218 protein-coding genes, 1 tRNA gene and 7 pseudogenes (1 of these 226 running past the window's edge) are annotated in these 228671 nt (G+C 65.1%); 124 read left to right on the forward strand and 102 right to left on the reverse strand.

Annotated features, from left to right (window positions below):
- The coding region (locus tag IPN92_16535; protein ID MBK8639794.1) for a PLP-dependent transferase at positions 1–696 on the forward strand (696 nt) is incomplete at its 5' end.
- 48 nt (positions 697–744) lie between these two features.
- Here the strand turns inward: IPN92_16535 and IPN92_16540 are convergent.
- Genes IPN92_16540 through dksA form a run of 3 tightly spaced genes read right to left on the reverse strand, consistent with a single transcriptional unit; the run spans position 745 to position 2767 of the window.
- Positions 745–1299 carry a hypothetical protein gene (locus IPN92_16540; protein MBK8639795.1) on the reverse strand — a complete coding sequence of 185 codons (555 nt, stop codon included), beginning with the start codon at positions 1297–1299 and terminating at the stop codon, positions 745–747.
- A gap of 42 nt (positions 1300–1341) precedes the next feature.
- Positions 1342–2277, reverse strand: a complete 936-nt coding sequence (gluQRS, locus tag IPN92_16545) for a tRNA glutamyl-Q(34) synthetase GluQRS (GenBank protein MBK8639796.1) — start codon at positions 2275–2277, stop codon at positions 1342–1344.
- A 55-nt stretch (positions 2278–2332) separates the two neighbouring features.
- Positions 2333–2767 carry an RNA polymerase-binding protein DksA gene (dksA, locus tag IPN92_16550; GenBank protein ID MBK8639797.1) on the reverse strand — a complete coding sequence of 145 codons (435 nt, stop codon included), beginning with the start codon at positions 2765–2767 and terminating at the stop codon, positions 2333–2335.
- Positions 2768–3016: 249 nt separating this feature from the next.
- Here dksA and IPN92_16555 point away from each other — a divergent pair, with 249 nt between their 5' ends.
- On the forward strand, positions 3017–3802 hold the full coding sequence (locus tag IPN92_16555; GenBank protein MBK8639798.1) for an HAD-IA family hydrolase: 786 nt from the start codon (positions 3017–3019) through the stop codon (positions 3800–3802).
- A 51-nt stretch (positions 3803–3853) separates the two neighbouring features.
- Here IPN92_16555 and rfaE1 read toward each other — a convergent pair whose 3' ends face one another.
- The 3 genes from rfaE1 to IPN92_16570 are packed head-to-tail and all read right to left on the reverse strand — an operon-like array spanning position 3854 to position 7204.
- A complete protein-coding gene (gene rfaE1, locus IPN92_16560; GenBank protein MBK8639799.1) occupies positions 3854–5359 on the reverse strand; it encodes a D-glycero-beta-D-manno-heptose-7-phosphate kinase in 1506 nt (501 codons plus the stop codon).
- A gap of 11 nt (positions 5360–5370) precedes the next feature.
- Positions 5371–5943 carry a D-sedoheptulose 7-phosphate isomerase gene (locus IPN92_16565; protein MBK8639800.1) on the reverse strand — a complete coding sequence of 191 codons (573 nt, stop codon included), beginning with the start codon at positions 5941–5943 and terminating at the stop codon, positions 5371–5373.
- Position 5944: 1 nt separating this feature from the next.
- Positions 5945–7204, reverse strand: coding sequence for a glucose-1-phosphate adenylyltransferase (locus tag IPN92_16570; protein MBK8639801.1), 1260 nt, complete (start codon positions 7202–7204; stop codon positions 5945–5947).
- A 403-nt stretch (positions 7205–7607) separates the two neighbouring features.
- On the opposite strand from IPN92_16570, the gene IPN92_16575 reads away from it, so the two are divergent.
- From IPN92_16575 to sohB, 3 genes are read left to right on the forward strand one after another with little or no spacing between them, the layout of a single operon-like run.
- Entirely contained in the window at positions 7608–9152 is a 1545-nt protein-coding gene (locus tag IPN92_16575) for a 2,3-bisphosphoglycerate-independent phosphoglycerate mutase (GenBank protein ID MBK8639802.1), read from the forward strand.
- Between the two features lie 10 nt (positions 9153–9162).
- Positions 9163–10002 carry a thymidylate synthase gene (locus IPN92_16580; GenBank protein ID MBK8639803.1) on the forward strand — a complete coding sequence of 280 codons (840 nt, stop codon included), beginning with the start codon at positions 9163–9165 and terminating at the stop codon, positions 10000–10002.
- Complete coding sequence (sohB, locus tag IPN92_16585; protein ID MBK8639804.1) at positions 9932–11023, forward strand: protease SohB; 1092 nt, start codon at positions 9932–9934, stop codon at positions 11021–11023. The genes IPN92_16580 and sohB overlap by 71 nt, the downstream gene beginning before the upstream one ends.
- Before the next feature lie 2 nt (positions 11024–11025).
- Here the strand turns inward: sohB and IPN92_16590 are convergent, their stop codons facing one another.
- The 3 genes and pseudogenes from IPN92_16590 to IPN92_16600 all read right to left on the reverse strand — a co-directional run bounded on the left by IPN92_16590 (position 11026) and on the right by IPN92_16600 (position 12420).
- On the reverse strand, positions 11026–11760 hold the full coding sequence (locus IPN92_16590) for a zinc ribbon domain-containing protein (GenBank protein ID MBK8639805.1): 735 nt from the start codon (positions 11758–11760) through the stop codon (positions 11026–11028).
- A 123-nt stretch (positions 11761–11883) separates the two neighbouring features.
- Positions 11884–12168, reverse strand: coding sequence for a BrnA antitoxin family protein (locus tag IPN92_16595; GenBank protein ID MBK8639806.1), 285 nt, complete (start codon positions 12166–12168; stop codon positions 11884–11886).
- Positions 12155–12420, reverse strand: a pseudogene (locus tag IPN92_16600) (BrnT family toxin). Before IPN92_16600 ends, IPN92_16595 begins: the two are co-directional and overlap by 14 nt.
- 675 nt (positions 12421–13095) lie before the next feature.
- Here IPN92_16600 and IPN92_16605 point away from each other — a divergent pair.
- Positions 13096–13797, forward strand: a complete 702-nt coding sequence (locus IPN92_16605; GenBank protein ID MBK8639807.1) for a hypothetical protein — start codon at positions 13096–13098, stop codon at positions 13795–13797.
- A 44-nt stretch (positions 13798–13841) separates the two neighbouring features.
- Here the strand turns inward: IPN92_16605 and IPN92_16610 are convergent, their stop codons facing one another.
- Both IPN92_16610 and IPN92_16615 read right to left on the reverse strand, forming a co-directional pair.
- Positions 13842–14555 carry a L,D-transpeptidase gene (locus tag IPN92_16610; GenBank protein ID MBK8639808.1) on the reverse strand — a complete coding sequence of 238 codons (714 nt, stop codon included), beginning with the start codon at positions 14553–14555 and terminating at the stop codon, positions 13842–13844.
- 185 nt (positions 14556–14740) lie between these two features.
- Entirely contained in the window at positions 14741–15313 is a 573-nt protein-coding gene (locus tag IPN92_16615) for an isochorismatase family protein (GenBank protein MBK8639809.1), read from the reverse strand.
- Between the two features lie 288 nt (positions 15314–15601).
- Between IPN92_16615 and dnaE the strand changes: the two genes are divergently transcribed.
- The 6 genes from dnaE (at position 15602) to IPN92_16645 (ending at position 28881) form a co-directional block, all read left to right on the forward strand.
- Positions 15602–19183, forward strand: coding sequence for a DNA polymerase III subunit alpha (gene dnaE, locus IPN92_16620; GenBank protein ID MBK8639810.1), 3582 nt, complete (start codon positions 15602–15604; stop codon positions 19181–19183).
- 12 nt (positions 19184–19195) lie between these two features.
- Positions 19196–22117 (forward strand): hypothetical protein, encoded by a 2922-nt coding sequence (locus IPN92_16625; protein MBK8639811.1) that lies wholly within the window; start codon positions 19196–19198, stop codon positions 22115–22117.
- A 70-nt stretch (positions 22118–22187) separates the two neighbouring features.
- On the forward strand, positions 22188–23792 hold the full coding sequence (locus IPN92_16630) for an SAM-dependent DNA methyltransferase (GenBank protein MBK8639812.1): 1605 nt from the start codon (positions 22188–22190) through the stop codon (positions 23790–23792).
- Positions 23793–24297: 505 nt separating this feature from the next.
- Positions 24298–25080: a restriction endonuclease subunit S gene (locus IPN92_16635; GenBank protein ID MBK8639813.1), complete on the forward strand. Its 783-nt coding sequence runs from the start codon at positions 24298–24300 to the stop codon at positions 25078–25080.
- A gap of 115 nt (positions 25081–25195) precedes the next feature.
- Positions 25196–25426, forward strand: coding sequence for an ATP-binding protein (locus tag IPN92_16640; protein ID MBK8639814.1), 231 nt, complete (start codon positions 25196–25198; stop codon positions 25424–25426).
- Positions 25427–25680: 254 nt separating this feature from the next.
- Positions 25681–28881, forward strand: a complete 3201-nt coding sequence (locus IPN92_16645) for a type I restriction endonuclease subunit R (protein ID MBK8639815.1) — start codon at positions 25681–25683, stop codon at positions 28879–28881.
- On the opposite strand, the gene IPN92_16650 is transcribed toward IPN92_16645, so the two are convergent.
- Complete coding sequence (locus tag IPN92_16650) at positions 28878–29366, reverse strand: hypothetical protein (protein MBK8639816.1); 489 nt, start codon at positions 29364–29366, stop codon at positions 28878–28880. The genes IPN92_16645 and IPN92_16650 overlap by 4 nt on opposite strands.
- A gap of 330 nt (positions 29367–29696) precedes the next feature.
- Between IPN92_16650 and IPN92_16655 the strand changes: the two genes are divergently transcribed.
- The 6 genes from IPN92_16655 (at position 29697) to IPN92_16680 (ending at position 37542) form a co-directional block, all read left to right on the forward strand.
- A complete protein-coding gene (locus IPN92_16655; GenBank protein ID MBK8639817.1) occupies positions 29697–30266 on the forward strand; it encodes an STAS domain-containing protein in 570 nt (189 codons plus the stop codon).
- 6 nt (positions 30267–30272) lie between these two features.
- The gene (locus IPN92_16660) at positions 30273–30545 is read left to right on the forward strand and encodes a hypothetical protein (protein ID MBK8639818.1); all 273 of its coding nucleotides are present in this window, start codon (positions 30273–30275) and stop codon (positions 30543–30545) included.
- Positions 30546–30865: 320 nt separating this feature from the next.
- Entirely contained in the window at positions 30866–31816 is a 951-nt protein-coding gene (locus IPN92_16665) for a diguanylate cyclase (protein ID MBK8639819.1), read from the forward strand.
- Positions 31817–32312: 496 nt separating this feature from the next.
- Positions 32313–32672: a hypothetical protein gene (locus tag IPN92_16670; protein MBK8639820.1), complete on the forward strand. Its 360-nt coding sequence runs from the start codon at positions 32313–32315 to the stop codon at positions 32670–32672.
- Positions 32659–36933, forward strand: a complete 4275-nt coding sequence (locus IPN92_16675) for a PAS domain S-box protein (protein ID MBK8639821.1) — start codon at positions 32659–32661, stop codon at positions 36931–36933. Before IPN92_16670 ends, IPN92_16675 begins: the two co-directional genes overlap by 14 nt.
- A gap of 3 nt (positions 36934–36936) precedes the next feature.
- On the forward strand, positions 36937–37542 hold the full coding sequence (locus tag IPN92_16680) for a response regulator transcription factor (protein ID MBK8639822.1): 606 nt from the start codon (positions 36937–36939) through the stop codon (positions 37540–37542).
- Positions 37543–37740: 198 nt separating this feature from the next.
- On the opposite strand, the gene IPN92_16685 is transcribed toward IPN92_16680, so the two are convergent.
- Together IPN92_16685 and IPN92_16690 are read right to left on the reverse strand one after the other, a co-directional pair.
- Entirely contained in the window at positions 37741–38124 is a 384-nt protein-coding gene (locus IPN92_16685; protein MBK8639823.1) for a retropepsin-like domain-containing protein, read from the reverse strand.
- On the reverse strand, positions 38121–38381 hold the full coding sequence (locus IPN92_16690) for a hypothetical protein (protein ID MBK8639824.1): 261 nt from the start codon (positions 38379–38381) through the stop codon (positions 38121–38123). Before IPN92_16690 ends, IPN92_16685 begins: the two co-directional genes overlap by 4 nt.
- A gap of 622 nt (positions 38382–39003) precedes the next feature.
- Between IPN92_16690 and IPN92_16695 the strand changes: the two genes are divergently transcribed.
- The 12 genes and pseudogenes from IPN92_16695 (at position 39004) to IPN92_16750 (ending at position 52911) form a co-directional block, all read left to right on the forward strand.
- Entirely contained in the window at positions 39004–40242 is a 1239-nt protein-coding gene (locus tag IPN92_16695) for an integrase arm-type DNA-binding domain-containing protein (GenBank protein ID MBK8639825.1), read from the forward strand.
- Positions 40239–40976, forward strand: a complete 738-nt coding sequence (locus IPN92_16700) for a hypothetical protein (GenBank protein ID MBK8639826.1) — start codon at positions 40239–40241, stop codon at positions 40974–40976. The genes IPN92_16695 and IPN92_16700 overlap by 4 nt, the downstream gene beginning before the upstream one ends.
- Positions 40977–41155: 179 nt before the next feature.
- Entirely contained in the window at positions 41156–41377 is a 222-nt protein-coding gene (locus tag IPN92_16705) for an AlpA family transcriptional regulator (GenBank protein ID MBK8639827.1), read from the forward strand.
- Positions 41378–41385: 8 nt separating this feature from the next.
- Complete coding sequence (locus tag IPN92_16710) at positions 41386–42243, forward strand: P4 alpha zinc-binding domain protein (protein MBK8639828.1); 858 nt, start codon at positions 41386–41388, stop codon at positions 42241–42243.
- Positions 42236–43423 (forward strand): AAA family ATPase, encoded by a 1188-nt coding sequence (locus tag IPN92_16715; GenBank protein ID MBK8639829.1) that lies wholly within the window; start codon positions 42236–42238, stop codon positions 43421–43423. Before IPN92_16710 ends, IPN92_16715 begins: the two co-directional genes overlap by 8 nt.
- A 584-nt stretch (positions 43424–44007) precedes the next feature.
- Positions 44008–44673 carry a hypothetical protein gene (locus IPN92_16720; GenBank protein ID MBK8639830.1) on the forward strand — a complete coding sequence of 222 codons (666 nt, stop codon included), beginning with the start codon at positions 44008–44010 and terminating at the stop codon, positions 44671–44673.
- Positions 44674–45331: 658 nt separating this feature from the next.
- Positions 45332–46240 carry an ImmA/IrrE family metallo-endopeptidase gene (locus IPN92_16725; protein MBK8639831.1) on the forward strand — a complete coding sequence of 303 codons (909 nt, stop codon included), beginning with the start codon at positions 45332–45334 and terminating at the stop codon, positions 46238–46240.
- Between the two features lie 24 nt (positions 46241–46264).
- Positions 46265–48094: a site-specific DNA-methyltransferase gene (locus tag IPN92_16730; GenBank protein MBK8639832.1), complete on the forward strand. Its 1830-nt coding sequence runs from the start codon at positions 46265–46267 to the stop codon at positions 48092–48094.
- A 12-nt stretch (positions 48095–48106) separates the two neighbouring features.
- Positions 48107–48325: a hypothetical protein gene (locus IPN92_16735; GenBank protein ID MBK8639833.1), complete on the forward strand. Its 219-nt coding sequence runs from the start codon at positions 48107–48109 to the stop codon at positions 48323–48325.
- Complete coding sequence (locus IPN92_16740) at positions 48322–48666, forward strand: type II toxin-antitoxin system PemK/MazF family toxin (protein ID MBK8639834.1); 345 nt, start codon at positions 48322–48324, stop codon at positions 48664–48666. Before IPN92_16735 ends, IPN92_16740 begins: the two co-directional genes overlap by 4 nt.
- A 2-nt stretch (positions 48667–48668) precedes the next feature.
- Positions 48669–51319: pseudogene (locus IPN92_16745) on the forward strand (DEAD/DEAH box helicase family protein).
- 1070 nt (positions 51320–52389) lie between these two features.
- The gene (locus IPN92_16750; protein ID MBK8639835.1) at positions 52390–52911 is read left to right on the forward strand and encodes a hypothetical protein; all 522 of its coding nucleotides are present in this window, start codon (positions 52390–52392) and stop codon (positions 52909–52911) included.
- A gap of 149 nt (positions 52912–53060) precedes the next feature.
- On the opposite strand, the gene IPN92_16755 is transcribed toward IPN92_16750, so the two are convergent.
- Positions 53061–53309, reverse strand: coding sequence for a type II toxin-antitoxin system HicB family antitoxin (locus tag IPN92_16755; protein MBK8639836.1), 249 nt, complete (start codon positions 53307–53309; stop codon positions 53061–53063).
- Between the two features lie 149 nt (positions 53310–53458).
- A tRNA-Ser gene (locus IPN92_16760) sits at positions 53459–53548 on the reverse strand.
- A gap of 159 nt (positions 53549–53707) precedes the next feature.
- Between IPN92_16760 and IPN92_16765 the strand changes: the two genes are divergently transcribed.
- The gene (locus IPN92_16765) at positions 53708–54592 is read left to right on the forward strand and encodes a DMT family transporter (protein MBK8639837.1); all 885 of its coding nucleotides are present in this window, start codon (positions 53708–53710) and stop codon (positions 54590–54592) included.
- A 40-nt stretch (positions 54593–54632) separates the two neighbouring features.
- Here IPN92_16765 and IPN92_16770 read toward each other — a convergent pair whose 3' ends face one another.
- The 8 genes from IPN92_16770 to IPN92_16805 form a co-directional block, all read right to left on the reverse strand.
- On the reverse strand, positions 54633–55142 hold the full coding sequence (locus IPN92_16770; protein MBK8639838.1) for a nitrous oxide reductase accessory protein NosL: 510 nt from the start codon (positions 55140–55142) through the stop codon (positions 54633–54635).
- A gap of 100 nt (positions 55143–55242) precedes the next feature.
- On the reverse strand, positions 55243–55917 hold the full coding sequence (locus tag IPN92_16775) for a nitrous oxide reductase accessory protein NosL (GenBank protein ID MBK8639839.1): 675 nt from the start codon (positions 55915–55917) through the stop codon (positions 55243–55245).
- Positions 55918–55956: 39 nt separating this feature from the next.
- A complete protein-coding gene (locus IPN92_16780; GenBank protein MBK8639840.1) occupies positions 55957–56703 on the reverse strand; it encodes a sulfite exporter TauE/SafE family protein in 747 nt (248 codons plus the stop codon).
- Positions 56700–57305 (reverse strand): TlpA family protein disulfide reductase, encoded by a 606-nt coding sequence (locus IPN92_16785; GenBank protein ID MBK8639841.1) that lies wholly within the window; start codon positions 57303–57305, stop codon positions 56700–56702. The genes IPN92_16780 and IPN92_16785 overlap by 4 nt, the downstream gene beginning before the upstream one ends.
- Before the next feature lie 25 nt (positions 57306–57330).
- On the reverse strand, positions 57331–58335 hold the full coding sequence (locus IPN92_16790) for a hypothetical protein (GenBank protein ID MBK8639842.1): 1005 nt from the start codon (positions 58333–58335) through the stop codon (positions 57331–57333).
- A gap of 6 nt (positions 58336–58341) precedes the next feature.
- Complete coding sequence (locus IPN92_16795) at positions 58342–59010, reverse strand: ABC transporter ATP-binding protein (protein ID MBK8639843.1); 669 nt, start codon at positions 59008–59010, stop codon at positions 58342–58344.
- Positions 59007–60140, reverse strand: coding sequence for an FtsX-like permease family protein (locus IPN92_16800; protein MBK8639844.1), 1134 nt, complete (start codon positions 60138–60140; stop codon positions 59007–59009). Before IPN92_16800 ends, IPN92_16795 begins: the two co-directional genes overlap by 4 nt.
- Positions 60137–60409, reverse strand: coding sequence for a hypothetical protein (locus IPN92_16805; protein ID MBK8639845.1), 273 nt, complete (start codon positions 60407–60409; stop codon positions 60137–60139). The genes IPN92_16800 and IPN92_16805 overlap by 4 nt, the downstream gene beginning before the upstream one ends.
- 561 nt (positions 60410–60970) lie before the next feature.
- Here IPN92_16805 and hypA point away from each other — a divergent pair.
- The 5 genes and pseudogenes from hypA (at position 60971) to IPN92_16830 (ending at position 66229) form a co-directional block, all read left to right on the forward strand.
- Complete coding sequence (gene hypA / locus IPN92_16810; GenBank protein MBK8639846.1) at positions 60971–61312, forward strand: hydrogenase maturation nickel metallochaperone HypA; 342 nt, start codon at positions 60971–60973, stop codon at positions 61310–61312.
- Positions 61313–62308, forward strand: a complete 996-nt coding sequence (hypB, locus tag IPN92_16815) for a hydrogenase nickel incorporation protein HypB (GenBank protein ID MBK8639847.1) — start codon at positions 61313–61315, stop codon at positions 62306–62308.
- A 106-nt stretch (positions 62309–62414) separates the two neighbouring features.
- Positions 62415–63227: a heme-binding protein gene (locus IPN92_16820; protein ID MBK8639848.1), complete on the forward strand. Its 813-nt coding sequence runs from the start codon at positions 62415–62417 to the stop codon at positions 63225–63227.
- Positions 63224–64879, forward strand: coding sequence for an alpha/beta fold hydrolase (locus tag IPN92_16825; protein ID MBK8639849.1), 1656 nt, complete (start codon positions 63224–63226; stop codon positions 64877–64879). The genes IPN92_16820 and IPN92_16825 overlap by 4 nt, the downstream gene beginning before the upstream one ends.
- A gap of 495 nt (positions 64880–65374) precedes the next feature.
- Positions 65375–66229, forward strand: a pseudogene (locus IPN92_16830) (Coenzyme F420 hydrogenase/dehydrogenase, beta subunit C-terminal domain).
- A gap of 89 nt (positions 66230–66318) precedes the next feature.
- On the opposite strand, the gene IPN92_16835 reads toward IPN92_16830, so the two are convergent.
- Together IPN92_16835 and IPN92_16840 are read right to left on the reverse strand one after the other, a co-directional pair.
- Positions 66319–67437 carry a DUF3616 domain-containing protein gene (locus IPN92_16835; GenBank protein MBK8639850.1) on the reverse strand — a complete coding sequence of 373 codons (1119 nt, stop codon included), beginning with the start codon at positions 67435–67437 and terminating at the stop codon, positions 66319–66321.
- An 86-nt stretch (positions 67438–67523) separates the two neighbouring features.
- Positions 67524–68300, reverse strand: coding sequence for an enoyl-ACP reductase (locus tag IPN92_16840; GenBank protein ID MBK8639851.1), 777 nt, complete (start codon positions 68298–68300; stop codon positions 67524–67526).
- 148 nt (positions 68301–68448) lie between these two features.
- Between IPN92_16840 and IPN92_16845 the strand changes: the two genes are divergently transcribed.
- Genes IPN92_16845 through IPN92_16855 form a run of 3 tightly spaced genes read left to right on the forward strand, consistent with a single transcriptional unit; the run spans position 68449 to position 73050 of the window.
- Positions 68449–70617 carry an ABC transporter substrate-binding protein gene (locus IPN92_16845; GenBank protein MBK8639852.1) on the forward strand — a complete coding sequence of 723 codons (2169 nt, stop codon included), beginning with the start codon at positions 68449–68451 and terminating at the stop codon, positions 70615–70617.
- The gene (locus IPN92_16850; protein ID MBK8639853.1) at positions 70614–71591 is read left to right on the forward strand and encodes an ABC transporter permease; all 978 of its coding nucleotides are present in this window, start codon (positions 70614–70616) and stop codon (positions 71589–71591) included. The genes IPN92_16845 and IPN92_16850 overlap by 4 nt, the downstream gene beginning before the upstream one ends.
- Positions 71592–71610: 19 nt before the next feature.
- Entirely contained in the window at positions 71611–73050 is a 1440-nt protein-coding gene (locus IPN92_16855) for an ABC transporter permease (GenBank protein MBK8639854.1), read from the forward strand.
- Positions 73051–73071: 21 nt separating this feature from the next.
- Here the strand turns inward: IPN92_16855 and IPN92_16860 are convergent, their stop codons facing one another.
- Positions 73072–73725 carry a GPP34 family phosphoprotein gene (locus IPN92_16860; GenBank protein MBK8639855.1) on the reverse strand — a complete coding sequence of 218 codons (654 nt, stop codon included), beginning with the start codon at positions 73723–73725 and terminating at the stop codon, positions 73072–73074.
- Between the two features lie 63 nt (positions 73726–73788).
- Entirely contained in the window at positions 73789–74436 is a 648-nt protein-coding gene (locus IPN92_16865) for a GPP34 family phosphoprotein (GenBank protein MBK8639856.1), read from the reverse strand.
- A gap of 292 nt (positions 74437–74728) precedes the next feature.
- Here IPN92_16865 and IPN92_16870 point away from each other — a divergent pair, with 292 nt between their 5' ends.
- The 6 genes from IPN92_16870 (at position 74729) to IPN92_16895 (ending at position 81237) form a co-directional block, all read left to right on the forward strand.
- Complete coding sequence (locus IPN92_16870) at positions 74729–75154, forward strand: ATP-binding protein (GenBank protein ID MBK8639857.1); 426 nt, start codon at positions 74729–74731, stop codon at positions 75152–75154.
- Positions 75154–78357: an ABC transporter permease subunit gene (locus tag IPN92_16875; GenBank protein ID MBK8639858.1), complete on the forward strand. Its 3204-nt coding sequence runs from the start codon at positions 75154–75156 to the stop codon at positions 78355–78357. Before IPN92_16870 ends, IPN92_16875 begins: the two co-directional genes overlap by 1 nt.
- 76 nt (positions 78358–78433) lie before the next feature.
- Positions 78434–79153 carry a transporter substrate-binding domain-containing protein gene (locus tag IPN92_16880; GenBank protein ID MBK8639859.1) on the forward strand — a complete coding sequence of 240 codons (720 nt, stop codon included), beginning with the start codon at positions 78434–78436 and terminating at the stop codon, positions 79151–79153.
- Between the two features lie 19 nt (positions 79154–79172).
- A complete protein-coding gene (locus IPN92_16885) occupies positions 79173–79826 on the forward strand; it encodes an amino acid ABC transporter permease (protein ID MBK8639860.1) in 654 nt (217 codons plus the stop codon).
- Between the two features lie 8 nt (positions 79827–79834).
- On the forward strand, positions 79835–80572 hold the full coding sequence (locus IPN92_16890) for an amino acid ABC transporter ATP-binding protein (protein ID MBK8639861.1): 738 nt from the start codon (positions 79835–79837) through the stop codon (positions 80570–80572).
- Positions 80569–81237, forward strand: a complete 669-nt coding sequence (locus IPN92_16895) for an amino acid ABC transporter permease (protein MBK8639862.1) — start codon at positions 80569–80571, stop codon at positions 81235–81237. Before IPN92_16890 ends, IPN92_16895 begins: the two co-directional genes overlap by 4 nt.
- Positions 81238–81311: 74 nt before the next feature.
- Here the strand turns inward: IPN92_16895 and IPN92_16900 are convergent, their stop codons facing one another.
- Entirely contained in the window at positions 81312–82691 is a 1380-nt protein-coding gene (locus IPN92_16900) for an ion transporter (protein ID MBK8639863.1), read from the reverse strand.
- Positions 82692–83149: 458 nt separating this feature from the next.
- Here IPN92_16900 and gyrA point away from each other — a divergent pair, with 458 nt between their 5' ends.
- From gyrA to IPN92_16930, 6 genes and pseudogenes are all read left to right on the forward strand, one after another.
- Positions 83150–85750 (forward strand): DNA gyrase subunit A, encoded by a 2601-nt coding sequence (gene gyrA / locus IPN92_16905; GenBank protein MBK8639864.1) that lies wholly within the window; start codon positions 83150–83152, stop codon positions 85748–85750.
- 69 nt (positions 85751–85819) lie between these two features.
- Positions 85820–86902: a 3-phosphoserine/phosphohydroxythreonine transaminase gene (gene serC / locus IPN92_16910; protein ID MBK8639865.1), complete on the forward strand. Its 1083-nt coding sequence runs from the start codon at positions 85820–85822 to the stop codon at positions 86900–86902.
- Positions 86903–86919: 17 nt separating this feature from the next.
- Positions 86920–88104, forward strand: a complete 1185-nt coding sequence (locus IPN92_16915; protein MBK8639866.1) for a phosphoglycerate dehydrogenase — start codon at positions 86920–86922, stop codon at positions 88102–88104.
- A gap of 37 nt (positions 88105–88141) precedes the next feature.
- Positions 88142–89223, forward strand: a pseudogene (gene pheA / locus IPN92_16920) (prephenate dehydratase).
- A 22-nt stretch (positions 89224–89245) separates the two neighbouring features.
- Complete coding sequence (locus IPN92_16925) at positions 89246–90358, forward strand: histidinol-phosphate transaminase (GenBank protein ID MBK8639867.1); 1113 nt, start codon at positions 89246–89248, stop codon at positions 90356–90358.
- Complete coding sequence (locus IPN92_16930) at positions 90355–91221, forward strand: prephenate dehydrogenase/arogenate dehydrogenase family protein (GenBank protein ID MBK8639868.1); 867 nt, start codon at positions 90355–90357, stop codon at positions 91219–91221. Before IPN92_16925 ends, IPN92_16930 begins: the two co-directional genes overlap by 4 nt.
- Before the next feature lie 221 nt (positions 91222–91442).
- Here the strand turns inward: IPN92_16930 and IPN92_16935 are convergent, their stop codons facing one another.
- The 5 genes from IPN92_16935 to IPN92_16955 all read right to left on the reverse strand — a co-directional run bounded on the left by IPN92_16935 (position 91443) and on the right by IPN92_16955 (position 95515).
- A complete protein-coding gene (locus IPN92_16935; protein MBK8639869.1) occupies positions 91443–91757 on the reverse strand; it encodes a BolA family transcriptional regulator in 315 nt (104 codons plus the stop codon).
- 105 nt (positions 91758–91862) lie between these two features.
- Positions 91863–92456: an ankyrin repeat domain-containing protein gene (locus tag IPN92_16940; protein ID MBK8639870.1), complete on the reverse strand. Its 594-nt coding sequence runs from the start codon at positions 92454–92456 to the stop codon at positions 91863–91865.
- 99 nt (positions 92457–92555) lie between these two features.
- A complete protein-coding gene (locus IPN92_16945; GenBank protein ID MBK8639871.1) occupies positions 92556–93749 on the reverse strand; it encodes a hypothetical protein in 1194 nt (397 codons plus the stop codon).
- A gap of 337 nt (positions 93750–94086) precedes the next feature.
- Positions 94087–94893, reverse strand: coding sequence for a TatD family hydrolase (locus tag IPN92_16950; GenBank protein MBK8639872.1), 807 nt, complete (start codon positions 94891–94893; stop codon positions 94087–94089).
- A gap of 73 nt (positions 94894–94966) precedes the next feature.
- On the reverse strand, positions 94967–95515 hold the full coding sequence (locus IPN92_16955) for a DUF2058 domain-containing protein (protein MBK8639873.1): 549 nt from the start codon (positions 95513–95515) through the stop codon (positions 94967–94969).
- A 241-nt stretch (positions 95516–95756) separates the two neighbouring features.
- On the opposite strand from IPN92_16955, the gene IPN92_16960 reads away from it, so the two are divergent.
- From IPN92_16960 to pssA, 4 genes are all read left to right on the forward strand, one after another.
- Positions 95757–96368 (forward strand): OmpH family outer membrane protein, encoded by a 612-nt coding sequence (locus tag IPN92_16960; GenBank protein ID MBK8639874.1) that lies wholly within the window; start codon positions 95757–95759, stop codon positions 96366–96368.
- A 130-nt stretch (positions 96369–96498) separates the two neighbouring features.
- The gene (locus tag IPN92_16965; protein MBK8639875.1) at positions 96499–97161 is read left to right on the forward strand and encodes an MBL fold metallo-hydrolase; all 663 of its coding nucleotides are present in this window, start codon (positions 96499–96501) and stop codon (positions 97159–97161) included.
- Between the two features lie 57 nt (positions 97162–97218).
- Complete coding sequence (locus IPN92_16970; GenBank protein MBK8639876.1) at positions 97219–100062, forward strand: DUF349 domain-containing protein; 2844 nt, start codon at positions 97219–97221, stop codon at positions 100060–100062.
- A 178-nt stretch (positions 100063–100240) separates the two neighbouring features.
- Entirely contained in the window at positions 100241–101008 is a 768-nt protein-coding gene (gene pssA / locus IPN92_16975) for a CDP-diacylglycerol--serine O-phosphatidyltransferase (GenBank protein MBK8639877.1), read from the forward strand.
- Positions 101009–101128: 120 nt separating this feature from the next.
- Here the strand turns inward: pssA and IPN92_16980 are convergent, their stop codons facing one another.
- From IPN92_16980 to IPN92_17050, 15 genes are all read right to left on the reverse strand, one after another.
- Positions 101129–102037 (reverse strand): site-specific integrase, encoded by a 909-nt coding sequence (locus tag IPN92_16980; protein ID MBK8639878.1) that lies wholly within the window; start codon positions 102035–102037, stop codon positions 101129–101131.
- A gap of 86 nt (positions 102038–102123) precedes the next feature.
- Complete coding sequence (locus IPN92_16985) at positions 102124–102483, reverse strand: helix-turn-helix domain-containing protein (protein MBK8639879.1); 360 nt, start codon at positions 102481–102483, stop codon at positions 102124–102126.
- 3 nt (positions 102484–102486) lie between these two features.
- Positions 102487–103002 carry a single-stranded DNA-binding protein gene (gene ssb, locus IPN92_16990; protein MBK8639880.1) on the reverse strand — a complete coding sequence of 172 codons (516 nt, stop codon included), beginning with the start codon at positions 103000–103002 and terminating at the stop codon, positions 102487–102489.
- 5 nt (positions 103003–103007) lie between these two features.
- Positions 103008–103247, reverse strand: coding sequence for a hypothetical protein (locus tag IPN92_16995; protein ID MBK8639881.1), 240 nt, complete (start codon positions 103245–103247; stop codon positions 103008–103010).
- Between the two features lie 103 nt (positions 103248–103350).
- Complete coding sequence (locus IPN92_17000) at positions 103351–103578, reverse strand: hypothetical protein (GenBank protein MBK8639882.1); 228 nt, start codon at positions 103576–103578, stop codon at positions 103351–103353.
- A gap of 11 nt (positions 103579–103589) precedes the next feature.
- Positions 103590–104537, reverse strand: coding sequence for a hypothetical protein (locus IPN92_17005; GenBank protein MBK8639883.1), 948 nt, complete (start codon positions 104535–104537; stop codon positions 103590–103592).
- 38 nt (positions 104538–104575) lie between these two features.
- Positions 104576–104779: a hypothetical protein gene (locus IPN92_17010; protein ID MBK8639884.1), complete on the reverse strand. Its 204-nt coding sequence runs from the start codon at positions 104777–104779 to the stop codon at positions 104576–104578.
- 11 nt (positions 104780–104790) lie between these two features.
- Positions 104791–105645 (reverse strand): hypothetical protein, encoded by an 855-nt coding sequence (locus IPN92_17015; protein ID MBK8639885.1) that lies wholly within the window; start codon positions 105643–105645, stop codon positions 104791–104793.
- Positions 105642–105941, reverse strand: a complete 300-nt coding sequence (locus IPN92_17020) for a hypothetical protein (GenBank protein ID MBK8639886.1) — start codon at positions 105939–105941, stop codon at positions 105642–105644. The genes IPN92_17015 and IPN92_17020 overlap by 4 nt, the downstream gene beginning before the upstream one ends.
- 110 nt (positions 105942–106051) lie before the next feature.
- On the reverse strand, positions 106052–106579 hold the full coding sequence (locus tag IPN92_17025; GenBank protein ID MBK8639887.1) for a hypothetical protein: 528 nt from the start codon (positions 106577–106579) through the stop codon (positions 106052–106054).
- A gap of 121 nt (positions 106580–106700) precedes the next feature.
- Positions 106701–106889, reverse strand: coding sequence for a hypothetical protein (locus tag IPN92_17030; protein ID MBK8639888.1), 189 nt, complete (start codon positions 106887–106889; stop codon positions 106701–106703).
- A gap of 14 nt (positions 106890–106903) precedes the next feature.
- On the reverse strand, positions 106904–107200 hold the full coding sequence (locus IPN92_17035; GenBank protein MBK8639889.1) for a hypothetical protein: 297 nt from the start codon (positions 107198–107200) through the stop codon (positions 106904–106906).
- A 40-nt stretch (positions 107201–107240) separates the two neighbouring features.
- Positions 107241–107483, reverse strand: coding sequence for a hypothetical protein (locus tag IPN92_17040; GenBank protein ID MBK8639890.1), 243 nt, complete (start codon positions 107481–107483; stop codon positions 107241–107243).
- A gap of 53 nt (positions 107484–107536) precedes the next feature.
- Positions 107537–108118 (reverse strand): hypothetical protein, encoded by a 582-nt coding sequence (locus IPN92_17045; GenBank protein ID MBK8639891.1) that lies wholly within the window; start codon positions 108116–108118, stop codon positions 107537–107539.
- Between the two features lie 337 nt (positions 108119–108455).
- Complete coding sequence (locus tag IPN92_17050) at positions 108456–108593, reverse strand: hypothetical protein (protein MBK8639892.1); 138 nt, start codon at positions 108591–108593, stop codon at positions 108456–108458.
- Between the two features lie 1859 nt (positions 108594–110452).
- Between IPN92_17050 and IPN92_17055 the strand changes: the two genes are divergently transcribed.
- Positions 110453–110881, forward strand: coding sequence for a hypothetical protein (locus IPN92_17055; GenBank protein MBK8639893.1), 429 nt, complete (start codon positions 110453–110455; stop codon positions 110879–110881).
- A gap of 322 nt (positions 110882–111203) precedes the next feature.
- Here IPN92_17055 and IPN92_17060 read toward each other — a convergent pair whose 3' ends face one another.
- The 15 genes from IPN92_17060 to IPN92_17130 all read right to left on the reverse strand — a co-directional run bounded on the left by IPN92_17060 (position 111204) and on the right by IPN92_17130 (position 122690).
- The gene (locus tag IPN92_17060) at positions 111204–111830 is read right to left on the reverse strand and encodes a thermonuclease family protein (protein MBK8639894.1); all 627 of its coding nucleotides are present in this window, start codon (positions 111828–111830) and stop codon (positions 111204–111206) included.
- Complete coding sequence (locus tag IPN92_17065) at positions 111827–112063, reverse strand: hypothetical protein (protein MBK8639895.1); 237 nt, start codon at positions 112061–112063, stop codon at positions 111827–111829. Before IPN92_17065 ends, IPN92_17060 begins: the two co-directional genes overlap by 4 nt.
- Positions 112064–114540: 2477 nt before the next feature.
- Positions 114541–114984: a hypothetical protein gene (locus IPN92_17070; GenBank protein MBK8639896.1), complete on the reverse strand. Its 444-nt coding sequence runs from the start codon at positions 114982–114984 to the stop codon at positions 114541–114543.
- A gap of 322 nt (positions 114985–115306) precedes the next feature.
- Positions 115307–115513 (reverse strand): hypothetical protein, encoded by a 207-nt coding sequence (locus tag IPN92_17075; GenBank protein MBK8639897.1) that lies wholly within the window; start codon positions 115511–115513, stop codon positions 115307–115309.
- Positions 115482–116219, reverse strand: a complete 738-nt coding sequence (locus IPN92_17080; protein ID MBK8639898.1) for a hypothetical protein — start codon at positions 116217–116219, stop codon at positions 115482–115484. The genes IPN92_17075 and IPN92_17080 overlap by 32 nt, the downstream gene beginning before the upstream one ends.
- Positions 116216–116416 carry a hypothetical protein gene (locus IPN92_17085; protein MBK8639899.1) on the reverse strand — a complete coding sequence of 67 codons (201 nt, stop codon included), beginning with the start codon at positions 116414–116416 and terminating at the stop codon, positions 116216–116218. The genes IPN92_17080 and IPN92_17085 overlap by 4 nt, the downstream gene beginning before the upstream one ends.
- A 262-nt stretch (positions 116417–116678) precedes the next feature.
- The gene (locus IPN92_17090; GenBank protein MBK8639900.1) at positions 116679–116996 is read right to left on the reverse strand and encodes a hypothetical protein; all 318 of its coding nucleotides are present in this window, start codon (positions 116994–116996) and stop codon (positions 116679–116681) included.
- Positions 116993–117415: a thermonuclease family protein gene (locus IPN92_17095; protein MBK8639901.1), complete on the reverse strand. Its 423-nt coding sequence runs from the start codon at positions 117413–117415 to the stop codon at positions 116993–116995. The genes IPN92_17090 and IPN92_17095 overlap by 4 nt, the downstream gene beginning before the upstream one ends.
- Positions 117412–118020 (reverse strand): hypothetical protein, encoded by a 609-nt coding sequence (locus tag IPN92_17100; protein MBK8639902.1) that lies wholly within the window; start codon positions 118018–118020, stop codon positions 117412–117414. Before IPN92_17100 ends, IPN92_17095 begins: the two co-directional genes overlap by 4 nt.
- Entirely contained in the window at positions 117954–118742 is a 789-nt protein-coding gene (locus IPN92_17105; GenBank protein ID MBK8639903.1) for a hypothetical protein, read from the reverse strand. Before IPN92_17105 ends, IPN92_17100 begins: the two co-directional genes overlap by 67 nt.
- Positions 118739–119227: a hypothetical protein gene (locus IPN92_17110; GenBank protein MBK8639904.1), complete on the reverse strand. Its 489-nt coding sequence runs from the start codon at positions 119225–119227 to the stop codon at positions 118739–118741. The genes IPN92_17105 and IPN92_17110 overlap by 4 nt, the downstream gene beginning before the upstream one ends.
- Positions 119228–119934: 707 nt before the next feature.
- Positions 119935–120342, reverse strand: a complete 408-nt coding sequence (locus IPN92_17115; GenBank protein ID MBK8639905.1) for a hypothetical protein — start codon at positions 120340–120342, stop codon at positions 119935–119937.
- Between the two features lie 69 nt (positions 120343–120411).
- The gene (locus IPN92_17120) at positions 120412–121887 is read right to left on the reverse strand and encodes an HU family DNA-binding protein (protein MBK8639906.1); all 1476 of its coding nucleotides are present in this window, start codon (positions 121885–121887) and stop codon (positions 120412–120414) included.
- Between the two features lie 34 nt (positions 121888–121921).
- On the reverse strand, positions 121922–122095 hold the full coding sequence (locus IPN92_17125) for a hypothetical protein (protein MBK8639907.1): 174 nt from the start codon (positions 122093–122095) through the stop codon (positions 121922–121924).
- An 88-nt stretch (positions 122096–122183) separates the two neighbouring features.
- Positions 122184–122690 carry a glycoside hydrolase family 108 protein gene (locus IPN92_17130; protein MBK8639908.1) on the reverse strand — a complete coding sequence of 169 codons (507 nt, stop codon included), beginning with the start codon at positions 122688–122690 and terminating at the stop codon, positions 122184–122186.
- 154 nt (positions 122691–122844) lie between these two features.
- Here IPN92_17130 and lexA point away from each other — a divergent pair, with 154 nt between their 5' ends.
- Positions 122845–123309 (forward strand): repressor LexA, encoded by a 465-nt coding sequence (lexA, locus tag IPN92_17135; protein ID MBK8639909.1) that lies wholly within the window; start codon positions 122845–122847, stop codon positions 123307–123309.
- 337 nt (positions 123310–123646) lie between these two features.
- On the opposite strand, the gene IPN92_17140 is transcribed toward lexA, so the two are convergent.
- A complete protein-coding gene (locus tag IPN92_17140) occupies positions 123647–124351 on the reverse strand; it encodes an IPTL-CTERM sorting domain-containing protein (protein ID MBK8639910.1) in 705 nt (234 codons plus the stop codon).
- Positions 124352–124401: 50 nt separating this feature from the next.
- On the reverse strand, positions 124402–126636 hold the full coding sequence (locus tag IPN92_17145; protein ID MBK8639911.1) for a fibronectin type III domain-containing protein: 2235 nt from the start codon (positions 126634–126636) through the stop codon (positions 124402–124404).
- A gap of 337 nt (positions 126637–126973) precedes the next feature.
- Between IPN92_17145 and IPN92_17150 the strand changes: the two genes are divergently transcribed.
- Positions 126974–128638 (forward strand): endonuclease/exonuclease/phosphatase family protein, encoded by a 1665-nt coding sequence (locus IPN92_17150; GenBank protein MBK8639912.1) that lies wholly within the window; start codon positions 126974–126976, stop codon positions 128636–128638.
- An 83-nt stretch (positions 128639–128721) separates the two neighbouring features.
- Here IPN92_17150 and IPN92_17155 read toward each other — a convergent pair whose 3' ends face one another.
- Complete coding sequence (locus IPN92_17155) at positions 128722–131619, reverse strand: class I SAM-dependent DNA methyltransferase (GenBank protein ID MBK8639913.1); 2898 nt, start codon at positions 131617–131619, stop codon at positions 128722–128724.
- 124 nt (positions 131620–131743) lie between these two features.
- Here IPN92_17155 and IPN92_17160 point away from each other — a divergent pair, with 124 nt between their 5' ends.
- The 3 genes from IPN92_17160 (at position 131744) to IPN92_17170 (ending at position 133644) form a co-directional block, all read left to right on the forward strand.
- A complete protein-coding gene (locus tag IPN92_17160; protein ID MBK8639914.1) occupies positions 131744–131965 on the forward strand; it encodes a hypothetical protein in 222 nt (73 codons plus the stop codon).
- Positions 131931–132194, forward strand: a complete 264-nt coding sequence (locus IPN92_17165; protein MBK8639915.1) for a hypothetical protein — start codon at positions 131931–131933, stop codon at positions 132192–132194. Before IPN92_17160 ends, IPN92_17165 begins: the two co-directional genes overlap by 35 nt.
- Positions 132195–132327: 133 nt before the next feature.
- Positions 132328–133644, forward strand: a complete 1317-nt coding sequence (locus IPN92_17170) for a Y-family DNA polymerase (protein MBK8639916.1) — start codon at positions 132328–132330, stop codon at positions 133642–133644.
- Between the two features lie 25 nt (positions 133645–133669).
- On the opposite strand, the pseudogene IPN92_17175 reads toward IPN92_17170, so the two are convergent.
- Positions 133670–134321: pseudogene (locus tag IPN92_17175) on the reverse strand (transposase).
- Positions 134322–134548: 227 nt separating this feature from the next.
- Between IPN92_17175 and IPN92_17180 the strand changes: the two are divergent.
- Positions 134549–134902, forward strand: coding sequence for a hypothetical protein (locus tag IPN92_17180; GenBank protein MBK8639917.1), 354 nt, complete (start codon positions 134549–134551; stop codon positions 134900–134902).
- A gap of 81 nt (positions 134903–134983) precedes the next feature.
- Positions 134984–135910, forward strand: a complete 927-nt coding sequence (locus tag IPN92_17185) for a sulfurtransferase (protein ID MBK8639918.1) — start codon at positions 134984–134986, stop codon at positions 135908–135910.
- A gap of 56 nt (positions 135911–135966) precedes the next feature.
- Here IPN92_17185 and IPN92_17190 read toward each other — a convergent pair whose 3' ends face one another.
- A complete protein-coding gene (locus IPN92_17190) occupies positions 135967–136140 on the reverse strand; it encodes a hypothetical protein (GenBank protein MBK8639919.1) in 174 nt (57 codons plus the stop codon).
- 282 nt (positions 136141–136422) lie between these two features.
- Between IPN92_17190 and IPN92_17195 the strand changes: the two genes are divergently transcribed.
- The 17 genes and pseudogenes from IPN92_17195 (at position 136423) to IPN92_17275 (ending at position 154599) form a co-directional block, all read left to right on the forward strand.
- On the forward strand, positions 136423–137433 hold the full coding sequence (locus IPN92_17195; GenBank protein MBK8639920.1) for an ArsJ-associated glyceraldehyde-3-phosphate dehydrogenase: 1011 nt from the start codon (positions 136423–136425) through the stop codon (positions 137431–137433).
- A 2-nt stretch (positions 137434–137435) separates the two neighbouring features.
- The gene (gene arsJ, locus IPN92_17200; protein ID MBK8639921.1) at positions 137436–138668 is read left to right on the forward strand and encodes an organoarsenical effux MFS transporter ArsJ; all 1233 of its coding nucleotides are present in this window, start codon (positions 137436–137438) and stop codon (positions 138666–138668) included.
- 810 nt (positions 138669–139478) lie between these two features.
- Positions 139479–140576 (forward strand): efflux RND transporter periplasmic adaptor subunit, encoded by a 1098-nt coding sequence (locus tag IPN92_17205; GenBank protein ID MBK8639922.1) that lies wholly within the window; start codon positions 139479–139481, stop codon positions 140574–140576.
- Between the two features lie 10 nt (positions 140577–140586).
- On the forward strand, positions 140587–143751 hold the full coding sequence (locus IPN92_17210; GenBank protein MBK8639923.1) for an efflux RND transporter permease subunit: 3165 nt from the start codon (positions 140587–140589) through the stop codon (positions 143749–143751).
- Positions 143748–144458: a hypothetical protein gene (locus IPN92_17215; GenBank protein MBK8639924.1), complete on the forward strand. Its 711-nt coding sequence runs from the start codon at positions 143748–143750 to the stop codon at positions 144456–144458. The genes IPN92_17210 and IPN92_17215 overlap by 4 nt, the downstream gene beginning before the upstream one ends.
- A complete protein-coding gene (locus IPN92_17220; protein MBK8639925.1) occupies positions 144455–145477 on the forward strand; it encodes a cation transporter in 1023 nt (340 codons plus the stop codon). The genes IPN92_17215 and IPN92_17220 overlap by 4 nt, the downstream gene beginning before the upstream one ends.
- Positions 145474–145917, forward strand: coding sequence for an arsenate reductase ArsC (locus IPN92_17225; protein MBK8639926.1), 444 nt, complete (start codon positions 145474–145476; stop codon positions 145915–145917). Before IPN92_17220 ends, IPN92_17225 begins: the two co-directional genes overlap by 4 nt.
- Positions 145914–146999, forward strand: a complete 1086-nt coding sequence (gene arsB, locus IPN92_17230) for an ACR3 family arsenite efflux transporter (GenBank protein MBK8639927.1) — start codon at positions 145914–145916, stop codon at positions 146997–146999. Before IPN92_17225 ends, arsB begins: the two co-directional genes overlap by 4 nt.
- 5 nt (positions 147000–147004) lie before the next feature.
- On the forward strand, positions 147005–147388 hold the full coding sequence (gene arsD, locus IPN92_17235) for an arsenite efflux transporter metallochaperone ArsD (protein ID MBK8639928.1): 384 nt from the start codon (positions 147005–147007) through the stop codon (positions 147386–147388).
- A complete protein-coding gene (gene arsA / locus IPN92_17240) occupies positions 147388–149148 on the forward strand; it encodes an arsenical pump-driving ATPase (GenBank protein MBK8639929.1) in 1761 nt (586 codons plus the stop codon). Before arsD ends, arsA begins: the two co-directional genes overlap by 1 nt.
- Positions 149149–149176: 28 nt before the next feature.
- Positions 149177–149667 (forward strand): annotated as a pseudogene (locus IPN92_17245) (tyrosine-protein phosphatase).
- A 58-nt stretch (positions 149668–149725) separates the two neighbouring features.
- Entirely contained in the window at positions 149726–150175 is a 450-nt protein-coding gene (locus IPN92_17250) for a thioredoxin family protein (GenBank protein MBK8639930.1), read from the forward strand.
- The gene (locus IPN92_17255) at positions 150172–150912 is read left to right on the forward strand and encodes a cytochrome C biogenesis protein (protein ID MBK8639931.1); all 741 of its coding nucleotides are present in this window, start codon (positions 150172–150174) and stop codon (positions 150910–150912) included. The genes IPN92_17250 and IPN92_17255 overlap by 4 nt, the downstream gene beginning before the upstream one ends.
- A 14-nt stretch (positions 150913–150926) precedes the next feature.
- Entirely contained in the window at positions 150927–151574 is a 648-nt protein-coding gene (locus IPN92_17260) for a thiol:disulfide interchange protein DsbA/DsbL (protein ID MBK8639932.1), read from the forward strand.
- 86 nt (positions 151575–151660) lie between these two features.
- Positions 151661–152701, forward strand: a complete 1041-nt coding sequence (locus tag IPN92_17265; GenBank protein ID MBK8639933.1) for a permease — start codon at positions 151661–151663, stop codon at positions 152699–152701.
- A gap of 183 nt (positions 152702–152884) precedes the next feature.
- Complete coding sequence (locus tag IPN92_17270) at positions 152885–153550, forward strand: SOS response-associated peptidase (protein ID MBK8639934.1); 666 nt, start codon at positions 152885–152887, stop codon at positions 153548–153550.
- Between the two features lie 167 nt (positions 153551–153717).
- Positions 153718–154599, forward strand: a complete 882-nt coding sequence (locus IPN92_17275) for a sulfite exporter TauE/SafE family protein (protein ID MBK8639935.1) — start codon at positions 153718–153720, stop codon at positions 154597–154599.
- Between the two features lie 76 nt (positions 154600–154675).
- Here the strand turns inward: IPN92_17275 and modA are convergent, their stop codons facing one another.
- Positions 154676–155446 carry a molybdate ABC transporter substrate-binding protein gene (gene modA / locus IPN92_17280; protein MBK8639936.1) on the reverse strand — a complete coding sequence of 257 codons (771 nt, stop codon included), beginning with the start codon at positions 155444–155446 and terminating at the stop codon, positions 154676–154678.
- 126 nt (positions 155447–155572) lie between these two features.
- Between modA and IPN92_17285 the strand changes: the two genes are divergently transcribed.
- Positions 155573–156751, forward strand: a complete 1179-nt coding sequence (locus tag IPN92_17285) for an MFS transporter (GenBank protein MBK8639937.1) — start codon at positions 155573–155575, stop codon at positions 156749–156751.
- 281 nt (positions 156752–157032) lie between these two features.
- On the opposite strand, the gene IPN92_17290 is transcribed toward IPN92_17285, so the two are convergent.
- From IPN92_17290 to IPN92_17315, 6 genes are all read right to left on the reverse strand, one after another.
- Positions 157033–157872, reverse strand: coding sequence for a Crp/Fnr family transcriptional regulator (locus tag IPN92_17290; GenBank protein ID MBK8639938.1), 840 nt, complete (start codon positions 157870–157872; stop codon positions 157033–157035).
- A 191-nt stretch (positions 157873–158063) separates the two neighbouring features.
- Positions 158064–158402 carry a helix-turn-helix domain-containing protein gene (locus IPN92_17295; GenBank protein MBK8639939.1) on the reverse strand — a complete coding sequence of 113 codons (339 nt, stop codon included), beginning with the start codon at positions 158400–158402 and terminating at the stop codon, positions 158064–158066.
- A 39-nt stretch (positions 158403–158441) separates the two neighbouring features.
- Positions 158442–158897, reverse strand: a complete 456-nt coding sequence (locus IPN92_17300; GenBank protein ID MBK8639940.1) for a hypothetical protein — start codon at positions 158895–158897, stop codon at positions 158442–158444.
- Entirely contained in the window at positions 158894–159247 is a 354-nt protein-coding gene (locus IPN92_17305) for a hypothetical protein (protein MBK8639941.1), read from the reverse strand. The genes IPN92_17300 and IPN92_17305 overlap by 4 nt, the downstream gene beginning before the upstream one ends.
- Positions 159211–160173, reverse strand: a complete 963-nt coding sequence (locus tag IPN92_17310; GenBank protein MBK8639942.1) for a hypothetical protein — start codon at positions 160171–160173, stop codon at positions 159211–159213. The genes IPN92_17305 and IPN92_17310 overlap by 37 nt, the downstream gene beginning before the upstream one ends.
- An 11-nt stretch (positions 160174–160184) precedes the next feature.
- Positions 160185–160469, reverse strand: a complete 285-nt coding sequence (locus IPN92_17315) for a helix-turn-helix transcriptional regulator (GenBank protein MBK8639943.1) — start codon at positions 160467–160469, stop codon at positions 160185–160187.
- 96 nt (positions 160470–160565) lie between these two features.
- On the opposite strand from IPN92_17315, the gene IPN92_17320 reads away from it, so the two are divergent.
- Positions 160566–161105: a helix-turn-helix transcriptional regulator gene (locus IPN92_17320; protein ID MBK8639944.1), complete on the forward strand. Its 540-nt coding sequence runs from the start codon at positions 160566–160568 to the stop codon at positions 161103–161105.
- Between the two features lie 89 nt (positions 161106–161194).
- On the forward strand, positions 161195–161638 hold the full coding sequence (locus tag IPN92_17325; protein MBK8639945.1) for an NUDIX domain-containing protein: 444 nt from the start codon (positions 161195–161197) through the stop codon (positions 161636–161638).
- Between the two features lie 13 nt (positions 161639–161651).
- Here IPN92_17325 and pdxJ read toward each other — a convergent pair whose 3' ends face one another.
- From pdxJ to rpoE, 12 genes are all read right to left on the reverse strand, one after another.
- Complete coding sequence (pdxJ, locus tag IPN92_17330) at positions 161652–162383, reverse strand: pyridoxine 5'-phosphate synthase (GenBank protein ID MBK8639946.1); 732 nt, start codon at positions 162381–162383, stop codon at positions 161652–161654.
- Positions 162384–162448: 65 nt separating this feature from the next.
- A complete protein-coding gene (recO, locus tag IPN92_17335; GenBank protein MBK8639947.1) occupies positions 162449–163189 on the reverse strand; it encodes a DNA repair protein RecO in 741 nt (246 codons plus the stop codon).
- A gap of 13 nt (positions 163190–163202) precedes the next feature.
- Entirely contained in the window at positions 163203–164135 is a 933-nt protein-coding gene (gene era / locus IPN92_17340; GenBank protein ID MBK8639948.1) for a GTPase Era, read from the reverse strand.
- Entirely contained in the window at positions 164125–164805 is a 681-nt protein-coding gene (gene rnc / locus IPN92_17345; GenBank protein MBK8639949.1) for a ribonuclease III, read from the reverse strand. The genes era and rnc overlap by 11 nt, the downstream gene beginning before the upstream one ends.
- Positions 164806–164807: 2 nt before the next feature.
- On the reverse strand, positions 164808–165182 hold the full coding sequence (locus IPN92_17350) for a DUF4845 domain-containing protein (GenBank protein MBK8639950.1): 375 nt from the start codon (positions 165180–165182) through the stop codon (positions 164808–164810).
- Between the two features lie 34 nt (positions 165183–165216).
- Positions 165217–166053: a signal peptidase I gene (gene lepB / locus IPN92_17355; protein ID MBK8639951.1), complete on the reverse strand. Its 837-nt coding sequence runs from the start codon at positions 166051–166053 to the stop codon at positions 165217–165219.
- Positions 166054–166083: 30 nt separating this feature from the next.
- Positions 166084–167889, reverse strand: coding sequence for an elongation factor 4 (lepA, locus tag IPN92_17360; GenBank protein MBK8639952.1), 1806 nt, complete (start codon positions 167887–167889; stop codon positions 166084–166086).
- Positions 167890–168151: 262 nt separating this feature from the next.
- Complete coding sequence (locus tag IPN92_17365; GenBank protein MBK8639953.1) at positions 168152–169591, reverse strand: DegQ family serine endoprotease; 1440 nt, start codon at positions 169589–169591, stop codon at positions 168152–168154.
- Between the two features lie 76 nt (positions 169592–169667).
- A complete protein-coding gene (locus tag IPN92_17370; protein ID MBK8639954.1) occupies positions 169668–170186 on the reverse strand; it encodes a SoxR reducing system RseC family protein in 519 nt (172 codons plus the stop codon).
- Positions 170183–171166 carry a MucB/RseB C-terminal domain-containing protein gene (locus IPN92_17375; GenBank protein MBK8639955.1) on the reverse strand — a complete coding sequence of 328 codons (984 nt, stop codon included), beginning with the start codon at positions 171164–171166 and terminating at the stop codon, positions 170183–170185. The genes IPN92_17370 and IPN92_17375 overlap by 4 nt, the downstream gene beginning before the upstream one ends.
- Positions 171150–171791, reverse strand: a complete 642-nt coding sequence (locus IPN92_17380; GenBank protein MBK8639956.1) for a sigma-E factor negative regulatory protein — start codon at positions 171789–171791, stop codon at positions 171150–171152. Before IPN92_17380 ends, IPN92_17375 begins: the two co-directional genes overlap by 17 nt.
- 19 nt (positions 171792–171810) lie before the next feature.
- On the reverse strand, positions 171811–172389 hold the full coding sequence (gene rpoE, locus IPN92_17385) for an RNA polymerase sigma factor RpoE (protein MBK8639957.1): 579 nt from the start codon (positions 172387–172389) through the stop codon (positions 171811–171813).
- Positions 172390–172615: 226 nt separating this feature from the next.
- On the opposite strand from rpoE, the gene nadB reads away from it, so the two are divergent.
- From nadB to IPN92_17515, 26 genes and pseudogenes are all read left to right on the forward strand, one after another.
- Positions 172616–174235 (forward strand): L-aspartate oxidase, encoded by a 1620-nt coding sequence (gene nadB / locus IPN92_17390; protein MBK8639958.1) that lies wholly within the window; start codon positions 172616–172618, stop codon positions 174233–174235.
- Positions 174236–174352: 117 nt separating this feature from the next.
- Complete coding sequence (gene ppsA, locus IPN92_17395; protein ID MBK8639959.1) at positions 174353–176728, forward strand: phosphoenolpyruvate synthase; 2376 nt, start codon at positions 174353–174355, stop codon at positions 176726–176728.
- A gap of 125 nt (positions 176729–176853) precedes the next feature.
- Positions 176854–177444, forward strand: coding sequence for a Uma2 family endonuclease (locus IPN92_17400; protein MBK8639960.1), 591 nt, complete (start codon positions 176854–176856; stop codon positions 177442–177444).
- 366 nt (positions 177445–177810) lie between these two features.
- On the forward strand, positions 177811–179397 hold the full coding sequence (locus IPN92_17405) for a transposase (protein MBK8639961.1): 1587 nt from the start codon (positions 177811–177813) through the stop codon (positions 179395–179397).
- 222 nt (positions 179398–179619) lie between these two features.
- The gene (locus IPN92_17410) at positions 179620–179766 is read left to right on the forward strand and encodes a DUF4351 domain-containing protein (protein MBK8639962.1); all 147 of its coding nucleotides are present in this window, start codon (positions 179620–179622) and stop codon (positions 179764–179766) included.
- A gap of 276 nt (positions 179767–180042) precedes the next feature.
- On the forward strand, positions 180043–180282 hold the full coding sequence (locus IPN92_17415) for a type II toxin-antitoxin system Phd/YefM family antitoxin (GenBank protein ID MBK8639963.1): 240 nt from the start codon (positions 180043–180045) through the stop codon (positions 180280–180282).
- A gap of 5 nt (positions 180283–180287) precedes the next feature.
- Positions 180288–180691: pseudogene (locus IPN92_17420) on the forward strand (type II toxin-antitoxin system VapC family toxin).
- A gap of 93 nt (positions 180692–180784) precedes the next feature.
- Positions 180785–181192, forward strand: a complete 408-nt coding sequence (locus IPN92_17425; GenBank protein ID MBK8639964.1) for a hypothetical protein — start codon at positions 180785–180787, stop codon at positions 181190–181192.
- Positions 181193–181211: 19 nt separating this feature from the next.
- Positions 181212–183275, forward strand: coding sequence for a protein kinase (locus IPN92_17430; GenBank protein MBK8639965.1), 2064 nt, complete (start codon positions 181212–181214; stop codon positions 183273–183275).
- Positions 183276–183488: 213 nt separating this feature from the next.
- Complete coding sequence (locus IPN92_17435; protein MBK8639966.1) at positions 183489–187190, forward strand: SEL1-like repeat protein; 3702 nt, start codon at positions 183489–183491, stop codon at positions 187188–187190.
- Between the two features lie 154 nt (positions 187191–187344).
- Complete coding sequence (locus tag IPN92_17440) at positions 187345–188085, forward strand: serine/threonine-protein phosphatase (GenBank protein MBK8639967.1); 741 nt, start codon at positions 187345–187347, stop codon at positions 188083–188085.
- Positions 188086–188123: 38 nt separating this feature from the next.
- Positions 188124–188882, forward strand: a complete 759-nt coding sequence (locus IPN92_17445) for a hypothetical protein (GenBank protein MBK8639968.1) — start codon at positions 188124–188126, stop codon at positions 188880–188882.
- Between the two features lie 50 nt (positions 188883–188932).
- Complete coding sequence (locus IPN92_17450; GenBank protein ID MBK8639969.1) at positions 188933–189520, forward strand: FHA domain-containing protein; 588 nt, start codon at positions 188933–188935, stop codon at positions 189518–189520.
- Positions 189520–191259 carry an FHA domain-containing protein gene (locus tag IPN92_17455; GenBank protein MBK8639970.1) on the forward strand — a complete coding sequence of 580 codons (1740 nt, stop codon included), beginning with the start codon at positions 189520–189522 and terminating at the stop codon, positions 191257–191259. The genes IPN92_17450 and IPN92_17455 overlap by 1 nt, the downstream gene beginning before the upstream one ends.
- Positions 191256–192377: a serine/threonine-protein phosphatase gene (locus IPN92_17460; GenBank protein ID MBK8639971.1), complete on the forward strand. Its 1122-nt coding sequence runs from the start codon at positions 191256–191258 to the stop codon at positions 192375–192377. The genes IPN92_17455 and IPN92_17460 overlap by 4 nt, the downstream gene beginning before the upstream one ends.
- A gap of 2 nt (positions 192378–192379) precedes the next feature.
- Positions 192380–192778 carry an FHA domain-containing protein gene (locus IPN92_17465; GenBank protein ID MBK8639972.1) on the forward strand — a complete coding sequence of 133 codons (399 nt, stop codon included), beginning with the start codon at positions 192380–192382 and terminating at the stop codon, positions 192776–192778.
- Positions 192775–193575 (forward strand): MotA/TolQ/ExbB proton channel family protein, encoded by an 801-nt coding sequence (locus tag IPN92_17470; GenBank protein MBK8639973.1) that lies wholly within the window; start codon positions 192775–192777, stop codon positions 193573–193575. The genes IPN92_17465 and IPN92_17470 overlap by 4 nt, the downstream gene beginning before the upstream one ends.
- 126 nt (positions 193576–193701) lie before the next feature.
- Positions 193702–196095, forward strand: a complete 2394-nt coding sequence (locus tag IPN92_17475) for a tetratricopeptide repeat protein (GenBank protein ID MBK8639974.1) — start codon at positions 193702–193704, stop codon at positions 196093–196095.
- A gap of 45 nt (positions 196096–196140) precedes the next feature.
- The gene (locus tag IPN92_17480) at positions 196141–196902 is read left to right on the forward strand and encodes a DUF2092 domain-containing protein (GenBank protein ID MBK8639975.1); all 762 of its coding nucleotides are present in this window, start codon (positions 196141–196143) and stop codon (positions 196900–196902) included.
- A gap of 12 nt (positions 196903–196914) precedes the next feature.
- Positions 196915–197439 carry a hypothetical protein gene (locus tag IPN92_17485; GenBank protein MBK8639976.1) on the forward strand — a complete coding sequence of 175 codons (525 nt, stop codon included), beginning with the start codon at positions 196915–196917 and terminating at the stop codon, positions 197437–197439.
- 87 nt (positions 197440–197526) lie between these two features.
- On the forward strand, positions 197527–197778 hold the full coding sequence (locus IPN92_17490; protein MBK8639977.1) for a type II toxin-antitoxin system prevent-host-death family antitoxin: 252 nt from the start codon (positions 197527–197529) through the stop codon (positions 197776–197778).
- On the forward strand, positions 197775–198029 hold the full coding sequence (locus IPN92_17495) for a Txe/YoeB family addiction module toxin (protein ID MBK8639978.1): 255 nt from the start codon (positions 197775–197777) through the stop codon (positions 198027–198029). The genes IPN92_17490 and IPN92_17495 overlap by 4 nt, the downstream gene beginning before the upstream one ends.
- Before the next feature lie 196 nt (positions 198030–198225).
- Entirely contained in the window at positions 198226–199200 is a 975-nt protein-coding gene (locus IPN92_17500) for a neutral zinc metallopeptidase (GenBank protein ID MBK8639979.1), read from the forward strand.
- A 97-nt stretch (positions 199201–199297) separates the two neighbouring features.
- Positions 199298–199672 carry a hypothetical protein gene (locus IPN92_17505; protein ID MBK8639980.1) on the forward strand — a complete coding sequence of 125 codons (375 nt, stop codon included), beginning with the start codon at positions 199298–199300 and terminating at the stop codon, positions 199670–199672.
- Positions 199673–199894: 222 nt separating this feature from the next.
- Complete coding sequence (gene aqpZ, locus IPN92_17510) at positions 199895–200608, forward strand: aquaporin Z (protein MBK8639981.1); 714 nt, start codon at positions 199895–199897, stop codon at positions 200606–200608.
- Positions 200609–200772: 164 nt separating this feature from the next.
- Positions 200773–200928 carry a hypothetical protein gene (locus IPN92_17515; protein ID MBK8639982.1) on the forward strand — a complete coding sequence of 52 codons (156 nt, stop codon included), beginning with the start codon at positions 200773–200775 and terminating at the stop codon, positions 200926–200928.
- Between the two features lie 47 nt (positions 200929–200975).
- Here IPN92_17515 and IPN92_17520 read toward each other — a convergent pair whose 3' ends face one another.
- Positions 200976–202586 (reverse strand): c-type cytochrome, encoded by a 1611-nt coding sequence (locus IPN92_17520; protein MBK8639983.1) that lies wholly within the window; start codon positions 202584–202586, stop codon positions 200976–200978.
- 141 nt (positions 202587–202727) lie between these two features.
- Positions 202728–204413: a c-type cytochrome gene (locus IPN92_17525; protein MBK8639984.1), complete on the reverse strand. Its 1686-nt coding sequence runs from the start codon at positions 204411–204413 to the stop codon at positions 202728–202730.
- Between the two features lie 305 nt (positions 204414–204718).
- Between IPN92_17525 and IPN92_17530 the strand changes: the two genes are divergently transcribed.
- The 5 genes from IPN92_17530 (at position 204719) to clcA (ending at position 208935) form a co-directional block, all read left to right on the forward strand.
- Positions 204719–205477 carry a DUF2189 domain-containing protein gene (locus IPN92_17530; GenBank protein ID MBK8639985.1) on the forward strand — a complete coding sequence of 253 codons (759 nt, stop codon included), beginning with the start codon at positions 204719–204721 and terminating at the stop codon, positions 205475–205477.
- Positions 205478–205505: 28 nt separating this feature from the next.
- The gene (locus tag IPN92_17535) at positions 205506–206081 is read left to right on the forward strand and encodes a cytochrome c oxidase subunit 3 family protein (GenBank protein ID MBK8639986.1); all 576 of its coding nucleotides are present in this window, start codon (positions 205506–205508) and stop codon (positions 206079–206081) included.
- Positions 206082–206088: 7 nt separating this feature from the next.
- Positions 206089–206385, forward strand: coding sequence for a cytochrome C oxidase subunit IV family protein (locus IPN92_17540; protein MBK8639987.1), 297 nt, complete (start codon positions 206089–206091; stop codon positions 206383–206385).
- A gap of 92 nt (positions 206386–206477) precedes the next feature.
- A complete protein-coding gene (locus IPN92_17545; protein ID MBK8639988.1) occupies positions 206478–207107 on the forward strand; it encodes a YbhB/YbcL family Raf kinase inhibitor-like protein in 630 nt (209 codons plus the stop codon).
- Between the two features lie 43 nt (positions 207108–207150).
- Complete coding sequence (clcA, locus tag IPN92_17550; GenBank protein ID MBK8639989.1) at positions 207151–208935, forward strand: H(+)/Cl(-) exchange transporter ClcA; 1785 nt, start codon at positions 207151–207153, stop codon at positions 208933–208935.
- A 214-nt stretch (positions 208936–209149) separates the two neighbouring features.
- Here the strand turns inward: clcA and IPN92_17555 are convergent, their stop codons facing one another.
- Both IPN92_17555 and IPN92_17560 read right to left on the reverse strand, forming a co-directional pair.
- A complete protein-coding gene (locus tag IPN92_17555; GenBank protein ID MBK8639990.1) occupies positions 209150–209524 on the reverse strand; it encodes a sulfur globule protein CV1 in 375 nt (124 codons plus the stop codon).
- Between the two features lie 319 nt (positions 209525–209843).
- Complete coding sequence (locus IPN92_17560) at positions 209844–212093, reverse strand: patatin-like phospholipase family protein (protein ID MBK8639991.1); 2250 nt, start codon at positions 212091–212093, stop codon at positions 209844–209846.
- 428 nt (positions 212094–212521) lie between these two features.
- Between IPN92_17560 and IPN92_17565 the strand changes: the two genes are divergently transcribed.
- Both IPN92_17565 and IPN92_17570 read left to right on the forward strand, forming a co-directional pair.
- A complete protein-coding gene (locus IPN92_17565) occupies positions 212522–212737 on the forward strand; it encodes a hypothetical protein (GenBank protein ID MBK8639992.1) in 216 nt (71 codons plus the stop codon).
- A 313-nt stretch (positions 212738–213050) separates the two neighbouring features.
- Complete coding sequence (locus tag IPN92_17570) at positions 213051–213212, forward strand: hypothetical protein (protein ID MBK8639993.1); 162 nt, start codon at positions 213051–213053, stop codon at positions 213210–213212.
- Between the two features lie 383 nt (positions 213213–213595).
- Here IPN92_17570 and IPN92_17575 read toward each other — a convergent pair whose 3' ends face one another.
- From IPN92_17575 to IPN92_17605, 7 genes are read right to left on the reverse strand one after another with little or no spacing between them, the layout of a single operon-like run.
- Positions 213596–213874: a hypothetical protein gene (locus IPN92_17575; protein ID MBK8639994.1), complete on the reverse strand. Its 279-nt coding sequence runs from the start codon at positions 213872–213874 to the stop codon at positions 213596–213598.
- A gap of 47 nt (positions 213875–213921) precedes the next feature.
- On the reverse strand, positions 213922–215076 hold the full coding sequence (gene nirJ, locus IPN92_17580; GenBank protein ID MBK8639995.1) for a heme d1 biosynthesis radical SAM protein NirJ: 1155 nt from the start codon (positions 215074–215076) through the stop codon (positions 213922–213924).
- Positions 215076–216107 (reverse strand): Lrp/AsnC family transcriptional regulator, encoded by a 1032-nt coding sequence (locus IPN92_17585; GenBank protein MBK8639996.1) that lies wholly within the window; start codon positions 216105–216107, stop codon positions 215076–215078. The genes nirJ and IPN92_17585 overlap by 1 nt, the downstream gene beginning before the upstream one ends.
- Positions 216104–216796: a hypothetical protein gene (locus IPN92_17590; protein ID MBK8639997.1), complete on the reverse strand. Its 693-nt coding sequence runs from the start codon at positions 216794–216796 to the stop codon at positions 216104–216106. The genes IPN92_17585 and IPN92_17590 overlap by 4 nt, the downstream gene beginning before the upstream one ends.
- Positions 216787–217263 (reverse strand): AsnC family transcriptional regulator, encoded by a 477-nt coding sequence (locus IPN92_17595; protein MBK8639998.1) that lies wholly within the window; start codon positions 217261–217263, stop codon positions 216787–216789. The genes IPN92_17590 and IPN92_17595 overlap by 10 nt, the downstream gene beginning before the upstream one ends.
- The gene (locus tag IPN92_17600) at positions 217260–218540 is read right to left on the reverse strand and encodes a protein nirF (protein ID MBK8639999.1); all 1281 of its coding nucleotides are present in this window, start codon (positions 218538–218540) and stop codon (positions 217260–217262) included. The genes IPN92_17595 and IPN92_17600 overlap by 4 nt, the downstream gene beginning before the upstream one ends.
- The gene (locus IPN92_17605; GenBank protein MBK8640000.1) at positions 218537–218947 is read right to left on the reverse strand and encodes a c-type cytochrome; all 411 of its coding nucleotides are present in this window, start codon (positions 218945–218947) and stop codon (positions 218537–218539) included. The genes IPN92_17600 and IPN92_17605 overlap by 4 nt, the downstream gene beginning before the upstream one ends.
- Positions 218948–219269: 322 nt before the next feature.
- Here IPN92_17605 and IPN92_17610 point away from each other — a divergent pair, with 322 nt between their 5' ends.
- The 8 genes from IPN92_17610 to IPN92_17645 all read left to right on the forward strand — a co-directional run bounded on the left by IPN92_17610 (position 219270) and on the right by IPN92_17645 (position 226695).
- On the forward strand, positions 219270–219854 hold the full coding sequence (locus IPN92_17610) for a cytochrome c oxidase subunit 3 family protein (protein MBK8640001.1): 585 nt from the start codon (positions 219270–219272) through the stop codon (positions 219852–219854).
- An 11-nt stretch (positions 219855–219865) separates the two neighbouring features.
- Positions 219866–220138: a cytochrome C oxidase subunit IV family protein gene (locus IPN92_17615; GenBank protein MBK8640002.1), complete on the forward strand. Its 273-nt coding sequence runs from the start codon at positions 219866–219868 to the stop codon at positions 220136–220138.
- 142 nt (positions 220139–220280) lie between these two features.
- Positions 220281–220676 (forward strand): hypothetical protein, encoded by a 396-nt coding sequence (locus IPN92_17620; protein ID MBK8640003.1) that lies wholly within the window; start codon positions 220281–220283, stop codon positions 220674–220676.
- A gap of 184 nt (positions 220677–220860) precedes the next feature.
- Complete coding sequence (locus tag IPN92_17625) at positions 220861–221697, forward strand: CbbQ/NirQ/NorQ/GpvN family protein (GenBank protein ID MBK8640004.1); 837 nt, start codon at positions 220861–220863, stop codon at positions 221695–221697.
- On the forward strand, positions 221697–223538 hold the full coding sequence (locus tag IPN92_17630; GenBank protein ID MBK8640005.1) for a VWA domain-containing protein: 1842 nt from the start codon (positions 221697–221699) through the stop codon (positions 223536–223538). Before IPN92_17625 ends, IPN92_17630 begins: the two co-directional genes overlap by 1 nt.
- Positions 223539–223578: 40 nt before the next feature.
- Positions 223579–224772 carry an efflux RND transporter periplasmic adaptor subunit gene (locus IPN92_17635; GenBank protein MBK8640006.1) on the forward strand — a complete coding sequence of 398 codons (1194 nt, stop codon included), beginning with the start codon at positions 223579–223581 and terminating at the stop codon, positions 224770–224772.
- Positions 224769–225971 (forward strand): ABC transporter permease, encoded by a 1203-nt coding sequence (locus IPN92_17640; GenBank protein ID MBK8640007.1) that lies wholly within the window; start codon positions 224769–224771, stop codon positions 225969–225971. Before IPN92_17635 ends, IPN92_17640 begins: the two co-directional genes overlap by 4 nt.
- A 10-nt stretch (positions 225972–225981) precedes the next feature.
- A complete protein-coding gene (locus tag IPN92_17645) occupies positions 225982–226695 on the forward strand; it encodes an ABC transporter ATP-binding protein (GenBank protein MBK8640008.1) in 714 nt (237 codons plus the stop codon).
- 48 nt (positions 226696–226743) lie between these two features.
- Here the strand turns inward: IPN92_17645 and galE are convergent, their stop codons facing one another.
- From galE to IPN92_17660, 3 genes are all read right to left on the reverse strand, one after another.
- On the reverse strand, positions 226744–227736 hold the full coding sequence (gene galE, locus IPN92_17650; protein ID MBK8640009.1) for a UDP-glucose 4-epimerase GalE: 993 nt from the start codon (positions 227734–227736) through the stop codon (positions 226744–226746).
- An 81-nt stretch (positions 227737–227817) separates the two neighbouring features.
- On the reverse strand, positions 227818–228612 hold the full coding sequence (locus IPN92_17655) for a YdcF family protein (GenBank protein ID MBK8640010.1): 795 nt from the start codon (positions 228610–228612) through the stop codon (positions 227818–227820).
- 10 nt (positions 228613–228622) lie between these two features.
- Positions 228623–228671 carry the 3' end of a hypothetical protein gene (locus IPN92_17660; protein MBK8640011.1) on the reverse strand. It continues 383 nt past the right edge of the window, so the window shows 49 of its 432 coding nt (coding positions 384–432); its start codon lies off the right edge, out of view — the gene reads right to left on this strand; it ends in the stop codon at positions 228623–228625.

Raw genomic sequence — 228671 nt, forward strand, 5'->3', positions numbered from 1 at the left:
GGGGCCGACATCGTGGTCCATGCCCTGACCAAGTACCTGGGCGGCCACGGCACCACCATCGGCGGCGCCCTGGTGGACTCGGGAAAATTTCCCTGGGCCGAGCACAAGGCGCGCTTCCGCCGTCTCAACGAGCCCGATGTCTCCTATCACGGCGTGGTTTATACCGAGGCCCTAGGGGCGGCGGCCTACATCGGCCGGGCGCGGGTGGTGCCGCTGCGTAACATGGGTGCGGCCATCTCGCCCTTTAACAGCTTCCTGATTCTGCAGGGGATCGAGACCCTGCACGTGCGCATGGATCGCCATTGCGAGAATGCCCTGGCGGTGGCCCAATTTCTCCAGGCGCAGCCCCAGGTGGCCTGGGTCCGCTACGCCGGCCTGCCGGGTCACCCGGACAAGCCCCTGGTGGACAAATACATGGGCGGCCGCGCCTCCAGCATCTTGTCCTTCGGCATCAAGGGTGGTCTGGCGTCCGGCGCCAGGTTTATCGACGCCCTCAAGCTGGCGGTACGGCTGGTCAACATCGGCGACGCCAAGACCCTGGCCTGCCACCCGGCCAGCACCACCCACCGCCAGCTCGCCCCGGCGGAACTGGCCCGCGCCGGTGTCGCGGAGGACATGATCCGTCTCTCCATCGGCATCGAGCACATCGACGACATCATCGAGGACCTGTCTCAGGCGCTGGCCGCGGCCAACTAGGGTCTTTACCGATCCTCCTGGCCTGGATTTGCCAGGCCAGGGTTCCCCCTACTCGAAGAGGTTGCCAAAGGCCCGGGCAAAGGTCTTGTAGGCCTCGTAACCATCCTTATCCATGACCTGATCGATGACCCAGCGGTTCTCGGCCCCGGGTCCCATCAAGGACTGGATCTCGAAACCCAGGTGGCGGAGAAAGGCGTAGCTGGGGCCATCGGCCGCCAGTTGAAATTCCGCGTATTCGTCGGAGCGGACATTGAGACGCTCGATGAAGGGACTGCCGTAATCCCCTGGTCCCAATAGATCCTGGCTGTTGTCCTGGACGTGCTCGATGAGCTTGCGGGCGAGGGCGGTGACTAGGGCGCGACGATCCTCGGCCTCCATACGGTCGGCGGCGAGGCGGTCGGCGATCTGGATCAAGAAGAGGAGATATTCTCCAATCACCGCCAGGCGCTGGGCGTCGTCCCGATAGAGGAAGCGTTCGCAGTGGAGGTTGATGGCCTTGTCCGTCGCGATGCGCCAGGCGATGTAGGCCAGGGCGCTGGCAATCTCTGGCAGGGAGCGCTCCGCCTCATCGTTGTTCCAATGACTCTTGATTCTCAGGGCCACGTCATCTTCCTCAGGGTTAACTAATCGATTATGCGCACTATTTTACCTGGGCTCGCGTGGGGCTGGTGGCCGACGGGCCGCCGGTGGCACCCTGGCCAGGCGCCACGCGGCCAGGGCCTGGCCCCAGAATTCCGCTGGGCTCTGGGGTGGTTCCACAAAGGGCTGCTGGCCGAGAAAGGCCCAGGCCAGCAGTAAGGTGGGGACGGGATGCCGTGATTCGACGGGGGCGGCGGCATCGGACTTACTCAGCTTGCGGCCCGCGCTGTCCAGGACCAGGGGCAGATGGGCATAGGACGGGGTCGGCAGGCCCAGGTAGTGCTGGAGCAGGATCTGGCGTGGGGTGGAGCGGATGAGGTCGGCGCCTCTGACGATGTGGCTGATGCCCTGGTGGGCGTCGTCCACCACTACCGCCAGTTGATAGGCAGGAATGCCGTCGGCGCGGCGCAGGATAAAATCCCCCACCTCCGCCGCAAGGTCCTGGGTCACCAGGCCCTGGACCCCATCCTGGAAGGCGATGGGGGGCGTCTCGACGCGCAGGCGGATGGCGCGCGCGCCCCGGCCCCCGGGGTCGCTGGTCCGGCAGGTCCCGGGATAGCGGGGGCCCTCCGGGCCGGCGAGGCCGGCTGCCGCTATCACCCGGCGACTACAGGCGCAGGCGTAGAGCAGGCCCTCTTCGTCCAGGCGGTCGAGGGCGGCGGCGTAGGCCGCCGTCCTCTGGCTTTGGTAGAGGACTGGGCCATCCCAGGCGAAGCCAAAGGCTTCCAGGGTGGCCAGGATGGCCCGCGCGGCGCCGGGGACCTCCCGCGGGCGGTCCAGGTCTTCCAGGCGCAGCCACCACTCGCCACCCCGGGCGCGGGCCTCGGCGTAGCTGCCCAGGGCAGCAACGAGGGAGCCAAAGTGGAGGGGGCCCGTGGGGGAGGGGGCAAAACGCCCCCGGTAGGGGGCGTTGACGGAGTGAGGCGCGGGACGCGCGACCAAGGGCGAGGGGGTTCCGGCTCTGGGGCCGAGTCGGAACTTGAGCCCGGAAAGGGAATCAGCCGCGCTGCTTCTCGCGGATCTCGTCCAGGGTCTTGCAATCAATGCAGAGGGTCGCGGTGGGTCGCGCCTCCAGCCGGCGGATGCCGATCTCGACGCCACAGGCCTCGCAGTAACCATAATCGTGGCTGTCGAGGCGCTCCAGCCCCTCATCGATCTTCTTGATCAGCTTGCGCTCGCGGTCACGGGTACGCAATTCCAGGCTGAACTCTGACTCCTGGGTGGCGCGGTCGTTGGGGTCGGGGAAATTGGTCGCCTCGTCCTGCATGTGATGGACGGTGCGGTCGACTTCCTCCATGAGGCTGTGTTTCCAGGCGATCAGAATCTCACGAAAATGCTCCTCCTGGCCGGGGCTCATGTAATCCTCATTACTAGAGGCTTGATAGGGTTCGAACCCGAACGCCTTTGCACCCTGCTTTTGTGCCTCGATCATGCCGGTCCTCCTGATAATACATTTGCGATGATCGGGGTTTACGGGATCGAATCGTTACCCCGACGCACGGGACGCCTCCCGTCAAAGGGGTTGCTTTGTATCAAATTGGGTGCGGATGGGCAACCGGAATTTGATCCCAGCCTGATAGATGCCAATATCGTGGATTCCAAGCCACTGCGGAAAGGGCGGGGCTGGGGTAACCTTATCCCGATCTTAAACCGGACAAACGCTTTATTTGGGAGACGAGACATGCAGGCTCTTCAGGCCCTGATCTTCGATGTGGATGGCACCCTGGCGGACACGGAGCGGGATGGCCATCGGCCGGCCTTCAATCGCGCCTTCCAGGAGGCAGGGCTCGACTGGGACTGGACGGTGCCCCTCTATGGTGAACTGCTCGCCGTGACCGGGGGCAAGGAACGCATCCTCCACTACCTGCGCCACTGGCAACCCGACTTTCTGGAGCGGCCCGACCTGGCGGACTTTATCGCCGGGCTCCACCAGCGCAAGACGGCCCACTATCTGGACCTGCTGCGCTCCGGCGCCATACCCCTGCGGCCGGGCGTCCTGCGCCTGCTGGGCGAGGCCCGGGATGCCGGCATCCGACTCGCCGTGGCCACCACCACCACCCCCGAGAATGTCACCACCCTGCTGGAGTGCGCGGGCCATGCCGATCTGCCGGGCTGGTTCGAGGTCATTGCCGCTGGCGACATCGTCCCCGCCAAGAAACCCGCCCCGGACATCTTTGTTTATGCCCTCGAGCACCTCGGGCTGCCGGCAGCGGCCTGCGTCGCCATCGAGGACTCGGCGAACGGCGTGCGCGCCGCCCTGGGCGCCGACCTCAAGGCCCTGCTGGTGACCGTGAGCACCTACACCCAAAACGAAGACTTCAGGGGCGCGGCCCTGGTGGTGGACGGTCTGGGTGAGCCCGGCGCGCCAGCGAGCCGGCTGACCGGGGAGATGGCCATGCCCGATTGCATCGACCTCGAGGCCCTGGGGACCTTGCACCGAGGTACCTATGATGCCCTTGGCGGCTGAGCCTCGCTTGTCGGGCCGGGCGCCGACATCGGCCCAGGGGCTGGGTCGGCCTCAGGCTGGCCGGCCTGGCCGGGCGGGCGCCTTGCCCCCGGTGCCACCCAGGCGCTGGATGATGCCCGTGGTGCTGCGATCATCGACCAGGGGTATCAGGACCACCTGTCCACCCCAGGCTTTCACCTCTGGGGCCCCTACGACCTCCGCTTCTCGGTAATCCGCGCCCTTGGCAAGGACATCCGGGCGCAGGGCGAGAATGAGTTCCAGGGGCGTCGTCTCGTCGAACAGCACCACGGCATCCACCGCGGCCAGGGCGGCGAGAACTCGGGCGCGGTCCTGCTCGCCGATCAGCGGGCGTGCCGGCCCCTTGAGGGCCCGCACCGACTGGTCCGTGTTCAGGCCTACCACCAGGCGCTGGCCCTGCCGGCGGGCCAGCTCCAGGTAGCTGACGTGGCCAACGTGGAGCAGGTCGAAGCAGCCATTGGTGAAGACGACCCGTTCCCCAGCGGCCTGCCAGCCCTGCACCCGGGTCTGGGCGGAGGTTAGATCCAGGATCTTGGCCGCCTGTTCCAGCGCCATCTCGCCACTGATGGCGGCCAAGAGTTCGGGCCCGGTGATGGGCACGGTCCCCACCTTGCCTACCACCACCCCAGCGGCCAGGTTGGCCAGATGGGCGGTATCGCTGGCGCCCAGCCCGGCGGCGAGGCCAGCGGCGAAGGTGGCGATGACAGTATCGCCGGCACCTGAGACATCGAAGACCTCCCGCGCCAGGGCCGGGATGCGCCGGGTGCCCGAGTCGTCCACCAGGGCCAGGCCCAATTCGCTCAGGGTCAGCACCAGGAGTCCTAGGTCCAGTTGCCCTCTCAGGGTTGCCGCCGCCTGGAGCAAGCCGGTCAGGTCCGCGCGAGGAACGCCGGTGGCCAGGGCGAGTTCGGCCCGATTGGGGGTGATGAGGCTGGCCCCGGCGTACTTGGCAAAGTCCCGGCCCTTGGGATCCACCAGGACGGGCAGGCCCTGAGCCCGCGCCGCCGCCTGGAGGCGGTGGCAGAGTCCTCCGGACAGGACGCCCTTGGCGTAGTCCGAGAGCACCAGGGCCCCAGCACCCGCCAGTAGGGGCAGGATCGCCTCGCCCAGGGCACGCTCGTCGGCGGGGTCCAGTGGCCGGTTGCTTTCCTCATCGATGCGCAGCATCTGCTGGTGATTACCGATGACCCGCGTCTTGACCGTGGTGGCCCGGTCCCGGGCCAGACCGACCGCCTGGGTCTGGATGCCGTCGGCGGCCAGGGCGGCCAGCAGGGCGGCGCGGCCTTCATCGTCACCCGTAACCCCCGCAAGCTGTACCTCCAGCCCCAGGGCGGCCAGGTTGCGGGCGACATTGGCGGCCCCGCCGGCGGTTTGGGTGCGGTGGGTCAGATGGACCACGGGGACGGGGGCCTCGGGAGAGATGCGCTGGACCTGGCCCCAGAGATAGCGGTCGAGCATGAGATCGCCCACGACTAGCACCCGGCGGGCGCCGAAGCCGGACCGCACGGCGCGCAGGACGGCCTCGGGGTGGTTGAACATGGCGGCTCGCTTCAGGCGGTGGCAGCGGGGGGCGCGAAGCGCGCCTCGACCAGGTCGCAGAGGATATGGCCGACCAGCAGATGCGCCTCCTGGATGCGCGCCGTGTTGTCGGAGGGGGCGATCAGGCAGGCATCCACCGAGCCCTTGAGGCGCCCGCCCCCCCGGCCGCTAAAGCCGGCGGTCATGGCCCCCAGGGCGCGTGCTTTCTCCATGGCCCGCAGGACATTGGGGCTGTTACCGGAGGTGCTGATGCCGATGACCAGATCCCCCGGCCGGCACAGGGCCTCGACCTGGCGGGCGAAGATCTGGTCGAAGCCATAATCGTTGCCAATGGCCGTCAGGGCGGAGCTGTCCGTGGTCAGGGCGATGGAGGCCAGGCCGGGCCGGTCGCGCTCGAAGCGCCCGACGAGCTCCGATGCCAGGTGCTGGCTATCCGCCGCGCTGCCACCATTGCCGAGCCAGAAGACCCGGCCCCCGCTGGCCAGGCAGGCGATCATGAGGGCGGCGATGCGTTCGATGTCCGCCCTTTGTTCCCGCAGCCGTTCGATGGTGCGCAGATGGTCGTCGAGGTGCCGGTCGATCATGTCACTTGGAATAGCTGCGGCCGAGGGCGCCCTGGTGGTCGCGGGCGAAGTAGCTGACGCGCCCGGCCGGGATCACGGTGATACCTTCCTCGCTGACCGTAAAGCGCTGGCGGTCGGCCTCCGGGTCGAAGCCGATCCGATCGCCGGCGGCGATGATGTTGTGACGATCGACGATGACCCGCCGCAGGCGCGCACCCCGGCAGACCCGCACATAATCCATGATGATGCAATCCTTGATCTCCACATTCTCCTCGATCACGGCCTCGCGCCGGATGATGGAATTGGTAATGCGGGCGCCCTCGTGGACGATGGTCGCCGCCGCCAGCAGGGAGTTGCGCAGCTCACCGCCCAGTACTCGTGCCACCGGACCCTGGTAGCCGCTGGAGTAAACCGGCCACTGGGGGTTGAACATATCGAAGACGGGTTCGGCGCCCAGCACGTCCTTGTGGGCATCGAAGTAGGCATCGATATTGCCGACGTCCCGCCAATAGACCTGCGATTCATAAGCCTTGGTGCCCGGGATCACATTCGTGGCGAAGTCGTAGGCAAAGAGGCGGTGGGTGCGCAACAGGCGCGGCAGGACGTGACCGCCAAAATCCGTCTCGCCATTACGGCGGGCCTCTTCCAAGGCATCAAGCAGGACTTCCGTCTTGAAGATGTAGTTGCCCATGGAGGCAAAGGCCTGGTTCGGATCGCCGGGCATGGCGGCTGGCTGGGCCGGCTTCTCCTGAAAGGCCTGGATACGCCCATCGGGCCCGGTGGCAATGACGCCAAAGCCGCGCGCATCCCGCAGCGGGACGGGCAGGGCGGCGACGGTGACATCGGCCTGGTTGGCCTGGTGGAAATCCACCATCTGCCGGATGTCCATCCGGTAGATGTGGTCGGCGCCAAAGACGGCCACCAGGTCCGGGGCCTGTTCCTCGATCAGGTTGATATTTTGGTGCACGGCGTCCGCCGTGCCCTGGAACCAGTTTTCGCTGACCCGCATCTGAGGCGGCACCACGGTCACGAAATGTTGCTGGAGCAGGGGCGAGATGGTCCAGGCCTTGCGCACATGCTCGATGAGGGACTGGGATTTGTACTGAACCAGGAGGTAAATGGTATTGATGTTGGAGTTGACCAGATTACTCAGCACGAAATCGACGATCCGGTAGCGCGCGCCGAAGGGCACCGAGGGTTTGGAGCGGGCTGTGGTCAGGGGCTGGAGGCGGGAGCCTTGGCCGCCCGCCATGACGAACGCGATGATCCGGTCGGGTTTCATGTCTGCCTCCTATATGCCCGTTGCGACGCGGGGCTACATCATGGGTCGGGGTGGGCCGCGGTAGAGGAGACGCCGGAAGCGGTGCCTTCCTAGGCCAAGAGGGCCAGGCCACCGGGCCGAAACGCACGCTTATCGCCGAATCCTGTAATCGGCTTATTGTCCACTAGATTGATGGCGACGAAAACTCACTAATTTGGTCGGTTTTGGTGGATTAAAATCAAATATGTCTTTATAAAGCAATGATCTGGCATTTTTAAGTCCCGGCCGATGAAAGCATCTGGGTCCGCATGATCGGCAAAGAGGGCCAGCAATCCCAGGGGCTAGGGGTATAAACTAGCCCCTTCGCGGCCTTGGGCAGCTCATCCCTGTCCTGGCCCCCCAATCCCAACCTGGAGTCACGGAGATGGCCGATTGGCCCAATGTACCGCGCCGACCCGTCCTGCTCGTCATTCTCGACGGCTTTGGGGTCAACCCCGCCAAGGCCAACAACGCCGTCGCCCTGGCACGCACGCCCCAATTGGATCGCTACTTCGCCTTCAACCCCCACACCACCCTGCAGGCCTCGGGCCGGGCCGTGGGTCTGCCGGATGGCCAGATGGGTAACTCCGAGGTGGGGCACATCACCCTGGGCTCCGGCTGTGTCATTCGCCAGGATCTGGTCCTGATAGACGATGCCATCGCGGACGGCTCCTTTTTCCACAACCCCGCCCTGACCGCCACCGCCCGGCGCGCCGCCGCGTTGGGCCGGCCCCTGCACCTGCTGGGCCTGGTATCCGACGGTGGCGTCCATAGCCATGTCAACCATCTGGTCGCCCTCATCGAGTTGTGCCGCCAGCAGGGCGCCATCCCGGCCGTCCACATGATCACCGATGGCAGGGATACTCCCCCGCGCTCCGCCCTCGGCTATCTGGCGGAGGTCGAGGAGGCCCTGGCCGCCGCTGGTGGCACGATCGCCAGTGTCTCCGGCCGTTACTACGCCATGGACCGCGATAACCGCTGGGACCGTACCGAAAAGGCCTGGCGCTGCCTGGTGGAGGGTCTGGGCGAGCAGGCGGATTCGGCCCGGGCGGCCATCGAGCAGTCCTATGCCGCGGGGCAGGACGATGAATTCATCCTGCCGACCAGCATCGCTCGTGGGCCACGCATCAAGGCGGGGGACTGTCTCCTCTCCTTCAACTTCCGCAAGGACCGGCCCCGCCAGATTCTGAGCGCCTTCCTCCGGCAAGATTTCAAGCACTTCGATCGGGGTGCCCTCCAGCCGGTCGAAGTGACCTGCATGATGCGCTACGACAAGACCTACAGGATGCCCATTGCCTTCGATCACGAGTCACCGGGCGTCACCCTGGGCAAGATCCTCAGCGACGCGGGCCTCCGTCAGTTCCATTGCGCCGAGACTGAGAAATACCCCCATGTCACCTTCTACTTCAATGGCGGCCACAGCGAGCCCCTGCCGGGCGAGGATCAATACCTGATCCCCTCGCCCCGGGTGGACACCTACGATCTCAAGCCGGAGATGAGCGCCCCCGAGGTGGCCACCGCCGTGGTCGAGGCCCTGGGACGCCAGGAATATGCCTTCATCGTCGTCAACTTCGCCAATGGCGACATGGTCGGGCATACCGCGGTGCGGGAGGCCGTCATCGCAGCGGTAGAGGCCCTGGACCGGGAGGTCGGGCGGGTCCTGGATGCGGCGGTGGCTGCGGGCTATGCGATCATCCTCACCGCCGATCACGGCAACTGCGACGAGATGGTGGACCCGGTGACGCAAACGCCCCACACCCAGCACACCCTCTACCCGGTGCCCTGTCTGGTGATCGACCAGGTGCCCTGGAACCTGAGCATCGGCGCCGGCCTGGATGCGATCGCCCCGACCGTGCTGGCCCTCATGGGTCTGCCCAAACCGGTGGCCATGCAGGGCCACTCGCTGCTGCTGTCTCCGGCCCGCGCTTGATGGCCCCTTCATGAGGGAGTACCTCGACCTCCTCCGGGACGTCCTGGACCGGGGCGTTGACCGGGCGGATCGCACCGGCGTCGGCACCCGGGCCGTCTTTGGCCGCCAGATCCGTTTCGACCTGGCCCAAGGTTTTCCCCTGGTCACCACCAAAAAGATCCACCTCAAGAGCGTCATTCACGAGCTGCTCTGGTTCCTGCAAGGCTCCACGGACAACCGCTGGCTCAAGGCGCGCGGGGTGGGCATCTGGGACGAATGGGCGACGGAGGCGGGCGATCTCGGCCCCATTTACGGCCGGCAATGGCGGAGTTGGGCCTGCCCGGATGGCTCGACCCTCGACCAGATCTCCCAGGTCCTGGCGGCCATCCGCGCCAATCCGGATTCGCGCCGCCTGGTGGTCTCGGCCTGGAACCCCGCGGACCTGCCCCGCGACGGCCTCTCGCCCCAGGAGAACGCCCGCCAGGGGCGCATGGCCCTAGCGCCCTGTCATTGCCTCTTCCAGTTTTTTGTCCAGGAGGGGCGCCTTTCCTGCCAGCTCTATCAGCGCAGCGCCGATCTCTTCCTGGGGGTGCCCTTCAACATCGCCAGCTATGCCCTCCTGACCCACATGCTGGCCCAGCAATGCGACCTGGAAGTGGGTGATTTCGTTCATACCTTTGGCGATTTGCACCTGTACCGCAACCATCTCACCCCTGAGATTGTCCTGGCCCAGCTCGCCCGGGAGCCCAGGCCCAGGCCCCAACTGGCATTCAAGCGGCGTCCGGCCAGCCTGTTCGACTATGAATTCGAGGATTTCGAGTTCATCGGCTACGATCCCCATCCCGCCATCCGTGCCCCCATCGCCATCTAGACCCACCCAGGGAGAACCCGTCCGCGTGACCCAAGCCCTCATCGACTACGGCCTCTTTCTGGCCAAGACCCTGACGATCCTGCTGGGCATTGGCCTGGTGCTGGTCGGGATCGTCCGCGCCCGTAAGACGGGCCATCTGGAGGGCGACCATCTGGAGGTCACCAGCCTCAACGACCGCTATCGCGAGCTGGCCCAGACCCTCCGCCAGGCCTCCACGCCCAAAAAGGCCTTCCGGAAATCCCTCAAGCTGGATCGCAAGGCCGACAAGGCGCGGGAGCAGGCGGCGGAGTCTCGCCACCGGCTCTTTGTCATCGACTTTCAGGGCGATATCAAGGCCACGGCCTCCGCCGCCCTGCGCGAGGTCATCACGGCCATCCTCTTGGAGGCCAAGGCGGGCGACGGGATCCTGATCCGGCTGGAAAATGCCGGCGGCCTGGTGACGGAACACGGCCTCGCCGCCTCCCAATTGACCCGGCTGCGGGCGCGTGGCATCCCCCTGACCGTGGCGGTGGACAAGGTCGCCGCCAGCGGCGGCTACCTCATGGCGGCGGTCGCCGACCGCATCATCGCCGCCCCCTTCGCCGTGGTGGGTTCCATTGGCGTGGTCGCCCAGTTGCCCAACTTCCATCGGGTGCTGGAGCGGCACGGGGTGGATTACGAGCTCCACACCGCCGGAGATTACAAGCGCACCCTCACCCTCTTCGGCGAGAACACCGAGGCGGGCCGGGAAAAGCTCCGTGAGCAACTGGAAGAGACGCATGGCCTCTTCAAGGACTTTATCCTCGAATACCGGCCCAGCCTGGACCTGGCCCAGGTCGCCACGGGCGAATACTGGCATGGCCGCCAGGCCCTGGCGCTGGGGCTGATCGACGAGATCCAGACAAGCGACGACTGGCTGCTGGAGGCCGCCGATACCACCGACCTTTACCAAGTCAGCTATACCGCCCACAAGAAACCCCTGGACCGGCTGCTCTCCTCCCTAACCCAGGCGGCCCAGCGGTTGTTCCGAGGGCACCCCTGATTTCAGGCGCGGCGTTGACGAACCAGCAGAATGGCGCCCCAGGCCAGGGCCAGAAGCATGATGGCCGCGCCTAGCCCATGACTCAGCCAGGCGATGTGATGGTCGAGGTGGAGCAGACCCGACTCGGTCAGGAGATATTCCCAGTCGTGGAAGCCATAGGGCGAGGAGTGACCGAAATTACCCCCCAGCAGGGGTAAATCACCGGCCCGGGCGTCATTGATGTAGGGGGCGATATCCAGGAAATTCTGCCCAAACCACCAGCAGGCCACGGCGGCGCCAAAGGGATCGCGGGTCTTCAGCAGCAGGGTGCCGGCGCAGATCAGCGGCATCAGCAACTGGCCCAGGGTACCGCCCAGGGAGGTCATAAAGTCCCCAAAAGGTCGGAAAATCAGGTGTCCGGCCTCATGAAAGGGGAGATTGACCAGGTGCAAAAAGGATTGTCCGGCACCGTTGCTGGCCGGAGACAGGGCGATCAGGCGCAGCCCCCAAATCAGCAGGACCAGCAGGAGGGCGGCGCGGGCCCATAAACCGATCCCATCTAGTTCCGGTTGGCGTGGCAGCAGGAGGGCCATCAGCCCCTCGGGCAGCGTGTCCGCCGACCGCGGCCGGGTTGGGGGCGGCCTGACCACCCGGGTCGGCGGGGTCCAGGTCGCGGGGTCGATGCCCGGCCGGGGGTGATATTTCCAATATTTCTCGAACACAATGCCGCAGGTAGAGCAGATTTTGGCGTCCGCGATTTGGAATGTCCCGCATTTCGGGCAGGCCGTCTCGGTTTTAGGGCCCTTGGCGGGTGCGGAATCAGACAGGTTGGCCTTCATGATCGCTGGATGAAAGATGCGGACATCGGGATCGCTCCAGTCCTAACGCCGTGCCGCGACATACTCCCGCAACACGCCATTGACGCGCGTCTGCCATCCTGGACCCGTGGCCTTGAGGGCCGCCAGGACGTCCGCATCGAAACGGATCGTCGTCGAAACCTTCAGCGGTTTGCTGGAAGGGGGGCGGCCGATGCGCGCCAACGGCATGACCGCCTCCCACTCGTCATCCGTCAGCGGGAGCGCGTCCGGGTCGGACGTGGCCGCCGCCGTAATGATGACATCCTCTTGAGGCGTGGGGATGAGGGTTCCTGATTTAAGCCTTGGCATAGCGGTTCACCTCCCTCGAATTGGCCTTGCGCAAGCAGATGATGCGCCTCTCATCGGCGCGATCCACGAAGGCAATGAAGAACAAGCGCAGTCCGATGTAGCCGATCCCGCACTGGCGCGGTTCGCCATAGTCACGGCGGGTATCCGGCCAAGTCAGGGCCGACTCCCAGTCCAGGTCCGCCCAAGCGCCAGCGAGATGCCGTGTTTGGCGAGGTTGGCGGCGTCTTTGGCGGCATCGAAGCGGATGTTCATGTTCATTATTGTAGTAACGATAATCCCGGTCAACAAGGACATGGCGGCAAGGCCCTGGCCGCGGCCAGGTGTCGTAGGTGTCGATGAGCAGGCGGCGCACCGTTGCCGAATATGTGGTTGTTCGAACACACCTTTGCCACGGGGCACGCATCGAGGTCAAACACCACTATTGACCATATCTCTCGATCAGACAATACTACAAGAGTGATCAGCCGCCCTCTGGTGGCCCACAAACAGAAGTCTCCGGCTCTGTCGGAGGATGCGTTACTGGGAACCAACGGGTCGAAAGGCCTTGCCTTTTCGATACTGGTAATCAAGTATCGACATCCCCGTTATACCTTCAGTGGCGTGAATTTCCAAAACCAACTCTAAATAGGAAATGACAGATGAAGAACATATCTACAATTGCCCTGCTTGGAACCATTACTTTGGTGCTGTTGCTCACCGCCTGTAGCACCGCCTCGAAGCATGAGCCGGCGCCAGCCGCCGCAGCCCCGACGTATCAGCCAAAAGTGGATCGTAATTAATTACCTTCCTGTCCCATAGTATTTACCGTCAACTTTGAAATTGAAAATTTCAAGTTGACGGTAAAAGTCGTGGGTGGTACCCCGAGTGAAGTGGCTAGGGTGCACCGCTGTGATCGGTTTATTCGCTTTACTCGTCAGCTATACCGGTTTGGTTGGTGCCGCCTCGTCACAGCCGATTTTTGATGACGCTCAAGGATCATCGGTTTCGATGCCACTTCCACCAGAGTACGTGATCGACCGGGATGGGTCGGTAACGCTGCGAATCTGCTTTAACTGGTCGTGTGCGAGCAGACAGACCATGACCTTCACCCCCAACGATATGGCCCTTCTAAAAAGGCCTATGGCGCTTTGTCCTGGCGCAAGTTTTCACGATAGATTACAGCATGTGCGTATCGGGATTTGGCAAATGGAATTGATGGCACAAAAGTATCAGCCATTGTTGGCCAACGACCTTGCCATTAACGATTTTGATGGTGAAGTTGAGGGGCGGATGGATTGCGTCGATAAGACCAGTAACACCACTACTTATTTACATATTCTCCGGGATATTGGGGAACTGGCCGGGTGGACCGTCTCTTCTCCCAAAGTGCGCAGTCCTTTAGATATCACCGCGGTTCATTGGACAGCCGTAATTATCGATACGGAAAGTGGACTTCCCTGGAGCATTGACTCATGGTTTCGCCCGAACGGCCATCTGCCACTTGTCATGCCATTGCCGAGCTGGATCGACGAGAAGAAGGCCTGGGAACCGCCTTTCGAAACTATGAATTCTACACCGCACTCAATCTACGAGCTATGTAATACGGGTCCGCTTGGCCTCTTGGGGCCAGCGGCGCTTCCCTTTCAGTAAGGCAGTTGGAGACAGCCCTTAAAGCTTGAATTTGGGTGACTCACTCAATTACGTTTTGTTTCCGGCAATACATAAACAATGCCGGCCGTCCCGGAAAACTTGCTATGTACCACATTCTTGAAGAATACCGCTGGAACATTGATGCAGCCAAACGAAATACGGTTATCAAGCGGCGTTGGCGTGTCCAGGCGTTCAGCCCGGCGCTCTTTGGGGTTAGACGTAACGACCGGATGCATGGAGATGGCATTTTTGTAGTCCACCCAGAGTATTTCCTTGCCATGGGCATTGCGGCCCATTCCCGCCTCGAAACGACCCGCCGGCGTCGTTCGCTGCGCGACGGGGATAAGTCCCATCCGCATGTTACCAACGCCGGGGGCGACGTCATCACCTTTCCCCAGTCCCAGCAGCACGGGCGCTGCTCCGTGTAGCTTTCCGTCCACGCTAAATACATAGACCTTGGCGTTTACTTTATCGACAATCGCGAACGGCTTGTTGAGATTATCTCCTGAACTGACAACCCATTCTGCCATATCCCGTGTCCTGGGCGATGCACTCTCTGACTCAAAGTTGACCTGCCTGGAACCATCGGCCAAGGCCGATTTTGGTTCCATAACGAATGGAACATCTGCGTCTTCGGAATAGTTTGCATTGAGCATCGGGTTGGGCATCCGAGCGACATCATCCGACTTCGTTGCCAGGTGCGGGACGCAACCGGCACCCAACAGACCCAGGCACAGGGATAGAGCCATGCGGGTCATTTTCGAGTGCAAGGATGCTGGGAGTCGTTGCTGGGCCACCAGCAGTTCGGGCGCCAGAGGTATCGATTCTTGGTCATTCATGAGTTATTTCAGAGAGGCTCAAGGCCTGGCAAGGGGAAAGTCTTAGCTTTCACTCATTTTTCTGACAAGCTGCCTAATTGTCAAGCCCCGTGAGATGGCATTCCTTAGGCCACGGCGCCTGCGGCCAGCATGGTGGCGATGGCCCGCGCGCCATCGCCGGGCTGGACCTCGACGGCCCGGACCCCAGCGGTCAGGAGTCTGACCTCATAGCCCAGGCGCAGGGCGTCCAGAACGGTATTGAGCACGCAGTAATCCGTCGCCAGCCCGCCGACGAACACCCGCCTCACGCCCAGGTGCTGAAAGTAGCGATGCAATTCCGTGCCCTCGAACTCCGAATAGCCCGCATCATTCTGGCGGGTCCCCCTGGAGAAGATGGTGGCCGTCGCGGGCAGGGCCAGATCGGATGAAAAGGCCGCCCCGAGCGTCTGGACCACGCAATGCGGGGGCCAGGGCCCGCCTTGGGCGAGAAAGGAGCAATGATCGGCGGGATGCCAGTCGCGGGTCGCGGCAATCGGCAGCCCAGCGGCGGCGAAGCGGGCGATCCAGCCATTCAGGACCGGCACTACCGCATCGCCCTCCGGAACGGCCAGGGCCCCGCCCGGCAAGAAATCACGCTGGACATCGACCACTACCAGCGCGTCAGTCGGTTGCAGCCCTATCTCCTCGGTCATTTCCATTTTTCTAGCCCCCCACGCCTCGCGATGGGTCAGCGCCTGCCACGCTGGCGGAAAGAAAAGTTAGATCCAGGCCGGCCTCGTGGCCAACGCTGCGCGACTTTATACCTAAAGTCCGTCGATTAACGGCCCATAGCGGGAGCCTTGGCGGGCAGCGGGTGACGGCTGGTGGGCGGGGGTGTCGACAGCAGGGATGCTGTCGTCAAGCCTACAGGGATGTATTCACGGCGTCCCCCGCCCACCAGCCGTCACCCGCTGCCCGCCCCGATCCCTGCAACCCAAGCCCAATCCATGACCCCGGGCAACAAGGCTTACAATGATCTCAGTCATCCCCAGAGTAGTCATCCTATAACACCGCCCGTGCCTTCCTTCGTTCATCTCCACGTCCACAGTGAATATTCCCTCGTGGACGGCCTCCTGCGTATCAAGCCCATGGTCAATGCCGTGGGGGAGGCGGGGATGCCGGCCATCGCCATCACGGATCAGCTCAACCTCTTCTGTCTGGTCCGTTTTTATAAGGCCGCCCTGGCCGCCGGGGTCAAGCCCATCGTCGGCGCCGAGATGCTGGTGCGCAACCCGGATGACGCCAGCCAACCCCATCGCCTGGTGCTGCTGGTGCAGAACCAGGCCGGCTATCTCAACCTGACCCGCCTCGTCTCCCGTGCCTATCTCGATGGCCAGCAGGGTACGGCGCTGCCCCAGGTGGAGCGCGATTGGGTCGTGGCGGCGGCGGAGGGTCTCATCGCTCTCTCCGGCGGCCCCGCGGGGGATGTGGGTCAGGCCCTCCTGACCGGCAACCAGCGGTTGGCGGAGCAGCGTCTGGATCACTGGCTGGCGGCCTTCGGCGATCGCTATTACCTCGAACTCCTGCGCACCGGCCGCCCCAACGAGGCGGAGTGCCTGGAGCGCGGCGTGGACCTGGCCACCGCCCGGGGCGTACCGGTAGTCGCGACCAACGACGTGCGTTTCCTGACCTCTCGGGATTTCGAGGCCCACGAGGCGCGGGTCTGCATTCACGATGGCCAGACCCTGGGCGACAGCCGCCGTCCCCGGCGCTATAGCGAGGAGCAATATCTGCGCACGCCCGAGGAGATGGCGGCGCTCTTCGCCGATATCCCCGAGGCCCTGGAAAATTCCCTGGAGATCGCCAAGCGCTGCAACCTGGAACTGACGCTGGGCCAGAACTTCCTCCCGGACTTTCCCGTGCCGGTGGGTATGACCCTTGAGGATCACTTTGCCGCCCTCTCTCGCGAGGGGCTGGAATGGCGCCTGGCACGGCTTTTCGACCCGGCCGGCCTGGCGGAGCGTCGCGGGATTTATGACGACCGCCTGGAGCTGGAGCTGGGGGTCATCAATCAGATGGGTTTCGCCGGCTATTTCCTGATCGTGGCGGATTTCATCCAGTGGGCCAAGGACAACGACATCCCAGTGGGACCGGGACGCGGCTCCGGCGCTGGGTCCCTGGTGGCCTACGCCCTCAAGATCACCGACCTGGACCCCATCGAGCACGACCTGCTGTTCGAGCGCTTCCTCAACCCGGAACGCGTCTCCATGCCCGACTTCGACATCGACTTCTGCATGGAGGGGCGCGACCGGGTCATCGACTATGTCGCCGGGCGTTATGGCCGCGAGGCGGTGTCCCAGATCATCACCTTCGGCACCCTGGCCGCCAAGGCGGTGGTGCGCGACGTGGGCCGGGTGCTGGGCCACCCCTACGGCATGGTCGATCGCATCGCCAAGATGGTGCCCTTCGAGCTGGGCATGACCCTGAGCAAGGCCCTGGAGGATGGGGAGGACCTGCGCAAGGCTTACGCCGAGGACGAAGAGGTGCGGACCCTCATCGACATGGCCCTCAAACTGGAGGGCCTGGCCCGCAACGCCGGCAAACACGCCGGCGGCGTGGTCATAGCCCCGACCCGGTTGACGGACTTCGCCGCCCTCTATTGCGAGCCGGGCGGCACCAACCTCATGACCCAGTTCGACAAGGACGATGTCGAACAGGTGGGCCTGGTCAAGTTCGACTTCCTGGGCCTGCGCACCCTGACCATCATCGATTGGGCCCTCAAGACCATCAATGCCGGGCGGGCCAAGGCCGGCGAGCCCCCCATCGACATCTCCCGCATCGACCCCAAGGACCCGGCGGCCTTCGCCCTGCTCAAACGCTGCGAGACCACCGCCGTCTTCCAGCTCGAATCCCGGGGCATGAAGGAGCTGATCAAGAAGCTGCGCCCCGACTCCTTCGAGGACATGACCGCCCTGGTGGCCCTGTTCCGCCCCGGCCCGCTGCAATCCGGCATGGTCGATGACTTCATCGCCCGCAAGCACGGCGAGGCGGCGGTGGCCTATCCCCATCCGGACCTGGAGCCCATCCTCAAGCCCACCTACGGCGTCATCCTCTACCAAGAGCAGGTGATGCAGATCGCCCAGGTCCTGGCCGGCTACTCCCTGGGCGGCGCGGACCTGCTGCGCCGCGCCATGGGCAAGAAAAAGCAATCGGAGATGGACAAGCAGCGCGCCGTCTTCGAGGCAGGGGCGGCCCAGCGGGGCGTGGACGGCCGGACGGCGACCTACATCTTTGACTTGATGGACAAGTTCGCCGGGTACGGCTTCAACAAGTCCCACTCCGCCGCCTATGCCCTGGTCTCCTATCAGACCCTCTGGCTCAAGGCCCACTATCCCGCCGCCTTCATGGCCGCCGTCCTCAGCGCCGACATGGACAACACCGACAAGGTGGTCACCCTCATCGACGAATGCCGGACCATGCGTCTGGAGGTGCGACCACCCACGGTGAATGCCTCCGAGTGGCAATTCACCATCGCCGACGACCGAACCCTCATCTATGGCCTGGGCGCCATCAAGGGGGTAGGGGAGGGCGCCATCCTCGCGCTCCAGGAGGCCCGCCAGGCGGAGGGGCCTTTCCGCGACCTCTGGGACTTCTGCCGTCGCATCGACCTGCAAAAGATGAACCGGCGGGTCCTGGAGGCCCTGGTACGCTCCGGCGCCCTGGACGAACTCGGCGCCAACCGCGCCACCCTGATGCAGCATCTGCCCCTGGCGATCCGGCTGGCGGAACAGCACAAGGCCAGCCACTCCTCCGGTCAGGTGGACCTCTTTGGCCTGGTGGAGGAGACCGCCACGGGTCCCGACCCCCAGCTCGCCGGCCAGGTGTGGGGGGAATGGGAGGAGGAGGAGCGCCTCCAGGGCGAAAAGGAGACCCTGGGCCTCTATCTCACCGGCCACCCCGTCAACCGCTTCGAACCCGAGCTCAATGCCCTCATGGGCAACCGCCTCAATGTCCTTCTGTCCACCCCCAAGGGGCGCGGGGACCGGGAGAAGCGCACCGTGGCCGGCCTGGTGGTGGGGGTGCGCCACGGCAAGACCCCGCGCGGGCGCATGGCCTCCCTGGTCCTCGACGATCGCACCGGGCGCCTGGAGGTCACCGTTTTCAGCGAGCTATACGACCAGTTCCGCGACCTCCTGGCCGTGGATCGCCTGCTGGTCATCGCCGGCACCCTCAACTTCGATGAATTTCGCGACGCCTGGTCCCTGCGCGCCAGCGAGGTCCAGACCCTGGAACAGGCCCGGGAGAAGGCCGCCGATCACCTCTGGCTTACGCTGGACCTGGGCACCGCCAAGAAATATAAGAAGGGCGGGGAGCTCCTCCAGCAGTTGCGCGAGGTCCTGACCCTCTATCGAGGTGGCCGCCTGGCCATCCAGTTGGCATACCATTCACCCCAAGGCCAGGCCCGCTTCCTGCTCGGGGACGACTGGCGCGTCCAACCTACGGACGAACTGATCAAGCGCCTGCGCCAGCTTCTGGGCCAGGAGGCTGTCAAGGTGGCCTATGGCCGCTTCACGGGACAGACGGAATAGAGGCTCCAAAACATGAAGAAGGGGTTATCCCGGCTGGTCTCGGCCACCCTGATCCTGGTGGCCCTTTATCTGGTCGGGGTGAATCTGGCCCTGAACCTGCCCGCGACGCGGGCCTATCTGAACAGCCTGCAACCCGACCGCCTCGCCATTGGCTGGGATCGGGCCTGGAGCTGGTACCCCTTGCGGGTGGAGTTCCGGGGTTTCGCCGCCGACGGCCAGACCCCGACTGAGCAATGGCAGGTCGATGCCGAACGCGCGGCGGCGTCGGTCTCCTTGCGTCCGCTGCTCAAGGGCCTGGTGCGGGTGCATGATCTGGACCTGGTGGATATCGACCTGCGGCTACGGCCGCGATCAGGTCCAGCCCAGGATGACGCCGCCATCCGGCACCACTTCCCGGTCATCCGCAACCGCGATCCCGAGGCCCCCGCGGAGCCGGTGGTAGAGGAGGAGGGCGGCAAGCTGCTGCTCGAAATCGCCGACATCCATCTGCGCGGCGCCCATGCCTTTTGGGTCTCCCAGGTGCGCGGCACCCTGCCCGGAGAGATCCGCGGCAGCTTCAGCCTGGATACCGGAGCCGGGCGTTTGGGGCTGGCGGGGGGTACCCTGGATCTGGTGCTCGAATCGCTGCGGATCGCAGATGCCGAGCCCATGACCCACCCGGCCTCCATCAAGGGCCGGATCGAGGTCCCGCCCTTCGTTATCGCCGAGGCGACGGGCCTGGCGGCCCTGGCCCTGCCCGAGTTCGATGCCGAAATTGACCTCCCGGTGCAAAATCTGAACTTTCTACCCTCCCTGATTGGCGGCATCAGGGGTCTGGACCTCCAGGGCCAGGGCCGCCTGCTTGGGCGGGTGGTCTTTTCCCACGGTGACTTACTCCCGGGCACCGACCTCATCGTCGAGGCCCATGAACTGGCGTTGACCCTCGCCCGCTATGGCTTTGCTGGCGACGGCATCATCGAGCTCAAGGTCGACCCCGAGGATGCGAATCGGGCGGATCTGGTGGTCCGCTTCGACGAGGTGCGTGCTGCCCTGGTGGCGGAGCCGACCGACGCGGCCACCGCTACGGACAGGGAGCCGGCCTTGCCGCTCTTCTCCGGCCGCGGGCTCGAGGCCGTCCTCCACACCGAGATGCGCGGCGGCAAGCCCGACCTTGGGCTCACCTTGACCCTGCCGGCGATGGAGGTGCCCGACCTGGGTGCCTACCAGAGCCTGCTCCCTGCTGAGTGGCCCATGCGGCTCCTGGGTGGCTCGGGTCGGGTGAAGGGCCAGGTGGCGGTGTCCCCCGAGACGATGAGGATCGAACTTGATCTGACTTCCGACCAGGCCAAGTTGAGCTATCGGGATGCCCAGGCGACCACCGATCTGGTGCTGCAACTGCGAGCCGGCATCAGGGGTGCGACGGATACCGAGGAGGCGGTGCTGGATCTAACCGGCACCCGGCTGGGGCTCGACAATGCCGCTACCGCGAAGGCCGGGGCCAGGAAGAAGCATGTCAAGGGACCGGTACCCCCCAAGCCCCTGAAGGCGGTGCTGGAGGTCACCGACGGCCAGTTGAGCCTCTCCCTGCCGCCCCCGGAGGCCGGCAGGGGACCGATGCGCTCCGTGGTTAAGGCTCTGACCGAGCAAGGTTTCGGCGGCCTGATCGGGACGGCCGATGGGCGTCTGCTGGCCACCCTGACCCTTTCCCGACTCGATTGGATCGCGGAGTTATTGAACCGTCCGCTGAACCTGAGCCTGATCGGCGCGGCCGAGATCGATGCGGAGATCCTGCTCGTCGATGGCCTGCCCGTACCCGGAACCTCCCTCCAGATACCGCCGGAGGCCCTGGAACTCGGGTTGCTGGAGCATCGGGTGGAGGGTCTGGGGCAGGCCTGGGTAAACCTGGAGCAGGGTAGCCATCACCCGCCGCTGGTTCTGAATATCGCCTTGAGCGATGCCCGCCTGCGGCGCCGCGACGAGGCGGAGCCCAGTATCGACCAGGTGCGTCTGGATGCCGATGTCGTGGTCGCCGACCCCTTCGCCGCCAAGACCAACCAGGTCGATATGGCGCTGAAGCTCCGTTCGGCGCGGGTGCGGGATATGAGCAGCTACAACCCCTACCTGCCCGCTCATGCCCCGCTCTCCCTGGTGTCGGGCGAGGCGACTCTGGTCGGCGATCTGCAACTGGGTCCCAAAAGTCTGCGGGGCGAGTTGCTGCTGCTCGCCAAGGGCGTCCGCCTGGCCATGAGCCAGACGGAATTGGCCGGCGATCTCCGGCTGGATCTGCTGATCCGGGGCGGCTCGGCCTCGGACATGCGGTTTGATATCACCGGCTCCAGCCTGGCGCTGACGGGCTTTCAGGTGAAGGGCCAGACCGCGACGGCGCTGGCCCCGGACTGGCACGCGAACCTGGAAATGGAGAAATCACAGGTCGCGTGGCGCAAGCCCATGCATCTGGATATGAAGGCCGCGCTCACCATCAAGGACACCCGGCCTTTCGTCGCGCTCCTGGAGGACGTGCGCGGGGAACAGCGCTGGCTCGATGACTTCCTCCTGGTCGAGGATCTGGCGGGCAGCCTGCAGTTAGTCATCGATGGCAACAACGCCCTGCTCAAGGACGCCCGGGTCAGTGGTAAAAACGTGGGGGTCCAGGCCAAGGGGCACGCCGCCGCCGATCGCCGCGAGGCCATGCTCCTCGTGCGCTGGCATGGCTTCGCCGGAGCCCTCGCCATGGAGGATGACTGGCAGCAATTCGAACTCGGCGATGCCCACGCCCGCTTCGACGCCTATCAGCCCGGCAAAACCAAACTGCGTTCAGGTGGCGGTGCCAAGTCGCAATCCCCGAATAGCGCCGGCCAGGCACCACCAGGCCCGGGAAAAGGGCGGTCGGCGGCATCCCAAGCCGACAAGGGCCCCCAGGGTCATCGGAATCTGTTTCTGGAGTACGATCCTTGAGCGGCGGCCCATGCCAATGACCCCCTTCTAAAAAGCTCATGGACACCCTCAACCGACAACAGGCAATCCGATGGCGAAGACGGCAACCCGGAACAATGACTCCTCCGCCACCATCGGCTTCGAGGCCAAGCTCTGGCTCGCCGCCGACAAGCTGCGCAACAACATGGACGCGGCGGAATACAAGCACGTCGTCCTCGGCCTCATCTTCCTCAAATACATCTCCGACACCTTCGAGGAACACCGCGCCAAACTCCTCGCGGGCCAGGGCGACTACGCCGGGGCCAATCCCGAAGACCCCGACGAATACAAGGCCGAGAACGTCTTCTGGGTGCCCGCCGATGCCCGCTGGTCCCACCTCCAGGCCAACGCCAAGCAGCCCACCATCGGCAAGACCGTGGACGACGCCATGGTCGCCATCGAGCGCGACAACCCGCGCCTCAAGGGCGTCCTGCCCAAGGACTACGCCCGCCCCGGCCTCGACAAACAGCGCCTCGGCGAACTCATCGACCTCATCGCCACCATCAGCCTCACCGCCGCCAGCGAGGGCGAGAAGACCCACCGCTCCGTCGATCTGCTCGGCCGCGTGTACGAGTATTTCCTCACCCGCTTCGCCAGCGCCGAGGGCAAGAACGGCGGCCAGTTCTACACCCCCTCCTGCGTCGTGCGCTGCCTGGTCGAGATGCTGGGCCCCTACAAGGGCCGCATCTACGACCCCTGCTGTGGTTCCGGTGGCATGTTCGTCCAGTCGGAAAAGTTCGTCGAGGCCCACGGCGGCAAGATTGGCGACATCAGCATCTACGGCCAGGAGAGCAACGCCACCACCCGCCGCCTCGCCATCATGAACCTCGCCATCCGCGGCATCGAGGCCGACATCGGCCCCGAGCACGCCGACACCTTCCGCCGCGACCAGCATCCCGACCTCCGCGCCGACTACGTCCTCGCCAACCCGCCCTTCAACGACTCCGACTGGTTCCGCAAGGACGACGACGTGCGCTGGCAGTTCGGCGTGCCGCCCAAGGGCAACGCCAACTTCGCCTGGGTGCAGCACTTCATCCACCACCTCGCGCCCCAGGGCATGGCCGGCTTCGTCCTCGCCAATGGCAGCATGTCCTCCAACCAGTCCGGCGAAGGCGACATCCGCCGCGCCCTCATCGAGGCCGACCTCGTGGACTGCATGGTCGCCCTGCCCGGCCAACTCTTCTACAGCACCCAGATCCCCGTCTGCCTCTGGTTCCTCGCGAAAAACAAAGGCGCCGACACCAAGCGCGGCTTCCGCGACCGCCGCCAGCAAACCCTCTTCATCGACGCCCGCAAACTCGGCACCCTCATCGACCGCGTCCACCGCGAGCTGACCGACGCCGACATCCAGAAAATCGTCTCCACCTACCACGCCTGGCGCGGCGACCAGCGTGACGCTGGACCCGATACGCCTGCGGCGAAATACGAGGACATCCCCGGCTTCTGCAAATCCGCCACCACCGCCGAAATCGCCGCGCACGGCCACGTCCTCACGCCCGGCCGCTACGTCGGCGCCGAGGAAGTCGAAGACGACGGCGAACCCTTCGAGGAAAAGATGCCGCGCCTCGTCGCCGAACTGCACGCCCAGTTCGCCGAGTCCGCGAAACTGGAGCAGGCCATCAAAGCAAACCTGAGGGGGCTGGGTTATGGCGGGTGATTGGCCTGAAGTGCGACTCGGCGATTTGTCCGAGGTGATGCGGGCACGACGCCAACGCGCTCGGCCGTTTCTTCCACGGGAATCCCTTCGCCGATGGCGAGTCGGTTCCTTTCGACGGATGGATCGACCTTTCGAAAGTTCGCTGCGAATCGACACGGAAACCCACGCGGCGCCAACGTGTCTCAAGCTCAGGAAGGAGACGTCCTTTTCGATGGCGGCGCTTACATCGGAAAACCGCCGTTCCCAGCAACATTCTTCCCGCCAACACCAATCAAGCGGTCGGAATCGTCCGCCTCGACCCAACGCGTGCTCACCCTCGCTTCATCGACTACTTCGCGCGCAACCGACCTCCAACCTTTCCTCAAGAACTTGCAGTCGGCGCGCCGATCTAATCTCACAGAGAACGACCGCTGCGAGTTCGCGATCGCGCCCACCCCTCGCCGAGCAAAAAGCCATCGCGGCGGTGCTTGGGGCGCTGGACGACAAGATCGAGTTGAACCGGCGGATGAACGCGACGCTGGAGGCGATGGCGCGGGCGCTGTTCCAGAGCTGGTTCGTGGATTTCGACCCCGTCCGCGCCAAACTCGACGGCCGCCAGCCCCCCGCCCTCGACCCCGCCACCGCCGCCCTCTTCCCCGACTCCTTCCAAGGCTCCGAGCTCGGCCAAATTCCGAAGGGTTGGCGTGTGGGGCGAGTCGCCGAACTATCCGACTTTAGCCGCTCATCCATCAATCCGGCGGAGTTCCCAGAGGAGACGTTCGACCACTACAGCTTACCCGCTTTTGACGAAGGGCGAACCCCGAAAGCAGAACTCGGCAGCGCCATCATGAGCAACAAGCTCGTCGTGACGCGCAACAGCGTGCTGCTCTCGAAGCTTAACCCGCACATCCCGCGCATCTGGCTGGCCGACCTCCACGAAACGCGCCGGTCCGCGTGCTCCACCGAGTTCATCGTCGCCTCAACGCGCTCCGGCTTTTCCCGCGAGTTCCTTTTCTCGCTCTTTACCAGCGCCGCATTCGCCACGACCTACGGCACGCTCGTCACCGGCACCACCGGCAGCCATCAGCGCATCCGCCCAGAAAGCGTGCTGGAGATGAGGACCGTCATTCCGCCGCCAAAGCTGGTCGAAGTTTTCACGACCATCGCCAAGCCGATGTTCGACCAAATCAACCGCAACATCCACCAATCCCGCACCCTCGCCACCCTGCGCGACACGCTCCTGCCGAAGCTGCTGAGCGGGGAGTTAAGCGTGGCGGGGCCTGAATCCAATCTGAAAGCCTCCGCGTGAGCGACCAGCCGTTACCCCAAGCCGAAATCCTCTTCTACCAGACAGAGGATGGCCGGACCCGCATCCCGTTCTCGTTTGGCGATGGGATGCAGTCCAGCTTCGTGAGGAATCCCGCATGATCCTGCTCGCTGATATCGAAGCCTGGGTGCGCGGCGGCGAGTCCGAGACCCTGGAATTCAAACGGACAACGAGTGAGCGCCGAGAGGCGGCGCGCACGATTTGCGCGATGCTGAATCATCTGGGCGGTCACGTAATTTTCGGGGTCGAGCCAGATGGGCGGATGACCGGCCAGATGGTTTCAGACCGGACGCTGGAGGAATCCCCTCCGGCGCGGGCGGGCGGATGACCCCGGGACGCGCGATTCGGTGGAGATGTTGCGGGGCTTCGGGCTCATGATTGGTCAGGGAATCACCGAGCGCCAGGCCCGCAACGACTTGGAAGCACTGCGAATCCTTGGTCTGGCTCAAGCAACAGGGCATGGTCGCGGTTCACGATGGAGGTTGTCATGAGGCATTTGGAGTGTCTATCAGGACCTGTCGGGGCCAATTGGGGCTCATTCGGGCCAATTAGGGCTTATTCGACCGCCAATGAGGCCCAGCCATGATCCTCAACGAATCCATCGTCGAAAACGCCGCCCTCGAATGGTTCGGGGAGCTGGGCTATGCGGTCGGGCATGGGCCACACCTCGCGCCCGGTGAACCGGCGGCGGAGCGGGCTTCGTTCGGCGATGTCATCCTGGTGGGCCGCCTGCGCGCCGCGCTCCAGCGCCTGAACCCGACCATTCCCGAGGAGGCGCGGGAGGAGGCCTTGCGCAAGGTCCTCTGGGTGGGGACGCCATCGCTCACCCAAACCAACCGCGCCTTTCACCGCCTGCTGCGGGATGGCGTTCCCGTGGAATATCCGCGCCCCGATGGCAGTATCGCTGGCGATCATGCCCGGCTGGTGGATTTTGGAGAGGTGGCCGCGAACGACTGGCTGGTGGTGAACCAGTTTAGGGTCATCGAGGGCCAGCACCACCGCCGGCCCGACATCCTTATTTTTATCAACGGCCTGCCTCTGGGGCTGATCGAACTGAAGAATCCGGTGGATGAGGACGCGACCCTCTGGAGCGCCTACGCCCAGCTGCAGACCTATAAGGCGGAGATCCCCAGCCTGCTGCACTACAACGGTTTGCTGGTGGTCAGCGACGGCGTGCAGGCGCGCATGGGTTCCGTCACCGCCAGCCAGGAATGGTTCAAGGTCTGGCGCACCATCGCTGGCGCGGGCGTCGCCCCCTCGTCGGCGCTGGAGCTGGAGGTCCTGGTGCGCGGGGTGTTCGAGCGGCAACGCCTGCTTGATCTGCTCCAGCACTTCATCGTCTTCGAAGAAGACCCGGATTCGGGCACATTGCACAAGATCATCGCCGGCTACCATCAATTCCATGCGGTGAACGCGGCGGTGGAGGAGACGGTGCGCGCCAGCGGGATGGGGACGAGCGGCAAACCGCTGAGCGATGAGCTGGGCACTTACTGGGCGGGCACCATGCCCGGCGGCCAGCCGGGGGACCGCCGCGCCGGCGTGGTCTGGCACACCCAGGGCAGTGGCAAGAGCTTGTCCATCCTCTTCTTCGCCGCGCGCCTGGTGCGGCATCCGGCGATGCAAAACCCGACCTTGGTGGTGCTGACGGATCGCAACGATCTGGATGACCAGCTTTTCGGCCAGTTCCAGCGCTGCGCGGACATCCTCGGCCAGACGCCGGTGCAGGCGGACGGACGGGAGCATTTACGGGAGCTGCTGAACCGGGCCAGCGGCGGCGTGGTCTTCACCACCATCCACAAGTTCATGCCGGCCAGGGGCGAGGCGATGCCCGCGCTGAGCGCGCGGCGGAACATCGTAGTCATCGCGGATGAGGCCCATCGCAGCCAGTATGGGTTTGGCGGCAAGGTCAATGACAGGACCGGCGAGATGTCCTACGGCTTCGCCAGCAACCTGCGCGACGCCCTGCCGAATGCCTCCTTCATCGGCTTCACGGGCACGCCCATCGAGAAGACGGACGCCAACACCCGGGCGGTCTTCGGCAATTACATCTCCATCTACGACATCCAGCGCGCCGTCGCCGACCAGGCCACGGTGCCGATCTATTACGAGAGCCGCATCTCCAAGCTGGCCCTGAACGCCGCCGAACTGCCGAGGCTCGACGCGGAGTTCGAGGACATCACCGAAGGCGAGGAGCTGACCAGGAAGGAGCAGCTCAAGACCAAGTGGGCCGCGCTGGAGGCCCTGGTGGGCGACCCGAAGCGCATCGCGCTGATCGCCGCCGATCTGGTGGCGCATTTCGAGAAGCGCCTGGAGGCCATGGACGGCAAGGCGATGATCGTCTGCATGAGCCGCCGCATCTGCGTGGACCTGTACCAGGCGCTCATCGGGCTGCGCCCCGCCTGGACCAGCGCCCCGGACGACGACCCGGACGCCGAGCAGGGCAGGGGCTGTGTGGTCAAAGTAGTGATGACCGGCAGCGCCGACGACGGCCCTGACTGGCAGCCCCACATCCGCGGCAAGGACCGGCGCCGCAAGCTAGCGAACCGCTTCAAGGACCCCAAGGACCCCTTCCGGATCGTCATCGTTCGGGACATGTGGCTCACCGGCTTCGACGCACCGTGCCTCCATACCCTCTACGTCGATAAGCCCATGCAGGGCCACGGCCTCATGCAGGCCATCGCCCGGGTCAATCGGGTCTTCCGGGACAAGCCCGGCGGGCTGGTGGTGGATTACCTGGGTCTCGCCGATCAGCTCAAGCGGGCGCTGGTGACCTATACCGAGAGCGGCGGCCAGGGCGATCCGACCTTCGATACCGCCCAGGCCATCGCGGTCATGATGGAGAAGCACGCCATCGCCCGCGACCTGATGCACGGCTGCGACTGGGACCTCTGGACAACTGGCAAACCCACCGAACGGCTCGCCCTCATCCCCGCCGGCCAGGAGCACATCCTCGCCCAGGAGGATGGCAAACAGCGTTGGGGGAAGGTGGTGACGGAGCTCTCCCGCGCCTTTGCCCTCTGCGCCGCCAGCGATGAGGCCACGGTGATCCGCGACGATGTGAGTTTCTTCCAAGCCATCCAGGCCGCCCTGACCAAGCAGGCTACCCACACCCAGAAGACCCCCGAGCAGATCGACGCCGCCATCCGCCAGCTCGTGAGCAAGGCCATCACTACCGAGGGCCAGGTGATCGATGTCTTCACCGCCGCCGGCCTGCCGCGGCCGGATATTAGCATCCTCTCCGACCAGTTCCTCGCCGAGGTGCGTGGCCTCAAGCACAAGAACGTCGCCGCCGAATTGCTGGAAAAGCTGCTCAAGGACGAACTCAAAGTCCGAGCTCGGCGCAACCTGGTGCAAAGCCAGGTCTTCAGCGAGAAGCTCAAGAAGACCCTCAACGCCTACCACAACCGCGCCATCTCGACGATGCAGGTGATCGAGGAGCTGATCCAGCTCGCCAGGGACCTCGACGCCGCCACCAAGCGCGGCGAGGAACTGGGCCTAACCGATGATGAGGTGGCCTTTTACGATGCCCTCGCCGCCAATGAATCCGCCGTCGTCGCCATGGGCGATGCCAAGCTCAAGGTCATCGCCGCCGAGCTGATCACCCAGGTGCGCAAAAGCGTGACCATCGACTGGGCCCTGCGCGAGGGTGCCCGGGCCAGGATTCGGGTGATGGTCAAACGCATCCTGAACAAGTATGGCTACCCGCCGGATTTGCAGGATGAAGCCGTCAAGACGGTGCTCGCCCAGACGGAATTGCTGTCGGCGGCTTGGGCGGCCGCCTAGACCCGATCCCCAACCATTCGCGGCAGTCGCCCGCTGGCGCCATCCGGCAGCAGCGGGGGATGTTTGATATCCTCGGGATCTCGCCCGCCAAGCGGCATCAGGAGCCGAAATTCTGTGCCCTCTCCGGCCCGTGACGTCACGGCGAGCCCGGCTCCGGGGCGCGTGACAAACCCCTGCACCATGAACCTACCGAACCCATGGCCGCGCTGCTTCGCCTTGGTCGAGAACAGCGGCTCGAACAGCCTGGCGAGCACCTCCTGGTCCATCCCGTAACCGGTGTCGACGACCCGTACCTGAGCATAGATCCCGGGAGCCAGTCGACCGACCGCGAGCGGGCTCCGATGGTCCCACTCGGCCGTCCGCGCCTCCAGGCCAAGATCTCCGCCATCCAGCATGGCCTCGCGGGCGTTGAGCACCAGATTGAGCAAGGCGGCCTGGAGGAAGGCGGCGTTGCTCCGCGCGATAATACCCATGGCGGAGCGCATGGGCCTTAGCCAGCCCCTGGATCGCCGCGCCATCGAATTAGCGGCGAGGCTACTCGCCGACACCTCATCCCCGGCCGTTCCCCTGGCCATCAATCTGGCGCCAACTTCTGTTGTCGACTAAGTAATACTACTGAAATTCAGGTGGACAATCCGGATAGTATCTGGCTGTTATTCCTACCTATCATTCACCCTAACGTGGCCGCCGCTACCGGCCGCTTGACAGCAGTCCCATTTAGCCCGTCGTCCCAAGGGTGACCCTGTGACGACGAATCTGGATAGGCTCTCAATAGCAGAGGGGGATAAGAATTGAAAAAAATGGAATTGCCACCATTGGCCTCGCAGACACCAGAACTCTGGCGACAGGCGATGACCTTCGGGGGTCGCCTGACCGGTACGGAACCCGATGTCTCCTCCTGGCGCGGACCTCGCTGGCAGCCCAGCAACCTGGCGGCGGATATTGACTATGACCTAGTCGACTATTGCCTGCGTATTCATATCAGGGGTCCGCTGGACCTGCGCTGCGCCTTCCGTCTCATGGCCATCGCCCAGGCCGTGGATGACAGCATTACCCAGGCCGTTCTGGATTTGACGGGAGTGACCCAAATCTTCGACTCCGGAGTGGCGGCTCTGATTCTGTTCGCTAAGGAACTGACTAAACGGGGCGTCTTCGGCATCCTTACTCAAGGTCTCGATCTGGATAAATCCACCCTGTCGCCCTATGCGACCGGTTCCGTCCCGTCGACCTTACGCCGGGTGTTCGTTTGGTCACCCCCGGCTATTCTCGACCTGGACCCCCTGGTCATGCCCATCGAAGTGCAGGGCATATCCATCGGCAATCCCGCAACCGGGCCCAGCCCCAAGGTTGGCGGATGGACTCATTCGCAGCCTCATGATGCCTAAGTGTCAATGGCCACCAGAACTGACCCACGAGTGGCCAACAATTTTGACCCGCCCCAGGATCAGGGAATATCGGTCAGAGAGCGCGATGTCCTGAACCTGATTATCGCGGGCAAGGCCAACAAAGTCATTGCCTGGGATCTGGGCACCAGTGTGCGCACCATCGAAACCCACCGCGCCAATCTGATGCGTAAACTCCAGGCCCTTGGTAGCGGACAGACGGCAAAGGCTGGCGGGGCATGGTCACCCATAATCCCCGGGGTGGCGCGGGGGTCGAAATAGAGAACAGCTATTGGCCCAGATTACTCGGCTGGAAGGAGGAACATTCAGGGTGATGAATAGAACGAGTCAATATCCCAGCCCGGATTGCGCGCGGCGCTGCCGGCCATCGCGCCATCCAGGCCTGTTCGGCACCCGCGGTGGCGCCGCCGCGCGAGCCGGACCTGGAGCGCGACCTCTAAACGCCTGATTGAGTCGGTGGGTGGCACCCTTGGCGCCGTCAGTCAACCCGGTCGGGGAACGACCTTTGGGTTCGAACTCATCTTATCCCGGGCCCTGACCCCGCATCGGACCCCCGAGAGTGTTTAGAGGAAAGCAGTAGCATGAGATCACCCGCCAGCATCCTGATAGTGGACGACGATCCCACCGCCATCATGATTCTCAAGAACGCCCTGGAGGGTCTGGGCGAGATGCATACCGCCCATGGCGGCGTCGAGGCCTTGGCGATAGTGGAGAAGGGCGGCGTCGATCTGGTGTTGCTGGACGCCCTTATGCCTAACCTGGACGGCTTTACCACCTGCGGCATGCTGCAGAAGGAGCATCCGGAATTACCCGTCATCTTCGTGACCGTCGTCAGCGACTATGCCAGCGAGGTCCGGGCTCTGGATGCCGGCGCCGTGGATTTCATCAGCAAGCCCATCAGCCCCCCCCTGGTCCGGGCCCGGGTCATGACCCATCTCAAGCTGAAGGCCCAAAACGACCTGCTCCGTTCCCTGAGCAGCCAGGACCCCCTCACCGGCATCGCCAATCGGCGCGCCCTGGACGAGCGGTTAACCATGGAATGGCGGCGGGCTCTGCGCGATGACCAGCCCCTGTCCCTGCTCATGATCGATATCGATCATTTCAAGGCCTACAACGATTACTTTGGCCATGCCCAGGGGGATAAGTGCCTGCGCAAGGTAGCCCAGGGCATCTCCACCACCCTCACCCGTGGCGGTGACTTTGTCGCCCGATATGGCGGCGAGGAATTCGCCGCCCTGCTGGCCAGCACCAAGCAGGAGGAAGCGGCCGTCCTGGCGGAGAAGATCCGTGCCAACCTGCGGAATCTGGCCATCCCCCATGCCCCCGCCAGCGGTCGGCCCTTTGTCTCCCTCAGCATCGGCATCGCCACCAGTCAATCCTTCTCCCGGGCCCAGCTCAAATTGGGCTCCCTGCCGCAACTGGGCAAGGAATTCGGCTTGAATCTGGCCAGGGACCTGTTCGAGCGGGCGGATCATGCCCTCTATGTCGCCAAGGCCGCGGGACGTGATCGCGTCTGTTCAGCGGAGGCATGAACCCCGGGGGGTGGGGTTGGTTGGCACTCCCCTACCGCCCGGATGGCGGTCTCCGATAATGTCGCAACTCCTTGTGTTTATTTATAAACGCGTCGTCAATAGCAAACATCTTGTCAAATTTGACATCCTTGGGTTTTCGGAATAAAAAGGAATTTTGAGCAGGTTCGGTGCCTGCCCGGCCAGACCTCCAAGCCCCGCATCAGGGACAGAACCCATGGAAAAGCCACCCGCCGCCCCGGGCCAGCCACTCGACCCGGCCTCGCCAGCCGCCATGGTCCCGTCCACGCTGGAACTCCACCCTTGGCGCCGTCACCGGCGGAGGCCTCGATGGCCTCGCCAGCCGAGGCGCCCGTGGTACCGGAGTCGCCGCGGCCGCCAGATTCTCCGGAGTCGGCGAAGCCCTTCCCGCGCCAGCCCTTCCCCATTGCATAGCGGCCTCCGTCCGGTTCCCGCCAGGCACCCGACCGAGGAGCCTGACCAGAGCGCCCTGTACAAGGTGCTGATCCTGCTGTGCACCCATACGGGGCATGACTTCTCCCTCTACAAAAAGCCCTCGCTTTATCGGCGCATCGAACGGCGCATGGCCCTTGTCGAAGTTCGAGCAGATGCTGTTACGGCGCTTCTCGCCCGCGGCGGTGCTTGCCCATCCCCAGGGCGACATCCTCTCCATCAGTGGCCGTACCGGCAAGTATCTGGAGCCCCCCAGCGGCCAGCTCAACTGGAACATCTTTGCCATGGCCCGGGAGGAATTGACGCGGCTGCGCGCCGGGGACGCCGCGGTTGTCCCCTCCCCGAAAAGGCCAGGCCACTATCATTCCGCGGACCCTTAGACGCTAACAACCATGAAAAACAGTAAGGATGCGTCGGCGGCGGCTCCGGTGACGCCGACGGGGAGCTCTGTGCTGCGGGGTCTGGCCGAGGCGGAACTGGAGCGGCAGGAGGCATCCGGGTCCCGGGAGACCGAGCCCTGGGTCGCGGGCCAGGCTCAGCGGCTCGTCCATGAGTTGCAAGTCCATCAGATCGAGCTGGAGATGCAGAACCAGGCCCTGTGCGAGACGCGCCAGGAACTGGAAGCGAGTCTGAAAAACGCCGCCGATTTCTTCGAAATGGGACCCATCGGCTATGGTTCCCTCACCGACACGGGCTCCATCCTGGCGATCAACCTGGTCGGCGCGGACCTGCTCGGTTATCCCCGTGACGAACTGATCGACAAACGCCTTGGTATCTTTGTCGCCCCGCGGGACCGGGTAGTCTTCAGCGCCTTTATCGACCGGCTGTTCGGGGCGGGGGCCCGGCAGATGTGCCAGGTGTTTCTGGCCACCGATGATAACCCGCCGCGCCGGTTGCAACTGGAAGGCACGCCCTCCGCCGCCAGCCCTGATCGCCGGTGCCTGATCGCCATGCTGGACATTACCGAACGGGAGCAACGCTACCGGGCGCGCACCACGAGCCTGCGGGAAAAGGCCGAGCTTTTCATCCTCAGCATGGAGAGTCGCGAGCTTGTTAAATTGTTGGTCGAGCCCGCGACGGGGCGACTCCTGGAGGCGTCTCCGGCGGCGGCGAACTTATATGGCTATCCCCGGGAGCAACTGCGCCAGATGCACCTCTGGGAGATTCATACCCTGAGTCGCGAGGAGTGCCTGGAGAAGCTGGCCATAGCGGCGCACAGTCGGATGCTGCCGGCACCGCTGGCCAGCCGGCACCGCCTGCGTAATGGCGAAGAAATCGAGGTCGAGGTCTATTGGGAACTGCTGAGTCGCCCGGGTCACCCCCTCATCCTGGCCACGCTGTTCGACGTGACTCAAGCCAGGCGGGATCAGCAAGCCCTGGCGACGAGCGAGGCCCGCTTGCAACGGGTCCTGGAGGGAACCCGGCAGAGCTATTGGGAACTGAATTGCGCGACGAACCAGCTCTGGACCAGCCCGCATGGGGCGCCCCTTCTGGGCCTCCCGGTGGGCGAGGTGACCCTGGATGTGCAGCACTGGTTGCAGCTCGTGCATCCCGAGGATCGCCCGGGCTTGGTCGCGGCGATGGATGCGCGTTTCGCGGGTCAGGCCACCCCGGACGCCTACGAGTATCGGTTACAAGCCGAAGATGGCGCCTGGCGCTGGATTCTGTCGCGGGGGGGCGTCGCCGAATACGATGCCCAGGGCAAGCCCCTCCTGTTCGTCGGGACCGACGACGACATCACGGCGCGCAAGCAATTCGAGGAGAACCTGCGACATAGCGAGGAAAAATTCCGGGGCCTGGTCGAGACCATCAGCGCTTGCATCTGGGAAACCGATCGCCAGGGGCGCTTCACCTATCTCAGTCCCCAATTCGAGGCGCTGACGGGCCATCCGCCGGCGGACTTTCTGGGCAGGAAACCCGAGGAACTCCTCCCGCAAGCGGCAAGACGGGAGGCCTCACGGCGGAACCTGAATTACCTGGTTAGCCAAAAGCCTTTTTCTGGGTTGCAATGTCCTTTGCCGCATCGCGACGGCCGCCCGCGGGTCGCCGGCGTCAGTGGCACCCCCTTTTTTGGCGCCCAGGGCGAATTCCTGGGCATGCGGGGTATCGCGGGTGACATCACGGACCGCCTGCGTCGGGAGGCGGAGTTGGCGGAGGTCCGGGCCGTCGCCGCCCGGCACACGAGCGAATCGCGCCTCGGCGCCCTCGTCCAGCAAGGCCTGGCCGGAGTGGTCGAAATCGATCAGCAAACCCGGTTGGTGGATGTCAATAGCCGCTTTTGCACCCTCCTGGGTTATAGCCGCGAGGAACTTCTCGGCCAGCATTGGTCGGACATCATCCTCCCCGGGGATGACGCCGAGGACCCACGGTGGCTAGATGACCTGCTCGATCAACGGCAAGCCGGCACGGTCGAGGCACGTTGCCATCGCCAGAACCGGGAATGGGTGTGGATGAACCTGGCCGCGGCGCCCATTGCCGACCCGGAGGCGGGGCAGCCGGCGGGCGCCATCATCCTGGTCATGGATATCACCGAACGCAAACAGGCGGAGACCCTGCTGCGCCAGAGCGAAGCGGCGGCCCGGCGGAGGCTGGCCGAAATCGAGGCCTTTTACGATAGCGCCCCGGTGGGACTCTGCGCCCTGGATAGCGAGCTGCGCTTCTTGCGCATCAACGCCCAGATGGCGGAGTTGTATGGCCCCGCGATCGGGGCCTACCCCGGCCGTACCCTCCGCGAGGTGCTCCCCGACTTTGCCGCCCAGGTCGAACCCCTGCTCCGCTCCGTCCTGACCACGGGCAAAGCCGTCCGCAACTATGAATCGACCGGTCAGACCCCCGATCAACCCGGGGTCACGCGGACCTGGCAAACGCATTTTTTTCCCCTGAAAAGCCTCCATGAGCGGGTCATTGGCATCAGCATCGTCATGGAGGACATTACCGCGCGCCGGCTGGCCGACCGGAATCTGCGCGACAGTGAACGGCGTTGTCGTAAACTCAGCGCCGATCTGGAGCGCAAGGTAGTGGCGCGCACCGCCGAGGCCAACGCGGCCAACGCGGCCAAGAGCGAGTTCCTGGCCCACATGAGCCATGAGATCCGCACGCCGCTGAATGCGGTGCTGGGCCTGGCCCAACTCCTGGGGCGCGAGCCCCTGGGGGACGGCCAGCGCCGCATGGTCGAGCGCATCGAGGAGGCCGGCGAGAACCTGCTTGGCATCATCGATGAAATCCTCGACCTGTCGAGGATCGAGGCCGGCCGGATGCGGATCGAACTTGGCCATCTCGACCTGGCGGACCACCTGGCCAAGATCGAGGGCCTCATGAGCATCACCGCCCGGGACAAGGGGCTGACACTCCGCGTGATTACGCCATCGAAGCCCTTGGGCATCCTGGTGGGGGATGGGCTGCGCCTGAAGCAGGTCCTGGTCAATTTGCTGTGCAATGCCATCAAATTCACCCATCGGGGCGAGGTGTCCCTCCTGGTCCACCCCGTGGCGGTGTCCGATACGGCCATCCGGCTGATCTTCGAGGTCCGGGATACGGGGATCGGCATCGACCCCGAGGCCTTACAAGGGCTCTTTACCCCCTTCACCCAGGCTACTCACGGCACGACTCGCCTCTACGGAGGCACGGGCCTGGGGCTGGCCATCAGTAAGCACCTGGTGGAACTGATGGGCGGCACGATCGGCGTTGCCAGCCTGCCGGGCCGGGGTAGCACCTTCTGGTTTGAACTCCCTTTTGCCAGGGCCGATAACGGGGAGTCGGACCTGGAGCCTGGGCGGGAGATCGAGGCCACCGCCGTTCCGCGCCTGACCGATCGGCATTTCCTGGTCGTGGACGACAGCGAAATCAACCGCGAGGTGGTGAGGCAGGCCCTGGAGCTTGAGGGTGCCCGGGTCCGCCTGGCGGTGGATGGCCAGGAGGCCCTGGAGATTTTGCAGCGCGAGCCCAGTGCCTATGACGCCGTGTTGATGGATGTCCAGATGCCGGTCATGGATGGGCTGAGCGCCACGCGGTTGATCCGGCGGGAACTGGCCCTGACCGAACTCCCCATCATTGCCCTGACCGCCGGGGCCCTACCCTGGCAGCAGGAAGAAGCCCGGCGGGCCGGGTGCAATGACGTCCTGACCAAGCCGTTCAAACTGAAGGGGATGGTGGCGCTGTTGTGGCAATGGGTCCAGACCCGGCCCTCGACCACCGACCCCGCAGCCCCGGCACCCCGCCTGCCGGAACCCGGTATCCTGCCGCCGCTGGCCCCCGGTATGGGGGGTGCCTTTCCGTCCATTGCCGGCATCGATAGCGACCAGGCCGCCGAGACCTTGTGCGGGAATCGGGCCATGTTCCTGAAACTCCTGGGGCAATTCGCCACCAGTTACGGCAGCCTGGTCGCCGAGGTACGGGGAGACCTGGAGCGGGGCGAGCGGGATAGCGCCGCCCGGCGGCTGCACAACCTGCGCGGCAACGCCGGCAGTCTCGGCGCCATGGACCTGATGGGAGCGGCTAGACTGATGGAGGAGGCCATCGACCGGGGCGAAACCGACCTCGATGCTGGGCTGGCGGATTTGGATGACCGGCTCGCGACCTTGATCGCGGCCCTGGCGCCCTGGCGGGAGCAGGCTCCGGCCGAAGGCGGAGCCGCTCTTCAGACCCCTGATAACTCTGGCGGGAGATAGCCGATGGACGCGGAACCCACCGTTTTTGTCATCGACGACGATGATAACCAACGGCAAATGCTGCGCTGGCTCTTCGAGTCGGTCCAGCTCAAGGTCAGGGACTTTAGCTCCGCCAGGGCCTATCTGGAGGAATTGGACATCAAGGCCCCGGGCTGCGCCATCCTGGATTTGCGCATGCCGGAGATGGATGGCCTGGAGTTGTTGCATGCCCTGCGGGCGCACCGCTCGGCCATGCCGGTGATCATGCTCAGCGCCTATGGCGAAATCCCCACGGCGGTCAAAAGCATGCAGTTAGGCGCCGTGGATTTCCTGGAGAAGCCCGTCAATCATCAGTACCTCCTGGAGCGGGTGCGCAAGGCCCTGGCGGTGGATCAGCGCTATCGGGAGGAATATGGCGACCTGGAGGAAATGACCACCCGCCTGGAGACCCTCACCCCGCGCGAGCGGGAGGTTTTGCAGCATATCGTCCAGGGTAAGGCCAACAAGGCCATCGCCTGGGAACTCGGCAACAGCGTCCGCACGATCGAAACCCATCGCGCCAATCTGATGAAAAAGCTGCAGATCAAATCCGTCGCCGAACTGGTGCGGCTCACCACCCTGCCGCGGTGAGGTTAGCCCAATCCAACCCCATCTATATACCCAACAACTTTGAGTTTTCGGTTTCCCGGGCCGGGTGGCGTCCGGCGGGGGACGCCGTGAATACATCCCTGTAGGCTTGGCGACAGCATCCCTGCTGTCGACACCCCCGCCCGCCGCCACCCGACCCTCCCGCTCGCCGCCGAAGCGTGATCAGCGCTGGGTATAACTTCAGACTGAAAATTTGATGGCCAGATTCCCGAGATCGAGAACGGCTCGAGCCCGGAGCAGTACGTCCAGACCTAAGATGCCATTCATTTTGAGCCCAAAGTTCAAGTCGCCAAATTCCGCTTCCAGGGATGCGGTTTCGTATCCGTGCAGGGCGATCGCGTCGACCTGTCTGGAAAACACATACTCCACCCCACCCACTCCCCGTATCCGGCGGATGATGTCGGTGGGCTCCGGATGAATGCCCAGCGGGGCGACGGCATCGATGGAGAGCAGCGTCGTGGACGAACCGGTATCCACCAAAATATCGTCAATCTCCAACCGGGCACCGCGATAGGCTAAGGTGAGTGACGAAAACAGCAGGGATTCGCGCAGTACAAGCTTCATGCGCCTGCCCTGACACCCATCCAGCGCCGCTCTTCAAGCCGCAAATCCTGGCGGCTGGTATGCACGAAAATGAACTCACGCGCGGGATATGTTCGATGAAGACGCCGGTAGGCCGCGAATGCCGCGGCGCCATCGGGACATTTTTCGACCACCGTCACATCATCGCCCACGAATACGTCGCCCTCCTCATGGAACCGGATCGCCTCGACGATCAGCCACTCGTTGGGATACTCGGTCCGAACCTCTCCCCATTTCATGGATACCTCCTGGCGCTTTGGGTAGTGCCCCAATCAGCAGGATGATGACGAAGCTTATAGATATTAATCAGCATTTTAGAAAATTCTATCCTGCTGATCGGGGCACTACCGTATGGGTGGCTGGCACGCCGGGCGGTTGAGGTGACTGGCTCCTCTGCCCGGAGCGGTGTTGGGGATGATGCGCAGGTTCTGGCGGTCAGGAGACGGTCTTGATGATCCGCGCCACGACCCATTCGCTGGCTCTGTCTTGCAAAATGCCGAAAGCCGGCGCTGGCGCTGGCGCTGGCGCTGGCGCTGGCGAGAGGATGGCAATCCAGCCGGCCGAGTCAAATCCGTCGCCGATCCGGTTTGCCTCGCCACCCTGCAGCGGTGAGGACGGGGAAGTCGGACCTGCAAACCAACTTGTGGTTAGAGGGATCGATCAGGAAAATGCCCTTGGTTCACACCAAGAGCTTGTATTGAGTGGCGGAGAGGGTGTCCTCTGAGAACTTGTCTTCATCATTCCGAATGCTCCTTAAATTTCTTCCACATCAGTAGTTTATAGTCCTTGCCCTGCCGCACCAATCCGCTATAATCTTCACCAAGTGGTAGCTTGAATGGTAGCTTGGTTTAGGGGGCAGATATGGCGGCAAAGCAACTCAACTCGCGTAAGGTGGATACCATCGGCCCCGGGCGGCATCCGGATGGCGATGGGCTGTACCTGGTGGTCACGGCTAGTCTATCGCGATCCTGGCAGGCACGTTACACATTCGCCGGGCGCCGGCAGTGGATGGGGCTGGGACTGGCCAAGGGGTCAAATCTGGCCCAGGCCCGCAAGGATAATGAGAAGTGGCAAGACTTGGCCCGCCAAGGCCAGGACCCGAAGGCGGCCCGGGAAGCGGAGCGGCTGGCGGTGCAATCGGTCCCCTCCTTCACATCCTGCGCCGCCGCGTTCATCCGGGCGCATCGGCGGGGCTGGCGTAATCGTAAACACGGGCGCCAATGGGTTGCCTCCCTCAAGACCTATGCCCGCCCGATCATCGGCACCAAGCCCATTGACCAGATCGGCACCGAGGATGTGCTGAAAATCCTCTCTCCGGTCTGGTTGACCCGCAACGAGACCGCCAGTCGGGTACGGGGGCGCCTGGAAAACATCCTCGACTACGCCGCCGCCCGCAAGTGGCGTGATCCGCTGAACCCGGCCCGCTGGCGCGGCCACCTGGACAAGCTGCTACCGAAACCGGCCAAGGTGCAAAGCGGTGACCATCACCCAGCCATGCCCTATACCGATGTGCCCGCCTTCATGCGGCGCCTATGTGGCCATCCCTCCATCTCCTCATCCGCCCTGCAACTCCTGATACTTACCGCCAGCCGGACCAATGAGGTCCTGGGGGCGCAGTGGTCCGAGATCGACTTGGCAAACCGGGTGTGGACCATCCCCGGTGGGCGGCTGGGGCGCATGAAGGGCGGGCGGGAGCATCGGATACCCCTGGTGCCGCAAGCGGTCGCGCTCCTGGAGGCCCTGCCGCGTGTCGTGGGCACTCCCTTCGTGTTTCCGGGCGCCAAAGCGGGCAGGCCCTTGTCGAACATGAGCCTCCTGCAATTGATGCGGGGCTTGGGGCACGGCGTCGGCGGGTCGCTGTCCTCCGCCGTGCCGCATGGGTTCCGTAGCTCTTTCCGCGATTGGAGCGGGGAGGTGTCCAGTTTCCCCCGCGATGTGTGCGAAATGGCCCTGGCCCATGCCATCGAAAACAAGGTCGAGGCCGCGTATCGGCGGGGTGACCTGTTTGAGAAGCGGCGCCTGTTGATGGAGGCATGGGCGAATTACTGCCTGACCGCTGGCGCCGAGGTGGTGTCCCTGGATGCGCGTAGAGCGGCATGAGCGACGACGCCAAGATCATCGGCCTGACGGAGTTCATCCGCCTGTTCACCCTCCCCGGCGAGCCCGAGGAGCCGGTGACGCTGGAGGGGAAGACCGGGGACGCGGCACTCGACAGGGAAGTCCCCTCGGGCGAGATGATGACCTGGAGCCCCCGACATCCGCCCCGGCCCCTGCTCCAGATCGTGCCCGGTATCAACCCGCCACCCATCAAGGAGGTGGAGGTACGGACGGAATGGGAACTGCCGCGCGCCGAGGAGGGGGAGGTACAGACGGCATGGGACCGGGCGCAAGGGCGGTGCGTATTTGTCTCCCACTACAGCGAGGAGAAGCTGGAGCCTGAGTTTATGGTGGACGAGCTCGGGGTGCGATCCCTGTTGCCGGACGTAACGGAGATGGCGGCCCTGCACCTGTCGGCGGAGGAGAAGCTGGGCATTCTGGAGGAGGTCCAAGCGGTCAATCTCACCTGGCCAGTGAGCATGAACGAGGTGCGGGCCTGGGCGGAGCGGATGGATTACGAGATGGCTGGGCAGGACGAAACAAGTGGCGGTAGCGAGAAGAAAAAGCCCGGACCACGGCAGAAACCGGAAATGGCGGCGGCGGTTGATAGAGCCTTGAACGCGATCATCACTGACAGAAAACCCAAGAAAGTAGCAGCATTGGAAGCGGCTGAGGTTTACGGAGTAAATCCAGAGTCGGTGCTGCGCACGGTACGACGACGAAGTAACGACTCATGAAGATCACAACCGCCTCAGGGCGGTTTTTTTATGCCTGGATCATGGGGGGGAGGACAATTATCGCGGTTTAATTGTCCGCTGAATTGTCCTAACGTGCCGGGTGACAAGGATATTTTTTCTGCCTAGCCTATCGCAATGGTTCCGCACAGGGCGGAATCGTCACACTGGGATTTGGCAGCATGGCAACAGTTATATTGAGGCGAGATGAGGTAGAGCGGCGCACCGGGCTGTCTCGGTCGGCCATCTACGGAAAACTTAAACAAAACCCGAATAAGCCCCATGAATTCGACCCGACCTTTCCTCGGCCCGTAAAACTTGGATCGCAGGCTGTCGGATGGGTCGAGTCAGAAATTGAGGATTGGATTACCGCGCAGATAGCCAAAACCCGCAAGGCGGCGTAGGGGCGGACATGCGTTATTCAACAAACACTGCTGATGAACTCCCCTATCTCGCCCGCGACAAGTGGCGCGTAATCCTTCCCGCCCTGGGCATCGCCTCTGAATTTCTCAAAAACCGCCATGGTCCCTGCCCGGGCTGCGGGGGGCGGGACCGCTACCGGTGGGACGATAAGGCGGGTCGCGGCACCTTCGTTTGCGGCGGCGGGGGAGACACCCTGACCGGCGACGGTTTCGACTTGCTTGCCCACGTTTTCGGCTGGAGCAAGCCCGAAACCTTCCGCGCCGTGGCAGAAATCCTGGGAGTGGCGGGCGATGCACAGCCGCCTGCCAGGAAGCCCCTAGCATCCCATCGTCCGCCGCCCGCTCCCGCTCCACAACGGGATACAGGGGCCTACGCCCGCGCCCTGTGGGGCCGGGTGAACAGGGAGGGGGCCATCGTCGCGGCGCATCCCTACGCCATCGCCAAGCGGCTTGGCGGGGCCTTTGGAGCCGGTCGGACCCGCGCCTCGGGCCGGCTGATCGGGCAAGGCGCTGACTGCATCATCGTCCCCGTGCGTAATCCCGATGGGGTTCTGGTGGCGGTGGAGTGCTTGAGCGAGAACCGGGACGCCAACGGCAAGTTTCTCCGGCAGTCGTTCGGGCCGAAGTCCGGTGGCTGGCTGGTGCTGGGCAACGATCTTGATCCGAACCTGCCCCGCTACGTCGTGGAAGGGTGGGCGACGGGGGCCAAGATGTTGGAGCACATGGGCGGGAATTGCGCTGTCTACGTCGCATTTGGGGCCGGACGATTGCGGGCGGTAGCTGAGGAAGTCGAACACCGCTGGCCAGGGAGTGAGGTGATTGTCTGCCGGGAGGCCGCCCATGCCTAAAATCGTCACATTTCCGCACGGCCTCTGGGGCAACGATGCTGCCGACTGGCCAGGCACGGGACAGGAATGGGCTGAGGCCATGCACCGGGCTGAGGAGCAGGCAAACACGGGGCCGGACCCCGCGCCAGCCGAGGAGGAACCACCCAAGACCCGGTATCACCTGATGACCCCGGATGAACTGGGGGCCCTGCCTCGGGCCGGTTATCGTATCAAGGACGTGCTACCCGCCAATGGGGTAGGCGGATTGTATGGAGCGCCGAAGTCGGGGAAAACGTTTCTGACACTGGACTGCGCCGCCGCCATCACCGAGGGCCGGGACTGGTTCGGCTACCGCACGCGCCCGGCGCCCGTGGTCTATGTCGGGCTGGAGGGCGAGGCCGGCCTAGCCCAGCGCTGGGAGGCGTATGACCGCATCAAGGGCCAGACCCGCCAGGCAGAACTGCGCTTTATCACCGCGCCGTGGTCCATCCTGGCATCGGGGGACCTGGTGGCGCTGGCGGACGCCATTCGGGGGGCCGGCTGCGTGGACGGGGTGACAATTATTGACACCCTGAACGCCGCATCTCCGGGGGCCGATGAAAACGCCAGTGCGGATATGAGCCGGATCATTGGCGGCGCCAAACGGTTGCAGCGGGAAGTGGGGGGGCTGGTCCTGCTGATTCATCACTCTGGCAAAGATGCGAGTCGAGGGCTGCGGGGCCATTCCAGCTTGACCGGCGCCGTGGACGTGATTATCGAAGTCTCTCGCGATGAATCGGGGGACCGGCGCCACTGGCGGGTGGAGCGGGGCAAGGACATCCCGGAATCCGACCCGATTCCCTTCGCCCTATCCGTGGTTGAACTGGGAGCGGATGAGGACGGGGATATGTTGACCTCCTGCGTGGTGCAGCCTCGGGAGCGCACCGAGGACGAGGTGAAGCGCACCAAACCGCCATCGGGGGGCAATATGCGCATCGCCCTTGACGCTATCAGCGTGGCCCTCAAGGCGTCCCATGACTACGCGCAGGAAGGCGCCCCGGACTCGCGGCCCTGCGTGACCTGGGAGCAGGCCATGGAGGCCGCCGCCGCCCGCATGACCACCGACGACAAGCACCGTCGCCAACGGGCACAGGAAGCGATTACCAGCCTGGTTGCGAAGGGGCATCTCTCCTACCAGAACGGTTGGATGTGGCTGCCATGACGACACCCCTTCCCCCCCGTTCCCGCTTTTCCCGGTTTCCCGGACCCTATAAAAAGGGTCCGGGAAAACCGGGAAGTGAGGAAGTGTCCCGGAATTCCCGGAAAAACGGAAAAACGGGAAAACCGGGAAAGCTACCCCTTACCCATCTTGCCCTGGCTGGAGGACCTTCCTCTGTGGCAGGAACAAAGACGCCTGCCAGGGAGGCAGACAAGGACCCCCTCAAGGTTTGCCCCCAGTGTGAGTGCGCCCATGCGCCCGCGCCTGCCTGCCCCGAGTGCAGTTTCGAGTACCCCGTCCAACCGCGCGAGATCGCGCAAGTGGACGGGACCTTGGTTGAGGTCCGTCCTGACGACCGACGGTTACAGGCTAAGCGCGAACAGGCCGCCTGCCGGACCCTTGATGACCTGAAAGCCCTCGCCGCCGCTCGTGGCTATCGCGCCGCATGGGCCGAAAAGGTTTGGGCCGCCCGGTCCTCGCGCCCGCGTCTGCATCGAGGGTGGCGAGCCGCGTAACCTTTCAAAACACCCCGCCCGGCACCGCGACAGGTCGCGGCGGGCGCATTTAACCAACGGAGACAGTTGACGATGGACATAAACAACAACGACCAAGCCCATGCCGTGCGGGGCCTGTGGTGCGCGCTGCAACGCACGTCGGAACACGGCTTGGTCCCAAAAGCCGTGCCTGCCGCCCGTCTGGCCGACATCGTCCGACAGGGCGGGGCTGCGGGGTGGCAAATCGAGGATTTACTGATCGACCTGGGAGCGCCGTGGGAGATCAGCGCACGCTGGCCGGAGATGGCGCGGCTGGCCGAAGCTCCGGTTCAGTGTCTTCGTTGGCGCCCGTCGGGACGCAGCAACAGGGCATCGGGCGTTGACGGCTTGACCCTGGCCGACCTGGCGGGGTTCGTGATCCGGCTCGAAAGCTGGGGCCTGCCCGTTGACCCTACCGAGTTGGTAGCCGCGATCTTGCCGACGGTCAAGACGAAGAAGCTGCTGACGGATCGCGAGTTGCGGGCCTACTGGTGGACATCGGAACGCCACCGGCTGCGCGACCTGCTCCGCTTCGCCGCGCCGATCCCGGAGAAGGATCGTGGAGTTCTGACCCTCCCATCCGGCTATCGCGCCGCCGCCCATGCCGACGGGCTGGTAATTGCCGGTCCGAAGTTCGGCAAACGACGCTGGGCGGATGCCCTGCTTTCCCTGGATGTTGACAACGCAACAGCGGCAACGGCCGCCAGCACGGGGATCTAACGAAATGGCATCGAACACCGAGATCGACATTGCAGTCGAGAAGCCCGACATGTCATAAGAAATTCTAATCTTGCCATATAATTTGTTTATTAAAAGCTAACTCCACTTAACAAAACTAAGTAGATTTTCTATGATCTACTCGAGTGCTTGACGCCATCGACCGGGAGCAGGTGTTGCGGGCCTTTCAGGAACTGCCGCCGGGGATGGGGATTACCACGCTGGCCCTGGCCTGGCTCTCCCGACTGCCACCGGGGCGAGGCCGCTAGTACCCCGCCACCAGTGGCCCTAAGAGGCCCGTAGGCGCGTCCATCCGGCTGGCCACACGAACGGCAAAGCCAAAGCCCAGGGCATAGCCTAACGCCCAGTTGCGTCCTAGTTCGTTGCCTTGCGTCGATTGGGGCAGGGGCCGATTGGAATCGGCGGGACCCTTCCGCCTTGGCGGCACTTTCCGCACACGATCCAGGGCCAGCGCTGCGGCGCTCTGGTGCGTCTGCCTGGCCCGATCCCGGTCTGCCGGTGCTTGATGGGGCTCGCCAACTCGCGGTGGCAGGTTTCGCGTTGCCCCTGGCCGTTACGCGCCGTATTCTGGCGTACACTGCGGCGGAGCCAGGTAATCCCCGGCTGTGCCGATCTGCCAACCAGCCCACGGGTTATCGTCATGACGGAACCAGACAACCGACCCGGCCAGGACCAGATGGGCCAGGACCAGCAGGACGCCGAACGCTCCCTGCTGGCCGACCTGCTGGAGCGTTCGCGGCTGTATCGCACCAGCAAGGACTACCTGGACCTGCTGAAGTTCGTCTCCCGGCTGCGCAACTTCGCGCCCTTCAACGCGATGCTGTTGCAGATTCAGCGGCCTGGGCTGACCTACGCGGCATCGGAATACGATTGGCGGACCCGTTTCAACCGCACCGTCAAGGAGGACGCCCGCCCCTTGCTGATCCTCTGGCCCTTTGGTCCGGTGGCCTTCGTCTACGACGTGCTGGACACCGAAGGGGACAAGGTGCCGGAGGACGCGGCCCAGACCTTCCACGCGACCGGCCCCATGGACGAGGCGGCCTTGACGAAGGCGACCGCAGGGCTCGAAAAAATCGGCATCGCTGTCGAGCAGGTTGACCAGGGGGACGGCTGGGCTGGGGAGATCGAGGCGGTCCGCCGCTCGAAGGACAAGAAGGTGCGCCCGGACTACCGGGTGCGGATCAACCAGAACCACGACGCCACCGTGCGGTTCGTCACCCTGGTGCATGAGTTGGGACACCTGTTCCTGGGGCACTTGGGGTCGGACAAGCATCTGAGCATCGACCAGCGCCCCAGGCCCGGCCACGCGGAAGCCGAGCTTGAGGCGGAGTCTCTGGCCTATCTGGTCTGCAAGCGCCGGGGTATCACGTCCAAGTCCGAAAGCTACCTTGCCGATTACGCGAAGGCGAACACCACGGTTGAGGGCCTGGACTTCTACCAACTGACCAAGGCGGCGGGCCAGGTAGAAACGGCGCTCGGGATCGCGGCCCATACCCTATTCGAGCCCAAGGACGAGCGTAACGCTCGCCCGGCGAACTCCCCCCTCTGAAACCAGACCATCGGAACCCACCTCATGCCGGAACTGTTCTTCAAGGGCAAGGAGTTCGTCTTTAATCATCACCTGGCGGTGCCCTTCCGCCCCCTGATCCCGGACCCCAATCGCTCCGTCGGCGAATCGGGCGAGCAGGGGCGCCTGGACGGCAACCTGATCGTCCACGGCGACAATCTGCACGCCCTCAAGGCGCTCCTGCCCCTCTATGCCGGCAAGGTGGACTGCATCTTCATCGACCCGCCCTACAACACCGGCAACGAGGGCTGGTGCTATAACGACAATGTGAACAGTCCGATGATGCGGGACTGGCTGAACAGCAACCCAGTGGGCATTGAGGACGGGCTGAGGCACGACAAGTGGCTGGCGATGATGTGGCCGCGGTTGCGGTTATTGCATGAGCTATTGTCGGAGAAGGGAAGTTTTTGGATGACATTAGACGACAACGAGGTGCATCGGGCTCGTTCGATGCTGGATGAGGTCTTCGGCGCAGAGAATTTCGTTGCGACATGCATTTGGCGCAAGAACTACGCTCCCAAGAGCAGCGCACGGCATTTTTCAGAAGATCACGATTATCTCATCGTCTACGCCAAGGACGCGGCAACGTGGACACCGAACCTTTTGGCCCGTACTGAGGAGCAAAACGCTGCCTATCGGGATACGGGCGACCCGCGTGGGCTGTGGCGACCAAATAACCTTGCCGCCCGAAATTACTACAGCAAAGGCACCTATTCCATCAATTGTCCAGGAGGTCGGACAATTCCTGGACCGCCATCTGGCTCATATTGGCGTGTCAGTGAAGACAAGCTTTGGGCGCTGCATCGGGACAACCGAATATGGTGGGGTGAAGATGGAAATAATGTACCCGCTCCCAAGATTTATCTGTCAGAAGTGAAGCAAGGTCGGGTGCCTCAGACGTTTTGGGATTGGACCGAAGTCGGTCATACGCAAGACGCCAAGAAGGCGTTGATCGCGATGCTGAGTTTCAACGCCTCTGAGGATGTGTTCGTCACCCCAAAGCCAGTTCCACTGATCGATCGGGTGCTGGCTCTGGCAGCAAATATGGACTCGGTTGTACTTGACTCCTTCGCTGGCGCTGGCACAACCGGCCATGCAGTCTTGAACGCGAACGCCAAGGACGGCGGCAACCGCCGCTTCATCCTGGTGGAATGCGAGGACTACGCCGACACCCTGACCGCCGAGCGGGTGCGCCGGGTGATCAAGGGTTATACCTTCCGGGGCACCCAGCGGGAGGAACTGCACCGGGAGCCGCTGACCTTCACCAGCCTCAAGAAGGCGGATAGGTTGCTGAACCATTTGGAGTCGATCAAGAACCTGGAGGGCCATCGCTTCGACCAGATCAAGGCCGTGGTCAAGGACGGCGAACTGATCGTGACCGGCGAACGCCAGGTGACTGAGCGCACTGAGGGCCTGGGGGGCGAGTTCACTTACTGCACCTTGGGTGAGGCGGTCGAGATGGACAAACTCCTGACCGGCGAGAACCTGCCGGACTTCGAGCAATTGGGGGCGCTCCTGTTCCATATGGCGACCACGCAGGCCAGGCCGATCGACTTGCAACCTGAAGAGGTCGCGGGGTGCGGCTATCTGGGGGCGTCGTCGGCACAACACCTGTGGCTGATCTATCGCCCGGACCTGGCCTTTCTCAAGTCGCGCGAGGCCGCCCTGACCCTCTACCGGGCCGAGGCCATCGCCCGCGCCAAGCCGGACAAACCGCACCTGGTTTTCGCCCCGGCCCGGTTTGTTTCCCAACGGATCTTGGACGAGGCCAAACTCCCGGTGAAGGTGGAGTTTGCCCCCCTGCCCTTTGCACTCTATCGCGTCGAGCGCACCTGAGGAGGTCACCCAATGCCCGCTGTCACGCTCAAGGCCCATTACGACGGCCGCGCCATCCAACTGGACGAGCCCTTCACGCTTGCCCCCGACACCCGCCTGCTGGTGACTGTCCTGGAGCCGGGTACCGACACCACGCGGGCACTGTGGGCCACCCTTTCCGCCAGGGGCTTGGCCCGCGCCTACGGGGACGACGAACCGGAGTACGGCCCCGACGATCTGAGGCAACCATGAACGAGGGTGATGTAGTGCTGTCCCCACTGCCCCAAGCTGACGGTTGGGCGAAGAACCGGCCCTGTGTCGCCCTGCGGCGGATGCCCGGCTTCGGGGACTGGCTGGTGTGCGGGATCAGTACCCAACTGCGCCAAGAGGTCCCGGGATTCGATGAGGCGGTCCGCCCCGGGGACGCCGACTTTCCCGCGAGCGGGCTCAAGGCGCCGTCGCTGATCCGCCTGGGATTCCTGGCGGTCCTGCCGGAGGACCGGCTGTTGGGGGCTATTGGTGCCCTGGCACCGGAGCGCCACCGACGCTTGCTGGGGCGACTGAGTGCCTACCTGACGCAAGAGGCGGGCTGACCATGCCCCTGCGCGATCTGGAGTATCAGGCCCGGGTACTGACCCGCTTCGACGAGTATCTGACCGAACTGTCCGCCCAGAAGGCGAAGGCCGACAAGATCGTCGCGGCCAATGCCCAGGAGACGGACCCGGACCTGGTGCGTGAGGTACCCCAGTTTCCGGCGAAGACCTGGCGCAGCTTCAAGGAGGCTGGCCAACTCCCCCAGAGTCGGGCCGGCGTGCCCTTCTCGCCGCGCAAGGACGGCATGGGTCGTCCGGTCCCCAATGCCGTGCTCAAGGTCCCCACCGGCGGTGGCAAGACCTATCTGGCCGTCTCCGCCCTGTCGCGCATCTTCGGGCGCTATCTGGGGCGCAGCACCGGCTTCGTGCTGTGGATAGTCCCCAACGAAGCGATCTACGCCCAAACCAGGCGCCAACTCACCGAGCGCCAACACCCCTATCGGCAGATGCTTGATGTCCTCTCGGGCAACCGGCTCCTGCTGATGGAAAAGGGGGATAAGCTGGACGCACGGGACGTGGAGGCGAGCCTGTGCGTCATGTTGCTGATGCTCCAGTCCGCGAACCGGGAGAGCAAGGAGACCCTGCGAATATTCAAGGACCGGGGCGACGTGCGCGGCTTCTTCCCGGACGAGGGCGATCAGGAGGCCCAGGCCCGGATGCTTGCCGATACCCCGAACCTGGACGCCTATGCCGCGTCCGCTGCCAGTGGCTCCTTCTGGCCCATGGTCAAGGACTCGCTCGGCAACGCCCTGCGGCTGATCCGGCCGGTAGTAGTCATTGACGAGGGCCACAAGGCGACCCCGGAGTTGGCCTTCAAGACCCTGTACGGGTTCAACCCCTGTTTCGTGCTAGAACTGACCGCGACCCCGAAGGATGTTCAGCCCCGCGGCGGGAAGAACCCAAGGCCGGGGCGCCCGGCCAACGTGCTGGTGGAGGTCACGGGCCTGGACCTGGACCGGGAAGACATGATCAAGATGCCGCTCAACCTGGACCCGCGTGGCGGCGCCGATTGGCGGGAGACACTACGCGCGTCTCTGGAGCGGCTCAACCTCTTGGATGCCGAGGCGCGACGGTTCCAGGGGGAGTCGGGGCGCTATATCCGGCCCATCCTGCTGGTACAGGTGGAACGCACCGGCGCCGAGCAGCGCGACGGTGCCTTCATCCATGCCCTGGACGCCAAGGACTGGCTGATGACGGCGGGCCTGGACGAGGCGGAGATCGCCATCAAGACCGCGGATACCAACGACCTGGCTGCGCCTGAGAACCAGGACCTGCTGGCGCCGACCAATCGGGTGCGGGCGATCGTCACCAAGCAGGCCCTGCAAGAGGGCTGGGACTGCCCCTTCGCCTATGTGCTGTGTTCGCTTTCCGCGAGCCACAATGCCGCCGCCCTGACCCAGCTTGTCGGGCGCATCCTGCGCCAACCCCAGGCGCAGAAGACCGGCGTCGCGGCCCTGGACGAGTGCTATGTCTTCACTCACCACGCCGACACGGCGCGCGTGGTGACGGCAATCAAGCAGGGCTTGGAGAAGGACGGGCTGGCCGACCTGGTGCAGGAGATTCGGCTCCCGGACGATGATGAAGGCGGCGGCGGGGGCGGGAAAGGCCCGCGCACCATCCTGCGTCGCCCGGGCTTCGCCAAGACTGAAATCTACCTGCCCCAGGTCTTGCACGTCGAAGCGGGCGCGGTGCGGACACTGGACTACGAGCAGGACATCCTGTTTGCCCTGGACTGGACCGGGATCGACCCGGCGCCCTTGGTGGCGAAGATCCCGGAGAACTTCACGAGTGCCGAGCGGCAGATGCGGCGCATCCATCTGGTGGACTCGGGCAAGGAGCGCATCGTCGCGGACGTGACCGATGCGACCGGGGAGCGGCTGGCCTTCGACCCGGCCTATGCCGTGCGCATGGTGTCGGACATCGTGCCGAACGCCTGGATCGCCCGCGCGCTGGTTGGTGGCCTGGTGGATGGGCTAAACGCCGGGGCTTCGCGGACGAGGTACTTGGCAAGCTCCACGGGCTCCTGATCGAAGAGCTACGCAAATGGCTGACCGCGGAGCGGGACCGGATGGCCGAGACCCTGTTCCGCCAGGAGGTCGCCGCGGGGCGCATCCAGTTCCGGCTGCGCGCGGACCGGCACAACTGGCAGATGCCTTGGGACTCGGTGACCCACGAGCCCGAGGGCGCGGAGCAGTTACCCGGTGCCGGCGGCGAACCGTTGCACCGCAGCCTGTTCGCGCCGATCTACAAGAATGACTTGAACGAACGGGAGCGCGAGGTCGCCGTCTACCTGGACGCGGAGCAGTCCCTGGTCTGGTGGCATCGCAATGTCGCCCGACACCAGTACGTGGTGCAGGGCTGGCGGCGCGAGCGCATCTATCCCGATTTCGTCTTTGCCGTGCGGCCCGGCAACCAGTACCACAAAGGCAATCGGCTGGTGGTCCTGGAGACCAAGGGCGATCATCTTCAGGGCAATCGGGATACCGAGTACAAGCGGGCCGTGCTGCAACTGATGACCGAGGCGTTCCAGATTGACCAGACCCAGCGGGTGGGGGAACTGTCGATGGTCAACCCGGACGGGTCCACGGTGGAGTGCGATCTGGTGTTGATGAGCGAGTGGAAGACCAAGCTGCCGGAGAAGTTTCGGGCCTGAGGGCGGTCCGGGTGCGGGGATGACCCGTGCGGGGCGCTTGGTCCGGCGCCCGAATTAAGCGCCGCCCAGGGCACGCGTACGGAGCCATGGCGAAGCCTGCGCCCCTTCCATTACGCCCAGGAATCAGGCACCCCTGGCCGCCAGAAGGCCCGTAGGCACAGCCACCCGGCTGGCGGGAGTCTGGGCAAGGGTGATGCCCGGCTGGGCTGGTGTGGTTACCGGGAATTCGGGTAACGGAGAGGTCCAGGGCCAGGCTGGGCTAGGGTTGGGCTGGATCAAGTAAGCCTGGCCCGGCTGGGGGGGTGCCAGGCTGGCAGGGTAAGACCATACTCAGTTTGATGCCCGACGATGCTGGCGGCCAGAGTGAAGGCCCCGAGGGCATAGCCGACGATCATGATCCTGGACACCTTGATGACCCGCCTGGGCGCCGACTGGAAGACCGATAGGCTGGAGTTTGGAGCAGACGCGCCCGCCCCGCCACCGGCCTTTGAGAAAGAGGGAAGCGGGGGCAACCCGAGGACAGACACGGTTGCCGAAACCAAGAAGGGTAACTCGCCTTCTCCCGCTTCAGGTTCAAGCCTAGTCCCTGACTTTTCCACCAGCAAGCGGGACCAATTCGTCGGGGCCGATGTGGCTCATCCATTGGACGTGGACTGGGACCGGGTGACCTTGGAGGAGGCGGCGCCGGAGCTTCGACCGGGAGCAGGGACCGGCAGACATCACTAGCCTGGCCCTGGCCTGGCTCACCAGACCGCCACGGGGCGGGGCCGCTTGACCCCCGCCACCAGAGGCCCAAGGAGCCCCGTAGAGGCATCCATCCCGCCAGCCATACCAACCCCTAGCCTTTGGCCTGCCGTGGCGCGGCATGGCGCCCCCGTGCCAGGGGCTATCGCCCATACCTGGAAGCTCTCGCTACCCACTCAGCGGGTAACGACCAAGGGCGAGAAGCTGGCGGTCGGGGCATAGGCCCGCGTACATTACGGTTATGCACAATGAGTATTGACATTGCATAACGATGGCATACAATGGTTATGCGCACTTTATGCAATCATACATAAGAGGGGTTACCGATGGCTACGCGTACCACTATTTCGCTTCCTGACGACCTGAAGGCTCGCATGGACGAGGTTGACCAGCCGGTCAACTGGTCAGCCGAGGCTGCCAAGTGCTTCGAGAAACTCCTTGGCGAGATCGCAGCACGTAAACCGAAAAAGGACATGAGCGACATTATCGCCAGGCTGAAAGCCAGCAAGCTGGAAGGGGAGGACGAGAGTTACAAGCTCGGGGAAAAAGCCGGGCGAGTTTGGGCTGAGCATGTCGCCAGCTATCATGAACTGGAGCGGGCTGATCCTTTCATCAAGGATAAGTTTGTTGAACATGCCTTTGATGATGCTCGCTTGCTTGCCTTAGAACTTCAGGGAGTGGTTATTGAGGACACCAACTACGACGAGATCATGGAAAAGTCAGAGCGGTTCTGGGAAAGGGCGGTGCCTGGAGGTCTTCAGGCAGTGGTCAGCATGGGAGATAAGTTCCCGGAAGGCTTTATTGATGGGGCATCTGCCGTTTGGTATGAGGTTGAAGACAAGCTGTAGGCCAGCCAGACCCAGCACAAAGATCGAAAACCAAGAACCCCGGCAAGGTGGATCCCTGCGGGGGTTTTTCATGCCCTGCCCTGGGTGGAGTGCAGGCCGAGGGCATCATCGGCGGGGGGCTTGGCGGGGAGAGTGGCATCGGATCCCACCTATCGCCGCACCTCTACCCAGGCCCAGGTGCCACCCGCATAGACATCCCGCAAGGGCGCGATGGGACTGGGGTCCATCACCGCGATTCCCTCCTCTATGCAACCTTCGATATGCAGTTCCGCAGCCTCAACCGCCATGGCCAGCGCCTCCTCGATGCTCTCCCCGGCAGTAAAACAGCCCGGCAGATCGGGTAAGGTCACGCTGTAATCCGAGTCTGGGTCCTTGTGGATCACGACCGGGTATCTCATCACGCCGCCCCGGTGGAGAGTGTCTTGTGAATCGCCCGAAATGCAGGCTTTGTGGGAGGGTATCGGCGCCAAGTGGTAGCTTGAATGGTAGCTTGAGAGAGTATCACTAAAGGCAACCAATTGAGATTGCTAGAATTTTAGGAATAAATTGGCGGAGAGGGTGGGATTCGAACCCACGGAAGGCTTACGCCTTCACTTGATTTCGAGTCAAGCCCGTTCGGCCACTCCGGCACCTCTCCGAGAACCCGCCAGTCTCGCCCGAGCCGAGACATCAAGGGGGCGTATTATAGGGCGCACCGAGAAAATTGCCACGCGGGAAACCGTGGCGGCGTCCTCCCGGTGACTCACCCTTTACAGATGAAACCCCTGGACTGGCACCATGACGTTTTTACAAGACCATGCCTAAGCACGAACTCGACCGCCTGGCCATTGGACTCATGGTTCTATTCTGTTCCATCTGGGGTCTCCAGCAGGTGGCGATCAAGGTCGCTAACGCGGGTATTTCGCCGGTGTGGCAGGCGGGGATGCGCTCCCTGGGCGCGACCGCGACCATTCTGCTCTGGGTGCTGTCCCGCCGGATCAAGCTATTCGGGTCCGATGGCACCCTGTGGCCCGGCCTGCTGGTGGGCCTGCTGTTTTCGGGTGAGTTTGCGCTGATATTCCTGGGCTTGGATTACACCCCGGCTTCCCGCGGAGTCATCTTTCTCTATACCGCCCCCTTCTTCGTGGCCCTCGGGGCGCGCTGGTTCTTACCCGGGGAGAAGATACGTAGGGCGCAATGGGGGGGCATGGCCCTCGCCTTTGTCGGGATTATCCTGCTCTTTGGCGAGCACCTCTGGCTACCAGCGGACAATGCCTGGATGGGGGACCTGATGATTCTGGGGGCGGCCATGCTGTGGGCTGCGACTACCTTGGCGGTCAAGGCCAGCGCCCTGGGACGCTCATCGGCGGAAAAGATATTGCTGTACCAACTCGCCATCTCCGCCGTCCTCTTGCCGCCCTTATCCCTGGCGATGGGCGAACCCGGTGTCTTTGCCCCCACGCCCCAATTGTGGGCGAACCTCTTTTTTCAAGCGGTGATCGTGGCCGGGGCCTCTTATCTGGGCTGGTTTTGGTTGATTCGCCATTATCCGGCGACGCGGCTGTCGTCCTTCTCCTTCCTCACCCCGGTGATGGGGGTGCTTGCCAGTATCATCCTGCTGGATGAGCCGCTGACCCTCTCCATTTTCGTCGCCCTCCTCCTGGTCGGGGCCGGCATCTGGATCGCGAATCGGCCCGCCTAGCGGGTGGGGGTCCGCCTTTGGCGGCCCTGGCGGGGATCACTCAATCAAATTTCGCCGCGTCGAGATGACCGGGTAACTCCGGGGTCACGTCGTCGAAACGCAGGATGCGTTGGCCCCCGTGGTCGCGCAGAAATTCCTGGGCATCGGCCTCGGAGGCGAGGGGGACCAACTCGTGGCCCATGGGACCCAGGACGTCCGAGCCGATGACAAACCAGGCGTCGCGAGCCGGGATACGAGAGAGGCCGTAATATTCGGTGACGGCGATGGCGGTTATGTCCTCGGCTTTATGACCCGGTGCCCATTTAGGTATGTCGAACAGGTATTTGAAGAGATCCTTGGCGCCATCGAAGTGATGGGCATGGCCATCGCGATAGAGCAGGGTGGCGGTCCAGTGGGGATATTTGGCGACGAACATGCCACACACGGGGCAGGTGTCCTTGGGGCCGGGATCGGGTAGCGAGGGCAGTCCGGTTTCAGCTATTGGCAGGCCGGGGGCCCAGAGGAGGGCCAGTAAGACCAGGATGAAAGGACGGAATCGGGTGGCAGGCAAGGCCGGGCCCTCGGGGGTCAAGTGGTTTGGAATGCGACCGGGGGCGGGTGACCCGAGGGCGAGGGGTCGAGCCCCGTCGCCCTCGGCGTTAGTCGCGAACTCAGACCTTGGGCATCATTTTCTGGCGTTTTTCCGCGCGGTTTTTGCGGATGCGAACCGTGTCGGCGGCCATATCCACCATGGTCTGATTGAGGGTCTGGTCGAAGGTGCCCAGGGCGCCCCCTTCCTTGGCCATGGCCGCCTCGGCCTGGGCCTTGTCCGCGAAGGCGAGCTTGCTATTGGCGGTCATGGTCCCCTTGAGCTTGCTGCCGATGAGGTAGGTGGCCTTATCCACCAGGACCAAGGGCTTGATCTCCGCCGGGGAGCCGAAGTCCGCCGCATAGATGGCCTTGGGACCGCGATCCATGTTGAGCATGAGGCTGAGGGCCAGGCAGTGGATGGAGCAGGTGCCATCCACCAGGTCATCCTCGTACTGGACCAGGTGACGGCTGAAGTGGTATTCCGTGCGATCCATGCCGCAATAGGGGCACTTGGGATATTTCTTCAGCTCATCCACCAGGGGGACGGCGTCCGGGGCGGTCTTGGGAATGAACTGGAGGGGGGTGCCATCACCCTCGCAGCTCGCGCCCGCGGGCATCCAGCCCTTGCCGGGCATGAAGGCGCCGATAGTGGCGGCATCCGCGGCCAGGACCGGGGTGCCCAGTCCGGCAAGACCCAGGGCGCCGAGGACCTTGAGGGCCTCGCGCCGGCCCTGATTGGGGTGATGATCACACATGGGATGTTCTCCTGTTTGTGGTGGGTGGAGGCGCGCGACCTAGCCATTGGCCAGGCCGCGCATGATATCGAAGAAGCTGTAGCCCTCGTAGAACGTCCAGAGGCCAAGGACGGCCACCAGCCCCCCCGCGATCCGGGCGGCAAAGCCCCGCGGCCAAGCACCGGCGAAGGCCCCCAACCCGGTGACCGTCGCCATCATGGGCAGGGTGCCGATGCCGAAGGCGAGCATGAGCAGCCCGGCGCGACTCGGGTCGCCCGTGGCGGCGGCCTTGAGAGCGATTGAGAAGACCAGGCTGCAGGGGATCAGGCCGTTGAGGGTCCCGAAGAGGAGGGGCGACCAGGGCCTGGGGGGCCGGGGCTCCAGGCTCATCCTAGTGGCCGCCATCGGCGGGCTGGTTGGGGTATAGGGTCGCGCGGGGCTGGGCAGGGGCTCCAGTCGCACTTCCAGGCCCCCGACCGGGGCCGGGGCGGGGCGCCGGGGGCGGGCCAGCAGCATCCTCAGCCCCAGAAGCAGGATCAGGAGACCCGCCCCCATCATGAGGATGCCTTGCGCCTTGCCGGTCAGACCGGTTTGCGCCAGGCTGCGTCCCGCCCAGGCACCGGCCATGCCCAGCAGGACGTAGGTGAGAATGCGGCTGGCATGGTAAATGAGTTGAGGGGCCAGCCGGGGTTGGGCCTGCCGCTGGACGAAGTAACCCCCGGCCAGACCCCCGCACATGCCCAGGCAGTGCAGGCCGCCGAAGAGGCCGGTGGCGAAGGCCATGGCCAGGGTCAGTTCGCTGTTCACAGCAGCTCTCGGACCAGCTTATCGAAGAGTTGCGGGGACGCCTCGCCCAGGATGCGGTTGTGGAGCTGGCCGGAGCGGTCGATGAAATAGGTGGTGGGCAGGCCGGTGACGCCGTATTGGCGAGCCAGGGCGCCGTCCTCGTCCAGGAGCACCGAGTAAGAAATGCCCAGCTTGGCGATGAAGCGGGCGGCGGTCTCCCGATCCTGGCGCACATTGACAGCCAAGACCCGCAGGCCCTGATCCCGCAGTTCCTGTTGGATGGGCTCGATGTCGCGCATCTCGGGCGCGCAGAAAGGACACCAGTCCGCCCAGAAGCGCACCACGACCACCTGGGACTGAAAGTCCTGGGGGAAATTCCAGATCTTGCCGTCCAGGTCCGTCAGGGCAAAGGCAGGCGCCGGCTGGTGGTTTTGGAGCTTGGGCGCCTCCTCGCCGCAGGCGACCAGGAAGAGCGCCGCCAGGAGGAGGCCGATGAACAACCGGCGTGACCCTTTAGCCCCCTTTCCCCAACCCTCCCCCGCCAGGGGGGAGGGAGCCCGCAAAACAGTGGCTTGAACTGCCGAACTCAACCCCTGTGGCAGAGAGGTCTGAACGTTGACCATTAGGCATTTCATAGGGTTAAGTTCCTCAGTTCGTGCCCAGTAGGAGCAGATTTGACCTCAACACCAGCCAGGTCGAGAAGCCATAAAAGAGACCAAACAGCAGCAGGGCGATGCCTGCCAGGCGGGGGCCCTGGTGGGTGATGATAGCCGTCAGGCTCGGGGTCGAGCGCCAGACCTCGATCAGGCCCGCGCCTAGGGCCAGGGCGGTGGCGGCGAAGAGGGGGACGTAAAGCCCATAGCCGACAAAGTCATGGCCGGACTTGAGCAGGCAGAAGGGGCAGTGGTGGTGAGGATGTTCGTACACATAGAGGGCCACCCCAGAGACGATGGCGGCTAGGGCGATGCCAAAGGCCAGTGCCGCCAGCTGGGCGAAGAGCCTGCCGCCTCGCCCCCGGCGCCAATAACGCAGGCCCGTCGCCAGCAGCGCGAGCCCGCTCACGGCGAGGGCGGCGAGGCTGACGGCCGGGTCGAGCCCGGCAACCTCCGCCGCCACGCCGCCCCCTTCGGGGCTGAAGAGGGAGCCGCAGCAGGAGGTGATGAGGTCCGGGTTCAGGGCCGTGAAAAAGAGCGCCTGCATCGTGACCTCCGCCAGGGCCAGGGGGGCGATCAGGAGCAGCAGGGCGTACTTGGGGCGGACCAGGGGGTAATCGGGGGCCTGGTTGTCCACCCCATTGAGGATCAGCCAGGCCGCGCCGGCGAAGAAGAGGGTGATCTTGAGGAAAAGGGTGGGCCAGCCCCAGGGGTTGGCATTGAGCACGCCCGTGGCGCACATGGCGCCGACGAATTGGGTGGAGAGCTGTTCGGCGTTATAGACGAACAGCAAGAGAGACAGCAGATTGCCGCCGAAGACCCACGCGATCAGGGTGGCAATCAGATAGGTGCGGCGCTCCAGTTCCAGTTGGCGTTCGCTGCCGCTGCTCAGGTCCCAATGCCGCAGGATCTGGATCGTAAACCCCGCCGCCACCACCAGCAGGAGGCTCTGGGTCAGGGAGGCCAGATTCAGGGCCAGGATGGCGGGGGTCAAGGGCATGACGTGCTAGGACAGCCGCCCGTCACGCAGTTCCACCACCCGCGAGACCCGGGCGTGGTCGAAGACGAGGGGGTCATGGGAGCTGATGAGGATACCCTTGCCCTGATCCGCCAGGTCGCCGATGAGGGCCAACAGCTCCCGCGAGAGCTGGGTATCCAGGTTGGCGGTCGGCTCGTCGGCGATGATGATGGCCGGGTCATTGATCAGGGCCCGGCAGATGGCGGTGCGCTGGGCCTCGCCGCCCGAGAGCCACTCGGACTTGTTATGGGCCCGTTCCTCCAGGCGAAACCGCCGCAGCAGACCCAGGGCCTGATCCCGGAGTTGGCCCGGGTCCGGGGCCAGGGGGTAGGCGGGCAGCATGACATTTTCCAGGACCGTCAGTCCCCGGATCAGGTTGAAGCGTTGGAAGATGAAGCCGAAGGTCGAACGCCGCACCTGGGTCATGAAGCGTTCCGGCAGGTTCGAGAGGAGGCGTCCCTCCAGATGAATGCGGCCGCTGCTGGGCCGGGAGAGGCAGCCCAGCATGGCCAGCAGGCTGGTCTTGCCCGAACCGCTGGGACCCTTGAGGACGGTGATGCCCTGGGTCTCCAGCTCCAGGCTGAGGTCACGCACCGCCCAGACCTCGTTGTGGCGGCCCTGGTTGTAAACCTTGCTGACGGCGTCGAGGCGGATCATCGCATCACCTGGTCGGGATCGGTGATGGCGGCGCGCCAGATGGGGATGATGGTCGCCACCGTGTAGGGGAAGACGGAGAAGAAGAAGAGGGTGGCCACCTGCAACCCATCCACGAAGGGCAGGGGCCGGAAGTCGGGATAGAGCACGGCCCAGCCCTTGAGCACGGGGGCGAAGAGGGCGGCGGAAAAGTAGAAGACATGGACGTAGGCGAGCAGGTAGCCCAGGAGGAAGGCGGTCAGGGACAGGGCCGCCCCCTCCCAGAACTTCATGCGCAGCACGTCGCCGGTCTCCCAGCCGATGGCCTTGAGGATGCCGATCTCGCGTCGCTCCTCGCCGCTCAGCCCCGATGCCCGGTCCCAGGCAAAGATGACGAAGGCCAGCAGGGCCCCGGTCAGCAGGATGAAGACCAGGCCCTGGCGCCAGCCGAAGACGGCGTCGTAGGTGCGCAGAATCTCCTCGCGCAGGATGGGCCGTGTATCCGGCAGGGCCAGGCTGATCTTTTCCGCCACCTTGCGCACCTCGACCGGGTTGCGGACCCGCAGCACGATATCGGTGAAGCGGTCCGCGGGGAAGTCGAAGAAGCGGCGGAAGTCCTCCGCATTCAGCAGCATCAGGTCGCTGGAGACCAACTCGGTGTCCGCCGACAGGAGGGACGCGATCCGGAAGGAGAAGGGCTCGCCCCGGGCGGATCTCAGGCTCAGGTAGTCGCCCGGGCCCAGGCCCCGCGCTCGGGCCACGCCGGCGCCAAGCTGGACCTCGCCCGCCGCCGGCGGGTCCTCGCGCGGCACCATCAGGCTATAGTTGGCCCGGACCGCCGGGTCGTAGAAGTAGCCCCAGAGCCGGCCATAGCGCTCGCCGATCCCCCGGATGGCGCCGATTGGTTCCAGATAGCTGGCGGGGATGAGGTCATGCCGTCCGGCGAGCAGGCGCTGCACAATCAACTCCGGAGACTCGGCCAGCACCAGGGCCGCCTCCTGGCGCAGGGACTGGGTGAAGAGCAGGGTCGAGGCCAGCAGGAAGACGATCGTAGCGTAAACCAGCATCAGTCCCAGATGTTTGCCCGGCCGCCGGGCCAGGGACGAGAGGCTGTATTCCAGCAGATAGCGCTGCCGGCGCAGGAAGCTGATCATGGTGGCGCCGCCTCCAGGCCCGGCCGCGGGGCGGGTACCAGAGTGCCGGTGGGGAAGTGATCCAGGGCCAGGGGGTGATCCTGAAAGGCGCTGTGTAGATCCGCCTGGCTTGGGTGACGGGTATAGCGGGCCTCGGTGAAGAGGGCCAGGTCCGTCAGGTCGAGGGCGGCCACCAACTCCCGACGCTGGGCGATGTCAGCCGCCGCCGCGCGGCTCGCCAGGCTGGCATGGACGAAGGTCAGGGCAAAGAGGAGCCCGCCCAGACCCAAGGCCCAGAGAAAAAGGCCCGACTTCCGCCCGGGGGCCTGGGTTGCCGGTACCCTTATCAAACTCGTTGCCACTGATAGTCCCTGGAGATAGGCCACCCTGGCCGGCATCGGCGAGGGCGGAGCCGAAAACAGCTTTCAGCTTAGCGCAGGCTGGACCCGGGATGAATGGACCCAGGTCAAGGCCAGGGCGAAATGGGTCATGCGCGGCAGTGCTTGTGGCAAATGCCTCACCCCGTGGGCACCCCCAGGGCGGAGTGGTTTTGTAGCTTGGTACCTGGCACCTAGGCGTTCAGATCCCCCGGCCGCATCGGTTGGATTCGCTAGCTCAAGCCACTGCTTCTCTTGCTCCCTCCCCCCTCGCGGGGGAGGGTTGGGGAGAGGGGTCCGTAGGGTTACCCTGGTACCCCGCAGGCGGGGGAAATCAAGGCCCGCCAGACGCGGACTGACTATAATTCCGCCCTTATTGATCCGCCAGGCCCAGGACCCGGCCGTCGCCGACCGCAGTCTCGGTCCTGATCCGCTCCTTTTTCGGTCAACCAGACCCCAACCGCATCAGCCACCATGCACGAGATGTCGATTTGCGAGGGGATTCTCCAGGTCCTGGAAAAGGAGGCCGGACGCCAGGGCTTCCAGCGCGTCAAGGGGGTCTGGCTGGAGATCGGCCCCCTGGCGGGGGTAGAGCCCGAGGCCCTGCGCTTCTGTTTCGACGCCGTGGTCCGGGGGAGTCTGGCGGAGGGGGCCCGGCTCGAGATCATCGAGATCCCGGGGCAGGGGGTCTGTCTGGAATGCGGCCAGTCGGTGCCCGTGCGCCAGCGGTTCGACCCCTGTCCCGAATGTGGCGGCTACGGTGTCCGCATTACTCACGGCGAAGAACTGCGAATCAAAGAGTTGGAGGTGGAATAGATGTGTACTGTATGCGGTTGCGGCCAGGGCGAGACGCGTATCGAGGGCCAGGAGCAGGACCATGCTCATGAACATGGCCATGAGCATTCGCACCATCACCCTCATAGCCATACCCATAGCCACGGACCTGGTCAGGAACATGCTCATCCTCATAGCCACGAGCATGAGCATGACCATGACCATGGTCACGAGCATGATCTTTATCACGATCACGATCACGACCACGACCACGAGCATCATGCCCATCCGGATCACGACCTTGCTCACGGGCATGAACACAGCCATGGCGACGATCACCACCATTATGGGTTGGGCCCGGCCCACGCCCATGCGCCTGGCCTGAGCCAGGGCCGCATGGTCCAGATCGAGCAGGACATCCTGGGCAAGAACGACCAATATGCCGCCGCCAACCGCTCCTGGTTTCGGGCCAGGGGCATCCTGGCCCTGAACCTGGTCTCCAGTCCGGGTTCGGGTAAGACGAGCCTGCTGACGCGCAGTATTCAGGACCTCAAGGGTCGTTATCCCCTGGCGGTGATCGAGGGCGATCAGCAGACCAGCCATGACGCCGACCGCATCCGCGCCACCGGCATTCCGGCGTTGCAGATCAACACGGGCAAGGGCTGCCACCTGGACGCCCACATGGTCGGTCATGCCATCGAGAGCCTGGGTCTGGCGGAGAAGAGCCTGCTGTTCATCGAGAACGTCGGCAACCTGGTCTGCCCGGCCGCCTTCGATCTCGGCGAGGCCCACAAGGTCGCCATCCTCTCGGTCACGGAGGGCGAGGACAAGCCACTGAAATACCCGGATATGTTCCATGCCGCCGACCTCATGATCCTCAACAAGATCGACCTGCTGCCCTACCTGGATTTCGACATGGCGCGGTGCCTGGACTATGCCCGCCGCGTCAATCCGGGTATCGAGATTCTGCAAGTCTCGGCCCGCAGCGGCGAGGGCCTGGATGCCTGGTACGCCTGGCTCCGGGCCCGTATGGCCTGACGGATGCCGGCTTGGCCAGGGTAAGGTGTTTTCCTTTGCCTCCCGGGCCAGAGCCCCGCCGAGGGCCTGGCTCCCCCCTTTTTGGCATTACCCCGAGGTATTCCCCATGAAGATCGCCCTGATGGTGCTTGGTGGCCTGGTCCTGCTGGGTTTGGTGGCCATGGCGGTGTTCGTCTTCTACGTGCAGAACGTCGAGACCCCCGCTTATCGGGTCGTCACCCAGGAAGGTGACTTCGAGGTCCGGGATTACCCGCCCCTGGTAGTGGCCGAGGTCCGGCGCCAGGGACCCCGCCAGGAGGCCCTGAGGGCCGGCTTTGGCCCCCTGGCCCGTTACATCTTTGCCGAGGAGCGTGGCGGGGAGCGGATCAGCATGACCGCCCCCGTGACCCAACAGCGGCCGGAGCGAATCAGCATGACGGCGCCGGTCACCGCCCAGGCGATTCCCCCGGCGGCAAGGCCCGCTGGGGCACCCGAGGCAACCGCCCAAACGAGCGACCCAGCCGTGACCAGCGGCGCGACCCCACCCGCGGCTGCCCCAGCCACCACCGCCGAGGCTCTCCCTGACGTGGCCCAGGGCGACGACTGGGCGGTGCGCTTCATCATGCCGGCCCGTTACGGGCTGGAGCAGTTGCCCGCCCCCGCCGGGAGTGACATTCGCCTGAGCGAGGTCCCGCCCCGGCGGGTCGCGGCCATCCGTTTCAGCGGCAGGGCCTCGGATGAACTGATCGCAAGCAAGGAGGAAGCGTTACGCGCCTGGCTGGCGGCCCGGGATCTGACAGCCGCCGCCCCGGCCATTTATGCCTTTTATAACGATCCCTTCACGCCCGGTTTCCTGCGCCGTAACGAGGTCCTCATCGACCTCGCCGAGGCGCCGGCTAGAGCGGACTCGTCCTCGCCGGGGGCTGGGGTCAAGCCATGAGGAGCGAGGGTGGAAACGCTGGGGCGCGGGCGACGGGGCGCTCCGGCCGGGCCGTCGGCATTGCCGCGCTCCTCGTCGCCCTCCTTGCGCTGGCCGCCATCGCCACCGGCCTCTGGGATCTGACCCGGGCGACGGCGGGACTCCGTATCGAGACCTTGAGGGTTGGCGAGGTCCCGGTCACCGTCTTTCGCCCGGCGGCGGCGGAGTCGATGACCGCCTCGCCACCGGACACCGGCCTAGCGCCCATCGTCGTCATCGCCCACGGTTTCGCCGGCTCTCAGCAGTTGATGCAGCCCTATGCGGTGACCCTCGCCCGCAACGGTTACATCGCGGTGACCTTTGACTTCCCGGGGCATGGCCGCAACCCCCAACCCTTCGTGGCCCGTCTGGAGGATGATGCGCGGCGGGTCGGTGTCCTGCTGGGGGCCCTGGAGCAGGTGACCGACTTCGCGGCGGGGCTGCCGGGCGGTGATGGGCGCCTGGCGCTGCTCGGCCACTCCATGGCCGGGGACGTGCTGTTGCGTTATGCCAGGGCCCACCGCGATCAAGTAGTGGCCACGGTCCTGATCTCGCCCTACATGTCGGCGACTGCCCCCAAGACCGAGCCGCGCGATCTGCTCTTCGTCTTCGGTGCCCTGGAGCCCGAGATGCTCCACCAGGCGGGCCGCGAGGCTATCGTGGCGGCCAGCGAAGGCCAGTTGGCCGATGCCGCCGCGGTAACGCCCGGCGTGACCTATGGCGATCTGGCCGATGGCAGTGCCCGGCGGTTGGTGCTGGTTCCGGGGGTGGAACATATCGGGGTGCTGTACGGCCAGGGGGGCATCGGCGCCGCCTTGGACTGGCTCAACCAGGCCTTTGGCCGCACGGGCGATGGCTTTATCGACACCCGGGGGCGGGCGCTGGGGCTGCTCTTTCTCGGCATCGTGGCCCTGGCCTGGCCCCTGTCCCGGTGGCTGCCGCGAGCGGCGACCCAACCCCTGGGGGCGGGGCTCGGCTGGCGGCGGCTGCTCCCGGTGGCCCTTCTGCCCGCCGTGCTCACTCCGCCGATCCTGCGCTTCGTCCCCAGCGACTACCTGCCGATCCTGCTGGGGGACTATCTGGCCCTGCACTTCGGGGTTTACGGGCTGCTGACCCTGGCCGGGCTTCGGTTAGGGTCGCTGAATCAAGGGGCGGTTGCCGCGCCCGCTGGCGGGTCCGTCCCGCCGGGGCGCGTCCTCTGGCCCGGCCTGGCGATCGGCACGGTGGCCGCCTCCGCCTATCTGACCCTGGCGGTCGCGCTGCCCCTGGATCATTACGTCACCGCCTTCCTGCCCGGGGCCGGACGCATCTGGCTGGTTTTGGGCATCCTGCCCGGAACCCTGGCCTATTTTGCCGCCGACGCCTGGCTCACCCAGGGTCAGGGGTCGCCCCGCCTCGCCCCCCTGCTGACCAAGGCCCTGTTCCTGCTCTCGCTGCTGGGGGCCGTGGCCCTCAACCTGAGCCAGCTCTTTTTCCTGATCATTATCGTGCCGGCCATCCTGGTCTTCTTCCTGCTCTACGGCCTGGTGGGCGGCTGGATTTATCACCGCACCCGTCATCCTTTGGTGGGTGCCCTGGCCATCGGCCTGGCCTTCGCGTGGTCCATCGCGGTGACCTTTCCGATAGTGGATTGAACGGATGCGGTTCGCACGTAACCGAGATTCACCCCGAGGGGGTGTCCGCTAGGTACTTAAAAAGCGTCTTTTTATGTCGATCCCGATAGTTGCAACCAGGCGCTCGGCCAATTCGAGAGCACCTCTAACCTCCTCGATGCCAGGGTCCGGAATCTGGGTTGGGTAACTCAGGTCAGGCATCCAGGCGCCGTCCTTCGGTCAAGGCCCTGAACAGCAGGGATGAACGCACGGGATTGAGCCCCTGGATCTCTGCCTGAGTTCTAACCAGAATGTCACAAGGAATGGTCAAGCCTCGCAGTGCGCGATGTGCCCGCACGGCGCGCCGGTGGGGCGGTTCGTCCGAAGCCGAGAGAATAATGAGCAGATCGACATCGCTATCCTCGGTCGGAGTTCCCACGCATGGGACCCGAACAGGATGATTCGCTCCGGATGCAGATCCGCGGCGATGCGTCTGGAAATTTCGTCGAGGGTCTCTTGTGTCAGCATGATCGCCCCCGTACCCCGGCGGAGGTGGCCGTCTGCGTGGGCAACAAACCCTGCCTGTCCCCCAACCTGAGCCTGCTGGACCAGGCGCGGGAGTCCGGCATCCGCCGCCTGGCCGTCATTGGCACCGGCTGCCAGGTGCAAATCCTGCGTCAGGCCGAGGCGGAGTTGGGCCTGGAGCGACTGGACATCATCGGCATCCCCTGCAGCGACAATGTCACCTACGAAGACCAGCAGTTCTTCCTCGCGACCATCTCCCGCTCTCCGGGGACGGTGGTCCATTACGAATTCATGCCGGACTTCAGCCTCTGGCTCCGCCACGAGGACGGCCAGCGGGAGCGGGTTAACTTTATCGACTTCCCCATGGACAAGCTGCAGGGCATCTTCCCCTCCGCCTGTCTATCCTGTTTCGACTACCCCAATGCCCTGGCGGACCTCACCATCGGCTACATGGGCGCGCCCCTGGGTTGGCAATGGGTGCTGGCCCGCACCGCCCGGGGGGCCGAACTGCTGGACCTGCTGCGTCCGGACCTGGAATCCCGCCCCCTGAGCGAGAGCGGCGACCGCACCCGGGGTATGCCCCGCTACATCCAGATGCTGGCCAAAACCCCGGGCAAACCGCCCAAGCTCGTCCGCCTGCTCATCGCCTTCCTGCAACGCCGGCGCGGCCCCAAGGGCCTGGAGTTTGCCCGGGCCATCATCGAAATGAAGCTGTTGCGCAACTACAGTTACGTGCGCGACAAGTTCCCCCAGATGGAGGTCAAAATCGTGCCCTATCACCTCTATGAGGCCACCCGGCCCTATGCGGCGGAGTACGCCGCGACCTTTGGGCGGGCGCCTGGGGAGGGTACGGAGCCGGCGGGGTAGGGCGGCAGGGCACGGTAACCAGGGCGAAAGAGCAGGCAACCCTCTGAAGGAGTTGAGGTTGCGCGCGATTCCACCCGGATTGGGTGCTATCAATCCGTGGGCAGTTTGATGCGGTGAAGGCGCGGGCCGCCATCATCAATGTTGTCGTACATCACAAGGAGGGTAACGGCGTCCTGGGTCTGTTCAATGACGGCGATGGCCTCCGCCTTGGGGATCTCGCGGCCGCCCCTGTCCTTTTTCTCGCCCATGGCATCGGTCCACAGCTCCACCAGAGGGCGGGATGTGCCATCCGCGGGCGTCAGGAGATGGAGGAGGTAGTCGCCAGCGGCGGAATCGGCGGGCCCCGACAACACCAGCAGGCGGCCGTCATCCAGGACCGCCAGGTCCCGGACGCCGGTGTTGGGTCCCAGCGCGAGGGTCAGCACTTCTGGCTTGGCCGTGGCGGGCTGGTTACCGGGCTTGAAGAGTTCAGTGACCTCTACGCTCAGGATGTTCGCGGTGCTGGCCGTGGCGGGCGAGCGAAAACCCAGATAGAGGCGGTTGCCGACCAGGGCCATCCCTTCAATCCCCGCCCCTTCGTTACCCGCCTTGCCGAAGGCGCTGGCCAAGGGGCTGTTGCCGATCATGTCGGCGAGGCGCCAGCTCCGTTCCACGTCTTTTGCTTCAAGGGGTTTCGCCGTGGCCGGGGCCCGGGCCAGGATGAAGGCGGAGGGCCGAAATTTCCCTTTCGCCCGGGAGCAAGCATGGGAGCCCGTAACGTAGATCCGGTCGCCCGCGATGGCGATGGCCTCGCCGTCGAACTCCCCGAAGTCATCCTCCCGGTCACAGAGGCCCCGGGGCATGGTCCCGACGATGTCATCCTTCTGCTTCTTGGCCGGCGTCAGCAGTTGCAGGCGCTGGCCGGTGGGCGTAAGCCTCTGGCCGTCGAAGTTGGCCCATTCCGCGAATCGCTCTTCATCGTTCACGGCGAGGCAGGCGCGCACACCTGTGACGGCCGGCAGGCAGGCCAGGCCGCTCATGCCGCGGGGGGTGGTGTCCTTGGTTTCGACCGTGGCGAAGGGTCGCGCCACGGGGATGGGTTCGCCGGTGGAGACCGGCAAGGCTTGCGTCCAGGCGAAGGCCGGCCAGGCCGCGAGCCAGGCCCCGGCCAGCCAGCATGACCGGGCGTGACGCGGATAGGCGGATTTCAGGTCAGGGGGGTTAGGCATGGTGGGCTAGCTTCCTGGTTGGTTGCCTGGATGGGGGCGCGCGGGGCGGGCCTCGCTCAGTTGGCTGATCCCCGTCCCAAAGGGCCTCAGCCAAGCCCCAGAATGTGGTACCCCGTATCCACGTAGATAATCTCGCCGGTGATACCGGAGGCGAGGTTGGAGCAGAGGAAGGCGGCGGCGTTACCGACCTCTTCGATGGTGACATTGCGGCGCAGGGGGGTCTTCTCCTCCACCTGCTTGAGCATGGAGCGGAAGTCGGAGATACCGGAGGCGGCGAGGGTGCGGATGGGGCCGGCGGAGATGGCGTTGACGCGGGTGCCCTTGGGACCCAGGGAGGCGGCCAGATAGCGGACATTGGCCTCTAGACTCGCCTTGGCCAGGCCCATGACGTTATAGTTGGGCACCGCTCGTTCGGCACCCAGGTAGCTCAGGGTGAGGAGGGCGCCATTGCGGCCCGCCATCATGTCGCGGCCGGCCTTGGCCAGGGCGGCGAAGCTGTAGGAGCTGATGTCGTGGGCGATGGCGAAACCCTCGCGGGTAACGGCATCCACATAATCGCCCTCCAGTTGGTCGCGGGGGGCGAAGCCGATGGAGTGGACGATACCGTCGAGGCCGTCCCAACGCCGACCCAGTTCCCCAAAACATTCGTCGATCTGGGCATCGCTGGAGACATCCAGGGGCAGCACCAGCTCCGATCCGCACTTGGCGGCCATTTCCTCCGCCCGGCCCTGGAGCTTGTCGCCCTGGTAACTGAAGGCGAGGGTGGCGCCCTGCTCATGCATGGCCTGGGCAATGCCCCAGGCGATGGAACGGGTGCTGGCGACGCCGGTAATCAAAATCTTTTTGTCTTGCAGGAACCCCATGACGTTCAAACCTCTAGTGGTGGTGAAAAATCCAGGGCCTGGCCCAAGGACGTGGCGGCCGGGCATGGGCGGCGCGGACGCCCCTTAGGCCGGCAACATTACCGAAACTGAGCGACGGGCGGAAGGGCGGGCGATGCAAAAAGGCCTGATGGCGGGGTTGCCGGGCGCGCTGCTGGTCCTGATCCTTCTCGCTGGCTGTGGCGATGGCGCCTGGAACAACCCCTGGCCGGCCCGGGAGGCGGGGGCTAACGTCCTCTATTCCTCCTTCGAGGAGCGGCCCAAGCATCTGGACCCGGCGCGGTCCTATAGCTCCAATGAGTACGCCTTCCTGGCCCAGATTTACGAGCCCCCCCTCCAGTACCATTTTCTGCTGCGGCCTTACCGGCTTATCCCGCTGACGGCGGAGAGCCTGCCGGAGCCGTCCTATTTCGATGCCGCGGGCCAGGCATTGCCCCAGGATGCCCCGGCGGTGGCCATCGCCTGGTCCGAGTATCAGATCCACATTCGCCCCGGCAGCCACTACCAGCCCCATCCAGCCTTTGCCCAGGACGCCGCCGGGGGCTACCGCTATCACCACCTGGCCCCCGCCGACCTTGAGGATGTCAACCGCCTGGGGGACTTCCCGGAGACCGGCACCCGAGAGTTGACGGCGGCAGACTATGTTTATCAGATCAAGCGGCTGGCGGTCCCCTGGCGACATTCGCCCATTGCAGGGGTCCTGGGAGAACATATCCAGGACTTTAGCGAGCTGACGGCCCGCATCGAGGCCCAGGCCCCCGCAACCGGGGAGGATGGCGAGCGACCCTACCTGGATCTGGACGCCATCCCCTTCGCCGGCGCCGAGGTTCTGGATCGCTACGCCTATCGCATTCGCGTCAAGGGCAAGTATCCCCAGTTCGCCTATTGGCTGGCCATGCCTTTCCTGGCCCCCATGCCCTGGGAGGCGGAGCGCTTCTACGACCAGCCGGGCATGAAGGCGCGTAACCTGACCCTGGACTGGTATCCGGTGGGCACCGGACCCTACTATCTCAGCGAGAACAATCCCAACCTGCGCATGGAGTTGACGCGTAATCCTTATTTTCACGGCGAAACCTATCCCAGCGAGGGCCTGCCCGAGGATGCCGCCGCGGGCCTGCTGGCGGATGCCGGTCAGCCGCTGCCCTTTATCGACCGCGCTGTCTATGCCCTGGAGAAGGAGGGTATCCCCTACTGGAACAAGTTCCTGCAAGGCTGGTATGACAGCTCGGGCATCTCCTCCGACGCCTTCGACCAGGCCATTCGTTTCGACGCCCAGGGCGGCGCTGGCCTGACGGAGGCCATGGCGGCCAAGGGGATTGGCCTGCTGACCTCGGTGGAGACCTCCATCTCTTACATGGGCTTCAACATGCGCGACCCGGTGGTCGGTGGGGACGAGGAGCGCGCCCGCCTGCTGCGCCAGGCCATCACCATCGCCGTGGATTACGAGGAGTACATCGCCATTTTCGCCAATGGTCGTGGTGTCCCCGCCCAGGGACCCCTGCCGCCGGGGATCTTCGGCTACCGGGAGGGGGAGGCGGGGCTCAACCCCACGGTCTATCGCTGGCAACAGGGCCAGGCGGTGCGGCGGACCCTGGAAGAGGCGCGGGAACTGCTGGCCCAGGCCGGCTATCCCGAGGGGCGGGACCCGGCCACCGGCCAGGCGCTGAGCCTGAATTTCGAGGCCGTGGCCAGCGGTCCCGACGACAAGGCCCGTCTCAACTGGCTGCGCAAGCAGTTCGCCAAGCTGGGCATCGAGCTGGTGGTGCGCGCCACCGACTACAATCGCTTCCAGGAGAAGATGCGCCAGGGCACGGGCCAGATCTACACCTGGGGCTGGAACGCCGATTATCCGGACCCGGAGAACTTTCTCTTTCTGCTCTACGGCCCCAACAGCAAGATGGCCGGGGAGGGCGAGAACGCCTCCAACTACGCCAATCCGGAGTTCGACGCCCGCTTTGAGCGCATGAAGGACCTGGATGACGGCCCCGAGCGCCAGGCCCTGATCGATGAGATGATCGCCATCGCCCGCCACGACGCCCCCTGGGTCTGGGGCTATTTCCCCAAGGGCTTCAGTCTGCACCACGCCTGGCTGACCAACCTCAAGCCGAATCTCATGGCCAACAACACCCTCAAGTATCGCCGCCTGGACCCCGAGTTGCGCCAGCGGCTGCGGCAGGCGTGGAACCGGCCGGTGCTCTGGCCTCTCTGGCTGGGGTTGGGCCTGCTGGGTTTGGGGGCCGTGCCGGCCGTCCTGAGTTGGCGGCGGCGGGAGAAGGGGCAGGGGACTAGCCAAACATGACGGCCTACATCCTCCGCCGCCTCCTCTACGCCCTGCCGATCCTGATCGGGGTGAACCTCATCACCTTTGTCCTCTTTTTCGTGGTGAATTCACCCGATGACATGGCGCGGATGCAGTTGGGTAGCAAGCGGGTCACCCCGGAGGCCATTGCCTCCTGGAAGGCGGAACGGGGCTACGACCAACCGCTGCTCTTCAACGACCAGGCGCAGGGCCTGGGTCGATTGACCCAGACCATTTTTTTCGACCGCTCCCTACGGCTCTTCGTCTTCGACTTTGGCGCCTCGGACGCGGGGCGGGACATCAGCCACGATATCGGCCAGCGCATGTGGCCGAGCCTGGCGGTGGCGGTTCCGGTGTTGCTGGTGGGCCTGCTGATCAACATCAGTCTGGCGCTCTTCCTGGTCCTGTTCCGGGGCGGCACCCTCGACCTGACCGGGGTGGTGCTCCTGGTGGCCATGCTCTCCATCTCCAGCCTCTTTTACATCATCGGCGGCCAGTACCTGCTGGGCAAGCTGCTGCGCCTGGCGCCCATCTCCGGTTACGATCTGGGGCTGGAGGCCTGGAAGTTTCTGGTATTGCCGGTGATCATCGGGGTCATGGGCGGCATCGGCTCCGGGGCCCGGCTTTACCGCACCCTCTTTCTGGAAGAGGCGGCCAAGGACTATGTCCGCACGGCCCGCGCCAAGGGCCTGGGGGAGCGGTTGGTGCTCTTTCGCCATATCCTCGGTAACGCCCTGATTCCCATCCTCACCGGCGTGGTGGTGGTGCTGCCCTTGCTCTTCATGGGTAGCCTGCTCACCGAGGCCTTCTTCGGCATCCCCGGGCTGGGCAGCTACACCCTGGATGCCATCAACAATCAGGACTTTGCCATTGTCCGGGCCATGGTCTTTCTGGGGTCCGTGCTGTACATCCTGGGGCTGCTGCTGACGGACATTTCCTACACCCTAGTGGACCCCCGGGTGCGCCTGAGCTGATGCCGTCCCGGAGATAAGCATGCCCGTCCTGCTTCTGACCGACATCTTCGTCTTCCTGCTGGTGGGGCTGCTGCTGGCCTTTGGCCTCTACGCCGCGCGCCGGGAGCACCTGCGCGCGCCCTGGCGATGGGTGGTCCAGAGCCGGGTGGGGGTCGTGTCTCTGGTGATATTGGGCAGCTACGCGGCCATCGGTTTGCTGGACACGGTCCACTTCCATCCGCGCCTGGAGGCCCCGGCGGGGGGTGGCGTGGGGGGCAAGTCTTCGGAGGTGCTGAGTCTCCTTGATCTCTGGCTGGCGCCCCTGCGGGAGCGGCAGGAGAAGACCTATTCCGCGCCTTTCGCCACCCATCTTCACGCCATGGAGACCCTCGCCCAGCCCGACGGCACCAGCCGGCGGGACTATCCGCGCCTGGTCCATGGCGGGGCCCATCTGGCGGCGTCGGAGGGAGAGCGGGGCCGCGACATCATGCTGACGAGCCTGTCCGGCCTGACGAAGGGCCTGGCCCTCTGGGCCCTGGTGACAATGGTGGCCGTGGCCCTGCTGGCCTGGCGACGGCGGAGGGGGCGGGAGCGGAATCCGCCGCGGGGCCTGATCCGGGACTGGGGCCATGCGCTGCGCGACCTGGCTAGGGGCGGCACCCAATGGCCGTGGCGGACCGGGCTCCTGGCCCTGGGGCTGATCCTGATCCTGGGGGCCGTCACCGCGGAGTTGGCGGTCAAGTACCACGTCCTCGGCACCGACAAGGTGGGCGAGGACGTGCTTTATCAGGCCCTCAAGAGCATCCGCACCGGTCTGGTCATTGGCACCCTTACTACCCTGGTGATGCTGCCGGCGGCCATCCTGCTCGGCATCATGGCCGGCTATTACCGGGGCCTGGCCGACGATGTCATTCAGTATCTCTATACCACCCTGAATTCCATCCCCGGCGTTCTGCTCATCGCCGCCGCCGTGCTCATGCTCCAGGTCCACATGAGCAATCATGAGGCGGAATTCACCAGCCTGGCGCAACGGGCTGACCTGAGGCTTTTTTTCCTCTGCCTCATCCTGGGGGTGACCAGTTGGACCGGGCTCTGCCGCCTCTTGCGGGGCGAGGCCCTCAAGCTGCGGGAGGTGGATTATGTCCAGGCCGCCCAGGCCCTGGGGGTGGGGAACCTGAGCATTATTGCCCGCCATATCCTGCCGAATGTCCTGCATCTGGTGATCATCGCCCTGGCCCTGGATTTCAGTGGGCTGGTCCTGGCGGAGGCGGTGCTGTCCTACATCAACATCGGCGTGGACCCGACCATGAATTCCTGGGGCAACATGATCAATGGGGCGCGCCTGGAACTGGCGCGGGAGCCCATCGTCTGGTGGTCCCTGGCCAGCGCCTTTCTTTTCATGTTTGTTTTGGTGCTCTTCGCCAACCTGCTGGCCGACGTGGTGCGGGACGCCTTCGATCCCCGTTTGCGGGGGGCCTGATACCGCTCGGCCGGCGCCGCCTTACCCCTCGCCGTGGCCGCCGGACAGCATGGCGAGCTGGATATGGCGGATGGCCCTATTGACGGCCTGGCCAAAGAGGTCGAGGTGGAGAAGCTGCTGGATGCGCTCCCGACGGTCCTCCGCCACCGCCTGACTGAAGACCTCGGCCAGCAGACCGCTACGTTCCGCCAGGGCCAGGAGGAAGGTATCCCGAGGATCAGGGATGTCGTCGGTGAAGAGGATGTTGGCGATGCGGCGCTTGACCTCGACCATTTCGCGTTCGTCCACGAGGGGATAGACGCGGGTGTGAAAGACCCAGAGAAAGCGCTTGTCGGCCCGCTCCAGAATGCCTCGGGCCAGGAGGCGGTCGATGGTCAGGCTCCGCAACCGGGCGCCATGGATCGCCAGGGCAGTGATCCAGTCCTGGATGGATTTTGATGCCGGGGCCTCGGCGATCCGGGCCAGGCAGAAGTCAAGAATGGGTTCGTCAACCGGCTTGGGGTCAACCAGGATGAGGTGGTGGCGTGGGTCGGAGTCAATGCGCCCCAGCAGGGCGAGATCCATGAGGGCCGCCCCGGCGAGCACGGAACTCATGACCGGGAAACCGATTTCGGCAAAGTCGCCACTGTCCTCGTCATGGGCCAGCAGCAGGAATTCCTCGGCGAAGGTCAGCATGGTGATAGCGGCGATGATCAGGCTAGGGCAGGGCGATTTGGGCGCGTGTTCTGGCCGGGCGGGTCAGAGCCCCGGGGGTGGTATCAGGGGGGCGTTGAGGGTATCGCGCACATAATCGCACACCACCTGGCCGAGCATGTCGAGCCGCACGATGCCCTTGATGCGCTCCCGGCGGCGATCCACCTCGTCCGGGTTGAAGACCCGGCTCAGCAGGTCGCTGCCATCGGCCAGGGCGATGAGGAAGGTGTCGCGGGGGTCCGGGATCTCGTCGCTAAAGAGGATGTTGGAGATGCGTCGCTTGACTTCGACCGTCTCCCGATTGTCCTTCATGGGATAAACGCGGGTATTAAATACCCAGAGGAAGCGCTTGTTCTCGCGCTTGAGGATACCGCGCGCCACCAGCCGCTCCAAGGCCATGTCGCGCAGGGCCTCGCCATCCCGGGATAGCTCATCCACCCAGTCCTCGGTCGTGGTTAGGTCGGCACTGCCACCGATGCGGGCCAGACAAAAATCCAGGACGGGTTCACCCGTCTGGCCAGGAGTAACGAGGATCAGCCGTTGCCTGTCCATGTCAATGCGGTTGAGCAGGGCAAGGTCCATCAGGGCGGCCCCGGCGAGGGCGGCGCTCATGACGCTAAAGCCAACATCGGCGAAGTCGCCAGTCTTCTCGTCATGGGCTAGCAGCAGGAATTCTTCGGCGAAGGTGAGCATGTCGGCACCAGTGCAAGGGAGGGAAGGGGCACATCTGAACGCCAAAGACGCTATCACAGCCGCACCTTGCTGGCAATTTGGTATGGTGGTCCCGGGTGGTCTGGTGGTCCTGGCGGGTTGCCAGCCTGTATCCGCAACGCCGACCCACTGGGGATTTTGTTAAACTGCCGGCCCACCCCAGTCCCGATAGCCCAATGGCGACTACCGGGGCCGCCTGGTCCGACGCTACCACCATGCCCATCCTGCGGCGGCAGGGGCCGCACCACTTCTGAAGGGATTAAATATCATGGTCCTGGAACAAAGTTTTACGCTGCGGAACGACCCTAGGGATATCTCCCAACTCGCGGAGCAGATCGAGGCCTTCGGCAAGGAGGGTGCCCTCTCGGTCCAGCACATTTATCAACTTAACCTGGTTCTGGACGAGCTGCTGACCAATATCGTCTCCTATGGATACGACGACGACTTGACCCACGAGATCGGCCTGCGGTTGCGCGCGGAACCCGGACATCTTACCGCCATCCTCACGGATGACGGCAAACCCTTCAATCCACTTGAGGAGGCCCCGGCCGCCATCCTCGATGGTTCCATCGAGGATCGGCCGATTGGCGGCCTGGGTATTCATTTCATGCGCACTCTGATGGATGAAGTCGCTTACCAGCGTCAGGATGGCCACAATCAACTAATCCTGATCAAGCACTTGAGTGCCCAGGAGGGCTGATGATATTCACCGTCGCCGGTATCGCCCGGTGGCTGCTGCTATTGGCATCCCTGATCCTGATGTCCTGCGACCAGGGATCCCAGCAACCGACGAGCGGCGGGGCGGGTGCGGCGCGGCCCGGGTTGGCGGCGGTTGCGGGCCAGTCCGGTGGGACGGCGGACCGGGACGTGGGTTGGGCCTCCCTGGGCGATCTGGCCCAGGCCCAGGGGCGAATCGGTGTCCTCCTGGGCACCGTCTTTGCCCCCTATATCGAGCAGAACTATCCCCGGGCCCGGGTGACCACCTTCAACAGCACTACGGACCAGGTGGTAGCCCTCAAGACCGGGAAGGTAGACACGGCCCTGTTCGACGCCACCAGTGCCCAGACCCTCATCAGGGCCCATCCCGAGCTGGGGATACTCGACAAGGGCTTTTTCACCTATCCCCTGGGCATCGGCTTTCGCCGAGACCGGGCCGAGCTGCGCGAGCGGTTCAATCGCTTCCTGGAGAAGCTCCGCGCCAATGGCGGCTATGAGGAGATCCAACGCCGCTGGCTGGTCGCGGATCCCGCACAGGCGGTCATGCCCGATTTCCCGGTTATTGATCCCCGGGAAGGCTATTTCCTGGGGGTGTCCGTTGCCGACTTGCCCTATGTAGCGATTAAGGATGGCCGCTATGTGGGCCTGGATATCGAAATCCTCCAGCGGTTCGCCGCCGAGGAGGGTATAGGCCTGGAGATTCTGTCCCTGGACTTCGGTGCCCTGATTCCGGCCCTTGCCGCGGGTAAGGTCGATATCATTACTGACGGCATGGCGATCACCGCGGAACGGAGCAGGGCCCTGGACTTCTCCATCCCTTACGCCCATGGCAGCGCGGTGGCCCTGGCCCTCAATTTCCGCCTGGCGAGAGGGATGATTGCCGGGCCCGCCGACCCGCCCACCGCGCCAGCGACAGCAGCGGGGACGGGCGGCTGGCAATCCCTGGCTGATCTGGCCCAAGGCCGGATAGCGGTTTTCACGGGTACCGCCCAGGACCTCTTCACCACCCGCGCCTTTCCCGAGGCGGAGATCCTGCGCCTCAACAGCCAGGCCGATTTTGTGCTGGCGGTCAAGACCGGCAAGGCGGATGCCGCCATCACCGAGGCGGTTTCTATTCGGGCCATCGCTAGGGACGATCCGGAGTTGGCGATTCTGGCGGATGACTTTTACGATATGCCCATCGGGGCAGCCTTCCCCAAGAAGGCTGACGCGCTGCGCGGGCGCTTTGACCGCTTTATCGCGGCGGCGAAAGCGGACGGGACCCTTGAGGAGATTCAGCGCCGATGGCTGATCGCCGACCCCGAGTTGGTGGTCATGCCCATGATTCCCGTCTCCGAGTCCGGCCAACCCCTGCGGGTTGGCACCTCGCTCATGGTGGGTCTGCCCTATGTTGCCCAGGACCAGGGACGGTTCATTGGCTATGACATGGAGCTGATCCAGACTTTCGCGGCTCGGGAAGGTTTGCGGCTGGAGATGGTGCCCCTAGAGTTCGACGCCCTTCTCACCTCTCTCGCCGTCGGCAAAATCGACATCATCATGTCGCGACTTTCCATCACCGAAGAACGCCGGGCCAAGGTCGATTTTTCCACCCCCTATGACCACGAATACTCGGCCGCCCTGGTCCAGAAGAAAAATCTGGCCCCGAGCCGGGGGGAGGCGAGCGGGGAATCCCAGGCGCATGCCCCCCTGTCCAGCTCCACCTCCGCCAATGGCGGCTGGCGGTCCCTTGACGACCTGGCCCGGGGACGCATCGCTGTCTTCGCCGGGGCCATCCAGGATCACTATGTGGTGCATACCTATCCCGAGGCGCAGGTCATCCATCTCAACGGTCATGCCGATCTAATTACGTCCCTGAAAACGGGCAAGGTGGACGCGGGCATCATCATCGCCACCAGCGCACCGGATATCCTGAAGGCCAATCCCGATATCGGCTTGCTGGGTGAGCCCATCCTACCCGTGTCCCAGGCCGCGGCATTCCGCCCGGGTGACCGGGAATTACGGGAGCGATTCGACCGCTTCATGGCGACCATCCTCGCCGATGGGACCCATGCCGACATGCATGCCCGCTGGTTCGAGGCCGATGCCAAACAGGCCCTGATGCCGGACATCCCGCTCCCCGAGACGGGCCCGGTTCTGCGCCTGGGGATATCGGTCTTTGTTGGCCTGCCCTATGTGGGCCTGGTGGATGGCCACTATGTCGGCTTCGACATCGAGTTGGCCCGTCGCTTTGCCGCTCACGAGGGGATGCGCCTGGAGCTGACGCCCCTGGAGTTCAGTACCCTGATCCCGGCCCTGACCGCCGGCAAACTGGACCTGATCGCCTCGGCCCTGGCGGTCACCGAGGAGCGTCAAAAACAGGTCACCTTCTCCACCCCCTACGCCGAGGTCTCCTCCGTCACCCTGGCCCTGAAGAAGAACATGGGCCCAGGGGGGCAGGGGATAGCGGAGGCGCCCAGACCCGTGGAGACGGAGCCGGCACCTGGCTTCCTCGCCGAGTTGGAGGCGAGCTTTTATTCCAACCTCGTCCTCGAACAACGCTGGCGACTCGTGCTGAATGGGCTCTGGGCCACCCTCCTGATCTCGGTGGCCTCCACCCTCCTGGGCACCCTGCTCGGGGCACTGATCTGCTACCTGCGGATGTCCCGCCGGACGCTGCCGCGGCTCCTGGGATCGGGTTACATCTTCCTCATCCGCGGCCTGCCGGTACTGTTGCTGCTGATGCTGATCTTTTACGTCGCCTTCGCCTCGGTGAACATCGATCCCCTGATCGTGGCCGTCATCGCCTTCGGCATGAACTTCGCCGCCTACGTCTCCGAGATGTTCCGTACCGGTATCGAGGGCGTGGATCGGGGCCAGACCGAGGCCGGTATCGCCATGGGCTTCACCCGCCTTCAGACCTTCCTGTATGTTGTCCTGCCCCAGGCGACGCGGCGCATCCTGCCGGTTTATCGCGGCGAATTCATTTCCCTGGTCAAGATGACCTCCATCGTCGGCTATATTGGTGTCCAGGATCTAACCAAGGCCGGGGACATCATCCGCAGCCGCACCTTCGAGGCCTTCTTCCCCTTGATCATGGTGGCGGCCATCTATTTTCTGGTCATCTGGGTCCTGGGGTTGGCCCTCGACCACATCGATCGCCGGACGGATCCAAAAAGGCGCATTAAGGTGGGCGTGGAAACGCCATAATCTATCCGGCCCTCGTGGCCAGGTAAGCGCACTTCACTCAATTTTAGGCTAAAACATGAAGAGATTAATGGTGTTGATGATGGCAGGCCTGTGCCTGACCCTGGGTATGGCGATGCCGGCTAGTGCCAAAGAGATTCGGGTCGCCGTCTCGCCGGCCTCCCCACCCAACCTGTTCGAGGAAAATGGCCAGACCAAGGGCATGGATCTCGAAATTTTCGAGGGCTACTGTCAGGCACGGGACTGTAGCCTGAAGATCACCTCCTATGACTGGCAAGGGATGCTGGGCGCCGTCGTCAGCGGCCAGGCCGATGTGGCCTTCTCGGGTATTTCCATCACCGACAAGCGCAAGGAGGTCATGGACTTCTCCCAGCCCTATCTGGAAAACACCTGGAATCTGATGAGCCTAAAGAGCAATAACATCAAATTCGAGGATCTGGCCGAGTGGAAAAAATATACGACCGGGTACCCCCGTGGTATGGCCTACACGGATTTCATTAAAACGCAGATGGAGCCCAAGGGCCTCTACAGCCTCGATAAAGTTAAACTTTATCCCAGCTACAACGAGGTCCTGGCCGATCTGCAGAACGGGCGGGTTGATCTGGCCTTCCTTGATGGCACCGTGGCCTCGGTGTATCGGCGGCAGTTGCCGATCCAGGACAGCTATGTGTTCACGGGCTTCGATCGCTTTGGCTTCGCCTTTGCCAAGGGTTCACCCTTGCGGGAAGATTTTGACCGCTATCTGACCGAACTCGGGCCCGAGAAGCTGAAGGCCATCGCCGACAAGTGGCTCAATTGACCCGCGAGACCCAGGGCCAATGAATTTTTGGCAAATTCTGGCCCAACTCGCGGCAGGCGCCGGTTATACCATTCTGGTGACCCTCGCCTGTATCGCCACCGGCCTGGTCACCGGCTTGGTTGTCGCCCTGCTGGCGCGGCTGCAGCTGCGCGCCCTGGATCACCTGCTGGCGACTTACACCTACGTCTTTCGCGGCGTACCGGTATTGGTGCTGCTCTTTGTCGTCTATTTTGGCCTGCCCGGCGTGGGTCTCAATGTGCCACCCCTCGTCGCCATGATGCTCAGCCTGGGGCTCATAGCCGGGGCCTATCTGGCGGAGGTCTTTCGGGGGGCCTTTGCGTCCGTCGATCCCGATGAAATCATGGTTGCCGAGGCCATGGGGATGAGTCGGCGCCAGATCCTGCTGGCCATCGAGTTGCCGCAAATGTTGCGCTTCGCCGTACCCGGCATGCTCAATGAATTTACGACGGTGCTGAAGTATTCACCCTTTGCCTATACCGTGGGCCTGCCCGAGATCATGAAGCAGGCCATGGCCTTGGCCGCCACCACCCTGAGGGGGCTGGAGATCTATTTTGCCATCGGTGTGCTTTATTTCGGCATCTATAAACTTATGCTGTTCCTGGTACGGCTTATCGAGCGTCGCTTCTCCGTCCCGGGATTCATCCGACTCTGAGGTCAGATATGGCGTTACTGGAAGTCAGAAACCTGGTCAAGGAGTTCGAGGGCAAGCCGGTCCTGAACGGTGTCGATCTGAATCTTGAGGAGGGGCAAGTCAAGGTCATCATGGGGCCATCCGGCTGTGGCAAATCAACCCTGCTGAGATGTATCAACCGCTTGACCGACCCCACCTCGGGACAGGTGTTCTTTCGCGGCGAGGAGGTCACCCGTCCTGAAACGGATGTGCGCGCCTTGCGTCAGCGCATTGGTTTCGTCTTCCAGAACTTTGCCCTCTACCGTCATCTCAGTGCCCTGGACAACATCAAGCTGGGCCTGCGAAAACTCCGGGGTCTGCCCGACAGCGAGGCCACCGCCCGAGCCAGGCATGAACTGCGCCGCATGAATATGGAGGACCACGAGCGGAAGTTTCCGGCCCAACTCTCTGGCGGACAAAAACAGCGAGTGGCGATCGCCCGGGCCCTGGCCATGGACCCGGCGGTGCTCTTCTTTGACGAACCGACCTCGGCCCTGGATCCACGCATGGCACGGGAGGTCGTGGCCCTGATCAACCAGCTTTATCTGGATAATGTGACCATGCTCTGCGTCACCCATGATGTCTTTTTGGCCCGCCACGTATCCGATCGGGTGATGTTCCTGGACCATGGCCGAGTGCGGGCGGAGGGTGATGCCGATCACTTGCTGGAGGACCATGACGACCCGCATATTCGAGCCTTCTTTGGCCGCGGGACCGAAAAGCCATGACCGCCTGGCTGGCCTTCCTGCGGGAGGTCCTGGAGTACGGACCCCAGATTCTCGTGGGGCTCGGCAACACCCTGTTGCTGGCGTTAATCATCACCTTTAACGGACTGGTTGGGGGTGTCCTGGTTTTCTATATGACCTTGAGCCCTAAATCGATCACGCATCGCCTGACCGATGGTTATATCTCCTTCTTCATCGGGACACCCCTGATTGTGCTCCTGTTCCTGATGTATTACGGCCTGCCGCAATGGGGGTTGCACCTGTCGCCCCTGGCCGTCGCGGTCATCGGCTTCACCCTGAATGTGGCCGCCTACAACGCCCGCTACCTCAGGACCGCCTATAACGGCCTCAATCAGGATGAATTGGAGGCCGCCCGCGCCCAAGGGTTATCGGGCCTGCAGGTTTTCAGGCACATCACCCTGCCCCAGGTCCTCCGCCTGTCGGTGCCGGCCCTGACTAACCAGGCCATCCTGAATCTGAAAGACAGTTCCGTGGCCTTCCTGATCCAATACACCGAATTCTTTGCCGAGGTCCAAGAGTTGGCCACCCGGAACTTTCAATACTTCAAGGCCTATCTCATGGCCGGAATGGTTTACCTGGTATTGGTTTCGATTATCGTCCTTGCGGCTCGCCGTCTGGAGAAGACGCTCCTGCGTCCCATGCTCTGAGTCACGGCTCGGATCTAAGCTTCGCGATCCTTTGAGGCAGCCCACCCGGGCCCTTGGGAAATCGCCCCCTTGGGTTACAAGACGACCCCTTTGAGCAACAGAGCAGCGACCCGTCCCGTATGGGTGGCGGCCACCTCCTTAAGTACCTCTTGAAAGGCGGGATATTCCCGCCGGATTTGGTTGTAGGCCTTCCTCGGCAGGACCAAGACCTCGCAATAGGTCAAGGCCAGGACGGAGGCCGTGCGCTTTTCGCCAAGGAGCAGGGAGAGATTCCCGAAATAATCGCCATCCTCCAGGATGCCGTAATGCTCTCTGCCATCCTCGGACAGGATGGCCGCCTTGCCGTGGCTGAGGAAAAAGATCTCGCGACCCGCCTCGCCCGCCGTCGCGATCTTGACGCCGGGGGCATAGGTATAGGCCCGGAGCGCCAGGAGGAGGGCGTTACGCAGGGGCGGCGCGCAATAGCTGAAGAGGGGCACGGTGGCCAACAGGTCCTGGGTCAGATGCACCAGGAGTTCGAGCCGGAAGGGAGGTGGCAATTCCTCCAGATAGGAGGCCTGCCGCAAACCTCGATGATGGGCCCAGAGATAGTCGTAATAATCGCGGACCTGCTCAATCAGCCGTGCCGAGATCCCCCGTTCATGCAGATAGTTGCCGATGGACTCGACGCGTTGGAAATACCGCGTCCGCTCGGCGTCTAGGTTGCGGACCAGGCTGGCGATGTTGCCGATGATGAAGGCGTACATAAAGGCCCCGAGCAGCATGACGCCGGTGGCAAAGAGGTATTCAAAATCGTTGGCTGGCAGGATATCGCCATAGCCCACGGTGGCGACGGTCGTAACGACCCAGTAGAGGGAGCGGATATACTGGGTGGCCAGCTCCGCCGTGGCGATGCCCTCGGCCGTCACCCAGGAATTTTCCGGAAAGTCAGCCAGGTAGGGTGCGAGGAACCAGACGCAGGCAATCCAGTGGATCAGGATGAGGAAGACGATTATCAAGAGCGTCAAACGCAGGTAACCGGCCTTGCTCCAGGCTCGGCGATCCCAGCGCCTGAAGATGACAAAAAGCTTGATCAGGCGCAGGAGACGCAACTGACGAAGCACCAGGACCAGGGGCAGGCCGGCGATGGCCAAATGCTCCTGGCCGAGAAGGAGGGCGTCCAGCGGCAAGGTGGCGATGAGATCCAGGGCAAAATGGCCCCGCAGATAGTGCCGGGCGGTCTGGCTCACCTCCATGATCTTCTCACCGGGGCGCCGATAGGAGGTGAAGAAGTTAAACAGGATGTCCAACCAGAAGAAAAAATCGATTCCATAAACCAACTGGCTTCCGAACGGCAAGACCTGGTGATGGAAGGCGAGTTGAAAGGGGACGATGACACAGGTGGCCATGATCAGCAGGACCATGCAGGCATCCCAGACCTGGCGGAAGGTCGAATTTTCGTCGATGACAGGCATGGCAGCGGCAAGATGCTGGGGTGAAGGCGGGAGGAGACCTCGAAAATCCAAGGTGGCCGGAGATGCCATCCCCGCCGGGGTCGGGGGACAGGCGATCTTACCCGGCATCCTAACCTGATCGACTGTGGCTTGTGAAACCCTGCACCCATGACCGCGACCTGGCCCTGTTCGACCTCGGCAACGGGGAGATTCCGAGCTGGAAGGCGGCATAGGCAGCGGCCTCTCACGGTTAGCCAGCGCTGCTCGCGCCCTCAACAGCCCACCCGCCCAAGTGCCACCCGGGCGGGTCGCAGGTTCATCAAAAAGCTATCTCGAAGTGCGGCTTAGTGCCCCCGCGTGGTAGAATTAACCAGTTTAATTCGATGGGCTCAAGACGCGTCCCAGGGGGCCTGGACAGGCCTGTCTACCATCGCCTTTAGTTCCTGTTTGCCATTACCTCTAGTAGGTTAGCGATTCTTATGCCGGAGTTTGCCAAAGAAGTTCTCTTCGTCAATCTGGAAGACGAAATGCGTCGGTCCTATCTGGATTACGCCATGAGCGTGATCGTGGGCCGTGCCTTACCGGACGTGCGCGACGGGCTCAAACCCGTTCATCGGCGCGTCCTCTTTGCCATGAGTGAGCTAGGGAACGACTGGAACAAGCCCTACAAGAAGTCGGCGCGCGTGGTGGGCGACGTCATCGGTAAGTACCACCCCCATGGCGACACGGCGGTCTATGACACCATTGTGCGCATGGCGCAGCCTTTTTCTATGCGCTACATGCTGGTGGACGGGCAGGGTAACTTCGGTTCCGTGGACGGCGACGCCCCGGCAGCCATGCGTTACACCGAGGTGCGCATGTCGCGCATCGCCCATAGTTTGCTGGAGGACCTGGACAAGGAAACCGTCGAATTCTCGCCTAATTACGATGAGTCGGAGCACGAGCCCAAGGTCCTGCCGGCGCGCTTTCCCAATCTGTTGGTCAACGGTTCCTCCGGTATTGCGGTGGGCATGGCGACCAACATCCCCCCCCATAACCTGCGCGAGGTGATCGAGGCCTGTCTGGCGGTGATCGAGCGGCCGGAGATCGGGATCGAGGAACTCATGGAACTGGTCCCGGGGCCGGACTTTCCGACCGCCGCCATCATCAATGGCGTGCGGGGTATCCGCGAGGCCTATCGGACCGGGCGGGGGCGGGTCGTGATGCGGGCGCGCACCCATGTGGAGACGGAGAAGCGCAGCGGCCGCGAGGCCATTATCGTCTCCGAGCTGCCCTACCAGGTAAACAAGGCGCGGCTGCTGGAGCGGATGGCGGAGTTGGTCAAGGAGAAGAAGATCGAGGGCATCGCCGAACTCCGGGACGAGTCGGACAAGGACGGCATGCGCATGGTCATCGAGGTCAAGCGCGACCACTACCCGGACGTGGTGCTCAATAACCTCTTCCAGCATACCAATATGCAGTCGGTGTTCGGCATCAACATGGTAGCCCTGGTAGACGGCCAGCCGCGCCTGCTCAACCTCAAGCAATTGCTGGAATATTTCCTGCGTCACCGCCGGGATGTGGTGACGCGGCGGGCCATTTTCGAGCTGCGCAAGGCCCGGGGCCGGGCCCACATTCTGGAAGGCCTGACGGTGGCCCTGGCCAATATCGACGAGGTCATCGACCTCATCAAGCGTTCCGCCAGCCCTGGGGAAGCCAAAGCGGGGCTCATGGAGCGCCTCTGGCGGCCGGGGGCCGTCTCGGGCATGCTGGCGCGGGCCGGTGCCAGCCAGACCCGCCCCGACGACCTGGATGCGGGGCTGGGCCTGGGCGCGGAGGGTTACCGACTGGGCGAGGCCCAGGCCCAGGCCATCCTCGACCTGCGCCTGCATCGCCTGACGGGCCTGGAGCAGGATAAAATCATCAAGGAATACGAGGAGATCCTGGCGGCCATCGCCGATCTACTCGCCATCCTCTCCTGCCCGGACAGTCTCATGGCGGTGATTCGCGACGAACTGGTGCTGATCCGCGACCAGTATGCCGACGCCCGCCGCACCGAGATCCAGACGGATCACAGCGACCTGACCCTGGAGGACATGATCACCCCGGAGGAGATGGTGGTGACCCTGTCTCACGCGGGCTACGCCAAGGCCCAGCCTCTAAGCCAGTATCAGGCCCAGAAGCGCGGCGGCAAGGGGCGTTCGGCGACGGCGACCAAGGACGAGGACTTTATCGACAAGCTGTTCGTCGCCAATGCCCTCGACACCGTCCTCTGCTTCTCCAGCCTGGGTAAGGTCTATTGGATCAAGGTCTATGAGTTGCCGCAGGCGGGGAGGGCCGCCCGGGGCCGGCCCATGGTCAATCTCCTGCCCTTGGGCGAGGGCGAGCGCATCAACGCCTTCCTACCGGTGCGGGAGTATGATGAGGGCCACTTCGTCTTCATGGCCACCACCGCGGGCACGGTTAAGAAGACGCCCCTGCTGGAATTTTCGCGGCCCCTGTCGCGGGGTATCATCGCCCTGGACCTGCACGGGGATGAGCGGCTGGTTGATGTGGCCATTACCGACGGCGAGCGGGAGATCCTGCTCTTCAGCTCCGCGGGTAAGGCGGTGCGCTTCCGGGAGACCGAGGTCCGTTCCATGGGGCGCGGTGCCCATGGCGTCCGCGGCATCCTGCTGGACCCAGGCCAGCGGGTTATCGCCATGCTGGTGGTCGATCCGGCCTGCACCGTGCTCGGGGTGACCGAGAATGGCTATGGCAAGCGTACCCCGGTGGAGGATTTCCCGACCAAGGGGCGCGGCACCAAGGGCGTCATCGCTATCGGCACCTCCGCGCGCAACGGGCCCCAGGTGGGTGCCGTGCTGGTGCTTCCCGAGGATGAGATCATGCTCATTACCGTGGGGGGCACCCTGGTGCGCACCACCGTGGCGCAGATCCCCACCGTTGGCCGCACCGCCCAGGGCGTCAAGCTCATCCGCGTCGGCGAGGGCGAGCGCCTGGCGGGCGTGGAACGTATTCTTGCCCTGGAAAGTGGTGCCGAGGAAGCCGGAGAAGGTGGCGAAGGCGCGGACGGGGGCGCCGAAGGCGAGGAGTTGGCTTGAGGGGGCTGCGCCCGCGGGGCAATTCATTTAACAACTTTATGATATTCCTATTGATACGGAGTTACGACCATGGCAAGACCCTATAACTTCAGCGCTGGTCCGGCCATGCTGCCGGACTCCGTCCTTACCCAGGCCAGGGATGAGATGCTGGACTGGCATGGCAGCGGCATGTGCGTGGCGGAGATGAGTCATCGCGGCAAGGAATATATGTCCATTGCCGCGGCGGCGGAGGCGGACCTGCGCGCCTTGCTGGCGATCCCCGATAACTACAAGGTCCTGTTCCTGCAAGGTGGCGCCTCGAGTCAGTTTGCCATGGTGCCGATGAACCTGCTGCGCCACGGTCAGGACGCCGCTTACATCAAGACCGGCTCCTGGTCCAAGAAGGCCATCCAGGAGGCCAAGCGTTATTGCACCGTGGCGGTTACGGAAGGGGGCATCGAGGGTCGCTTCACCAGCGTGCCGGCCCAGGTTGACCTGCTCCTGGGCGATGACGCCTCCTATGTCCATTACACCCCCAACGAGACCATCGAAGGGGTCGAATTTCCCTACGTCCCGGAAACCGGCGACATCCCCCTGGTGGCGGACATGTCTTCCACCATCCTGTCCCGTCCCATCGAGGTCTCCCGCTTCGGCCTCATCTACGCCGGTGCCCAGAAAAACGTGGGGCCCGCGGGCCTGACCATCGTCATCGTCCGCGAGGACCTGATCGGCCAGCCCATGGAGGGCACGCCGACCATGTTCGACTACAAGATCCACGCCGATAACGAGTCCATGTACAACACCCCGCCGACCTATGCCTGGTACCTGGCGGGCCTGGTGTTCCAATGGCTGCGGGAATTGGGCGGACTGGAGCAGATGGGGGCCATCAACGAGCGCAAGGCCAAGCTCCTCTATGGTGCCATTGATGCGTCGGGCTTCTATGCCAACCCGGTGCGTCCGGATTGCCGTTCCTGGATGAATGTCCCCTTCACCCTCGCCAATCCGGAGTTGGACGCCAGCTTCCTGGCCGAGGCCAAGGGCGCCGGACTCCTGACCCTCAAGGGCCATCGCTCCGTCGGGGGCATGCGGGCCAGCATCTATAACGCCATGCCCGAGGCGGGCGTCAAGGCCCTGGTCGATTTCATGGCCGAGTTCGAGCGTAAATACGGCTAAAGGTTGCTAAAAGAATCATGTACAAGATACTGACTCTCAATAATATCTCCGTTGCCGGCCTGGACCGGCTCCCCCGCGACAAGTACGAGGTGGCCTCGGAGATCGCCCATCCGGACGCCATTCTGGTGCGCTCCGCCAGCATGCACGAGATGGAGATCCCGGCCTCCCTGCGGGCCGTGGGCCGCGCCGGTGCGGGCGTCAACAACATCCCGGTGGCGCGCATGTCAGAGCGGGGGGTGCCCGTCTTCAACGCCCCCGGCGCCAATGCCAATGCCGTCAAGGAATTGGTGGTGGCGGGTATGCTGCTGGCGGCGCGCAATATCGCCCAGGGCTGGACCTTCGCCCGCGGACTGGAGGGCGACGACGCGGCCATCAACAAGGCGGTGGAGAGCGGCAAGAAGCACTTCGTCGGCTTCGAGTTGCCCGGCCGCACCCTGGGGGTGGTCGGTCTCGGCGCCATTGGCGTCCAGGTTGCCAATGTCGCGCGCGCCCTGGGCATGAAGGTCGTCGGCTACGATCCCACCATTACCGTGCAGCGGGCCTGGCAACTGGCCGCCGATGTCCAGCAGGCCTTGAGTGTGGACGACCTGGTCGCCCGGTCCGATTTCATCAGCTTCCATGTGCCGCTCACCGACGAGACCCGCGGCATGATCAATGCCGAGCGCCTGCGCAATATCCGCAAGGGCGGGGTGCTGCTCAATTTCTCGCGCAACGGCATCATCGACGACAAGGCGGCGGTGGCGGCCCTGGATTCCGGCCATCTTTACGCCTATGTGTGCGATTTCCCCAGCAACCTCTTGAAGGATCATCCCCGCGTCGTGACCCTGCCCCACCTCGGGGCCTCGACCTTCGAGGCGGAGGAGAACTGCGCCATCATGGTCGCCGACCAGGTGCGCGGCTGGCTGGAGGCGGGCAACGTCACCAATGCGGTCAATTTCCCCGAGATCCTGCTGCCGCGCAACGGCGGCTTCCGCCTCGCGGTCGTCAACAGCAACGTGCCGAACATGGTCGGGCAAATTTCCACTGACCTGGCGGCGGCGGGCCTCAACATCCTCGACATGCTCAATCGCTCGCGGGGGGACATCGCCGTGACCCTCATCGATGTCAATCAATGGGTGCCCAAGGAGACGGTGGCCCAGTTACGTACCATCCCCGGTGTGCTCTCGGTGCGCTGCCTGGGCTGCGAGAAGGAAGCGGCCTGATGTCTTGGCTTAAGCGCGGGCGGGGGAGGGTGGGGCCATGACCTCCGAAGAACAGTTGGCGGATGTGCGTCAGCGTATTGACGCCATCGATGGGGAAATTCTGCGCCTCCTCAGCGCCCGCGCCGCCTGCGCCCATGAAGTGGCCGTCATCAAGCTTGAGGTCGGCGATAGCCACTTCTATCGTCCGGGCCGCGAGGCGGAGGTGCTGCGGCGGATCAAGACCCGCAACCCGGGGCCCCTGAGCGGGGAGGCCATGGCCCGTCTATTCCGCGAGATCATGTCCGCCTGCCTGGCCCTGGAGCAGCCCCTGGCGGTGGCCTTCCTGGGTCCGGCGGGGACCTTTACCCAGGCGGCGGCGGTCAAGCACTTCGGCCACGCCGCCAACACGGTGCCGGTGGGCAGCATTGGCGATGTCTTCCGGGAGGTCGAGGCCCGATCCTGCCACTATGGGGTGGTCCCGGTGGAGAATTCCACCGAAGGGGTCATCAACCACACCCTTGATACCTTCATACGCTCCCCCCTGAGTATCGCCGGCGAGGTCAGCCTGCGCATTCATCATCACCTCATGAGCCGGGAGCCGGACCTGGCGGCAATTCATACGCTGTTTTCCCACCAGCAATCCCTGGCCCAATGCCGGGGCTGGCTGGATCGCCACCTGCCCCTGGCCGAGCGGATTGCCGTGGACAGCAACGCCGAGGCCGCGCGGCTGGCGGCCAACCATCCCGCCGCGGCGGCGGTGGCCGGGGAGGCCGCGGCGGACATCTACGACCTGGGCATCCTGGAGCACTGCATCGAGGACGAACCGGGCAACACGACCCGCTTCCTGGTGATCGGTACCGAGGATGCCCGCCCCAGTGGCGACGACAAGACCAGCCTGCTGCTCTCCTGCCACAACGAGGCCGGCTCCCTCTACGGCCTGCTCGAACCCCTGGCGGCTCATGGCATCAGCATGACCCGCATCGAACCCGGCCTTCCCGGCGGGGACTCTGGGACTATGTCTTTTTTGTCGATATCGATGGCCACCGGGAAGACGCGACCGTCGCGCCGGCCCTGGAGACCCTGCGCCGGACCACCAGCCTGTTCCGGGTCCTGGGTTCCTATCCCAAGGCCGTGATCTAATCGCTCCCGCCGAGGCCCAAATATGACTACCCTTCTCAACCCCTTTCTCAAACTGACGGCGCCCGGCCTGCCTGGCCTGCAGCCCTATATCCCTGGCAAGCCCCTGTCCGAGCTGGAGCGGGAACTGGGTATCTCCAACTCCATCAAGCTGGCTTCCAACGAAAACCCCCTGGGTCCCGGCATCCTGGCGCGGGAGGCGGCCATGGCCGCACTGACTGAGTTGGGGCGTTATCCCGATGGGGGCGGCTTCGAGTTGCGCCGGGCCCTGGCCGAGCATCACGGCCTGGAGGCGGTCGCCGTCACCCTCGGCAATGGCTCCAACGATGTCCTTGATCTGGTGGCCCGCGTCTTTCTGCACCCGGGCCAGGAGTCGGTCTTCTCCGAGCACGCCTTCGCGGTCTATGCCATCGGCACCCAGGCGGTGGGGGCCAGGGCCCGCATCGCCAAGGCGCGGGATTATGGCCACGATCTGGAGGCCATGGCGGCCCTGGTCAATGAGCGCACCCGGGTGGTCTGGATCGCCAATCCCAACAACCCCACCGGGACCTGGCTCGATGCCGACACCCTGGCCAGTTTTCTGGGGGAACTGCCGGATACCTGCGTCGCCGTGGTGGACGAGGCCTACACCGAGTATGTGGAGGATCCGGATTTCCCGGATGCTACCCGCTGGCTGGACCGGTTCCCGAACCTTATCGTCACCCGCACCTTTTCCAAGGTCCATGGTCTGGCGGCCCTGCGGGTGGGCTATGGCCTCAGCCACCCCCATATCGCCGACCTGCTCAACCGCGTCCGTCAGCCCTTCAACGTCAACAGCATCGCCCAGGCGGCGGCCCTGGCGGCATTGGCCGACGAGGTGCATGTTCGGGCCTCTCTGGCATTGAACCGGAGCGGCATGCGGCAACTGGAGGAGGGGGCCCGCCAGTTGGGGATTGGCTATATCCCCTCGGTAGGCAACTTCATCACCCTTGACCTGGGCCGCCCGGCGGCCCCTATCGATCAGGCCCTGCTGCGCGCCGGCTGTATCACCCGTCCGGTAGCCAACTATGGCATGCCGAATCACCTGCGCGTCACCATCGGTCGTGAGGCGGAAAATGCCCGCCTGCTCGCCGCCCTGGCGGTGGCCTTGTCGGCATGATTCAGCGGCTCACGGTCATCGGCGTTGGCCTCATCGGGGGCTCCCTGGCCCGGGCCCTGCGCCGGGCCGGCTTTGTGGGCGAGGTGGTGGGCTGCGGGCGCTCACGGGACAATCTGCAACGGGCCCGCGAATTGGGGGTGATCGACCGCTACTACCAGGACCCGGCCCAGGCGGTAACCGGCGCCGATCTGGTCTTCATCGCCGTACCCCTGGGGGCCATGGCCACCACCTTCGCCGCTATCCGCGATCACCTGGCCCCTGGCGCCATTCTGACCGATGGTGGCAGCGTCAAGGGCAGCGTGGTGGCGGATGCCCGTCAGGTCTTTGGTCGGTTGCCCCCGCGTTTCGTCCCCGGCCACCCTATCGCGGGCACGGAGCAGAGCGGGGTCGATGCCTCCTTTGCCGAACTCTACCGCAACCGGCGCGTCATCCTGACCCCCTTGCCGGACACGGACCCGGCGGCCACCGCCCAGGTCCAGGCCATGTGGGAGGCCTGTGGCGCCGAGGTAACGCAAATGGCGGTGGATCATCACGACGAGGTGTTGGCCGCCACCAGCCATCTGCCGCACCTCCTGGCCTATGGCCTGGTCGATAGCCTGGCGCGGCTGCGGGAAAACGACGAGATTTTTCGCTACGCCGCCGGTGGTTTCCGCGACTTTACCCGCATTGCCTCCAGCCACCCCATCATGTGGCGGGATATCTGCCTCGCCAATCGCCAGGCCCTGGGCCAGATGCTCGCCCGGTTCCAGCGCGAGCTTGCCGAACTCGCCGCCGACGTCGAAGGCGGGGATGGGGAGGCCCTGCTGGAGGTCTTCGAGCGCGCCAAGGCGGCCCGGGATCGGTATGTGGGTAGCCAGGGTTAGGACGGGGAGGGGCTTTTGGAACTGGACTCAAGCCATGAATAAACGGCGAATTAATTTCATCCCCAGGGCCGTGAATCAGCCAGGGGGCTAATGGATTTCGTCGGACTTTTTCGAGAAGAGAGATGATAGACCTTCGTAACGAGGGGAGACAATCATCACCGGGGTACGGGTCTCTGTATCAGGCTTAAAATTCTCCGATTATTATTTGATAAATTGGGAGTTTAATCTTTACCGCCACCCAGGCAGGGGGGCGATGCGGGCGCCTGGCCACCCTTGAGGAACCATTCATCCGGCGTCCAGGCATGCATTGCCAGGGCATGTAGGCCGGCGGCGAATTCGTCTCCCAGCAGACCATTGATGAGGCGATGTCGGGCGATGGGTTTGAGTCCCGTGAAGTGATTGCTGACGACCAGCAGCTTGAAGTGGGATTCTCCATCCGGGGGCGCATTGTGCTGGGTGGTTTCGTCGATCAACTCCAGATGGAGTGGACTTAGCTCCCGGGTAAGGTGGTTCTGGATGCGTTGTGCACGACTCATGGCGTTTGGATCCTCGGGGGGCTGGCCCCGGACGGTAATAAGGTAGGTATAAGAAGTGTGGCTGGCCACCGGGCATGACAAGCGGCCCCGTTATTCAGATGGCGTTCAGGGGCTTCCCGGCGGTAGGGCAGTCAATAACTCCAGGATGTCCCCATGGCCATTCTCCCGGGCCCAGTCGAGGGCAATGCGGCCATTCGCATCCTGGAGATGGGGGTTGGCGCCCTGGGAGAGCAGGATGGCGACGCTGTTCCGACGACCATCCTTGGCGGCCCAAAGGAGGGCGCTCCAACCCGCGTCGCGCTCCTGGCGGTCCACATCCGCGCCACGCTCGATCAGAAGACGAACCAGGTCCCCATGCCCTCGGGAAGCGGCCAGCATGAGGGCGGTGTAACCACCCTTATCCTCGGCATTGGGATCGGCCCCCGCGTCCAGCAATCGTTGCGCGGTCGCCAGATAGCCCTTGAGGGCGGCCTTCATGAGGGGCGTCCAGTGACAGCCATCCACGGGGTCGGGGGCAGCTCCCGCGGCGAGCAGGGCATCGATGGCCGGAAAATCACCGCGCTCCGCGAGCAGAACCAGCGGGGGATCGGGTGCATCCTGGGTCTGTTCCGGGGATACCCGCGAACAGGCCGTGAAAATCAGCAGGCACCCAAGGATCAGGCCGAGAGGCGGGGTAGGGGAGGTGGCGAGGAGGTTCATGACCAGGCATTTTCCGCCCAGCCCTGGCTAACGCCAATGCGTTCTCGCAGTGGTTCGGAAAAGGACCCGCCTGCCTTGTGGCCTGAAGCGCGAGGCAGGCTACTTGTCCTTGGTTTTGGACGAATTTGGGCTAGTAGCCGTAGCGGTTTTCGTAGGAACCGCGGGCGCCTTGGCTGTGGGCGTGGCCTTGGATTTGGTGGCAGGCGGGACTGCGGGGGCTTTCGTGGCGGACGGAACCGCTTTCGCCGCCGCCTTGGTGGCGGGGCTAGCGGGTTTGGAGGTCGCCGAGGCAGGAGTCTTGCTGGCGGTGACCGTGGCCGTTTTCGCCGGTGCCGGGGTCTTGGTGGCAGGCTTGGGGGTGACCACCGGTGCCGTTTTCGGACTAGCCGCCACGACCTGGGGTTTCGCCGTGCCCGCTGTTGCCGATTTTGGGGCTGTCTTCGCGGCCGGTTTGCCGCTGTGCGCGGTGGTCGTGGGTTTAGCGAAGAGGGAAACTGCCTTAGGGCCAGTCGCCGTGGAACTGGTTGCCTTGGTAGGGGGTTTTGGCATCAGGGACTGGGCTGGGGCGGAGGCCACCTTGGTGGCCGTCTTGGCTGGCGGGGCTGCTTTGGGGGCTTGGGAAACCTTGGTTACAGGCATGACCGGCGCGGGCTTGGGCGGGAGCGTATTAGCCCTCGTTAGGGCTGCGGCGGTCGCCGTGGTGGCTGCCGCCGGTGGCAAGGCCCAGGTTGCCGCCGAGCTTGGCTGATTGTCCTCGGCTACCGATTCGGGGATGTCCACCATGGAATTCGACGGGTGGCTGACCGGCGCGGCATTCGTGATCGACTCGGAGGCGGAAGAATCGGTTGGCGCGGTATCCCTCATGCCACCAATGGGCGGCAGGGCGTTGGCAATACGGGGTCGAGCCTCGTGCCAGGAATTTTGTAGGATCGAGAGTGAGTGGGTCAGTTCGTTGCGATAGGTCTCGGTATAGTCTTGCCGCACCTCCTTGTCGGTACCGCGCGCCGTCACGGCCTCGGCGCCCAATTGCACCTCGACGCCGCCGGAGCGGTCGAAAAAGTCTGTCCGAACCTCGATAACCGGCGGAAAAGGCCCCCGCGAAGCCCCAGGCGCGAGGTTTTCCGCCGCGGCATCGTCAAGGTTGCGTTGCAGAATCAAGCTGTCGCGGCCCGCCTTCTGGACCTCCCAACCCTGAGTGACCGCCGCACCCATGGCCGCGCCCCGGACCTGCTGAATATTGCCGCCAGAGAAGAACATGCTGGGTTTATTCGGGTCGGGGACGAGTTGAGACATCGCATCTTCCGAATCCGCGTACTGTCCCGATCGTGGCGACGAGGCGCATCCGACCAAGACCAGTCCCAGACTGCATAAAGCTAGTAAATTCAATAACCCACGCAAGTTCAACGATAATTCCTCTTTTGTCAGCCTTTCTGATTACGGATGCCCAGAGTCCGTGCCAGATTAAGGAGCGAATCTTATCATGATGTCAGTGCCTTAGTTCCGGCGCGTCCCGTGGCATTCTAGAGCAAGGGCTGATTAGCCAGGCACATGATTGCGTATAATGGGTATTATGTAAAGTCAGATGGGCAGCCGATGGCTACACCCGGTCGGGTGATCCCATTTGAGGTTTTTATCGTGATTCGGATCTCGCCTGATCTGCCCTGGCTCTCTCCCAAGCGGCAAAGTCGAAAACCGCCAGGGCGTTGTTGCTGGTTTGCATGGCAAGGAACTCAGGGTCCTGACCACGCACCTGGGCAAGCGCTAACAACACATCGGGTAAGTAGGCGGGACTATTGCGTTCACCCTGATGGGCGGCAACCGTCAGGTCCGGGGCGTCCGTCTCAAGTACCAGGGCATCGAGGGGCAAGGCCTTGGCCAGGGCGCGCAGGCGGCTGGAGCGCTCGAAGGTCAGCATGCCACCAAATCCCAGCTTAAAGCCCAGATCGAGGTATTGGTGAGCCTGCTGGATACTGCCACTAAAGGCATGGGCGATGCCGCCTCGGGTGCGGATGCGGCGCAAACAGGCAATAACGTAGTCGTGGGACTTGCGGGCATGAATCACCACCGGCAGATTAGCGCAGACAGCTAGTGTGAGCTGCTCCTCGAACAGCGCCTGCTGTCGGGCCCGATCCAAATCGGGAATGAAAAAATCCAGGCCGATCTCCCCTATCGCCACGGGTCGAACGGTGGCAATAAGTCGTGCCAGCTCGATCAGGTCCCCGGCCTGGTGCCGTTCAAGGAATACGGGATGCAGGCCCAGGGCCGGAAAGGGTCCTGCCTCGCGCTGGCAAAGGCTGATAAGTCCTTGCCAGCCAGCAGCCTGGATAGCAGGTACCAGGATGCGGCCGACTCCGGCGGCCCGGGCCTCGGCCAGTACCTGGTCCCGGTCCAGGTCAAAGTCGGCGACGTCCAGATGGCAATGAGTGTCGATCAGCATGGGTCTTGCGAGGGCCCTGGATAGGTTAGCGCCTTGCCCCACCAGCGATCGCCGTTCGGGAGGCCTGGGTGGCTCACCAGATCAGGTCATCCGGAATCTGGTAGGCCGCATAGGGGTCATCCTCGGCGGATTCCTGTTCGCCCCGCGCCTCGGAGTGGTTGAGGACCAGCACCAGGGCCGCATGCCGGGTCATTAGATTCTCGGCGACCTCGCGCGGGACCAGTTCTGTCTCCGCATCCTGGCGGACCAGGGCCAGTCGGCCCGAGACCAAGGCGCGTTGTTGTTCAGCGGTTACATAGATCCGCCTTAGCCGCTCCTGGTCCTGAAAGTTGAAAGCGATGTCGCCACCCGCGCGCGCGAGTCGATGCGAATGAATGAGTTGGCGTATGGAGTTCTCTTCTTCCCGACGCCTGACCTCCTCCTGGCGCTTTAGATTGAGTTCTCGATCGCGCCGGGCCTTTTCGGCTGCCTCTTCTTGAACCCGCTGCCGAATCTCTTCCTGGGCCTTAGGATTTCCTTGGGACTGTCTATTTTCCTTGCGCTTATCAGTCTTGGTCTGCTTGAGCTTCTGAGCGTTGACCAGGCCTGCCTTCATTAACTGGTCTTGGAGCGAATTGGCCACCTATAGTCTCCCGGGTAGAGCAAAGCCAAGCGCTCCCCTGGTCGGGAGCGGATAGATAGGAGGATGTAACAGTCGGGGCCTGTGGCGCAAGCCCAAGCCACTTCCTCTGTTTGCCAGCTTGGCCCAGGGGCCTGATGCCTGGCTATATGGGGTGGCAAAAGATTCACGATGCCGCGAATCGCGCGGGGGGTTAAAATCCCCCCGTTATGACTTTCAATTCGACCCTCGATAGGAGCCCCTTATGAGATCCCTTGCTTGCGCCCTTGCCCTAGCCGCTGTTTGCGCCCCCTTGGCCGCCGCCGAACCCATCACCATCGGCTATGTCGATATGCAGCGGGTCATCGAGGAGAGCAAGCTGGGTAAGCAAGCCTTCGCCGCCCTCCAGGATAAATATGCCGAGCCCCAGGCGGCCCTGGAAAAGGAAGAAAAGGGCATCCTCCAGCTTCAGCAAAGCCTCGCCCGCGATGGCGCCCTCATGAGTCAGGCCGAGCTCGACAAGCGTAAGGCGGAGTTCCAGGAGCGCGTGAGCCAAATCCAGCGCAAGGCGGCCATGGCCCAGCAGGAGCTGTCCCAGGACCAGGCCAAGCTGGGCGGTGGCATCATCAAGCCGGCCCAGGAGATCATCACCGAGTTGGGCAAGGAAAAGAAGCTGACCGCCATCTTCGAGCGTAGCCAGAGCGGTTTGCTCTATGTGGAGGCCGACAAGAATCTGACCGATGAGGTGATCAAGCGGTTGGATGCCAAGTCACCCAAGGCTGCCAAGCCCGCGAAAGAGGCTAAGCCGGCCAAGGAAGCCAAACCGAGCAAGGAAGCCAAACCGAGCAAAGATCCCACGCCCGCCAAGGGCAACTGATCACCATCAGGATTTGTGGCAGCACCCTTAACCCCCTAAGGGTGGCTGCCCTCCCCTCTCCCTACCTGGGGTCCTCCGCCCGCGCCCTTGATGCCCACCATGAATAACGGCATATTAAACAAAGATTTCAATGCTTAAATATCGTATTCTGCCGGTCACGCCTTACCAGCAAAACTGCACCCTCTTCTGGTGCGATCAGACCGCCGAGGCCGCTATTGTCGACCCTGGTGGAGACCTGGACCGTCTCCTGGCACTGATTGACAAGAGCGGCGTAACCCTCGTCAAGATTCTGCTGACCCATGGCCACCTCGATCACGTCGGCGCGGCGGGTCCCCTGGCGGCGCTGTTGGGGTTGCCCATTTTGGGGCCCCATCCCGATGACTCCTTTCTGCTCCATGGCCTGCCCGGCCAGTGCGCTACCTTTGGCTTCCCGCCTATCGAGGCCTTCACCCCGAGTCAGTGGCTGGAGAGCGGGGATAAGATCGCGCTGGGTAACAGTCAGTTCGAAGTCCTCCACTGCCCAGGCCATACCCCTGGACACGTCGTTTTCTACTCCGCCGCGGACCGGCTCGCCCAGGTCGGCGACGTGATCTTTCAGGGTTCCATTGGCCGCACCGATTTTCCGCGGGGCAACCATGGGGATCTGATCGCATCGATTCGCAACCGTCTGTTTCCTCTAGGTGACGATCTGCGGTTCATCCCCGGCCACGGGCCCATGTCCACCGTCGGTGACGAGCGACGCCACAACCCCTTCGTGGGCGATTCCGTTATGCACCGGGCAAACCGGATATAGCCGTGCTTGCCTTGGTACGCCAGGGCTTGGCGCGATTCCTACACTTCAGGAACTACCATGATCTTCACGCGATTCTTCTCCCGTCGCCGGCAAGCAACCGCCACTCCTGATATTGGCAAACCGTCCAGCGCGGATGAAGGGCCCAAGCATCTCCAGGCTTACCGCCGCCTCACCAGCCTGGAGGAGCTGCGCACTCTGGCCCAGGGGGATCCCAACGCCGAGATTCGCGAGGTCGCCGGCGCGCGCTATCGCCAACTCCTGTGTGGACATGAGACGTCCCCCTTGGACCTGATATCGCGCAAGACCGAGGTCGGCCATCTTGAGGATCAGTCCATCCTGGCGCAGGTCGCCGCCGAGGCCAGGGAAGCGGAGATCCGCCTGGCCGCTATCGAACGTCTCACCGACCAAGCCGCGCTGGCCAGCCGCGCACTGGGCGACGCGGCGACGGCGGTTCGTGCCGCGGCCGCCCAGCGACTGGAGGATCGGGAGGCCCTGGAACGGGTGGCGCGGGGCATCGGCAAAAAGGACAAGCACGTCTACCGCTTGGTCCATACCCGCCTGAAGGAACTGGCCGAGCGGGAGGGGCGCCCCGCCCGGGTGCGCGCTCAGTGCCAAGACTTGTGTGCCAAGCTCGAAATGCTGGGGCGCTTCGAAAACTGGAGCCAGGATCGGGCCCTGCTGGATCTGCTCGACCGCCAATGGGGCGAGATCGCCGAACAAACGGACCAGGTCGAGCGGGATCGTTATGCCCGCCAGCGTGAGCGCTTTCTGGCGGCTTACGAGACCCATCGGCAATCCCAATCCAGTCAACTCGCCGAGGCCGAGGCCGAGACCGCCAACCAGTCGGCACGGGAGGCGCTGATAACGGCACTGGCCCCCTGCCTCGACATCTCCGACGAGGCACGGCTACGCGAGCAACTCCAGGGCATCAGGTCCGACTGGGATGCACTGGGCCACCCGCCCAGCGGCCTGGCGCGCCGCTACCAGGCCGCCCTGACTGCCGCCGAGTCCCACCAGGAGGCCCTGGCCCGCGACAGTCAATCTCTCGTAGCCCTCTCCGCCTGGCTCGCCCAGGCCCACGAGGCCCTCGACCAATCCCGACCCATCGAGCATCGCCGGCTGGCCCGCCTGCTGTCACAGGTCCAGGACCTGCCCCCTCTGGCGGGTCCGGATCAGGAATTGCTTGCCGCCGTCGCCGCCGCCCGTTTGCAATTGGCGGAACGGCAGAGCCGGCAACATCGCCACGCCGAACAGCGGCTCGCCCAGGCCAGTGACAAGCTGACCGAACTGGAAGCGGCGTTCGCGGCGGGCGAACTCAAGCGGGCCGAACCCCTGTACCAGAGCCTGCAGGCCGCCATTGATGCCGCCGCGGCCAGCGGCCTGCCCCTGGGCGGGACCAGGCACCTTAAGGAGCGTCTTCAGGCCCTGACCCCGCGTCTGCGCGATCTGCAGAAGTGGCGGCGCTGGGGCGCGGATACCCATCGCGAAGGCCTCTGTCAGGCCATGGAGGAACTTGAATCCGCAGACCTCCCGCTCGCCGCCAAGGCCAGCCGTCTGCAGGAATTGCGGCAGGAGTGGAAGGAACTGGAGCGTGATGGTTCCCCGGCCAATCATCCCCTCTGGGAACGCTTTGCCGCCGCCGCCGATCGGGTCCATGCCCTCTGCAAGCCCTGGCTGGAACAGAGGGCCCGGGAGCGCGAGGCCGCCCGCGCCGCCCGCGAGGCCCTTTGCGCCCAACTCGAGGCATTTCTCGACCAGGTCGATTGGGGACGCGTCGATTGGCGACAGGCCCAACGCGCCGAGCGTGAGATGCGCGAAGGCTGGGAGCATCTCGGCGAGGTGGAAGACCGCCACAAGCGCGGCCTGGAACGGCGCTTTCGCACCGCGCTCAAGCGGCTCGATGACCGTCTCGGCGTTGAACGGGAGGCTAATCAAAGGCTCAAACAGGAACTGATCGTCCGGATCGAGGCCCTGGCGACCGCCCCGGATCTGGAGCGAGCCATCGAAGAGACCAAGCGTCTTCAGTCCCAATGGCACACCACCGTCGCCGCTCGCCAGCGGGACGAAAACCGCCTCTGGCAGCAATTCCGCGCCGCCTGTGATGTCGTCTTCGAAAGACGCCGCCAGCGCCACGAGGCTCAGACCGCCGAGATGGGGGACAATCTGCGCCTTCGCGAGGCGATTCGCGCCGAGGCCGAGGCCTTGGCCCGCGCCGAGTCGGAGGCCGTGGCCGATGGCCCGGATGCCTTGCCAGCCCTCGAGGCCCGTTGGCAGGAAGCGGCACAGCTACCCGTACCCCGCCAGGCCGCCACCGACCTGGATCGCGGCTGGCGCCAGGCCCTGCTCCAGATCCAGACCGGGCGCCAGGAGCGGCTGACCCGGCAACGTCGCCAAACCCTCGACCTCCTGGCCCGCCAGGCCCAGGTCTGCTCCGAGTTGGAACACGCCCTGGAGAAGGGTGAGGATGCCACCCGCGCCATCGCCGCCGCCGAGGCCCAATGGCAGGCCCTGGGCCCCCACCCGAACGACCGGCTACGCCAGGGCATGGAGGCTCGCTGCCAGCGGGCCCGGGAATCGGCAACCCCTGGCGCCACCGATCTCGCCGATCAGCGCGTCGCCAATGCCCGTGAACGCGCCGAGATCTGCCTGCGCCTGGAGATTCTGGCCCAGATCGACTCACCTCCGGAATGCGCCGCGGAGCGACTGGCCTTTCAGGTCAACCGTCTCCAGGAACATCTGGCCATGGGCGAGGGTAATCCCCAGGCGACGAGTACCCATTTGATAGAGCGATGGTTCCTCGCCGGCCCGGCACCGGCCGCCGAGGCGATGGCGCTGGAAGGGCGCTTCGCGCATGCCCATGCCGCCCTAAGACAGGTCGAGGAGGCCCCTTCATGGATCTGAAGGTCCGGGGAGGCTAAGTCCGGGGGCGCCTGGGCACTGGCTTTCCCCCCTTTTTTTCGAGGCGGATAGCGGCCTCTTCATCCTGCCGGACCTGATCCGGAAATGGCGGGCGGCCGCTTTCGCCTCCCTGCCCCCCTCGCTATACTGACCCGCATTCCCCCCTCAGCGAATCCATGCCATGGACGAAATCGTTACCCAGCCCGAAACCCAGCCTCAACCCCCAAAGCGCCGGCGCGGCGTCTATCTGCTGCCGAATCTCTTTACCACCGCCGCCCTTTTTGCTGGCTTTTACGCCATCATCGGGGCCATGCAGGGAAAGTTCGAGGCGGCGGCTGTCGCCATCTTCGCGGCCATGATCCTCGACGGTCTTGATGGGCGGGTCGCCCGAATGACCAACACCCAAAGCGATTTCGGGGCCGAATACGACAGCCTCTCGGATATGGTCGCCTTTGGCGTGGCCCCGGCCCTGGTGGCCTACGAATGGGCGCTCGGCGGTCTGGGTAAGGTCGGTTGGCTGGCGGCCTTCATCTACACCACCACCGCCGCCCTGCGCCTGGCGCGTTTTAATACCATGCTGGGCACCTCGGATAAACGCTTCTTTCAGGGCCTGCCCAGCCCCTCCGCCGCCGCCATCATTGCCGCCGGTGTCTGGATCGGCGCCGATCAGGGCGTGACCGGCGCCAATCTGAACTGGCTCGCCGCCATCCTCACCACCCTGGCTGGCCTCCTCATGGTCAGTGACTTCCGCTATCGCAGCTTCAAGGACCTGGACCTGCGCAATCGGGTGCCCTTCGTCGCCGCCATCGTCATCATGCTCGGCTTCGCCCTGATCTATCTGCATCCGCCCGTGATCCTCTTTCTCGGCTTCCTGACCTATGCCCTCTCGGGTCCCATCCTGGCCTTGGCGCGCCTGCAGCAGAAACGGACCCGGCGGCGGGAACGGTGATGCCCCCCGGGGGCAATGACGCCCCGCGCCCATCCAGAAGATGAAGGTAACCCGGCATTCCTCTGGCCCCGATGACGATTGACCCGCCCGATTGGTTTCTGGAAAACCCGCGTTAAAACACTAGCTTGCCGTGGCCTTCGCGGGCGCTTTTTCTTCCTCGGGCGCGGCGCGTGAAACCGAGCGTGAGAGTCCGTACCCGTCGAGGGTGGCGGCGGCGTCCGCCAGGTCCTCCGGGCGGAGGTGCGCATACACGCTAGCCGTGACCCCCACGTTGCCATGCCTCAACAATTTTGACACCCGGTCGATGGGTATCCCGGCTTGCGCCAACCAACTCCCGAAGGTGCGGCGTAGGTCGTGGGGATGGAGGTCGGCGACCCCCGCCAGCCGGCAAGCGGTGGCGAAGCTAAAGCGGATATCCGTAAAGGGCCTCCCCTGCTGGTTGCAGAACACCCAGGCCGACCCCGGGCAATGGCTGGCGCGGAAGCGGGCGCGGGACACCAGGGCGGCGCGAGCTGCGTCGTTCAGCGGGATCGTCCCGGCCTTGTTGTTTTTCTGGTCCCCCACCTCGAAGCGGATGAGCCTCCGCCCCAGGTCCACACGCTCCCAGGTCAGACCCCGGGCCTCTCCCGGGCGGAGACCCGTTGCCAGCATGAGGCGCAGGTAATCCCCTAGATAGGGCGCGTGGTGCATCCCATCCGCGGCCTGGAGCAGGGCGGCGGCTTCCTCCTGGCTGAGATACCGCGTCCTTGGCGGCGATGGCTTCAGGAATCGCGATGCCCATGGGTTAGCCGGGAGGTCCCACTCCAGTTCGCTCTTGGCCCAGCGCGTGGCGCCACTCATGAGACTTAACTCCCGGTTGATGCCCCCCGGCTGCCGTCCTTGGGCCTGCCGGTGGGCGATGTAGGCGCGGACCTCCTGGGCGCCGATGTCCGCCATTAGCCGGCCCGTGAAGTGCGGGAACAATGCCCGGGCGGCGCTGTGGTAGCGGCCCGCGTCCCGCTTGTGGTCCGCCACCTCTCGCAGGTACATCAAGAGCAGGTCATCGAAGGTGGCCCCCTCCCCTGTCCGTTGCGTGATGCCCTCGGCTCGCCATTGGGCGCGCACGGCTGTTGCCTTCAAGCCCTCGGGGTCCTCGGCGATGGGAACCCCAGTACTGCGGCGAGTGCTGCCCCCGCCAACGCGCGGGAGGCTGGCCCACCAATAGGGCGAGTCCTTCCGCCGGTATATTCCGTCTTGGTCACGTACTTGTTTTCGTGGCATTTGGTCTCTCCGTTTACCGCCACCCCGGGTTGATTATCACTGACAGTGCTATTACTGGCAATGTAAGCGCTTAAATCGCTGGCCAGGATGCGGCGGGCCGCGCGGATGCGGACCGAGGGCAGGTCCCCGGCCGCCAGCAGGCGGCGCAGGGTGCGAACGGAGACCGCCAGCCGGTCGGCGGCGGTCTCCAGGCTCAGAAGGTGCGGCGCGTCCATTGCTCAGAAAGGGATATCGTCGTCGAAATCCAGGCCCGGCGGTGGCGCCTGGAAGTGCTGCGGCGCGGCTGCCGGGTAGTTGGACCGCGGTTGAGCCGGTGGTGGTGCCTGCCGGGGCGGGTTGGCCTGGGGTGCTGGCTGGTAATAGGTCTGCGGTTGGGCACCATAGCCCTCGTTTTGGGGCCGGCCACCCAGCATCAGCATATTGTCGCCGTTGATTTCGGTGGAATAGCGGTCCTGGCCGGATTGGTCCTGCCATTTGCGGGTGCGGATCTTGCCCTCGATGAAAACCTTGTCCCCTTTGTGCAGGTACTGGGACGCAATCTCCGCCAATTTCCCCCAGAGGGTGACCCGGTGCCACTCCGTTTCCTCGCGGGCCTCGCCGGTGGTCTTGTCGTTCCATGCTTCGCTGGTGGCGACGGACAGCCGACAGACGGCCATGCCCGAAGCCAGGGCCTTGAGTTCGGGATCGGTGCCCAGGTTGCCGATGATCTGGGCGCGGTTCAGTGATCTGGACATGACAGTTACTCCATGGTGCTGAATAAGTCGGGTGGTGTCGGTATGAAACCGGGGACCTGGCGCTCGGCCAGGGCCTCGCGGGTGGTGTCCGTGGCGATGGACAGGTCCACCCGGGCGCGGTGGGTGGTGTGGGTGGCTTGGACGTGGGCCAGGTAATAGCTCGCCCATTGCATCAATTCGCGGGCCAGCTCCAGGCGCTCGGCGTCGCTCAACTGCTCGGCGTCGTTCATGGCGATGGGGTTCATGGTTCCCGATCCGGGCGGCGCAGCCACCCTTCCAGGGTGAGGGCCAGGGCGATGCCGCCGGTATAGGCGGCGATCACCCAGGCCAGGGCGGCGAGGGCCTGGCTCATGCCTGGCGCTCGCGCCAGTGGCTGCACCAGGCGCCTTGCCGGGTGGCAAGGCCCAGGTGCTCGCAGAAGGGACCGGTACGCAGGTGCGGCCCGGGTCCGGCGGTGAAGTCGTGGCAGTCGCTGCAGCGCACGCACTTCCCCGCCAGCTTGGCGGCGGTGGCGGGCAGCCAGTGGGCGGCGAAGCGGATGTTCTCGCTGGGGGTGCCCCATTTGTCGGCTTTCATCGGGATGCTCCTTAGTAGGTGATGGCCAGGTGGGGGATCTGGCCCCGGGCGATGGCGGCGATGAGGCGCTTTGCCATGTCGGTGGCTAGGCCGAGATCCTCGAGATCCGCCACCAGGGCGCGATGGACCAGGGCGCGGTCATCCCGCTCCGGTGCCGCGGAGGGCGCGGTTGCTGGCGCTGGCGCGGGTGCTCGCTGGGCGGCCACCTCCGCCAGGGCGGCGGCCCGGGCGGTGGCGGCGGCTGTCTGCCGGATCTGCTCCTCCCGTGCGGCCTGCTGGGCATGGGCGGCCCGCGTGGCTTCCTCGGCTGCCGCTTGACGCGCGGCTAGCAATTCCGCTTCACGCGCAACCGCTCGCAACCGCGCCAACTCCGCGGCCTGCTCCTCGGCGTGGCTGGCGGCCTCCAGGGCGGTTTCCAGGCGGGGGATGTTGCGCTCCATGGCGGCGACGATTTCCCCGCGCTGGGTGCCGGTCAGCCAGTCTGGGAGGTCCAGTTCGCGCGCGGCCTCCAGGCGCTGGCGGATGGCGGCGGCGGGGGTGCCGTGCGCGATGGGGGTGTTCAGCAACCCGATCAGGCGGTTCGTCTCCTCGTCCGCGAGGCGGATCTCCTCCTCCCAGGCGGTCAAGGGTGCCCTTATCCGCTCCTTCAGCAGTTCCGCAGGCTGCCGGAAGGTGGTGCGGAAGAGGTCGTCGATCTGCTTGGGCTTGGCCTTCAGGTCCGCCACATAGGCGCGGCGCCGTTCATCCAGGCGGGCGATGGCTCCGCCCACGGCGCGCGTGATGCGGTTGATCTCCCGTCGGCCCTGCTCCTCGGTGACGTCCGCGACCAGGGGTCCCGCCACGTCGGCGAGGATCTCCAGGGCGCGTTCCAGGTTGTCTTGGGTGAAGAGAACCGCGTCGTTTAGCCCGAGCACGGCGTCTAGGCCCCGGGGGTGGCTGGTCTGTAATGCGGTGTGCATGTTGCGATCTCCGGTGGCCGTCCCTGGCCAGGTGGGGGTTAGGGGCGGGGTGACCGGTAGACCGGCCCGGTGGTCAGGGCGGCGTCTGGTCCCTCCAGGTGCGCGACGACGCGCCCGATGGGCTGGCCGTGCTGGTCATAGAAGGTGAATTCCTGCCAATAAATCGTCCCGCCCGTGGTCATCGCCCGCGTGAAGGCGACACCGATGTTGGCGACCCCGTGAATACTGAATTGCGTGTTCATTTGTGCTCCCCTTATTGCCCGTGAATGGCGGCGGCGTAGTCCGCCAACCATTCTTCCCGCGATTGCTCTTCCCGCCCGCTGGCCTGCTGCTCCTCCGCGTAGTCCCGCGCGGCCCACGACTCCATGCGGACGAGTAACTCGGCATATTTGCCGGCGGGGATCTCGGCCAGATGCTGGACGTTCCAGGCCCGGGCCAGCCAGTTCTTGAGCCGGTCCCGGTCGAGGCCCATGGCGGTGATGCGGGCCTCCAGCAGGCGATGCTGGGCCGCGCTGATAGGTGCCCCAGAGTGCCGCCCGGGCTGAGGCGCCCCGGTGGGGGCCGGTGGGGGGACCGGCGCGGCGGGTTGATCGTTGGGCATTTCCTCGGCTGGCGTGGGCTCATAGCCGGCCAGCCGCATGATCCAGGAGAAAGCCAGCCGGCAAGCCTTGCCCGTGGCGCGTGTCTGCGCCATGGAGCGGCGAGCGTAACGGGGGCGATTGGCCCATACGGGTTTGCCGTACCGGTCCAATTCATCGGGGGCCCCGCATTCCGCGCTGGCGCGGGAGATGATGGCCCCGTCCGCCATGCGTACCAGCTCGACCGTGGAGATGAAAACCCCCGGCTCGTCGGGATGCTCGACCGTCGCCACCTCGCGGGCGACGACGCCCAACATGGTGGCTAGGGTGGTCCAGCCTTCGACCTGAACGAACTCCCGGCCCTGGATGCGGGTAGCGAGTTTTTGGCTCCGGATGATGTCGGCGAGGGCGTGAGCCATAACGGTAGCGCCTTGGACGAGTGCCCCAGGCGTTGCCGCTGACAGGATGCCCATCGATACGGGCGACGGCTGTAGCTCGGAAACCGTGGCGAGTGCGGTTGAGGTGCTCATAGGTCACCTTCCTCCGCCCATTGGCGGCGCGCGGCGGCGGCGAGCTCCAGGAGGTGAGATGTGATCTCCTCCCGTTCTCCCTTGGAGAGCTTGCGCTCCAGCCAGGGCGCAGGGCGCCCGCGGCGGTCCAGGACCTCCCACTCGATCTCGTCATGCCCATAGTAGTCATCACTACAGGCGCAGAGGTACGGCGACCCCCGGAACGGTGGCTGATAGTCGTAGGCGGTGATCCCGGCCAGGGCGGGGATACCCGCGGCCCGGATCTCAACCTGATCGATATAAGACGTGGTGTTCATGTGTACCCCCCGGTACTAATTGAAGCGCTTAAAGCGCTTCCTGCGGACACAGAAATACCCCCGGCGCTAATTATAGCGCCCAGAGCGCTTTTCGCAAGCGGCAACATGGCTCAAGCCGCGATGGCCAGCGCAGCCGGCGTTGAGGCTGGCAACCGCCAGCAGGGCAAGCCGAGAAAGTAACCGGACACCCAGGCTCCAGGCCCCGGCGCGGGGACCAGGGCGGCCAAGGTGACCGCATACGTTGGGCAACCATGGGCGGCCAGTTGAGCGGCCAGCAAGAGCGATCCAGGCCCGAACTCACGATCCGCGACGATAACCCCGCCCGCCGTGGCGGCCCGTGCCACCCGCCCGGTGCGATTGCGCAGCCGGGCTTTTATGTGCAGGTCCGGCCCGCCACCCGCCCATGGGGTGATGCTGGCGCCGAGGTCCACGGCAGCGGCTACCGTGCCCACGGCGGACAGCGAACATACACCGGCGGCGGCCACCGCCCCGCGCCGCACAACGAGAGGGCCAAACGCTGAAAAGATGTGCAGGCGGCGCGCGTGCCCACCGGCGACAGCGCCCCCGATAACCGCCATATCGGCCCCCAGGCAACAGCCAACCGCCAGCCGCTCGCCAGAGGCCAGAAGCTCGCTCACCACATATTGCGCGACAGCCTGCCCAGATCGCGAAAGTGACCTGGAACCACCAACCGCCCAAATACCTGAAACACTCATGACAAAACCCTCGATTGATGCGCCGTCCGTGGCGCGGTGATTGTTAAGCATCAAAACCGGCGAACTCGCCCGAGTCCGCGATGTCGCAAAGCTCGGTAACCAGGCCGTCGAAGTCCTCGCTGGGTCCCAGCATGGACGCCAACATCAGGACCACATCCAGCGGCAATTCATACTCACCGGCCAGGTCGTGCAGGTATTGGCGACGCGTGCGCCCGGCATATAGATCGTTCATGGGATGCGCTCCTATCAGAGATGAGTGTCCAGGCCCGTAACCTCGGTAAAGACCGGCTGCAACTCCTCCCAGCCGAGGTCCTCGCGTTCTTCAACCACCTGAAACGTCTTGCCCCGGATCTGGCCAAATTGCAGGTCATACAGATCCATGCCGTTCAGCCGGATCTTGACGAAATTGATACCCCGCAGCGCAAAGCGCCCGGGGAGCTTGAAGGACAGGGCGTCCCCATAATCCGCGAGGCAACTCGCGCCCGTCATGGCGAGAAAGCGGCGCCCGCCCAACTGCTCCAGGATGGTTGCAGCGATATTCACGGTCTCAACTCCTGCCCCGCGCGAGCGGGGCGATGACTCACTAAAGAGGGTCGCCATTGGCGACGACATCTAAAGCCCAGTGGGCGGCGTTGGCTTGGGTCCCGGTAAAGCGGCCAGACCCACAACAAGCCGACCAGAGCCGCGGCCCGAGGCGGTAAACCACCGCGCGCAGGCCGTCACCCCGCTCTACCACCCAGCCATGATCGGAACCATCCCGCCCCAGGACACGGCGGAACTCAACCCCATACCGCGGGGCTTCCGCGGCGATCTCTGCAAAGCGCATCTCTCTATCTCCCGTGAAACCCGCCCCCCAGGGCGGGCAATAGTGAAGGGCCATCAATGCCCACCAACCCAAAGAGCGGCGGCCAAACCGTCACCCTTGGCCAGCCCCCGCCAGTGGCCACCCGGGGCCAGCGGCGGGAGGCAGTACCAGGGAAACCCGCAGGCCAGGGCGCAGACGGGCAGGCCACGAGCCGCAACCGACCCGGCCAGCAGGAAAGACCCCGGCGAAGTGCGCGACGACACGGCGACGAGGCACCCCGACGAGGCCAGCGCCAGGGCGCGCGAGCGAGCGGCCAGGCGCGCAGGCAGCGGGAGCGATACCGGGCCACCCGCCAGCCAGTAAACCGAGGCCCCGCGCGCATGGGCGGCGGCGATAGAGGCGCGCGCAGTCCCCGACCAGGCCCCATCGCCAGCCGGCGAGCAAATGGCGAACAGGGACAGCCGGCGCGGCACGGCGACGCCACCCGCGACGATGGCATCCGCGCCAATGGAGCAACCCACGCCCAAAGACCCCCCGCCAGCCTGCCAAGCCGTGGCCAGATCCACCAGGGCGAAGGCCCCAGGCCCGCCCAAATTGCGCGAGCCACCCACCGCCAGCCGGCCAGCCCCATTGAAAACCGAACATAAATCAAACATGGCAACCCCTAACCCCATAGCCAATCAATGAAAAACAGCACCACCAGGGCGGCACCCGACACCAGCACCTGACCGCCCACCGCCACCGCCCACCGCGCGAGCGCCAAGCGGCGACGAGGCGCAGGCACCCAACGACACCACAGCGCCCGACGACGAGCCGCGCGCGCAATGCCCGCCACCCGCACCCGCCAACCCCAGGGCCGTACCACGCGACGCAGGGCGAGCAACCCCAAAGCCCAGGGCCACAGCCCCCCCGACCAGGGGGAAGCCCATAGCCAAAGAGGCCCGGGCGGCAGTGGCTGCCCAACGCGCAGCCACCAAGAGGAGCGGAGGGCCATCAGGCGCCTTGCAGCGCCAGGGCGCGATCAGCACGGGCCAGGGCGGCGCGGCCAGCGGCGGCGGAGACCCCGGAGGGGAGAACGACCTTGCACGCCCAGGCCGGCGCGGCGGCGGCCAGCGGGCCAGACCGCCACACGGCGCAACCAACACCAACGCGCACATAAGCGGCCCAGCCGAGGTAACGCGCGCAAGCGGCCCACCGCAGGGCCAGGCCGCGCGAAGGCGCGGGCAAAAACAGGCAAGCGGGCGAAGGGCGATCACCCCGGCGAACGGCACGCCAGGCCCACACCGACCCGGAACGGTGCGCGCGCAGGACCACGCGCCCGGAGAACGACGCAGGGACGGAAAGGAAGCGAGAAGCGGAAGAAGAAGCCGACATGGCACACCCCCAGGCAGGCCAGCCCCGGGAAACCGCCCGGCCGGTGGGCGCCCCCCCGCACGCCGACCGGGGGAGGATAGCGCCCCCGGTACTATTAGTATAGCACCAGGAGCGCTATTTGCAAGTAAGACGATGAAAATACAGGGGAAAACACAAGCGCCAGGCGCCCGGCAGCGCGCGCCCGGCCAGCCGGCGCGCGCCCAGGCGGCGCGGGCCAGGGACGGCGCCACCGCCACCAGGCGGGGACCGGCGCGAGCGCCAACCCCAGGGCCAGCGCAGGGCGCCGCGGGCCAGGACAGGCCCGCCAGGCCCCCCAGGAGGCCGCCAGAGCCCCCCCGCGCCCACCGCAGGCCCCGCCCATGTTGATGCGAGCCCTGCTCCCCCGGAGGGGGCGGGGGGGGCGATCAAATCTTTAGGTTGCGCAGCACCAAACCGGCTTTGCGCGCATACCCAACCCCCTTTATTCCCATGCCGACGCTTCGCCCTGCCCTCTTCGGTACCCCAGGGACTGGCGCGGAGTGGAGCCCGGAGGAAAAAAAACACAAAACCAAATCTAAACAGGGTTTTTTTTACGGAGGGCGGAATGGAGCGTCAGGCCCTGGGGTACTCTTTGGGCAGGGCGAAGTGCCGGCATGGGAATGGGGTGCGCACGAGCTTTCTTCGCAAGCCAGGGAAGGCGCGCCGTCTTGCAGGACGCTACCCCCTACCCGCCGCGACGATGCAGGGCCAGCCGGGAAGGGCCAGGGTGGCGGGCTATTTGGCCGCGACCCTGGCCCTGAAGGCTGGCCCGGGACCCTTGCCACCCCACGCTACAAGTAATAGCGGTGCAGGCCCGCCGATGGCCAGCGCAAGCCCGGGTGGGGAGCGTGCGACCCTCCCGGGCGCCGTGCTGGCCGTTGGCTGGCCGGTCCTGAGTGCGGCGACGCTGAAGCCGCGACTTTGCGGGGGCAGGCCGCCGCCGCAATCTTCGCCATGGATGGCTCTTGCCCGGACGGACCCGGGCACGGCGCAGCCTCCGGCCCCGGCTACTGCCGAGGGCCGGTGGCGGAGCGTCATGGGATGATGGGCCGCTAATTGCGGGCCATGGCCGGGTCTGCCAGCCCCCAGGGGCCAGCCGGCGGGGGGGCGGGCTACTGGCCGCGCCCCTGCCCCGCCCGGACCTGGAAGCCGCGACGGTGGGCCGCTATTCGCGGGCCACGCCATAAGCCAACCGCCCCGAGAGAGCCAGCCTGCCAGGGGTGCGGGCTATTCTGGCCGCTCCCCTGGCCATCCGGGGAGGTGAAGCCGCGACGGTGGGCCGCTATTCGCGGGCCACGCCCCGGGCTATCCGCCCCGATACAGCCAGCAAGCCAGGGGTGCGCGCTATTCCGCGCGCTCCCCTGGCCTGCGCTCGACCTGACGCCGGGACATCAAATCCGCCAGGTGGGCGCAGCCACCAAGCCGGTCTGCTCTGGCCCCGGACGGGCCGGGCTGTTACAGGGACGTAAAGTGCCAGCAACTGGAGCTGACCTTGAATCCGTTATGATTCGCTCCCCGTCCTATAAACCGCTTGTTCCGGAGACGTTGGCCAGCAGTGCGGCGGCAATGGACGCCAGCGCCCGCCCCGAAGAGACGCCATGCACCCCCTCATGATCCGCAACCAGGGCCAGATCCTGGCCGAGACGAACTATTGGGATAGCCCCCACGCCCAGGCGGGCTATTTCTACCTGTCCTGGAATGCCGGCTCCGGGCGCTTACTCATCCCCGACGCCCAGAAAACTATCCTGCGCGAACTGCGCGGGGCGCGCGAGGTCATCGTCTCGCGCGGCCCCTGGGTCAGCGAGGGCGGCCGGGACGCCCTGGAGTTGCTCTGGGAAGATGGCTCCGCTGCCCCCTACGCGGTGCTCCTCGTCGCCGAGCAAACGGATCGACTGATCCCCGACTACCAGCAGGGCGGCGGCTTTGTCATCACCGCCTGGACGCGCACTGGCCAGAAAGGGCAGTGGCCCGGCCGCTACCGGGTGGTGGCGGAGATTCCGTGTTTGGTGCCCTGGAGCATTCACTAGGTGCGGACCCGCTACTGCGGGGGCAGGATGCCGCCGCATCGTCGCCATGGATGGCTCTTGCCCGGACGGACCCGGGCATGGCGTAGCCTCCGGCCCCGGCTACTGCCGATGGCCGGTGGCGGAGCGTCGAGGGATGATGGGCCGCTATTTGCGGGCCGTGGCCCCGGCCTGGATGGCGTGATGAGCTGGCCTGACGGGGGGCGGCCTATTCTGGCCGCGCCCCGGTCACGCGCGAGCGCTGCGCCCGCGGTCTTCGGTGCGCTGACCTGCTGCCGCTCCGGGATGGGGCGGGCTATGACAGGGACGTAAACGCCTCAATGCCTCACGGCGTGGCACGGGCAGCGTAGCGTTTGGTCCCGGAGGGGGTGACGCAGAACTGGCCGCCACGGCTGCCGGTGCAGCGGCGGTCCCCACCGCAGGGGCATTGGCTCAGGTCGTTGGCCGTCGGCGCGGGCTGGTGGCGGTAATCCCAGGGCGCCAGTGGGTGGGCATCCGCCCACAGACCCCGCCGGGCGGTCCGGGCGGACTGCTCGGCGGCGGCGTAGAGCACGCGATCCACTGGGCTTTGCTCGTCGGCAAAGGCGCGATACCACCAGGCGTAGCCTTCGCGCACCAGTTGCAGCCCCACATCCCGGTCCGCGCGGAGCAGGGTGCCGACCACCCGGCCGTTACGGTCGCGTTTCTCCCACTCAACGACCACCGTCTGGCCGCCGGCCAGGTCCGCCAGACGTTGTTTGGCCTGGGTGCCAAAGGCTTGGGTCTTCTCGGGGGCATCGATGCCGCCCAGGCGCACGCGTTCAGTGTGCTGGGAGGCGTCGAGCACCTCGACGGTATCGCCGTCCAGGATGCGCACCACGCGCCCCGTCAGGGTGGCGGCGGTGACCGGGGCCAGGAGGACCAGCCCCAGGAGTAGGCCGGCGAGGCCGCCGCGCGGCCCGCCGGCCTTCATGCCGGTGGCGTGGGGTGGCCGGTACCGTGGGTCAGGAGTTGGTCACGCAGCGCCGCCCGCTCGCCCAGGGCGGCGGCCAGCACCTCGGCCAGGGGCGTTTCATCGTCGCTGGCGGCCCAGGCGGCGCCAAAGCCGCCCAGCCAGTAGCGTTGCGCCTGGGTATCGTTGAGGGGTGGATATTCGGCGCCACCCGGCTTGTTGGCGCTCGCGGCGCCGGCTTTGAACCAGTCCATAAGGTATCCCTGCTAATACAGCACCCCCAATCCGCGGAGGGGGTATCCCGTGACGCCAGCCTAACACGGTGCCCCGGCGGGCACGGTTGTTCACCTTTATATTTTAGAACCTCGGCACGAAAAGGGGTTCCGCGCGCCCAACCAGACCGTAAGCGGTGCTGGGGTCAGCGACCCAGCCCCCCCAGCGGGGGGGAAGGGGGGGAGAATCGAATCTTCGGCCCTGGCCACCCAAGGCAGGACGCCGCGGAGTTCTAGCCACGATGGCGGCATCCGGGGGGAGGGACGGGCGCAGGGCTTGCGGCTGCCCCGGAGGGGGGCGCAGCCGCCACCGGGGAGCCCCCGCAAGCCCGGTGACCGGCCCGACGGCAATGCCTGAAGCCCTAGCCGACAGCAGGGAGCGCCGTGCTGGCCAGCAAGCCCAGGGGCTGAGGGACGAAGCCCGTGGGCGCCGCAGGCCAGCGCAAGCGGGCTCGCCACCCCGACGAACTGTCCAGGGGCGACCTTCTCTTAAATCCTGGGCCCCGGCCCGCAGCCATGGATGGCGAAGGAGGGACACCGGGCAGGACGCCCGCCCGCCATGGATGGCATTCTCTGGAACGGCTGGCAGGGCGGGCTATTCCGCGCGCGCTGCCCACAAGACCTGTTCCCGCCGGGAGCGGGACGGCGAGCCGTGGACGCGGAGAGAGGAGCGAAGGAGGGCGCGGACGGCGGAGGTAGCGTCCCGACGCAGCGACGAACGCAGCGCCCGGGGCGAGCGCCACGGATGGCTTTGATAGCGGGCCGCAGGCCCTCCTTGCCCCCCGGAGGGGGGAAGGGGGGAGAATCAAATCTTCAGGCCGTGGGACGGGCACGGGCCTTGCCCCGCCCTGGCTGGGGCGTCGTTTGCCCCAGCCAGGGGGGGACAAAGCAAGGCCCGTGCCCGGCCCACACAAGACCTCAAGGCGCCAGCAAGGGGAGAGGAGCGCCGTGCTGGACGGGGCGGCGGGGCGGGCGGACAGGCGCCGTCCGGCTGGCGCCCAAGCCACGGACGGCGACGCGCCAGCCGGGGGCGCCACCGCCCGCGCCGCTGTCCCGGCCAGCGCAAGCGGGGCCGCGATCCGCGACGGGCTCTCCAGGGGCGACCTTCTCGGGAATCTTCAGGCCCCGGCTCGGCCCCTGGCTGGGAAGCGTGAGCCTGCGAGCCTCGCCAGCCAGGGGACGGGACGGGCGGCAAAGCCGTCCCCTCGGGGGACAGGGGGGCGCAGCCCCCCTGCCCTAGCCGGCTACCACTCATCCCGGCAGAAGCACCTGCCCACCTGGCCGGATGCGATCCGATCACCGCATATCGGACAGAACCACTCCCGATCCTGCAACTGCCACCGCACGCGGTCCAATGGATCTACCCAGAACTTGTCCAACTCCCCCACCGACTTGATGTAGACCGGATCGCGAAGCAACTGATGGATGTTCATAACGCCGCCCTCTTAATCCGAGCGAGCCAATCCCGCCCGACGTCTTCCCACACCCCGGGGGCCCCCTGACGGGTCAAGGTGGAGGGCGCCTAGTGCCGCTTACCGACGCAGGAGGTTAGCGGCACTTGGCGACACGACCTTGAGGCGGCAGGGTACGGGGTACAGTGGGAAGACACGGGGGGGATGGCTGCATTCGTGGGCGGGGGCACGACGCCCCCGGGGATTCAAGGCACGATGCCGGCGCTGGACGCGCATTCTCCCCCTGGGGGGCCGCGCAGCGGGGGGGATCAAATCTTCAGGCAGGGGCCGGGCTGCCGGCTGGGCATAGTGAGCCCGCGAGCTGCGCCAGCCGGTAGACCGGCCGCGCCACGCCCCTCGGGGGCAGGGGGGCTCAAAATCTTCAGGGTCTGGCTGGGCGCGCTATTCCGCGCGCGCAGCCAACCAAGCCGCAGAGCCAGATCCGGGGAATCGACCAGCCGACCGCCTGGCACCCCGGGCGACACGGCGGAGGCGCGCGAAGCGCAGCTTGCGGAGCTTGCCGCGCCGGGGGAGGGGCGCCCGGGGGGACGGGCGGTGGGCGGCACTACGCGATGGCCTCTCTGATTCTTCAGGGGAAGGCCCCCTTGGGGCCGACCACCACCCCCCCCAGCGGGGGGCAGGGGGGAGAATCAAATCTTGAGGTCGTGGCCACGCAAGCCAGGACGGCGCGCGGATCGAGCCACGATGGCGGCATCTGGGGTTGTGAGGCCCTGGCGCGTGCCCTGCCGGGCAGACCGTGGCCGAACCTGAGAGGCGACGGGCTGGCCGTAAGCAGGGCGCGTGACAGGGCCGAACACCGCAGCTTCAGAGGCGCCGGCAAGGGGCATGGAGCGCCGTGCTGGCCCGCAAGCCCGGTGGGTGAGGCACGAACCGACCGGGCGCCGGGGGCCAGCGCAAGCGGGGTGCGGGTTGCACCAGGCTCTCAGAGGGCGAGGCCGTGCGTGGTGGCGATCACCCACAGCGGCCAGCGCCCGGGTGAAGACCCGTCTAGTTATTGCCCCCTTTGACATTCAGGGATTGGTATTTCAGGCAAGCGGCTGCTTTTTTCTTCTCGTTCTCAGCGCTGGGGTCGTTCATCAATGCCGTGACCGCCAGATTACACTCGGTTTGCGCTTGCTCCTTCGGCGATGGTTCAGGCGTCCATTGCATGTTCGCTATGGTCGGTTGATAGGATTCCGCCGCCAGACAGTACATATTCGTAAGTTTATGGTGCTTCCAGTGTTCTTGAGGATGAGCTTGCAGATAGGCACAGGTATCCTTAAACAGCGATTGGGCGGCCAGGGTGCATTTGGAGAACTTAATAGCGTGCTGACGATAGGCACTGCATACCGATTTCGGGCGAATTTGCCAGACTTGGTAGGAGTAAGGGATTCTGATGCCCTGGTGTTGCACCACAACGGACTGAATTTCCGTGCCCAGGGTATCCGTCATATGGCTGGTGATCCGCGTAGAAACGAGATCAAGATAAGACGCAAAAGCCGCAGAGAGGGGGTCCATAGTTTAGCTACTTGTTGCATATAACGCCGCGAGCCACCGCGGGATTGATGAGGCCAGGAGCCGGGGACGCTGAGGGTCAAGGCGGGCACGGCGGGGTTTATGAAACCTCTGACCCAAAATCTAACGCCTTTCCCGGGACCGGGCAAGCGGATTCGCCGACCGTGAGCGGCGGTTAGCGATTAGGTCCCATGGGTTGCCGCAAGCGGGGCTGCGTACTCAACAGCGCTCCAGGGCGCGCGGTGCTCCAGGGCTCGATCTAGGCTCCTTCTGCGCAATTTCTGGCGCGGGCCTTCACGGCGAAGTAGCAGACGACATGGGCTCTGACCCGCTCGCGCCAATGCTCGGGTACCTCCGCCAGCCGGGCGCTGCGGTCCGCGCGGTCCGTGCCTCGGATGACGTAAGCGTTCCAGGTGCCGAGGCTCTGGCGGGCTTCAGTCAAATAAATCGCCCTGACCGGCGTAATTCAACCAGACGGGAGCGCTGTTCTCCGCTTCAATGCGGTCGGCGATGACCGCCCCCCGTTGGGCCGAGGTGGGCGGGAGGTAGCATCCGAAACGGGAGATGCTGCCGCTGTTGACGGCGGCATTGGTGCTGTCAGCGCTGGCCAGGGGGAGACGGGTGAAGATGCGGGGATCCATTATCCGTAACCCGTGTAGCTTGGTAATGGGTCGCCCCTGCTCGTCGGTGATGGCATCCATGGCTGCCGATATCCGGTTCCACCAGGGTTTTGTTCCTGGCGTTGCCCATTGCCCTGAACTGCCGAGGGCGACCCGGGGCCAATCGCAACAGAGGCGCTCCAGTCTCCCAATGGATTCATGGAGATGCCAGACGGGGACACCGTACCAGGCGCCCCCTTCGGCCTGGAACTCCTCAACCAGTGCATCGTTCTCTTCTTCGCTGCCTTCAATGATGTCGGGGATCAGTGCCCATTCAAACCCGGGATGCTGGCACCAGGCCTTGACCCATTCCAGATAGCCCCGGGTATCCAGTGCCCCGCCCTGCTTCCAGATGGTGAAGGCCCCGTTGTCAAAGGCGAAACTCTGACAAACTGCCGCCACGATGCCCATGTCATCCTGCCGTGGATAGGGGACCAGGGCATGACGACCTGCCAAAAAGCGGGCGGTATCCTGGCGGGTGCTCCCAAATGGGGTGCCGTGGTAGTGGATCATTCGCTGGTCTTCCGGGGCGGGAGGATTTCGATGCAAGCGATGCCTACCATCAGGGACTCGGGTAGGTCCGACCAGGCGGCGGGTTGCTGGTGCAGTCGGGCATCCGGGCGACAGGCGCAGGCCGTCACCATGGCGCCCAGGGTCAGCGTCGCCACCGTCGGCAGGCGTCTAGGTCCAGTGGGACGGCCAGTCATCATCGATGTACCGGGTCTGCGTCAGGATGGCGGCCCGGGCGGGATTCAGCCAGCGGTCCAGGGCCTCCCGGTCGCCAGGTGTGCGGCCGAGGTCAGGAATTCTCTGGGTTTTCGGTCGGTGATTGGGCTTCCCGGCCCTCAATTTCTTGCGATGCCTGCCCATTTTTTTCATTCCCTCCTGTGTGCGTACCTCTACAGGCCCACATACACCCACACCTTACCTGCCCCCCTCCCCCCTATATCCCCCCTCCCCCCCTCCGGGGTCCTATTTCGCGATGGTGACCAGGGATTGGACGGTCAGGACGATTAAACCGCCGGTCGCGGACAGCAAGGTGAGGATGATGACCAGCATCAGGCGGTGCTGGGCGTGGTGCTGTTCCTCTTCGTGGGCCTGGAAGCGGTTGCACAGTTGTTCGCGTTCCCGGTTCATCGTTTCATGCTCGACGAGGGCGCGGTTTAGCCGCTCCTCCAGCAATTCGAGGCGGGTGGTGTGGCGGTGGACCTCGCTGCCGATGCGATAGGCGACCGTCTCGCGGGCGGGTTCCTGGAATTCGGCCAGGTCGTCGTAGGCTGGGGGGCTCATCGGTATAACCAGGGGGTTTGGTGGGTGCCGGGGAGCGACCAGATGCCGGCCTTCTTGTACTGGGCGATGGCCTGGGCGGCCTGGTAGCCCTGCTGGGTGCTGGGGCACAGCCAGATGGCGGCATAGCCACCGAGGGCCAGCCGGAGGCCGAGGTTGCCGTAATCGCGCTTGCGCAGGACCTCGGCGATCTGGCGGCCGTATTTGTCGCTGCCGATGACGTCCACCAGTATGGGTTCGTTGACATAAAGGAGGGTGCGCAGATAAGACCGGGCGCGGAGGCCCCAGGGGCTTTGCGCCATCTCCGGGGCGTCGATATAGGCCAGCCGCAGCTTGACCTGCTCTGGCTGGCCATTGACGGTCCGGGTCGCGCCCAGGGTGTCCCCGTCGTAGGTGTAGGTCAGGCGCATCAGCTCGCTCATGGGATAGCCTTCGCTTGCGCATCGGTAAGGGGCTTGCCGCGGGCGGTGCCGACTTTGAAGCCGAGGCTGGGGGTAAAGCCGACGGATCGGCCGCTCGGGCTCCAGTTCGCCTTGAAGGTGCCGAGGTTGTCGAGCTCGACGGTGCCGCCCTTGCGGAGGATGTCCTTGATCTTCAGGAACAGCTTTTGATGGGTGCGGATGACGATGTCGCTCAGGTTAGCGGGGGCGTTGGCGCCGAGCTCGGCCTGGAGCAGGTCCATAACGGCGACTTGGAAGGGGGAAGTGCCCACATCCTGCCGGGTGGCCGCGTCTGGGTGCGCGGCCTCTGGCGTCAGGAACTCATCAAAGCCCTTGATCTTGACGGGCGATGCTTGCCAGGTGATGGCGCCATAGGTGTTGCGCGCGATGGCAGCCACGCCGAAATAGACGTTCGCCGGGGCGGCGGTGTAGCCCATCAGGGCGGAAACCCCCTCGGCAAGAAAGCGCTCCTCCTGGTGGTCGGCAACGCCGATCTGGGAGATGACGGTCCGGCTCCCCTTCATGAATTTGACGAAGAGGGCCACCGCGCCGGGATGCCGCCACTTGACTTCGACCAGCTCCGGCAATTGGCCCGTGCCGTGGTTGGCCAGACCAGGGCCTGGCGCTGGAGGGTCGCGCCGCACCACTCGGGGACAGCGGTCGGGCGCACATCCGGGGTGGCCAGATATTCGCTCACGCTCGCCCGCGGGCTGGTGGCGGTGCCCACCTGCTGCCAGGCCGATACCGTCACCCGGTGAGTGCGGCCATCGCCGGGGATCTCGGCGCCATCGATGCGCAGAATGGCGGGCTGGGTGGTGCCGGGATTCTCCCAGGTGGCGGCGGGCTGGATCTCGGGTTGATCGTCCACCTGGTAGGCCACCCGGACGGCGCTGGGCAGGCCCCAGTACCAGAGGCGCAGGAACTGGTCGATGACCAGGTCCGGGCGCTTGGGGTCGGTGATGAGGTGCATTTTCATGCCGAGGCCCCGGGGGGGCTGGGCAGCGGTGCGCTTGCCGATCAGGCCGATGCGGGCCAGGGCCTTAATCATCAGGGTGCCCAGGGAACGCATGATGCCCTTAGCGGCCACGGACAGGGCGCAGACGGCCTGCATCGGCTTGAGGGCCATGATGACCAGGTTAGCCTGGCCGATGACCGCCAGGGTCGCTTGAGCGGCCAGGTCGAGCCCGCCCGGGGTGGCCTCGGTCGGCTGGAAACTGAAGGCCAAGGCCCCGCCCGGGGGCGGGGTGTAGGCGTCCTGACCCATGAAGCTGAAGGCGAGGGCATGGCCGGGAGGTGGGGTGTAGCTCATAGCGGGGTCACCCCATCGAGGACCTGGGCATTGAAGGCCACGCCGCCCGCATCATCCCGACAGAGGGCGTAGTGACTGCCCCGGGAGCCGGCGGCCAGGTTGAAACTGCCATCGGCGGCGCTGGTGGTGTCGTCCAGGAGTTTGCCGGTGGTGGCGTCGTGCAGGAAGAGCCGGCGCGCGGCCGGCTGGCCGTTGTCATCGACCACGTTACCCGCCATGCCGTAAACCGCCGTTTGCAACACCCGGCCCATGGCCTGCTGACCCGCGACCAGGACGCGCCCATCGTGGGACAGGGCGAGATTGAGACCCAGGTTCTGCCAGCTCCAGCCCGCCTCGGGGAGGCGGTGGTAGCGCTGCACCCAGGCCCCGCCGGTGTACTCGTAGGCGACGACAACGCCGTTTTTCTGCAGGCCCAAGCTACAGTTCGAGGCGCCGACAAAGAGGACGTTGCCCTCGGGGGCGAGGGCCACGCCTTTACCGAACATGCCGTAATAGTCGTCCCCAGGTAACAGGGTGTCGCGCAGTTGGAAGTGCCCCCGCCCTCCTTGGCCAGGATGAAGACCTTGCCGTTGTAGTAGTCGGCACCGTCGTTGCCCACCGCCATCAGGGTTTCATCGGCAGAGAGCGCGACCGATGAGCCGAACATGTCGGTGCCCGGGAGGGTGATGGTGGCGATGAGGTTACTGTTTATCCAACTGTAATTGCCGTCCACGATGAGGTCATAAACGAGGATGGCGCCCTGGTCGTTGTTGTAGCTGGGGGCGCCGACATAGAGGCGGTTGCCGGCGGCGTTCAGCCAGCAGGCATAGCCGAAGAGGATATCGGCGGTACCCGGCGCCTCGAGGAGCCCGCAATAGCGCATCCCCCAGATGTCCTCGCCGTAATAGAAGGCGACCCGGCCACGCCCGTTGCCGTTGTAGGGATCGCCGACCGCCAGGAAGCGACCCGAGGCGGCCAGGGCCATGCCGCTGATCTCGCCGTCGATGATCCCGGATATATTCAAATCGTTGGACTTTGCATAGGCGTCCTCGGTGAGGTCGTAGAAATCCAGCCAGCGCTGGTTGCCGGTATCCCAGCCGACCACCACGCGGGAGCCGTTGCCATCGACGGCGCAATAACAGGTGTAGCCGTCGCCGTTCTGTGGTTGCAGGATGGCTCTTGTTTTCAATACTCCGGGATGGCTCATGGCGGCTTATCCGATGTGAATTTCGAGTTCGCCGGCCAGGAAGACCGGGACATCGCCGGGGGCGACGGGTTTGGGGGTGGTCAGGGGCACCACGAGGCGGACGGTGCCGTCCTGGTCCTTGAGGACGACGGTGGTGATCGAGGGCCAAGCGGTGGTGGCGGTGGGGAACGGGATGGGGGCCAGGTTGCGGAAGACGGTGGCGCCGCTGGTCTGGGCCGCATCTTTCGCCCAGCGCTCGGAGCCGGGGTCGCAGCGCACGGGGGCATAGCTGGCGCCGGTGATTTCGGTGCCGCCCAGGCCGTCATCGGTGGGGGCGACGCTGTAGAGGTGGACCTGCCATTGGGCGATGGCCATGGGTTGGTTCAGGAAGAGGGCGGCGCCGATGCTGGCTTCGAGGCTGTCGGTGGCGTTCATGGGGCGGACTCCAGGCAAAAAAAGACCGCCACGCGCTCACGCGCGGGCGGTGGGGTGGTTGACGCGGGGTTATGCCGCGGCCTTGGCCTGGGCGTCGGTCATGATGCTGCCGGCCTTGGTGCCGGCCTTGAAGCCGGTGGAAGGGGCAAAGCCCAGCGAACGGTAGGCGGGGGTGATGACCGGCTCGCCGTTGCTGGGGTTGCGGCCCAGGCGCTCACTGGTCCACTTGGCGGCGAAGACGCCGAAGTCGCTGAGGTCCACGCTGCCGCCCTTGGCGATCACGTCCTTGATCTTGAGCAGGATGTTGTCGCAGGCGCTGTTGACGATGGTTTGGCCTTCGGTGGGCAGGGCGCCCAGGGCGGTCAGCACGTCGGCGAAGACCTCGGCCTTGAGCACGGCGTAGAGGACGTCGCGGGCGGTGCCGGCCACCTCGTCGGGGGTCGGCGGGACCACCGCCTTGACCTTGCTGGTGATGTTGATGGGGCTGGCGTAGGTCTCGCTCGACTTGGCGCTGAGGTTGGTGGCCACGATGTGGAAGCGATAGGGGCGCGCCACGGCGGGGCCCACGTCCTGGACGACGAAGCGGCTGATGTTCTCCAGGCGGACGGACAGTTCGCTGCCGTTGCTGGTGTACACCGAGTGCTTCTTGCCGACGAAGTCGGTGACGAAGATTTCGACGCCCGTACCGGGGGACACGGAGTCCTTGACCCAGGTCAGCTCGACCAGGTCGGAGATGACGTCCTGGCGATCACGCAGCAGGGTGGAGGTCAGGGACACGCAGGGCATGGGCGCGGCCATGTCGTACTGGAAGAACTCGTTAGGCAGGTTCACCCAGGCGCCCGGATCGCCGGAGACGTTGTAGCGCATCCGCAGGCCCACCGCGTGGCCCATGCCGTCGCGGGGGACGATCTGGTCGAGGGACTGGACCAGGGACAGGCCGACGCTCGATTCGGCGTAGGTGGTGACGTTCTCCACCTCGACGGTGATGAAGCCTAACGGGTCGGTGATGTCCTCGACGTCGGCCTCGACCTCGAGCAGGCCCGGGCATTTGCCGGTCCAGCGGAACAGAATATCGTTGCCTTCCAGCGTCTCGCCGGTGATGGGGTCCTTGCCGCGGGCACTGACCAGGGAGACGGGATCGACGGGCGTTTTGACGGTCCAGATGCTGCCACCGTTGGCGGCGTTGCTCTTGGTCTCGTAGAGCAGGAACTCCTGGGCGGCGGTGACGCGGGGGGTCGGGCGGCCGGGGTTGAGGCTGTCGAAGATGCTCTCGTTGTTAACCTGGTAGAAAACACCGCCCTCGTCACGGGTCAGGTACAACTGAACCGGTGGGCCGGCGGGGTTGGTAAAGGTGGGCGTGGCGAACAGGGGCTCGCTGCCAACCGCAAAGGTGATGATCTTGGACAGGTAGCCGGCGGGGTTGCCGGTGCCGTCAACCATGCTGGCGGGCGTCAGGCTGGCGCCGGTGGCGTCGAAGAGCGCCAGGGTGGCAATGGCGTTTTCTTCCTGGTGGAAGAGGCGGAAGGAGGTGCTGGATTTGGACATGATGAGGGCCTGTCAGTGGGTGGAGGGGTTAGGTTTAGGGACGGGTGTCAGTGAAAAAGGCGCCGATGGCGCCCGCGATGGCCATGCCGGCGGCGGCGATGGCGGCTTGCTGGTCGGGGCTGACGGCCAGACCGGCGGCGGTGAGGAGCCACACCAGGCCGCGCCAGGTGCTGGGCTCGGTGAGGAGGGATCGCCAGTTGAGATTCATGGGTGGGTCTCCAGGCTAAAAAGGGGCCACGTCGGCGGGGTTGCTGCCCTGCTCCCGTGGCCTAACAACGGAGAGGTACGTCGTGAAATCATGCGGCCAGGGGCTCCCGGGCGCGGGCCAGGGCCAGGGCGGCGCGGCGGGCGCGGTGGACCCGGCGCGACCAGCCGGCGCCGAAGTGCCTCCAGTTCGGCAGGTCGCGGTAGAAGTCCAGCCGCAGTTCGGTGTAGCGCGCGATGAGGTCGTCGCGGTCGGCGATGGCGACGCCAGCCAGGGTGACGGGGCCCATGACGCCATCCTCGGGGACCCCGACCAGGTGCTGCAGGAGTCGGATGGCGCGGGCCGGGCCGGCGTTGACGGCGTGGTCGAGGACCAGGAGGTCGAGGCCCGCGGGGAGGCGCTCGCCCTGGATCGGCGCCCAGTAATCGCGCTGGTAGATGGCTTTCGCTTCGTCCAGGGACAGGGCGCGGATGTCGAGGGCCGGATAACTACGCTGGCTGATGCCAAACTTGGTGACCCCGCCGGGGTCCTTCGGGTCGTTCACGAGACCGCCTTCGGCGGCGAGGACGTGGGCAATGCAGTCGGGGAAGTTTTGCATGAGTGGCTCCGTGGTGATGGGAGCCATCTTTCATGAGATGGGCGGGGTTGGCGGGCGGGTTATGGACGGAATGGACGGTAGGGAGGAGAATTCGTCGGATGGCGGGGCGCCCGCCTGCCTCCAACGCCTGTCACCCCCCCCGCCGGAGCCGCCGATGCCCCAAGTCGTCTACATGATGCCCAAACGGACCCGCCTCTTCTGGGACCCCCGCCTCGAACCCCTGGGGCTGGAGGATGAGCCCGGGATCGAGGTGCCCCTGTTGGGCTATGTGAGTGCGGGGCGCCCGGTGGAAACGCCCGAGGAGCAGGAAACCATCCGGGTCCCGAGCCACATGACCCGCAAGGCCAGCTATGCCCTGCGGGTGCGCGGCCATTCCATGATCGATGACCAGATCCAGGACGGCGACATCATCGTCATCGAGCAACGCCAGACCGCCGAGAATGGCGAAACGGTGGTGGCGCTGATCAATGGCCAGCAGGTGACGCTCAAGAAGTTTTATGTGGAAGCGCAAGGGGTCCGCCTCCAGCCGGCCAATCCCGAGATGGCGCCGCTGTACCTGCGGCATGATGAGATCGAGATCCTGGGGATTGTTTCCGGGGTGGTGCGGATGACGCCCTGAGGGGAGGCCACCGTGGGAAGGGCAGCCGCGGCGGCGGGGAGACTGATGACGCGATTAAGCGCTGCCCGTCTGGACAACACCCGGTAACGCGGCGTGGCCCGGGGGGTGCTGGTGGCGGGGGCATGGCCTCGGGACAGGCTACTCACGCCGGTCGCGAGCCCCCTATGGCGGGTTCGTACTGTTTTTTCAGCCTGCTAGGTATCGCCCAGCCCGCGCTGGCCGCGGTGTACTGCGCCGCTAGGGCCGTGAATACCTCCCGGTAGGCTTGGCAACAGCATCCCTGCTGACGACACCCCCCGCCCGCCGCCACCCGACCCTCCCGCTCGGTGCCGACGGGTTACCCGCGCGGGGTAAAGCCCTGGCGTTGCCGCCAGCCCGCCAGGGTTAGTAGGGCCAGCCCCAGCAGGATCAGCCCCCATTCCGAGAGGGTGGGAATGGACGTGGCTCCACCGCCAAATGCCGGACCGCTCGGGTCGCTGATCTCACCAGCGGCCGGGTTGGTATCACCCGCGCCTCCATCGGTGATGGTCAGGATGACGGTATTGCCGGCGATCTTCACTTGGTTGGTCCAGTCGACCCAGTTTCCGCTGATGTTCTTCCAGTAGCGCGTCTCGGCCGGCAGGGGCTGGGGATAGGTCAGGGTGATGGTGAGGGTACCGCCGGCGCCACACTGCAGAGCGGTAAAGCCAAAGACGCCATAGGGGAAGTTGGCCCCGGCGGGCGGACGGGTGGGGACGGTGAACTGGGTGCTACCGGTCTGGAAGCCCAGACAGCCGCCGGTGATGCGGGCCGTCACCGGCCCGCCGGGAGTGTTCCCGGTAACCTGGGTGGCCAGGACGCTGAAGGACTGTTGTACCGGCGGCGCGGCGTTGTAATTACTGTTCCCGGCCTGCGTCGCATTGATAGTGCAACTGCCGGCGGCCTGGAAGCTGACCTGGCCGTCGGTCAGGGTGCAGACGGCGCTGCTGGCGGGGTCAATGGCGAAACTGACCGGGAGCCCGGAAGTGGCGGTCGCGGTGGGCGTATAGACGGGGCCGCCCACCGTGGCGCTGGGCGCCGTCGAGGTGAAGGTGATGGTCTGCGCGCCCTTAGCTACCGTAACGGTCTGTTGTACCTGCGGGCGGCAAGGAAGGTGTTATTCCCAGCCTGGTTGGCATTGATGGTGCAGTTGCCGATGGCCTGGAAGCTGACCTGGGCGCCGGTCAGGGTGCAGACGGCGCTGCTGGCGGGGTCAAGGGCGAAGCTGACCGGGAGCCCGGAGCTGGCGATGGCGGCGGGCGTATAGACAGGGCCGCCCACCGTGGCGCTGGGCGCCGTCGTGGTGAAGGTGATGGTCTGCGCCGCTTGTGGTGTGACCGCGTTGGAGGCGGCCGAAGGGGTGCCCGTACCCGCCGAGTTAACGGCCGCTACGGTAAACGTATAACTCTGGCCATTCGTCAGACCGAAAACGACTAGGGGTGAGTTGGCACCCTCCACGGGCACTATGTCCGCTGGGCTTGCCGTGACGACATAACCCACAATGCCGACGCCCCCGGTATTCCCCGGCGCCGTGAAGGCGACGCTGGCCGCGGTATCACCGGCCGTGGCGGTCACACCGGTCGGCGGGCCGGGGGGAACCGCATTCACGCTGAAAGAACGGCTCACCTGGGTAGCCGGCCAGTAGTCGCTGTTGCCGGCCTGATCGGCGTTAATGGTACAGGTACCCGCCGTCACAAAGGTCAAGACGCCAGCAGAGTTAACGGTACACACACCCGTAGTGGATGAGCTAAGGGTGACGGGCAATTGGGAATCCGAAGTCGCGGTTAAGGTCGGCGTAGTACCAAAGTTCTGCGCGCCCGGGTTGTTAAAGGTAATGGTCTGCGTCTGTTGGTTGGTCAAGCCAAAACTGACCGTCACCGCGCCTTTGGCGCTGGCGGCAACGGCGTAACTCCCCGCCGTGCCATTGGCCGTGGCGGTGACGCTGGCGGCGCCGCTGGCGATAGTGACCGGGTTGGTGCTCAAGGTGGCGCTGGCGCCGCTGGCGGGGGCGGTGAAGGTCACCTGGCCGCCATTTGCGGGTTCACCGGCCACCATGGCGGTCACGCTGACGGCCAGGGCGCTGGCGAAGGCCGTGGAGATGGCCGTGCTTTGGAGGTCGCCGCCGGTCTTGGCCAAGGTGAAGCCTTGAGATTCAAAGGCGCCGATGTCGCAAGCGGCCCCTTGGGGGCGCGTCACGCCCCGCTGGTCCGTAGCGGGGCAACCGCCAGTGGTCCCGGCCCCGGCGTCGATGGCTGGGGAACCCGGTAGCAGCGGGATCGTCTGCGTCGGGCCGCCGTAATTACCCAAGGCGCCCAGCAGGGGAACGGTGTTGCTCAAGGAGCCGTTGTATGTACCAAAATTACAGGACGTCTCGTCGTCGAGGTTTTTGCTGAAGTCATGTATTTCGCCCGGGCCAGAGCAGTTGCCCCCGGTATTGCCCGCCAACAGTGTGTTGGTGAGGAAAATATGAGAATAAGAATAAATACCTCCACCGGAGGTGGCCGTGTTGCCAGAAAAGGTCACATAGGTGAGCGTCACTATATCAGCCAAGTTTAAGAGCCCGCCGCCGTAAGAAGCCGTGTTACCGGAAAAGGTCACGTTGGTAAGCGTCGCTTGTTCTGTGCTATATAGCCCGCCGCCGTAAGAAGCCGAGTTGCCGGAAAAGGTCACGTGGGTGAGGGTTGCTGTGCTCCCGTAATGGTTATGAAGCCCGCCGCCGTAAGAAGCCGAGTTGCCGGAAAAGGTCACGTTGGCGAGGATTGCTGTGCCAATGTTATGAAGCCCGCCGCCGTAAGAAGCCGAGTTGCCGGAAAAGGTCACGTGGGTGAGGGTTGCTGTGCTCCCGTAATCGTTATGAAGCCCGCCGCCGTTGGATGATGCCGAGTTGTCGGCAAAGGTCACATTAGTGAGCGTTGCTGCAGGGCTGCCAGATGAATACTCGAGAAGCAGCCCGCCTCCGACATCGGCATGGCCCTCGGTGACGGTTAGATTCTGCAACACCACGGTTGCTGCTCTAACATGGAAAACCCGGCTGGCGTTATTCCCGCTGACCGTCACGGCATGGCCCACGCCGTCGATTGTCAGTTTCTTGTCGATCAACAACTCGCCGGACGTGAGCGTTATCAGCATGCCCTCATCGAACTGGATGATGTCGTCAGCCGCGGCTTCCAGGATGGTTTGCCGCAAACTCCCTGCCCCAGCATCCGCGCTAGAGGTAACGGTCAGGGTCGCCGCCTGGACGGCCGGGTTAAACAAGACCGCGCACACGAAGAAAGCCAGCCGACAGATATTCAGACAGGCGGTGAGCATGGCGGCAACCCTGCTGGGGTGAAGAAGAGTCAGGGGATATTATCAGCCGGCTAATAGTCTGCATATCGGTTGATGCTCCCCGAGCGTCATCTGGCCTCCATGTGCCTCGCGGTATGCTCCGCGCCGTGGGGAATCACCCACGGCGTCACGACGCCACCCGCCACCCGCCGCCCGTTTGTCGCCCCTGCCCATGGCCCGGGAACCTCGCAACCTCATGGCCAGGTGTGGTGACCCTAAAGAGGCTAATATCACTCTGTCCTGGAGAGCACCCATCAACACGCGGTGGGTCTTGCAACCGATCCGACGCGTGCCAACCGGAGGCTAGAGGTCCCCTGCCATGCACCGTCCCCGCCATACCCCCTGTTACCTGGCTGCTGGCCTGGCCCTACTGCTGGCCCTCCTCGCCCCCCTGGCCCTGGCCGATGAGGCAATACGGGTGGTCACCTGGAACCTGGAGACGGTGGGGACCCCCGGCAGCGCCCCCTATCAGGCGGTGGCCGCCGTGCTGGGGCGGATCGACGCCGATGTGGTGGCCATCCAGGAGGTGGCCAGTGCGACCGATACCCGCAACCTCCAGACCCTCGCCCTGCAACTGGGCTATCCCTATGTCGAGATCGCCCCCGGCGGCCCCTTCGGCGCCTTGCGCAATGCCCTGCTCTCCGACTTCCCCATCACCCGCAGCACCCTCTGGACCGCTGCCCTGCTGTCCGGGGATGCCAAAGCCAATGACCTGACCCGCTTCCTGCCGGAGATCCGGGTTGATGTCACCGGCCAGGGCCATCTGCTGGGCCTGGTATCGGCCCATCTCAAGTCCGGCACCGATAACCTCGATGAATTTCGCCGCGCGGCGGAGTCCTTCCGGATGAACCAGATTGCCGCCGAGGCGGTTCGGGAGGGGATTCCGCTCATCATGCTGGGCGACCTCAACGCCGACCGCGGCGATGCCCCCCTGACGCCAACTTGGTTTACCAGCGTCCCCGGGACGTTGCCCGCCGGCATGGTGCTGGGGGCCGACCTCCAGGCCCTGCTGTCCGGGGCCGGGCTGCGCAATGACCCCTTCGCCTACCTCACCGCCCGGGCCACGCTCCTCCCGGCCCGCCAATTGGATGGCAGCCTGGCGACCCGCAAGGCCTCGGGGCGGCGCCTCGACTATCTGCTGACCAGCCCCACCCTGACGCGGCGCGGCCCGGCGACCCAGGTCTATGACTGCGCCGACGAGGGCCGGCCCGGCGGCCTGCCCCTGTCCGGGGCGCCCCTGGCGGCGGGGGTCTGTACCCTGGCGGCGGATCATCTGCCGGTGTTCGCGGATCTCGTCGTCCCCACCGCCGCCGTGGCGCAGACCCTGCGCATCAATGACGTGGCGCGGGCCGAGGGCCAGTCGGGCACCAGTCCCTTGACCTTTACCCTCACCCTCAGCCCCAAGAGCGCCGGGCCGGTGACGGTGCGCTACGCCACCGCCAATGGCACTGCCCAGGCCGGCACGGATTACGTCGCCGCCAGTGGCCAGGTGACCTTTACGCCAGGCCAGACCAGTAAGACGCTGGCCATTGGCGTCAAGGGCGACACGGCGCGGGAGGGTAACGAGGTGTTGTTCGTCAATCTCACCCAGGCCACGGGCGCCAACCTGGCGGACGCCCAGGGCCAGGGGACGATCCTCAATGACGATGGGCCGGTGCTGGCCATCGGGGATGTCACCCTGGCGGAGGGCCACAGCGGCACCCGCACCGCCAATTTCCGGGTCACGCTGACGCCCGCCAGTACCAGCGCGGTGACGGTGAGGTATGCGACCGCCAATAGCACGGCCCAGGCGGGGAGTGATTATGTCGCCAAGAGCGGGAGTTTGAGCTTTCCGCCCGGACAGGGGGTGCAGACGGTCAGCGTGGTGGTGCGGGGGGACCGGGTTAAGGAGGGGAATGAGACTTTTTTTGTGGATTTGAGCACCCCGAGTGGGGCGACGCTGTTTGATGGGCGGGGGATGGGGACGATTGGGAATGATGATTAGGGGGGATGGTAGGGAAACAATAGGGGTCTAGCGGGTGGGGTGGTGTTGCGGCAAGGACCCAACTCATCCGCAGGGTCAACCCCTCAGCCCGCGGACCGCGCCAAGTTCAGCGCCAGCAGCCGCCGCAGAATCTCCTCATCGGCCATCTCCGGCCCGTAGTCGGCCCAGCCGTAAGCGGCGGCAACCGCCACATCAAGCGCCTTGTGCGCGTTGTCGAGCCACGCCGGCCGGGCGTTGTAGAGGTTGGTGAGGGTCCGTTTCTTCAACTCGGCCGCATGCTCGGGCTTGGGGATGATCCGGTCCGGGTAGCCGGGGACGACCTCGGGGACCCGATCCACCCAGCCCGGCGGGTTCAGCCAGTTCTCGCGTAGGGCGTTGAGCCGGTGGGCAGCCTCGGCGATAGCGAGGGCGACCGGGCGGCGCTCGGGGGCGACGGGCGGGAGGATGATGCCGGATTCCAGGGCCTCGGTGGGGCCGGCGGTGTCGGCGGGGGTCAGGCCGGCGGGGAAGGGGAAGGTCTCGAAGCAAGAACCAGCGTTGTAAGTTGGATCGTTGCCAACCCCATGACGGGAGGCATTCGCTAGAGCCCACACCAAATGCAGACGCGACGAAAGAATCCCGAAAGTAGCGTCATCCGCGCGACAAATGGCATAGAGACGGGAGTCTGGCAATACGGCGGTGTCCAGCCAGACAAAAATGCGATGCTTAGAGACGCGGGATGTGGCGAGAAAGCGACGGATGCCAGACATCGCCCGTCGAAGCGCAGGTACGGTTTCCCCATGGCGCCACCAATACCGTTTACGCCCTTCTCTGCGGCCTGCTTCACGCATAGGGCGCACATGCTCTGCAACTTCTGCAAAAGGCGCCATGTACAAAGCGGCATCCGACTCGGACAATTCAACGCCAAAATCGATGATCCATGTATCGGATGGGCGTCCGCTGAGGTCTTGGCCGTTGGCCCAAGGCCGGAGTACATCGCTGTTTGGCTTTCCGTGGGGGTTGGGTTGCGGTAACCACTGGCGAGCCGTGGCGCCAGGAATATCAAACCGACCCACCTTAACCGGTCCCTGAAACGCAACGCCGGCGTTGCCCGGCAAGGGGACGGCATCGGTAAGCCGCAGCCCCGACCCGGCGACGGTCAAATCGGGGTTGATCCCCTCAGTCAGCGCGCCGTTGAGCCTGGTCGGTCGCCCGTGGTCCTTGGGGCCAAAGGCCACGAGGGACACGCGCACAGCCGCGCCATCGTTGATCCAGGGTTCATCCGACCAAGCGGCGAATATCTCACTTGAACCCTGGATCTGGTCAAGAACGGCACGGTTACGCCCCTTGCGGATCGCCTGCGTAGCAACCAAACCGGCGTACCGCGTCTTGCCCTCGGCAAGCTGCACCCTGGCCTTCTCGAACCAATAGGTCACCAAGTCCACGCCTCCGGGCAAGCGGCCGTCGTAGAGTCCGCGAAGCCTGTTGACGTACCCCTCACCAAAAGCGCTGATCATGCTCTGAGATCCCAGAAACGGCGGATTCCCCACGATGACATCCGCCGCCGGCCACTCGGGTTCCGTCCCGTCCGGGTTGACGATGGCGTCGCGCTGCTCGATGGTGTGCAGCGGCTTCAAGATGGGGTTCCTCGACAGCGAGAATCCGTGCGACAGCATCCATTGGATCTCCCCGATCCAGACGGTGACGCGGGCGAGTTCGGCGGCGTAGGGGTTGAGTTCGATCCCCAGCACGCATTCCGGCCCAACCATCGGGAAGGCCCTGGACAGCCCCAGGGCCTCGGCCTCCAGGATGACCCGGTGTTCCAGATCCTTGAGCCCCAGCAAGGCCAGCAGCAGGAAGTTGCCGGAGCCGCAGGCGGGGTCCAGGACCCGGAAGTGGGCGAGCCGCGCGAGGAAGCCTTGGAGGAGCCCATGGGCCTCGTTCCGGGCCTTGGTGCGGGCGGACAGGGACTTGGCGGCGGTGGCCTTCGCCATCAGGGCGGCGATCTCGGCCTTCCTGGCCGTCCACGCGTCCCGCAGCGGATCGAGTACCACCGGATCGACCAGGCGCATGATCGAACCGCGGTCGGTGTAGTGGGCGCCCAACTGGCTGCGTTTGTCCGGGTCCAGGCCGCGCTCGAACAGGGTGCCGAAGATGGTCGGCTCGATGGCCGACCAGTCGAGCCCGGCCAGCGCCCGCAGGGTCTTGATGTCGTCCACCTCCAGCGGCAGGGTGTCAGCGGAATCGAACAGCCCGCCGTTGAACCAGTCAACCGGATCGAAGCCGACGCGCCCGCCCTTCGCCATCGCCCCGAACAGGTCTTGCAGCATCCCGGTGAGGCTGGCCGGGTCCTTGAGCCCCGCATCCAGCAGCCGGGTGAACATCTGGCGGGGCAGGAGTTCGATATCCTCCGCGAACAGGCAGAACAGCAGTCGGATGCAGAAGTGACCGACCGCCCAGGGGTCGTGACCACGGGCACGCCAGCGCTGCGCGAGATCGCCGAAACGCCCGGCGGCGGCCTCGGTGAGGGCGGCCGTGGTCTGGCCCGGCCGCAGGCGCTCGGGATCGCTGAAGGCCCACTTGAGCAGCCGGCGCTTGCTGGCGTCGCGCAGATCCTCCAGGAGCAGGATATGGACATCGGGCACGGTGCCGGTGAAGGCGGTATGGATGACGATCCGGTCCAGGTCGGAGACGATCAGGAGCGGCGGATATTCCAGTGCGGGGGTGTAAAGCTGAAGCTGCTTGAAGGCATCCTTGAGGTCTTTGCCCTTGCCCTTGTACTCAAAGCCGAAGCAGGCGCGTTTCCACACGTCCGCCCAGCCGTCCCCGCCCCCGGCCTTGGCCGCACCCTTCTCGAAGCAGTACCAAGCGCCGGTGGGGTCGGCCTCGGCGGGCGTGGGCTCGTCCAGGAGGCGGCACAGATCGAGAAAGTGCTCCTGGGCGGCGGAGCGCTCCTTGAGGTTGGCGTCTCGCCATTTGGTGATGAACTGGTCGGGGGTCACGTCACGTCCGGTCAGATTAGGGGTGCGGTTGGGACCGCGCCCAGGCCCCACGCCGTTGGTCAAGCAGCGGCGGGACGGTCAATATACCGCACTCGAAGAATACCCGGCGCGAGAAGACGGCATCATGGCAAGCTCACCTAAGACTTACTGGCTGAACCTGTTCACGGGGACGACCTGGAAGGAATTCCGCGCGGCGGGGACGACGATCAGCGGCTTTCGGGCGTCACGCCAAAAGCTGGCGGCCAAGATCCAGCCGGGGGATGTCTTTCTCTGCTACCTGACGGGGGTGATGCTATTCGGGCCTGTTGCGCATGAGCGATCTCATGGCGCTACAGCCGAATCTTGACATCAAGCTCTTTATCGTCGCCCCTGAAACCCGGAGAGCCAAGGTGGAACGCGAGATCAAACGGCCAACCTTTATGCTGCGGCCGAAGCCCCTCAATAAAATTTGTGGGTTCTTGTCCTTCTCTAACTTGATGGTGAAGGTGGACGGTATCCGTGAACTCGGCCTGGCGGGGGCCCTCAGCCCCAGTTTCCTGGAGACGACCGCTGAGTATTTCGAGGCCAAGCTGTAACGGCTGGCCTGTAAGTCCACTAGGCAGGGGGGCAATACGCCGATGTGGCGGCTGGCCCCGGGGTGTGCCGAGCCAGGCAAATAGGGAACGTCTGCCCTATAATCTGATTCTCGTTACACCTATCGGAGTCCCCATGCCCCCCGGCCCCGCGCCACCGGCGCCCATCCGCCCCTACGCCCTCATCGACGCCAACAACTTCTACGTCAGTTGCGAGCGGGTCTTCGACTACCAGCTGCGCGACCGCCCGGTCGTGGTGCTCTCCAACAACGACGGCTGTTGCGTGGCGCGTAGTAATGAGGCCAAGGCCCTGGGGATCAGGATGGGGCAGCCTTTCTTCGAGGTGCGGGACCTGCTGGCCCAGCACCAGGGCCGCGCCCTGTCCTCCAACTATGCTCTCTATGGCGACATGAGTAGTCGGCTCATCCAGGTCATCGGCCAGTTCAGCCCGGAGCAGGAGGTCTATTCCATCGACGAGTCCTTTCTGCGCTTCACGCCGGGGGAGGCCGCGGGCCTGACCGCCCTGGGCGGCCAACTGCGGGCGCGGGTCCTGCAATGGACCGGCCTGCCGGTGGGGGTAGGCATCGGGGTCACCAAGACCCTGGCCAAACTGGCCAACCGCCTGGCGAAGAAGCACCCGGACTTTGCGGCAGCGGGCGTCTGCAATCTTCTGGAGCTCGCCCCGGAGCAACAGGCCGACTACTGTACCAAGCTGGCGGTGGGTGAGGTCTGGGGCATCGGTAGCCGGTGGAGCGCCAAGCTCAACACGCTGGGGATCACGACCGTGGCCGATCTCATGCGGGCGGATGTCGCCACCGTCCAGCGCCAATTCAACGTCGTGCTGGCCCGGACGGTTATGGAATTGAATGGGATCGCCTGTCTGCAACTGGAAGCGGCCCCACCCCCTCGGCAACAGATCATTGCCTCGCGCAGCTTCGGTATCCCAGTGACCGCCTTCTCCATGCTCAGCGAGGCAGTGGCCAGCCACACCGCCCGGGCGGCGGCCAAGCTCCGGTTAGCGGGTTTAGAGGCCGGCCTGCTCCAGGTCTTCATCGGCACCAACCCCTTCAAGCCCGAGGCGCCCCAGTATCACCCCGGGGCCACGGTACCCCTCGCCATCCCCACCGCCGATACCCCGCGGCTGCTCCGCGCTGCCCGGGCCGGCCTGCGGCAGATCTACACCCCGGGGTACGAATACAAACGGGCTGGCGTCGTGCTGCTCGAACTGGCACCGGTGGGGGCGGTGACGGGGGATCTCTTCGCCAGAACCACCCCGGCGGCGACAGCGCGTCGCGAACGGCTGATGGCGGTGCTGGACGGGGTGAACGCGCGCTGGGGGCGCGGCACCTTGCGCTATCTGGCGGAGGGGTTCGTGCAGCCCTGGCAGATGCGCCGGGCACGGATGACGCCCCGCTATACGACCTGTTGGGAGGAGTTGCCGGGGGTGGGCTAAACTATGTGGCATGTGTGGCCGCTTCGCCCTGACCCACGCCATGCCACTCGCCGTGCTGCCATTGTCGTTCGATCAGGCGGTTAACCCCGGCGGTCTGCCGCAGCTTGAACAGATAGCGCTGCCCCATGGCTGCCATCTCGCGCATGACCCCCTCCTTGCCAAAGGCGTTGTCGCCGCGCACCCGGGTGGGGCGTTCCTCGGGGGCGAGCCGCTCGAGCAACTGACACCGGCGGGGCAGGCGGTGTTTGGCCGCGCTGGCTTTGCCGCCTTGCACCTCGACATCGAGCACCAGGCGCAGGTTGCCGATCCAGTAGGTATGCAGGGGTATGGCTTGGTTCGGTCACGTGCGCATAGCGCCGCTGCCCATCCAGGATCGACAGCAGCCAGGTGCCGAGGACGTTCCCCACCTCGGGCGCGTTGGGGCTCGTGTAGGCCATCGGACAGCCATCCACCCAGCGCGCGAACAGCCCCGAGACGTCCAGAAACTCGGCAAAGAACACCAACTGCCCCAGGGCGGTGGCGCTGCCGCCTTCGTCCCAGCGAACGTGAAACCGACCGCCGGGGGTCGCCACGCGCAACACCTCCGCCGCTCGCTCCTGCTGCTCCTGCTGCTGCTCCTGCCAGGCGCTATCGACCGCTTTGACCAGAGCCTTTTGCTCAAACACCCCCTCACCCATTGGGTGACCCTCCTGTTCTGATGCAAGCCCGCTCCCGCACTGAGCTTACAGCCGTTCTGTCGAAGTCAACTGAGGAAAATAGGTTTATGCGTCGCTGCGTGAGCCCCAGCCAATCTGAGGACGGCTGGAGTCGCCAAATCTGACTGATTGCCAGCCCCTGGGAGCAACCCCCAGGGGCAACCAACCGAAGCCGCCCCCGCGGCCACTTTCCACGAGGAGTGATCCAGATGACAAGAAGCTTTCGTTCCCTTTCCACGGCCCTGTTGTTCGGGGCCGTCTGCGCCCTGCCCATCTCGGCCAACGCCCTGACGAGCATGAGCGGCGAGTGGGAGAAGGACGTGGATGTCACCGGGGCGACCCAGGATGACTATCGCAAGGTGCTGGGCTCGGACTTGGCCAAGAAGATCGTGATTTATTGCGGCTTTACCAAGTGCGGGCGCTCCCATAACGCGGCTACCTGGGCCAAGAAGCTGGGCTACACTAATGTTTATCGCGCTCCCGACGGCATCACCGCCTGGAAGGATCTGGGATATCCTTACCTGGTGGTGCCCAACAAGGGCAATGTCTATCCCAACAAATAGCCCTTAGGCGCCCCGCACCTAACCCTTGCCCGCCATCGGCGGGGCATTTGCTTGATGTCATCGAAACACAAGGAGCCCCCGATGTTGAGACGTTTGCTGATTCCAGTCCTCCTGTCTCTTCTCACCTTCGCCCCCGCCCACGCCGCCCGCGACTTTCTGGTCGACGCCGACTGGCTGGCCGCCGAGCAGGCCAACAACCCCAAGGTCATCATCCTTGAGGTGCGCTATCACCCCCATCGCTATTTCACCGTCGGCCACATCCCCGGTGCCATCCAAGTGCAGCGATTCAAGGATCTGGGCGACAACGACGGTCGTTCCATCATGCTCTTCCCTTCCCAGGAGGACTTCCAGGCCACTCTGCGCCGCTGGGGCGTGAATGATGACTCCACTCTGGTGATCTACGACGACTCCCGCTCCGCCCTGGCCGCTCGTCTTTACTACCTGCTGGGGCTCTACGGCTTCGACATGGCGCGCGTCAGGGTACTCGATGGCGGCGCCCTGGAGTGGAGTGGTTTTAACGATCTGACCAAGGAGCCCAGCCAGGCACCGGCCCCAGGCGGCGTCACCCTCAAACCCGCCAATCCCGCGCTATTCGTGCGCTGGGAGCAGGTTTATGACGACGTGGTCTCCCGTCGCGATCCCGGCGTGGTGCTTGTGGATGCCCGGCCCGCCGAGATGTACAGCGGTCAAATCATCCGCCATGCGGTACAGGGTGGGCATATCCCCGGCGCCCTCAACGTCGTTTCCCTGGATGGCACCGATCCGCTGACCCAAAAGTGGCGCAACGAGGGCGAACTGGCGGAGTTTTACCAGAAGGTACCCAAGGATAAAACCGTCTACCTCTATTGCCACGACGGCTTCCGCATGAGCCTCGGCTGGTTGCAACTCCACGCCCTGGGTTACCAGGACATTCGGCTGCTGGATGGCGGCTGGGGGGTCTGGGATCGCGCCTTCACCCTGCCAGTGGTCAAGGGCGAAGAACCTTATGACGAGGAGTTCGCCCTTTAGGTAAGCGATCTGGCATGGGCCAGGCGGCAGCCGCCATCCGGTCCGGTGAAACGGGCCTACTTGTTCCCCTCCTCCTTGGTGAAGAGGCCGATTTCATACTCCAGGTTGTAATGACCGAAGACGAGATTGGCCTCATGCGTGAGTTCCTCGAACAAGTCCTGAGGATCCTCGCCCGCCGCGATCCGTTGGTTGACCAGGGTCTCGAGCGCCTCTTTAAAGCTGCCAGCCATGATGACCTCCCATTGATGTGTGACCCGCTATCAAGTCTAGCAGCCCCCCGATGATCGACTGGGTAAAGGGGGTGCCCGGAAGGCAGAAACTAGGCAGGGCTCGCGAAAGATCGGCTTACCCGAGACCGAGGCAAAGCCGGGCCTGGTGGGTGACCTCAAGGGCCTCGTCGCCACCCTGACCCTATGCTGCCCCCCGAGTAAAAAAGTCTTGTCCATGTATGCGCCAGAACGTATATTAAGCCCCGCAGATATTCAATCCACCTCCACGGGAGTAACAAGCAGATGGCTATTCGTGTTGGCATCAACGGCTTTGGTCGCATGGGCAAACTGGGCTTCCGCGCTGGCTGGGGCAGCCCCGAGTATGAGATCGTCCACGTCAATGAAATCAAGGGCGATGCCGTCTGCCAAGCCCACCTGCTGGAATTCGATTCGGTCCACGGCCGCTGGTGCCGTGACCAGATCAGCTCCCGGTCCGATGCCCTCATCGTCGCAGGCCAGGAGGTCGGCTTCAGCATGGGCCCCACCCTCGAGGAGATCGACTGGGGCGCAAAGGGCATCGATATCGTCGTGGACTGCACGGGGCGCTTCAAGACCGCGGAGGCCCTCCAGCCCTATTTCAATCAGGGCGTCAAGAAGGTGGTGGTGTCCGCCCCGGTGCCCGATCCGGCCCTCAACCTCGTCTATGGGGTCAACGACCACCTCTACGACCCGGCCGTCCATGACATCGTCACCGCCGCCTCCTGCACCACCAACTGCCTGGCGCCGGTGGTCAAGGTTATGCACGAGAAGATCGGCATCCTGCGCGGCTGCATGACCACCATTCACGACATCACCAATACCCAGACCATCGTCGATCGCGGCCATAAGGACCTGCGCCGCGCCCGCGCCCTGGGACAATCCCTGATCCCCACCACCACCGGCTCCGCCAAGGCCATCACCAAGATCTTCCCCGAACTGACCGGCAAGCTCAACGGCCACGCCGTGCGCGTGCCCTTGTTGAATGCCTCCCTCACCGACTTCGTGTTCGAGGCGGCCCGGCCCGTGACGGCGGAGGAGGTCAATGCCCTCTTCAAGGAGGCCGCCGCCGGCGAGCTCAAGGATATTCTGGGTTACGAGGAACGGCCCCTGGTCTCCGTCGATTTCAAAGGCGATCCACGCTCCTCCATCATCGATGCCCTCTCCACCCTGGTGGTCGATGGTACCCAGGTCAAGATCTACGCCTGGTACGACAACGAGTGGGGCTATGTAAACCGCATGATGGATATCACCCGCAAGCTGGCGCGGATGATGTAGCCATGGATGCCGCCCTGCGCACCTACCTGGTTGTCACCGGCGCCTATTGGGGCTTTACCCTGACGGACGGGGCCATCCACATGCTGGTGGTCCTGCACTTCCACAATCAGGGTTTCAGTCCCCTGGAGATCGCCTTCCTCTTTCTCCTCTACGAGGTGTTCGGCATCATCACCAATGGCTTGGGGGGCTGGATCGCCTCCCATGTCGGCCTCAACCGCACCATGGTCGCCGGCGGCTTCCTCCAGGTCCTGGCCCTGGGCATGCTGGCGGTGGACCCAGCCTGGTTGACCGTGTCCTATGTGATGACCGCCATGGCCCTGTCCGGCATCGCCAAGGACCTCAACAAGATGAGCGCCAAGTCCAGCGTCAAGATGGTGGTGCCCAAGGGGGCGGACGCCGAGACGCGGCTGTTCAAGTATGTGGCCATCCTCACCGGGTCGAAAAACACCCTCAAGGGCGTCGGCTTCTTCCTGGGCGGCCTGCTGCTCTATACCGTGGGCTTCCGGTGGGCCCTGGCGGGCATGGCGGCCTGCCTCTTTTTCCTCTATCTCTATGTGGCCTGGGCCCTGCCGTCCGGGCTGGGGACCACCAAGGTCAAGGCCAAGATCAGCCAGATCTTCTCCAAGACCCGGGAGATCAATATCCTCTCCGGGGCGCGCTTCTTCCTCTTTGGCGCGCGGGATGTCTGGTTCGTGGTGGGCCTGCCGGTCTTTCTCGCCTCCGTGACCGGCTGGAACCATCTGGAAGTCGGTAGTTTCCTGGCCCTCTGGGTGGTGGCCTATGGTTTCGTCCAGGCGGGGGCCCCGGCCCTGTTGCGCCAGGGTCATGGCGGCCAGGGACCCCAGGGCAAGAGTGCCCGGAACTGGGCCCTGCTGCTGGCGGTCTTCCCCGCCGGCATCGCCCTGGCCTTGATGAAGGGCCTGGACCCGGGCCTGTCGCTGATCATCGGCCTCTTTGCCTTTGGGGCCGTCTTCGCCATCAACTCCGCCGTCCATTCCTACCTCATCCTGGCCTACTCGGACCAGGATAAGGTGGCCATGAACGTGGGCTTCTATTACATGGCCAATGCCGCCGGCCGGCTGACGGGGACGGTGCTGTCGGGCTGGGTCTATCAGACCCAGGGTCTGGTGGGCTGCCTCTGGGTGTCCACAGCCTTTGTGCTGGCGGCGGCGCTGATCTCCTTCCTGCTGCCGCCGGTAAAGGGGGAGGCGGTGGCGGGCCAGCCGGCGGGCTGAGCCGGCCGTCATCCGGGCGTGGGCCCGGCCGGTCACGCCGGTGGCGGGTCGCCCACGCAGGGTTGGGCGGTCAGCACCCCTGAGGCATGGGTCTCTTGCCTCATGGATGTCGCCCGCAAACGCAGGGCTGTACCCCCGGGCGAACGGGCCGGTCGTTGGTTGCCGGTTGCTCGAGAGCTATGCGGTGATGGACGGACGGATGATAGATTTTAAGCTTTAGAAGCGTAGGAGCCGGCCCCGTGCCTCGGCACGTTGCAATTTGGTTGGTTTGCCCCTACTTTCGTCAACTGTAATAACACCCTCCCAGGTTCTAAACACGACGTTCCAGCATGCTCCGGCGCTTCCTCATATCCATCTTGGCCCTTACGCTTCTCGGTTACGGGATCGCCTGGGCTCACGCCGCCCCAGGGCACGATGGGGCCTTGGGGACATCGGCGTCGTCACACTGGACCTCGACTGATACCGAACATACCACCCCCGGCTGTCATCACATCTGCCACGCGAGCCTTCACTTGGTGGGACTCCACCAATGGCAACCGACCATCGGTGCCTTAGCGGCCGATCGCTTTGTCCGTCCCGCCGGTGGTGTGCTCCTGACGCGCCCGCGCTGCCCCCCGCTGAAACCGCCGCGGTCCTGATTCGATCGACAGAATGGCAGTCGCGCCGGGTGCGCGGCTGAGCCGCTTTCCCGGATCGAGGACGCTTTCTATGGACTATTTTCATCCCGCCGCGGCACCACCGCGCGCGCTCGTTAACTTTTCGTTTGCCTGGCTGCTCGCTGTCTCATTGGCCGGAGTGCCAGCGACTCTAATGGCCGCGGCCGATGCGCCCACGCCGCTCCGGGAGGCCGACGCCCCCAGCACCGGACACGAACTCGGGGCCGAGTCGCCCCCGCGGGTCGAACTCACACCCGAGCAGCGTCGTACCCTGGGGTTGGCCACCCAGTCGCTGACGGCGCGCCCCATCGGCGATGGCCTGCGCGCCCCCGGCGAGGTGCGCCTGAACGCCTACGCTACCGCTCAGGTCACGCCGCGCATCGCGGCCCAAGTGGTCGCACGCCATGCGCGCCTGGGCGATCGCGTAGTGCCGGGCCAAACGCTGGTGACCCTGTCCAGCGTAGACCTAGCCGAGGCCCAGGGTGATCTGGTGGTCGCAGAACTCGAGTGGGAGCGTCTGGACAAGATCAAGGATAAGTTCGTGTCCGACAAGGAGTATCTGCAGGCCAGCGTGGCACGCCAGAAGGCCCGTTCGCGGGTCCTCGCCTTCGGCATGACCCAGCCGCAGATCGCGGCCTTGTTGGCGAACGCCGCGGGGCGCGCCGATGGCACCTTCGAACTCTTGGCACCGCAGGCTGGGACCCTGATCCAGGACGATTTCATCCTGGGAGAACAGGTGCAGCCGGGGCGGCTGCTGTTTGAAATTACTGACGAATCCGTGCGCTGGGTCGAGGCGCAAGTGGCGCCCGAGGACGCGGCGCGGGTCGCCGTGGGCGATCGGGCGCGCGTCGCCTTTGGAAACGACACGATCTGGCTCGACGGACAGGTGATCCAAATCCATCACCGGCTGGACGAGACCACGCGCACCCAGGCGGTCCGCATTGAGGTCCCCGACCCGGGGCATCGGCTCCACCCGGGAGTGTTCGTCGACATTGAAGTCCTGGTTGGCGCGTCCGCGCCGGTGCTGGCGATCCCCGAGACCGCGGTGCTGCGCAGTCCGGACGGGGACTGGCAGGTGTTCGTGGCCGAGGGCGAGGATACCTTCAAGCCGGTCGAGGTCGAACTGGTTCGCACGGTGGGCGGATTGGCCGTGATCGAGGGCCTGGCGGCCGGCACCCAGGTCGTGACCCAGGGTGCCTTCTTCCTCCAGTCTGAACTCGCCAAAGGCGGGTTCGACCCCCACGGCCACTGAGGAGGCGGCGATGCTAGATCGAATCGTCGAGGCCGCCGTCCGCAACCGGTTACTGGTCCTGCTGGCGTTGCTCGCGGGGATGGCAGCGACAGTGCTGCTACTGCAGCGCCTGAAGCTCGACGCCTTTCCCGATGTCAGCACTGTCCAGGTCACGGTCAATACCGAGGCCCCGGGGCTGGCCGCGGAAGAGGTCGAACAGCTCATCAGTTTTCCCGTCGAGGTGGTGATGTACGCCCTGCCCGCAGTGGCCGAGGTGCGCTCTATCTCCAAGACCGGTCTGTCGGTCGTCACCGTGGTGTTCGACGAGGGCACCGATATCTATTTTGCCCGCCAGCTCGTGTTCGAGCGGCTGCAAGACGCCAAGGGGCAGATCCCGCCGGGGGTGGGCACCCCGGAGCTGGGCCCCAACACCTCCGGGCTCGGCCAGGTCTTCCAGTACATCCTGCGCACTGACGACCCCGGGCGTTTCGACCCGATGGCCCTGCGCGGACTCAACGATTGGGTTGCGAAGCTCCTGCTGCTGCCGGTGGACGGCGTGACCGAGGTCTTGTCCTACGGTGGTGAGGTGCGCCAGTTCCAGGTCCGCGCCGACCCCCAGCGCCTGTTGTCCTACGGCCTGTCGGTGCAGGATATCGCGACCGCCATCGAGGCCAACAACCGCAATTCCGGCGGCTGGTACCTGGACCGCGGCCTGGAGCAACTGACGATTCGCGGGGTCGGCTGGGTCCGCCCGGGCGAGGGCGGCCTGCGCGACATCGCCAATGTCCCCCTCAAGGACATCGACGGCGTGCCGGTGCGGGTGCGCGATGTGGCCGAGGTCGCCTTCGGCCCCGAAATCCGTCAGGGGGCGGTGACCATGAGTGTGCGCGATGCCGCGGGTCAGCCGCGCGCTCTGGGCGAAGTGGTGGCCGGGATCGTGCTCAAGCGCATGGGGGCCAATACCAAGGCCACCATCGACGGCATCAAGGCGCGCCTGCCGGCGATCCAGCGCGCGCTGCCCGCGGGTGTAGTGATCGAGCCCTTCTACGACCAGTCGGATCTGGTGGAGAAGGCGGTGGCGACCGTCATCCGCGCCCTGGCCGAGGCCTTCGTCCTGATCGTGATCATCCTCACCCTGTTCCTGCTCAACATCCGCGCCACTCTCCTGGTGCTGATCTCTATCCCGCTGTCCATCGGGTTCGCCCTGGCGGTGATGGCCTGGTGGGGCGTTTCCGCCAATCTGATGTCGCTGGGCGGCTTGGCCATCGCCATTGGCATGATCGTCGACGGGTCCGTGGTGATGATGGACCACATCTTCTCCCACCTCTCGCGCGGCAACCCCGAAGATAGCGAGGGCGGGATCGCCTTGCGCATCGAGGAGGCCGCGCGCGAGATTGGCCGCCCGGTGTTCTTTGCCGTCGGCGTGATCCTGATCGTCTTCGCCCCGCTGTTCACCCTCGAAGGCGTGGAAGGCAAGCTGTTCCAACCCATGGCGCTGGCGATCGTCCTGGCGATGCTCGCCTCCGCGGCCGTGGCCTTGACGGTGGTGCCGGCGCTGGCCAGCTACAGCTTTCGGCGCGCCATTGTGCCGCGCACCAGTCCGCTGCTGGTGCCGCTGGCCTGGGCCTATAGCCGGTTGCTCCAAGGCGCACTGCAAGTACGCTGGCTGGTGGTGCTGGTCGCGGCGACGCTGTTTGTTGGCACCCTCTGGCTGATCCCCCGTCTGGGCACTGAGTTCGTGCCGGAGTTGGAAGAGGGGACCATCAACATTCGCGTCACCCTGGCGGCGTCTTCCAGTCTGGATACCGCGCTGGCGGTGGCCGCCAAGCTGGAGCCGATCCTGCTTGGCTTTCCGGAGGTGACCTACGCCTCCAGCCGCATCGGCCGGGCGGAGCTTGGCGGCGATCCGGAGCCGGTCTCCAACATCGAGATCTATGTCGGGCTCAAGCCGCCGGCGCAGTGGTCCACGGCAAGCACCCGCGCAGCGCTCCAGGAGCGAATGGAGCAGGCCCTGGCCGTGCACCCGGGGCTCTTGTTCTCCTTCTCCCAGCCCATCGCCACCCGCGTCGACGAGCTGCTGTCGGGAGTCAAGGCGCAGCTCGCGGTGAAGTTATTCGGACCCGATCTGGACGGGCTCGCCCAGTACGGCAAGGCCATCGAGTCGATCGTGAAGGCGGTGCCCGGCACCCGCGATGTGGCGCTGGAGCCTATCGCCGGCGAGGCCCAATTGGCGATTCGTCCGGACCGCGACCGGTTGGCGCGCTACGGCATCCCGGTGGCGCAGGTGATGGCCCTGGTCGAGGACGCCATCGGCGGTGTCAAGGCCGGCCAGGTGATCCGCGGCAACGAGCGCTACGACATCCTGGTGCGGCTCGCGCCCAACCACCGCGACAGCGTCGAGGCCATCGGCGACCTCATCCTGACCGCCGCCAACGGCGCTCGGGTGCGTCTGCGCGACCTCGCCGAGGTGGCGATCCAATCGGGTCCGCCGCAAATCCGCCGCGACGATGTCCAGCGCCGCGTCGTGATCGAGGCGAACGTGGCTGGCCGCGACATGGGCAGTGTGGTCGCGGAGATCGACGGCCGGATCGGCGCCGAGGCAGGACTCCCGACCGGCTACACGGTGGTGTTCGGCGGTCAGTTCGAGAACCAGCAGCGCGCCCAGCAACGGCTCATGATCGTGGTGCCCTTGTCCCTGGGGCTGATCTTCCTGCTGCTGTACTTCGCCTTCCACTCCGTGGGTCAGGCGCTGCTCATCATGCTCAATGTGCCACTCGCCATGATCGGCGGGGTAGCGGGCCTGTACCTCTCCGGTATCTACCTGTCGGTGCCGAGTTCGATCGGCTTTATCGCGGTCTTCGGCACCGCGGTACTGAACGGTGTGGTGATGGTCAATGCCATCAATCAGAACCTGGCGGGCGGACTCGGTAGCCGCCAGGCCATCCTGGACGGCGCCCTGTCGCGTCTACGCCCGGTGCTCATGACGGCGCTGGCCACGCTGCTCGGCCTGGTGCCCTTGCTCTTTGCCACTGGCGTGGGCTCCGAGATCCAGCGCCCGCTGGCGACCGTGGTGGTGGGCGGACTGCTGTCCTCGACCTTACTGACCCTGTTCGTCCTGCCCGTGCTCTACCCGAGTTTCTCCCGCGGCGTTGCTCGGCACCCCGACCCCATCAATCTCAACGGAGATCGACCATGAAACGGCGGATTCCAACCGTCATCGACGACAGCGAAAAGTTCAAGCTCATCGATGTTGTGCAAGGAGCCACCGAAGCTGGCTATGTGGTCGAGGGTGTGATCGCCAAACGCGGCATGGAGCGTCGAGATATCCATGGCGATGTGGATGTCGATCTGCTGAACCAGGACGACGAGGTTGTCGCGACGCTCGGATCGCCACGGCGAAGGGGCCGGTCCTTGGTTGCTTCGGCGACGGGGTGCAATAGCAATCTGGAGAAGACGCCCTACGGCAAGCTCGCGGTCACCCTCGTCGAGCGGACCAGCAATCGGGCAATTCGCGTCAGCTACAAGCCGAGTCTGCAGCAGCAGATCGGCGCCTCCACCTTCATGACCAAGCGCGGCCAGGGCATCGAGCCCGATGACATCCCCGAGGCCGAGCAACTGGAGCTGCTTGATCTGGTGTGGAATGCCCCGGAGTCGGACATTTGGACAATCGGCATGGTCTTTCAATTCGAGCGTGACGGCTGCCCGAGGTCATGGGCTTTGTCCCCTGCGCGGCCTGCGGTGAGTCGACCGCCAGGGCCTGTCTGCGCATCCTGGGCGAAAAGCAGGTCTGTATTCCCTGCTCGGGCTACGAACGGTGAGCAAAGGGCTCGCTTTGTACGGGTGGGGCACCAACTAAGGGCGCCAAATACGCCGCATTCCGCAGGGCGGGAAAACACCTTATGAGCCAAACTCACGACCACCACCACGGCCACCATTCGCATACTGGGACCGGGACCCCCTTGATTCTGGCCACCTTGCTGACACTGGGTTTTGCCGCCGTGGAGGCCGGTGTCGGCCTCTGGGCCGGCTCCCTGGCCCTGGTGGCGGATGCTGGCCACATGGTCAACGATGCCGCCGCCCTGGCCCTGGCGGCGGCAGCGGCCTGGCTGGCGCGGCGACCCGCCTCGCCGCGCCACAGTTATGGTTTTGGCCGTGCCGAATTCCTCGCCGCCCTGATCAATAGCCTGGCCCTGCTGGCCCTGGTGGCCTGGTTGATCTTGTCCGCCGTGGCCAGGCTGGGTGAGCCGCGGCCGGTGCTGGGCGAGGCGGTCTTCCTCACTGCCGCGGTCGGGCTGGTCATCAATCTGGGGGTGGCCTGGCTGCTGAATCGGGGAGAGAAGAACCTCAATACCCGTGCCGCCCTCCTGCATGTGCTGGGTGATTTGCTAGGCTCGGTGGCGGCCCTGGTCGCCGGCCTGGTCATCGCCTTCACCGGCTGGACCCCCATCGACCCCTTGCTGTCGCTGGCCATCGGCGCCCTGATTCTGTTCTCCAGTCTGCGCCTGCTGCGCGAGGCCCTGCATGGCTTGATGGAGGGGGCGCCACTCAACCTGGATCCGCGGGCGGTGGGGCAGGCCTTGGCGGCGGTTCCCGGCGTTGCCTCGGTGCATGACCTGCATCTCTGGAACGTCCGTGCAGATGAGACCCTGCTCACGGCCCATCTGGTGGTGCGGGACTTGGCGGCTTGGGAGCAGGTCATGGAGGCCAGTCACGCCCTGCTCAACGGCCAGTTTGGCATTCATCACGCCACCTTACAGCCGGAGCCGCTGACGCGCACGGTGCGCTGGGGACCACGACCAGGGTCGGGACACCCGCATGAGGAGAGTCATGAGAGCGAAACCAAGCACCCATGCGGAGAAATTCGCAATTTCGGTACAAAGGCGCCATGCCCTAGGGGCACAACCACAGAGGTAGTGTCATGAATCCTAACGTCCTGTTTGTCTGCACCGGCAATTCCTGCCGTTCCCAGATGGCCGAGGGCTGGCTGCGGGCCTTGAGCGAAGGCAGCGTCGCGGCCAACTCCGCCGGCATCAGCCCCCAGGGCCAGAACCCGCGGGCCATCGCGGTCATGGCCGAGGCTGGGGTGGATATCTCCCGCCAATCCTCGAAGGAATTGACCCCGGATCACCTGACGTGGGCCGACCTGGTGATTACCGTTTGTGGCGATGCCGAGGAGAACTGCCCCTTGCTGCCACCAGGCACCCGCAAGGAACATTGGCCTCTCACGGATCCCGCCAAGGCCACTGGCGGCGAGGACGAGATCCTGGCCGTGTTTCGTGCCAGCCGGGATGACATCCGCCGCCGCGTCGCGGACCTGCTGACGCGGATCGGCCCCTACCCACCCACAGGAGCAACATCTTGAGCGCCCAATGCGAAGTCGCCGGCAAGCAGGCCGCCGGTGTCCCCATGAATCTGTTTGAACGCTGGCTGACCCTGTGGGTCGCCCTGTGCATTCTGGTCGGGATCGGGCTCGGTCAGTTCTTTCCCGCCCCCTTCCAATTCCTCGGCCGGCTGGAGGTTGCCCAAGTCAATCTGCCGGTTGGGGTGCTGATCTGGGTGATGATCATCCCCATGCTGATGAAGATCGACTTCGGTGCCCTCGGCCAGGTCAAGTCCCATTGGAAGGGGATCGGCGTGACCCTCTTCATCAACTGGGCGGTCAAGCCCTTCTCCATGGCATTGCTGGCCTGGATCTTCATCCGCCAGGTCTTTGCCCCCTGGCTGCCGGCGGAGCAACTGGATAGCTATGTTGCCGGGCTCATTCTGCTGGCCGCGGCGCCCTGTACCGCCATGGTCTTCGTCTGGAGCCGGCTCACCGGGGGTGATCCCTATTTCACCCTGTCCCAGGTCGCCCTCAACGACGCCATCATGATCGTCGCCTTCGCGCCGATCGTGGCGCTGCTGCTGGGGCTGTCATCCATTGTGGTGCCCTGGGACACGCTGCTGACCTCGGTCGTGCTCTATATCCTGATCCCGGTCGGGATCGCCCAGGTCTGGCGCTTCTTCCTGCTCAAACAGGGGCAGGCCCGGTTCGACAATACCTTGGCGACCCTGGGTCACGCCTCCATCGTCGCCCTGCTGTTGACCCTGGTGCTGCTGTTCGCCTTCCAGGGCGAGCAGATCCTCAACCAGCCCCTCATCATCGCCATGCTGGCGGTGCCCATCCTGATCCAGGTGTTTTTCAACTCGTCTCTGGCCTACTGGCTGAACCGTAAGGTCGGCGAGAAACATAGCGTCGCCTGCCCTTCGGCCTTGATCGGTGCCAGCAACTTCTTCGAATTGGCGGTGGCGGCGGCCATTTCCCTCTTTGGCTTTGAATCCGGGGCCGCCCTGGCCACCGTGGTCGGGGTCCTGATCGAGGTGCCGGTGATGCTGCTGGTGGTCAAGGTCGTCAATGCCAGCAAGGGTTGGTACGAGGCAGGCCTCTCTTCGCAACCAAGGTGATGGTCATGAACAAGCTCGAAATCTTTGAACCTGCCATGTGCTGCTCCACGGGCGTATGCGGCGTCGAGGTCGATCCCGTGCTGATCCAATTCAATGCCGACCTGCAATGGCTGGCGGGGCAGGGGGTCGAAGTCAGCCGCTATAACCTGTCCCAAAATCCTGGGGAATTCGCGGTCAATCCGCTGGTGCTCCAGGAGTTGGCGGCCGGGATGGAGCGCCTGCCGCTGACCCTGATCGATGGGCGCATCGTCGCCACCGGCGCCTATCTCTCGCGCACCCAGTTGATCCAGAAGCTGGACTTGCCCACGAGCACCGCCACGGCAACCAAGCCACACCTTCGCGTCCAGGTTAGTTCCGGTTGTTGTGAGCCCGGAAGCGGCTGCTGCTGATGGCCATCCCGAACACCCGCACCCGGCACCTTTTCTTTACCGGTAAGGGCGGCGTCGGCAAGACCTCGCTTTCCTGCGCTACCGGTCTGGCGCTCGCGGAGGCCGGGCGGCGCGTACTGATCGTCAGCACCGACCCGGCTTCCAATCTGGACGAGGTGCTGGGGGTCGCGCTCGCTCAGACCCCTACCGCTATCCCCGGCGCGCCAGGACTCTTTGCTCTCAATATCGACCCCGAAGCGGCGGCGCACGATTATCGTGAGCGGATGGTCGCGCCCTATCGCGGCCTCCTGCCCGCCGCGGCCATCGTCAGCATGGAAGAACAGTTCTCGGGCGCCTGCACCCTGGAGATCGCCGCTTTCGACGAATTCTCCAAACTGCTGGGCGACCCCACCGCAACGGTGCAGTTCGATCATGTCATCTTCGACACCGCGCCCACCGGCCATACCCTGCGCCTGCTGACCCTGCCCTCGGCCTGGAGCGAGTTCATCGACTCCACCACCGGCGGGGCCTCTTGTCTGGGACCGCTGGCCGGGCTGGAACAACAGCAGGCGCTCTATGCCGCGACGGTCGAGCAACTCGCCGATCCGGCACGGACCACCCTGATCCTGGTCAGCCGCCCGGATACCGCCGCACTGCGCGAGGCCGAGCGCACCCGAGCTGAACTGGCGGACCTTGGCGTAAGCCATCCGCATCTGGCGATCAATGGCATCCTGGACGTGACGGAGACCGACGACGCCATCGCCGAGGCCATGATGCGGCGCGGTACCGAGGCGCTGGCGGCGCTGCCGGCAGGTCTCTCCGCACTGCCGACGACGGTCACGCCGCTGCTGCCGCTGGGGACGCTGGGGCTGGATGCACTGCGCCAAATGGCGAATCCGGCGCTGGTCCAGCCGCCGGGCGATCTGCCGGACAGCGACTGCGCCCTGCCGGAGCCCTTGTCCTGCCTGGTGGAAGCGCTGGCCAAGGCCGGACGCGGCGTCATTCTGACCATGGGCAAGGGCGGCGTCGGCAAGACCACGCTGGCGGCGGCGATCGCCGTCGCGCTCGCCCGGCGCGGCCATCCGGTGCGCCTATCCACCACGGACCCGGCGGCCCATGTGGCCGAGGCCGTCGGCGAGTCGATTTCAGGTCTGAGCGTCAGTCGCATTGACCCTGCGGCCGAGGTCACCGCCTATCGGGCCGAGGTGCTGGCCAAGGCCGCCGCTCACCTCGACCCCAATGGGCGGGCCATGCTGGAAGAAGACCTGCGCTCGCCCTGTACCGAGGAAATCGCGGTGTTCCGCGCCTTTGCCCGCGCGGTGGATGGCGGCCAGGACGGCTTCGTGGTGCTCGACACCGCGCCCACCGGCCACACCCTCCTGCTCCTGGATGCCGCCGAGGCCTACCATCGCGAGGTTACGCGCACCCAGGGCGATCTGCCCGAGGCGGTGCGCCAACTCTTGCCGCGCCTGCGCGACCCTGATTTCACCCGTGTGCTGGTCGTCACCCTGCCCGAGGCGACCCCGGTCCACGAGGCCGAGCGTTTGCAACGGGACCTGCGACGCGCCGGGATCGAGCCCTTCGCCTGGGTGATCAACCAGAGTCTGCTGGCCAGCGGTACCCGCCATCCGCTGCTGCGCCAGCGCGGCCTGGCCGAGGCCCCCTTGATCCGCCAGGTAGCCGCGACCCTCAGCCAGCGGTGTGCCTTGGTACCCTGGCTGGCCGAGCCGCCCGTCGGCGGTCACGGCCTGGAACACTTGATCCAGGCGGCAGTCTCTTGATTTCAATCTCGATAATGGAAAAATCCGCATGTCTCACCCCTACGATAAGTTGACCCTCGCCAGCGGCGCTACCCTGATTTTCACCCTTGCCCAGGAACCAAGGACACCACCCTGGAGGATGCGGTCAAGACCCTGAAGGCGGCGGGCGCCCAGGCCCTCGTTACGCTGATGCCAGAGGAAGAGTTGGCAAAATTCGCCGCCGAGTCGCTGCCCGATGCCTGCGCCGCAACGGGTATGCGGTGGTTTCACCTCCCCGTGGAGGACGATCATGCCCCGGATGAGCGCTTTGCGACCGCGTTCGCCGCCCAGAAGCAAACCCTCTTGTCGTTGCTGGAAGGGCAGGGCACCCTCGCCATTCACTGTCGCGGCGGCTCGGGCCGCACCGGTTTCATGGCGGCCATCCTCTTGCTGGAGTCCGGCATGGACCGGGACGAGGTGGTGCGCCAGGTCCAGGGCCTACGTCCCCACGCCCTGAAAATGCCCGTCCATACCGACTACCTGGATCAAACCTATCCGTAAGGAAGGAGGTAGCCAAGCCTCCCTCCTCATGACCGCCGCCTCCCCGCGGGAGAACACCATGCCGTACCGGTCCTTCATCCTCAAGCTCGTCACTATCGTCACCCTGATCGGGGGAGGTATGGCCTTGAATAACTACTTGGGCCCTGACCAGCCACCAGAAACCGTTGCCATGCCGCCACCCGCCGCGCCAGCCGCTGTCACGACACCGCGACCGACCCTGATGGAATTTGGCATGGATAGCTGCGCCAGTTGCCGGGCGATGAAGGGCCAACTCGACCAGCTCCGCGCACGCTACCCCGAGACGCTGCGGGTGGTCACGGTCAACCTCCTGGAGCAGCGGGCGCTGGCCGAACAGTGGCGCATTCGTGCCATGCCGACCCAAATCCTGCTGGATGCCGAGGGCCAGGAGGTTGACCGTCACCTGGGTTTCATTACCGCCGATGCCCTGCTGGCCCGCTTTGCCGTCGCCGGGGTTTCATTGGATGCTGCCCAGGGGTCGAACCCGTGACCGCGTTGGCGGTGATGGCCGACGCTCTCGGCGGCGCCCCCCTGGTCGCGCTGCCCGCCGCCCTCGCCTGGGGCTTGGCCAGTATCTGGCTGAGTCCCTGCCATTTGGCGGGGGTGCCCCTGGTGGTCGGTTGGCTGGCGGCCACGCCGGTGGCTGTCGGCGCGGCCGGCACCCCACCATCCCCTGGGGTGATGAGGCGCCGTCGGCTCTTCATTGTGCTGGCCTTTGCCTTGGGCATCTTGCTGAGCCTGCTGCCCTTGGGGGCGGTCGCCCTCCTCCTGGGGCGCCTGGCGGGCGATCTGGGCTTTTCCGGGAACTGGCTGGCGGCGCTTTTGTGTCTCTTCGGGGGGCTCTATTTGCTCGACTGGCTGCCTCTGCCGAGCCTAGGCCAGGGTCTGCCGCAACCCACCCGGCGCGGACCCTGGACCGCGCTCCTCCTGGGCCTGGTCTTTGGCTTGGCGCTAGGGCCCTGTGCCTTTGCCTGGATTGCCCCCGTGCTTGGCGTCGCCAGCCTAGAGGTCGCTGGCGGCCTCCTGCTACCGGTCCTGCTGCTGGTCATGTTCGCCCTGGGGCATCTGCTGGGCGTGGTGCTTGCCGCCGGCTCCCTCGGCCTGGTACAGCGCTGGCTGGATGCCCTGGGTCGGCATCGGGGCCTGGCCTTGGGGCGCCCCGCCTGCGGCGTCTTGCTGCTGGTGATGACCGGCGTCCTGGTCAGCGGCGCCCTGTCCGGCGCCTGAATAGGGGAATGTCAATGACTCGTCGCGATTTTCATGCCTGTCTGATCGGCCTTGCCGCCAGCCTCATCCTGCCCCCCGCCGGGGCGACGGAGTGGGTCGAGGGCCGCGATTGGCAAAACCTGCCGGTCCCAGCGCCCAAGGATGCTGGCGGGCGAATCCTCGTCCAGGAGTTTTTCTCCTACGGTTGCCCCCATTGCGCCGACCTCAATCCCCTGATAACCGCCTGGGCGGCCAAGCTGCCCCCGGACGTCGAATTTCAGCGCCTGCCGGTCAGCTTCGGCCGGACGGCCTGGACCGCCCTGGCGCGGTTGTACTTCACCCTGGAAGTGGACGGCACTCTGGCGCGGCTCGACCAGGCGGTTTTCGACGCCGTCGGCAAGCAGCACGTCAACCTTTACAGCGAAGCGGCGATCATTGACTGGGTTGCCAGACAGGGCCTGGATCCAGACGCCGTTAAGAAGACATACACCAGCTTCGCCGTGGAGGTCCGGTTGGGCCAGGCCCAAGCCAGCGCTGACCACTTCCGCATCAATGCGGTGCCGAGCATCATCGTCGATGAGCGCTACCGGGTGAGCGGCGATGCCGGCCGCGGCCATGCCGGCCAACTCGAGATCGCCACCGGTCTGATCGAGATGGCCCGCGCCCGGCGACTGGCCGGTTGATCCATAGGTACTCATCCAGGGGTCCCCGAGGCGTAAGCTACCTGAACCCCCAGGGTAATAAGACCCTGGTTAACCGGACAAACATCATGACCGAGACAAGCGCATCCCGCTCCCTGTTGCCCTGGATCTGGAGTCTGCCCTTGGGCGCCGCGGTCTGGGTGGCGCTCTATGTCCATCTCGCCGATCTCGCGGATCTGGCGGTGGCGCTGCTCGGCCTGTCGCGGGATACGCGCTTCGGCGAGGCCATCCATTTCTTCCTCTACGACACCCCCAAGGTGTTACTGCTTCTGGTTGGCATCGTTTTCCTCATGGGGGTCATCCAGACCTTTTTCGCCCCGGAGCGCACCCGTGCCCTCTTGGCCGGGAGGCGGCTGGGGGTCGGCAACCTGCTCGCCGCCTCGCTCGGGATCGTTACCCCCTTCTGTTCCTGTTCGGCGGTGCCGCTTTTCATCGGCTTTCTCTCGGCGGGGGTGCCCCTCGGCGTGACCTTCTCCTTCCTGATTTCCGCGCCCATGGTCAACGAGGTGGCACTGGCCCTGCTGCTCGGGCTCTTCGGCTGGCGGGTGGCGGCGCTCTATTTGGGGCTGGGGCTGCTGGTAGCGATTGCCGCCGGGCTGGTCATCGGCAAGTTAGGCATGGAGCGCTATCTGGAGGACTGGGTCCGTGCCATTCACATGGGCCAGTCGAAGGCCCCGAACGGCTCGGACTATGTCTGGCGCGAGCGTTTCGAGGCGGGCCTGCGCCATGTGCGAGAGATCGTTGGGAAGGTCTGGCCCTATGTCCTGGTCGGCATCGGCCTGGGCGCGCTGATCCACGGCTATGTCCCGGCGGATTTCATGGCGAGCTTCATGGGTCGTGATTCCTGGTGGGCGGTGCCCGTGGCGGTGGTCATGGGGGTGCCCTTGTACACCAACGCCGCGGGCATAGTCCCGGTGGTCGAGGCTCTGATCGGCAAGGGGGCGGCGCTGGGCACCACGCTCGCCTTCATGATGAGCGTGATCGCTCTCTCCGCGCCCGAGATCATGATCTTGCGCAAGGTGTTACGCTGGCCGCTGATAGCGACCTTCGTCGGGGTGGTGGCCACCGGCATCATGTTGGTGGGTTATGTGTTCAATCTGGTCCTCTGATGACCGGTCACGGAAGAAACCTGGTGACTTGGCGGCCGACCGGATCCTGTTGCTGCAGCCGATACCCGGACGAGCGGGCTTTGTCCAGAGTTGCGGACAACTGCCGGTTGTAACAACGAATCATCGCTAGAACGGATTAGCCCTGTTGGGAGGAGTTGCCGGGGGTGGGCTAAACTATGTGGCATGTGTGGCCGCTTCGCCCTGACCCGTAGCCCCGAGGAACTGACCCGCGTCTTTGGTCTGGCGGAATGTCCGGACCTGGCGCCGCGCGCCAATATCGCCCCGGCCAGCGACATCGCCGTGGTGCGGCGGTCGCCCGTGGGAGACCCGGTGCTGCATTTGCTGCGCTGGGGGCTGGTCCCCCATTGGCGCCAGGACCCGACCGACGGCCCGCGGCCCATCAATGCCCGGAGCGAGACGGTGCTGACCAAGCCCGCCTTTCGGGAGGCCTTCCGGCAACGCCGGTGTCTGATCCCCGCCGATGGCTTTTATGAATGGCAAGCCCAGCGGGGGACGAAGCAGCCCTTTTTCTTCAGCGACCCGGGGGGTGAGGTCCTGGCGTTGGGCGGGCTTTGGGAGTGGTGGCGGGTCCCGGATGGCGGTCTGTTACGGACCTGCTGCATTCTGACCACGGCCGCCAATGCCCGGGTGGCGCCGGTGCATGAGCGGATGCCGCTGATCCTGGCGCCGCGCTCCTGGGCGACCTGGCTGGGGGGCCCGGTGGCGGCGGCCCAGGCCTTGCTGGTGCCGGCACCGGCGGCGGCGCTGCGCTGCTGGCCGGTCAGTCACCGCGTGAATCGGGTGGCGGAGGCAGGGGCGGACTTGATGGCGCCGGTGGTGGCGGGGTGAGGGTGAAGTATGCGACCGCCAATGGGACGGCCCAGGCGGGGAGTGATTATGTCGCCCGAAAGCAGCAGGAGGAGATTGCGCGCCGCCAGGTAGTCGTTGGGCATGACGGGCCCCCCGAGGATCGCGACCTTGGCGGCGTTGACCAGGATGACGGGGAGAATAACCGCATGTACACCTTTCCCATTGCCGGCCTGACCCTGCCCCTCTGGCTGCCCATACTGGCGGTGTGCGGCATTACGCTGCTGACCAGCATGGTTGGCATCTCCGGGGCCTTTTTGCTGGTGCCCTTTCAGCTTTCGGTCTTGGGCTTTGCCAGCCCGGCCGCGAGCGCCACCAATCTGGTCTTCAATCTGGTCGCCATCCCCGGCGGCCTTTACCGGTATGGGCGCGAGGGCCGGCTCTGCTGGCCGCTGGCCCTGGTCATCGCCGCGGGCGGCGCCCCGGGGACCCTGGTGGGTGCCTGGTTGCGCACCAATTTGCTGGCGGAACAGTCCAGCTTCGAGCCCTTTGCGGCGGTTATCCTCGGGTACCTGGCCTGGCGGATGCTGGCCGATTGGCGGGCGCGGGACCCGATGCCAGAGGCAAAGGGCGCAAGGATAAAACGCCTGTCCGGGAATGTCCGGCGCCTGGGCTTTGCCTATGGCGACGGGGACTATAGCTGTGGCGTCCCCTCCCTGCTGGGCTTCTCCTTTCTGGTCGGCATTATCGGGACCGCCTACGGCATCGGCGGCGGCTCCTTTATGGTCCCGATCTGCCTGGCTGTTTATCGCCTGCCGATCCATGCCATTGCCGGCGCGACCCTGGCCGCGACCTTGATGACCTCGGCTATTGCCCTGGCGGCCTACGTCTGGTTACCTGTCCCACCGGGTATCGTCGCTGGTCCCGACTGGCTGCTGGGCCTGGCCTTCGGGAGCGGGGGGCTGGTCGGGGCCTATCTGGGGGCGCGCCTGCAGCGCCACGTCCCCCAACGCTGGCTCAAGGGTTGTTTAGGGCTCCTGCTGCTGGGGCTGGCGCTGGGCTACGCGCTCCCGGCGACCAAGCTGCCCTAGACCCCGCGGGCGAGTAAGGCGGCGGCTGCTGGCATCCTGGCGGGCCCGGGCGGGCGGCAGCCGGGATGGCATTGTCCTACTTGGCCGCTGCCTCACCAGGTAGCACGAAACCATACCGGGTCATGACGGCCCGGGCGGTGGCACTACCCATGTAGTCCGCGAAGCGCTTGGCCAGGGCCTTATCCGCCGCCCGTTGAGTGATGATGTAGCCCTGCTCCAGCGGCTGATGCAGATGATCGGGGATCAGGCCGTAACCCCCCTGGCTGGCCAGGGTTGGATTGAGGGCCAGCGAGAGGGCGATGATGCCGACCTGGGCATTACCGCTCTGCACGAACTGCGCGGTCTGGGCGACGTTCTCGCCAAAGACCAGCTTGGGCTCAAGCTGCTCCCACAGGCCAGCGGCGCGTAGGGCTTCCTCGGCCCGCTGCCCATAGGGAGCGTGCCGGGGATTGGCGATAGCGATGCGGGTGATCGTCGGATCGATCAGGTCCGCCAGTTGCATCTGGCTGGCGTCCCGGTCAGCGCTCCACAGCACAATGCGGCCGACGGCATAGGGCCTGACCTCGGTGGCCGCGTAGCCGGCCTTGGCCAAGTCGCGGGGGAAGGCGATGTCCGCCGAAAAGTAGAGATCGTAAGGCGCGCCCTGCTGAATCTGGGTGAAGAACTTGCCCGATGAGCCGTAGATGATATCCAGTTCGTCGGACGGGTTGGCCTGTTTGAAGGTGGCGGCGATCTCGTCTAGGGCGAACTTGAGATCGGCGGCCGCCGCCACCCGGATCTGTTCGGCCTGGCTACCGATGGGAAGTAGTAGCAGAGCGGCCAGTAACAGCGTCTTGCGCAAGGCCATAGCGGGTCTCTCCATGGGGTCGTTGATGGGTTGATCCGCGCAGCTTAGCGGAGAGGGTCCCGCGGGCCAAGGGTGCCGCCCCAAGGGGCGGAGAGGTCAAGGCCCAGGTGTTAAACAGGTATCACCATGTTCCGCGCCATGCTCTCGTTACCCCGCACCATCTGGCTGATCGGCCTGATCAGTCTGCTCAATGACAGTGCCAGCGAAATGATCTATCCCTTGGTGCCGCTCTATCTGGCCTCCGTCCTGATGGCCGGCCCCCGCGCCCTGGGGCTGATCGAGGGCATCGCGGAGGCCACCGCCAGCCTCTTGAAGCTCTTCTCTGGCGTGATCGTGGATCGCACCCAGCGCGCCAAGCCCTGGGTGGTGGGAGGCTATGCCCTGGCCGGCTTCGCGCGGCCCCTGATCGCCTTTACCACCAGTTGGTTCGGGGTGGCCTTGCTGCGCTTTGCCGACCGGGTCGGCAAGGGCCTGCGCAGTGCCCCGCGCGATGCCCTGCTGGCCGCCAGCGTCGCGCCCGAAGTGCGCGGCTTGGCCTTCGGTCTGCACCGGGCCCTGGACCACGCGGGGGCCGTGGTCGGGCCGCTGCTGGCGGCCCTCTTGCTAGGCCTGGGCTGGACGCTGCGGGAGGTCATCCTCTTTGCCGTTGTCCCCGCCGTTGCCTGCCTGATCATGGCTCTGCTGTTGCGCGAGCCGCCACCGGACGGGGGACGGCCACCGCCGCCGGCCTTCTCCTGGCGTCTGGCGGGCTTGCCAACCCCCTTTAAGCGCTATCTGGTGGTGCTGGGCCTCTTCACCCTGGGCAACTCTTCGAATATGTTCCTGCTGTTGCGCGCCCGTGAGTTAGGCCTGCCCGAGGCGCAGGTGCCCCTGGCCTGGGCGGCGGTGGCGCTGGTGGCCATGCTGTTCTCGACGCCCTTGGCGGCCCTCTCCGACCGGGTGGGCCGGGTGCGCCTGATCGTCGCGGGCTGGCTGGCCTATGGGTGCTTCTATCTCGGTCTGGGGCTGCTGCCGCCGGGGTCGCCCCTGGCCCTGTTCGGCCTGTTCGCCGGCTACGGCATCTTCATGGCCGCCACCGAGGGCGTGGAAAAGGCGCTGGTGGCTGACCTGGCGCCACCCGCCCTGCGCGGAACCGCCTTCGGCTGGTTCAACCTGACCACTGGGCTGCTGCTCCTGCCGGCCTCGCTGTTGTTTGGTGCCCTGTATCAAGGAGGCGGGGCGCTGGTTGCCTTCGGTTTTTCGGCTGCCTGCGCGGGCACCGCGGCTTTCCTGCTGCCGATCTGGGCCCGGCCCTGGGTAACCTGAGCGGCCCGTAAGGCCTTTCCGCCGGATGCCATTGCCCTGCACAGCCCCCGGAAGAGACTCGTCCGCGATGGACCCCAAGCGACAGGTGATACGGGGCCCCTGGGGCTCATCATTCCGGGCGGGTTTCGCTACCAGCGGGCGGGGTGGTGTTGCTGGACCTGAGCCCGGCGGGAGCGGTGACCGGGGATCTGTTCGCGCCAGTGGCGCCGGTGGGGGCGGCGCGCGCGGCTGCTGGCGGTGTTGGATGGCATCAATGGCCGCTGGGGGTGGGGGACCCTGCGCTATCTGGCGGAGGGTGGGGCCCAGCCGTGGCGGATGCGCCGGGAGCGGCTGTCGCCGGCTGATACGACGCGGTGGGAAGCGTTGCCGGGGGGGGGGGCAGCACGCTGGCGGGGCGCACCCGGCGCGCCGGGCTCGGCGAATTGCTCGGCATAGTCAGCGAGCAGAGCGGCGTAGCAACCACAGGCCGCCGCTTCCAGCCCCGGCCGATCGAGAATCCAAATGTTACCCCGAACATAGCGGATCAGGCCGCGTTGTTGCAGCGACCCCGCGGCGAGGGAGATGCTGCACCGGCGCACCCCGAGCAGGGTGGCCAGGACTTCATGGGTTAAATGAAAGTGGTCGGCGTGGGCGCGGTCCTGCGTCATCAGCAGCCAGCGCGCCAAGCGCGCCTCGATCTCATGAAAATGGGTGCAGGCGGCGGCTTGGGCGGATTGGGTCAAGCGGACATAGAGATAGCGGTAGATGATGCGCCTCAGGTCAGGGCTGGCGAGCAATTCCTGCTGAAAGCGGTCGCGGGGGATGCGCCAGGCGGTACCCGCGCCCTGGACCAGGGCCCGCATGGGGGCGGTCCCGACCCCGAGCGCCAGGGTGGCGCCGAGCATGCCCTCATTGCCGATCAGCCCCATTTCCAAGGGCCGATAAGGGTCCATGATGGTGACCAGGGCGATGACGCCCCGCAGCGGGAAATAGGCATGCGTGTAGGGCTCATCGGCCTCGCACAGCATATCGCCCGCGACCAATTCCACCCGCTCGCACTGGGCCAAGGTCCAGGTGCGCGCTTGGGGCGTCAAGCCCTCCAGCAAGCGGTTGGTGGGTAGGGTTAGCGCTGGGGCTGACATGGACGCCTCCTTGAGTTCCCGAGATCCCGGCGGGACCGGGGGGGTGCCGTGGGCCGTGGCGTGACGGCGCGCCAGCCATTCGTCGCTTGCGGCGTGATGATTTTAATCTAGCCCCGTTCCAGGGGGCCATCTGTGCGCTGAACAACATAGAAATCATGATAATTTGGGTCAAGATGGCCGTTGGCGCCCCCTCACGCACTCTCCCGCTCATAATGCTGATTCCGCCCCAGCCACTCCACCAGGGCCTCATGGGGTATCCGATGATGACACCCCACCAGAAAGGACCCCAGACCGCGCGGATTGGGCTGACCCACTGCCGGATGTTCGCGCAGGGCGCACAGTTGCAGGAGCGTAGTCCGGGAAATCCGCAGCAGGCGACACACCTCCCCCGGGCGATAGACCCCCGAGCGCGGGATGCCGGTGGCCCGCAGGAGGGCGTCGAGTTGGGCCTCGGCGATGGCCGGGAGGGCGAGGGGCTGGCACCCCCGCTCGATCGACGAGGAGGCCCCTCGCGGGTCCGCCAGCCTCACCGTCGGCCTGGCCCCCTACCCAGGTGGCGCCCCATGGTCTCAGGCCCGCTCCGGGGCGCTGAGAGCCTCTGGCGCGGTGGGCCCCGCGTCGCGGGTCAGCCCGCCCCCCCAGGTCCAGCGGGCGCCGGTGAAGTGGTCGATGCCGTCCTGGACGTCGGCGATGGACCGCGCCAGGAGGGCGAGCCCCCCGGCGGCGCGGACCTGCTGGAGAAAAATTTTCCGTTCCGCCCGGGCCTTACCGCCGGCGCGTTTGCATTCGATGGCCAGAAATTGCCCGGTGGTGAGTTGGCCGAGGAGGTCGGCGCAGCCGGTGAAGGCGTAGCGGATAAAGCGGCGGCTGGGGGTGCCGTCCTTTTTCTCGCCGATGACGACATGGGCGCCGGTGTTGAAGCGATGCACCCAGGCGACGCGCGGGTCCCAGGCCAGGTAGCGCAGGATGGCGGCCTGGAGGTCGTGCTCGCTGGGGGTGGGGTGGGCGAGGCGAAAGGGCTTCATGGCTGGAGATCTCCCAGGAGGTGCTTGATGGCGGTCAGGTGGCGCAGGCCCGCTCGGGCGCGGGGGGCCGGTAGGGCGCGCGGGGTGGGCTTGGGCGGCAGGTGGTCGATGAGCTCGGCGGGCCCTGGCCAGCGACGCGCATGGCCGGCCAGGGCCAGGAAGGCGGCTTCCAGGCGCGGGGCGTCGCGCTCGGCGTCCCAGGCGCGTCTTGCCCACAGGGCGGCGATCCAGACGGCGGCGGCCAGGCGCAGATCGCTGTCCAGGGGCGTTGACGGCAGGCGCATGGCGGCCAGCCGTTGCAGGCCGGAGACGATTACGCTGGTAAACCAGGGCGCAGGGGTGGTGCCCATTTGAGGTCCTCCAGGGCCAGGATGCCCCGCATGGTGGGTGAATCGCTGCGTTGGGGCGGGGCTTGGGTGAGTTCGTCTTCCCAGCGGGCGCCGCGCAGGTAGGTTTGGGGCATGGGGGCGTAGCCGCGCAGCCAGAAGTCGTCGAGGACCTGGCGGCGCTCGACATCGGCGACGATGGCGGCGGCCTGGTCCTCCAGGCGCAGTTGTACCCAGGCGGCCAGGGCCATCTTGCGGCCGCGCTTGCGCTGGCCGTCGGGCCAGGCGGCCCAGAAGCGGGCGAAGCCCTCCGGCTCCTGAAGTGCGCTGCGCTGCAGGACCGCCCCCAGCGTGCGCGCAGCGCACAGACTGTCTTTTCTTTCTTCCTGACGTTCTTTACTAACGTTAGGCGGAAGTCTGACTTCCGGTTGCCCCCCCCAGACTTCCGGTTGCCCCCCCCCAAAAGCACTGTTTTCGGGTGCGCTACACTTCCGGTTGCCCTGCGCCACACTTCCGGTTGCCCTGCGCTGCACTTCCGGTTGCCCTCCCCGCTTTTCCGGCGCCACACTTCCGGTTGCCTCCGGCCAGGTGGGTTCTGGCGGCGCCACACTTCCGGTTGCCTCGGCCGCAGCGTCCAGGGCAACCGGAAGTCTGCTTCCGCTTGCCGCGCTCACATCTTTTACTTCGAGCCGCAATTGATAGGCGTTGGATTTGCGGCCGGCGCCATCGCCGGGGCGGTGGAAGACCTCGATGACGCCCAAGTTGGCCAGGGCGGCGATATTCGAGCGGATCTGGCGCTCGCTGCATTGCACCAGACCTGCCATGCGTTCTTGGCCGGGGAACCCAAAGCCGTCGGCGTTGCAGGCGTCCGCCACGGCGAGGAGGGTCAATTTCAGGTGGGAGGGCAGGCCCCGCACGGACCAGGCCCAGGCGCTCGCTTGTACGCTCATGGGCGGCCCCCTCAGGCGGCGGGGGGTGGGGCCAGGGGTGGGCGTGACCGGCTGCCGGGCCGGGCCCGGGCCCCCGGCTGCAGCAGGGCGGCGACGGAAACACCGAGAGCGTTCGCCAGGGCCGAGAGCACGTCGAGCGTGGCGTTCTTTTGGCCGCGTTCAAGCTGGCCGACGTAGGTTTGGCCAATGCCGGCCGCTTCCGCGAGTGCGGCTTGGGACAGTCGTTGTTGCTGCCGTAGCCACCGGATATTCTGCCCGGCTACCAGGGCGGCATGATTGCTTGGATTCGTGTGCATATTTCTCCTAAACTTAGCACTGAGAGCGTTTTATTTGGTACTCATAGCGCTAATTAAAGCGCTTAAAGTACCTTTTTCGGGCAAGCCGAGGTGGAGATGACCGAATTAAATGTGGCGAGGCTGCGCAGCGCCAGGCAACGGCATGGGCTGACGCAAAGTGAACTCTCCCGGACGTTGGGCGTAACGCAGGCGTTGGCCGGCCAATGGGAGCGGGGCTATAAGGACCCGTCCCTCGCTAATCTCAAGGAATTGTCGCGCGTGTTGCGGGTGTCGTTGCCCTGGTTGCTGGGCATGGACGAAACCAGTCCGACGATTGCCGACGATCCGTCCCGGTATGACACCGGCCCCACACCGGAGCCGCGCCGCCCGCGCTATACCTCGGCGGCGGAGATCCTGGCGGACTACGATGCCCCCCTGGGGCTGCGCGACCTGGCGCAGGCGCGGGATATGGCGCGGGTGTTGCGCATCACGCCCGAGGAGTGGACGGCGCTCGGCAGCCTGGACTACCCCGGAGGTCTGACCCTGGAGGGTTACTGTGGGCTGCTGGGGATGCTGCGCACGTCCTCCCTGCAGGGTAACCAGCGCGCCATGGAGCAGCGGCCCGGGCGAAAGGTGAGCGAGATCGCGCCCGCGTGAAAGTGGCGTGAAAGTGGGTGGACGTTTGCGGTCCATGGGTGGCCTCATTTGTCACGTTTACGGCTGGGGTGGCGGCTTAAGTGGTTGTTATGAAAGGATCAAACTTGTTATCGAGGCTTTCCTCTGGCGTCGTGATCCGGCGTCTGTTTGGGGATGGTCCGCGCTATCTGCTGCTCCGCTGCTTTGGCTATTGGGACTTCCCCAAGGGCGAGGTCGAACCGGGCGAGGATCTCCTCGCCACCGCCCGACGCGAGGTCCTTGAGGAGGCGGGGCTTGCGGACCTGATCTTTCGCTGGGGCGAGGCGTTTATCGAGACACCCCCTTACAGCCGGGGCAAGGTCGCCCGCTACTATCTGGCGGAAAGCCCCAGTGGCGAGGTCTATCTCCCCATCAGCCCCGAACTCGGCGTGCCGGAGCATCAGGAATTCCGGTGGGTCCGGTTCGATGAAGCCCTCGCTCTGGTCAACGGCCGCATCCAGGCCGTCTTGGAGTGGGCTGAAAACCAGGCCAGGGACAGCAATCCCTCCGTTTGACACGGTCGCACCCCTAGGATCGGATTAGCAGGCTCTTCATATCCCGCACGGCCCGATCCAGGCCGGCAAAGAGGGCGCGGGCGATGATGGCGTGGCCAATATTGAGTTCCCGGATGCCGGGGATAGCGGCAATCGCCCGCACATTGTGGTAATCCAGGCCATGGCCGGCGTTGACCTGCAACCCCAGACCGGTGCCCAGGGCCACGGCCTGGTGGATGCGATCCAGCTCGATCGCACGGGTATTGGGGTCACGGGCCTCGGCATAGCCGCCGGTATGGATCTCGACCACGGGGACGCCGATGGCCAGGGATGCCTCGACCTGTAAGGGGTTGGGATCGATGAAGAGGGAGACGCGGATGCCCGCCTCGGCCAGGGCGCCACAGTAGTCGGTCAGCTCCGACTGGCGACTGGCGACATCCAGGCCGCCCTCGGTGGTGAGTTCCTCGCGGCGCTCGGGGACTAGGCAGCAGTCGGCCGGGCGGATGCGCCGGGCGATGGCCGCCATCTCGGGGGTGGCCGCCATCTCCAGGTTCATGCGGGTCTGAAGCAGGTGGCACAGGGTCTCGACATCCCGATCCTGGATGTGGCGGCGATCCTCGCGCAGATGCAGCGTGATGGCATCGGCGCCCGCCTGTTCGGCCACCAGAGCGGCCTGGATGGGCTCGGGATAACGGGTGCCGCGCACCTGGCGCAGGGTGGCGATATGGTCGATATTGACGCCGAGCAGGATGGGGTGGATGGACATGGTGGCTGAAGACTCCAGGAATGAGAGGCGGCGCGGGCAAGAGCCGTACCGATACACCCGGCCCTTCAGTTGAGTATTTTACCCTGGTTACTCTTGGCCTGACGAAACAGCTCGCGGCTCTTGAGGGGCTTGGGTCCGAGATGGGGCGCCAGGAGGCCGCGCAGGAGTTGGCGAGCCTCCCGGGTTTGTTGGTCATTCTCCAGGGGCTCCCCCGTCGCCAGGGCCAGCAGGGTGGCGCCGGAAACGGCCTGGGGCCCGCCCTCCCCCGCCAGCACCCGGCGCGGTAGTTGACCAGCCGCGCACAGGTAGCGCGCCCCCGGGGATACCGGGCCACCCGCGTCCCGATCGAGCAGGGGACCGTAGCCAATCTCGCCCAAGAGGCGCAGTTCGAATTGCCGCAGGCTGGCTTCCGGAGGCTCGCCAGTGGCCAGGCCGGCGAGGGCGGCGTGATAGAAGGCGAAGAGCTCTGGATGGGGAATGCCCCGCCCCAGCAGTCGTGTCAGCAGTTCGTTGAGATAGAAGCCGCAAAAGAGGGTTTGGCCGTCTAAATCCAGTGACCGGCCCGCCGGTTCGGCGCTGGTCAGGCTCCGCACCTCACCCCGCCCGGTCCAGTTGGCCCAGAGGGGCCGAAAGGGCTGGAGGATGGCGGCGGTGGGGGTGCGCCCCCGCTTGGCGCCCTTGGCCAGGACCGGCAGGCGCCCGGTCTCGGCGCAAAAGAGGTCGAGGAGCAGGCTGGTGTTGCCATAATCGCGGCGATGCAGGACGAAGCAGCGCCGCAGCGGTTCAGGGGCGACGGAGCCTCCCATGCCACAACCCCGATCAGGCGTCCCCGTAGCCGAGGCTCGCCAGGGCCGCCTCGTCGCTGGACCAGCTCTTTTTGACCTTGACCCAGACCTCGAGATGGACCGGGCAGCCAAAGAGCTTTTGCATCTCCTGGCGGGCCTGGCTGGCGGCGGCCTTCATGGCCTCGCCCCGCCGGCCAATGAGGATGGCCTTCTGGCTATCACGCTCGACCCAGATCAGGGCGTTGATCAGGTACCGCCCCTCCTCCTCGACGAAGCGCTCGATCTCCACCGTGGTCTTGTAGGGCAATTCCTGGCCGTAACGCTGCATGATCTGCTCACGCAGGAGTTCACCCGCCAGGAAGCGCTCGGAACGGTCCGTGAGCTGGTCCTCGGGATAGATATTGTCTCCCTCTGGCAGGGAGGCGATGACCAACTCCAGCAGCCGGTCCACCTGATCGCCCCGCTTCGCCGAGACCGGCACCAGTTGCACAAAGGGGTGTCGAGTCGCCAATTCGCGCAGATAGGGCAAGAGCCGTTCCTTGTCGGCAAGCTGGTCGATCTTGTTGACGACGGCGATGACCGGCGTCTTGGCCTCGGCCAGGGCGCGCAGGGCCTGCTCGTCTTCCCGGGAGAAGCGCCCGGCCTCGACGAGCAGAAGGGCCAGATCGACATCGCTCATAACGGCCCGCGCCGTCCGATTGAGGTAGCGGTTGAGGGCGCCCTCCCCGCGTTGGTGGATGCCCGGCGTATCGACGAAGATGGCCTGACCGTGGGGGGTTGTCTGGATACCCAGGATGGCGTGGCGCGTGGTCTGGGCCTTGTGGGAGGTGATGGCCAACTTCATGCCGAGGATGCGGTTCAGCAGCGTCGATTTGCCGACGTTGGGCCGGCCGACGATGGCGACCTGACCGCAGCGATGGGGAGTCTCGGGCGGGGGGGTCTCGGAAAGGGGTCTGTCAGATGTCATGAGCGATCAGTTTCAGCATGAGTTCCGCCGCCTCTTGTTCGGCGCGGCGGCGGCTGGTGCCGCTGCCTTGGGTGGTTTGACCGGTATCCGGGAGCAGACAGGAGACGCGAAAGGATTGTTCGTGCTGGCTACCGCCAATGTCGAGGATTTCATAGAGGGGCAAGGGCCGCTTGAAGGCCTGCAGGTCCTCCTGAAGCCGGGTCTTGGGATCCTTGATTTGACCCTGGTTGACCGCTTCGGCCAAGCGCTCACGAAACAGATTCAAGATTAATGCCTTGGCGGGCTCGAATCCGGCATCCACAAAAACGGCGCCGAAGACCGCCTCCAGGGTATCCTCCAGGATGGAGTCCCGGCCGTGGGCGCCAGTACGGGACTCGCCAGGGCCCAGGCGGAGATAGTCGCCCAGCTTGATGAGTCGTGCCAGCCTGGCCAGGGCCTCCTTTTTGACCAGGGAGGCGCGGGTACGGCTCAGTTCGCCCTCGTCCGCCTCTGGCAACAGCTCCCAAAGCGCCTCCGCGATCACAAAGCCCAGCAGGGCATCGCCCAAAAACTCCAGCCGCTCATTGCTGGCCCCAGGGGCGCTGCGATGGGTCAGGGCCTGGATCAGGAGGTCCGGATGGGTGAAGGAGTACCCGAGGATTCGGGCCAGACGGCTGGGGTCCCCAATCACACTCAGGGAATGAGCGTCTGGTGGTCGAAGGTCAGGACCACGTCCAGATTGGCGACCAGGTGCTCACGGACCTCGTAATGAACACCCAGCACCCGGCCCGTATCGGTCTTCTCGAAGCTAAAGTTTTCGTTCTTAACCGACCGCACATCATTGATATATAGCTTTTTTTCCAGGGTTTGAATGATGGCCTGGCGGCCCATCGCCGCCACCTCCGGGTTGCGGGCCGTATCATCCATGACGGAGCGCACGGTCCAGAATTGCAGGTAATAGGGCCCCAGCTTGAGGCCCAGGGTCACCACCCCGCCGATGAGCAGCACCCAAAAGAGGGCGCCTATCAGGCTGAAGCCGCGGCTGGCGGTTCGGTAGGACAGCATCATGGCGATCTCCATACGTTGATCGGATGTACCCAGGCTATTTGATGAGGGTTCCTAGACGTCTCCAATCAATGGGAAAGCCATCACGTTGGCCATCCCAGTTCATCCAGATGGCAAAGGCCTTGCCGACCAGATTGCCTTCCGGCACCAGGCCCCAGCAGCGGCTGTCGTTGCTGTTGTCCCGATTGTCACCCATGGCGAAATAATGACCTGCGGGGACCTTGATGGGGCCCTTGAGTAATTCGTAGCAACCCGGAGCCAGATCCGGGGCGCGGGGGTGAGTCAGAATGCGATGTTCGACATCGCCCAGTTGCTCGTCGGCGATCCGCGCCCCCGTCATATTGGCCCCGGCGCCCACGCCGGTGAAGGTGCCATCCGGCGTCTGGGTCATGGGCTTGCTATTCACAAAGAGGGTCTTATTGCGATAGAAAATTTCGTCGCCAGGCACCCCGACGATACGCTTGATGTAATCCGTGCCGGGCTCCAGGGGGAAGCGGAAGACGGCCACGTCGCCGCGCTGGGGCTCACCCAGTCCGAGGAACTTAGTATTGAGCACTGGCCAGCGCAGGCCATAGGCAAACTTGCTGACCAGAATGAAATCGCCCACCAGCAGGGTCGGCATCATGGAGCCGGAGGGGATGCGGAAGGGCTCCACCAGAAAGGAGCGCAGCAGCAGCACGACGAGGATGACGGGGAAGAAGGAACGGGCGTATTCCACCAGTACCGGTTCCTTGAGGTGCACATGGCCCGACGCTCCACCCACCTCCGTGGCCCGATGCCGGCGGCGCGGGGCTAACCAGAGGGTATCGAGGAGCCAGATGCCGCCGGTCAGGGCGCAGGCAATGACGAGAAAGGCCGGAAAGTCGAAGTTCATGAGCCAGATACGGATTTCAAAGGGAATGGGTTAATTATCCTTGCCAAACTGCAGCACCGCAAGGAAGGCCTCCTGGGGTATCTCTACCTTGCCGACCTGCTTCATGCGCCGCTTGCCCGCCTTCTGCTTTTCCAGCAGTTTGCGCTTGCGGGTGATGTCGCCACCGTAACACTTGGCGGTGACATTCTTGCGCAAGGCCTTGACGGTAGTACGAGAAATGATCTTGCTGCCAATGGCGGCCTGGATGGCGACCTCGAACATCTGGCGCGGGATCAGGTCTTTCATGCGCACGGTGAGGTCCTGTCCACGGTAGGCGGCATTATCGCGGTGGACGATCGTTGACAGGGCGTCCACCTTTTCGCCATTGATGAGGACATCAAGCTTGACCAGATCCGCCGCCTGAAAGCGCTTGAATTCATATTCGAAGGAGGCATAGCCCCGGCTCACGGATTTGAGGCGGTCGAAAAAGTCGAGCACCACCTCGCTCATGGGCAGTTCATAGGTCGCCTGAATCTGTCCACCCAGGTACAGGATATTCTTCTGAATTCCGCGCTTTTCGATGCAGAGATTGATGACACCGCCCAACATATCCTGGGGGAGCAGGATGTGGGCCTCAATAATGGGCTCGCGGATCTCCCGCAGTACCGCCGCATCCGGTAACTCCGCCGGATTATCGACCTTGACTACCTCGCCATTCGACAGCAGAACCTCATAGATGACGGTGGGGGCCGTGGTGATGAGGTCGAGATCGTATTCCCGCTCCAGGCGCTCCTGGACGATCTCCATGTGCAGCATACCGAGGAAACCACAGCGGAAACCGAATCCAAGGGCCTGGGAAACCTCGGGTTCATAGAACATGGCCGCATCGTTGAGACGCAGTTTGCGCAGGGCGTCGCGCAGTTCCTCGTAGGCGTCCGAATCCACGGGATAGAGGCCGGCGAAGACCCGTGGTTGCATCTCCTTGAACCCCGGCAGGGCCTTGTCCGCGGGGCGGTCGGTGAGGGTAATGGTGTCTCCCACCGGGGCGCCATCGATCTCCTTGATGCCCGCCACCAGAAAGCCGACCTCGCCGGTGCCGAGGGTCTTGCGCTCGGTCTTCTTGGGGGTAAAGACGCCGATACTATCCGCGGTAAAGCTCCGGCCGGTGGACATGATCTGAATCTTGTCGCGGCGGTTGATGGCGCCGTTGACCACCCGCACCAGGGAGACGACCCCGACGTAGGAGTCGAACCAGGAGTCGATGATCAGGGCCTGGAGGGGCCCGTCCGGATTGCCCTGGGGCGGCGGGATACGCTTGACCAGGGTATCCAGCAGTTCTGGAATGCCCAGGCCGGTCTTGGCGCTGACCTTGAGGGCATCCTTGGCCTCCAGACCAATGATCTCTTCGATTTGGGTGATGACCTTTTCCGGCTCGGCAGAGGGCAAGTCGATCTTGTTGAGCACCGGCAGGACTTCCAGCCCCATCTCGATGGCCGTATAGCAGTTAGCCACGCTCTGGGCCTCGACGCCCTGGGCGGCATCCACCACCAGCAGGGCCCCCTCGCAGGCAGCCAGGGAGCGGGAGACCTCGTAGGAAAAATCCACATGGCCCGGGGTGTCGATAAAGTTGAGCTGGTAGATTTCCCCATCCGAGGCCTTGAAGTCCAGGGTCACGCTCTGGGCCTTGATGGTGATCCCCCGCTCCCGCTCCAGATCCATGGAATCCAGCACCTGGGCCGACATCTCGCGTTCGCTCAGGGTGCCCGCAAGCTGGATGAAACGGTCCGCGATGGTCGATTTTCCGTGATCGATATGGGCGATGATGGAAAAGTTGCGGATATGACTCAGATCGACCATCTATAACCTTGATAATGAGGTGAAATTGGGCCCCTGGAAACTGGCGTTCAGAGCGGCAGGGCCGCTATCCGGCCCCGGGACCGGGGAGCGAGGCATCATAGCAGAAGCCGGCCAGGGGAGTTTTAGGGATTCGGTATTCAAGCTGTTACCGATGCGCAAGGCCCTGGGAAGAGGAGATCTCACCCCGGCGGGATACCCCGCCCAGGCAAAAGAGACGCCGGCATGATGCCGGCGCCTGCCTTCACGGAGGCCCCTGTCGCGATCAGTCCTTGGGGATGCGGACAGCGACGAAGATGCGGCCTTCGTTACGCTGAATAAGCGCCGCGACGGAACGTCCAGGCTCGATGGCGTCAAGGATCTCGCGCAGGCTAGCGGCGTTCTCCACATCCTTGTTATCAATCATCAGCAGGATGTCACCGACCCGGATGCCGGCGCGCTCGGCGGGACCCTTATCAACCTTGGCGACAAAGACGCCCGCCTTGCCGGCGCCTAACTGCTCGCGGTCCTCGTCACTCAAATCCTCGACGACGAGACCGATGCGATTCGCCTTGTTCGGCTGCTCCTGCGTATCACCCTTGCGGCCCTCCTGGCTGTCCTCGGGGAGTTCGCCAATCATGAGTTCGATGACGCGGGTCTGGCCGCGCCGCAACACGGTCACCTTGGCCGGCTTGCCCACGGGGTGGATGCCCACCAGGGGCGGCAGGGCGCTGGACTCCAGGATGGGGGTGCCGTTGAAGTCCAGAATGACGTCACCGGGCAGCAGCCCGGAAGCGGCCGCCGGGCCATCCGGCACGATCTGGGCGACGAGGGCACCCACGGGCTGAGGCATCTTGAAGGTCTCGGCCAAGTCGCGGGTCACATCCTGAATGAGGACGCCCAGCCAGCCACGGGTAACCCGGCCACTGCGCTTGAGTTGATCCGCGACATCCATGGCTACATCGATGGGGATGGCGAAGGAGAGCCCCATGAAGCCGCCGGTACGGCTGTAGATCTGGGAGTTGACGCCAATGACCTCGCCTTCCAGATTGAAGAGGGGGCCACCCGAGTTGCCAGGGTTGATGGCGACATCGGTCTGAATGAAGGGGACATAGTTCTCGGTCGGCAGACTGCGGCCCTTGGCGCTGACGATGCCAGCGGTAGCCGAGTGATCGAAACCGAAGGGCGAGCCGATGGCGAGCACCCATTCGCCGACCTTCAGGTCCTTGGCGGAGCCAATCTTGACCGTGGGCAGGGCGTTGGCGTCCACCTTGATGAGGGCGATGTCGCTGCGCTTGTCGGCGCCGATTACGGTGGCGACAAACTCGCGCCGGTCGTTGGTGCGCACGATGATCTCGTCGGCGCCATCGACCACATGGGCGTTGGTCATGACATAGCCATCGTTGGAGATGAAGAAGCCGGAGCCCAGGGAGCGCGACTGAATGTCCTCGTCCGGCATCATGTCCTCGCCCTGCTCGCCGAAAAACCGGCGGAAGAAGTCACGCAGCGGGCTATCCTCGGGCAGGTCCGGCAGGCCATGGCCGGGCGGCATGACGGGTGACGCAGCGCTCTGGGATTGGCGGGTGCTGATGTTGACCACCGCCGGGCCGGCCTTGTCCACCAGGGTCGTAAATTCCGGCAAGGCCCCCGCGGAGAGACCTAAGGGGGCCAGGACCAGCATGAGGCTCGTCAGCAGCCCAGCCAGCGGGAGAGGATATTTCTTCATGAATGCTCCGGATCGTCTCGATTCAGGGGGAGTTAGTACCCCTAACAGAATAAAAAATAGGGATATGGCCCGGAGTTCACCTGGCCTGCAAGTCCAACGGAGCCCGTGGGTCCAGGGCCCGCTCCAGGTCGGGTGCCGCCACCTCCAGGCCCGCCCGTCGGAGGATCACGGCTTGGAAGCGGGGATCCTCGGCGCGGCGGGCACTGAAGCCGGCGGACCACCGGAAGCCGAGCCCCAGGCCGATGATGCCGCCCAGCAGAACCAGGCCCTGGGACCAGGATGCCCGGGTCAGATCGGCAAGCCACTCCCCCCCCAGGGCGCCGAGAAGCATCACCAGCAAGGGCATCAGATAGGCGACGAAGGCCGCCTGGGGTAGGGTCTCGTCGGGGACACCCACCACCACCTGGTCGCCGGGCCGGGCGCCAATGGCGTTGGCCGCCTGTAAGGCCAGGGGTTTGCGGCCCAGATAGCGTTCCAGGAGGGAGGTGCCGCAGGCGCCTTTGACGGCGCAACCGCCACAGGCGCTGCGCCGGATGCAGTCAACCTCGGCCAATGCCCCGTTAACCCTGACGACCCGGCCCTGTTCCTCGATCATGGCGTATCTCCTGCCTGGGGTTTGATGGCGGAGAAGACCGCCGCCACCGTCGCCGCCGGCGCCTCGCCGACAACCGTAATCTGATGTCCCGCCACTTTACCGCCGTGGGCGTGAATGGCGCCGATGCGCGAACCGCCCCGCAACCCCTCCTCGGCACCCGCCTCCGCATAGATGGAGATGGCGGCCAGCCCATCCGAGAGGACGAGGTGCTCCAGGGTCCGCCCAGAGGCCTCCAGGGTCCGCTCGGCCCTGACCAGTGTAAAACCTGGGGGCAGGCCTTCGAAAGTCCAGGCCAGGTCAGCCAGCGGTGTGGAGGCCGCGGGATCGCCCGTCTCCTGGGATGCCTTCTCCGCCGGGGGTGCCGGCGTTTCCGGGTCCAGGGTCAGGGAGGTAAACATGAGTTGCTCAAGGGTGCGGGCATCGCCACCGATGAGATCCAGCTTCAAGGGCAGGCCGGTGTGGGTATCCAGAAAGAAGCGATAACCATAGCGCAGGGCATCCGTGGGGATGATGCCCAGCACCTGGGTCTGCCGATCGGCCACCCGCGCCACGCCCTGGGATTGCACCAGATAGTAGGGGGCCAGGTCCTTGGCCTTCAGGGGCTTGCCATCCTGGCCCAGGGCGCGCTGAGCCACCGCGATCAGGTGTTCGCCGGAGAGGCGGCAGGTGACCTGGCCATCTTCCTGTTTCATGCCCCGGGGCGGGCCATTGAGGGACTCCAGTTCCGCCTGGACGCGGCCATTGGTTACCCGCTGGACGATGCGCAGGGTCTCCATCCGATTGTCGTGGGAATAAACCAGCACCCCCGAATAATTAAGGGTGCTCAGGGCTTGGCGCATGCGCTCGAAGGGCTCGACCTCCAGCTCCGGACTGGCCGCGACCTGGGTGACCGCCAGGCTGGCCAGAAGGAGCCACAGCCGCCGCGCCCGTGGGACCTGATGGAGGGGCCGCGCGGCCGCCGCCTCAGCGCCCCGCTTCATAACCCACGACCGTCGCGTAGGGGAAGATGCCCTTGATGCCATTGGCCGGGGAACTCGCCTGATGATTGACCAGGAATCGATCGAGCTTGGATTCGAGTCCCGGATCGGCCAGCTCCCAGCGCGGCCTGCCCTCGGTGGTCCGTAAAGGCGACAGACTCACCATCCGTGATGACGGCGGGGGTGAGATGGCGACCGGTGACGGGACCGGGGGTGTCGTCAGGGCCAGGGCGGGACTGGTCGGGGCCAGATCGCTCGCGGTAAATAAGGGCGGCAGGGCATAAACCGCGAGGAAGGCGGCGCTGGCGGCCAGGGCCACACCCGCATAGTGGCCGCGCCGGGAGCGGAGGACTTCGGCCGCTGGCGGGCGTTCTCGCCCCCGGGCGGAGCGGGCCGCCGCTATGGGGGTTGGCCCGGCGGCGAGTACTTCACTCACCCGGGCGGCGATCTGGCGATATTCAGGGTGCAAGGCCTCGCCACGCAGGGCCGAGCCGATGAGGCTGTATCGCTCCCAGGCCGCCTTCAGGTCCGCGTTGGCTTCCAGGGCAGCGATGGTGGGACCGACGAGAAGGTTCTGGAGTTCACCATCCGCCAGGGCGGAGACGTGTTCTCTCTGCTGTTCGCTCATGGGTGGATCACCCCTCTCTTTATGAAGTGAGCAAGGGACTTAGCCGCTTGTCAATGGCATCTCGGGCACGAAAAATGCGCGAGCGCACCGTTCCAATGGGGCAGTCCATGGCCTCGGCGATCTCCTCGTAACTCAGTCCCTCGAGTTCCCGCAGGACGATGGCGGTACGCAGTTCCTCGGGGAGATCATCCAGGGCCCGCTGCACCGTTTGCGCGATCTCCTCGCTAAGGAGATGATTCTCCGGGGTGCCCATCTCTCTGAGGCGCCCACCCGACTCCAGTTGCTCGGCCACCTCCATCTCCATATCGTCCCTGGGCGGCCGGCGTCCCCGCGAAGCCAAGTGGTTCTTGGCGGCATTGATCGCGATGCGATAGAGCCAGGTGTAGAAGGCGCTCTCGCCACGAAATCCGGCCAAGGCTCGGTAAGCCTTGATGAATGCCTCCTGGGCCACGTCCTGGACCTCGTTGGGATCGCGCAGGTAACGGCCAATGAGGCCAGCGACCTTTTGCTGGTACTTGAGCACCAGCAGGTCAAAGGCACGCCGGTCCCCGGCCTGGGCCCGCACTACCAGTTCCTGGTCACCAAGCCGTTCAGACATGGCATCGCGTTCCTGGCGAAGGCGTCCTTGTATCCGTTTGCATGGACAATCACCCGTGTGGAAAGTTCAAGAGTGCGCGGCGCGGGGCTGGCGGCATCAAGCCCGCGAAGACCCTCATCTCGGCGAGCGTTTCAGTTTATAGTGATAACCCTTACTTTGCACCCGAAGGGCTCGCCCGCGGCGAACCTTTCGGTTCTCCGCCACTGGTACCCTTCAGGTCTCCCGCATGAGCCAAGCCCACCGTTTTGATGTTCTGATCCTCGGCAGTGGCGCTGCTGGGCTTAGCCTAGCCCTGCGCTTGCCCACTTCTCTCTCCATCGCCCTGGTCTCCAAGCGTGATTTGAGCGAGGGCAGCACCCTCTATGCCCAGGGCGGCATATCCGCTGTCCTCGACGCCAACGACTCCCTGGCTTCGCATATCGAGGATACCCTGGATGCGGGCGCCGACCTCTGCGACCCGGAACGGGTCAAGCTGGTAGTGGATCACGGCCCGGCCAGCATTCGCTGGCTTTACGATCAGGGTGTCGAATTTACCCGTGACGACAAGGCCGTCGATGCCGGGGGCTACCACCTCACCCGCGAGGGCGGACATACCCATCGCCGCGTCGTCCACGCCGCCGACGCCACGGGCAGGGAGGTCGAGACTACCCTTGAGAGTCAAGTCCGCGCCCGCGCCAACATTCGGATCCTGGAGCGGCACATCGCCGTGGACCTCATCAGCGGGCGCAAACTGGATAGCCGGGTGGACCGCTGTCTCGGCGCCTATGTCCTCGATGATGCCAGCGGCGAGGTCAAGACCTTGCTGGCCCGTTTCGTGGTGGTTGCTACGGGCGGCGCCAGCAAGGTCTATCTCTACACCAGCAACCCGGATGTCTCCACGGGCGATGGCATTGCCATGGCCTGGCGCGCCGGCTGCCGGGTGGGCAACATGGAATTCATGCAGTTCCACCCGACCTGCCTCTATCACCCCCAGGCCCGGACTTTCCTGATCAGCGAGGCCCTGCGTGGGGAAGGCGGGCGCCTCTTGCTGCCTAACGGCAACCGCTTCATGCACCGCTTTGACGAGCGCGCCGAACTGGCCCCGCGCGACATCGTCGCCCGCGCCATCGACCACGAGATGAAGCGCCTGGGCGCCGAATGCCTCTATCTGGACATCTCCCATCGGCCCGCGGACTTCATCATCGAGCATTTCCCCACCATCCATGCCCGTTGCCTGGAACTGGGGATCGACATCACCCGCCAGCCCATCCCCGTGGTGCCCGCCGCCCACTACACCTGTGGTGGCGTGGTCACCGACGAGATGGCCCGCGCCGACCTGCCAGGCCTTTACGCCATCGGCGAGGTGGCCTATACCGGCCTCCATGGCGCCAACCGCATGGCCAGTAATTCCCTGCTGGAATGCCTGGTCTTCGCCGCCCAGGCGGCGGCGGATATTCAGGCGCGCATGGGCGACGCGCCCATGCCCCCGGAGGTGCCCTCCTGGGATGCCAGTCGCGTCCATGAGCCCGACGAGGCGGTGGTGGTCTCCCATAACTGGGAGGAGTTGCGCCGCTTCATGTGGGACTATGTCGGCATCGTGCGCACCAATAAGCGTCTCCAGCGTGCCCAGCGCCGCATTGATCTGCTGCACCACGAGATCATTGAGTACTATGGCAATTTTCCAGTCAGCAATGATCTGCTCGAATTGCGCAATCTGGTGGAAGTCGCCTACCTCATCATCCGCTCGGCCCTGCGCCGTCGCGAGAGCCGCGGCCTGCATTTCACCCTGGACTTTCCGTTCAAGGACCCCGCCCAACGCCAGCCGACGCTCCTGATCCCGGACAATTATCGGCCGCGGGCGGGCTAGATAAGTTTTTTGATGCGGCGCATCAACGTCCTTTATCATTTGCCATTACCCAACGCGACCGGAATCCTGGCTGCGCTACACCCCTGTTTCTTCCCGGCAACTTGAGGGATATTTGACATGACCGAGTACGTCCGCTGGCTTCGCGACCTGCGCATGGACGATGTGCCCATCGTGGGCGGCAAGAACGCCTCCCTTGGCGAAATGATCCATCACCTTGCGGAAGTCGGCGTGCGGGTCCCCGGCGGCTTCGCCACCACCGCCGATGCCTACCGCGAGTTCCTGGCCAAGGACGGACTGGACGAGCGCATCCAGGCCCTGCTCGATGATCTGGACGTGGACGACGTCGCCAAGCTGGCCCAGGTCGGTCCCCGCCTCCGGGGCTGGATCATGGAGCAGCCCTTCCCGGCCGCCCTCGAAGCTGGCATCAATGACTATTACCAACAACTGGTGGCCGCGGCGGGCAGCGAGGTCTCCTGGGCCGTACGCTCCTCCGCCACCGCCGAAGACCTGCCGGATGCCTCCTTCGCCGGTCAGCAGGAGACCTTCCTCAACGTCAAGGGCCTGGACGATATCAAGCACCGCATCAAGGAGGTATTCGCCTCCCTTTTTAACGATCGGGCCATCTCCTACCGGGTCCATCAGGGCTTCGAGCATCGCCACGTCGCCCTCTCCGCCGGCATCCAGCGCATGGTGCGCAGCGACCTCGCCGCCTCCGGCGTCATGTTTACCCTGGACACGGAGTCCGGTTTTCGTGACGCCGTCTTTATCACCTCCAGTTATGGCCTGGGCGAGATGGTGGTCCAGGGCGCCGTCAATCCCGACGAGTTCTATGTCCACAAGCCGACCCTGGCCGCGGGCCGGCCCGCCGTGCTGCGCCGCAATGTAGGCGGCAAGGCCCTGCGCATGGTCTATGCCGCGCCTGGCGGTGCCCAGAAGGTACTCACCCAGGAGGTGCCGGAGGAGGATCGTCTGCGCTTCTCCATCACCGACGCCGAGGTCATGGAACTGGCCAAGCAGGCGATCTTGATCGAGAACCACTATGGCCGGCCCATGGATATCGAGTGGGCGAAGGACGGTCTGGACGGCCTCCTCTATGTGGTCCAGGCCCGTCCCGAGACCGTCCAGAGCCGCTCCGGCAATGTCCTGGAGCGCTACCACCTGCGCGCCAAGGGCCCCATCCTGGCCACCGGTCGCAGTATCGGTCACCGCATCGGCGCCGGCCCGGCCCGGGTGGTGCATGGCACCCACGACATGGATAAGGTCCAGCCTGGCGACGTCCTCATCACCGACATGACCGATCCCGACTGGGAGCCGATCATGAAGCGGGCCGCGGCCATCGTCACCAACCGCGGCGGCCGGACCTGCCACGCCGCCATCATCGCCCGCGAATTGGGCGTGCCGGCGGTGGTGGGCTGCGTCGATGCCACCGAAAAGGTCAGCGAAGGCCAGCCCGTCACCGTCTCCTGTGCCGAGGGCGATACCGGCTTTATCTACGAAGGCGCCCTGCCCTTCGAGCATAAGATTATCGAGATGTCCCATATGCCGGACATCCCGGTCAAGATCATGATGAACGTGGGCAACCCGGACCGGGCCTTTGCCTTCGCCGCCACCCCCAACGCGGGGGTCGGGCTGGCGCGCCTGGAGTTCATCATCAACAACATGATCGGCATCCATCCCAAGGCCCTGCTGGAATACGACCAACTGCCGGCGGATCTCAAGGCCCGCATCGCCCCGCGCATCGCCGCCTATCCCAGCCCCCGGGAGTTCTTTGTCACCAAGCTGGCGGAGGGCATCGCCACCCTGGGCGCCGCCTTCGCGCCCCATACCGTCATCGTGCGCATGTCGGACTTCAAGTCCAACGAATACGCCAACCTGATCGCCGGGACCCGCTACGAGCCGGAAGAAGAGAACCCCATGATCGGCTTCCGCGGCGCCGGGCGGTACGTCGCCGAGTCCTTCAAGGACTGCTTCGAGATGGAATGCGAGGCCCTCAAGCGGGTCCGCAACGATATGGGTCTGACCAACATCGAGATCATGATCCCCTTCGTACGCACCCTCAAGCAGGCCAAGGCCGTGGTCGAGGCCCTGGCGGCCCAGGGACTGGAGCGCGGCAAGGACGGCCTGCGCCTCATCATGATGTGCGAGATCCCCTCCAACGCCGTATTGGCGGAGGAGTTCCTGGAATTCTTCGACGGCTTTTCCATCGGCTCCAACGACATGACCCAGCTCACCCTGGGCCTGGACCGGGATTCCGCCCTGGTGGCCGAGCACTTCGACGAGCGCGATCCCGCTGTGCTGAAGATGCTGTCCATGGCCATCGCGGCCTGCCGCAAGCAGGGCAAATACGTCGGCATCTGCGGCCAGGGTCCCTCCGACCACCCCGACCTTGCGGACTGGCTGCTCAATCAGGGCATCACCAGCATCTCCCTCAACCCCGACACCGTCATCGACACCTGGCTCTACCTGGACGAGAAGGCCAACCAGGCCAAATGACCGGCTGAGCCCCCTCCCGGTGCTATCGCCACGGGAGGGCGGTTTGAAACCACTCGACCCCGGACAACCGCTGGATTGGTGCTGGCCATACGGGCGCTACAGGTTGTTCAAACCCAGGAGTTGCCATGTCCAATCTCGCCGGGGTCTACTCGATTACCGCCGATGACTATCTGGCTGGGGAGACCCTCTCGCCCGTCCGCCACGAGTATGTCGCCGGCGAGGTCTTTGCCATGGCCGGCGCCACCGAAGAACACGCCACCATCGCCCTGAATTTTGCGGCACTGCTGCGCAACCAGGTGCGCGGCGGCCCCTGTCGGGTCTATATCGCCGACATGAAACTGCGCGTGGAGGCCGCCGACGCCTTCTTCTACCCGGATGTCTTCGTGACTTGCGACGCCCGGGATACCACGGAACCGCTGGCCAAGCGCCACCCGTCCCTGATCTGCGAGGTGCTGTCGGAGTCCACCGAGGCCTACGACCGGGGGGGCAAATTCGCCGCCTACCGTACCCTTGAGAGCCTCAACGAATATCTGCTGATCGACTCGCGCCGCCGCGCCGTGGAGGTCTTTCGCCGTCAGCCAGACGGCTGGCTGCTGGCGCCGGTGGCCCCGGACGGCTGGCTGGACTTGCACAGCCTTGGCTTCCGCTGCGCGGTTGATGCCCTCTATGAGGACGTGATCTTCCCGGCCCCACCAACCCAACCGCCAGATGAATGACGCCTTGAGGGAATGGCGCAAAGAGCAGTTGCCGCCTGCTACCGGATCTTATCCTTAGCGCTTCGCCACTAGGATGCCAGCGGCCGTCTTTGGTCGCTGCCTTTTATCGAGCACCCGGCGGATGATCAGGCGCTCCTGGGACTGATTGACCTGCTCAATGACTGGCTGGCGGGCCGCCCGGAACTCAAGCGCACCTTTGCCCTGTGGATCCGGGCCCTGCTGCTCCGCCGCAGCAACAACACCTTGGTCCTGCCCAAGGTCCGTGACCTGACGGAGTTGAAAATGACCCTTGCGGAAAAATTTGATCAATGGGCGGAAGACTGAGTCCCCTCCGAAAAGTCCTCCAGGCGATGGGGTCCGAGTGCCGTGGCTGGTAGGATGGCGCGTAGCCGCCGAGCGCCCAACCGAGCACCTGGGCGTATGTTCCGAGCCAGCCCAGACAGCAGCCAGATCGATCTCTTCAGCAACATTGAGCAGTTTCTGCGCGAGCGCGACCAGGAGAAGCTGAACGATCCGAACGCCTGGCACAACGTCTTCCTCGATCAGGTCGTCAAGCGCGTTTCCGAGGAGCGCTTTGTCGAGCTGTTCGATGAAGCCACCGGTCGCCCGAACGCGCCGCTGCGCGTGCTGGTGGGGATGCTGATCCTCAAGGAAGGCTTCGGTTGGAGTGACGAGGAGTTATTCGAAGCGGTCCACTTCAACCTGCTGGTACGACGCGCCCTGGGTCTGCTGAATCTCACCGACGAGGTTCCGGTCGAGTCGACCTACTACCTGTTCAAGCAGCGTTTGTATGCCCACCAGGTGGAGACGGGGGTCAACCTGCTCCAAGAGGTCTTTCAGGAGCTCACGCGCGACCAAGCCAAGCGCCTTGGCGTTGTGGGTGAGAAGCTGCGCATGGACAGCACCCTGCTCGGTAGCAATCTGGCCGCATGCACCCGACTGCAGTTGATCATTGGCTGCTTGCAGGCGCGCTGGAAGAGCCTGAGCGCTGAGCAGCAGGCCTGTCTGAGCGAAGCCGACAGCGCCCTGTTGGATCGGTTGAGTGCCAAGCGCCCCAGTCAGCACCTCTATCGCCGTGAGGAGCCGACCAAGCAGGCCTGGCTGGAGGACTTTGGTCAGCTCCTGCTGCGCCTGCATCAGACTGACGACCTCAAAAGCAGCCCGCGCTACGCGCTCATTGAGCGGCTATTGCTCGAGCAGTACCAGATCAACGAGGCCGACGAAGCGGCCCACGTCGTGCTCAAGCCCACCCAGGAGATCAGCGCCGACTCGCTCCAATCGCCGCATGACGAAGACGCTGCCTACCGCAAGAAGCGCGACGAGACGGTGCGCGGCTACAGCGTCAACCTCACCGAGACCTGTCAGGAGGCCCTCAACCTCATCGTCGACGTCCAAGTCGAGCCGGCCACCGCCGCCGACAATGGCTATCTGAAGGACGCGGTGCAGAGCAGCGAGCAGGTGCTTGAGACCACGGCCCAAGAGATCTCGGCCGACGGCGCCTACTACAGTGAGAGCAACGAAGCCTACGCCCAAGAGCAAGGCAAAGACATCCACTACACGGGCTTTCCGGGCAAGCCAGGACGCTACGACTACGAGCGCACCTCAGATGGCGTCGTCGTCATCGATCGCGATAGCGGTGAGCGCCAACTGGCCGAGGAATACAAGCCCGGGCGCTATCGTTTTCGCGCCGATAGCCAGTGGCGCTACATCACCGACCAAGCCGTCGAGGCGGCGGCCTGCCGCCGGCGCACCGAGGCGCTCCCCCGCGAGCTGTTCAACCGCCGCTGTAACGTCGAGGCGAGCATCTTTCAGCTCTCCTACCACACCCGCAAGAAGAAGCTGAAGTACCGCGGCCGCTGTGCCGTTCAGCTCTGGGCGGTGTGCCGAGCGGCTTGGATCAACATAAAACGCCTTGTCATTTACCAGGTGAAATCCGCTGAGATACTCGTTTGAGCGGTGGGGGGCCCCACAAGCACGCCTCAACCGCTCCGATTGCGGCTTGCCCTCCGACAAGTGCCTCAGAGCGGCCCTTTCCGTGTCCTAATCGTGTAACACCACCTTCGCATGCGCGGCGAACGTCCGTTCCCGATGTTCAGGCTCGCGACCGGGGAGCCTCCCCGGAGAAACGGCTTTTCGGAGGGGACTCAAGACTATAAACGTGAGGGAGAAACCCTCGTGCTTCAACGCCAACTCACTCGCCGGTTTGGACCCTTGCCAAACGAGGTGACCGCGCGCATCTCCGGTGCCACCGTTGAGGAGATCGATCTCTGGGTGGACCGGGTGTTGGATGCGCGCACCCTTGACGAGGTTTTCCGTTCTTAATCGCCCCAAGGCACGCGACCTGACGGAGTTGAAAATGACCCTTGAGGAAAGCATGGCGAGCCAAGCGGCCCGGTTCGCGCCGGGCCCTCGCGGGTGGAAAGAGGTAAGGGCCAGAATCGGCGACAGAACTACCCCCTCGCCCCGCTTCGTTCATGCTAAGTAATAGGCAGGCACTTTGGGCGCACGAGACCGGTCGCCCACAGACAAGAAGGATTACGCTTGGTCATGCGGCAGGCTATCATCTGACCAACAGGGTCAGCTCAAGGTAAACAACCAATGGAACAAGTCCAAGTCGCTCAAGCCAAGGCCCACCTCTCCGCACTGCTCGAACGGGTCGAGACGGGCGAGGAAATCATCATTGCCCGCCGGGGGAAGGCCATCGCGCGATTGGTGCCAGAACCCCAGCAGCCCAGAACGGCGGCGGCGGCACTGGCTCCGGTCTGGGCACTCGGCGGTTTCGACCTGGAACCGATTCCGGAATTGCCCTTTGACGCTCGGGAAGTCACCCTCGACTAAGCCCGATGCGCTACCTGCTCGACACCAACATCGTCATCGCCCTGAGCAAGCAGGCCCAGCCGGTCATGGATCGACTGGGCCAGTGTCTGGCCAGCGATCTCGTCCTATCATCGATCGTGCTGGCCGAGATTGAATACGGCATCGCCAAGAGTGCCCGTCAAGCGCACAACCGCCAGGTCTTCGCCTCCCTCCTGCGCGGCTTTCCCGTCTTCAACTTTGACCTTTCCGCCACCCGGATCTATGGCCCCCTGCGCGCCGAACTGGAGAGGCGGGGCCAGTTGATCGGACCTTACGATTTGATGATCGCCGCCCACGCCTTGGCGCTTGATGTCACCTTGGTCACCGACAACAGCAATGAGTTTCTCGTGTTGCGGATTTGCGCCTGGAAAACTGGCTGCGTCCGGCCTAGTGGTAACCGGGACAATCATCGGAAGTGAGTTTTAACCCAGGATGAGAGGCCTCAGCAGGCACCGTGCCACCTAAACTGAGAGCATCAAACACCATGTCCCCCATGATCCAAGTCTTTGCCCTACTGCCCCTTTTGCTGTCGATGGCCAATGCCTGGTCCCAGCATCTCACGGGTACGGGAGATAACTTTGGCAGTGGCTGGCAGGCCGATGGCCAGGGCGGCTATATCGGGACCGGAAAAAATTTTGGTCGAAGTTGGCGCAGTGACGGCCAGAGTGGTTACATCGGCATGGGTGACAACTTCGGGAGGCGTTTCAGTTCCGACCGCAGGGGCGGTTATGTCGGCGGCGGCGATGATTTCGGCGGCGGATGGCGCGCCGACCCCCAAGGCGGCTTGACGGGCACGGGCAGCAACTTTGGCAAGGGCTGGCGCAATGATGGTCGGGGCGGGATCGAAGGCACCGGCAAGAACTTCGGTAAGGGCTGGCGACAACAGCATTAGCAACCACGAGGGTCAATCCATGTCACCCGCCATTTCCCGCTGCCCCTACTGCCTCGGTGCCACCCATGCCACCCCCTGTCAGGAGTGCGGTTGGCAACTTGGACAGGACAACCTCCCGCCCGCCCTGGCCTTGGGCCGGGTTCTGGATGGGCGTTACCGCATAGGCAGAGTCCTGGGTCAGGGTGGCTTCGGCATCACCTACCTCGCCTGGGACGACAACCTCCAACTCCGTCTTGCCATCAAGGAATACCTTCCCCGTGATAGCGTTACGCGGGCACCGGATGGCGTCAGCCTATCGGTCTATTCGGGACAAGCGGGTGAGCAGTTCGCCTACGGCCTCGACGGCTTCCTCGCGGAGGCCCGAGCCCTGGCGCGCTTCGACCAACATCCCGGCATTGTCACCGTCAAGAACTTCTTCCGCGCCCATGGCACCGGCTACTGTGTCATGGACTATGTGGAAGGGATTACCTTGCGCCAGTACCTGGAGCAGCAACCGGGCGGGCGGATGAGTGTCGATTCCGCCTTGAAACTTCTGACGCCGGTCATGGATGCCTTGCGGGCGGTTCACCAAGCAGGCCTCATTCATCGCGACATCGCCCCGGATAACATCTATATCACCCAAGACGGACGCATCCGGCTCCTGGACTTTGGTGCCGCCCGCTTCGCCGCTGGCCAGCACAGCCAATCCCTCTCCGTCATTCTTAAACCCGGCTATGCCCCGGAAGAGCAATATCGCGCCAAGGGCAAACAGGGCCCCTGGACGGACGTCTACGGTCTGGCCGCGACCTTCTACCGTGCCATTACCGGCCAGGTTCCCGCCGAATCCCTGGACCGGTTGGATAACGACGATCTGGTGCCGCCCTCGCGGTTGGGCATACTCATCAAGCCCGAACAGGAGGCGATCCTGCTCAAGGCATTGGCTATCAAGGCCGATCAGCGTTACCAAGATATCGCCGAGTTACAACAGGCCTGGCAAACCCCTTGCGTGTCGCCGAAATTCGCCCCCATGCCTGATCAAGCAGTCAGGCCGCCAGAGAATGCCCAGGGTAATCAGCCCACTCTGCCAGTAACCAGGGTAAGGTGGGGGCTCAAATTTGCGATGGGGAGCCTACTGGTCATTCTGGTGTTGATTGGCATGGCTATCTGGCAATTTCTTCCGGATAAAGCCCAGCCAGCTATCTCGACTTCGCATACCGAGCCTGATGCGTCAGTGGCTGTACTCCCTTCATCATCTCCGCCTCCCGCATCGACACCCACGGCAAGCCCAATGGGTGAGCCAGTTAGAAAGCCCAGGCTCTATGCTTTGTTAGTCGGAGTATCGGACTTTGATGATGATCGTCTTGATCTCACTTTTCCCGCCAAGGATGCAAGGGATTTTGGCGCAGCACTACAACGTCAGTCGGGCGGGCTTTACCAGGAAGTGGTCACCCGTATCCTTGAGAATCCCACCAGCGAGGAATTCCTTGTTGGCCTCGATTGGTTGCGTCTCATAGTCACCAGCAAGGACATCGCCGTCATCTTCGTGTCTGGCCACGGCGCGAACGACCCTGATGGCAACTACTATTACCTGACCCGAAATTCCGACCCCGAGCGCCTGCGCCGCACCGCCGTCTCCACTTTTGATGTGAAAAAGACCGTCTCTGCCCTACCGAGCAAGGTTCTGGTTTTTGCGGATACCTGTCTCCGTATTGCTGCTGAAGGGTCAAGGCGGGAAGCGGATAAGGCTTCAAAAATACTCCAATCCCTACAGCCGGTAGTTTCGCCGCCACGGGTGGAGGTGGCTAACATTAGGGGCGTCATCAACGATCTAAACGCTGCCGAGAATGGGGTGGTGGTCTTTGCCAGTTCCACGGGCAAAGAGTATTCACTGGAAAATCCCGAATGGGGCAATGGGGCCTTCACCAAGGCCCTGGTGGAGGGATTCGACGGAGCCGCCAACTATACGAAGGACGGCCGCATCACCATCCATCAACTTGATCTGTATCTCAGCGAGCGCGTTAAGGCGCTTACCGGAAACAAGCAGACCCCCACCACCACCCTGCCCCAGACCATTCCGGATTTCCCGATAGCGCTAAAACGCTAATCGGAAAAAACTCCAAGCCTGCGAAAATTGCAATACAGCGGAAGCAGAAAGGGACATATCATGATCATGCTGGACTCCACTCGCTGTCCCCATTGCTTCGAACTGTCATCAGCCACACTCTGTCCTCATTGCGGCTGGCGATTGGGACAAGACAACCCACCGCCCGCCCTGGCCCTGGGTCGGGTGCTCGATAGCCGGTACCGCATCGGCCGAGTGCTGGGTCATGGCGGGTTCGGCATCACTTATCTCGCCTGGGATGACAACCTCCAGTTGCGGTTGGCGATTAAGGAATATCTACCCCGCGATTGCGTGAGCCGGGGACCCGATGGGGTCAGCCTGGCCGTCTATTCCGGCCAAGCGGGCGAGCAGTTCGCCTACGGTCTCGATCGCTTCCTGGAAGAAGCCCGCACCCTGGCCCACTTCGACCAGCATCCGGGCATCGTCACCGTCAAAAACTTCTTCCGCGCCCATGGTACCGGCTACTGTGTCATGGACTATGTGGCGGGGATCACCTTGCGGCAGTACCTGGACCAGCAAAGGGATGGCCGGATCAGCGTCGCAGACGCCCTGAAACTGCTCATGCCGGTGGCCGATGCCCTGCGAGCGGTTCATAAGGAGGGCCTGCTCCATCGTGACCTGGCGCCAGATAACATCTATCTGACCCAAGACGGGCGCATCAAGCTCCTGGACTTTGGCGCCGCCCGCTTCGCCGCTGGCCAGCACAGCAAATCCCTCTCCGTCATTCTCAAACCCGGCTATGCTCCGGAGGAGCAATATCGCGCCAAGGGCAAACAGGGCCCCTGGACCGATGTTTATGGGTTTGCGGCTACCTTCTACCGTGCCATTACCGGCCAGATTCCCACCGAATCCCTGGACCGGCTGGATAACGACGATCTGGTGCCGCCCTCGCGGTTGGGCATCCCCATCAAGCCCGAACAGGAGGCAATCTTGCTCAAGGGCTTGGCCGTCAAGGCCGGGCAACGCTTCCAAGGCATGGCGGAGATGCAGCAGGCATGGCGCGCCTGTGACCTATCCGGGTCGCATCCGGCAAGTGAGCGGCGCGCTCCAACCGGGTCCTTGGATGCGGTTGCAACCCCGGAGCCCCTCAAACGGGGCAGGCCAGCTCTAATCCTGGCGATGGGTGGCGGCCTATTCCTCCTTGCCATCCTGGGCGTGATCCTTTGGCAGACAACAATCCGTTCAACGCCATGGCTAGCTGGGGATGGAACCCCACCAGCCACGCCACCCACGGCCACGCCGGCCCCGCCATCCACAGCGCCTATTACTACTGCACCACCTGCCCCGCCAAGCCTGGGCACGGTGGCGGACGGCGAAATGGCATTCGACCAAGGCAAATATGACCGGGCTCGCGCCATCCTGCTTCCCCTGGCCGCCGCGGGCGATCCCGTGGCACAGTTTTATATCGGTAAGATGTACGCAGAGGGACGAGGTCTCGAAAAGGATGAAGTCCAGGGTGTGAATTGGTACCGCAAGTCCGCCGAGCAGGGGCATACCAAGGCGGAAAACAATCTTGGTGTCATGTACCTGGATGGAAAAGGCGTTGCAAAGGATGAAGGCGAGGCGGCACGTTGGTTCCGCAAGGCCGCCGATCAAGGCCTACCTCAAGCCCAGAACAACCTTGGTGAGATGTATGAGACAGGGCAAGGTGTTGTCAAGGACCTCACGAAGGCCATGGGTTGGTATCGCAAGGCGGCGGAACAAGGCTATGCCCCTGCGGAATTCAATCTTGGAGGGATGTACGACAAGGGCCAAGGAGTTGGCCAGGATCCGGACGAGGCAGTGCATTGGTACCGCAAAGCGGCTGAACAAGGACATGTCGCTGGGCAATTGTCGCTTGCCTGGATGTACGAAAAAGGCCAAGGCGTCACTCAGGATGCGGTGGAGGCAGTGCGTTGGTACCGCAAGGCAGCTGAACAAGGGGATGGCTTTGGGCAAGCTAAACTTGGCGTGATGTATGCGAATGGCCGAGGCGTTGCCAAGGATGAGGTCGAGGCGGTGCGCTGGTATCGCAAGGCAGCTGAACAAGGGGATGTCCTCGGACAACACAATCTCGGAGTGATGTACGAATATGGCCAAGGTGTTGCCAAGAATGAGGCCGAGGCGGTGCGCTGGTACCGCAAAGCGGCTGAACAAGGGGATGCCGATGGGCAGACCAATCTTGGCGTGATGTACGCCAATGGCCAGGGCGTTTCCAAGAATGAGGCCGAGGCGGTGCGTTGGTACCGCAAAGCGGCTGAACAAGGGGATGCCCGTGGGCAAGCCAATCTTGGCGTGATGTACGCCAATGGCCAGGGCGTCACCAAGGATGCGACCGAAGCGGTGCGCTGGTTCAGCAAAGCGGCTGAACAAGGGGATGCCCGTGGGCAAGCCAATCTTGGCGTGATGTACGCCAATGGCCAGGGCGTTGCCAAGAATGAGGCCGAGGCGGCGCGCTGGTACCGCAAGGCGGCTGAACAAGGGCTTGCTGATGGGCAAACCTTCCTTGGTGGTATGTACGCCGGTGGTCGGGGCGTCGTAAAGGATGAGGTCGAGGCAGTACACTGGTTCCGTAAAGCCGCAGAGCAAGGGCATGCGGCAGCCCAAGCCGCCCTTAAAGAATTAGAAGATCGCATGAAATCAGCTATAACTTCCAATCCGAAGGCTCTCGCTACAGCTAAGGCCCTCGAAGATCAACTCGCCTGCCTCAACAATCCGGAGCCGGGAAAGGCAATCCGGGCGATGCTTGCGAATGGGACATTCAAACTGACTGAATTCAAAGGTGATGGCATCCCTGTCCTGGCGCCCACATCGGAAATACGTGTCTATGGGAAAAGGGTTAAATTTGTTTCCGGCTGGGAAATTGAACGTGATGGTGTTAGAGACCCTTTCAGCAGAGGCCCAGGTACAGCCCCTCCTCTTTTTATCGAGGTCATATTTGATGCGAAACCTAGCGAGATTAATTACTCCATACGCCAAATCAGAGGTGCCGATAACAGGCTTCAATATCCATACTCCACGATGGATCAAGCGAACGAGTATTATGAAAAAATCGGTACCACCATAACCTGCTACGGCCAATATAAGGAAAATATCTCTACCGAACCAGCCACGCCAACTCCTATTTACTTTGCCGCCGAACTCGCGCCCACGGCAAACATTCCTTCCGAAGCCCCTCTGTGCTACAAGTTCATTGTTTCTAGTTTGGAAGAGCAACTTCGTAAAATCAAGACCAAATATCCGGCTCTCTACGACGATAAAATCACGACCAATGGTGACGGTAGCAGGACCCTGCTTGCAAAACGTAATGACGAGACTGGAAAGGTTATTTCCTATTTCTATTCCACGAGTCCAAAGGTCTGCAACGAATACCAAAAGAACCATCTCGGGACGGGGATACCAGCCCCACCAGCCCAGCCCACGGTCAATACTCCAAGACCGAACCCCACATCATCCCAACCCGACTTCACGGCAGCCGATGCCAAGGCAGCCTTCGACCGGCGTGATTATGTAAGATCCTTCTCGCTTTGGCGCCCATTGGCCCAGGCCGGCGACGCCGAGGCTCAAAATTATTTTGGTTATATGTACGAAAGCGGTCTTGGCGTTGCTCAAGACCACGGCGAGGCCGTTCGCTGGTATCGCAAATCCGCGGAACAGGGCCTTGCCGAGGCGCAAAGTAATTTGGGCTTATCCTATGTCAAGGGTCAGGGTATCGCGCAGAACGATGCTGAGGGCAGGCGCTGGTTTCTAAAATCGGCGGAGCAAGGCTTCGCTGATGCGCAATACAATCTTGGCAAAATCTATGAGCAGGGTGTCGGTGTCGAAAGGGATCTCGCTCAGGCTAGGTATTGGTTCCGTAAGGCTGCCAGCCAAGGTCAGGCTAATGCACGGGATGCGCTCAAAGAGATTGGAGGTTGAGCGCCAGTGAAAACCAAAGCCCTTTACCTCGTATCCCGGTCATGCTCCTTTGGATTTTCTAATTTTGGATTTTCCAATTCAGCTCCCTATCAAATTCCCGCGGGTAAGCGCATCGTCTTGCCGCGTCCACCATTAGCTTCAAGGTAAATTACCCATGACGGCTTTGTGCTTCGACACGGCCAGCCTGAGCTATAGGGGCGCGCGGGCCAATAATGAGGATGCCTGCGGCTTTCGTGACGGCTGTTGGGTGGTCGCCGATGGCCTGGGCGGCCACGGTGGCGGCGAGGTAGCCGCGCGGCTGGCGGTAGAGGCCTTGCTTGGGTCCTGGAGCCCGACGGCACCCATGACGGCCACGGCCCTGATCCAGGGGCTCGCGGCGGCGGCAACCGCCATTCATAGTCACCAGGCCGAGGACCCTGGCCTGAGTGGGATGCGCACGACCCTGGTCATGCTCGCCACCGACGGGGCGCGGGCACTCTGGGCCCATGTGGGCGATAGCCGCCTGTATCTGCTGCGGGACGGGCGCGTCCGCTTCCAGACCGAGGATCACAGCGTCCCCCAGGCCCTGGTAAGAGCGGGAGAATTGACCCCGGCGGGGGTGCGCACCCATCCGGATCGCAATCGTCTCCTGAGGGCCTTGGGAGACGGCAATCCGCCGCGCCCGGACCTGGCGGCGACGCCCCTCGAACTCCAGCCCGGCGATGCCTTTCTGCTTTGCAGCGACGGCTTCTGGGAGGCGGTCACCGAGGGCGAGATGGAGGTGGCCCTGGCCAAGGCCACCGATGCCCATGGCTGGCTGGAACGCATGGCACTCGGTCTGCGCCGGCAGGCCAAGCCCGGCCAGGACAACTACACGGCCCTGGCGATCCTGGCCGAGGCGGCGCTGTCGTCATGAGGCGCCACAACCGCGAGATCAGCACCCTCAGCCTGTCGATGCTGGATGTCATCGCCGGGGCCATGGCGGCCTTCCTCATTCTCATGGTCATACTGCTGCCCTATTACGGGAAGGAAACGGTGAATCAGGAGGAGATCATTGCCGAGTTGCGGCAAGCAGTCGCGGAGGCCGAGGCGAAGCGGGCGGCCGCGGAAAGTGCGGCCGAGGCGGCGCAAGCCCTTGCCGCCCAAGCCCAGGCCAAGGTGGAGTCGCTGGAAGCCCAGCTCAGCCAAACCCAGGCAGACTTGGAGGCGGCGAAATCCGAACTCAGCCAGACCCAGGCAGCCCTTGCGGCGGCGGAAACCCAAGCCCGCGAGGCCCGGGCCGAGGTAGAGCGTCTGCGCCGTATCGCCGAGGACCTGGCAAAGCAAGTCAAATCTGGCATCACGCCCAACCTGATACTCTATGTCGAATGGTTTTCCAGCGATGTGGTTGATCTGATCGTCATGAAGCGGGAGAACAATGAAACCGCATGGTACGACTGGCCACCAGCCCACGGGAATGTGGAGCCACGCAGGAATGGCGGCAAAAGTTCTATATGGTTGAATGTACAGTATCGGTCGGGTGATTTGGGGGTAGATGTAAAGCTGTCGGCCATGGTTGATACCCATAAGCCTGTGAAGGTCTGGGGCAGAGTCTACCATCCGGATGGCTTTGATGAATTCCAAGAGGTACAGCTCTCGCGAGAAGGCCAGCGGGAGAGTATGGCTACGTTTCGGGTTGATGAGACCGGCGGGGTACGGGTCACACCCTGGTAAGGTTATCGGTACCAACTTAACTAACTAAAATACAAGGGAAGATCAGTACGATGAGCATGGTGTCTTGCGGGAACGGTCATTTCTATAACAACGAGGAGCACTCGAACTGCCCCTTTTGCGGCGTGGGCCTGGATCTGCGCGCCACCCGACCTCTCGGCGCTGAAACCCCTGGGCGGCCCACGGGCGACGCCGGTCACACCCGCGCGGCGGGGGCGCCACCCGCGCCGGGGCTGGGGCCCGATCCGGGGGCGACGCGTCATATCTGGGCCAAGCGTATGGGCGGAGTCGATCCGGTGGTGGGCTGGCTGGTGTGCGTCCAGGGGCCGGAGCGCGGGCGCGACTATCGCCTGCACAGCGAGCGCAACTTCATTGGCCGGGCGCCCAACATGGACGTGGCCATCACCGGCGATGCCACCATCAGCCGCGACAATCATGCCGTCATCAGCTACAACCCCAAGAAACACAATTTCCGCCTGGCCCCGGGGGACAGCCGGGGCCTGGTCTATCTGAATGACGAGGAGGTGCTGACCCCGGTGGCCGTGGCGCCCTACGACCGCATTGAACTGGGGGAGACGGTGCTGCTCTTCATCCCCTTCTGCGGCGAGCGCTTCACCTGGCCGGTGGAGGAGCAGGCGTGATGGCCCCTCATGCCGTGGTTCCGCTGACACCGCGCCGCTTGGGGTGGCCGCCCGGCGCCCGTGCCGACCGCGGCCGTCTGGCCCGGGTGCTGCCGCTGGCGCTGCTGGTCGGTCTGGGCACCGGTGGCGCCCTGGCCGGGGTGCCGGCGAGCCTCCGGATTACCCAGGCGCTGGCGCGGGGGACCGAGGTCACGGCCTATGTGGCGGTGCGCGACGAGGCCGGCGCGCCGGTGGCGGCGGAGGCCCTGGGCCAGGCTCGCGCGACCCTGGGCACCCAGGTCGCGGAGGTGGCTGCGGCCACGCCCTTCGCCGCGACGGGCGAGGGGGTGCTGTATATCTTGCTGGTGGATCTGTCGCGCTCCCTGGACGCGGCCCAGTTCGAGCGCATCCGCCAGGCGCTGCGGGACTGGATCGCCGCCCTGGGGGACTCGGATCGGGCGGCCATCCTGACCTTTGGCAATCAGGTCCATACCCTGGTAGCGCCGACGGCGGACCGGGCGGCCCTGACGGCCGCCCTCGATGGCCTCAAGCCCACCGACGACCGCACCGCCCTGCATCAGGCCCTGGCCCAGGGCCTGACCCTGGGGCGGCAACAGGGTGCCGACCTGCCCTCGCGCCGCGCCCTGGTGATCCTGAGCGATGGCCGCGATGACGCCCCCGGCGGCATGACGGCGGAGGAGGTCGAGATGCAGATGGCGGAGGGGGCGGTGCCCATCTATGCCATGGGCTTCAGCCGGATACGGGAGCGGGCAGCGCGGGAGGCGGGGCTGGCCGCCCTGGGTCGCCTGGCCCGCCGTTCCGGCGGACTCTTCATCGACGCCAGCGCCGGTGATCCGGGGCCGGCCTTCGCCGCGATGCGCGAGCGCATTCGCGCCGTGGAGCGGCTGGAAGTCCGGTGCCCGACCTGCGTGGCGGATGGTAATCGCTATCGCCTGCAAATCGCCTTGACCCAGGAAGGACGCACCCTGAGCGATGGGGTGGATGTGCGGCTTTATCCCCCGGTTGCGGCGACGCCCTCGCCCGCTACGCCGGGAGACAGTGACCCGCCACCGGCCACGAATGTTCGTCCGGAAGGCGATCCGGCGGATGGACGCGAACCGCCGACTGAGGAGACCCCTGCAACCACGGCCAGTCCCGCCGAGACGCCCCCAGATCCACCCGCTTCCCCGCCAGCAACCGAACCGGCCCTTGGGGCGTCACTCGCGGGTCTCATCGCCTGGTGGCCCTGGCTGCTGGGTGCCGTAGGTCTAACCCTGGGCCTGGTGCTCCTCCTCCTCGGCCTGCGGCGGCAAGGCCGGGGGGCGGAGTCAACCCCGCCGGTCCTGGTGCCCGAGGCCCAGCCCCTACCCGCAACGTCGATCGACTTCCCGCCACCCCCGCCCCCGGGGCCCGTGACCACCACCCGGCGGCCAGCCGCCCCGGCAGGGCCCACCCTGACCCTGGTCCACATGAAGGGCCGCCGGCGCGGCGAGGTGGCCCGCCTGGTGCTGGCCCCGGACGGCGTCATCGGGCGCAACGGCGCCTGCGCCCTGGCGCTGGTGGGAGATGAGGAGGTTTCAGCGCGCCATGCCCGCCTCTTTATCCAGGACCGCCGGCTGCTGTTGGAGGATCTGGGCTCCACCAATGGCACCTGGCTGAATGGGGTACGGCTCCTGGCCCCGACCCCGCTGCATGAGGGGGACCTACTGCGCATCGGCCAGACCGAACTGCGCCTGGGCGGGATCGGGGACGGCCGATGACGAGCCCGCAAGCCCCGGAGACCCTGGCCGGCCCCGGCTGGCGGCTGCGTCCCGGCAATGCCCAATGGATCGGCGCCCGCCAGGAACAGGAGGACGCCTTCGGCTTTGCTGGCTTTGACGCCCGTGGCCAGGCCGGTCCGGACGGGGTCCTGGCGGTGGTGGCGGATGGCATGGGTGGTCTGAGCGAGGGCCGGGCGGCCAGCCAGGGGGCGGTGTCCGGCTTTCTAGAGGCCTGGGCTGGGCAGCCGTTGGACCTGGCCGTGACCGAGCGGCTCCTGGGGGCGATGACGGCGGCCAACCAGGTCGTCCATAACCTGGCCCGGGCGACCGCTGGCGAGGGGGAGGTCGGCACCACCCTGGCGGCGGCGGCGATCCACCAGGGGCACCTCTTCTGGATCAGCGCTGGCGATAGCCGCCTCTATCTCTACCGCGCCGCCGATGGCTCTCTGACGCCTTGCAATGAAGAGCACAACCTGGCCCTGCAACTCTGGCGGGAGACTGCGGCGGAGGGCCCGACCCCGGGCTGGATCGAGGACCACCCCCAGCGGAATGCCTTGATCAGCTTTCTCGGCCTGGCGGAGATCCCCGAGATCGACCGTAATTTGCGGCCCCTGGCCCTGGAGGCTGGGGATCGGCTGCTGCTGTGCAGTGATGGCGTCGATGGCGTCCTGAGCCGGGACGAGCTGAAGGAGGGCTTGGACGCCGATCCCCAGACCGCCGCGGAGGGGCTGATCGGGCGGTTACGGGCGCGCGAGCGGCCCTATCAGGACAATGCGACGGTGGCCATTCTGGCCTGCGAGGGTTGGGATGCCCCCACCCGAGTTAGCCCCATGCCACCCGTCCGCGAGGAGATCCGCCGGAGGTGGTGGCGGTGGCCAGGGCCATGGGCCTTGGCGCTCCTGTTGCTGACTCTGGTTATAGGGTTGGGTGTTGGCTGGTGGCAGGGGTGGACGCCGGCACCCCCGGCCCACGAAGCCAGTGCCCCGCCGGCCCCTGATCAGCCGAAGCCGGCGATGGCTGAACCCGCGATGACCCCGGACCCGGCCCCAGACCCGGCCCCAGGGCAAGTGAGTTTCCCGCCTCCCAATATCGACAAGTCGGTGGGGCCCAAGGAGTGACCATGAAGGCAGTGCGACATAAATACAGCATCGGCCGGGAGCGAAGCTGCGACATCCCGCTGGCGGATGATTCGGTGAGCGGGCATCACGCCGAACTGGAGTTCCTGGAGGACGGCAAGTGGCTGCTCACGGATTGCCAGAGCACCAACGGCACCTTTCTGCTGGGGAACGGCGGCGCGCCCCGGCGGCTCAGCCAAAGCCTGGTCTCACCCCTCGACCGGGTGCGCTTCGGCGGCGTGACCTTGGGGATGCGGGAACTCCTGGAGGCCCTGCGCCTCAAGGCCGGGATTCCCGGCCCCACTCCCGAGGAGGCGGCCAGGGTCCAGGGGCGGCGGCTGATTCGCTGCCCCTGCGGCGGCATCAAGACCGCCGAGGCCCCTTGCCCGGAGTGCGGCCAATGAGCAGCTCCCTGGTCGTGAGCCTCTGGCGGCAGCCCCAGGCCGGGCCCGTCCTGGTCCTGGCGGTCCTGGTGGCGGCGCTGGGCATCGCCCTGCTGACCTGGGCCTTGCCAGCCGGGAGTCCGGCGGCGCTGGTCATCCTCGATTATCAGGCCACGCCACCGCCGGCTTATCCCTTCGTCTATCCCTTTACCATCCAGAATCTGACCCATCTGCTGCTCTTCATCGGGCTGGGCGAGATCTACCGCCGGTGGCGCACCACGGCTCGGGAGGAGGCCTGGCTGAGCCAGGGCCTGTTGCCGGAGGCCTACGCCGTGGTCCTGCAATCGCACGATCTGCCGCCCCTGCGGGCCCGGGTGGCGGGGCTCTATGACGGGGAGCGGGGCTTTCTGCCAGGTCTCATCGATCTGTGCATCCTGCAGTTTCTCGCCAGCCGCTCGGTGGATCAGACTGTGAGTGTGCTCAATTCCAGCCTGGAACTCCTGATGCACCGGGTGGATCTGCGCTACACCCTGCTAAGCTATCTGACCTGGGTCATCCCCACCGTGGGCTTTATCGGTACCGTGGTCGGCATCGCCCTGGCCCTGGCCATGATCGACCCCAGCGCCGCCGTTCAGCCCCTGGGCGAGATCGCCCGCGCCTTGGGGGTGAGCTTTTACACCACCCTGGTCGCCCTGGTGGACAGCGCCATCCTGGTCCTGCTGCTGCAACTGGTCCAGGCCCGCGAGGAACTGGCGGTCAACGCTGCCGGGCGCTATGTGCTGGTGAATCTCATCAATCGGTTGTATAGCGGGCAGTGAGTAGGGGCAGGGTAACGTGATTCCGGCAGGCCTGATTGCGTCAATCTGCCAATGGCGGCCATGGCGAGACCCAACCCTGGCTGATATCCTGGACCCCCTTAACGCTCCTGACCTGTACCTGATGCCATGGCTTTTCGTGCCTGCCTCCTTACCTTAGTGCTCCTTCCATGCCTCCTCATGGCCCAGCCTGGCCAGGAGGCCCCGTCGGTTCCCGGACCAGACCCGCTTTTGGACCCTTTACGGGCGGAGCGGGGATTCATCGGCGCGGCAGCCTGTGGCGAGTGCCACCCGAAGGAACTGGCCCTGTGGCGGGGCTCTTACCATGACCGGGCCATGACCCTGGCGACGCCCGAGACGGTGCGCGGCAACTTCGAGGAGGCCGACATCACCGCCCTGGGGGTGACCTCCCGCTTCTTCCACCGGGATGGCGAATTCCTCGTCAGCACCGACGGCCCGGACGGAGAACTCAAGGACTACCCCATCCGCTACACCTTCGGCTGGTCGCCCCTTCAGCAATATCTGATCGCCTTCCCAGGCGGCCGGCTCCAGAGCCTGGGCCTGGCCTGGGATACCCGCCCCCGGGAGCAGGGGGGACAAGACTGGTTCCATCTCTATCCCGACCAGGCCCTGGACCACCGCCATCCGCTGCACTGGACGGCGCCGGATCAGACCTGGAACTACCAGTGCGCGGACTGCCATTCCACGGACCTGCAAAAGCGCTATGACGCCAAGAGCAAGGGCTATGACACCCGCTACGCGGAGATCAACGTCGCCTGCGAGGCCTGCCATGGCGCCGGTGCCCGCCATCTGGCCTGGGCCAAGGCCGCCGCCGCGCGGTCGGCCCAGGCGGGCGGGACCGGCACGGATGAGGCGGCCCATGCCGCCGTGGCGGATGATCCGACCCGGGGGCTGCTGGTGGACCTGAAGGATCGCGATGGTGGCCTCTGGCGGCTTTCCGGCGAGACCGGCAAACCCAGTCGCCAGCCACCCCGCCACTCCCAAATTCAGACCGAGACCTGTGCCCGCTGCCACTCCCGGCGCGGCCGCATCTGGGATGAGATGAAGCCCGGCGAGCCCCTGCACCAGGGCTTTCGGCTGGCCCTGCTGGAGCCGGACCTCTATTTCCCGGACGGCCAGATCAAGGACGAGGTCTTTGTCTTCGGCTCCTTCATCCAGAGCCGCATGTATCATCAGGGGGTCGTCTGCGGCGATTGTCATGATGCCCACAGCCTGCGCCTCCACGCGGACGGCAATGCCGTCTGTGCCCGCTGCCATCTCGCCCCCCGCTACGATTCACCCGAACATCATCACCATCCGGCCGGCTCCGAAGGTGCTGCCTGCGTGGCCTGTCACATGCCCCAGCGCTTCTATATGGTGGTGGACGAGCGGGCCGATCATAGTTTGCGGGTGCCGCGACCGGATCTGTCCCTCAAACTTGGCACCCCCAACGCCTGCAATGGCTGTCACACGGATAAGGATGCCGCTTGGGCGGCGGCCAGTGTGGAGACCTGGTATCCCGATCCCCAGTATCGGGGGCCTCACTTTGGCGAGACCCTCCAAGCGGCGGACCATAAGGCCCCGGACGCGACCCAGCGCCTGCTGGCCCTGGCGGGGGACCCGACCCACCCCGCCATCGCGCGGGCGAGCGCCCTGGACCGGCTCCATGACCAGCCCCAGGACGGCGCGGGCTCCCCGACTCTACTAACGGTGCGCCGCCTGCTCGCCGACCCGGAGGTTCTGGTGCGGGCCCAGGCCGTGCGCTATCTGGATCTCGTGGATTTGCGGACCCGGATCGATCTGGCCTGGCCCCTCCTGTCCGATCCGGCGCGCACGGTACGACTGGAGGCGGCCCGAGTGCTGGCGCCCGTGATGCGCCAGGGGATCGGTGGCAAGCTGGCGGAACAGATGCGGGCCGCCCTGGCGGAGTACGCGACCGCGGAGCGTGTGAATGCCGACCGCCCCGAGGCCCACCTCAACCTGGGCCTCATCGCTATCGCCACGGGCGAGCCCAGGGTGGCGGAGCAGTCCTATCGCACCGCCCTGGAACTCGATCCCCGCTTCACGCCCGCCCGCGCCAACCTGGCGGACCTCTATCGGGAACAGGGGCGCGAGGCGGACGCCGAGGCCGAACTCCAGGCCGGACTGGCCGCCGATCCAGACAATGCCGACCTGCTCCATGCCCTGGGACTGGCGCGGGTGCGCACCCACCGGCTGGAGGTGGCGATCGAGGACCTGGCGCGGGCCGCGCGGCTAGCCCCGGACAACAGCCGCTTTGCCTATGTGCGGGGGGTGGCCCTGGATGCCGCCGACCGCACCCCCGAGGCCGTGGCCGTGCTGGAGGCCGCCCAGCCGGGAGATCCGGCCAATCGGGACCTCCTGATCGCCCTGATCCAATATAATGCCAAGCTGGGGCGGTTACAGGAGGCCCAGCGCTGGCTCACGGAGTTCGGCGCCAAGGCCCCGGGGGACCCGGCCATCAAGGCACTTCTGGAGCAGCTTGGGAAGCCGGGGACTCAATAAAAGGTCACCCTTGCGTCATTCATTTTGATGAGGAGAAACAAAGGTATGTTGATCAAGGCAAAAGCAATGACGTCCCTGGTGGCCGCCGGCCTGATGTGGGCCGGCTCCGCCTGGGCCATGGACGAGACCCCGGTGGACCCGGCGGCCCTAAAGGCGCTGGATGCCATGGGGGCGCATTTGCGCGGCCTGACGTCCTTTAGCGTCCAGGCCAATGACACCCTGGACGAGGTGTTGGACTCCGGGCAGAAGATCCAATTTTCCTCCACTCTCAAACTGGACGTGCGTAAGCCCAATGGCTTGCGGGCGGAAATCGAGACGGATCGCAAATCGCGTCGTATCTTCTATGACGGCAAGAACTTCACCCTCTATGCCCCTCAGGACCAGTTTTTTGTCACCGTGCCGGCCGCACCCACCCTCAAGGAGGTGTTGAATACGGTCGAAACCAAATACGGTATCGCCTTCCCTCTGGTGGATCTATTCCACTGGGGTGAGGATGACTCGATGACGAGTGACATCAAGGAGGCGATACGGGTTGGCCCCAGTCGGATCAATGGCCAATTGACCGATCACTACGCCTTCCGTCAGGAAGGGCTGGATTGGCAGATCTGGATCGCCCAGGGCGAGGCGCCGTTACCCTTGCGCTATGTGATTACCACCCTCGATGAACCGGGCGAGCCGCAATACAGCGCCAACCTGACATGGGATACGGGTGTCAAATTCGACGATAAATCATTTACTTTCGTGCCCGGCCGGGACGACCACCCGATCCCGATCGTCGCGATCGATGTCGTGGCGCCAGCGCAATAGGAGGCATTGGAGATGAAATTCTTGAACGCAAAAGCCCTGATGGCACTCTCCTCGGCGCTGGTCATCGCGGGTTCCAGCCTGCTGCTCACCGATGCCTGGGCGGATCGTGGAGGACGGGGTGGCGGCGGTGGTCACGCCCGTACATCGGTGAATAGGAGTGTCAACAGTAACCGGAACGTCAACGCCAATCGCGCCGCTAACCGTAACACCAATGTCAACCGCAATACCAACGTCAACGTCAATGCCAACCGCAATGTCAACGTCAATGCCAACCGCAACGTGAATGTCAACAGCCATCACGATGTGGATGTCGATGTCTACCGCGGCGGCTATCATCCCGTGGCGACGGGCGTCGCCGTCGGTGCCGCCGTGGCCGTCGGCGCCGCCGTGGTGGGCTCCATCGTCTATTCGCTGCCGCCCTCCTGCAGGAGCGTCACGGTGGGATCAGTCACCTATCGGGAATGCGGGGGCACCTATTACCAGCCCCGCTATGTGGGCTCCAGCGTGGAGTATATCGTGGTGGATTCGCCCTATTGATGCCGGGTTCGACCAGATGGTGAGATGGGCCGCGGCGAAGGGTGCGCGTACCATTTCCTGTCCAAGTTCCACCCCAAGAGGAAGCCAATGGATGCCATCACCTACACCGCCGCCCGGGCGAACCTGGCCCGCACCATGGACCGGGTCTGCGATGACCATGACCCGGTCATCATTACCCGCAACTCGGAGCAAGCCGTTGTCATGCTATCGCTGGAGGACTACAGCGCGCTGACCGAGACCGCTTACCTGCTGCGCAGCCCAGCCAACGCCCGGCGCCTGCTGGAGTCCGTCGCGGAATTGGGGCGGGGTGGGGGTACCGAGAGGGACTTGGCCGAGTGAAGATCGTCTTCTCCGAGCGGGCTTGGGAGGACTACCTCTACTGGCAGGGCCAGGACCGCAAGATCCTGGCCCGTATCAACCACCTGATTCGCGAGGTCCAGCGCGACCCGGTCGCCGGGATCGGCAAACCCGAGGCCCTGAAGCACGCCCTGGCCGGATATTGGTCCCGGCGAATCACCGATGAGCATCGCCTGGTTTACAGGGTCCAGGATGACGCCCTGTGGATTGCGCAGGCCCGGTATCACTACTGAGCCCGACCTGGGTCCGGCGTCTCGCCTCGGCAAAGGGACCTGCGCCCGGCCGGCTATGGCGTTTTTGGCGTTACCGGGTCCCTACCCTCTTCATCGACGGCGCTGGCGGTGGGCGAGGCATTGTTCGGGACAAACGAATGCTATGATCCGCCGGACTTTGAATTGACGACCACGACTCTGGATCACGGGGGGAATGATGCGCTGGAGAACTGGCAGGCGAAGCGATAATGTGGAGGACCTGCGGGACGACTCCGGATCCGCCGGGAACGGGTTTGGTGGGCCGCGCCTGCCCGTACGCATAAGCCGTGGCGCCGGCTTTGGCGGTGGCCTGGGCACCATCCTGCTGCTCCTGGTCGGCCTCTACTTCGGGGTTGACCTGACCGCCTTCCTCGGCGGTGGGACCCCCCAACTCGATAACGGCGGCGGACAGCTTCAGTTGCCTGGTCCGAGGCACGAACCGGGCGCGCATCAACCGAGGCCACCGCCTCACGCCGGCGGCCTGCAAGCCCCGGGGGCCGGGGCCACGCCCGATGAGCTCAAGGACTTCGTCTCCGTCGTCCTGGCGGATACCGAGGACACCTGGGGGGAGATCTTCCGCCAGGGAAAACAGCGTTATCAGGAACCCAAGCTGGTCCTCTTCTCTGACAGTGTCCGCTCCGCCTGCGGCTTCGCCGAGGCCGCCATGGGGCCCTTCTACTGCCCCGGAGACCACAAGGTCTATATCGACCTATCCTTTTATGACGAGCTGCGCAGCAAATTCGGCGCCCCGGGGGATTTCGCTCAGGCCTATGTCATCGCCCACGAGATCGGCCACCACGTCCAAAAACTGCTCGGCATCACCGATCAGGTCGAGGAGGCCAGGCAGGGCCGCGGCAAGGCCCAGGCGAACCAACTTTCGGTGCGCCTGGAACTCCAGGCCGATTGCTTCGCCGGTGTCTGGGCCAACCGCGCCGACCGGGCCCGTGGCATCCTGGAGGCCGGCGACGCCGAGGAGGCCCTCAAGGCCGCCTCCGCCATCGGCGACGACCGCCTGCAAAAGCAGACGCGGGGCTATGTCACCCCGGACAGCTTCACCCACGGCAGCTCCGCCCAGCGCGTCGCCTGGTTCCGCCGCGGCCTGGAGAAGGGCGACGTCAACGCCTGCGACACCTTTTCCGCCAAAAACCTCTAATCCAGTACTTAAGACAGGGCTGGGGTCTTGCCGGATTTGACCGGCACCCCGAGCCTCCGATCCAGCCATCAGATCCCCTGACAGGACTAAAGACACCATGAATCGCACCCGCACCCTCGCTGCTCTCTTCTCCCTTGCGCTCCTGGCCCCCGCCTTCGCCGATGAGGTGGTTCAGAAGAGCATCGCTGACATCTACCAGGAAAAAGCAGAACTCGCCGGCAAGCCGGTGAAGCTCCAAGGCAAGGTGGTGAAGGTCAACAACAACATCATGAACCGGAACTTCCTCCACCTCCAGGACGGCTCCGGCGACCCTGCCGTGAGCACCAACGACCTGACGATCACCAGCGACGACACCGCCGCGATAGGTGATACCGTTACCGTCACCGGCACCCTGATGGTGGACCTGGACTTCGGCTCCGGCTACAAGTACCCGCTGCTGCTCGAAAAGGCGAGCATCACCCAGGCCCCATGACCGCGACGCCACTTTGAGCCCTGGTCAGGGCCATTCCTGCCTACCCGTCCCCCGCCGGGAACCGAACCGTCCCGCGGCTAGCCGGGTAGGACTTGAACCCATGGGGTTCTTGACCACAATGGCCTTTGGCATCCATGCCCTATAATTCCCCCCCGGGCTTCGGCACATCGAACCCGGCCTTTCATCAACCTCGGTTTTTTCACCCATCGCTAGGAGCAATCCATGAACCTCAGTAACAAACTCGCCGCCGAATTCATCGGCACCTTCTGGCTCGTCCTCGGTGGCTGCGGCAGCGCCGTGCTGGCGGCGGCCTTTCCCGGCGTCGGTATCGGCCTGCTGGGGGTCGCCCTCGCCTTCGGCCTGACGGTCGTGACCATGGCCTATGCCATTGGTCACATCTCCGGCTGTCATCTTAACCCGGCGATCTCGGTCGGCCTGGTGGTCGGCGGGCGTTTCCCGGCCAGCGAACTGGTGCCCTACATTGTCGCCCAGGTCCTGGGCGCCATCCTGGCGGCCTTCCTCCTCTACTTCATCGCCAGCGGCCAAGCGGGTTTCACGCTGTCGGCCAGTGCGCTGGCGGTGAATGGCTACGGTGACCTGTCGCCCGGCAAGTATTCCATGATGGCGGGCTTGGTGACGGAGGTGGTGATGACTGCTATCTTCCTGTTCGTCATCATGGGCAGCACCGACAAACGTGGCATTGGCTCCCATGCCGGCCTGGCCATCGGCCTGGCCCTGACGCTTATCCATCTCATCTCGATCCCGGTGACCAATACCTCGGTCAACCCGGCCCGCAGCACGGGGCCGGCGCTCGCCCTGCTGATGGGCGGCTATAATCAAGCCCTGAGCCAACTCTGGCTGTTCTGGGTTGCCCCCATCATCGGCGCCGTCATCGGGGCCCTGGCCTATAAGGCGGTGGGTGGCAAGGAGGCCTGATCGGTCGCCTGGGCCTCAGCCCTAACCTGTACCGGGAGTCGCACCGACTCCCGGGTCCAGGGTCCTTCATCATCACCCCCAGGATCGTTGGCATCCCGGCCCTGAACAGCTCGACCCTCGCCGCGTCGGTGCCCTCATAGCCATTAGCCCCGAGGTACTTGCCGATGAACCACCTGCTCCTGCTCCTCCTCTTTGTCTTCGCCCTCGGGCTTAGCGCCTGCGCCACCCCGGCGGACGTCAAGGACACCCAAGCGCCCTCCTCTGGCCCCACCTTCTATGGCAAGTTTACGGGCTCGGTGGAGCGTATCTGGAGGCCGTGAAGCCGAGAGGCACCTGAAGAAGTCCTTCGGGACGCTTCTCCCCGTTTTCAGTGACTCGTCCCCTCGGATCGCGTGATCTTGTTGTAAACGTTGTACTTGCCGGAAGGCTTGCGCATGGATAGCCGCTTCACCTCCTTGAAGGTCTGGGCGTCATAGACCACCAGGGCGCCATCGTCCTCCCAGATACTGACCAGGGCGTACTTGCCATAGCGGTCGAATTCCACATGGGCCGCCGTCTTGCCGGGCTCCGGACGCAGGGTCGCGACGACTTGCAGGCTCTGCTTGTCGATCACATGCAGGGCATCCTTGTTGGGTCCTGAAAAGACGTCCACCCAGGCGTAGGGGCTGTTTTCGTGGCTGCGGGCAAAGAAGCCGGGGCCCTGGGTAGGTATTTTCGCCACCGTCTCCCAGGTGCCCAGATCGATGACCGTCACCTCGGACTTGGACAGGTGGGGGGTGGCCAGCAGGGTGCGGCCGTCGCGCTCCCAGGTGATGCCGGAACTTAGGTGCGGCATGCCATCCAGGTCCAGTTCGGCGATGCGCTGACGAACGTCGAGATTGATGGCCTGCCCCTTGTTGCCATCCCGGGCCGCGCCGATCAGGATCTGGTAGCTTTGATTGAAGAAGAAATCATCCAGAAAGCCGTCGAGCTTGGTCCGGCGCACCGGGAAGGGGCCTGGCTCCCGAGCGGTCCCCTCCCCCAGCCGATAATCGTGCATGGGGCCGTTATAGACCGGCAGGGGATCGTCCGCGACCATGATTTCCCAGACCTCGGGGATATCCTTGAGGGCGGCGACGAAGCTCTGCCGGGGAGGCGCGGCATAGACGGCGCTCACCCGACTGGTCTTGCCCGTTTCGTCCTGGACCGGGATCAGCTTGATGGGCAGCAGGTCCCGGGCGTCCAGGATCACCAGGTTGTGGGGCAGATAATTGGCCACGGCGACATAGCGGCCATCGCCGGACACCGCCAGGTTGCGGGTGTTGATGCCGGCGCGGATCTCGGCCACGGTCTGGAAACTGTGCAGATCGAATTTGCTGATCCAGCCGTCCCGGGAGGCGAAGTAGACGAAGCGCCCGTCATTGGAGAATTTGGGCCCGCCATGCAGGGCGCGGCGGGTGGCAAAGCGATGGAGGGGCTCCAGGCGGTCGCCATCCAGGATGGTGGCATGGTGATCGCCCGTCTCCACCACCACGAAGAGATTCAGCGGGTCGGCGTTATGGAGGGGGTGATCCGGAAGGGTCGCGGGGTCCACCAGGGCCAGATGGCTGGCGCGGATGCGCTCCAGGCCCCACTCCGGGGTCTCCGCCGGGGGGGTGAAGACCAGGTCCACCAGGGACTGTGCCTCGGCCGCGGAGAGCCGTTCCGCGAAGGCCGGCATCTGGGTGGCCGGCCGGCCCTGGAGGATGAGGTTGGCGGCCTCCTCGCGCTTGAGACGACCAAAATTCTCGGGGATCAGAGGCGGGCCCGTAATGCCCAGGCGGTCGGCGCCATGACATTCGGCGCAGATTTGGGTGTAAAGGGCCTCGGCCTCCCGGGGTTGGCCCTCCGCCACTGGGGGGGACCCGGTCGCCAGCGGCGCCAGCGGGGTGGACTCGGCCCAGGCGGAGGGGTGACTAAGCGCTATCGCCAGCGGCAACAGCAGGAGAATTCTTGGCATGGCCATGGCAAATCACTGACAAAAAATCGCCCGTCCGGCGATTTGAAAGAGTGGGGCTTCCCTGCCCCATGAGGATAGCGCCTGGCCCCGATCCCGGCCAGGCCGGGAAGGGAAGCCTGACGGCTTAGGCCGGATCAGCGCTCAATAGACATCATGAATGGTGTTGTAAACATTGAACTTGCCGGTCGGGGTCACCAGGCGATCGTCCTTGATGACCTTCTTGAGCTTCAGGGTCTTGTCGTCCACGACCACTAGGGCCGATTTCTTATCCTTGCCGTTCCAGACGGAGAACCACACCTCGTCGCCCGCCTTGTTGTACTCGGGCTGCACCACGCGCTTGGCCCCCTCGCCCAGATCCGCCCATTCGGCGATGGGCAGGACCGTGAAGGGGGCATCCAGCTTGTCGATATTGAACACGGCAGCGCTCTGGCTCAACTTCTCAACCGAGTTGAGGGCCGTATCGACATACAGATTTTTGGATTTGGGGTGGGTCTTGATGAAGAGGGAACCACCGCCCTGCCCTTGCAGTTTGCGCACCACCTTCCAGGCCTGGTCCGGATGGCCCTTGGGATCCGTGCCAATCACGGAAATGGAGGCATCCCCCAAGTGGCTGGTCGCCCAGACCGGGCCAAATTGCGGATCGACAAAATTGGCGCCACGACCCGGATGAGGGATATCACCCACATTCACAATGGCCGCCAGTTTCTGATCCTTGGAGTCCACCACCGCGATCTTGTTGGACTTGTTGGCCGCCGTCATGAAGTAGCGCTTGGTGCCATCCCAGCCGCCATCATGCAGGAAGGGGGCGGCCTCGATATCCGTGGTCTTGAGATTGTCGATATCCGAATAGTCCACCATCAGGACATGGCCGGTCTCCTTGACGTTGACGATAAATTCGGGGTGCTCGTGAGAGGCGACGATGGCCGCCACCCGGGGCTCCGGATGATATTCCTGGGTGTCCACCGTCATGCCGCGGGTGGAGACGATCTTGAGGGGCTCCAAGGTGTCGCCGTCCATGATGACGAACTGGGGCGGCCAATAGGTGCCTGCGACGGCGTACTTGTCCTCCATGCCGGGGAACTTGGAGGTCTCCACGGAACGCGCCTCCATGCCAACCTTGATCTCGGCGACGGTCTCGGGCTTCTCCATCCAGAGGTCGATGAGGTTGATCTTGGCATCGCGGCCTATGACGAAGAGATAACGCCCGGAGGCCGACAAGCGGGAGATATGGACCGCGTAACCGGTCTTGATGATGCTGACGATCTCCTTGCTGTCGCCGTCGATCAGGGCGATCTCGCCCGCGTCGCGGAGGGTGACGGAGAAGAGGTTATCCAGATTCAGCTTATTCATCTGCTTGGTGGGCCGCTTCTCGGGCTCAATCAGCACCTTCCAGGTCCCCTTCATATCTTGCAAGCCGAATTCGGGGGGCTGGGGTGGCTCATGCTGCAGGTAGCGGGCCATCAGATCGATCTTGGCCTCGGTGAAGTCACCTGAGGTCCCCCAGTTGGGCATGCCCGCGGGTGAACCGTAGGTGATCATCGCCTTGAGGTAATCGGTACCCAGGGCCCGGGTCATGTCGGTGGTCAGGGGCTTGCCGGTGGCACCCTTGCGCAGCACGCCGTGGCAGCCGGCACAGCGCTGGAAGAAGATCTCCTTCGCTTCCGCAAACTCGGCCTTGGTCATCTTGGGCCCTTCGCCGTCCATCAAGTCCTTCGTGGCCGCGGGATCCATGGCCCCGGGGGCGCCCTGGTAGGACATCTCGGGGCTTTTGGCGTCGGGGTGCGCGGGTTCGGTCGCGGCTAGGGCGTTACCCACGGCAAACGCCATGGTGCTGACTAAAAACACCCCGGCGCGATGGCGCCCGATGGTCGTCAACAATTTCGAATTCATGAAGTGCCTCTCCGCTTGGGTTTGATGATCGTGGGCCGACCGAGTATCAGCCAGCACGGAGATTAAGTTTAGTTCAACCGCTTGCCCTTGACTTATGTCAAGGGGCTCCGGCAAGCTGAATTGAGGTGGATCAAGGCACCCCCGGGGGCGCCCTCTAAGCTGCGGAGCCAACATCACCCCCGCATGCCCTTCGCCAGCGATCAAATACCCGTCCGGATGCCAACCAGAGCGACACCCTTCCCTTGAGTAACCTCTCCCCCGCCCCCTTTCATCTTGCCGATATACCCCCTGCGCTCGGCTCCGGGTGGCGCCACTTGCGCGCCATGCCAGGACCCAGCCTGCTGCTGGGCTTCCTCCTGGCCCTCATCACCACCAGCCTCTTGCTGATCCCCTTCGCCGTCGGCGCCCCAGCCCTGGCGCTAATCCTGGCGGGCGGCTTCTTCCTGATTGGCCCCCTCCTGCTGCCACCCTGGTTCGCCCTGCGCAAGTCGCGGGAGACGGGTCAACGGCCGAGCCTAGGCCTGGCGTGGCACGGTTACCAGGAAATGGACACGGGTTTCTGGGCCCTCGCCGGTGCCTGCTGCTTTCTCCTGCTCGTTTGGATCACGGACGCCGGCATCCTCTATGCCTTTCTGGTTGGGGCTGGCACCGCGCTGGACGCGGGCGGCACCGGGTCTGTGGCCAAAATCGGGACTTTCCTCCGCTGGTCCAGCCTCATGGGGGCCTGCCTCGCGGCCGGCGTCCATCTCATCGCCGCCTTCGCCGTGCCCCTGCTCTACGAGGGCCGAGCCCAACCCATCCCCGCGATCCATGCCAGCGTGCGGGCCATGTTTTACAGCCCAGGGCCAGCCCTGGCTTGGGGCCTGACCATCATCCTGGGGCTCCTGGTCGGTATCCTGCTGCCACCCCTGCTGGCCCTGACTTTGCCAGTACTGGCCTACGCCCAATTCGACCTCTACCGCATCGTCTTTCCCCTACCGGATAATCTCCATGTCCGCTAGCCAGGACGTCTTGGTAATACCGTCGGCAATGACCTCCCCGGAATCCCGGGACACGGGTATTCCTGGCAACAAGGCCATCTGGGTCGGCATCTTTGCGGAGATGACTGAATTCGCCCTGATGTTTTTCGTCTATTTCATCGCCCGCGCCCATCACCCCGAGGCCTTTCACCAAGGCCCCGCCAAGCTGTGGACCCTGGCGGGCATCGTTAACACCCTGGTCATGCTGACCAGTAGTTTCATGGTCGCCAGCGCCCTCCATGCCATCCGCGCCGACCGGCGGCGCGCCTCTCTGACCTGGCTGGTCCTCGCCTTGGTGACCGCCCTAGGCTATCCCATCATGAAGGTCCTGGAGTTCCGCTGGAACCTGGCGCGGGGGCTGGACGGTGGCGGCGATGTCTTTCAACTGGCCTATTACTACCTGACCTTTAATCACCTGGTGCATGTGAGCTGGGGCCTGATGGGCATGGCCTGGATTCTGGCCCGCCTCGCCACCGGCGCCTACTCGGCCAGCAACCATCGGGGCATGGTGGCCTTCGCCAGCTATTGGCACGCCACCGACCTCATCTGGCTCATGATTTTCCCCCTCTTCTACGTCCTGCCCTGAGGCGCCTATGAACCCTTCCTTTCGCGCCCTGGTCCTGACCTGGCTGATCCTGGTCATCCTCACCCTGACGGGCGCCCGTCTTGGCGCGGGGGCAACCCCCGGCCTGGTGCTGACCCTGATCGTGGCCACCCTCACGGCCCTCAAGGGCGGCATGGTCATCGAGGAATTTCTGGAAGTTAGCCAGGCCCGGCCAGCTATTCGTTACCCGGTGCGGCTCTTTGGGCTGCTGGTACCGACTTGTATGCTGTTGGTCCACCTCCATGGACCCGCCATCGCCCGGCTGACTAGTTTGACTGGGGGATAAGGGGGCTGGGATCACAAGGAGTGAGCTGTCGCGACTCCCATGCTAGGCTTATCCCGACTTATCAATCCATGACCCAGCCCAGGTGACCCCTTATGCAACTTGTCAGTGCCAGCTTTAGCCAGGGTCAGGCTATTCCGGCCCAATACGCCTTTGCCCGGATCGCGCCCGATACCCATATCGCTCTCTCCGACAACATCAACCCCCATCTCGCCTGGATGGACATCCCGGCGGGCACCCAATCCCTGGTGTTGATCTGCCATGACGCCAACGTCCCCAGCAGCGGTGAGGACGTCAATCAGGAGGGTAAGACCCTGCCCGTCTCACGGCCCCGGATCGATTTCTTTCATTGGGTGTTGCTGGATATCTCCCCTTCGACCACCGAGATCCCCGCAGGCAGTCACTGTCGCGGCGTGACCCCCCGTGGCAAATCCGGGCCGGCTGCGCCCGATGGCCTGCGTCATGGTCTCAACGACTACACCGGTTGGTTCGCCGGGGACGCGGAGATGTCCGGCCCCTATTTCGGCTATGACGGTCCCTGCCCGCCCTGGAACGATGAGCGGCTGCATGATTACGTCTTCACCCTCTACGCCATCGATGTCCCCGCCCTAGAGATTAGTGGTGATTTCGACGGCCGCTCCGTGCGCCAGGCCCTGGAGGGCCATGTATTGGCCACGGCGACCCTGTCCGGCTTCTACAGCCTGAACCCCGCTGTCGGCGGCTGAGCGACAAGTCCTTGGCGACTTGCAAGCCCTGAGCGCCGATCATTTGGCCACAACACGGCCTTTTCTGGCCGCGGCCCTGGTGGGCGCCCTGGCGGGGCTGGTCGGGGCGGCATTCCATGCCCTGCTCGACCAGGCCGATCAGGGCCGCGACCTGCTGCACACCGCCCTGGAGGCGGCCCCGGTGCCGGGTTGGCTGGTCCTGATGGCCCTGGGGGCCCTGGTGCTGTGTGCCGCCCTGTGGCTGGTGCGCCGCTTCGCCCCGGAGACCGCCGGCAGCGGCGTTCAGGAGGTGGAGGCCATCCTCGCCGGTGAGCACGGCCTGCGCTGGCAAAGGGTGCTGCCGGTCAAGTTCGTCGCCGGAGCCCTGGCGCTCGGCTCCGGCCTGGTGCTGGGGCGTGAGGGGCCGACGGTCCACATGGGCGCCGCCCTGGGCCAACTGGCGACCGAGCGGCTGGGCCTGGATGCCCGGCAGGGCCGCACCCTCATCGCGGCCGGTGCAGCGGCGGGACTCGCCGCCGCCTTCAATGCCCCGCTGGCGGCCATCATCTTCGTCACCGAGGAACTGCGGGAGCACTTCGAATACAGCTTCGCCGCGCTGCAGTCGGTTATCCTGGCGTGCTGCCTGGCGGTGGTGGTCAGCGACGGCCTCCTGGGGCAGGGGCCGGCCCTGTCCTTGCCACCGCTGGGCCTGGCCCCGCTGTCCGCCCTCCCCCTCTTCGTGGTGCTCGGGGTCTTGGTCGGGGTCCTGGGGGTCCTGTTCAACGCCCTGCTCCTGGGGTCGCTGGGGCGGTTGCGGGCCCTGCGCGAGGGCCATGCCTACCTCACCACCAGCGCCCTGGGGATGGCCCTGGGTATCCTGGTCTGGAACGCGCCGGAGACCATGGGTGGCGGTGAGGGCCTGGTGGCCTCCCTGCTCCAGGGCCACCCCGACACCCGCTTCCTGCTGATCCTGCTAGCGGCGCGGGTGCTGACCACGGTGGGCAGCTATGGCGCCGGGCTGCCGGGCGGCATCTTCGCCCCCCTGCTCGCGCTGGGCACCCTGGTCGGGGTGACCTTCGATCACCTGCTGGCGGGGCTGGGCCTGAGTCCCGGCCTCTTCGCGGTGGCGGCCATGGGCGCCCTCTTTGCCGCCACGGTGCGCGCCCCCTTGACGGGGATCATCCTGGTGATCGAGCTCACCGGCGCCCTGGACCTGGGCTTGCCCATCATCCTCACCTGCCTCGCGGCCACCTTCACCGCCGAGGCCTTGGGCGGGCAACCGATCTACAGCCTGCTGCTCACCCAGGGGCACCAGCCGCCACCGCCACCACGCGCCCCCTGGCGCCGGGTCCTGGGCGCCGGCGGCATTCTGGTCGCGTTGCTGGGATTGGGTCGCCTGACGGCACCCGGGCCGGGCGAGATGCTGGATGGACCCCGGGGAGGGACGGCGGGTTCCGAGACCTTGTCCAACCGAGCCGCGGCGGCGCCTGGCACGGGTCTTGGTGTCGCACCTCCCGACCCGACGCCATCCCGCGACGAAACCCTCCCGCCCGAGCCAGGAGGTCGGGACCCAGGAGGCTTCGCGATCCAACTGCTGACCGTAGCCAACGACGCGGGCCTCGCCGCCTTCACGCAACGACACCAGGGGGTGGGACCTTTCCGCACCCTGCAAGGCCAGCATCGCGGCAAGGCGTGGGTTGCCCTCCTGGTGGGCGATTACGCGACCCAGACCGAGGCCGAGGCGGCCCTGGCCGCTCTCCCACGGGAGTTGCGCCGTCTGAAGCCGCTGGTGCGGCCCCTGGCGGCAAGCATTCGGCTGTTGCCGGTCCCAACCGAGACAAAGCCCTAGCCACCCTGCTTAATCGGGACGGCTGGACGCGAGGCATGAGAATAGGAGTCTGGAAAGACAGATCGCTTAGCCCGAGTCGAGGTGGGCCAGCCGACCCGAAGAGGTGGCGTCAGAGAAAGGTACTTGCTACCGCTAAGATGCTGACCACCCTCCCCCGACGCCGAAAGGGACCCAGGGTGAAACGCACCTCCCTGTGCGTGAGAATGTCGGCTCCTTACTTGGTGGGGGCGGCCGGCGCGGCGGGCGCGACCGGGGGAGCGGGCGGGGCACCGTAGGGGGCGCCATAAGGAGCCCCATAAGGCGCATAGCCGTAGGGGGCGCCGTAGCCGTAAGGGCCGTAACCATTGGAGTAGCTGTCGTAGTAGCGGCTGTTGCCGCGACCATAGCCGCGTCCACCACCGCCCATACTCATGCTGAAGTCCCCGTAGCCGTCGCCATTGCCGAACATGTCGTTCATCATGTTGTTGTTGCCCCAGCCATCGTTGCCGTAGCCGTTGTTACCCCAGGGACCACCGCCCCAGAAGGCGGAAGCAGAAGCGGAAACACCCAGCAGGGCAGCGATCGCGGCGGCAGTAGCAAGCTTTTTCATGTGATTTTCTCTCTCGTTGGTTTTTAGTTGGCAGCAAGGGCGGCGTCTTGGTTGTGCGGTGCGCCGTCCATGGGGTAGTAGAATATTAGAACATTCTGATATTGTCAAACGCTTTTTTCAGGCACGAGCCTCGGCACGACGGCCGCACGGCGCGCTCGCGGCACCCCCACGCTATCGGGACGCGAACGGAATTTCATACCTCCGATATGACTCAGGCTGGAGACGACGTCGTTGGTCGCCGGATGGACAAAACCGAAGCTCTTCGCGAAGGTCACTGCCGCTTGCTTCAGTGCCACGAGGAAGGCCGCGTTTCGGAGTCTCAGGGCCGCCCGATCAGCACATAGATGGCGGTCTCGCCCGACCCCGAGACCCCGAGCCCCAGGAAGGCCGGGCCGATCCAGGTGTCCGAGCCGAAGAACAGGCTCCCCCCAACCCCCGTCTTCTCGGGGCTTATGATCACGTTCTGGCCCGTCGCGGGGTTGCGCACGACGCCATCCGACAGCCAACCAGCCTCCAGAGAGGCGCCCAGGTAGAGGCCGCGCCCAATGGGTGGGGGCAATGAGGCGATCTGACGGTAATAAGCCAGGCCGGCAAAGGCCATGTCATTGCCACGGAACTGCTCGTAGGCGTAGCCGGAAAGATTGAGGAAGCCGCCCAAGGCATATTGGTCGTAATAGGGCATCTGGTCGCCGAAGCTGCTTCCGCCCTTGAGTCTCAGGGCGAGGGTATTGGGCCCAAAGCTGTAAGCGGTGTCGGCACTGAGGAAGGCCCGGGTGTATTGGACCTCGGCCCCCAGGGCCTCGAGGGGGTTGCGCGCCTCCAGGAAGACGCGCGTGCCGGATCGCGGGACAGCGATGCTGTCGAGGGTGTCGTAGCGGATCTGAGCGCGTACCCCGGTGTCGTTGATCCGTTCCTCCGGGAGCTGGGGCGAGCCGGTATCGAGGACTACGTTCGTCTGGCCGAGATAGGGGCCGATGCGAAGCTCGGTCCCGCCCAGGGTCGTGCCGAGATCCACGCCCAGGCGCTCGCGTACCACGTCGTAGCGCGCCACGCGCTCATCGCCCAGGAAGATACTGTCCGGACTCAGGTTCAGGTCCAGGTAGGGGGCTACAAAGCCCGCCCGGTCGAGGTTCAAGGGCTGGTAGAACTCCGCGCGCAGGCTCGGTGCGTTGCCCAGGGTCAGCTCGGCGCCGAACTCGGCCCCGAGTTGATTGACCCAGTGCTGGTCGTAGGTGGCGCGCAGGCCGAAACGGCTGTCGCCATTATTGTCCGTCATCAGGCCCAGCCCGAAGCCCAGATAGCCTGGGCCCCAAGCCTTCTCCAGCGCGTTGACGATGAGCAGGTCGCTGCCATCCGAACGGGGCTGGAACCGGTAACTGATGCGTTCGTAGTCATACTGGCCGTAGGCCTTCTGGATGTCCTCTACCAACTGGGCGCGGTCCAGCGGCTTGCCCTGCTGGGCCTTGACCAACCCGTCGAAGACCTTGGGGTTCACCCGATCGAGTCCCTCGATCTTCACCTCCCCGACCTGCCTGGCCGGGTGGCCCGGCCCAAAGCGCCCGCTCTGCCAGGCGGCATATTTGGCCTCGCTTACGCTGTAGCGCGCGAGCTGGGGGGCCACCTTGCGGGCGGCCGCCACACCCGTGGCGATGGCCTCGGCGGCACGGTCGAAGTCGGCGGCGGTGATGTCGCCCAGGTCCGGGGCGATCAGCACGTCGCGCTTGGGGTCGATCTGCTTGAGCGAGACCTGGACGTTCTGCTCGGTCAGGATCGCAACCATCTGGCTGGTGACGCCGAGGATATTGTTGAGCTGGTCGCGCGGCAGAAGCCCGGAACCCAGGTTGACGGCAATGATGACGTCCACACCCATCTTTCGGGCCACATCGATGGGCAGGTTGCGGACCAGACCCCCGTCCACGTAGAAATGGTCCTCCCACTCCATGGGCGCGAACAGGCCAGGCACGGACATGCTGGCACGCATGGCCACCGGCAGCGGCCCCCGATCGAAGACCGCCATCTCCCCGTTCTCCAGGTTGGTGGCCACGGCGCGGAAGGGGATCGGCAGATCGTCGAAGCGCTGCACCGTCTCCGCGCCCTTCACCAGGTCGTTGAAGAACAACTGAACCTGCTGGCCATAGATGGCCCCTGGGGGCAGACTGAAGTCACCGTCGCGCACGCCGACGCGGAAATCGAAAGTCGGGTTCTCGTAGGCCTGCTTGCGTCGGGCGGGCCAGTCCTTGCGCGGTGGGTCGTCGTTGAAGAGCTTATCCCAGTTAACTTGGGTGACCCGCTGTTCCAGCACCTCCGGCGACAACCCGGCCGCGTAGGCCCCTCCCACCAGGGAGCCCATGCTGGTACCCACCACCACGTCGACGGGGATACGCAGCTCCTCCAGGACCTTGAGCACCCCGATATGGGCCGAGCCCCGGGCCCCGCCTCCGCTCAAGACCAGGCCGATGCGCGGGCGGTGCGTATGGCCGCCGTTGGCGGCGGCCGACGAGGTCCAGGGCGCCGCCAGGGACAGGGCGGCAAGCGCGATTGCAAGCAGAGCGGGCAGGTGTCGTTTCATGGAAGCTCCGTGGGGATCCGATCCGGTGACGTAGGCGTTGCCGAGGTAGGTCCCGTGCATCACCCCATCGGCCAGCGCCGCATAGGCGTCGGCCTCCGGGAGTTACGCGTGTCGGCGCGCCCGATCCGCGGGGCAGCGGCCGCGCGCCTGGCCAGTTGGGTAGCAGGGCCGGCCCCTCGTCCGCAGGCGTGGCGGCTTCGACGATCACCACCTGCAGGTCACGCCGAGGACCGGGCCGCCGAAGGCCCCAGGGACACGGGAACCCCAGCGGGACCTTGGTTTCGTCTTGCCCAGGGTCATGATAACCTCGCTCCTTGCCGACCACTATCCAGATTGCAACATGATTGAGGGCCGACGGACGCATCCGTGCCGTCCGGTGTACCGCACCGCTTGCCCAGCGAGCGGAATGACCGCACGGGGGACTTGAGATGGAGCGTCTGCCCCGGGGTGACAGGTTACGGCTGGAACGGATCGAGTCGGTGGCCAGGTCCGCGGGCTGGGACGCGCGCTACCTGCAACGCCATCGCGGTCCCCTGGAGGGTACCTATTCGGCAGTGACAGGACAGGGTACGACCCTGGCCTGGGGAGAGGCGAATCCGTCGGTGCATGCGATCGGCGCCCACTGCCAGCCATGGAGAAGGTGACCCCGATGAGCAGTCCCAGGCCCAGGCCGGTGAAGACGAACTTGCCCCAGGCGTGGAGGATGTCCCGTCCGGCGAGACTGATCATTGGGGCACTCCAGGGAGGGACGCCACCACCTGGACGCGGCTATGCGGGCCAAGGGGGGAGCGGCTGTGAGCCACGATCACGTCGCCGATACTCAGGCCGGACCGCGACCGCCGTGCGGGAAGTGCCGGGCTGGCCGGTGATCGTCAGCCTGCGCGCCGACCCCAATGAGAAGGCCCGGAGGAGTCTGGGCTGTATCTTCGCTGGTACGCGGACAACATCTGGCTGTTCGTGCCGGTGCAGGAAAAGCTGAAGCGCTTCCTCGTGACCTTGCCGGAGTATCCCTTCCAGCAGGGAAGCAGCCTGAATGCCGCGGGCATCAACTACGACTCGCATCCAGGGGATGCAGTCGATGAAGCGGTTGAAGGAACTGGAAAGTCTCCCGGTACCTAACAACTAAGCGCATGTTGGCGTTCGACCGTTGCCGATCTACGACTCGTGCTGGCCAGCTTTGCGCCGGAATGGACCGTGCCGACCTACAAGATGGCGCGCTTCGCGACCCTGGCCTTCGGGTTGATCGTGGCCTACCCGAAACCCCCTGGCGGCAGGTGGAGGCCATGCTGCTGATGGCCGCCGCGCGCACCCCGGTGTTGCTCAAGGACCCCGTGCCCTTCGTCCTTCAGCGCCCCTTCGCCCGCCCGGCCCCTTCCAGACGGCGTCCTGACGCCCGTCCGTCCCGCTCGACCCGGACGCGGAGCTGGTCACCGGCCTCCCAACGCCTCGCGGGAGGGCCGGGAAACCCAATTTTCCGACCTCTTCAGAATTCACCCCGACCGCTAAAGCCGGCTCTTGTCCTGGCTAAACCCCAGGCTGGGCAGGTTGGCGCGGCCGATGACGTGCAGGACGATGCCCACTCCAACGAAGAAGACCAGGCTGGCCCCCAGGCTGGCGATGACAGGATGCTCGCTCCCCAGCTCGCCGAGCCAGATAAAGACGGCGGCCAGGCAGAGGACGGCGCACAGATAGGACCCCAGGGCCACGCCATAGGCGATGCGCTGGCCCAGGCCGCGGCTTGATGTCAGGGAAGAGGTATCGGCCAAGAGGATGTTTTTCATGACATAGGCACCAGGCTAAGAAGGGGGGAGGACCCGGGATGACGGCGCTAACGGCCGATCTCGGCGTCCGTGAGATAGCAGCCGGGGTCCTCGGCCCAGAGGTCTCCCGTCACCTGAAAGGCCCGGGTGCGGGTGTTGCCGTTGCAGATGGCCAGATGGGCGCAGGTACCGCAGCGCCCCGTCACCGGGCGGGGTCGCTGTTGGAGTCCCGCCATAAGGGGATCGGAACGGTCTGCCCAGATGGTGGAAAAGGGGCGGTCAAGGACATTGCCCAGGGGATAGTTCCACCAGAAGCTGTCGGGATGGACCTGGCCCAGGTTGTCGATGTTGGCGATATGCTGACCCGAGGCATTGCCGCCCCACTTGACCAGGACCTGGCGCAGGTCTTCCAGCCTTTCCGGGAAGTGCCGCTCGGCCCAGTGGAGCAGATAGACGCCGTCGGCGTCATTGTTACCCGTCACCAGCTCAACGGCCTGGCCACGCTGGAGGCGCGACCAGCCGGTCTCGATCAGCAGGTCCATTGCCGAGCGGGTCATGCTGGCATAGGCATCCCGTTCCCGGTGCTTGTTGCCACGCCCGGCATAGTTGAGGTGGGACAGATAAAACTTATCGATCCCCTCCTTGCCCATCAGATCCAGCAGGGCCGGCAGGTCCTGGGCATTGTCCTGACAGAGGGTGAAGCGCATGCCGACCTTGAGACCGGCCTCATGACAGAGGCGCAACCCTTGGAGGGAGGCGGCAAAGGCGCCCTGGCGGCGGCGAAATCGATCGTGCGTCTCGGCCAGGCCATCCAGGCTGATGCCCAGATAGTCAAAGCCTACGGCGGCGATGGGCGCCACCTGGTCCGCGTCGATGAGGGTGCCGTTGGTGGACAGGGCTAGATAGAAGCCCTGTAACTTGGCATGGTGGGCCAGCTCGAAGATATCCGGGCGCATCAGGGGCTCGCCCCCGGAGAGGATGAGGACGGGGACCCCAAAGGCGCACAGGTCCGCCATCACGGCCTTAACCTCCGCCGTGGTCAGTTCCCCGGCAAAGTCCTTGTCCGCCGAGGTGGAGTAGCAGTGAGCGCAGGTGAGGTTACACCGCCGGATCAGATTCCAGATCACCACGGGGCCGCTGGGGGTGACCGGGGGCGCGGCGGCGGCCTGGGCCAGGCGCTCGGGGTCGGCGAGCAGGTGGAGGTAGCGGCTGAGTCTGAACATCACAAGGTTTCCTGGGGTTTGAAGCGTAACCCGGTCTTTTTCAGCATCGCCGCGCTGAACAGGACCTGGTGGCCGCGACACTGGTCGGCCACCAGGTCCTGGACGCGGGCGGCGGCGGCGAGGACCTCGGCGCGATCGCGGCCATGCAGCATGGCGAAGAGGTTGTAGGGCCAGAGGGGTAACCGGCGGGGACGGCGATAACAGTGACTCACCCCCTCCAGGGCGCCGATCGCAGCCCCCAGGCGGTCCACGGCCTCGTCCTCGATATCCCACACCGTCATGCCATTGCCCCGCAGCCCCAGCCGGTAGTGATTGGGGACGGCGCCAATGCGGCGAATGGCCCCCCGCGCCAGCATCCCCGCCAGCCGTTCCAAAACGGTCGCGGGGGCTTGACCGAGGCGGCGCGCGATCTCGACGTAGGGCGCGGCCACCAGCGGCAGGCCGCCTTGGGTAGCGGTCACCAGGGCATGGTCCAAGGCGTCCAGGGGGATGGGACTGGCGGTCGGGCTCCGCACCCAGCGGCGCATGCCCAGGCCACCATCCTCCTCAAGCTGGAGCCAGAAGCCCAGGTGATACTCGGCCAGCTTGGGAAAATCCAGCACCTCCAGACCTGTCAGGTCCTGGAGATGCGCCAGGGCCTCCCCGAGGGACGCCTCGCTGGGGGTGGCGAGCACGCACCACATATTGAGGGCGTGATCGCGCCGGTAATTGTGGGCGACCTCGGGCAGGGCGGCGAGTTGGGCCGCCACCCGGTCGAAATCCGCCTCGGGTACCGCCATGGCCGCCAGGGTGAAGCGGCCGCCCAGGCGCTCCGCGTCAAAGAGGGGACCGAAGCGGCTGAGCAGGCCCCGATCCAGCAGCCCCTGGATGATGGTGATCAGTCGCTCTTCGTCGGTTCCTAATTCCTGGGCGACCGCTACGAAGGGACGCTCGACGAGAGGAAAGCCGCCCTGGTAGCGGTTGATGAAGGTCCGTTCCAGGTTGCCCAGCAGGGGGGGCGCGGAGAGACCTGGCCCAGCCTCGGCGCTCATGCCGAGGCCTCGCTGGCCCGGACTTGAAAGGGACCTGGGACGGTGCCTAAGGTCGCCCCCCAAATCGGGTGCAAGGCGGGGACGGCCAGCGCCCGGGGCAAGCCCCCTGGTGGGCGTAGGCGAGCTGAGTTCACCCCAGCCACCCCCAGAGTGTCGGTGGCTGGCCTGGCACCCGCAAGGACCGCGGGCTGGTAGTAGGCGCCCCGCTGTTTGAAGCGCTGGCCGCTGAACAGGACCTCGCTGGGGACGGAACCCAGGTCGAAGTCCCCTTTGATGGCCTCGACCTGCGCCAGCACCGCCGCGCGATCGCGACCATGGATCATGGTGAAGAGGTTGTAGGGCCAGGCCGGGAGGCGGCGCGGCCGGCGATAACAAAGGGTGACATAGGGCCGTTGGCCGATGCGCCGACCCAGGGCATCGACGGTCGCGTCCGGCAGGTCCCAGACCACCATGGCATTGGCCCCATAGCCCAGCTCCTGATGACGGACTACCACCCCCAGGCGCTTGATGGCGCCCCTGGCCATCAGTGCCTGGATGCGGGCGATCACCGCGCCCTCCTCCAGGCCCAGTTCGGCGCCGATGGCGGCAAAGGGCCGCTCCACCAGGGGCAGGCCGCCTTGAATGGCTCGGATCAGGGCCGCGTCACCCGGCTGGCCAGGGCCGGGCCCGGCTGAATCAGTCATGTCCATTGCAGTGGAAATCCCAGATCAATGTGATATTCGGCCAGCATGGGCAGATCCAGAACCGGCAGGCCGGCGCGGTGCCCGATCTCGTCCAGGACCCGCTCCAGGCGGGTCTGATCCGGCGCGGTGAGGACGAACCACAGATTGAAGTGGTGCTCCCGCTCGTAATTGTGGTTGACCTCCGCAAAGCCGTTGACCAGGGTCGCGACCTCCGCGAGGCGCTCCGGGGGCACGGCCATGGCCGCTAGGGTGCTGGCGCCCACTTGGCGAGGGCGGAAGACCGGGCCCACCCGACTGACGGCGCCGGCCTCGGTCAGGCGTTGCAGACGGGCGATGACCTCGCCCTCCGTCACGCCCAGTTGCTCCGCCATCCGGGCGAAGGGCCGGGGCGCCAGGGGGATGCCGGACTGGAAATTATCCAGCAGGCGACGGTCGAGGGCGTCGAGCCGTTCCAGGAGTGGGGTGCCCTTCATAGCCCGATGCGAAAGGCGCGGTCGGTGAGAAAGATGCCGCTGGGTTTGTTGGCCGGGATACGGGTGAGGCGCGCGAAGGTCTGGGTGTCATAGACATCCACGCGATCCTCGTCCCGCACCGAGATCCAGATCTCCTCGCCCCGGGGCTCAAACTCCAGATGCAAAACCGCCTTGCCGGGCTTGAGTTCATGGATCACCGCCAGGCTCTCGGCATCGATCACCTGGACGCGGTCATTGTTCGGCAGGGCAAAATTCACCCAGATCTGGCGCCCGTCCGGTCGGGCCATGACGAAGACCGGCTGGCCCGCCACCGGGATGCGGCCCACCTCGGCCCAGGTGTCCATATCGATCACCAGCACCTCGTGACGGCCAATGGCGGGGACGAAGACGCGCCGACCCGCCACCGCCCAACCCTCCAGATGGGGCATCTTGTACACGGGCAAGGGCTCTTCGCCCCGGCCATAGCCCGGCAGGACGCGCCGCACCCCCTGCTCCGGGTGCCAGAGATCCAGCAGCGCCAGGCCATCCTCGCCGAAGAGGCCCGCGAGGTAGTAACGGCCATCGGGGGTGATGAGGTCGTCGTAGGGCTGGCGGCCGATACCGCGATGCCGGGTGACGGCGGGCTTGGCCGGGTCCGTCAGGTCGGCGACCCAGATCTCGCCCCCATCCCAGAGGCTGAAGACAAAGCGGTTGCCGGGGGCATCCACCAGTCCGACCACCTTGGAGGCCGGTTTTCCGTCCTCGTAAAGGGCCGGGATATCGGCCACCTGCTCCAGGGTCTCGGCGTCGAAGACCCGCACCCCGCCGGGCTCGTAATTGGCCACCGCCACCAGCTTGCCATTCTGGGAGATGGCGCCGCCAATAGAATTACCGGCCTGCATCACGCGCCGGACCACTTTGCCCACCAGCAGATCCACCTTGGAGAGGCCGCCATCACGGCCAAAGATAAAGGCGAAACGGCCATCCCGGGAGAAGGCCGCCGAGGCATGAGAGAGGTCCCCCAGGCCCTCGATCCGGCCCAGGGCGGTGTTGCCGCTAGTCTCGATCAGCAGCAGGGAACCCGTACCACGCTCCACCACGATACCCAGGTCACCCGTACCGCGCGGTTGCGGACAGGGGGCGACGGACGGTGCCTCGGTTTGAGCCGCGTTGGGGGCGAGGCTCACGGCAGGGCCTTGGGGCTCGGTTAAGGCGTTGGCCGGGCCGCTGGTTGCGGCTGCCAGGGCCGTGGGACCGACCAGAAGCAGCGCCAAGGTCAGGTAGCGGGTGGGGCTCATGGGTTCTCTCCCCGGAGTTCGCGCGCCAGCCATTCACCCTCTTCCTCGGTAAAAAATTGGGACCAGGGGGGCATGGCGGTCCCCGGCCGGCCGTTGAGGATGGTATAGGCCAGATAGGGCACCGGCTTGTTGGCGACCTGCTCGCGCTGCAAGGGTGGGCCCAGGCCACCGCCCAGGGTGAGACCATGACAGGAGCCGCAATCCTGGGTCAGGAAATGACGCAGGGCGACGGCCCGCTCCCGGGAGACCGGGGCGGGGGCGGTTACGGCTACCGCCGCCGGGACGGGGGGCGAGTCAAGGAGGGGCGGGACCGCCGCCAAGGCCGCCAGGCTGGCCCCGGAGAGGACCGTCAGCCAGCCAGCCGTTCCGGCTGCCCAGCCCAGGAAGATATGCAAGCCTGACGGCATGGCCCTGACTCCTCGATGCGAAGGTTTAACCCCAGCCAGCCCCCGCCCATCGGCAGGGGCTGGACAGCATTGGTATGGGGCCTAAGCTAAAGACTTTTGACCCCCTCCGCCCTTGACTCAAGTCAAGCCAGCGCGGTTCCCGGGGGGTGGCGCCGGGGCAGAGTGGCCCCGCCCGCGGGTGCCGACCCCATGCCAGATAAGTTTAGCCAGAACTCCCCGTCCGGGAAGCCTCCCGGTGGCTAATCGCTTTGACCTCCATCAAGGCCGGCGGCGAAAAATTGGCATAACCTATTGTTTTAGAATTAATCCCGTGGACCCCCCGATGAGCACGGCCGTGAGCACCCCGGCGGCAAGGCGTTACCCTCCCGGCGACCTGGCGATCTGGATCTTCATCCTGGCCGAGCTATCGGTCTTCGCCATCTTCTTCGTCGCCTATGCCTTTACGCGCATGAACAACCCGGAGTTGTTCAACCTCTACCAGGCCACCCTGGACCGGGGTGCCGCCCTGATCAACACCCTGGCCCTCATCACCAGCAGCTATTTCGTGGTGCGGGCCGTCGCCGCCATCCGGGTCGGCGCGGGGGGGGGTTGCGCGCGCTGGCTGGGGCTGGCCATCCTCATGGGCCTGGTCTTCCTGGGGGTGAAGGGCTTTGAGTACGCCCATCACTTCGGCCAGGGCATCACCCTCTCCACCAATCGCTTCTACATGTTTTACCTGTCCCTGACCTTCTTCCACTTCATGCACGTCATCCTGGGGCTGGTCATCCTGCTGGCGGTCGCCCTCAAGGCCCGCAAGGGCGGCTATGATGCCGAGGAACACACCGGCGTCGAGACCGGGGCCTCCTACTGGCACATGGTGGACCTGGTCTGGCTGATCCTCTTCCCCCTGGTTTATGTGATGCACTGAGGACAGACGCCATGAACAGCTCCTCCGCTGCCCTTCGTCCCTGCACCTGGGTCTATCTGATCCTCATCGCCCTCACCTTCACTACCTACGCCGTGGGCGAACTGGGTCTGGGCGGCCTCCCCTTTTCCCTGCTGGTCCTCGGCATCGCCCTGGTCAAGGGTCATCTGGTGGGCGACTTCTTCATGGGACTCCATGGCCTGAGCGGTCCCTGGCGCTGGGTCATCCTCATCTGGCTCACCCTGATTGGCGGACTCATCACCCTGGCCTTCACCCGGACCCCGTGATCGGACTGGCCGCGATTTGATCCAGGTTAAGGAGTCTGCGCACGGGACATTAGACGATCGGAAAGCCCGCGAGCCGGGAAGACCCCGGAAGCCGCGGCCAAACCCGAAACAGCAACACCTTTTCACCAAGGAGATATTCCTCATGCGCTACCTCCCCCTCCTGGCCGGCGTCCTGACCCTGGCCACCGGTCTGGCCCAGGCCGCCACCCCCGCGAACGTCTGCGCCAACCTGGGTGCGACCCGCACGGCCCTGGTCACCCTGCTCGACGAGGCCGATACGACCAAGCAGCATGCCTATGTGGAACAGATCAAGACCACGACCGCCGCCGTGGACGCGGACCTGGCCACCATGGCCGGTGGGCCCGAAGCCGCCAAGGTAAACGCCTTCAAGCCGACCTGGGACGCCTTCAAGGCGACCCGTGACGGGGAGATCGTCCCCGCCGTCAAGGCCGGTGACATCGCTAAGGCCAAGGGGCTCGCCACCGGGGTCCAGGCCGGACGGATGAAAGAGATGAAGGCGGCCATGGGCTGCAACTGATCCGCGTTCACCGCGGGGGATCTCATCCCCGCGCACGGGGCCGGCCCTCCACCCGGTGGGCCGGCACCCATCAATCTGGAACCGCCAGCGAGGTTTCCGCCTCGGGCCGACAAGGTATCTTGTTACGCAGCGCGTCCAGGACCTGACCCCAAATTGCCGAAGAATGTTCGGCAAGGAAGCCTAGATGTCCGCTGCCACCGTCCTCGGCGCTACTCCCGCCGCCCCCTCCGCGCCGGCTCCTGGCATCCACTACCAGCCCCAGGGCCGGGAAGTGGCCCTCTTCGAACACGCCTATTACAACCGCCTGCCGATGATGATCAAGGGCCCCACCGGCTGCGGCAAGACACGCCTGGTGCGCTACATGGCCGAACGCCTGGGCCGGCCCCTCTACACCGTGGCCTGCCATGACGACCTGACCGCGGCGGATCTGGTGGGGCGCCACCTGATCGGCGACGCCGGGACCTTCTGGTCCGATGGCCCCCTGACCCGGGCGGTACGGGAGGGGGCCATCTGCTACCTGGACGAGGTGGTGGAGGCGCGCAAGGACACCACCGTGGTTCTGCACCCCCTAACCGACGACCGCCGCATCCTCATCCTGGAACGTACCGGCGAGACCCTGGAGGCGCCGCCCGGCTTCATGCTGGTGGTCTCCTACAACCCCGGCTACCAGAATCTCCTCAAGGGCATGAAACCCAGCACCCGGCAGCGCTTCGTCGCCCTGAGCCTGGGCTTCCCCCATCCCGAACTGGAGATCGCCATTCTGATGCGGGAGACGGCCATCGATGCCGCCCTGGCGAAGCGCCTGGTGGTCCTGGCCTGTGCCCTGCGCACCCTCAAGGATCATGACCTGGACGAAGGCGCCTCTACCCGGCTCCTGGTCTATGCCGCCACCCTGATCCGCAGCGGCATGTCCCTGCTGGACGCCTGCCATGCCGCCCTGGTGGAACCCCTCACCGACGATGCCGAGACCATCGCCGCCCTGCGAGAGGTCATCCAGGCCAGCCTGGGTGGCCAAGGCTGATGGAAGAGCAGGTCGGCGCCCTCTGGCACCGCCTCGTTACCCGAGCCAGCGCACACCGCTTCCCCGTGGCCGCGGTGCGGCTGGAGGACATGGTTGGATTGATCGGCATCTACTTTCGCGCCCTGGGGGGCGATGCCGGCCTGGAGGTCAAGGCCGCCGATGAGCACCGGCACGGCGCCCGCCGCGGCCTGCTGGCCCGCATCGCCGGGGTCGGCGACAGGATGGCCCTGGCCTGGCGGGACGATCGCGCCCTCCTCCTGCCGCCCCTCATTGACCGCTTTCCAGAGGCCGGGCTCAACCGGGACCTCTATCTCTGGCTCGCGGCCCTGGCCACGGGCGAGGCCCGGAAGGACGACGATTGGTTGACCGGTAACCAGCACCTGGCCCGGACGACCCTGGCCCGCTTCCCCGGCCTCGGCGACCGTTATCGCCGCCTGGTCACCGCCCACCTCGCCGAACGCCCGGACCCGGCCCGCCTGCCGCCACCGGAGGCTGAGGCCGAGGCGCTCATCCGCCAGGCCCTGACCGCCCCCGGCAGCGTCACGCGCCTGCCCCGGGGCCGCCGTCCCCCCCTGCCCGTCCCCCTCTGGCTGCATCCGGACCCGCCGCTGCCGATGGGCAGCGCGACGGCGGGCCCGGAGGGCGACGAGCAGGAGCGGGCCCCGGATGACCCCAGCGCCGACCTGGGCCGGCGCCGCCGGCAGGCCGAACGCGCCGAGATGCCCCACAAGGACGCCGGCTTCATCGGCATCCGCATGGAGAACATCCTCACCTGGGGCGAATATGTCCGGGTGGACCGCGCCACCGACGAGGAAGACGACCTGGAGCGCGCCAAGACTGCCGCCGAGGACATGGACCGCATCGCCGTTGCCCGCGACCGCAAGGCCGGCGGGGCCCGCCTGCGCTTCGATCTGGACCTCCCGGCCGCCAGCGAGGACGACCTGGTCCTCGCCGACGGCGAGCGCCTTCCCGAATGGGACTGGAAGCAGCGATGCCTGCTGCCGGACCACTGCCGTATCCAGGAGATGCTGGCCGCCGAGGCCCCGCCCTGCCCGCTCCCGGAGCATCTGCGCCGCACCGCCCGTCGCCTGCGCGATCAATTCCAGGCCCTGGCGCCGGCCCGCACCTGGCGGCGCGGCCTCCCGGATGGTCAGGCCATCGACCTGGACGCCTACCTGCGCTTCGCTACCGATCGCCACGCCGGTGCCCAGGGCGACCCCAACCGCCTCTATGCCGACATGCGCAGCGGCGCCCGCGACCTGGCCTGCCTGCTGCTGGCGGACCTGTCCCTCTCCACCGATACCTGGGTCGACGATCGGGGCCGGGTCATCGACGCCATCCGCGACAGCCTCTTCCTCTTCGGCGAAAGCCTGGCGGCCACCGGCGACCGCTTCGCCATGCTCGGCTTCAGCTCCCGCCGCCGCGACCCGGTGCGGGTCCACCAGATCAAGACTTTCGCCGAGCCCTATGGCGCCGTGATCCGGGGCCGCATCCAGGCCATCAAGCCCGGCTATTACACCCGCCTCGGGGCCGGTATCCGTCATGCCGCCCAGCGCCTGGCGCGGGAGGGTGCCAGCCGCCGCCTGCTGTTGATCCTGACCGACGGCAAACCGAATGATCTCGACCGCTACGAGGGCCGCTGGGGCATCGAGGACACCCGCCACGCCGTGGGCGAGGCCCGCCGCCAGGGCCTGGAGCCCTTTTGCGTGACCATCGATCCCGAAGGCAACGACTATCTCCCCCACCTCTTCGGCAGCGGTGGCTATGTGGTCATCCGCCACCCCGCAGAGCTACCCGCCCGCCTGCCCCTTCTTTACGCCCGGCTGACCGCGGGCGGCTAAGCCGAATCCTCAATCTCCCATCAGCCAACCCGAGTCACTCATGCGCCTCCCTCCCTTAACCCGCCGCGCCCTCCCCCTGCTTGGCTTTCTCGTCCCCCTCGGGGCCACCTTCCTCTGGCTCGCCCTGACCACGGGCCCCCTGGCCCCGGTGCTGGTGACCCTGACCACCGTCACGGCGGATACCATCACCCCCACCCTGTTCGGCATCGGGACCCTGGAGGCCCGTTACACCTATCGCATCGGCCCCACCTTCGCGGGCCGCGTGAGTCGGGTGGAGGTGCAGGTAGGCGAACGGGTCAAGGCGGGCCAGTTGCTGGGGGAGATGGACCCGGTGGACCTGGATGACCGGGTCGCCGCCCAGGAGGCGGCCCAGCGCCGCGCCGAGGCCGGGATCGAGGCCGCCCGGGCCCAGACCGACGACGCCCGGGCCCGGCGGGAATTCGCCACCGCCCAGGTCAAGCGTTACGAACAGTTGCTGCTCGCCAAGACCGCCAGCGAGGACTCGGTGGAGGCCAAGCGCCAGGAGTCCCTGGTCGCCAAGGCCGGGCTCCAGGCCGCTCAAGCCAACCTGGCATCCGCCGAGCAGGAGCTCAATCGGGTGCGCGCCGAGCACGAGGCCCTGGTGACCCAGCGGGCCAACCTGCGCCTGCTGGCCCCGGTGGATGCCCTGGTGGTCTCCCGGGACGCGGAACCGGGCAGCACCCTGGTGGCGGGCCAGGCAGTAGTGGAGGTCATCGACGCCGAGCAACTCTGGGTCAATGCCCGTTTTGACCAGCTTGGGGCCGGGGGCCTGGCCGCCGGCCTGCCAGCCCGGGTCAGCCTCAGGTCCCAGCCCCTGCTGATCCATGCCGGAGAGGTCGGTCGGGTGGAGCCCAGGGCCGATGCCGTCACCGAGGAACTGCTGGCCAAGATCGTCTTCGCGCCCCTGCCCGACCCCCTCCCCCGCCTGGGCGAACTCGCCGAGGTGACCGTGCTGCTGGCGCCCTTGCCACCCACGCCCTGGGTGCCCAACGCCGCCCTGCACCGCCGCGACGGCCAGCTCGGCGTCTGGCGGCTGGAGGACAATGCGCCCCGCTTCGTCCCCGTGGAGCGAGGGGTGGCCGACCGGGACGGCCGGGTCCAGATCCGGTCCGGCCTGAGCGTTGGCGACGCGGTCGTGGCTCATAGCCGCTCCCCCCTTGGCCCGCATAGCCGCGTCCAGGTGGTGGCGTCCCTCCCTGGAGTGCCCCAATGATCAGTCTCGCCGGACGGGACATCCTCCACGCCTGGGGCAAGTTCGTCTTCACCGGCCTGGGCCTGGGACTGCTCATCGGCGTCACCCTCTCCATGGCGGGCATTTACCGGGGCATGGTGGATGACGCCGAGATCCTGCTGGACAACAGCGGGGCGGACCTCTGGGTAGTACAACGCGATACCCTGGGGCCCTACGCGGAGTCATCCAGCCTGCAGGATGATTTGTATCGGGGCATCCTCACCCTGCCGGGCGTGGCCCGTGCCGCCAACGTCACCTATCTCACCATGCAGGTAGGTCAAGGCGACCGGGAGCGGCGGGCCATGGTGGTGGGCGTGGTCCCGGGCGGTCCGGGCGAGCCGGGTCAGCCGCGCTTCCTGGTCGCCGGTCGCCATATCACCCAGGGTCATTACGAGGCGGTGGCCGACCTCGCCACCGGCTTTCGTCTCGGCGAGCAAATCCGTATCCGCCGCAATCTTTATAGCGTCGTGGGACTGACCCGCCGCGCCGTCTCCTCGGGGGGCGATCCCATGGTCTTCATCCCCCTCAAGGACGCCCAGGAGGCCCAGTTCCTCAAGGACAACGACGCCATCGTCCACCAGCGCCAGCGCACCCTGGCCAATCCCGCCCTCAACCGGCCCGGTCAGCCCGGCGTCCTGGAGGCGGTGCTGGCCTCCCAAACGGTGAATTCCTCGGTAAACGCCATCCTGGTCCGCGTTGCCCCGGGTGCCGACCCGGACGCGGTGGCCGGCGAGATCCGGCGCTGGAAGCGCCTCACGGTCCATACCCGCGCCGAGATGAACGAGATCCTCCAGGCCAAGCTCATCGCCACCTCGGCGCGCCAGATCTTCATGTTCCTGGTCATCCTCTCGGTGGTGAGCGCCGCCATCGTCGCCTTCATCATCTACACCCTCACCCTGGGCAAGATCCGCGAGATAGCAGTCCTCAAGCTCATCGGCACCCGCAACCGCACCATCGCCGCCATGATTTTGTGGCAGGCACTTGGACTGGGCGCCATCGGCTTCATGGTGGGCAAGATCGCCGCCAGCCTCTGGGCGCCCATCTTTCCTAAATACGTCCTGCTGCTGCCCGGGGACGCCGCGCGCGGTTTCGGGATCGTCATGATCATTTGCGTGCTGGCGAGCCTCATCGCCATCCGCGCCGCGCTCCGGGTGGACCCGGCGGAGGCCATCGGTGGCTGATGATGCGTTGATGAATGGCACCCACGGCATCCGCATCGAGGGCCTGCGCAAGCGCTTCGGCTCCGGCGATACGGCGGTGGACGCCCTCAAGGGGGTGGACCTGGCGGTGGCGCCCGGCGAGGTGATCGGGCTGATCGGGCCCTCCGGCTCGGGCAAGAGTACGCTCCTCAAGTGCCTGGGGGCGGTCATCGAGCCCAGCGGCGGGCGCATGACCCTGGGCGCGGATGTCATCTACGATGAAGGCTGGCGCCTGACCGACCGCCGCGCCCTGCGCCGGGACAAGATCGGCTTCGTCTTCCAGGCCCCCTATCTGATCCCCTTTCTGGACGTCACCGACAACGTCGCCCTGCCCCTCATGCTGGCCGGCCAGCCCAACGGCATGGCCCGGGACCAGGCGCGGGAACTGCTGGCGGCCCTGGACGTGAGCCACCGCTCCCAGGCCATGCCCGCCCATCTCTCCGGCGGTGAACAACAGCGTGTCGCCATCGCCCGCGCCCTGGCCAATCGCCCCCCGGTTATCCTGGCCGACGAACCCACGGCCCCCCTGGACAGCGAGCGGGCCCTCAGCGTGATCCGCATCCTCAACCGTATGGCCCAGCACTACCAGACCGCCATCATCGTGGTCACCCACGACGAGAAGATCATCCCCACCTTCCGCCGGATCTATCAAATTCGCGATGGCCGCACCCACGAGGAGGCGGGCGAGGGGCGGGAAATCGGCTAGCCAGGCCGGTGCCGGTGGCATGTAATCCGCACTGCCCGCCTGGCTTCCTCAAGACTCCCGGCAAGACCCGGCCCGCGCCTCATACCACCGCCAGGCCGTCTCCACGATCCGGGGCAGACGCGAATGCAGCGGCCGCCACCCCAGCCGCTCCATGGCGTGCGTGGGATCGGCGACCAGCACGGGCGGATCGCCCGCCCGCCGGGGCGCCTCCCGCACCGGCACCGGGCGGCCCGCCACCGCCGCGACGGCCGCGATCACCTCCCGCACCGACGCCCCCTGCCCTGTCCCCAGATTGAGCGCTGCGCTCGCCCCACCGGCCAGCAGGTCATCGAGCGCGCGTACATGGGCAACGGCAAGGTCGGTTACATGGATATAGTCACGCACGGCGGTGCCGTCCGGGGTGGCATAGTCACCGCCGAAGATCGCCAGCGCCGGCCCGCCGCCTTGTGCCGCCCGGATCGCCAGCGGGATCAGATGCGTCTCGGGGTCATGGTCCTCGCCGATCTCACCCTCGGGGTCGGCACCGGCGGCATTAAAGTACCGCAGGTTGATGGCGCGCAGCCCATGGGCGACCTCGAAATCCGCCAGCATCCGCTCGATCATCAGCTTGGAGGCCCCGTAGGGGTTGATCGGCGTCTGGGGGCAATCCTCGGTGATCGGCACCCGCGCCGGGATGCCATAGGTGGCGCAGGTACTGGAAAAGATGAACGGCCGAATGCCGTGATCCCGCACCGCCTCCAGCAGGGTCAGGGTCCCGGCGACATTGTTGCGATAATACTTGCCCGGGTCCTGGACCGACTCGCCCACATAGGCATAGGCGGCGAAGTGCATCACCGCCAGCGGGCGGTAGCGCTCGATCAAGGTGTCCAGCCAGGCCCGATCGGCAATATCGCCCTGCTCCAGCGGCCCCCACCGCACCGCCCAGGGATGACCATAGACCAGGTTGTCGCAGGCAATCGGCTGATAGCCGGCCTGATGGAGGGCCTTACAGGCATGGCTGCCGATATAGCCGGCGCCGCCCGTCACCAAAACAGTCCCCATCTCCTCAGCCTCCCCCTGAAACCCGCCCCCGCCATCTGCCCCCACTAACAACGCTACCGAAAGGCCAGAAAAAGAAAGGGATCATGAGCCTTTTCCCCGAGAGAAAAGGCTTCCGATCCCTATTATTTCGCCCAGAAACTCCTTCAGGGCCAGTGAGGTGGCATCCAGGGCGCCGGGGCTCGGCAGCCAGCACCAGACCCCACGGCAGCTCCCGAGGGAGCGGTAATCCGCCCCGACGGGAATCACCTCGAGACCCTCGCGCTCGAACTGCGGCACCGCCCGCCGCAGGTGCCAGGCGGAGGTCACCAGCAGCACCCGATCGATCCCCCGCGGCGCCAGCATAGCCTTGGTAAAGGCGGCATTGCCCTGGGTATCCCGACTCTCCGCCTCCGCCACCAGCGCCGCGGCCGGCACCCCCAAATCGACGAGCAAGGACGTGATCGCCTCGGCCTCCGGCGCTCGCACATCCGGCCCAAGGACCCCACCCGCGCTGACCGCCACTAGCGGCGCGCAGCCAGCGTGATACAGCCGCGCCGCCACCCAGACCCGATCCGAGCCGCTATGCAACCGCGGACTCACATCCCCGATCAGCCAGGGTTTCACCGCCCCGCCGAGCACCACGATGGCACCCGCCCGAGGACAGTCCGCCGCCGCCATGGGCGGGAAGTCTGCCTCCAGCCGCCCCATCAAATACCCCGCAACGAGGGGCAACGACGCGGCCCAGACCACCAGGACGCCGCCAGCCATCAACGCCGCCCCCAAACGGCGAACCCCTGCCAGCCAGCGCAGCAAGGCGCCGGCGAACACCAAGCCCAGGCCCAACGGCAAGGGCAGGATCAGCGCTGTCACCAGGCGCTTCAGTTCAATCCAATCCATTGTGTTATCCCTATAAAGAACAAGGTCGGAACCCCTTGTTCGGGAAGATCAGCCGGTAA

It is taken from the genome of Chromatiaceae bacterium (assembly GCA_016714645.1).
In the GTDB taxonomy this organism is placed as follows: domain Bacteria; phylum Pseudomonadota; class Gammaproteobacteria; order Chromatiales; family Chromatiaceae; genus M0108.

What these genes read in the sequence shown, in the direction of transcription:
- dksA (MBK8639797.1), bottom strand. Translation starts at nt 2,767, where the DNA reads ATGATCGAGGCACAAAAGCAGGGTGCAAAGGCGTTCGGGTTCGAACCC.
- IPN92_16555 (MBK8639798.1), top strand. Translation starts at nt 3,017, where the DNA reads ATGCAGGCTCTTCAGGCCCTGATCTTCGATGTGGATGGCACCCTGGCG.
- rfaE1 (MBK8639799.1), bottom strand. Translation starts at nt 5,359, where the DNA reads ATGTTCAACCACCCCGAGGCCGTCCTGCGCGCCGTGCGGTCCGGCTTC.
- IPN92_16565 (MBK8639800.1), bottom strand. Translation starts at nt 5,943, where the DNA reads ATGATCGACCGGCACCTCGACGACCATCTGCGCACCATCGAACGGCTG.
- IPN92_16570 (MBK8639801.1), bottom strand. Translation starts at nt 7,204, where the DNA reads ATGAAACCCGACCGGATCATCGCGTTCGTCATGGCGGGCGGCCAAGGC.
- IPN92_16575 (MBK8639802.1), top strand. Translation starts at nt 7,608, where the DNA reads ATGGCCGATTGGCCCAATGTACCGCGCCGACCCGTCCTGCTCGTCATT.
- IPN92_16580 (MBK8639803.1), top strand. Translation starts at nt 9,163, where the DNA reads ATGAGGGAGTACCTCGACCTCCTCCGGGACGTCCTGGACCGGGGCGTT.
- sohB (MBK8639804.1), top strand. Translation starts at nt 9,932, where the DNA reads ATGAATTCGAGGATTTCGAGTTCATCGGCTACGATCCCCATCCCGCCA.
- IPN92_16595 (MBK8639806.1), bottom strand. Translation starts at nt 12,168, where the DNA reads ATGCCAAGGCTTAAATCAGGAACCCTCATCCCCACGCCTCAAGAGGAT.
- IPN92_16610 (MBK8639808.1), bottom strand. Translation starts at nt 14,555, where the DNA reads ATGACCCGCATGGCTCTATCCCTGTGCCTGGGTCTGTTGGGTGCCGGT.
- IPN92_16615 (MBK8639809.1), bottom strand. Translation starts at nt 15,313, where the DNA reads ATGGAAATGACCGAGGAGATAGGGCTGCAACCGACTGACGCGCTGGTA.
- dnaE (MBK8639810.1), top strand. Translation starts at nt 15,602, where the DNA reads ATGACCCCGGGCAACAAGGCTTACAATGATCTCAGTCATCCCCAGAGT.
- IPN92_16625 (MBK8639811.1), top strand. Translation starts at nt 19,196, where the DNA reads ATGAAGAAGGGGTTATCCCGGCTGGTCTCGGCCACCCTGATCCTGGTG.
- IPN92_16630 (MBK8639812.1), top strand. Translation starts at nt 22,188, where the DNA reads ATGGCGAAGACGGCAACCCGGAACAATGACTCCTCCGCCACCATCGGC.
- IPN92_16635 (MBK8639813.1), top strand. Translation starts at nt 24,298, where the DNA reads ATGAACGCGACGCTGGAGGCGATGGCGCGGGCGCTGTTCCAGAGCTGG.
- IPN92_16640 (MBK8639814.1), top strand. Translation starts at nt 25,196, where the DNA reads ATGATCCTGCTCGCTGATATCGAAGCCTGGGTGCGCGGCGGCGAGTCC.
- IPN92_16645 (MBK8639815.1), top strand. Translation starts at nt 25,681, where the DNA reads ATGATCCTCAACGAATCCATCGTCGAAAACGCCGCCCTCGAATGGTTC.
- IPN92_16650 (MBK8639816.1), bottom strand. Translation starts at nt 29,366, where the DNA reads ATGCGCTCCGCCATGGGTATTATCGCGCGGAGCAACGCCGCCTTCCTC.
- IPN92_16660 (MBK8639818.1), top strand. Translation starts at nt 30,273, where the DNA reads ATGGCCACCAGAACTGACCCACGAGTGGCCAACAATTTTGACCCGCCC.
- IPN92_16665 (MBK8639819.1), top strand. Translation starts at nt 30,866, where the DNA reads ATGAGATCACCCGCCAGCATCCTGATAGTGGACGACGATCCCACCGCC.
- IPN92_16675 (MBK8639821.1), top strand. Translation starts at nt 32,659, where the DNA reads ATGAAAAACAGTAAGGATGCGTCGGCGGCGGCTCCGGTGACGCCGACG.
- IPN92_16680 (MBK8639822.1), top strand. Translation starts at nt 36,937, where the DNA reads ATGGACGCGGAACCCACCGTTTTTGTCATCGACGACGATGATAACCAA.
- IPN92_16685 (MBK8639823.1), bottom strand. Translation starts at nt 38,124, where the DNA reads ATGAAGCTTGTACTGCGCGAATCCCTGCTGTTTTCGTCACTCACCTTA.
- IPN92_16690 (MBK8639824.1), bottom strand. Translation starts at nt 38,381, where the DNA reads ATGAAATGGGGAGAGGTTCGGACCGAGTATCCCAACGAGTGGCTGATC.
- IPN92_16695 (MBK8639825.1), top strand. Translation starts at nt 39,004, where the DNA reads ATGGCGGCAAAGCAACTCAACTCGCGTAAGGTGGATACCATCGGCCCC.
- IPN92_16700 (MBK8639826.1), top strand. Translation starts at nt 40,239, where the DNA reads ATGAGCGACGACGCCAAGATCATCGGCCTGACGGAGTTCATCCGCCTG.
- IPN92_16705 (MBK8639827.1), top strand. Translation starts at nt 41,156, where the DNA reads ATGGCAACAGTTATATTGAGGCGAGATGAGGTAGAGCGGCGCACCGGG.
- IPN92_16710 (MBK8639828.1), top strand. Translation starts at nt 41,386, where the DNA reads ATGCGTTATTCAACAAACACTGCTGATGAACTCCCCTATCTCGCCCGC.
- IPN92_16715 (MBK8639829.1), top strand. Translation starts at nt 42,236, where the DNA reads ATGCCTAAAATCGTCACATTTCCGCACGGCCTCTGGGGCAACGATGCT.
- IPN92_16720 (MBK8639830.1), top strand. Translation starts at nt 44,008, where the DNA reads ATGGACATAAACAACAACGACCAAGCCCATGCCGTGCGGGGCCTGTGG.
- IPN92_16725 (MBK8639831.1), top strand. Translation starts at nt 45,332, where the DNA reads ATGACGGAACCAGACAACCGACCCGGCCAGGACCAGATGGGCCAGGAC.
- IPN92_16730 (MBK8639832.1), top strand. Translation starts at nt 46,265, where the DNA reads ATGCCGGAACTGTTCTTCAAGGGCAAGGAGTTCGTCTTTAATCATCAC.
- IPN92_16735 (MBK8639833.1), top strand. Translation starts at nt 48,107, where the DNA reads ATGCCCGCTGTCACGCTCAAGGCCCATTACGACGGCCGCGCCATCCAA.
- IPN92_16740 (MBK8639834.1), top strand. Translation starts at nt 48,322, where the DNA reads ATGAACGAGGGTGATGTAGTGCTGTCCCCACTGCCCCAAGCTGACGGT.
- IPN92_16750 (MBK8639835.1), top strand. Translation starts at nt 52,390, where the DNA reads ATGGCTACGCGTACCACTATTTCGCTTCCTGACGACCTGAAGGCTCGC.
- IPN92_16755 (MBK8639836.1), bottom strand. Translation starts at nt 53,309, where the DNA reads ATGAGATACCCGGTCGTGATCCACAAGGACCCAGACTCGGATTACAGC.
- IPN92_16765 (MBK8639837.1), top strand. Translation starts at nt 53,708, where the DNA reads ATGCCTAAGCACGAACTCGACCGCCTGGCCATTGGACTCATGGTTCTA.
- IPN92_16775 (MBK8639839.1), bottom strand. Translation starts at nt 55,917, where the DNA reads ATGTGTGATCATCACCCCAATCAGGGCCGGCGCGAGGCCCTCAAGGTC.
- IPN92_16785 (MBK8639841.1), bottom strand. Translation starts at nt 57,305, where the DNA reads ATGGTCAACGTTCAGACCTCTCTGCCACAGGGGTTGAGTTCGGCAGTT.
- IPN92_16790 (MBK8639842.1), bottom strand. Translation starts at nt 58,335, where the DNA reads ATGCCCTTGACCCCCGCCATCCTGGCCCTGAATCTGGCCTCCCTGACC.
- IPN92_16795 (MBK8639843.1), bottom strand. Translation starts at nt 59,010, where the DNA reads ATGATCCGCCTCGACGCCGTCAGCAAGGTTTACAACCAGGGCCGCCAC.
- IPN92_16800 (MBK8639844.1), bottom strand. Translation starts at nt 60,140, where the DNA reads ATGATCAGCTTCCTGCGCCGGCAGCGCTATCTGCTGGAATACAGCCTC.
- hypA (MBK8639846.1), top strand. Translation starts at nt 60,971, where the DNA reads ATGCACGAGATGTCGATTTGCGAGGGGATTCTCCAGGTCCTGGAAAAG.
- hypB (MBK8639847.1), top strand. Translation starts at nt 61,313, where the DNA reads ATGTGTACTGTATGCGGTTGCGGCCAGGGCGAGACGCGTATCGAGGGC.
- IPN92_16820 (MBK8639848.1), top strand. Translation starts at nt 62,415, where the DNA reads ATGAAGATCGCCCTGATGGTGCTTGGTGGCCTGGTCCTGCTGGGTTTG.
- IPN92_16825 (MBK8639849.1), top strand. Translation starts at nt 63,224, where the DNA reads ATGAGGAGCGAGGGTGGAAACGCTGGGGCGCGGGCGACGGGGCGCTCC.
- IPN92_16835 (MBK8639850.1), bottom strand. Translation starts at nt 67,437, where the DNA reads ATGCCTAACCCCCCTGACCTGAAATCCGCCTATCCGCGTCACGCCCGG.
- IPN92_16840 (MBK8639851.1), bottom strand. Translation starts at nt 68,300, where the DNA reads ATGGGGTTCCTGCAAGACAAAAAGATTTTGATTACCGGCGTCGCCAGC.
- IPN92_16845 (MBK8639852.1), top strand. Translation starts at nt 68,449, where the DNA reads ATGGCGGGGTTGCCGGGCGCGCTGCTGGTCCTGATCCTTCTCGCTGGC.
- IPN92_16850 (MBK8639853.1), top strand. Translation starts at nt 70,614, where the DNA reads ATGACGGCCTACATCCTCCGCCGCCTCCTCTACGCCCTGCCGATCCTG.
- IPN92_16855 (MBK8639854.1), top strand. Translation starts at nt 71,611, where the DNA reads ATGCCCGTCCTGCTTCTGACCGACATCTTCGTCTTCCTGCTGGTGGGG.
- IPN92_16860 (MBK8639855.1), bottom strand. Translation starts at nt 73,725, where the DNA reads ATGCTGACCTTCGCCGAGGAATTCCTGCTGCTGGCCCATGACGAGGAC.
- IPN92_16865 (MBK8639856.1), bottom strand. Translation starts at nt 74,436, where the DNA reads ATGCTCACCTTCGCCGAAGAATTCCTGCTGCTAGCCCATGACGAGAAG.
- IPN92_16875 (MBK8639858.1), top strand. Translation starts at nt 75,154, where the DNA reads ATGATATTCACCGTCGCCGGTATCGCCCGGTGGCTGCTGCTATTGGCA.
- IPN92_16880 (MBK8639859.1), top strand. Translation starts at nt 78,434, where the DNA reads ATGATGGCAGGCCTGTGCCTGACCCTGGGTATGGCGATGCCGGCTAGT.
- IPN92_16885 (MBK8639860.1), top strand. Translation starts at nt 79,173, where the DNA reads ATGAATTTTTGGCAAATTCTGGCCCAACTCGCGGCAGGCGCCGGTTAT.
- IPN92_16890 (MBK8639861.1), top strand. Translation starts at nt 79,835, where the DNA reads ATGGCGTTACTGGAAGTCAGAAACCTGGTCAAGGAGTTCGAGGGCAAG.
- IPN92_16895 (MBK8639862.1), top strand. Translation starts at nt 80,569, where the DNA reads ATGACCGCCTGGCTGGCCTTCCTGCGGGAGGTCCTGGAGTACGGACCC.
- IPN92_16900 (MBK8639863.1), bottom strand. Translation starts at nt 82,691, where the DNA reads ATGCCTGTCATCGACGAAAATTCGACCTTCCGCCAGGTCTGGGATGCC.
- gyrA (MBK8639864.1), top strand. Translation starts at nt 83,150, where the DNA reads ATGCCGGAGTTTGCCAAAGAAGTTCTCTTCGTCAATCTGGAAGACGAA.
- serC (MBK8639865.1), top strand. Translation starts at nt 85,820, where the DNA reads ATGGCAAGACCCTATAACTTCAGCGCTGGTCCGGCCATGCTGCCGGAC.
- IPN92_16915 (MBK8639866.1), top strand. Translation starts at nt 86,920, where the DNA reads ATGTACAAGATACTGACTCTCAATAATATCTCCGTTGCCGGCCTGGAC.
- IPN92_16925 (MBK8639867.1), top strand. Translation starts at nt 89,246, where the DNA reads ATGACTACCCTTCTCAACCCCTTTCTCAAACTGACGGCGCCCGGCCTG.
- IPN92_16930 (MBK8639868.1), top strand. Translation starts at nt 90,355, where the DNA reads ATGATTCAGCGGCTCACGGTCATCGGCGTTGGCCTCATCGGGGGCTCC.
- IPN92_16935 (MBK8639869.1), bottom strand. Translation starts at nt 91,757, where the DNA reads ATGAGTCGTGCACAACGCATCCAGAACCACCTTACCCGGGAGCTAAGT.
- IPN92_16940 (MBK8639870.1), bottom strand. Translation starts at nt 92,456, where the DNA reads ATGAACCTCCTCGCCACCTCCCCTACCCCGCCTCTCGGCCTGATCCTT.
- IPN92_16945 (MBK8639871.1), bottom strand. Translation starts at nt 93,749, where the DNA reads ATGTCTCAACTCGTCCCCGACCCGAATAAACCCAGCATGTTCTTCTCT.
- IPN92_16950 (MBK8639872.1), bottom strand. Translation starts at nt 94,893, where the DNA reads ATGCTGATCGACACTCATTGCCATCTGGACGTCGCCGACTTTGACCTG.
- IPN92_16960 (MBK8639874.1), top strand. Translation starts at nt 95,757, where the DNA reads ATGAGATCCCTTGCTTGCGCCCTTGCCCTAGCCGCTGTTTGCGCCCCC.
- IPN92_16965 (MBK8639875.1), top strand. Translation starts at nt 96,499, where the DNA reads ATGCTTAAATATCGTATTCTGCCGGTCACGCCTTACCAGCAAAACTGC.
- IPN92_16970 (MBK8639876.1), top strand. Translation starts at nt 97,219, where the DNA reads ATGATCTTCACGCGATTCTTCTCCCGTCGCCGGCAAGCAACCGCCACT.
- pssA (MBK8639877.1), top strand. Translation starts at nt 100,241, where the DNA reads ATGGACGAAATCGTTACCCAGCCCGAAACCCAGCCTCAACCCCCAAAG.
- IPN92_16980 (MBK8639878.1), bottom strand. Translation starts at nt 102,037, where the DNA reads ATGTACCTGCGAGAGGTGGCGGACCACAAGCGGGACGCGGGCCGCTAC.
- IPN92_16985 (MBK8639879.1), bottom strand. Translation starts at nt 102,483, where the DNA reads ATGGACGCGCCGCACCTTCTGAGCCTGGAGACCGCCGCCGACCGGCTG.
- ssb (MBK8639880.1), bottom strand. Translation starts at nt 103,002, where the DNA reads ATGTCCAGATCACTGAACCGCGCCCAGATCATCGGCAACCTGGGCACC.
- IPN92_16995 (MBK8639881.1), bottom strand. Translation starts at nt 103,247, where the DNA reads ATGAACCCCATCGCCATGAACGACGCCGAGCAGTTGAGCGACGCCGAG.
- IPN92_17000 (MBK8639882.1), bottom strand. Translation starts at nt 103,578, where the DNA reads ATGAAAGCCGACAAATGGGGCACCCCCAGCGAGAACATCCGCTTCGCC.
- IPN92_17005 (MBK8639883.1), bottom strand. Translation starts at nt 104,537, where the DNA reads ATGCACACCGCATTACAGACCAGCCACCCCCGGGGCCTAGACGCCGTG.
- IPN92_17010 (MBK8639884.1), bottom strand. Translation starts at nt 104,779, where the DNA reads ATGAACACGCAATTCAGTATTCACGGGGTCGCCAACATCGGTGTCGCC.
- IPN92_17015 (MBK8639885.1), bottom strand. Translation starts at nt 105,645, where the DNA reads ATGAGCACCTCAACCGCACTCGCCACGGTTTCCGAGCTACAGCCGTCG.
- IPN92_17020 (MBK8639886.1), bottom strand. Translation starts at nt 105,941, where the DNA reads ATGAACACCACGTCTTATATCGATCAGGTTGAGATCCGGGCCGCGGGT.
- IPN92_17030 (MBK8639888.1), bottom strand. Translation starts at nt 106,889, where the DNA reads ATGAACGATCTATATGCCGGGCGCACGCGTCGCCAATACCTGCACGAC.
- IPN92_17040 (MBK8639890.1), bottom strand. Translation starts at nt 107,483, where the DNA reads ATGCGCTTTGCAGAGATCGCCGCGGAAGCCCCGCGGTATGGGGTTGAG.
- IPN92_17045 (MBK8639891.1), bottom strand. Translation starts at nt 108,118, where the DNA reads ATGTTTGATTTATGTTCGGTTTTCAATGGGGCTGGCCGGCTGGCGGTG.
- IPN92_17055 (MBK8639893.1), top strand. Translation starts at nt 110,453, where the DNA reads ATGCACCCCCTCATGATCCGCAACCAGGGCCAGATCCTGGCCGAGACG.
- IPN92_17060 (MBK8639894.1), bottom strand. Translation starts at nt 111,830, where the DNA reads ATGAAGGCCGGCGGGCCGCGCGGCGGCCTCGCCGGCCTACTCCTGGGG.
- IPN92_17065 (MBK8639895.1), bottom strand. Translation starts at nt 112,063, where the DNA reads ATGGACTGGTTCAAAGCCGGCGCCGCGAGCGCCAACAAGCCGGGTGGC.
- IPN92_17070 (MBK8639896.1), bottom strand. Translation starts at nt 114,984, where the DNA reads ATGACGGATACCCTGGGCACGGAAATTCAGTCCGTTGTGGTGCAACAC.
- IPN92_17080 (MBK8639898.1), bottom strand. Translation starts at nt 116,219, where the DNA reads ATGATCCACTACCACGGCACCCCATTTGGGAGCACCCGCCAGGATACC.
- IPN92_17085 (MBK8639899.1), bottom strand. Translation starts at nt 116,416, where the DNA reads ATGATGACTGGCCGTCCCACTGGACCTAGACGCCTGCCGACGGTGGCG.
- IPN92_17090 (MBK8639900.1), bottom strand. Translation starts at nt 116,996, where the DNA reads ATGAGCCCCCCAGCCTACGACGACCTGGCCGAATTCCAGGAACCCGCC.
- IPN92_17095 (MBK8639901.1), bottom strand. Translation starts at nt 117,415, where the DNA reads ATGAGCGAGCTGATGCGCCTGACCTACACCTACGACGGGGACACCCTG.
- IPN92_17105 (MBK8639903.1), bottom strand. Translation starts at nt 118,742, where the DNA reads ATGAGCTACACCCCACCTCCCGGCCATGCCCTCGCCTTCAGCTTCATG.
- IPN92_17110 (MBK8639904.1), bottom strand. Translation starts at nt 119,227, where the DNA reads ATGTTCGGTAAAGGCGTGGCCCTCGCCCCCGAGGGCAACGTCCTCTTT.
- IPN92_17115 (MBK8639905.1), bottom strand. Translation starts at nt 120,342, where the DNA reads ATGAACGCCACCGACAGCCTCGAAGCCAGCATCGGCGCCGCCCTCTTC.
- IPN92_17120 (MBK8639906.1), bottom strand. Translation starts at nt 121,887, where the DNA reads ATGTCCAAATCCAGCACCTCCTTCCGCCTCTTCCACCAGGAAGAAAAC.
- IPN92_17125 (MBK8639907.1), bottom strand. Translation starts at nt 122,095, where the DNA reads ATGAATCTCAACTGGCGATCCCTCCTCACCGAGCCCAGCACCTGGCGC.
- IPN92_17130 (MBK8639908.1), bottom strand. Translation starts at nt 122,690, where the DNA reads ATGCAAAACTTCCCCGACTGCATTGCCCACGTCCTCGCCGCCGAAGGC.
- lexA (MBK8639909.1), top strand. Translation starts at nt 122,845, where the DNA reads ATGCCCCAAGTCGTCTACATGATGCCCAAACGGACCCGCCTCTTCTGG.
- IPN92_17145 (MBK8639911.1), bottom strand. Translation starts at nt 126,636, where the DNA reads ATGCTCACCGCCTGTCTGAATATCTGTCGGCTGGCTTTCTTCGTGTGC.
- IPN92_17150 (MBK8639912.1), top strand. Translation starts at nt 126,974, where the DNA reads ATGCACCGTCCCCGCCATACCCCCTGTTACCTGGCTGCTGGCCTGGCC.
- IPN92_17160 (MBK8639914.1), top strand. Translation starts at nt 131,744, where the DNA reads ATGGCAAGCTCACCTAAGACTTACTGGCTGAACCTGTTCACGGGGACG.
- IPN92_17165 (MBK8639915.1), top strand. Translation starts at nt 131,931, where the DNA reads ATGAGCGATCTCATGGCGCTACAGCCGAATCTTGACATCAAGCTCTTT.
- IPN92_17170 (MBK8639916.1), top strand. Translation starts at nt 132,328, where the DNA reads ATGCCCCCCGGCCCCGCGCCACCGGCGCCCATCCGCCCCTACGCCCTC.
- IPN92_17180 (MBK8639917.1), top strand. Translation starts at nt 134,549, where the DNA reads ATGACAAGAAGCTTTCGTTCCCTTTCCACGGCCCTGTTGTTCGGGGCC.
- IPN92_17185 (MBK8639918.1), top strand. Translation starts at nt 134,984, where the DNA reads ATGTTGAGACGTTTGCTGATTCCAGTCCTCCTGTCTCTTCTCACCTTC.
- IPN92_17190 (MBK8639919.1), bottom strand. Translation starts at nt 136,140, where the DNA reads ATGGCTGGCAGCTTTAAAGAGGCGCTCGAGACCCTGGTCAACCAACGG.
- IPN92_17195 (MBK8639920.1), top strand. Translation starts at nt 136,423, where the DNA reads ATGGCTATTCGTGTTGGCATCAACGGCTTTGGTCGCATGGGCAAACTG.
- arsJ (MBK8639921.1), top strand. Translation starts at nt 137,436, where the DNA reads ATGGATGCCGCCCTGCGCACCTACCTGGTTGTCACCGGCGCCTATTGG.
- IPN92_17205 (MBK8639922.1), top strand. Translation starts at nt 139,479, where the DNA reads ATGGCCGCGGCCGATGCGCCCACGCCGCTCCGGGAGGCCGACGCCCCC.
- IPN92_17210 (MBK8639923.1), top strand. Translation starts at nt 140,587, where the DNA reads ATGCTAGATCGAATCGTCGAGGCCGCCGTCCGCAACCGGTTACTGGTC.
- IPN92_17215 (MBK8639924.1), top strand. Translation starts at nt 143,748, where the DNA reads ATGAAACGGCGGATTCCAACCGTCATCGACGACAGCGAAAAGTTCAAG.
- IPN92_17220 (MBK8639925.1), top strand. Translation starts at nt 144,455, where the DNA reads ATGAGCCAAACTCACGACCACCACCACGGCCACCATTCGCATACTGGG.
- IPN92_17225 (MBK8639926.1), top strand. Translation starts at nt 145,474, where the DNA reads ATGAATCCTAACGTCCTGTTTGTCTGCACCGGCAATTCCTGCCGTTCC.
- arsD (MBK8639928.1), top strand. Translation starts at nt 147,005, where the DNA reads ATGAACAAGCTCGAAATCTTTGAACCTGCCATGTGCTGCTCCACGGGC.
- arsA (MBK8639929.1), top strand. Translation starts at nt 147,388, where the DNA reads ATGGCCATCCCGAACACCCGCACCCGGCACCTTTTCTTTACCGGTAAG.
- IPN92_17250 (MBK8639930.1), top strand. Translation starts at nt 149,726, where the DNA reads ATGCCGTACCGGTCCTTCATCCTCAAGCTCGTCACTATCGTCACCCTG.
- IPN92_17260 (MBK8639932.1), top strand. Translation starts at nt 150,927, where the DNA reads ATGACTCGTCGCGATTTTCATGCCTGTCTGATCGGCCTTGCCGCCAGC.
- IPN92_17265 (MBK8639933.1), top strand. Translation starts at nt 151,661, where the DNA reads ATGACCGAGACAAGCGCATCCCGCTCCCTGTTGCCCTGGATCTGGAGT.
- IPN92_17270 (MBK8639934.1), top strand. Translation starts at nt 152,885, where the DNA reads ATGTGTGGCCGCTTCGCCCTGACCCGTAGCCCCGAGGAACTGACCCGC.
- IPN92_17275 (MBK8639935.1), top strand. Translation starts at nt 153,718, where the DNA reads ATGTACACCTTTCCCATTGCCGGCCTGACCCTGCCCCTCTGGCTGCCC.
- modA (MBK8639936.1), bottom strand. Translation starts at nt 155,446, where the DNA reads ATGGCCTTGCGCAAGACGCTGTTACTGGCCGCTCTGCTACTACTTCCC.
- IPN92_17285 (MBK8639937.1), top strand. Translation starts at nt 155,573, where the DNA reads ATGTTCCGCGCCATGCTCTCGTTACCCCGCACCATCTGGCTGATCGGC.
- IPN92_17290 (MBK8639938.1), bottom strand. Translation starts at nt 157,872, where the DNA reads ATGTCAGCCCCAGCGCTAACCCTACCCACCAACCGCTTGCTGGAGGGC.
- IPN92_17300 (MBK8639940.1), bottom strand. Translation starts at nt 158,897, where the DNA reads ATGAAGCCCTTTCGCCTCGCCCACCCCACCCCCAGCGAGCACGACCTC.
- IPN92_17305 (MBK8639941.1), bottom strand. Translation starts at nt 159,247, where the DNA reads ATGGGCACCACCCCTGCGCCCTGGTTTACCAGCGTAATCGTCTCCGGC.
- IPN92_17310 (MBK8639942.1), bottom strand. Translation starts at nt 160,173, where the DNA reads ATGAGCGTACAAGCGAGCGCCTGGGCCTGGTCCGTGCGGGGCCTGCCC.
- IPN92_17315 (MBK8639943.1), bottom strand. Translation starts at nt 160,469, where the DNA reads ATGCACACGAATCCAAGCAATCATGCCGCCCTGGTAGCCGGGCAGAAT.
- IPN92_17320 (MBK8639944.1), top strand. Translation starts at nt 160,566, where the DNA reads ATGACCGAATTAAATGTGGCGAGGCTGCGCAGCGCCAGGCAACGGCAT.
- IPN92_17325 (MBK8639945.1), top strand. Translation starts at nt 161,195, where the DNA reads ATGAAAGGATCAAACTTGTTATCGAGGCTTTCCTCTGGCGTCGTGATC.
- pdxJ (MBK8639946.1), bottom strand. Translation starts at nt 162,383, where the DNA reads ATGTCCATCCACCCCATCCTGCTCGGCGTCAATATCGACCATATCGCC.
- recO (MBK8639947.1), bottom strand. Translation starts at nt 163,189, where the DNA reads ATGGGAGGCTCCGTCGCCCCTGAACCGCTGCGGCGCTGCTTCGTCCTG.
- era (MBK8639948.1), bottom strand. Translation starts at nt 164,135, where the DNA reads ATGACATCTGACAGACCCCTTTCCGAGACCCCCCCGCCCGAGACTCCC.
- IPN92_17350 (MBK8639950.1), bottom strand. Translation starts at nt 165,182, where the DNA reads ATGATGCTGTCCTACCGAACCGCCAGCCGCGGCTTCAGCCTGATAGGC.
- lepB (MBK8639951.1), bottom strand. Translation starts at nt 166,053, where the DNA reads ATGAACTTCGACTTTCCGGCCTTTCTCGTCATTGCCTGCGCCCTGACC.
- lepA (MBK8639952.1), bottom strand. Translation starts at nt 167,889, where the DNA reads ATGGTCGATCTGAGTCATATCCGCAACTTTTCCATCATCGCCCATATC.
- IPN92_17365 (MBK8639953.1), bottom strand. Translation starts at nt 169,591, where the DNA reads ATGAAGAAATATCCTCTCCCGCTGGCTGGGCTGCTGACGAGCCTCATG.
- IPN92_17370 (MBK8639954.1), bottom strand. Translation starts at nt 170,186, where the DNA reads ATGATCGAGGAACAGGGCCGGGTCGTCAGGGTTAACGGGGCATTGGCC.
- IPN92_17375 (MBK8639955.1), bottom strand. Translation starts at nt 171,166, where the DNA reads ATGAAGCGGGGCGCTGAGGCGGCGGCCGCGCGGCCCCTCCATCAGGTC.
- IPN92_17380 (MBK8639956.1), bottom strand. Translation starts at nt 171,791, where the DNA reads ATGAGCGAACAGCAGAGAGAACACGTCTCCGCCCTGGCGGATGGTGAA.
- rpoE (MBK8639957.1), bottom strand. Translation starts at nt 172,389, where the DNA reads ATGTCTGAACGGCTTGGTGACCAGGAACTGGTAGTGCGGGCCCAGGCC.
- nadB (MBK8639958.1), top strand. Translation starts at nt 172,616, where the DNA reads ATGAGCCAAGCCCACCGTTTTGATGTTCTGATCCTCGGCAGTGGCGCT.
- ppsA (MBK8639959.1), top strand. Translation starts at nt 174,353, where the DNA reads ATGACCGAGTACGTCCGCTGGCTTCGCGACCTGCGCATGGACGATGTG.
- IPN92_17400 (MBK8639960.1), top strand. Translation starts at nt 176,854, where the DNA reads ATGTCCAATCTCGCCGGGGTCTACTCGATTACCGCCGATGACTATCTG.
- IPN92_17415 (MBK8639963.1), top strand. Translation starts at nt 180,043, where the DNA reads ATGGAACAAGTCCAAGTCGCTCAAGCCAAGGCCCACCTCTCCGCACTG.
- IPN92_17425 (MBK8639964.1), top strand. Translation starts at nt 180,785, where the DNA reads ATGTCCCCCATGATCCAAGTCTTTGCCCTACTGCCCCTTTTGCTGTCG.
- IPN92_17430 (MBK8639965.1), top strand. Translation starts at nt 181,212, where the DNA reads ATGTCACCCGCCATTTCCCGCTGCCCCTACTGCCTCGGTGCCACCCAT.
- IPN92_17440 (MBK8639967.1), top strand. Translation starts at nt 187,345, where the DNA reads ATGACGGCTTTGTGCTTCGACACGGCCAGCCTGAGCTATAGGGGCGCG.
- IPN92_17445 (MBK8639968.1), top strand. Translation starts at nt 188,124, where the DNA reads ATGCTGGATGTCATCGCCGGGGCCATGGCGGCCTTCCTCATTCTCATG.
- IPN92_17450 (MBK8639969.1), top strand. Translation starts at nt 188,933, where the DNA reads ATGAGCATGGTGTCTTGCGGGAACGGTCATTTCTATAACAACGAGGAG.
- IPN92_17455 (MBK8639970.1), top strand. Translation starts at nt 189,520, where the DNA reads ATGGCCCCTCATGCCGTGGTTCCGCTGACACCGCGCCGCTTGGGGTGG.
- IPN92_17460 (MBK8639971.1), top strand. Translation starts at nt 191,256, where the DNA reads ATGACGAGCCCGCAAGCCCCGGAGACCCTGGCCGGCCCCGGCTGGCGG.
- IPN92_17465 (MBK8639972.1), top strand. Translation starts at nt 192,380, where the DNA reads ATGAAGGCAGTGCGACATAAATACAGCATCGGCCGGGAGCGAAGCTGC.
- IPN92_17470 (MBK8639973.1), top strand. Translation starts at nt 192,775, where the DNA reads ATGAGCAGCTCCCTGGTCGTGAGCCTCTGGCGGCAGCCCCAGGCCGGG.
- IPN92_17475 (MBK8639974.1), top strand. Translation starts at nt 193,702, where the DNA reads ATGGCTTTTCGTGCCTGCCTCCTTACCTTAGTGCTCCTTCCATGCCTC.
- IPN92_17480 (MBK8639975.1), top strand. Translation starts at nt 196,141, where the DNA reads ATGTTGATCAAGGCAAAAGCAATGACGTCCCTGGTGGCCGCCGGCCTG.
- IPN92_17485 (MBK8639976.1), top strand. Translation starts at nt 196,915, where the DNA reads ATGAAATTCTTGAACGCAAAAGCCCTGATGGCACTCTCCTCGGCGCTG.
- IPN92_17490 (MBK8639977.1), top strand. Translation starts at nt 197,527, where the DNA reads ATGGATGCCATCACCTACACCGCCGCCCGGGCGAACCTGGCCCGCACC.
- IPN92_17500 (MBK8639979.1), top strand. Translation starts at nt 198,226, where the DNA reads ATGCGCTGGAGAACTGGCAGGCGAAGCGATAATGTGGAGGACCTGCGG.
- IPN92_17505 (MBK8639980.1), top strand. Translation starts at nt 199,298, where the DNA reads ATGAATCGCACCCGCACCCTCGCTGCTCTCTTCTCCCTTGCGCTCCTG.
- aqpZ (MBK8639981.1), top strand. Translation starts at nt 199,895, where the DNA reads ATGAACCTCAGTAACAAACTCGCCGCCGAATTCATCGGCACCTTCTGG.
- IPN92_17515 (MBK8639982.1), top strand. Translation starts at nt 200,773, where the DNA reads ATGAACCACCTGCTCCTGCTCCTCCTCTTTGTCTTCGCCCTCGGGCTT.
- IPN92_17520 (MBK8639983.1), bottom strand. Translation starts at nt 202,586, where the DNA reads ATGCCAAGAATTCTCCTGCTGTTGCCGCTGGCGATAGCGCTTAGTCAC.
- IPN92_17525 (MBK8639984.1), bottom strand. Translation starts at nt 204,413, where the DNA reads ATGGCGTTTGCCGTGGGTAACGCCCTAGCCGCGACCGAACCCGCGCAC.
- IPN92_17535 (MBK8639986.1), top strand. Translation starts at nt 205,506, where the DNA reads ATGACCTCCCCGGAATCCCGGGACACGGGTATTCCTGGCAACAAGGCC.
- IPN92_17540 (MBK8639987.1), top strand. Translation starts at nt 206,089, where the DNA reads ATGAACCCTTCCTTTCGCGCCCTGGTCCTGACCTGGCTGATCCTGGTC.
- IPN92_17545 (MBK8639988.1), top strand. Translation starts at nt 206,478, where the DNA reads ATGCAACTTGTCAGTGCCAGCTTTAGCCAGGGTCAGGCTATTCCGGCC.
- IPN92_17555 (MBK8639990.1), bottom strand. Translation starts at nt 209,524, where the DNA reads ATGAAAAAGCTTGCTACTGCCGCCGCGATCGCTGCCCTGCTGGGTGTT.
- IPN92_17560 (MBK8639991.1), bottom strand. Translation starts at nt 212,093, where the DNA reads ATGAAACGACACCTGCCCGCTCTGCTTGCAATCGCGCTTGCCGCCCTG.
- IPN92_17565 (MBK8639992.1), top strand. Translation starts at nt 212,522, where the DNA reads ATGGAGCGTCTGCCCCGGGGTGACAGGTTACGGCTGGAACGGATCGAG.
- IPN92_17575 (MBK8639994.1), bottom strand. Translation starts at nt 213,874, where the DNA reads ATGAAAAACATCCTCTTGGCCGATACCTCTTCCCTGACATCAAGCCGC.
- nirJ (MBK8639995.1), bottom strand. Translation starts at nt 215,076, where the DNA reads ATGTTCAGACTCAGCCGCTACCTCCACCTGCTCGCCGACCCCGAGCGC.
- IPN92_17585 (MBK8639996.1), bottom strand. Translation starts at nt 216,107, where the DNA reads ATGAGCGCCGAGGCTGGGCCAGGTCTCTCCGCGCCCCCCCTGCTGGGC.
- IPN92_17590 (MBK8639997.1), bottom strand. Translation starts at nt 216,796, where the DNA reads ATGGACATGACTGATTCAGCCGGGCCCGGCCCTGGCCAGCCGGGTGAC.
- IPN92_17595 (MBK8639998.1), bottom strand. Translation starts at nt 217,263, where the DNA reads ATGAAGGGCACCCCACTCCTGGAACGGCTCGACGCCCTCGACCGTCGC.
- IPN92_17600 (MBK8639999.1), bottom strand. Translation starts at nt 218,540, where the DNA reads ATGAGCCCCACCCGCTACCTGACCTTGGCGCTGCTTCTGGTCGGTCCC.
- IPN92_17605 (MBK8640000.1), bottom strand. Translation starts at nt 218,947, where the DNA reads ATGCCGTCAGGCTTGCATATCTTCCTGGGCTGGGCAGCCGGAACGGCT.
- IPN92_17610 (MBK8640001.1), top strand. Translation starts at nt 219,270, where the DNA reads ATGAGCACGGCCGTGAGCACCCCGGCGGCAAGGCGTTACCCTCCCGGC.
- IPN92_17615 (MBK8640002.1), top strand. Translation starts at nt 219,866, where the DNA reads ATGAACAGCTCCTCCGCTGCCCTTCGTCCCTGCACCTGGGTCTATCTG.
- IPN92_17620 (MBK8640003.1), top strand. Translation starts at nt 220,281, where the DNA reads ATGCGCTACCTCCCCCTCCTGGCCGGCGTCCTGACCCTGGCCACCGGT.
- IPN92_17625 (MBK8640004.1), top strand. Translation starts at nt 220,861, where the DNA reads ATGTCCGCTGCCACCGTCCTCGGCGCTACTCCCGCCGCCCCCTCCGCG.
- IPN92_17630 (MBK8640005.1), top strand. Translation starts at nt 221,697, where the DNA reads ATGGAAGAGCAGGTCGGCGCCCTCTGGCACCGCCTCGTTACCCGAGCC.
- IPN92_17635 (MBK8640006.1), top strand. Translation starts at nt 223,579, where the DNA reads ATGCGCCTCCCTCCCTTAACCCGCCGCGCCCTCCCCCTGCTTGGCTTT.
- IPN92_17640 (MBK8640007.1), top strand. Translation starts at nt 224,769, where the DNA reads ATGATCAGTCTCGCCGGACGGGACATCCTCCACGCCTGGGGCAAGTTC.
- IPN92_17645 (MBK8640008.1), top strand. Translation starts at nt 225,982, where the DNA reads ATGAATGGCACCCACGGCATCCGCATCGAGGGCCTGCGCAAGCGCTTC.
- galE (MBK8640009.1), bottom strand. Translation starts at nt 227,736, where the DNA reads ATGGGGACTGTTTTGGTGACGGGCGGCGCCGGCTATATCGGCAGCCAT.
- IPN92_17655 (MBK8640010.1), bottom strand. Translation starts at nt 228,612, where the DNA reads ATGGATTGGATTGAACTGAAGCGCCTGGTGACAGCGCTGATCCTGCCC.